This is a genomic window from Lysobacter spongiicola DSM 21749 (assembly GCF_900167055.1).
Lineage (GTDB): Bacteria > Pseudomonadota > Gammaproteobacteria > Xanthomonadales > Xanthomonadaceae > Novilysobacter > Novilysobacter spongiicola.
In genome coordinates this window covers 1-224,197 of sequence record NZ_FUXP01000003.1, presented here as the reverse complement: position 1 = coordinate 224,197, position 224,197 = coordinate 1, and the positions used below count along the sequence as shown (strand labels likewise).

The 224,197-nt window shown below is 67.6% G+C and carries 211 protein-coding genes, 3 tRNA genes and 3 pseudogenes (1 of these 217 cut by a window edge); 142 read left to right on the top strand and 75 right to left on the bottom strand.

The features are described 5' to 3' along the window. Positions 1 to 147 carry the 5' end (the start) of a 4'-phosphopantetheinyl transferase family protein gene (locus B5D37_RS06760; RefSeq protein WP_159447354.1) on the bottom strand. It extends 450 nt beyond the left edge of the window, so only the first 147 of its 597 coding nucleotides appear in the window; its start codon is at positions 145 to 147; its stop codon lies off the left edge, out of view. 70 nt (positions 148 to 217) lie between these two features. On the opposite strand from B5D37_RS06760, the gene B5D37_RS06755 reads away from it, so the two are divergent. Further along, positions 218 to 1,570, top strand: coding sequence for an AMP-binding protein (locus tag B5D37_RS06755; protein WP_078757948.1), 1,353 nt, complete (start codon positions 218 to 220; stop codon positions 1,568 to 1,570). A gap of 131 nt (positions 1,571 to 1,701) precedes the next feature. Continuing rightward, complete coding sequence (locus tag B5D37_RS06750) at positions 1,702 to 1,971, top strand: GlsB/YeaQ/YmgE family stress response membrane protein (RefSeq protein ID WP_078757979.1); 270 nt, start codon at positions 1,702 to 1,704, stop codon at positions 1,969 to 1,971. Between the two features lie 80 nt (positions 1,972 to 2,051). Here the strand turns inward: B5D37_RS06750 and xth are convergent, their stop codons facing one another. Continuing rightward, entirely contained in the window at positions 2,052 to 2,819 is a 768-nt protein-coding gene (gene xth, locus B5D37_RS06745; protein ID WP_078757947.1) for an exodeoxyribonuclease III, read from the bottom strand. Between the two features lie 352 nt (positions 2,820 to 3,171). On the opposite strand from xth, the gene B5D37_RS15050 reads away from it, so the two are divergent. The 9 genes from B5D37_RS15050 (at position 3,172) to B5D37_RS06695 (ending at position 20,484) form a co-directional block, all read left to right on the top strand. Then, positions 3,172 to 4,116 carry a hypothetical protein gene (locus B5D37_RS15050; RefSeq protein ID WP_234987731.1) on the top strand — a complete coding sequence of 315 codons (945 nt, stop codon included), beginning with the start codon at positions 3,172 to 3,174 and terminating at the stop codon, positions 4,114 to 4,116. Positions 4,117 to 4,146: 30 nt separating this feature from the next. Next, positions 4,147 to 4,923: a hypothetical protein gene (locus tag B5D37_RS06735; RefSeq protein ID WP_078757946.1), complete on the top strand. Its 777-nt coding sequence runs from the start codon at positions 4,147 to 4,149 to the stop codon at positions 4,921 to 4,923. Between the two features lie 393 nt (positions 4,924 to 5,316). Then, positions 5,317 to 8,181 (top strand): SNF2-related protein, encoded by a 2,865-nt coding sequence (locus B5D37_RS06730; RefSeq protein WP_078757945.1) that lies wholly within the window; start codon positions 5,317 to 5,319, stop codon positions 8,179 to 8,181. Between the two features lie 178 nt (positions 8,182 to 8,359). Further along, entirely contained in the window at positions 8,360 to 9,271 is a 912-nt protein-coding gene (locus tag B5D37_RS06725) for an Abi family protein (RefSeq protein ID WP_078757944.1), read from the top strand. A 5-nt stretch (positions 9,272 to 9,276) separates the two neighbouring features. Next, complete coding sequence (locus B5D37_RS06720; protein WP_078757943.1) at positions 9,277 to 12,696, top strand: DNA methyltransferase; 3,420 nt, start codon at positions 9,277 to 9,279, stop codon at positions 12,694 to 12,696. A gap of 76 nt (positions 12,697 to 12,772) precedes the next feature. Further along, positions 12,773 to 16,051, top strand: coding sequence for a DEAD/DEAH box helicase family protein (locus tag B5D37_RS06715; protein WP_143814183.1), 3,279 nt, complete (start codon positions 12,773 to 12,775; stop codon positions 16,049 to 16,051). A gap of 889 nt (positions 16,052 to 16,940) precedes the next feature. Further along, the gene (locus B5D37_RS06705; RefSeq protein ID WP_143814182.1) at positions 16,941 to 18,332 is read left to right on the top strand and encodes a hypothetical protein; all 1,392 of its coding nucleotides are present in this window, start codon (positions 16,941 to 16,943) and stop codon (positions 18,330 to 18,332) included. A gap of 158 nt (positions 18,333 to 18,490) precedes the next feature. Beyond that, positions 18,491 to 18,712 (top strand): helix-turn-helix transcriptional regulator, encoded by a 222-nt coding sequence (locus tag B5D37_RS06700; protein WP_078757939.1) that lies wholly within the window; start codon positions 18,491 to 18,493, stop codon positions 18,710 to 18,712. 893 nt (positions 18,713 to 19,605) lie between these two features. Beyond that, positions 19,606 to 20,484 (top strand): integrase domain-containing protein, encoded by an 879-nt coding sequence (locus B5D37_RS06695; protein ID WP_078757938.1) that lies wholly within the window; start codon positions 19,606 to 19,608, stop codon positions 20,482 to 20,484. Between the two features lie 129 nt (positions 20,485 to 20,613). Here the strand turns inward: B5D37_RS06695 and B5D37_RS14660 are convergent, their stop codons facing one another. The 5 genes from B5D37_RS14660 to tssA all read right to left on the bottom strand — a co-directional run bounded on the left by B5D37_RS14660 (position 20,614) and on the right by tssA (position 25,663). Then, positions 20,614 to 21,051 (bottom strand): hypothetical protein, encoded by a 438-nt coding sequence (locus B5D37_RS14660; RefSeq protein WP_143814181.1) that lies wholly within the window; start codon positions 21,049 to 21,051, stop codon positions 20,614 to 20,616. An 82-nt stretch (positions 21,052 to 21,133) separates the two neighbouring features. Next, a complete protein-coding gene (locus B5D37_RS06690; protein ID WP_078757937.1) occupies positions 21,134 to 21,955 on the bottom strand; it encodes a hypothetical protein in 822 nt (273 codons plus the stop codon). Positions 21,956 to 22,231: 276 nt separating this feature from the next. After that, the gene (locus tag B5D37_RS14655) at positions 22,232 to 22,750 is read right to left on the bottom strand and encodes a hypothetical protein (RefSeq protein WP_143814180.1); all 519 of its coding nucleotides are present in this window, start codon (positions 22,748 to 22,750) and stop codon (positions 22,232 to 22,234) included. 453 nt (positions 22,751 to 23,203) lie between these two features. Continuing rightward, complete coding sequence (locus tag B5D37_RS06685; RefSeq protein WP_078757936.1) at positions 23,204 to 24,391, bottom strand: tyrosine-type recombinase/integrase; 1,188 nt, start codon at positions 24,389 to 24,391, stop codon at positions 23,204 to 23,206. A gap of 237 nt (positions 24,392 to 24,628) precedes the next feature. Continuing rightward, positions 24,629 to 25,663: a type VI secretion system protein TssA gene (tssA, locus tag B5D37_RS06680; protein ID WP_078757935.1), complete on the bottom strand. Its 1,035-nt coding sequence runs from the start codon at positions 25,661 to 25,663 to the stop codon at positions 24,629 to 24,631. Between the two features lie 134 nt (positions 25,664 to 25,797). On the opposite strand from tssA, the gene B5D37_RS06675 reads away from it, so the two are divergent. Next, complete coding sequence (locus tag B5D37_RS06675) at positions 25,798 to 26,067, top strand: YcgL domain-containing protein (protein ID WP_078757934.1); 270 nt, start codon at positions 25,798 to 25,800, stop codon at positions 26,065 to 26,067. Continuing rightward, complete coding sequence (locus B5D37_RS06670) at positions 26,060 to 29,446, top strand: ankyrin repeat domain-containing protein (protein WP_078757933.1); 3,387 nt, start codon at positions 26,060 to 26,062, stop codon at positions 29,444 to 29,446. The genes B5D37_RS06675 and B5D37_RS06670 overlap by 8 nt, the downstream gene beginning before the upstream one ends. A 34-nt stretch (positions 29,447 to 29,480) precedes the next feature. On the opposite strand, the gene B5D37_RS06665 is transcribed toward B5D37_RS06670, so the two are convergent. The 3 genes and pseudogenes from B5D37_RS06665 to trxA form a co-directional block, all read right to left on the bottom strand. Then, the gene (locus B5D37_RS06665) at positions 29,481 to 31,301 is read right to left on the bottom strand and encodes a monovalent cation:proton antiporter-2 (CPA2) family protein (RefSeq protein ID WP_078757932.1); all 1,821 of its coding nucleotides are present in this window, start codon (positions 31,299 to 31,301) and stop codon (positions 29,481 to 29,483) included. Positions 31,302 to 31,393: 92 nt separating this feature from the next. Then, positions 31,394 to 32,905: pseudogene (gene rho, locus B5D37_RS06660) on the bottom strand (transcription termination factor Rho); the annotation flags it as partial. 568 nt (positions 32,906 to 33,473) lie between these two features. Beyond that, the gene (trxA, locus tag B5D37_RS06655; RefSeq protein WP_078757930.1) at positions 33,474 to 33,800 is read right to left on the bottom strand and encodes a thioredoxin TrxA; all 327 of its coding nucleotides are present in this window, start codon (positions 33,798 to 33,800) and stop codon (positions 33,474 to 33,476) included. 196 nt (positions 33,801 to 33,996) lie between these two features. On the opposite strand from trxA, the gene rhlB reads away from it, so the two are divergent. The 7 genes from rhlB to B5D37_RS06620 all read left to right on the top strand — a co-directional run bounded on the left by rhlB (position 33,997) and on the right by B5D37_RS06620 (position 41,249). Beyond that, entirely contained in the window at positions 33,997 to 35,811 is a 1,815-nt protein-coding gene (gene rhlB / locus B5D37_RS06650) for an ATP-dependent RNA helicase RhlB (protein WP_078757929.1), read from the top strand. Between the two features lie 112 nt (positions 35,812 to 35,923). Then, positions 35,924 to 36,610, top strand: a complete 687-nt coding sequence (gene ftsE, locus B5D37_RS06645) for a cell division ATP-binding protein FtsE (RefSeq protein WP_078757928.1) — start codon at positions 35,924 to 35,926, stop codon at positions 36,608 to 36,610. Then, positions 36,607 to 37,557, top strand: a complete 951-nt coding sequence (gene ftsX, locus B5D37_RS06640) for a permease-like cell division protein FtsX (RefSeq protein ID WP_078757927.1) — start codon at positions 36,607 to 36,609, stop codon at positions 37,555 to 37,557. The genes ftsE and ftsX overlap by 4 nt, the downstream gene beginning before the upstream one ends. A gap of 3 nt (positions 37,558 to 37,560) precedes the next feature. Continuing rightward, entirely contained in the window at positions 37,561 to 38,388 is an 828-nt protein-coding gene (locus B5D37_RS06635; RefSeq protein WP_078757926.1) for a response regulator, read from the top strand. Between the two features lie 162 nt (positions 38,389 to 38,550). After that, positions 38,551 to 39,255, top strand: coding sequence for a uracil-DNA glycosylase (ung, locus tag B5D37_RS06630; protein ID WP_425478038.1), 705 nt, complete (start codon positions 38,551 to 38,553; stop codon positions 39,253 to 39,255). 223 nt (positions 39,256 to 39,478) lie between these two features. Further along, the gene (gene rpoH / locus B5D37_RS06625; RefSeq protein WP_078757925.1) at positions 39,479 to 40,372 is read left to right on the top strand and encodes an RNA polymerase sigma factor RpoH; all 894 of its coding nucleotides are present in this window, start codon (positions 39,479 to 39,481) and stop codon (positions 40,370 to 40,372) included. A 112-nt stretch (positions 40,373 to 40,484) separates the two neighbouring features. After that, positions 40,485 to 41,249 (top strand): NYN domain-containing protein, encoded by a 765-nt coding sequence (locus tag B5D37_RS06620; RefSeq protein ID WP_078757924.1) that lies wholly within the window; start codon positions 40,485 to 40,487, stop codon positions 41,247 to 41,249. 24 nt (positions 41,250 to 41,273) lie between these two features. On the opposite strand, the gene B5D37_RS06615 is transcribed toward B5D37_RS06620, so the two are convergent. The 8 genes from B5D37_RS06615 to B5D37_RS06580 all read right to left on the bottom strand — a co-directional run bounded on the left by B5D37_RS06615 (position 41,274) and on the right by B5D37_RS06580 (position 50,213). Next, entirely contained in the window at positions 41,274 to 41,924 is a 651-nt protein-coding gene (locus tag B5D37_RS06615) for a DUF4124 domain-containing protein (RefSeq protein ID WP_078757923.1), read from the bottom strand. Further along, on the bottom strand, positions 41,921 to 42,676 hold the full coding sequence (locus B5D37_RS06610; protein ID WP_234987730.1) for a DUF4124 domain-containing protein: 756 nt from the start codon (positions 42,674 to 42,676) through the stop codon (positions 41,921 to 41,923). Before B5D37_RS06610 ends, B5D37_RS06615 begins: the two co-directional genes overlap by 4 nt. A gap of 54 nt (positions 42,677 to 42,730) precedes the next feature. Next, positions 42,731 to 43,288, bottom strand: a complete 558-nt coding sequence (gene tsaC / locus B5D37_RS06605; protein WP_078757921.1) for an L-threonylcarbamoyladenylate synthase type 1 TsaC — start codon at positions 43,286 to 43,288, stop codon at positions 42,731 to 42,733. Between the two features lie 113 nt (positions 43,289 to 43,401). After that, a complete protein-coding gene (locus B5D37_RS06600; protein WP_078757920.1) occupies positions 43,402 to 45,873 on the bottom strand; it encodes a DNA topoisomerase I in 2,472 nt (823 codons plus the stop codon). Between the two features lie 249 nt (positions 45,874 to 46,122). After that, positions 46,123 to 47,025 carry an RDD family protein gene (locus B5D37_RS06595; RefSeq protein WP_078757919.1) on the bottom strand — a complete coding sequence of 301 codons (903 nt, stop codon included), beginning with the start codon at positions 47,023 to 47,025 and terminating at the stop codon, positions 46,123 to 46,125. A 123-nt stretch (positions 47,026 to 47,148) separates the two neighbouring features. Beyond that, complete coding sequence (locus B5D37_RS06590; protein ID WP_078757918.1) at positions 47,149 to 47,637, bottom strand: DUF494 family protein; 489 nt, start codon at positions 47,635 to 47,637, stop codon at positions 47,149 to 47,151. A gap of 75 nt (positions 47,638 to 47,712) precedes the next feature. Continuing rightward, entirely contained in the window at positions 47,713 to 48,987 is a 1,275-nt protein-coding gene (gene dprA, locus B5D37_RS06585; RefSeq protein WP_078757917.1) for a DNA-processing protein DprA, read from the bottom strand. Between the two features lie 80 nt (positions 48,988 to 49,067). Then, positions 49,068 to 50,213, bottom strand: coding sequence for a LysM peptidoglycan-binding domain-containing protein (locus tag B5D37_RS06580; protein WP_078757916.1), 1,146 nt, complete (start codon positions 50,211 to 50,213; stop codon positions 49,068 to 49,070). A 171-nt stretch (positions 50,214 to 50,384) separates the two neighbouring features. Between B5D37_RS06580 and def the strand changes: the two genes are divergently transcribed. The 5 genes from def to B5D37_RS06555 all read left to right on the top strand — a co-directional run bounded on the left by def (position 50,385) and on the right by B5D37_RS06555 (position 54,835). Then, positions 50,385 to 50,897 carry a peptide deformylase gene (def, locus tag B5D37_RS06575; RefSeq protein ID WP_078757915.1) on the top strand — a complete coding sequence of 171 codons (513 nt, stop codon included), beginning with the start codon at positions 50,385 to 50,387 and terminating at the stop codon, positions 50,895 to 50,897. A 30-nt stretch (positions 50,898 to 50,927) separates the two neighbouring features. Further along, the gene (gene fmt / locus B5D37_RS06570) at positions 50,928 to 51,851 is read left to right on the top strand and encodes a methionyl-tRNA formyltransferase (RefSeq protein WP_078757914.1); all 924 of its coding nucleotides are present in this window, start codon (positions 50,928 to 50,930) and stop codon (positions 51,849 to 51,851) included. Continuing rightward, positions 51,848 to 53,164: a 16S rRNA (cytosine(967)-C(5))-methyltransferase RsmB gene (gene rsmB / locus B5D37_RS06565; protein ID WP_078757913.1), complete on the top strand. Its 1,317-nt coding sequence runs from the start codon at positions 51,848 to 51,850 to the stop codon at positions 53,162 to 53,164. The genes fmt and rsmB overlap by 4 nt, the downstream gene beginning before the upstream one ends. 100 nt (positions 53,165 to 53,264) lie before the next feature. Further along, positions 53,265 to 53,654: an FAD synthase family protein gene (locus B5D37_RS06560; protein WP_078757912.1), complete on the top strand. Its 390-nt coding sequence runs from the start codon at positions 53,265 to 53,267 to the stop codon at positions 53,652 to 53,654. Positions 53,655 to 53,674: 20 nt separating this feature from the next. Further along, complete coding sequence (locus tag B5D37_RS06555; RefSeq protein ID WP_078757911.1) at positions 53,675 to 54,835, top strand: CDP-glycerol glycerophosphotransferase family protein; 1,161 nt, start codon at positions 53,675 to 53,677, stop codon at positions 54,833 to 54,835. Here the strand turns inward: B5D37_RS06555 and B5D37_RS06550 are convergent. Further along, the gene (locus tag B5D37_RS06550; protein WP_143814179.1) at positions 54,829 to 55,650 is read right to left on the bottom strand and encodes a glycosyltransferase family 2 protein; all 822 of its coding nucleotides are present in this window, start codon (positions 55,648 to 55,650) and stop codon (positions 54,829 to 54,831) included. The genes B5D37_RS06555 and B5D37_RS06550 overlap by 7 nt on opposite strands. A 71-nt stretch (positions 55,651 to 55,721) precedes the next feature. Between B5D37_RS06550 and B5D37_RS06545 the strand changes: the two genes are divergently transcribed. Then, on the top strand, positions 55,722 to 56,576 hold the full coding sequence (locus B5D37_RS06545; RefSeq protein WP_078757910.1) for a glycosyltransferase family 2 protein: 855 nt from the start codon (positions 55,722 to 55,724) through the stop codon (positions 56,574 to 56,576). A 6-nt stretch (positions 56,577 to 56,582) separates the two neighbouring features. Here B5D37_RS06545 and B5D37_RS06540 read toward each other — a convergent pair whose 3' ends face one another. From B5D37_RS06540 to B5D37_RS06530, 3 genes are all read right to left on the bottom strand, one after another. Further along, the gene (locus B5D37_RS06540) at positions 56,583 to 58,013 is read right to left on the bottom strand and encodes a PH domain-containing protein (protein ID WP_234987737.1); all 1,431 of its coding nucleotides are present in this window, start codon (positions 58,011 to 58,013) and stop codon (positions 56,583 to 56,585) included. Between the two features lie 82 nt (positions 58,014 to 58,095). Then, a complete protein-coding gene (locus tag B5D37_RS06535) occupies positions 58,096 to 58,602 on the bottom strand; it encodes a PH domain-containing protein (protein ID WP_078757908.1) in 507 nt (168 codons plus the stop codon). Beyond that, positions 58,599 to 59,534: a lauroyl acyltransferase gene (locus B5D37_RS06530; protein WP_078757907.1), complete on the bottom strand. Its 936-nt coding sequence runs from the start codon at positions 59,532 to 59,534 to the stop codon at positions 58,599 to 58,601. Before B5D37_RS06530 ends, B5D37_RS06535 begins: the two co-directional genes overlap by 4 nt. A 72-nt stretch (positions 59,535 to 59,606) precedes the next feature. Between B5D37_RS06530 and dtd the strand changes: the two genes are divergently transcribed. From dtd to B5D37_RS14800, 4 genes are all read left to right on the top strand, one after another. Further along, entirely contained in the window at positions 59,607 to 60,047 is a 441-nt protein-coding gene (dtd, locus tag B5D37_RS06525) for a D-aminoacyl-tRNA deacylase (RefSeq protein ID WP_078757975.1), read from the top strand. Between the two features lie 94 nt (positions 60,048 to 60,141). Beyond that, positions 60,142 to 62,016, top strand: a complete 1,875-nt coding sequence (rpoD, locus tag B5D37_RS06520; protein ID WP_078757906.1) for an RNA polymerase sigma factor RpoD — start codon at positions 60,142 to 60,144, stop codon at positions 62,014 to 62,016. An 81-nt stretch (positions 62,017 to 62,097) separates the two neighbouring features. Next, positions 62,098 to 62,173: transfer RNA gene (locus B5D37_RS06515), tRNA-Ile, on the top strand. Between the two features lie 281 nt (positions 62,174 to 62,454). After that, complete coding sequence (locus B5D37_RS14800) at positions 62,455 to 62,613, top strand: DUF6289 family protein (RefSeq protein WP_159447353.1); 159 nt, start codon at positions 62,455 to 62,457, stop codon at positions 62,611 to 62,613. 114 nt (positions 62,614 to 62,727) lie between these two features. On the opposite strand, the gene B5D37_RS06510 is transcribed toward B5D37_RS14800, so the two are convergent. After that, the gene (locus tag B5D37_RS06510; protein WP_078757905.1) at positions 62,728 to 64,056 is read right to left on the bottom strand and encodes an ATP-binding protein; all 1,329 of its coding nucleotides are present in this window, start codon (positions 64,054 to 64,056) and stop codon (positions 62,728 to 62,730) included. Then, complete coding sequence (locus tag B5D37_RS06505) at positions 64,053 to 64,718, bottom strand: response regulator (protein ID WP_078757904.1); 666 nt, start codon at positions 64,716 to 64,718, stop codon at positions 64,053 to 64,055. Before B5D37_RS06505 ends, B5D37_RS06510 begins: the two co-directional genes overlap by 4 nt. Before the next feature lie 117 nt (positions 64,719 to 64,835). On the opposite strand from B5D37_RS06505, the gene dsbD reads away from it, so the two are divergent. From dsbD to dsbG, 3 genes are read left to right on the top strand one after another with little or no spacing between them, the layout of a single operon-like run. Further along, positions 64,836 to 66,650: a protein-disulfide reductase DsbD gene (gene dsbD / locus B5D37_RS06500; RefSeq protein ID WP_078757903.1), complete on the top strand. Its 1,815-nt coding sequence runs from the start codon at positions 64,836 to 64,838 to the stop codon at positions 66,648 to 66,650. Then, positions 66,650 to 67,495, top strand: coding sequence for a TlpA disulfide reductase family protein (locus B5D37_RS06495; RefSeq protein WP_078757902.1), 846 nt, complete (start codon positions 66,650 to 66,652; stop codon positions 67,493 to 67,495). Before dsbD ends, B5D37_RS06495 begins: the two co-directional genes overlap by 1 nt. Next, the gene (dsbG, locus tag B5D37_RS06490) at positions 67,492 to 68,283 is read left to right on the top strand and encodes a thiol:disulfide interchange protein DsbG (protein ID WP_078757901.1); all 792 of its coding nucleotides are present in this window, start codon (positions 67,492 to 67,494) and stop codon (positions 68,281 to 68,283) included. Before B5D37_RS06495 ends, dsbG begins: the two co-directional genes overlap by 4 nt. A gap of 19 nt (positions 68,284 to 68,302) precedes the next feature. Here the strand turns inward: dsbG and B5D37_RS06485 are convergent, their stop codons facing one another. Genes B5D37_RS06485 through B5D37_RS06470 form a run of 4 tightly spaced genes read right to left on the bottom strand, consistent with a single transcriptional unit; the run spans position 68,303 to position 70,369 of the window. Next, on the bottom strand, positions 68,303 to 68,740 hold the full coding sequence (locus B5D37_RS06485; protein WP_078757900.1) for an OsmC family protein: 438 nt from the start codon (positions 68,738 to 68,740) through the stop codon (positions 68,303 to 68,305). Positions 68,741 to 68,783: 43 nt separating this feature from the next. Next, complete coding sequence (locus B5D37_RS06480) at positions 68,784 to 69,533, bottom strand: MBL fold metallo-hydrolase (RefSeq protein ID WP_078757899.1); 750 nt, start codon at positions 69,531 to 69,533, stop codon at positions 68,784 to 68,786. Beyond that, the gene (locus B5D37_RS06475; protein WP_078757898.1) at positions 69,530 to 69,985 is read right to left on the bottom strand and encodes a protein tyrosine phosphatase family protein; all 456 of its coding nucleotides are present in this window, start codon (positions 69,983 to 69,985) and stop codon (positions 69,530 to 69,532) included. Before B5D37_RS06475 ends, B5D37_RS06480 begins: the two co-directional genes overlap by 4 nt. A gap of 39 nt (positions 69,986 to 70,024) precedes the next feature. Then, positions 70,025 to 70,369: an ArsR/SmtB family transcription factor gene (locus B5D37_RS06470; RefSeq protein ID WP_234987729.1), complete on the bottom strand. Its 345-nt coding sequence runs from the start codon at positions 70,367 to 70,369 to the stop codon at positions 70,025 to 70,027. A 147-nt stretch (positions 70,370 to 70,516) separates the two neighbouring features. Here B5D37_RS06470 and B5D37_RS06465 point away from each other — a divergent pair, with 147 nt between their 5' ends. Then, positions 70,517 to 71,044, top strand: coding sequence for a protein tyrosine phosphatase family protein (locus B5D37_RS06465; RefSeq protein ID WP_078757896.1), 528 nt, complete (start codon positions 70,517 to 70,519; stop codon positions 71,042 to 71,044). A gap of 13 nt (positions 71,045 to 71,057) precedes the next feature. On the opposite strand, the gene arsJ is transcribed toward B5D37_RS06465, so the two are convergent. Genes arsJ through B5D37_RS06450 form a run of 3 tightly spaced genes read right to left on the bottom strand, consistent with a single transcriptional unit; the run spans position 71,058 to position 73,621 of the window. Continuing rightward, on the bottom strand, positions 71,058 to 72,296 hold the full coding sequence (gene arsJ / locus B5D37_RS06460; protein ID WP_078757895.1) for an organoarsenical effux MFS transporter ArsJ: 1,239 nt from the start codon (positions 72,294 to 72,296) through the stop codon (positions 71,058 to 71,060). A 3-nt stretch (positions 72,297 to 72,299) separates the two neighbouring features. Beyond that, positions 72,300 to 73,307 carry an ArsJ-associated glyceraldehyde-3-phosphate dehydrogenase gene (locus B5D37_RS06455; protein ID WP_078757894.1) on the bottom strand — a complete coding sequence of 336 codons (1,008 nt, stop codon included), beginning with the start codon at positions 73,305 to 73,307 and terminating at the stop codon, positions 72,300 to 72,302. After that, a complete protein-coding gene (locus B5D37_RS06450) occupies positions 73,304 to 73,621 on the bottom strand; it encodes an ArsR/SmtB family transcription factor (RefSeq protein WP_078757893.1) in 318 nt (105 codons plus the stop codon). The genes B5D37_RS06455 and B5D37_RS06450 overlap by 4 nt, the downstream gene beginning before the upstream one ends. An 80-nt stretch (positions 73,622 to 73,701) precedes the next feature. Here B5D37_RS06450 and arsH point away from each other — a divergent pair, with 80 nt between their 5' ends. Continuing rightward, the gene (gene arsH, locus B5D37_RS06445) at positions 73,702 to 74,481 is read left to right on the top strand and encodes an arsenical resistance protein ArsH (protein WP_078757892.1); all 780 of its coding nucleotides are present in this window, start codon (positions 73,702 to 73,704) and stop codon (positions 74,479 to 74,481) included. A gap of 18 nt (positions 74,482 to 74,499) precedes the next feature. Here arsH and ygiD read toward each other — a convergent pair whose 3' ends face one another. After that, entirely contained in the window at positions 74,500 to 75,363 is an 864-nt protein-coding gene (ygiD, locus tag B5D37_RS06440) for a 4,5-DOPA-extradiol-dioxygenase (protein WP_078757891.1), read from the bottom strand. A gap of 96 nt (positions 75,364 to 75,459) precedes the next feature. Here ygiD and B5D37_RS06435 point away from each other — a divergent pair, with 96 nt between their 5' ends. From B5D37_RS06435 to hemC, 4 genes are all read left to right on the top strand, one after another. Continuing rightward, complete coding sequence (locus B5D37_RS06435; protein WP_078757890.1) at positions 75,460 to 76,461, top strand: SDR family oxidoreductase; 1,002 nt, start codon at positions 75,460 to 75,462, stop codon at positions 76,459 to 76,461. A gap of 50 nt (positions 76,462 to 76,511) precedes the next feature. After that, positions 76,512 to 77,204, top strand: coding sequence for an alpha/beta hydrolase (locus tag B5D37_RS06430; RefSeq protein ID WP_078757889.1), 693 nt, complete (start codon positions 76,512 to 76,514; stop codon positions 77,202 to 77,204). An 80-nt stretch (positions 77,205 to 77,284) separates the two neighbouring features. Continuing rightward, entirely contained in the window at positions 77,285 to 78,010 is a 726-nt protein-coding gene (locus B5D37_RS06425) for a LytR/AlgR family response regulator transcription factor (RefSeq protein ID WP_078757888.1), read from the top strand. Positions 78,011 to 78,129: 119 nt separating this feature from the next. Further along, on the top strand, positions 78,130 to 79,065 hold the full coding sequence (gene hemC, locus B5D37_RS06420) for a hydroxymethylbilane synthase (protein WP_078757887.1): 936 nt from the start codon (positions 78,130 to 78,132) through the stop codon (positions 79,063 to 79,065). Between the two features lie 7 nt (positions 79,066 to 79,072). On the opposite strand, the gene B5D37_RS06415 is transcribed toward hemC, so the two are convergent. Next, the gene (locus B5D37_RS06415; RefSeq protein ID WP_159447352.1) at positions 79,073 to 80,890 is read right to left on the bottom strand and encodes an SLC13 family permease; all 1,818 of its coding nucleotides are present in this window, start codon (positions 80,888 to 80,890) and stop codon (positions 79,073 to 79,075) included. 224 nt (positions 80,891 to 81,114) lie between these two features. Between B5D37_RS06415 and B5D37_RS06410 the strand changes: the two genes are divergently transcribed. The 14 genes from B5D37_RS06410 to B5D37_RS06345 all read left to right on the top strand — a co-directional run bounded on the left by B5D37_RS06410 (position 81,115) and on the right by B5D37_RS06345 (position 96,154). Then, entirely contained in the window at positions 81,115 to 82,092 is a 978-nt protein-coding gene (locus tag B5D37_RS06410) for a helix-turn-helix transcriptional regulator (RefSeq protein ID WP_078757885.1), read from the top strand. Positions 82,093 to 82,155: 63 nt separating this feature from the next. Further along, complete coding sequence (locus tag B5D37_RS06405) at positions 82,156 to 82,515, top strand: hypothetical protein (protein ID WP_159447351.1); 360 nt, start codon at positions 82,156 to 82,158, stop codon at positions 82,513 to 82,515. Between the two features lie 81 nt (positions 82,516 to 82,596). Then, positions 82,597 to 84,711 carry a prolyl oligopeptidase family serine peptidase gene (locus B5D37_RS06400; RefSeq protein ID WP_078757883.1) on the top strand — a complete coding sequence of 705 codons (2,115 nt, stop codon included), beginning with the start codon at positions 82,597 to 82,599 and terminating at the stop codon, positions 84,709 to 84,711. A gap of 211 nt (positions 84,712 to 84,922) precedes the next feature. Further along, positions 84,923 to 87,061 (top strand): S9 family peptidase, encoded by a 2,139-nt coding sequence (locus B5D37_RS06395; RefSeq protein WP_200809199.1) that lies wholly within the window; start codon positions 84,923 to 84,925, stop codon positions 87,059 to 87,061. Positions 87,062 to 87,259: 198 nt separating this feature from the next. Then, positions 87,260 to 87,664 (top strand): YbaN family protein, encoded by a 405-nt coding sequence (locus B5D37_RS06390; protein WP_078757882.1) that lies wholly within the window; start codon positions 87,260 to 87,262, stop codon positions 87,662 to 87,664. 37 nt (positions 87,665 to 87,701) lie between these two features. Beyond that, a complete protein-coding gene (gene lptM, locus B5D37_RS06385; RefSeq protein WP_078757881.1) occupies positions 87,702 to 87,980 on the top strand; it encodes an LPS translocon maturation chaperone LptM in 279 nt (92 codons plus the stop codon). Beyond that, entirely contained in the window at positions 87,973 to 88,824 is an 852-nt protein-coding gene (gene dapF / locus B5D37_RS06380) for a diaminopimelate epimerase (RefSeq protein WP_078757880.1), read from the top strand. Before lptM ends, dapF begins: the two co-directional genes overlap by 8 nt. Further along, positions 88,817 to 89,497, top strand: a complete 681-nt coding sequence (locus B5D37_RS06375) for a DUF484 family protein (protein ID WP_078757879.1) — start codon at positions 88,817 to 88,819, stop codon at positions 89,495 to 89,497. Before dapF ends, B5D37_RS06375 begins: the two co-directional genes overlap by 8 nt. Then, on the top strand, positions 89,497 to 90,378 hold the full coding sequence (gene xerC / locus B5D37_RS06370; RefSeq protein ID WP_078757878.1) for a tyrosine recombinase XerC: 882 nt from the start codon (positions 89,497 to 89,499) through the stop codon (positions 90,376 to 90,378). The genes B5D37_RS06375 and xerC overlap by 1 nt, the downstream gene beginning before the upstream one ends. Positions 90,379 to 90,559: 181 nt before the next feature. Further along, positions 90,560 to 91,111: an ATP-dependent protease subunit HslV gene (gene hslV / locus B5D37_RS06365; protein WP_078757877.1), complete on the top strand. Its 552-nt coding sequence runs from the start codon at positions 90,560 to 90,562 to the stop codon at positions 91,109 to 91,111. Positions 91,112 to 91,201: 90 nt separating this feature from the next. Further along, on the top strand, positions 91,202 to 92,602 hold the full coding sequence (hslU, locus tag B5D37_RS06360; RefSeq protein WP_078757876.1) for an ATP-dependent protease ATPase subunit HslU: 1,401 nt from the start codon (positions 91,202 to 91,204) through the stop codon (positions 92,600 to 92,602). Positions 92,603 to 92,626: 24 nt separating this feature from the next. Then, complete coding sequence (gene ubiE, locus B5D37_RS06355) at positions 92,627 to 93,388, top strand: bifunctional demethylmenaquinone methyltransferase/2-methoxy-6-polyprenyl-1,4-benzoquinol methylase UbiE (RefSeq protein ID WP_078757875.1); 762 nt, start codon at positions 92,627 to 92,629, stop codon at positions 93,386 to 93,388. 91 nt (positions 93,389 to 93,479) lie between these two features. Then, on the top strand, positions 93,480 to 95,423 hold the full coding sequence (locus tag B5D37_RS06350) for a M1 family metallopeptidase (RefSeq protein ID WP_078757874.1): 1,944 nt from the start codon (positions 93,480 to 93,482) through the stop codon (positions 95,421 to 95,423). After that, entirely contained in the window at positions 95,423 to 96,154 is a 732-nt protein-coding gene (locus B5D37_RS06345) for a hypothetical protein (RefSeq protein WP_143814177.1), read from the top strand. The genes B5D37_RS06350 and B5D37_RS06345 overlap by 1 nt, the downstream gene beginning before the upstream one ends. Before the next feature lie 227 nt (positions 96,155 to 96,381). Here B5D37_RS06345 and B5D37_RS06340 read toward each other — a convergent pair whose 3' ends face one another. Further along, on the bottom strand, positions 96,382 to 97,314 hold the full coding sequence (locus B5D37_RS06340; protein ID WP_078757873.1) for a carbohydrate kinase family protein: 933 nt from the start codon (positions 97,312 to 97,314) through the stop codon (positions 96,382 to 96,384). 305 nt (positions 97,315 to 97,619) lie between these two features. Here B5D37_RS06340 and B5D37_RS06335 point away from each other — a divergent pair, with 305 nt between their 5' ends. From B5D37_RS06335 to B5D37_RS06280, 12 genes and pseudogenes are all read left to right on the top strand, one after another. Next, the gene (locus tag B5D37_RS06335) at positions 97,620 to 98,666 is read left to right on the top strand and encodes a rod shape-determining protein (RefSeq protein WP_078757872.1); all 1,047 of its coding nucleotides are present in this window, start codon (positions 97,620 to 97,622) and stop codon (positions 98,664 to 98,666) included. A 35-nt stretch (positions 98,667 to 98,701) separates the two neighbouring features. Beyond that, positions 98,702 to 99,667, top strand: a pseudogene (gene mreC, locus B5D37_RS06330) (rod shape-determining protein MreC); the annotation flags it as partial. Beyond that, a complete protein-coding gene (mreD, locus tag B5D37_RS06325; protein ID WP_078757870.1) occupies positions 99,667 to 100,152 on the top strand; it encodes a rod shape-determining protein MreD in 486 nt (161 codons plus the stop codon). The pseudogene mreC and the gene mreD, both read left to right, overlap by 1 nt. A 1-nt stretch (position 100,153) precedes the next feature. Next, positions 100,154 to 102,064 (top strand): annotated as a pseudogene (mrdA, locus tag B5D37_RS06320) (penicillin-binding protein 2); the annotation flags it as partial. Between the two features lie 8 nt (positions 102,065 to 102,072). Continuing rightward, positions 102,073 to 103,185, top strand: coding sequence for a rod shape-determining protein RodA (rodA, locus tag B5D37_RS06315; protein ID WP_078757868.1), 1,113 nt, complete (start codon positions 102,073 to 102,075; stop codon positions 103,183 to 103,185). Between the two features lie 87 nt (positions 103,186 to 103,272). Continuing rightward, entirely contained in the window at positions 103,273 to 104,445 is a 1,173-nt protein-coding gene (gene mltB, locus B5D37_RS06310) for a lytic murein transglycosylase B (RefSeq protein WP_078757867.1), read from the top strand. Continuing rightward, entirely contained in the window at positions 104,442 to 105,545 is a 1,104-nt protein-coding gene (locus B5D37_RS06305; protein WP_078757866.1) for a septal ring lytic transglycosylase RlpA family protein, read from the top strand. The genes mltB and B5D37_RS06305 overlap by 4 nt, the downstream gene beginning before the upstream one ends. Positions 105,546 to 105,640: 95 nt before the next feature. Continuing rightward, entirely contained in the window at positions 105,641 to 106,858 is a 1,218-nt protein-coding gene (locus B5D37_RS06300; protein WP_078757865.1) for a D-alanyl-D-alanine carboxypeptidase family protein, read from the top strand. A gap of 62 nt (positions 106,859 to 106,920) precedes the next feature. After that, positions 106,921 to 107,199, top strand: coding sequence for a DUF493 family protein (locus tag B5D37_RS06295; RefSeq protein ID WP_078757864.1), 279 nt, complete (start codon positions 106,921 to 106,923; stop codon positions 107,197 to 107,199). 41 nt (positions 107,200 to 107,240) lie between these two features. Next, positions 107,241 to 107,897, top strand: coding sequence for a lipoyl(octanoyl) transferase LipB (gene lipB / locus B5D37_RS06290; RefSeq protein ID WP_234987735.1), 657 nt, complete (start codon positions 107,241 to 107,243; stop codon positions 107,895 to 107,897). Positions 107,898 to 107,919: 22 nt separating this feature from the next. After that, positions 107,920 to 108,939, top strand: a complete 1,020-nt coding sequence (lipA, locus tag B5D37_RS06285; RefSeq protein WP_078757862.1) for a lipoyl synthase — start codon at positions 107,920 to 107,922, stop codon at positions 108,937 to 108,939. Positions 108,940 to 109,181: 242 nt separating this feature from the next. Next, on the top strand, positions 109,182 to 111,431 hold the full coding sequence (locus B5D37_RS06280) for a carboxy terminal-processing peptidase (RefSeq protein ID WP_078757861.1): 2,250 nt from the start codon (positions 109,182 to 109,184) through the stop codon (positions 111,429 to 111,431). A 186-nt stretch (positions 111,432 to 111,617) separates the two neighbouring features. Here the strand turns inward: B5D37_RS06280 and B5D37_RS06275 are convergent, their stop codons facing one another. Genes B5D37_RS06275 through B5D37_RS06260 form a run of 4 tightly spaced genes read right to left on the bottom strand, consistent with a single transcriptional unit; the run spans position 111,618 to position 116,165 of the window. Beyond that, positions 111,618 to 112,931 carry an ABC transporter permease gene (locus tag B5D37_RS06275; protein WP_078757860.1) on the bottom strand — a complete coding sequence of 438 codons (1,314 nt, stop codon included), beginning with the start codon at positions 112,929 to 112,931 and terminating at the stop codon, positions 111,618 to 111,620. Positions 112,932 to 112,967: 36 nt separating this feature from the next. After that, positions 112,968 to 114,125: an ABC transporter permease gene (locus B5D37_RS06270; RefSeq protein ID WP_078757859.1), complete on the bottom strand. Its 1,158-nt coding sequence runs from the start codon at positions 114,123 to 114,125 to the stop codon at positions 112,968 to 112,970. A gap of 31 nt (positions 114,126 to 114,156) precedes the next feature. Then, on the bottom strand, positions 114,157 to 114,849 hold the full coding sequence (locus B5D37_RS06265; protein ID WP_078757972.1) for an ABC transporter ATP-binding protein: 693 nt from the start codon (positions 114,847 to 114,849) through the stop codon (positions 114,157 to 114,159). Positions 114,850 to 114,905: 56 nt separating this feature from the next. Further along, entirely contained in the window at positions 114,906 to 116,165 is a 1,260-nt protein-coding gene (locus B5D37_RS06260; RefSeq protein WP_078757971.1) for an efflux RND transporter periplasmic adaptor subunit, read from the bottom strand. A 237-nt stretch (positions 116,166 to 116,402) separates the two neighbouring features. Here B5D37_RS06260 and B5D37_RS06255 point away from each other — a divergent pair, with 237 nt between their 5' ends. From B5D37_RS06255 to B5D37_RS06235, 5 genes are all read left to right on the top strand, one after another. Further along, positions 116,403 to 117,362 carry an ABC transporter ATP-binding protein gene (locus B5D37_RS06255; RefSeq protein ID WP_143814176.1) on the top strand — a complete coding sequence of 320 codons (960 nt, stop codon included), beginning with the start codon at positions 116,403 to 116,405 and terminating at the stop codon, positions 117,360 to 117,362. Then, on the top strand, positions 117,362 to 118,117 hold the full coding sequence (locus B5D37_RS06250; protein ID WP_078757857.1) for an ABC transporter permease: 756 nt from the start codon (positions 117,362 to 117,364) through the stop codon (positions 118,115 to 118,117). Before B5D37_RS06255 ends, B5D37_RS06250 begins: the two co-directional genes overlap by 1 nt. A gap of 94 nt (positions 118,118 to 118,211) precedes the next feature. Beyond that, positions 118,212 to 120,056 carry a CIA30 family protein gene (locus B5D37_RS06245; protein WP_078757856.1) on the top strand — a complete coding sequence of 615 codons (1,845 nt, stop codon included), beginning with the start codon at positions 118,212 to 118,214 and terminating at the stop codon, positions 120,054 to 120,056. Positions 120,057 to 120,075: 19 nt separating this feature from the next. Next, the gene (locus B5D37_RS06240) at positions 120,076 to 121,269 is read left to right on the top strand and encodes a sensor histidine kinase (RefSeq protein WP_078757855.1); all 1,194 of its coding nucleotides are present in this window, start codon (positions 120,076 to 120,078) and stop codon (positions 121,267 to 121,269) included. Continuing rightward, the gene (locus tag B5D37_RS06235; protein WP_078757854.1) at positions 121,266 to 121,868 is read left to right on the top strand and encodes a response regulator transcription factor; all 603 of its coding nucleotides are present in this window, start codon (positions 121,266 to 121,268) and stop codon (positions 121,866 to 121,868) included. The genes B5D37_RS06240 and B5D37_RS06235 overlap by 4 nt, the downstream gene beginning before the upstream one ends. Positions 121,869 to 121,880: 12 nt before the next feature. Here B5D37_RS06235 and B5D37_RS06230 read toward each other — a convergent pair whose 3' ends face one another. The 7 genes from B5D37_RS06230 to B5D37_RS06200 form a co-directional block, all read right to left on the bottom strand. Beyond that, complete coding sequence (locus B5D37_RS06230) at positions 121,881 to 123,254, bottom strand: leucyl aminopeptidase family protein (protein ID WP_078757853.1); 1,374 nt, start codon at positions 123,252 to 123,254, stop codon at positions 121,881 to 121,883. Beyond that, positions 123,251 to 123,979, bottom strand: coding sequence for an HAD family hydrolase (locus B5D37_RS06225; protein ID WP_078757852.1), 729 nt, complete (start codon positions 123,977 to 123,979; stop codon positions 123,251 to 123,253). Before B5D37_RS06225 ends, B5D37_RS06230 begins: the two co-directional genes overlap by 4 nt. Before the next feature lie 58 nt (positions 123,980 to 124,037). Then, positions 124,038 to 125,171 (bottom strand): AI-2E family transporter, encoded by a 1,134-nt coding sequence (locus tag B5D37_RS06220; RefSeq protein WP_078757851.1) that lies wholly within the window; start codon positions 125,169 to 125,171, stop codon positions 124,038 to 124,040. Continuing rightward, positions 125,168 to 125,596 carry a hypothetical protein gene (locus B5D37_RS06215; RefSeq protein ID WP_078757850.1) on the bottom strand — a complete coding sequence of 143 codons (429 nt, stop codon included), beginning with the start codon at positions 125,594 to 125,596 and terminating at the stop codon, positions 125,168 to 125,170. Before B5D37_RS06215 ends, B5D37_RS06220 begins: the two co-directional genes overlap by 4 nt. A gap of 80 nt (positions 125,597 to 125,676) precedes the next feature. After that, the gene (locus tag B5D37_RS06210) at positions 125,677 to 126,213 is read right to left on the bottom strand and encodes a phage holin family protein (RefSeq protein ID WP_078757849.1); all 537 of its coding nucleotides are present in this window, start codon (positions 126,211 to 126,213) and stop codon (positions 125,677 to 125,679) included. Between the two features lie 9 nt (positions 126,214 to 126,222). After that, the gene (locus B5D37_RS06205; RefSeq protein ID WP_078757970.1) at positions 126,223 to 126,612 is read right to left on the bottom strand and encodes a hypothetical protein; all 390 of its coding nucleotides are present in this window, start codon (positions 126,610 to 126,612) and stop codon (positions 126,223 to 126,225) included. A 133-nt stretch (positions 126,613 to 126,745) separates the two neighbouring features. After that, a complete protein-coding gene (locus tag B5D37_RS06200) occupies positions 126,746 to 128,188 on the bottom strand; it encodes a Do family serine endopeptidase (RefSeq protein WP_078757848.1) in 1,443 nt (480 codons plus the stop codon). A gap of 538 nt (positions 128,189 to 128,726) precedes the next feature. Here B5D37_RS06200 and B5D37_RS06195 point away from each other — a divergent pair. From B5D37_RS06195 to B5D37_RS06165, 7 genes are all read left to right on the top strand, one after another. Further along, entirely contained in the window at positions 128,727 to 130,880 is a 2,154-nt protein-coding gene (locus tag B5D37_RS06195) for an adenosylcobalamin-dependent ribonucleoside-diphosphate reductase (RefSeq protein ID WP_078757847.1), read from the top strand. Between the two features lie 136 nt (positions 130,881 to 131,016). Then, the gene (locus B5D37_RS14650; RefSeq protein WP_143814175.1) at positions 131,017 to 131,643 is read left to right on the top strand and encodes a hypothetical protein; all 627 of its coding nucleotides are present in this window, start codon (positions 131,017 to 131,019) and stop codon (positions 131,641 to 131,643) included. 87 nt (positions 131,644 to 131,730) lie between these two features. Continuing rightward, entirely contained in the window at positions 131,731 to 132,549 is an 819-nt protein-coding gene (locus B5D37_RS06185; RefSeq protein ID WP_078757846.1) for a TSCPD domain-containing protein, read from the top strand. A gap of 79 nt (positions 132,550 to 132,628) precedes the next feature. Further along, complete coding sequence (locus B5D37_RS06180; protein WP_078757845.1) at positions 132,629 to 133,759, top strand: glycosyltransferase family 9 protein; 1,131 nt, start codon at positions 132,629 to 132,631, stop codon at positions 133,757 to 133,759. A 99-nt stretch (positions 133,760 to 133,858) separates the two neighbouring features. Then, positions 133,859 to 135,160, top strand: coding sequence for a hemolysin family protein (locus tag B5D37_RS06175; protein ID WP_078757844.1), 1,302 nt, complete (start codon positions 133,859 to 133,861; stop codon positions 135,158 to 135,160). Continuing rightward, on the top strand, positions 135,153 to 136,442 hold the full coding sequence (locus B5D37_RS06170; protein WP_078757843.1) for a hemolysin family protein: 1,290 nt from the start codon (positions 135,153 to 135,155) through the stop codon (positions 136,440 to 136,442). Before B5D37_RS06175 ends, B5D37_RS06170 begins: the two co-directional genes overlap by 8 nt. 45 nt (positions 136,443 to 136,487) lie before the next feature. Beyond that, positions 136,488 to 136,823, top strand: coding sequence for a thioredoxin family protein (locus tag B5D37_RS06165; protein ID WP_078757842.1), 336 nt, complete (start codon positions 136,488 to 136,490; stop codon positions 136,821 to 136,823). Between the two features lie 17 nt (positions 136,824 to 136,840). Here B5D37_RS06165 and B5D37_RS06160 read toward each other — a convergent pair whose 3' ends face one another. Then, on the bottom strand, positions 136,841 to 137,647 hold the full coding sequence (locus tag B5D37_RS06160; protein WP_078757841.1) for a hypothetical protein: 807 nt from the start codon (positions 137,645 to 137,647) through the stop codon (positions 136,841 to 136,843). A 96-nt stretch (positions 137,648 to 137,743) separates the two neighbouring features. Further along, a complete protein-coding gene (locus tag B5D37_RS06155; protein WP_234987728.1) occupies positions 137,744 to 139,006 on the bottom strand; it encodes an APC family permease in 1,263 nt (420 codons plus the stop codon). Positions 139,007 to 139,232: 226 nt separating this feature from the next. Between B5D37_RS06155 and B5D37_RS06150 the strand changes: the two genes are divergently transcribed. Beyond that, on the top strand, positions 139,233 to 139,982 hold the full coding sequence (locus B5D37_RS06150; RefSeq protein ID WP_078757839.1) for an N-acetylmuramoyl-L-alanine amidase: 750 nt from the start codon (positions 139,233 to 139,235) through the stop codon (positions 139,980 to 139,982). A gap of 94 nt (positions 139,983 to 140,076) precedes the next feature. Continuing rightward, positions 140,077 to 140,580, top strand: a complete 504-nt coding sequence (locus B5D37_RS06145; RefSeq protein WP_078757838.1) for an EF-hand domain-containing protein — start codon at positions 140,077 to 140,079, stop codon at positions 140,578 to 140,580. A gap of 27 nt (positions 140,581 to 140,607) precedes the next feature. On the opposite strand, the gene B5D37_RS06140 is transcribed toward B5D37_RS06145, so the two are convergent. Then, entirely contained in the window at positions 140,608 to 141,813 is a 1,206-nt protein-coding gene (locus B5D37_RS06140) for a PQQ-dependent sugar dehydrogenase (RefSeq protein WP_425478037.1), read from the bottom strand. Positions 141,814 to 141,823: 10 nt separating this feature from the next. Then, on the bottom strand, positions 141,824 to 142,321 hold the full coding sequence (locus B5D37_RS06135; RefSeq protein WP_078757837.1) for a hypothetical protein: 498 nt from the start codon (positions 142,319 to 142,321) through the stop codon (positions 141,824 to 141,826). A gap of 201 nt (positions 142,322 to 142,522) precedes the next feature. On the opposite strand from B5D37_RS06135, the gene B5D37_RS06130 reads away from it, so the two are divergent. The 10 genes from B5D37_RS06130 to B5D37_RS06085 all read left to right on the top strand — a co-directional run bounded on the left by B5D37_RS06130 (position 142,523) and on the right by B5D37_RS06085 (position 149,665). After that, a complete protein-coding gene (locus tag B5D37_RS06130) occupies positions 142,523 to 143,272 on the top strand; it encodes an HAD family hydrolase (RefSeq protein ID WP_078757836.1) in 750 nt (249 codons plus the stop codon). 99 nt (positions 143,273 to 143,371) lie between these two features. After that, complete coding sequence (locus B5D37_RS06125; protein WP_078757835.1) at positions 143,372 to 143,848, top strand: hypothetical protein; 477 nt, start codon at positions 143,372 to 143,374, stop codon at positions 143,846 to 143,848. Positions 143,849 to 143,952: 104 nt separating this feature from the next. Continuing rightward, positions 143,953 to 144,405 carry a hypothetical protein gene (locus B5D37_RS06120; RefSeq protein WP_078757834.1) on the top strand — a complete coding sequence of 151 codons (453 nt, stop codon included), beginning with the start codon at positions 143,953 to 143,955 and terminating at the stop codon, positions 144,403 to 144,405. Between the two features lie 22 nt (positions 144,406 to 144,427). Beyond that, positions 144,428 to 144,946: a hypothetical protein gene (locus tag B5D37_RS06115; protein ID WP_078757833.1), complete on the top strand. Its 519-nt coding sequence runs from the start codon at positions 144,428 to 144,430 to the stop codon at positions 144,944 to 144,946. Positions 144,947 to 144,970: 24 nt separating this feature from the next. Continuing rightward, entirely contained in the window at positions 144,971 to 145,471 is a 501-nt protein-coding gene (locus tag B5D37_RS06110; protein WP_078757832.1) for a GNAT family N-acetyltransferase, read from the top strand. Positions 145,472 to 145,525: 54 nt separating this feature from the next. Beyond that, positions 145,526 to 145,843 (top strand): hypothetical protein, encoded by a 318-nt coding sequence (locus tag B5D37_RS06105; RefSeq protein ID WP_078757831.1) that lies wholly within the window; start codon positions 145,526 to 145,528, stop codon positions 145,841 to 145,843. A gap of 84 nt (positions 145,844 to 145,927) precedes the next feature. Continuing rightward, positions 145,928 to 146,989: a tRNA dihydrouridine(20/20a) synthase DusA gene (dusA, locus tag B5D37_RS06100; RefSeq protein ID WP_268776105.1), complete on the top strand. Its 1,062-nt coding sequence runs from the start codon at positions 145,928 to 145,930 to the stop codon at positions 146,987 to 146,989. A gap of 106 nt (positions 146,990 to 147,095) precedes the next feature. Continuing rightward, positions 147,096 to 147,467 (top strand): PepSY domain-containing protein, encoded by a 372-nt coding sequence (locus B5D37_RS06095; RefSeq protein WP_234987727.1) that lies wholly within the window; start codon positions 147,096 to 147,098, stop codon positions 147,465 to 147,467. Positions 147,468 to 147,529: 62 nt separating this feature from the next. Continuing rightward, positions 147,530 to 148,213, top strand: coding sequence for a response regulator transcription factor (locus B5D37_RS06090; protein WP_078757830.1), 684 nt, complete (start codon positions 147,530 to 147,532; stop codon positions 148,211 to 148,213). Between the two features lie 57 nt (positions 148,214 to 148,270). Then, entirely contained in the window at positions 148,271 to 149,665 is a 1,395-nt protein-coding gene (locus B5D37_RS06085) for an ATP-binding protein (RefSeq protein ID WP_078757829.1), read from the top strand. 51 nt (positions 149,666 to 149,716) lie between these two features. Here the strand turns inward: B5D37_RS06085 and B5D37_RS06080 are convergent, their stop codons facing one another. Together B5D37_RS06080 and B5D37_RS06075 are read right to left on the bottom strand one after the other, a co-directional pair. Then, positions 149,717 to 150,484 carry a M90 family metallopeptidase gene (locus B5D37_RS06080; protein WP_078757966.1) on the bottom strand — a complete coding sequence of 256 codons (768 nt, stop codon included), beginning with the start codon at positions 150,482 to 150,484 and terminating at the stop codon, positions 149,717 to 149,719. A 67-nt stretch (positions 150,485 to 150,551) separates the two neighbouring features. After that, on the bottom strand, positions 150,552 to 150,812 hold the full coding sequence (locus tag B5D37_RS06075) for a hypothetical protein (RefSeq protein WP_078757828.1): 261 nt from the start codon (positions 150,810 to 150,812) through the stop codon (positions 150,552 to 150,554). Between the two features lie 109 nt (positions 150,813 to 150,921). Here B5D37_RS06075 and B5D37_RS06070 point away from each other — a divergent pair, with 109 nt between their 5' ends. The 9 genes from B5D37_RS06070 to B5D37_RS06030 all read left to right on the top strand — a co-directional run bounded on the left by B5D37_RS06070 (position 150,922) and on the right by B5D37_RS06030 (position 157,521). After that, the gene (locus B5D37_RS06070) at positions 150,922 to 151,941 is read left to right on the top strand and encodes a biotin--[acetyl-CoA-carboxylase] ligase (RefSeq protein WP_078757827.1); all 1,020 of its coding nucleotides are present in this window, start codon (positions 150,922 to 150,924) and stop codon (positions 151,939 to 151,941) included. Beyond that, the gene (locus tag B5D37_RS06065; protein WP_078757826.1) at positions 151,938 to 152,666 is read left to right on the top strand and encodes a type III pantothenate kinase; all 729 of its coding nucleotides are present in this window, start codon (positions 151,938 to 151,940) and stop codon (positions 152,664 to 152,666) included. Before B5D37_RS06070 ends, B5D37_RS06065 begins: the two co-directional genes overlap by 4 nt. Before the next feature lie 52 nt (positions 152,667 to 152,718). After that, complete coding sequence (locus tag B5D37_RS06060) at positions 152,719 to 153,423, top strand: SPOR domain-containing protein (RefSeq protein WP_078757825.1); 705 nt, start codon at positions 152,719 to 152,721, stop codon at positions 153,421 to 153,423. 12 nt (positions 153,424 to 153,435) lie between these two features. Beyond that, positions 153,436 to 153,511 (top strand) — tRNA-Thr (locus B5D37_RS06055). 16 nt (positions 153,512 to 153,527) lie between these two features. Next, positions 153,528 to 154,451, top strand: coding sequence for an arginase (rocF, locus tag B5D37_RS06050; RefSeq protein ID WP_078757824.1), 924 nt, complete (start codon positions 153,528 to 153,530; stop codon positions 154,449 to 154,451). Between the two features lie 122 nt (positions 154,452 to 154,573). Further along, the gene (locus B5D37_RS06045; protein ID WP_078757823.1) at positions 154,574 to 154,726 is read left to right on the top strand and encodes an entericidin A/B family lipoprotein; all 153 of its coding nucleotides are present in this window, start codon (positions 154,574 to 154,576) and stop codon (positions 154,724 to 154,726) included. Between the two features lie 188 nt (positions 154,727 to 154,914). Then, a complete protein-coding gene (locus B5D37_RS06040) occupies positions 154,915 to 155,112 on the top strand; it encodes a CsbD family protein (protein WP_078757822.1) in 198 nt (65 codons plus the stop codon). Between the two features lie 128 nt (positions 155,113 to 155,240). After that, complete coding sequence (locus B5D37_RS06035) at positions 155,241 to 156,566, top strand: tryptophan--tRNA ligase (protein WP_078757821.1); 1,326 nt, start codon at positions 155,241 to 155,243, stop codon at positions 156,564 to 156,566. Positions 156,567 to 156,585: 19 nt separating this feature from the next. Continuing rightward, complete coding sequence (locus B5D37_RS06030) at positions 156,586 to 157,521, top strand: MBL fold metallo-hydrolase (protein ID WP_078757820.1); 936 nt, start codon at positions 156,586 to 156,588, stop codon at positions 157,519 to 157,521. Between the two features lie 30 nt (positions 157,522 to 157,551). Here the strand turns inward: B5D37_RS06030 and B5D37_RS06025 are convergent, their stop codons facing one another. From B5D37_RS06025 to B5D37_RS06005, 5 genes are all read right to left on the bottom strand, one after another. After that, on the bottom strand, positions 157,552 to 157,935 hold the full coding sequence (locus B5D37_RS06025; RefSeq protein WP_078757965.1) for a VOC family protein: 384 nt from the start codon (positions 157,933 to 157,935) through the stop codon (positions 157,552 to 157,554). Positions 157,936 to 157,990: 55 nt separating this feature from the next. Then, entirely contained in the window at positions 157,991 to 159,394 is a 1,404-nt protein-coding gene (locus B5D37_RS06020; protein WP_078757819.1) for a dihydrolipoamide acetyltransferase family protein, read from the bottom strand. Between the two features lie 52 nt (positions 159,395 to 159,446). Beyond that, a complete protein-coding gene (locus B5D37_RS06015) occupies positions 159,447 to 160,454 on the bottom strand; it encodes an alpha-ketoacid dehydrogenase subunit beta (protein ID WP_078757818.1) in 1,008 nt (335 codons plus the stop codon). Further along, entirely contained in the window at positions 160,451 to 161,524 is a 1,074-nt protein-coding gene (pdhA, locus tag B5D37_RS06010) for a pyruvate dehydrogenase (acetyl-transferring) E1 component subunit alpha (RefSeq protein ID WP_078757817.1), read from the bottom strand. Before pdhA ends, B5D37_RS06015 begins: the two co-directional genes overlap by 4 nt. 99 nt (positions 161,525 to 161,623) lie before the next feature. Continuing rightward, positions 161,624 to 164,467 (bottom strand): lamin tail domain-containing protein, encoded by a 2,844-nt coding sequence (locus B5D37_RS06005; RefSeq protein ID WP_078757816.1) that lies wholly within the window; start codon positions 164,465 to 164,467, stop codon positions 161,624 to 161,626. A gap of 159 nt (positions 164,468 to 164,626) precedes the next feature. On the opposite strand from B5D37_RS06005, the gene B5D37_RS06000 reads away from it, so the two are divergent. The 3 genes from B5D37_RS06000 (at position 164,627) to B5D37_RS05990 (ending at position 168,906) form a co-directional block, all read left to right on the top strand. After that, on the top strand, positions 164,627 to 165,514 hold the full coding sequence (locus tag B5D37_RS06000; RefSeq protein ID WP_078757815.1) for a tryptophan 2,3-dioxygenase: 888 nt from the start codon (positions 164,627 to 164,629) through the stop codon (positions 165,512 to 165,514). Between the two features lie 64 nt (positions 165,515 to 165,578). Beyond that, a complete protein-coding gene (locus B5D37_RS05995) occupies positions 165,579 to 167,171 on the top strand; it encodes an AbgT family transporter (RefSeq protein WP_078757814.1) in 1,593 nt (530 codons plus the stop codon). Positions 167,172 to 167,310: 139 nt separating this feature from the next. After that, positions 167,311 to 168,906, top strand: a complete 1,596-nt coding sequence (locus B5D37_RS05990) for a peptide MFS transporter (RefSeq protein WP_078757813.1) — start codon at positions 167,311 to 167,313, stop codon at positions 168,904 to 168,906. 96 nt (positions 168,907 to 169,002) lie between these two features. Here B5D37_RS05990 and B5D37_RS05985 read toward each other — a convergent pair whose 3' ends face one another. Continuing rightward, positions 169,003 to 169,491 (bottom strand): MarR family winged helix-turn-helix transcriptional regulator, encoded by a 489-nt coding sequence (locus B5D37_RS05985; protein ID WP_078757812.1) that lies wholly within the window; start codon positions 169,489 to 169,491, stop codon positions 169,003 to 169,005. Between the two features lie 106 nt (positions 169,492 to 169,597). Here B5D37_RS05985 and hppD point away from each other — a divergent pair, with 106 nt between their 5' ends. The 4 genes from hppD (at position 169,598) to B5D37_RS05965 (ending at position 173,752) form a co-directional block, all read left to right on the top strand. Beyond that, on the top strand, positions 169,598 to 170,692 hold the full coding sequence (hppD, locus tag B5D37_RS05980) for a 4-hydroxyphenylpyruvate dioxygenase (protein WP_078757811.1): 1,095 nt from the start codon (positions 169,598 to 169,600) through the stop codon (positions 170,690 to 170,692). A gap of 15 nt (positions 170,693 to 170,707) precedes the next feature. Further along, complete coding sequence (gene hmgA, locus B5D37_RS05975; RefSeq protein ID WP_078757810.1) at positions 170,708 to 172,021, top strand: homogentisate 1,2-dioxygenase; 1,314 nt, start codon at positions 170,708 to 170,710, stop codon at positions 172,019 to 172,021. A gap of 91 nt (positions 172,022 to 172,112) precedes the next feature. Next, on the top strand, positions 172,113 to 172,802 hold the full coding sequence (locus tag B5D37_RS05970) for a hypothetical protein (protein WP_078757809.1): 690 nt from the start codon (positions 172,113 to 172,115) through the stop codon (positions 172,800 to 172,802). Beyond that, the gene (locus B5D37_RS05965; RefSeq protein ID WP_200809198.1) at positions 172,799 to 173,752 is read left to right on the top strand and encodes a sodium:calcium antiporter; all 954 of its coding nucleotides are present in this window, start codon (positions 172,799 to 172,801) and stop codon (positions 173,750 to 173,752) included. Before B5D37_RS05970 ends, B5D37_RS05965 begins: the two co-directional genes overlap by 4 nt. On the opposite strand, the gene B5D37_RS05960 is transcribed toward B5D37_RS05965, so the two are convergent. From B5D37_RS05960 to B5D37_RS05935, 6 genes are read right to left on the bottom strand one after another with little or no spacing between them, the layout of a single operon-like run. Further along, a complete protein-coding gene (locus tag B5D37_RS05960; protein ID WP_078757808.1) occupies positions 173,753 to 174,127 on the bottom strand; it encodes a Na+/H+ antiporter subunit G in 375 nt (124 codons plus the stop codon). Beyond that, a complete protein-coding gene (locus B5D37_RS05955; protein WP_078757807.1) occupies positions 174,124 to 174,426 on the bottom strand; it encodes a K+/H+ antiporter subunit F in 303 nt (100 codons plus the stop codon). Before B5D37_RS05955 ends, B5D37_RS05960 begins: the two co-directional genes overlap by 4 nt. Next, positions 174,423 to 174,938: a Na+/H+ antiporter subunit E gene (locus B5D37_RS05950; protein ID WP_078757806.1), complete on the bottom strand. Its 516-nt coding sequence runs from the start codon at positions 174,936 to 174,938 to the stop codon at positions 174,423 to 174,425. The genes B5D37_RS05955 and B5D37_RS05950 overlap by 4 nt, the downstream gene beginning before the upstream one ends. Continuing rightward, positions 174,935 to 176,479 (bottom strand): monovalent cation/H+ antiporter subunit D, encoded by a 1,545-nt coding sequence (locus tag B5D37_RS05945; RefSeq protein WP_078757805.1) that lies wholly within the window; start codon positions 176,477 to 176,479, stop codon positions 174,935 to 174,937. The genes B5D37_RS05950 and B5D37_RS05945 overlap by 4 nt, the downstream gene beginning before the upstream one ends. Continuing rightward, a complete protein-coding gene (locus B5D37_RS05940) occupies positions 176,476 to 176,847 on the bottom strand; it encodes a Na+/H+ antiporter subunit C (protein ID WP_078757804.1) in 372 nt (123 codons plus the stop codon). Before B5D37_RS05940 ends, B5D37_RS05945 begins: the two co-directional genes overlap by 4 nt. Further along, positions 176,847 to 179,681 (bottom strand): monovalent cation/H+ antiporter subunit A, encoded by a 2,835-nt coding sequence (locus tag B5D37_RS05935; RefSeq protein ID WP_078757803.1) that lies wholly within the window; start codon positions 179,679 to 179,681, stop codon positions 176,847 to 176,849. The genes B5D37_RS05940 and B5D37_RS05935 overlap by 1 nt, the downstream gene beginning before the upstream one ends. A gap of 142 nt (positions 179,682 to 179,823) precedes the next feature. Between B5D37_RS05935 and B5D37_RS05930 the strand changes: the two genes are divergently transcribed. Next, positions 179,824 to 180,711: an SDR family oxidoreductase gene (locus B5D37_RS05930; protein WP_078757802.1), complete on the top strand. Its 888-nt coding sequence runs from the start codon at positions 179,824 to 179,826 to the stop codon at positions 180,709 to 180,711. 4 nt (positions 180,712 to 180,715) lie between these two features. Here B5D37_RS05930 and B5D37_RS05925 read toward each other — a convergent pair whose 3' ends face one another. From B5D37_RS05925 to B5D37_RS05915, 3 genes are all read right to left on the bottom strand, one after another. Next, the gene (locus tag B5D37_RS05925; protein WP_078757801.1) at positions 180,716 to 181,603 is read right to left on the bottom strand and encodes a DMT family transporter; all 888 of its coding nucleotides are present in this window, start codon (positions 181,601 to 181,603) and stop codon (positions 180,716 to 180,718) included. Between the two features lie 101 nt (positions 181,604 to 181,704). Next, on the bottom strand, positions 181,705 to 182,181 hold the full coding sequence (locus tag B5D37_RS05920) for an Mpo1 family 2-hydroxy fatty acid dioxygenase (RefSeq protein WP_078757800.1): 477 nt from the start codon (positions 182,179 to 182,181) through the stop codon (positions 181,705 to 181,707). Positions 182,182 to 182,345: 164 nt separating this feature from the next. Next, entirely contained in the window at positions 182,346 to 183,284 is a 939-nt protein-coding gene (locus B5D37_RS05915) for a phosphoribosylaminoimidazolesuccinocarboxamide synthase (RefSeq protein ID WP_234987726.1), read from the bottom strand. Positions 183,285 to 183,454: 170 nt separating this feature from the next. On the opposite strand from B5D37_RS05915, the gene B5D37_RS05910 reads away from it, so the two are divergent. From B5D37_RS05910 to B5D37_RS05875, 8 genes are all read left to right on the top strand, one after another. Further along, complete coding sequence (locus B5D37_RS05910; RefSeq protein WP_078757799.1) at positions 183,455 to 183,793, top strand: J domain-containing protein; 339 nt, start codon at positions 183,455 to 183,457, stop codon at positions 183,791 to 183,793. Positions 183,794 to 183,905: 112 nt separating this feature from the next. Further along, positions 183,906 to 184,580: a ribulose-phosphate 3-epimerase gene (rpe, locus tag B5D37_RS05905; protein WP_078757798.1), complete on the top strand. Its 675-nt coding sequence runs from the start codon at positions 183,906 to 183,908 to the stop codon at positions 184,578 to 184,580. A gap of 203 nt (positions 184,581 to 184,783) precedes the next feature. Next, positions 184,784 to 185,827, top strand: coding sequence for a lipid kinase YegS (gene yegS, locus B5D37_RS05900; RefSeq protein ID WP_078757797.1), 1,044 nt, complete (start codon positions 184,784 to 184,786; stop codon positions 185,825 to 185,827). A gap of 111 nt (positions 185,828 to 185,938) precedes the next feature. After that, the gene (gene trpE / locus B5D37_RS05895) at positions 185,939 to 187,498 is read left to right on the top strand and encodes an anthranilate synthase component I (RefSeq protein WP_078757796.1); all 1,560 of its coding nucleotides are present in this window, start codon (positions 185,939 to 185,941) and stop codon (positions 187,496 to 187,498) included. A gap of 1 nt (position 187,499) precedes the next feature. After that, on the top strand, positions 187,500 to 188,174 hold the full coding sequence (locus B5D37_RS05890; RefSeq protein ID WP_078757795.1) for an anthranilate synthase component II: 675 nt from the start codon (positions 187,500 to 187,502) through the stop codon (positions 188,172 to 188,174). A gap of 354 nt (positions 188,175 to 188,528) precedes the next feature. Next, complete coding sequence (gene trpD, locus B5D37_RS05885; RefSeq protein ID WP_078757794.1) at positions 188,529 to 189,563, top strand: anthranilate phosphoribosyltransferase; 1,035 nt, start codon at positions 188,529 to 188,531, stop codon at positions 189,561 to 189,563. 20 nt (positions 189,564 to 189,583) lie between these two features. After that, on the top strand, positions 189,584 to 190,390 hold the full coding sequence (gene trpC, locus B5D37_RS05880) for an indole-3-glycerol phosphate synthase TrpC (protein ID WP_078757793.1): 807 nt from the start codon (positions 189,584 to 189,586) through the stop codon (positions 190,388 to 190,390). Further along, complete coding sequence (locus B5D37_RS05875; protein ID WP_078757792.1) at positions 190,387 to 191,127, top strand: haloacid dehalogenase-like hydrolase; 741 nt, start codon at positions 190,387 to 190,389, stop codon at positions 191,125 to 191,127. The genes trpC and B5D37_RS05875 overlap by 4 nt, the downstream gene beginning before the upstream one ends. Before the next feature lie 271 nt (positions 191,128 to 191,398). Here B5D37_RS05875 and crp read toward each other — a convergent pair whose 3' ends face one another. Further along, on the bottom strand, positions 191,399 to 192,094 hold the full coding sequence (gene crp, locus B5D37_RS05870) for a cAMP-activated global transcriptional regulator CRP (protein WP_078757791.1): 696 nt from the start codon (positions 192,092 to 192,094) through the stop codon (positions 191,399 to 191,401). Positions 192,095 to 192,262: 168 nt separating this feature from the next. On the opposite strand from crp, the gene speD reads away from it, so the two are divergent. Next, entirely contained in the window at positions 192,263 to 193,054 is a 792-nt protein-coding gene (speD, locus tag B5D37_RS05865) for an adenosylmethionine decarboxylase (protein ID WP_078757790.1), read from the top strand. 258 nt (positions 193,055 to 193,312) lie between these two features. Here the strand turns inward: speD and coq7 are convergent, their stop codons facing one another. Then, complete coding sequence (gene coq7, locus B5D37_RS05860; protein ID WP_078757789.1) at positions 193,313 to 193,954, bottom strand: 2-polyprenyl-3-methyl-6-methoxy-1,4-benzoquinone monooxygenase; 642 nt, start codon at positions 193,952 to 193,954, stop codon at positions 193,313 to 193,315. After that, positions 193,951 to 195,162, bottom strand: coding sequence for a (Fe-S)-binding protein (locus tag B5D37_RS05855; protein ID WP_078757788.1), 1,212 nt, complete (start codon positions 195,160 to 195,162; stop codon positions 193,951 to 193,953). Before B5D37_RS05855 ends, coq7 begins: the two co-directional genes overlap by 4 nt. A gap of 189 nt (positions 195,163 to 195,351) precedes the next feature. Between B5D37_RS05855 and rplM the strand changes: the two genes are divergently transcribed. From rplM to maiA, 5 genes are all read left to right on the top strand, one after another. Further along, a complete protein-coding gene (gene rplM, locus B5D37_RS05850; RefSeq protein WP_078757787.1) occupies positions 195,352 to 195,780 on the top strand; it encodes a 50S ribosomal protein L13 in 429 nt (142 codons plus the stop codon). 10 nt (positions 195,781 to 195,790) lie between these two features. Further along, positions 195,791 to 196,183, top strand: a complete 393-nt coding sequence (gene rpsI, locus B5D37_RS05845) for a 30S ribosomal protein S9 (protein WP_078757786.1) — start codon at positions 195,791 to 195,793, stop codon at positions 196,181 to 196,183. A gap of 57 nt (positions 196,184 to 196,240) precedes the next feature. Then, a tRNA-Gln gene (locus B5D37_RS05840) sits at positions 196,241 to 196,315 on the top strand. Positions 196,316 to 196,420: 105 nt separating this feature from the next. Further along, positions 196,421 to 197,407, top strand: a complete 987-nt coding sequence (locus B5D37_RS05835; protein ID WP_078757785.1) for a fumarylacetoacetate hydrolase family protein — start codon at positions 196,421 to 196,423, stop codon at positions 197,405 to 197,407. Positions 197,408 to 197,503: 96 nt separating this feature from the next. Continuing rightward, on the top strand, positions 197,504 to 198,169 hold the full coding sequence (maiA, locus tag B5D37_RS05830) for a maleylacetoacetate isomerase (RefSeq protein ID WP_078757784.1): 666 nt from the start codon (positions 197,504 to 197,506) through the stop codon (positions 198,167 to 198,169). Positions 198,170 to 198,452: 283 nt separating this feature from the next. Here the strand turns inward: maiA and B5D37_RS05825 are convergent, their stop codons facing one another. Further along, the gene (locus B5D37_RS05825; protein WP_078757962.1) at positions 198,453 to 199,565 is read right to left on the bottom strand and encodes a PilT/PilU family type 4a pilus ATPase; all 1,113 of its coding nucleotides are present in this window, start codon (positions 199,563 to 199,565) and stop codon (positions 198,453 to 198,455) included. On the opposite strand from B5D37_RS05825, the gene B5D37_RS05820 reads away from it, so the two are divergent. The 4 genes from B5D37_RS05820 to B5D37_RS05805 all read left to right on the top strand — a co-directional run bounded on the left by B5D37_RS05820 (position 199,564) and on the right by B5D37_RS05805 (position 202,859). Next, positions 199,564 to 200,037, top strand: a complete 474-nt coding sequence (locus B5D37_RS05820; protein ID WP_234987725.1) for a DUF4398 domain-containing protein — start codon at positions 199,564 to 199,566, stop codon at positions 200,035 to 200,037. The genes B5D37_RS05825 and B5D37_RS05820 overlap by 2 nt on opposite strands. Beyond that, positions 200,034 to 200,633: a hypothetical protein gene (locus B5D37_RS05815; protein WP_078757783.1), complete on the top strand. Its 600-nt coding sequence runs from the start codon at positions 200,034 to 200,036 to the stop codon at positions 200,631 to 200,633. Before B5D37_RS05820 ends, B5D37_RS05815 begins: the two co-directional genes overlap by 4 nt. Before the next feature lie 370 nt (positions 200,634 to 201,003). Further along, positions 201,004 to 201,222, top strand: coding sequence for an HP1242/YdcH family protein (locus B5D37_RS05810; RefSeq protein WP_078757782.1), 219 nt, complete (start codon positions 201,004 to 201,006; stop codon positions 201,220 to 201,222). Positions 201,223 to 201,482: 260 nt separating this feature from the next. Then, positions 201,483 to 202,859 (top strand): pyridoxal-phosphate dependent enzyme, encoded by a 1,377-nt coding sequence (locus tag B5D37_RS05805; protein ID WP_078757781.1) that lies wholly within the window; start codon positions 201,483 to 201,485, stop codon positions 202,857 to 202,859. Between the two features lie 74 nt (positions 202,860 to 202,933). Here B5D37_RS05805 and B5D37_RS05800 read toward each other — a convergent pair whose 3' ends face one another. From B5D37_RS05800 to B5D37_RS14640, 4 genes are all read right to left on the bottom strand, one after another. Further along, positions 202,934 to 203,836: a hypothetical protein gene (locus tag B5D37_RS05800; protein WP_078757780.1), complete on the bottom strand. Its 903-nt coding sequence runs from the start codon at positions 203,834 to 203,836 to the stop codon at positions 202,934 to 202,936. Continuing rightward, positions 203,833 to 204,360 carry a hypothetical protein gene (locus tag B5D37_RS14645; RefSeq protein WP_143814171.1) on the bottom strand — a complete coding sequence of 176 codons (528 nt, stop codon included), beginning with the start codon at positions 204,358 to 204,360 and terminating at the stop codon, positions 203,833 to 203,835. Before B5D37_RS14645 ends, B5D37_RS05800 begins: the two co-directional genes overlap by 4 nt. Positions 204,361 to 204,519: 159 nt before the next feature. After that, complete coding sequence (locus B5D37_RS05790; protein WP_143814170.1) at positions 204,520 to 205,113, bottom strand: hypothetical protein; 594 nt, start codon at positions 205,111 to 205,113, stop codon at positions 204,520 to 204,522. Then, positions 205,110 to 205,970: a hypothetical protein gene (locus B5D37_RS14640; RefSeq protein ID WP_143814169.1), complete on the bottom strand. Its 861-nt coding sequence runs from the start codon at positions 205,968 to 205,970 to the stop codon at positions 205,110 to 205,112. Before B5D37_RS14640 ends, B5D37_RS05790 begins: the two co-directional genes overlap by 4 nt. A gap of 350 nt (positions 205,971 to 206,320) precedes the next feature. Between B5D37_RS14640 and B5D37_RS05785 the strand changes: the two genes are divergently transcribed. Genes B5D37_RS05785 through B5D37_RS05730 form a run of 12 tightly spaced genes read left to right on the top strand, consistent with a single transcriptional unit; the run spans position 206,321 to position 217,295 of the window. Next, the gene (locus tag B5D37_RS05785; protein WP_078757960.1) at positions 206,321 to 208,048 is read left to right on the top strand and encodes a GspE/PulE family protein; all 1,728 of its coding nucleotides are present in this window, start codon (positions 206,321 to 206,323) and stop codon (positions 208,046 to 208,048) included. 6 nt (positions 208,049 to 208,054) lie between these two features. Continuing rightward, a complete protein-coding gene (locus B5D37_RS15150) occupies positions 208,055 to 209,251 on the top strand; it encodes a type II secretion system F family protein (protein ID WP_078757777.1) in 1,197 nt (398 codons plus the stop codon). Between the two features lie 11 nt (positions 209,252 to 209,262). Then, positions 209,263 to 209,718 (top strand): type II secretion system major pseudopilin GspG, encoded by a 456-nt coding sequence (gene gspG, locus B5D37_RS05775; protein ID WP_078757776.1) that lies wholly within the window; start codon positions 209,263 to 209,265, stop codon positions 209,716 to 209,718. Positions 209,719 to 209,725: 7 nt separating this feature from the next. Then, on the top strand, positions 209,726 to 210,130 hold the full coding sequence (locus tag B5D37_RS05770) for a prepilin-type N-terminal cleavage/methylation domain-containing protein (protein ID WP_159447349.1): 405 nt from the start codon (positions 209,726 to 209,728) through the stop codon (positions 210,128 to 210,130). After that, a complete protein-coding gene (locus B5D37_RS05765) occupies positions 210,127 to 210,567 on the top strand; it encodes a PulJ/GspJ family protein (RefSeq protein WP_159447348.1) in 441 nt (146 codons plus the stop codon). The genes B5D37_RS05770 and B5D37_RS05765 overlap by 4 nt, the downstream gene beginning before the upstream one ends. Continuing rightward, a complete protein-coding gene (locus B5D37_RS05760; protein WP_078757773.1) occupies positions 210,568 to 211,161 on the top strand; it encodes a type II secretion system protein in 594 nt (197 codons plus the stop codon). 8 nt (positions 211,162 to 211,169) lie between these two features. Next, positions 211,170 to 212,234 (top strand): type II secretion system minor pseudopilin, encoded by a 1,065-nt coding sequence (locus B5D37_RS05755; RefSeq protein ID WP_159447347.1) that lies wholly within the window; start codon positions 211,170 to 211,172, stop codon positions 212,232 to 212,234. After that, complete coding sequence (locus B5D37_RS05750) at positions 212,137 to 213,246, top strand: hypothetical protein (protein WP_159447346.1); 1,110 nt, start codon at positions 212,137 to 212,139, stop codon at positions 213,244 to 213,246. Before B5D37_RS05755 ends, B5D37_RS05750 begins: the two co-directional genes overlap by 98 nt. Beyond that, on the top strand, positions 213,243 to 213,830 hold the full coding sequence (locus B5D37_RS05745; protein WP_143814168.1) for a hypothetical protein: 588 nt from the start codon (positions 213,243 to 213,245) through the stop codon (positions 213,828 to 213,830). The genes B5D37_RS05750 and B5D37_RS05745 overlap by 4 nt, the downstream gene beginning before the upstream one ends. Continuing rightward, positions 213,817 to 214,308, top strand: coding sequence for a hypothetical protein (locus tag B5D37_RS14795; protein ID WP_078757769.1), 492 nt, complete (start codon positions 213,817 to 213,819; stop codon positions 214,306 to 214,308). Before B5D37_RS05745 ends, B5D37_RS14795 begins: the two co-directional genes overlap by 14 nt. Before the next feature lie 19 nt (positions 214,309 to 214,327). After that, positions 214,328 to 216,520 (top strand): type II secretion system protein GspD, encoded by a 2,193-nt coding sequence (locus B5D37_RS05735; protein WP_159447345.1) that lies wholly within the window; start codon positions 214,328 to 214,330, stop codon positions 216,518 to 216,520. Positions 216,521 to 216,533: 13 nt separating this feature from the next. Beyond that, complete coding sequence (locus B5D37_RS05730) at positions 216,534 to 217,295, top strand: sulfotransferase family protein (protein ID WP_159447344.1); 762 nt, start codon at positions 216,534 to 216,536, stop codon at positions 217,293 to 217,295. Here the strand turns inward: B5D37_RS05730 and B5D37_RS14635 are convergent. Then, positions 217,274 to 218,227 carry a glycosyltransferase gene (locus B5D37_RS14635; RefSeq protein WP_159447343.1) on the bottom strand — a complete coding sequence of 318 codons (954 nt, stop codon included), beginning with the start codon at positions 218,225 to 218,227 and terminating at the stop codon, positions 217,274 to 217,276. The genes B5D37_RS05730 and B5D37_RS14635 overlap by 22 nt on opposite strands. A 348-nt stretch (positions 218,228 to 218,575) precedes the next feature. Between B5D37_RS14635 and B5D37_RS05715 the strand changes: the two genes are divergently transcribed. The 6 genes from B5D37_RS05715 to B5D37_RS05690 form a co-directional block, all read left to right on the top strand. Next, entirely contained in the window at positions 218,576 to 219,754 is a 1,179-nt protein-coding gene (locus tag B5D37_RS05715) for a cystathionine gamma-synthase (RefSeq protein ID WP_078757764.1), read from the top strand. Beyond that, positions 219,751 to 220,599 carry an ABC transporter permease gene (locus tag B5D37_RS05710; RefSeq protein WP_159447342.1) on the top strand — a complete coding sequence of 283 codons (849 nt, stop codon included), beginning with the start codon at positions 219,751 to 219,753 and terminating at the stop codon, positions 220,597 to 220,599. The genes B5D37_RS05715 and B5D37_RS05710 overlap by 4 nt, the downstream gene beginning before the upstream one ends. Before the next feature lie 2 nt (positions 220,600 to 220,601). Continuing rightward, entirely contained in the window at positions 220,602 to 221,777 is a 1,176-nt protein-coding gene (locus tag B5D37_RS05705) for an ABC transporter ATP-binding protein (RefSeq protein ID WP_078757762.1), read from the top strand. 18 nt (positions 221,778 to 221,795) lie between these two features. Continuing rightward, the gene (locus B5D37_RS05700; protein WP_078757761.1) at positions 221,796 to 223,181 is read left to right on the top strand and encodes a class I SAM-dependent methyltransferase; all 1,386 of its coding nucleotides are present in this window, start codon (positions 221,796 to 221,798) and stop codon (positions 223,179 to 223,181) included. 52 nt (positions 223,182 to 223,233) lie between these two features. Beyond that, positions 223,234 to 223,941 carry a sulfotransferase family protein gene (locus tag B5D37_RS05695; RefSeq protein ID WP_078757760.1) on the top strand — a complete coding sequence of 236 codons (708 nt, stop codon included), beginning with the start codon at positions 223,234 to 223,236 and terminating at the stop codon, positions 223,939 to 223,941. Next, a partial coding sequence (locus tag B5D37_RS05690) for a leucine zipper domain-containing protein (protein WP_143814165.1) occupies positions 223,928 to 224,197 on the top strand: 270 nt, incomplete at its 3' end. The genes B5D37_RS05695 and B5D37_RS05690, both read left to right, overlap by 14 nt.

Genomic DNA, 224,197 nt, shown 5'->3' with positions numbered 1-224,197 from the left:
CGGGAGCCCGTCGGGCTCGCGGCCGAGCAACCCGCCGATCCATTGCCGCGCGACCGGCTCGGCCGGCGCCCGACGGGCTAGCGGCAGCCAGGCCCAGCGGGGAGCGGCGCGCGCGGGTGGAAACGTCGGCGGCGGTTGGCTTCGCATGGGGCCGCCAGCGTAAGCTACCGGCAGGGGAGCGGCGCAATGCCGCCGTATCAAGCACCACAGGAAAGCCATGTCCGCGGTAGCCAGCGCCACCTACGCGTCCGCCAGCAGCGTCGCCTCGCCAATCGCCATGGGCGAGGACGTCCGACCTTTGGCCTTCGATTGCCGCGGCGAGACGGACCTGTCCATCTTCCGCAGGGAGGTCCTGGGCGTGGCCGCGGGCCTGCCCCAGGGCCGCTACGCCATCAACCTCTGCGAGGACCGCTACCGCTTCCTGGTCGGGTTCTGCGCGGCGATCATCCGCGGCCAGACCACGCTGCTGCCTTCCTGCCGCGCTCCAGGCGTGGTCGACCAGGTGCTGGCGGCCCATCCCGGCAGCTACTGCCTGGGCGACGGGCCGCTGGCACCGCAGCCCCCGCACTACCACTGCCTGCCGGCCGCGCTGCCGCGTGCGGAAGGCGTGCTGCCCGACGTGCCCGACGATGCGCTGGTGGCGATCGGATTCACGTCCGGCAGCACCGGGGAACCCAAGGCCAATCCCAAGCGCTGGGGCGACCTGCGCACCAGCACCGGCCAGAACCTCGCCGCGCTCGGCGACCTGCTGCCGCGCCAGGGTGGCCACCTGGTGGCCACGGTGCCACCGCAACACATGTACGGCATGGAGATGACGGTGCTGTTGCCGTTGCTCGGGCCGGTGGCGGTGCACGCCGGTCGGCCTTTCTTCCCCGGCGATGTCGCCCAGGCGCTGGCGCAGTCGCCCGAGCCTGCGCTGCTGGTGACCACGCCGGTACACCTGCGCGCACTGGTCGCCTCGGGAGTCGACCTGCCGCCGATGGCCGGCATCGTCTCGGCCACCGCGCCGCTGGCGGTCGAGCTGGCCGCCGCCGCTGAAGCCCGCTTCGGTTGCGAGGTGCGGGAAGTGTTCGGGTCGACGGAAACCTGCATCTTCGCGCGCCGGCGGACCGCCATCGAAAGCGCCTGGACGCTGCTGCCGGGCGTGCGTTTGTCGCCACAACCCGACGGCACCGCCGTGCACGCGGCGCATCTCGATGCACCGGTGGTGGTGGCGGACCTGATGGACCTGCTGCCGGACGGGCGCTTCGAGCTGCGCGGGCGCAGCACGGACCTGCTGGAGATCGCCGGGAAGCGTGCTTCGCTCGGGGACCTGACCCGCAAGTTGCTGGCGGTGCCCGGCGTGGAGGACGGCGTGGTACTGCAGATGGACGGCTGCGACAGCACCGGCGTCCGACGCATCGCCGCCCTGGCGGTGGCGCCCGGCATCAGCGAAGGCGAGATCCTGGAAGCACTGCGGGCGCAGCTGGATCCGGTGTTCCTGCCACGCCGCTTGCGACGGGTGGAGTGCCTGCCCCGGAACGAGACCGGAAAGCTGCCGCGGCAGATCCTGCTGGACCTGCTGGCCTAGTTCGCCACGGCCCCGCGAGGGCCCTGTTCATCGCAGACGTCCCCGTCACGCGCCCCTATACAGACTGCGGATGCCCCCAAGCAGGGGTGCTTTTCCACCCTCTGAATGGACCGAAGGAGTACGTAAACATGATGAGCATCATCATTTGGCTGATCGTAGGCGGCATCATTGGCTGGATCGCAAGCATGATCATGAAGACCGATGCGCAGCAGGGCATCTTCCTGAACATCGTGGTCGGCATCATCGGTGCCTTCCTCGGCGGCTGGCTGGCCGGCCTGATGGGTATCGGTGGCGGTGACATCAACGATGGCATCAGCATTCCGAGCATCCTGATCTCGCTGGTTGGTGCGATCGTCCTGTTGGCGATCGTCAACCTGTTCCGTCGCGGACGCGTGCGTTAAGCACAGTCGCTCCGGCGGAAACGCAAAGGCCCGGCAGTTGCCGGGCCTTTTTTGTGCGCGACGCTCCGAGGACGAGCCTGTCAGTCGAGTTCGACCCAGGCCGGGGCATGGTCGCTGGGCCGCTCCCATGTCCGGGTTTCGCGGTCGATGCCCGCGGCGCGGCAGAGCGGGCGGAGAGCGTCGGACACCAGGGTCAGGTCGATGCGCAGCCCCATGTTCCGGCGGAACGCGGCCTGCCGGTAGTCCCACCAGCTGAACTCGCCGGCCTCCTCGTTGTGCAGGCGGAAGCCATCGTGCAGCCCCAGCATCAGCAGCCTGCGCAGCGCGGCCCGCTCGGCGGCGGAGGTCAGGATGTGCTCGTCGTTCCAGACGACGGGATCATGCACGTCGCGGTCGTCCGGCGCGATGTTGAAGTCCCCCAGCACCACCAGCCGCGGATGCAGTTGCCGCTCGGCTTCCAGCCAGCCGTGCACGGCCTCCAGCCAGCGCAGCTTGTATGCGTACTTGTCGCTGCCGACCGACTGGCCGTTGACCACGTAGAGATTGACGATACGGGTATCGCCCACGGTCGCGGCGATGACCCGTTTCTGCTCGTCCTCGAAACCGGGGATGCCAAACTGCACGTCGGTGGCCGGCGTGCGCGAAAGGATGGCGACGCCGTTGTAGGTCTTCTGGCCGCAGAACACGCTGCGGTAGCCCATCGCGGCCAGTGCGGTGTCCGGGAAGCGGTCGTCGGCGAGCTTGGTCTCCTGAAGACCCACCACGTCGGGCGACGCCGACGACAGCCACTGCTCCAGGTGCGGCATCCGGACGTTGAGCGAGTTGACGTTCCAGCTGGCGATTTTCATGTGGGACTTAACACTCTGATTTCACTTGCGGGAACGTGATTCGGCCGGAGGCAGTACCCCCAGTGGTACCCCCAAAAGGCCACGGTGGGCTGGTGGTCACGCCGCGATCCCAGCCGAAGAACCGGCGCCCATGGTAGCCCTCCCGCCCCAACTGTCGGTCATCCCGGTTCAGCGTGGGGCCGGGTGTCGCCGGCTACCCGGGTTTTTCATGCCGCGGGCTTTTCCCAGGGCCGATGTGCTCGGCGTGCGGCATGGGCGGGCCGGCCCATCGAAATACTGTAATGATCACAACTTGACAATCAGCAAGCTGTCCGTATGATGTGAGCATCACGACATTGCAGAGGCCTACCGTATGACCTTGACCTACACCGCCGACCAGCTCACTCGCGAAGCTCAGTTGTTGGCCACCGAGATCGCTCTTCTGGCCGATTTCGTGATCGGCGAGGAAGCCGGCGTTCGAGCGCTTGGCCTGGCGGCCGATTCCGAGTTCGCGCAATCCCGTCACCCGGACGACCTCGCCGAGATCACCGGCATGGCCCTCTTTGGGCATGTCAGACGCGTTGAGAGCTACGTGCAGGACCAGGAGTGGGCGCCCGACATCCCTGTTGATGTCTCCGCGTTGCAGCTGGCCGTCGATCGGACGTTCTCCCCGGCTGTGCTGCACGGCTATGAGATGGAGCGGGAAGCTCACGGTGAGATGGATGTGCTCGGCGCGCACGAAGTCGGTGCGGGCGATCTGCCGTTCGGGTACTTCCATCGCGGCATCCTTGCCGACCTGGTGGCCCGGGCGGCGGCCCGTCTGAAGGTCGACCGGGGGGAGCGCCTCACCATGGCCGACATCGCGCTCCTGCTCGATGTGCGAGAGCCTACCGTCATCACCAATGCCCACCGGAAGAATTTCCCGACGGTGGAAGACGAAAATCGGCGCTACGCCGAGCCCGGTGACGCGCTGCCGTGGATGCTCAAGCAGGGCTACGTTCCCACCAAAGGATTGCCCGGCGAATCCGACACCGCACAGCAGACCGAACCTGTCGGCGACCTGGACGATGTTGTCTTCGTACCGGTCGCACGCGACGGATCATGGTTTGGACCTGATTGTCGTGTGTCCGGTCGATTCACCATCGGTGCCAAGGGGGACGAAGAAAAGCACAAGGACTACTTCACCGCGCTGGAGGCGTTGGTCCGCATGCCTACGCCGCGTTGGCGTCGCCCAAATAGGAACGGCGTCCCCGGCATCGTCGCGGGTGTCCGCTTCGATCGCATGCGTCGCGCCGACCTCCGGCGCGCTTTGTCGTGACGCCACTATTCAATCCACAGGGGAATTGCCATGACCACCAACAGCCAGTTCGACCGCTACGCCGAGGCGATTGCGAGCCTGCCCGAGGCGTTCGCCACCCAGATGCCGTTGCCGAACGCCCTCCGCATGACCGCCAATCACCGCCACGAGGTCTACTACGCACCCTTCGACCATGTGACGCTGACGGCGCGGGTGGTCATCGTCGGTATTACGCCGGGCAGGATGCAGGCCGTCGCCGCCCTGGAGGCGGCGAGGCAGGCGCTGCGGCGCGGTCTCCCGCATACGGAGGCCGCCGAGATTGCCAAAGCAACCGCAAGCTTTGCCGGCCCGATGCGTCGCAACCTAGTGGATCTCCTCGACCACGTAGGCGTGGCGAATCGTCTTGGAATCTGCTCCACCGCCGAGTTCTGGGGTGCAGAACAGCATCTGGCGCACTTCACCTCCGCGCTGCGCTATCCGGTGTTCGAAGGTGGCAAGAATTACTCCGGCGGCAAGCTGGAGGCGTCCACCCTGCTGATGGGTGAACTCAATCGCTGGTTCTCCACCGAATGCCGCGATTTGCCGGCCGCGCTCTACGTTCCGCTCGGTCCCACGGCCCTCAAAGCGTGCGAGCGTCAGGTCGCCACGGGCATCCTGAAACGCGACCAGATACTGGCAGGCTTGCCCCATCCGTCGGGCGCGAATGCCGAGCGAATCGCGTACTTCCTTGGGCGCAAGCCGCGGCACCTGCTCTCCGCTAAGACACGCCCGGAGACCCTCGAAGCTGGTCGCGACCGGGCGCTCCGGACCGTTGCGGGGTGGGCGTGATGGCCGGGCGGATCGGGCACCGCGCCCGGAACCGGAGGCGAGTGATCGAATCGGCAGGCGGCCGTGTGGCCGCCGTGTCGATGACGGGCAGCGGTCATCTGCGTTTCGTGCTGGTCCTGCCGGATGGCAACACCCGGTCGCTGATTTGCGCTGGTACACCGAGCGACTTTCGTGAGGACCGAAACATCCGGGCAATGGTCCGGCGTTGGTGCGCGGCTGCTGCGGCCAATAGCGACTGCGCGGATGTTGGCTACGCATAGCATCTCAGGCCAAAGGCGAAACCGAAGGGAAACCCCATCATTGGTGTGGGGTATTTGACCCGCCCCAAGAAAGCTGGCGTAGTGGCGAGCCTCTCTCCACGGCAGCTTCCGTGGGAGGCGACAGGGGGGAAGGATGATCGAGACCACGGATGTCCAGGCGAAGTACTTTGCTTGGGAGCTCACCCGTCGTCGCCGCGGCGGCGACTTGGATCGTATCGGCCAGTCGCTCTTCGATGCGGCGGTTGACCTGAACCCGCACCAGATTGAGGCGGCGCTTTTCGCCCTGCAGAACCCACTGTCCAAGGGCGTGTTGCTTGCCGACGAGGTGGGGCTTGGCAAGACGATCGAGGCCGCGCTCGTGCTTGGCCAGTACTGGGCGGAACGTCGCCGCCGCCTGCTTGTCATCTGCCCGGCCTCGCTGCGCAAACAATGGGCTACCGAGCTGTCGGAGAAATTCCACCTGCCGACCCAGGTGATCGATGCCAGGACCTGGGCCCAGGCGCGCAAGGAGGGAATCTACAACCCCCTGGACCAGGATGTCATCAGCATCGTCTCGATCCACTTCGTGGCCCGGATGGAGAGAGAGGTCGGGGCGATTCGGTGGGATATGGCCGTCATCGACGAAGCGCACAAGCTGCGCAACGCCCATCGCGAGAGCCACCGCAGCGGCCAAGCTATCAAGCGCGCCCTGGCCGGCGTCCGCAAGCTGCTGCTCACGGCCACGCCACTGCAGAACTCCCTGATCGAGCTCTACGGCCTGTCGACCCTCATCGATGAGCATCTGTTTGGTGACCGCGTCAGTTTCCGCACGCGCTTCATGCGCGGCGACGCCGCCATTCCGGCGCTCAAGGCGCGTCTGGCCGACTTTACCAAGCGCACCCTGCGACGTGACGTACTGGAATACGTGCAGTACACCGAGCGCAAGCCGCTCACGGTGCCCTTCACGCCTGGTGACCAGGAGCAGCGGGTCTACGACCTGGTGTCCGGCTACCTGCTCAGGGACGACGCCTACGGAATTCCCACCCGCCAGCGGCACCTGGTCGGTCTGATCCTGCGCAAGCTGCTGGCCTCGTCCACCCCCGCCGTCGTCGCCACGCTGGAGGTCATCCTGGCGCGGCTGCGGAGGCTGGAGGAGAGCCAGGCAGTCCAGGAAGACTGGCTCGAACAGCTGGTAGAGGACGAAGAGCTCGACGCCGATGTGCTGGACGAAGGTGAGGTGGCGGAGGAGCCTGCCCTCCCTGACTCCGAACCGATCGATCGCGACAGGCTCCGCGGGGAAATCGCCGAGCTGGAGCAGTACCTGCTGGTGGCGCGCGGGGTCCGCGAAGACCAGAAGTCACACGCCCTGCTGCAGGCGCTGGAGACTGGCTTCGGGCAGATGGCTGCCATCGGTGCGCCGCGCAAGGCGGTGATCTTCACCGAGTCGGTGCGCACGCAGGATTACCTGGCCAACTTCCTCGAGGCACGGGGACATGCCGGCCGCGTGGCCAAATTCAGCGGCCGCGCCTCGGACCCAGGCCTCAATGGCATCTACCAGCGCTGGCTGGCGACATATCAGGGCACGGACCGCGTGACCGGCAGCCCGGCCATCGACCGCCGCACCGCCGTGATCGACCACTTCCGCGACCAGGCCGAGATCCTGATCTGCACCGAAGCCGGTGCCGAAGGCATCAACCTGCAGTTCTGTTCGCTGGTCATCAATTACGACCTGCCGTGGAATCCGCAGCGCGTCGAGCAGCGTATCGGCCGCTGCCACCGCTATGGGCAGAAGCACGACGTGGTGGTGATCAACTTCCTCAACCAGCGCAACGCCGCCGACCAGCGCGTGCTGGAGCTGCTGTCGGAGAAGTTCCACCTGTTCGAGGGCGTGTTCGGGGCCTCCGACGAGATCCTGGGCCGCATCGAGTCGGGCGTGGACATCGAGCGACGCATCGCCGCTATCTATGAGACCTGTCGCACGCCCGCCGAAATCGATGCCGCCTTCGCGCGGCTGCGCAGCGAGCTGGAAGAGCAGATCCAAGAGCGCATGCGGGACACCGAGGAGGCCCTGCTTGCCACCTTCGACGCCGGAGTGGTCGAACGCCTACGCTTGCATCGCGAAGAAGCGATCGTGCAGCTGGACCGGATCAGCCGCCTGTTCTGGCGCCTGACCCGGCATGTGTTGGCGGAAGCCGCGCATTTCGATGACCAGACCCTGTCATTCGACCTGTCCCGGCCGCTCATGGCCGAGGCTCCTGCCGGCCGCTACCACCTGATCCGCAAGGGCCAGTCGGCGCCGGAGAACGGCCACGTCTATCGCCTGAGCCACCCGCTGGGCGAACACGTGCTGGATCGCGGCCGTCGCTGCGAGACACCCGTAACTGCTTTGGAGTTCATGCTTGCCGGCACGCGCCAGCGGATTGCTGCCCTCGAGCAGCTGTCGAGCCGCTCCGGCTGGCTGGAGCTCAATCTGCTGGAACTGGAGAGCTTCCAGCTCGAGGAGCACCTGGTGTTCAGCGCCCAGGCGGACGACGGCACCTGGCTCGATGCCGAGGCCTGCCAGCGGCTGCTGGAATTGCCGGGTCGCCCCAGCAACAGGCCGGCGGCCCCGGACACCCTGCCGCCCAACTTCGACGCCAACGTCCGCCGCCAGATCGAAGCCGCCCTCGCCAAGGCACTGGAAGAAAACAACGCGTACTTCCACGCCGAACGCGAACGGCTCGACCAGTGGGCCGAAGACAAGCTGCTGTCCGCCGAGCAGGCCATGCAAGACACCAAGGCCCGCCTGAAGGACGCCAAGCGCCGCGCACGGGCCGCGGCCACCGTGGAGGAGCAGGCGGCCATCCAGGAGGAGATCAAGCTCCTGGAGCGCCAGCAACGCCGCCAACGGCAGGAAATTTTCGATGTGGAAGACGAAATCGAAGCCGAGCGTGACGCTCTGATTGCCGCCTTGGAGCGTCGCCTGAACCAGCGCAGCCATAGCGTCAGGCTGTTCCGGATCCGATGGGCGCTGACTTGAACAGCGCCGGCACGAGGTCTCTTGCGCCGGCAGGCTGCTGGGGTAGAATCGTTACCAACAACACCCCCCACGCCTCTCGTCAGACCGGCGCACCATGGGGGGTTATTTTTTTCCGGCCTTCGCGATCGGCCGAGGGCATCCCGGAATTCGCAGCGCCAGGCCGCGACGGGGATGCAGGATGAAGTACGACAAGCCGGCGCTTACGGTCGAGCGTCAGATTCAACAGCTCGCCTCGCGCGGCATGGCCTTTGCCGACCCTGAGCGTGCAGCCCACTATCTGGCCGAGCTCAACTATTACCGCCTCAGCGGCTACTGGCTTCGGCACGAGGCCGATCACGCATCCCACCGGTTCCTTCCCGGCACGTCCTTCGAGGCAGTGCTCGACGACTACCTGTTCGACCGAACCCTCAAGTTGCTGGTGCTGGACGCAGTCGAGCGGCTCGAAGTCTCCATCCGCACCCGCTGGGCCCATGTCGTCGGCCTGCGCCATGGCGCGCATGCGCACCTCGACAGTGCCTTGTTCAAGCAGCGCAGCCAGACATGGAGCCATCCGACTGCCGTGGCCAAGCTGGTCAGCGGGGTGGAAGACAGTCGCGAGCGATTCATTCGCCATCTCCGCCATACCTACGACGAACTCCTCCCACCCATCTGGGCCAGCGTAGAGGTCATGAGCCTCGGCCAGATCTCGCGCTGGTTCAGCAACCTGCGCCATGCCGCAGACCGCAACGCCATCGCCGAACCCTACGGTGTCGACGAGGTCCTGTTGGCATCCTTCCTGCACCATATCAGCGTGGTGCGGAACATCTGCGCCCACCATGCGCGCTTCTGGGATCGCGAGATGACTTTCAGGGCGCAGCTGCCGCGCAAGCATCCCGAAGCCCTGGTCGCCTCGCTCGACCCCTCCGGCCCCAACAGCGCCTACAACACGCTCACGCTGCTGGCCTGGTTGATCGGCCGCACCAGTCCCGGGCAGACCTGGGTCCAGCGCGTCGCCGAACATGTGATCCAGCACCCGCCTGCCGCTGGCGTGATGGGCTTCCCGACCAACTTCAGCCAGCGTCCGATCTGGCAGCACACCACCGAAGAATGATTCCGATGACCGACACCACACCCACCAAGTTCACCAAACTGGTCACCCTGCTCAAGGAGCTGTTCCAGCTCGACCAGCCCGACCTGGACTTCGGCATCTACCGGATCATGCACGCCAAAGCCCGCGAGGTGAGCCAATTCCTGGAGCGCGACCTGCTGCCGCAGGTGAAGGACGCCTTTGCCCAGTACCAGTCGGCCGACGGCGCGGAGCTGCGCAAAGAGCTTGCCGAGCTGGAGGCGACCCTGCGTCGAGTCAAGGTCGATCCAGACAACAACGAAGAGGTCCAGAAGCTGCGCGAGCAGCTCAAAAGCGCCATTGACTTGGGCGCGCTGGAAAACGAGGTCTACGACCACCTCTACAGCTTCTTCCGCCGCTACTACTCCGAAGGCGACTTCCTGGCCAAGCGGGTCTACAAGCCCGGCGTGTACGCCATCCCCTACGAGGGCGAGGAAGTCACCCTGCACTGGGCCAACAAGGACCAGTACTACATCAAGACTAACGAGTACCTGCGCGACTACGCCTTCCGACTCAAACCCGAAGCCGGCGAAGGCGAAGACCCCATGCGCGTGCGCTTCAAGTTGGTGGACGCGGCCGAGGGCGAGCACGGCAACGTCAAGGCCGCCGAGGGCAAGGACCGGATGTTCGTATTGGCGGCCGATGACTTCATCGCCGAGATTGCCGGCGAGCTGGAACTGCGCTTCGAGTACCGCCCCGCGACGCTGGAGGACTGGCCCGCCGACCAGCGCGACGGCAAGAAGAGGCCGCCTGCGCAGAAGGACCTGAGCGCATCCGCGGTGGCGACGATCCTGGCCGCTGGCAATGATCTCGGAAGCTGGCTGACGGAGTTGCGCAAGACGCACGTCATGGCCAACGGCGAGCAGGCCGACTACTCCCGGCTGGAGGCACACCTTCGCCGCTACACCGGCCGCAACACCTTCGACTACTTCATCCACAAGGACCTGGATGGCTTTCTGCGGCGCGAGCTGGACTTCTACATCAAGAACGAGGTGATGCATCTCGATGATGTGGAAAGCGAGACCGCGCCTCGCGTCGAGCAGTATCTTTCGAAGATCAAGGTGATTCGTCGCGTTGCGGGCAAGATCATCGACTTCGTGGCCCAGCTGGAGAACTTCCAAAAGAAACTGTGGCTGAAGAGAAAGCTAGTCGCGTCGACGAGCTACCTTGTAACCATCGACAAGCTCCCGCCTGTCTTGATCGACGAAGTTCTTGCGAGCAAAGATCAGCTCCAAGAATGGGAGAAGCTCTACAAGATTAGTACGTGGTCCGACTACAAGGCGCCAATCGGCAGAGACTTCCTCCTGGCAAACCCCGGTCTCTGTGTGGATACAGAATTGTTCTCGCCCGACTTTCAGTCTCGACTTCTGGCTGAGATTGAAACTCTCGATCAGGACACGCTGGGCATCCTGGTTCACTCGGACAACTTCCAGGCGCTGAGACTTGGTGCGGCGCGGTTTGCTTCGCAATTCAAGTCGATCTACATCGACCCGCCCTACAACACGAATAGCAGCTCGATCCCTTACAAGAACGACTACAAGCACTCGTCGTTCGCAACGTTCATGCGCGATCGGCTGGAGGCAAGTCATGCGTTGATTCGCGATGATGGAGCTATTTTCGTCAGCATCGATAAGACGGAGCGCACTGTAGTCGAGCATGCGCTGGACAGCGTATTTGGTGCTGATAACCACATCGAAGAGCTCATCTGGACGCAAGCAACGTCGAACGGCCAGCTGCCAAACTACTCGACCAATCACGAGTACGTCGAGGTCTACGCTAAAAGTCGCGCGGCTGTTGAATCAGACAAGGCGATGTTCCGCGAACCGAAGCCCGGCTACTCGGAGGTCATGGAGTTGGTGGCGCAGCTCAACGACCAGTTTCCTCCAATCGATGTCGTCGAGAGTGCGCTGAAGCAGCTCTATGAGCGGCACCGAGAGGAATACCGAGATGAAGTCATCGCCAGTGGAGCGGAGTGGGACGCGGATGCGAAGCGACAAGATCCGTGGCGTGGCATCTACCCTTATAGCCGGGCAGAGTACCGCGACGCTGATAGCAGGCTTGTAGACGAAAATGACGCGAAAGCTCTCGGAGGAAAGCTATGGGTCTGGAGTGAAATTCCTACTGGAGCACCAGCATCGAAGCAGTCGCCGACAACGCGTGATCCCAACCATGCGAACTACAGGTTCTACAAGCCGGTCCACCCGATAACCGGTCAGCCATGTCCTCACCCTCAAAGTGGCTGGAAGTTTCCGGCTGGCCCGATTGAGGGCGCTGGAGACCGACGCTCCTTCCAGTCGCTTCAGGACGAAGACAGGATCGCTTGGGGGGAAGATGAGAACAAGGTTCCAAGGACCAAGGGATTCCTCCATGAGGTAGAGACGAATATTGGTACTAGCGTCTTCTACGAGTACAACGACGGCGAAGCTGAACTGACCAACATGTTCGGTGAAACCGGACTATTCCTTTCGCCGAAAAGCTCGAAGTTCGTCAAGAAGTTCGTCCTGCAGACTGCTCGGTCGGGCGATTGGTTCTGCGACTTCTTTGGCGGAAGTGGTAGCTCTGCGCACGCCGTTGTGCAGGCCAACCGGGAAGATCGTGCAGGGCGGAAGTTCCTGATCGTCGAGGTTGGCAATCACTTCGATACCTTAACCAAGCCCAGGACAGTAAAGTCGCTCCTGTCCAGCGACTGGAAGGGCGGGGCGCCACGCAGCAGAGACTCGGTCAGCGCAGTCATGAAGGTGGTGCGGCTGGAGACCTACGAGGACGCGCTCAACAACATTGAGCTTAGGCAGCCTGCTGGACAGCAGGCGCTGTTCACGTCATCTGGCGGCGCACAACCCGGCCTGCGCGAGGACTATCTGCTGCGCTACCAGCTGGATGTGGAATCCCGTGGCAGTGCCTCGCTGCTCGACATCAAGGCCTTCTCCGACCCCACCGCCTACAAAATGTTGGTCAAGAGGCCCGGCAGCGACGAAAGCCGCGAGTCCAACGTCGACTTGCTGGAAACCTTCAACTGGCTACTAGGGCTGACTGTGGAGCACATTGCCGCGCCGCGCAGCTTTGCCGCGAAGTTCGAGCGTGATGATGAGGATCGTTTGCGGGTCAACGGGCGACTGAAACAGGACGCCGACGGCCCCTGGTGGTTCCGCACAGTCACCGGCACCACGCCGGAGGGCCGCAAGACACTGGTGATTTGGCGCAAGCTCACCGGCGACGCCGAGCAGGACAACCTGGTGCTGGAGACCTGGTTCCGCGACAAGCAGCTGTTCTCGGTACGCGACACCGAGTTCGACGTGATCTACGTCAACGGCGACAATACGCTTGAGAACATCCGGTTGGAGGACGAAAGCTGGAAGGTGCGCCTGACCGAGGAAGACTTTCAGCGCCTGATGTTCGAAGGGACGGACTGAGATGGCGGCGCTGAAGAAGGCCGCCACCAGAAAGGCGGCGAAGAAGACGGCCGGAAGGCCCCGTGCCCGGGCTCAGATGGCGGACTTCACGCAGTCGCTGGTCCTCAACCAGTGGCTGTTCGGCCTGTTCGGTCTGGACAGCACCGACGGCTATTACCCCTTGGAGGGTGGGCGCCGGGTGCCGCTGCTGGAGGCGTTCAAGCAACGCTTCCAGCTCAACGAGCACAGCGAGGAGGGGTTGGATGAGAACAACGTCCATCGCTTCCACCACGCAATGGTCAACCAGATCACCGGTGAGCTGCCCGGCGTCAGCCGCGACGAGTTGCTGGCCTTCGACCAGAACATCGTCCGCCACACCCTTACGCTGAACGCGGAGCGCAATCTGCGCCGCGAGCGGCCGGTCGTCTGGAAGTACTACCAGTACCTGGCCCTGCTGTTCGTCGAGATCTACCTGGATCGCTACTTCCGCGATCCGCAGGCGCTGGCTCAGGCGCTCAACGCCCACATCGGGGCGTTCAACGCCGGCAAGGAGGCGGGCCAGCAGCTCCCCGCGCTGGACGAGAGCCGCGACGCCGCCCAGGGCTTGAACAAGCTGGCCCTGTGGTGCGCCACTGGCAGCGGCAAGACCCTGCTGATGCACCTCAACCTGCGCCAGTACCAGCACCACTTGGCACAGGCCGGCCGCGTCGGTGAGCTCAACCGCATCATTCTGCTGACACCCAATGAGGGACTGAGCCACCAGCACCTGCAGGAGTTCGCCGCCGCGGGTATCGAGGCCGAGCTGTTCGACAAGAGCGCACGGGGCCTGTTCGCCGGCAAGGCGGTGGAGATCATCGACATCCACAAGCTGGGCGACGGCATGGGCGACAAGACCGTGGCCGTGGATGCCTTCGAGACCGGCAACCTGGTGCTGGTGGACGAAGGCCACCGCGGCGCCTCCGGGGGCGAGGCCGGAAAGTGGTTATCCCGCCGCGACCAGCTGTGCGAGAAGGGCTTCTCGTTCGAGTATTCGGCCACCTTCAAGCAGGCGGTTAAGGGCGACGCAAAACTCACGCAGCGTTACGTCCGCAGCATCGTCTTCGACTACTCGTATCGCTACTTCTATGGCGACGGCTACGGCAAGGACTACCAGATCCTCAACCTGGACGACGCTACCGAACAAGAGGGCCTCGACGTCTACCTGACGGCGTGTCTGCTCGCGGCGTACCAGCAACGGCGCTTGTTCGACGACCGGCAGGCGCTGCTGCGCGACTTCAACCTGGAGCGGCCGCTGTGGATCTTCGTTGGGGGTAGCGTCAATGCCGTGCGGAGGCAGGGCGGGCGCGATGTCTCGGATGTGACCGAAGTGCTGCTGTTTCTGTCCCGGTTCGCGATTGATAGGGCGCGGTCGGAGCGGACGATCACGGCGCTTCTTGGCGAAGGGCTACCCGCCGCCTCTGGCCAGAATCCGTTCGCCAACCGCTTCGGCTACCTGAACGAGCTGGATCTTCCGTCGGCCGCGCTGTTCGCCGACATCTGCGCGCGGCTGTTCAATGCCCCTGGCGGCGGCGGCGCGCTGCACGTGGAGTACCTGAAGGGTGCCGACGGCGAGCTGGCCCTGAGGCTGGGCAACAACGACCCCTTCGGCGTGATCAACGTTGGCGACGCGAAGAAGCTGTACGACCTGTGCGACGCCACGCCGGGACTGGTGGCTGAGGAGCGGGATTTTGCCGGCTCGCTGTTCCGTCGCATCAATGACCGCGACAACGCCATCAGCCTACTTATCGGCTCGCGCAAGTTCACCGAGGGCTGGAACTCCTGGCGCGTGAGCACCCTGGGTCTGATGAAGATCGGCCAGAGCGAGGGTGCCCAGATCATCCAGCTGTTCGGCCGCGGCGTGCGCTTGAAGGGCTATGGCTGGAGCCTGAAGCGCAGCAAGGCGTTGCGCCTTCCGGCGGGTATGGAGCGCCCCCGGCACATCGAGCTCCTGGAAACGCTGAACGTCTTCGGCGTCCACGCGGACTACATGGCCCAGTTCAAGCAGTTCCTGGAGGACGAAGGACTGCCGTCGAACCAGGACAGCGAGGAGATCGTGCTGCCGGTGCTGCGCAACCTGGGCACGCACAAGCTCAAGATCATCCGGCTCAAGCCCGAGATCCACGGCGTGCGGACCGCGTTCGGCGTCGCCTTTCGCCAACTGGCGCCGGTCCCGCAGCTCGCGCCACCGCAGGGTGAAGCGGACCACTGGCTGCTGCGCAACCGGGTGCAGCTCAACTGGTACCCGAAGATCCAGGCGATGAAGGCGGCCGGGCTGGCTGGCGGCGACGGCGTAGCCGAGCTCGAGCGCGGCAAACTGGGGCCGAAGCATGTAGCGCTGCTGGACCTGGATCGCGCCTGGTTCGAGCTGATCCGCTTCAAGAACGAGCGAGGCTGGCACAACTTCGACATCCCGCGCCCCTCGGTCGACCGCCTGCTGGCCGACACCGACTGGTACGACCTGCTGATCCCCGAATCGATGCTGGCCATGGACAGCTTCGCCAAGGTGGCGATCTGGCAGGAGATCGCGGAGACGCTGCTGAAGAAGTACGCCGAGCGCTACTACAGCTTCCGCAAGAAGGGCTGGGAGGAGCCACACCTGGAATACGCCGAGCTGGACGCAGGCGACCCGAACTTCCCCGAGGCCGGTGCCGGTGTGGGCGAGGAGCAGGGCGTGTACCGCGTATCAGTGGAGAAGTCCGAGGAGGCGCTGATCACCCAGCTGCGGCAGCTTGGTGACGAGCTCCGCAGGCGCGCTGGCGTGGCCGACAAGGCGTACAGCGGCGGGCAGGCGAAGCTGGAGGTGATGTCGTTCAAGGGTCACCTGTACGAACCGCTGATCAAGGCTAGCGGCGCCAACATCACCGTCCGGCCGGTGTCACTGAACGACGGAGAGATGCGCTTCGTCAGTCGCCTGAAGGACTACTGCGCCGCACATCCGGAAGAGTTCGAGGACCGCCCGCTGTTCCTGCTGCGCAACATGAGCCGCGGCCGCGGCATCGGTTTCTTCGAGGCCGGCAACTTCCATCCTGACTTCATTGTCTGGCGCATCGACGGTGCCAGGCAGCGCATCTGCTTCGTCGACCCCAAGGGCATCCGCCAGCTCGACACCATCGAGGACTCGAAGATCCAGTTCCATCGCACTATCCGTGAGATCGAGGCCCGTATGGGCGATCCGGACGTCAGCCTGCGCAGTTATATCGTCTCAGGCACGTCTGCAGCGGAAATGGAGATGCACTGGAAGGTGACCCGCCAGAGGATGGCCGAGCGGAACATCCTGTTCGACGAGGACGAAAACTACGTTGCGCGTCTGATTGAGGAGTCGGTGCCAACATTATGAGCGCGAAGACCAGACCGGCAGACGGGTGAGGACGGAATTGAAGCGGACGATCTCGGGAACGAGTTGTGCGCGGAGATTCTGGTCGAACGTCCGCTCACAGCCGTAGTGGCTTGTCAGCCGCTCGCGCACGAGCCTTACCCAATGCAGAGTGGCAGCGGGGTGGCGCTCCCTCTCGGTGAGTTCAGTCTGTTCGCTTTCCTCCAAGAGATCGATCAGGGTGCTTTCGAACAATCCTGGCGGGCACCACCAATTCCTTCCTATGCCAAGTGGGCCGAACCACGGTACCGATATCGCGACATCCGTCGCGGCCCCGATGCTTGGAAATAGTGTCGTCCCATCGCTCGATATAAGGGAGTGTACGGATTCGCGAGTTACCACCTCTACCCACGCGCGGCTACCAAACGGAAGCACGGTGATGCACCGCAGGTGACCGCGGGACATGCGGGGGATCGCATCGATAGGGAGGCTTGAGGGGAGTCGCATAGTGAGGGCAGTGGCGAAGGAACCATGATTCTCGGGTGCAACCGGTCGCAAATGAGCACCAACCGACCCGTATTTGTGTGAGGTTGGGTGTCGCAAGCCGCCGGCACTCGCCGCCTCATGGCGGGCCCTGATCCGCACAGCACCGACTGGGCGCGGCTACGGTGACTTCAGAACGCAATGGCCGCAGGCTGAGATTGCTGCCGCTTCCCTCGGACACAGCAGTGCCGCCGGTAGAAGGCGATCGAAGAGTTTGCTTCGTCACCGCCGACCTCACGTCGTCACGATTCCGACGCCGCTCATCCTCTGCTTCGTCCGTCCTGCCATTGTTGAACCAGCCGCTTTCGCAGCGTTGACCGGGAGGGATGCGGCCCGCAGTATCAGGAAGAAGACGGTCTGGGGGCGGCCAATGAAATGGATCAAGGGGGGAAAGGCGGCCATAAAGGGATTGGCAGACGCGACCTACACCGTGGCGAGCTACGTCGGCAAGCAAGAAGACACGATAGCTGGGGGCGTGCGTTCCGCCATCGATTCCGCTGGGCGAGCCGTCGCCAAGGCTGGAGCGGCCACCGATCAACGGGGCCGTCACGCAGAAGAACGCGGCAAGGCGCGAGCCGCTGGTCCAAGTGGCACAGCGGGCCGCACTGCTGCGGGCGCCGGCATCCTGCTGGGAAGAGGAGTGGCGCTGGTCGGCGCTGGAATTCGTACCGGTGGGGAGCTGACTGCACGAGCGGCGCCTGCGTTGGGTGCTGCGACTGGTGGCTTTGCGCTCGGTGGCAGTTCGGTCGTCTCGGAGGTAATCGATAGTGTCGCCTTGAGCCAAAGCGATCTCGACGAACTCCGGTCCGAGATTGCGGGGTACGGCGACAGGATCCGCCGCGACGCGGGGCGTTTGGAGCAGCGTGTCCATGCAGCGCAGAAGGCGCGTCGGCGCGATGAGCTGCTCGACCAACTCGTGGTGGGCGGGGTCTCCCTCGCATATGTGTTGGATCACCCTGACAGGGTCCCGGAAGAGGTCCTGCGAGCGTTCGAGCTGGCTTATCCCGGTGTCGCGACCACGGAAAGTTTTGCCGACGTCGTAGAGCGCCTCCCTATGGAAGCACTGCCAGGGTTCGTGTCCGGGGTGAAGGGAAAGCTTTTCGAGGTCGAGCTGGTTGACCATTTCAACAATGGTGGTCTCCCGGATGGTCTCCACGCTGATCTTGCGGGTTCTGCTACCCAGTCCGGGTGGGACATCCGCATCCTGGACGAGCAGGGACAGGTCGTGGATGCGATCCAGGCCAAGGCCACCGAATCCGTGCAGTACGTGTTGGATGCTCTGGAGCGCTATCCGGGCATTGACGTCGTATCCACGAGCGAAGTCCATGCGCAGTTGCTGGCCATGGGCATGGCGGAGCGTGTATCCGACAGCGGCGTCACCGAAGCATCGCTCCAGGCGGCTGTGGAACAAGCGGCGGGAGGTGTGGATTTCGGCGTGGGTGATCTGATGCCGTCGGTCTTGGGGCTTGCCGTTATCAGCCTTTCGTTGATGCTGGATCCGAAGATGACCTGGATCGAGCGTGCCAGCCAACTTGGCTCCCGGGGGGCGCGAGTCGGTGCTGCCGGCGCGGCCGCGAAGGTCGCGATGGTGGTGACCCAAACCTGGTGGTTGGGCCTGTTGGCCGGCGTGGGCTCAGGCTGGCTCGCGGCCAAGGGACGATCCAGGCGGGAGCAGTACGAAGCGCTCCGGCAGGCAGTGTTGCTGCTGCGCACCCGCTATGAGGGCGCCGAACCGATGGGGCTCCTGCCTACGCCAGGGTGAATCAAAGTGCGAGATGTCCTGCGCAGTTGTCCCGAAACAATGGGATAGCCGAACCGTTGTGCGTCGTGCGGCGTGGAAGAGGCGGAGATCGTAACCGGCGGCAAAAAGCCTTGGGTTGGATAGCTGAAGAGCGGGGTACCGCCCCTACCATTGCAGGTATGGATAACGACCGTTTGATCCGTTTGCCCGCCGTGGTTGCAATGACTGGCCTTAGTCGGTCTAAAATCTACCGCCGCGTCGCGGCTGGATCTTTTCCGCCGCAGACCCGCTTGGGACCACGCACTTCAGCATGGTGCTTTCACGAGGTGAGCGCCTGGATCAATGAGCGCATCGCTGAACGAGATGCTCCGCGATCTTCGTGGTCTAGAAGGCGAGTGTGACGGTGTGCTTCCTACCCGTGCACCCCTAGTGTTGAAGTTGGCCGACCGGCGTCGACAACACTTTCTGAAAGAGTTAGGCCAGTCGTAGGCGTTCAACCCTGCCGGACATTCGGCAAGATCCGGCACCTGCTCTAACGCCGGCAGCTAGCGGGGAGCAGCCTAGCTCCAGCGAAAGATGGTCGGGCAGCGCCTGGTTTGCTAGAGCTGGGTCTCGGACCTTGGGGGCACGTATCCATGCTTCCGCGTGCGACTGAACTCGAACTTGTGTTCAGGATAGTCGGATGCACACAGCACTTCACATCACCGTGGGACGTCTCTGCCGCCCGGCTTCGCGTTTAACCGGGGGTCAAAAGGTGCTGGCTGGAGGATTGAATAGTGCCCGCCAACTCGTACCATCAGCTCCAGTAGCAACGCGACGGCCGCAATAGCCGACACTGCCTGAGAAAGTGACGCTTTCTGGAAACGGGGTCACCGCACCCTGAAAGCTCGACCACGCCTGCCCGCCACGCCGGCAGCCCTGGCCAAAGAGAAAGTGAGCGACTACCTCAAGGCGAATCCGCCGCGATCGTCGGACTACCTGTCCTAGTGGGACAAGACATCTATCAATGAGGTGCCGAGGAATCTCCCCGGTGCTGTACATCGATGCCGCCTGGCATCCGGAGGACTCACCCCATGATCTCAATCGTTCCCATTCGGGACTCCCCACTTCCGCACATGCGGCAGCTCGCAGGGCCACCTGACGTGCTGAGGGGATCGGCACTCAACCTTTGTTGAAGCCGGCCAGCACGATTGGATCTGCCCCCGGGTGACTGACTTCGTCATCTATTTTTTGGCCGCGTAGATGCGGCTGTCGGGGGCGCTCCAGTTGGCTGGTCGGCATCAATGGAGGTGTTATGAGCAAGAAATCTGAAGCCCGCTCCAGCGCTCGCGGGGCTGCTAAAGCGGCGGGCGGCGCGCACCTGACCAAGCAGGCACGATTAGGCACCCTGACGCGGCTGTTCCAACACCTTGAACACTTTGGGTTCCAGGTGGCCGGCCCGGGTGCGCTGCGGGAGAAACACGTCGTCCACTACATTGAGTCGCGGCTTGCAGAGGGGAAAAGTCTCCGTACGCTGCAGAACGAAGCAGCACACATACGCAGTGCGATGCGAGCGGTTGGCCGCCATCAGGCAGCTGACTCCGTGAGCATCTGCAATGCCGCACTTCGGATCAGCGGAACGGACCGATCGGGTACGAAGACCGCTGCTACACCGGAGCAATACCAAGCTGCGATCGCGGCCGCCTCTGCCATCGATCCTGGATTGGTGGCAGTTCTGAAGCTCGAGCGGACCCTCGGCTTACGCGCTGCCGAAGCCGTTCGGTGCGGGCCTTCGCTGTCCAGCTGGGAGCGCGATCTGCGGGCGGGCAAGCCGGTCACCATCATTCATGGGACGAAGGGTGGACGACGGCGCGACAGCGAACCGGCTAATCGACTGCTAGCACTTGAGGCCGTCTCGGAAGCGAGATCTGTTGCGGACGCCCGAGGAGCAAAGCTGATCGGCTGTCCCGATTTGCGTGCGGCCATGACTTGGTATCGCAACATCATGCACCGCGCGATCTCCCCTCTTGCAGGCATCACCGGGCACTGCCTGCGCTATGCCTATGCCGCGGATCGGCTGGCAGCGTACGAGGGATCCGGTGAGGCGCGGCGAGAGGCCTTAGCCCAAACCTCTATTGATCTGGGTCATGGGGACGGTCGAGGCCAGTACGTACAGGCGGTTTACACGCGCTAGGTGGCGCCCTAGCCCCACACTATCCGATCGGAGTTGGATGCCCGTTCCGCGAGCTGCGTACCGGGCAAGCCAGGCCAAAGCGCGATCTGGGGCCGAAGGGGCAATCTAGGACAATCTGTCGGACAACTACTAGTCGCGAGAAACGATAGCTTCTGCTTCTTTGATAGCCCCAGCGCACATTTCAGGCCGTCCTGTCTTTGCTCCGTTGCTTCCGTGGGCGACAAAGCCCGCGATCCAATGGTCGACACTCCACTCCATGGCCTGGGCGGCATCTAGATACTGAGATGCGGGAATTTTGTGTCCTTCGATCCACTCCATGGCTACATCAAGCCTCCATTCAATGAGTCGCGTCCTGAGAGCGCGAGCTGTCTCAGAGCGCTGCTGCTGTGGTTCGCAATACAAACGGATCACAGTCGCTGCATGCACGGCCATGCGATACTCGAGCGGAGCGGTCGACGCCAGTCTTAGCAGGTCATTCATGGCAAGTGGTGCGACGGGGTTGGCGGCCATAAGGGGGGCGGCCGCCGTGACCACGCATGCGAAAAGAGCGGGACGAAGTACTTTCATGTATCTCCTATCGACGATTCGGAGCCATCTGGCGGCCCGTTTGTAGATGTATGGCAACCAAGCGGGCTGCCTAGTCTTTGCTTCATATCTCCGCATACTTCTCGGCGGCCTCCAGCGTTGCTCTGAGAGAGCTGGCTTGAGCAGAAGCGTCAGTTGCGAGGTAAGGGCGATTGCCGAAATCCTTAATGCTGCCAATAATGGGTTCAAGAACGACACGAGTGCTGTTTGCGTTGCGAATCTCCAATGTCGTCCAACGCTCGTCGCCGGTTACAAAACCCACAGTAAAGGTCACGGTGTACGCATCGCCGGGCTTCAGGCCGCCGTCTCTGCGATAGTCGTTCGACAGGATCGACGTAGCTACTGCCTCCGCACCATCATTTACGTACAGGCTGGCCTGCCAGCTCAGGCTGCTCACCGGAAGTGAGGAGCCATTCGAAATTGAAGCCGTAACTTTCGGTTGCTGCCCGAAGAAGTTCTTGTCAAGGAAGAACCTCGCGTCAGTAGCTGTGACCTTGCGCAGTTCCTCCCGCAGGGGCTCTTGAGCTTCTGCCTCCGCTTCGAGTGCTTCGATGCGCTTGGGGTAAGTCTCCCGAACCTTCCCAACCTCGGCGCGAATGATCTTTCGCGGAGTGCTGTCCGGATACTCGCGATGCACCCTGTCCACGTCGAAGTCGGACACCGCCCAATCGAAAGCCTCACGTTCAAACTCAGTTGCCTCGGACATGGGCGCGAGAGAAGTGCGGTAGGCATCCAAGCCTTTGCCTGTGACCAGCCTGCCGTCGAGAGGGCCGGTACATCCAACCGCCATCGTTGCCGCGATGATTGCGAGAGCGCCTAAGCCCCCGCGATAAGAAAGCGCTCTGCTCATGTTAACGATGTCCTTTTTTTGCAAGATTGGAGCCATACCGCGTGTCCAACTGCACGGTTGTCGGTGCAGCCGGATCCAGCGCCGACGCACGCCGCGACGCTCCTGCCGGCTGATGCTGTAGCTGCTCGTCACTGCGTTTAGCGGTGGCGAAGAGCCTTATCGGCGGCACGTAAGAGATCTTTAGCGGGAATGTGAGCCCGTGGGCCGCCCGCTCCGCCCTACCATTGCTACTCAGGCTGGGATGCATGAGCAGCGACCTTTCAGCTGACTTTCGGAAGCGGTCCCATTGCGCATGCGGACACCGCACCACCATCACCAGTCACTCCCGAAGCCGCCAGAGCCATAGCTGTCGAAGCTGTCCGTACTGGAGAAGCAGTCTGACGACGAGAAGCAGTCGAGACTTGAGGAGCTGTCAAAGGAGGCTAAGCAATCGTAGGTGGCACCAGTGCAGCCCAATCCGGAGAGGTACGTATCGTCTGCACTCGTGCCGTAGAGATTTCCTCCCACGTCCAGGCCTGCCGCACCTCCGACCATGATCAAACCGCTCGCTGGATTGATGTCGGTCCCTCGGTGAAGTTCGCCAGGAGGCACGGCCCCGAGAGTTCGATCGCTTGAATCAACGGCTGCAATAGGGGTGAAGTCCCAATCGTGGGAGGGCGAGTACCCGGAGTCGTTGGATGAGCTCCAGTCGGACCGGTCCTCGCCGAAGACGATGTCAGCGTTCCCCGAACCTAGTGCGTCAGCTTTCGAGGTGGCGCGGGCCACCCGCAGGGGAGCAGCCGATTTCCAAAGACGGGTCATTACGATGTCGATGAAGAACAGAAGGTTCACGATTTGCCTCGTTGTTGTGTGGCGATAGGTAAGATGTCGATCAGCGCCGGACTAGCCAACGCCACGCCCAGCGAATGGCTTTGCCGGCCGTCTGGAGCAGCAATAGCGAAGGCTCGAAGAAGTCATGCACCGCTGCGCGGACTCCCGCCCGAAGAGCGTCAAGGACGTTGGCGGGCTCTCGCGGTCGGTGGTGCTTACGGCGTGGCTGGCGTTCCATGTTTCCTCCGGGCTCACCACCCATCATCAAGCGACGGCGTCGAGTGATTGGGGGTGTAACGAGGAAACCACGCGCGCTCTGCGATGAAAGTTAGTAGCGAGGGGGAAGCGACGAGGACCTGTTCTAGTGCAAGCGCTTTCCCTACGCACAATGTCGCAGTGGCAGAACATCAGGAGACGTCATGTCTTCCGTGCCAGACGGCTGACTGCAACGCCTCATCCCACGCCGTCGGCGTATTAGCTCTTGCGTAGCAAGTCCAAGTGGTCGGCCCATTCCTGCAGCATTTCCCGGCGCTCGACCTTGTATAGGTGTCGGTTGTAGGCCGCGCGGGTCTTGCTCATAGGCGCGTGTGCCAGGCACAGCTCGATGACGTCAACGTTGGCATTGATGCCGTTGAAGTGCGTGCTGAATACCGCTCGCATGCCGTGGGGTGTGCCGATGCTGCTGTAGCCCAGCCGATCCATCACAGCGTTCAAGCTGCGGTTGGCCATCGGGCGCTTGGGATCACGGCGATTGGGGAACAGGAGCTCTTGCCCCACGGGAAGCAACTTTCGTAGCTCGTGCAGCAATCGCAGTGCTTGCGACGAAAGAGGTATCCAGTGCGGACGTTTGGACTTCATGCGCTCGGCAGGAATCTCCCACTCCCCCGTCTCCATATCGACTTCGCTCCACTTGCCACCAATGACTTCGGACTTCCGGCAAGCGGTGAGCATCACCAACAGCATGGCGATGCGGGTGTGCTCATTGATTCGGGACCGGTCATCCAGCTGCTTGATGAACTCGCCGATCATCGAGGAAGGAAGTGCAGGGTGGTTCTTCTTGTCCCGCTTCTTGAGTACTCGAACTGAAGGAACAGGATTGGCTACGATCAATCCAGTGTCGATGGCGTATTCGAAGATGCACCATAGGTAGTTGCGCACGTTGCGAGCCACTTCCGGCGCACGCTTCTCAACCGACTTCAGCAGCGCCGTGATCTCGACCCGGGTGATGTCCTTGATGGGGCGACTCTTGAGCTTGGGAAGCAGGTCGTTGCGTATCTCCCGCTCGCGCTGCTCGCGCGTCGTTTTACGTAAGCCATGCACCGTTGCGGCGCACCAGTCACTTGCAACGGCTGCAAACGAGCCCCTTTCCCGCACCAGCTGAGCTTGGATCAGCGCCTGCTTCCGGTCTCTCCTGGCGAGGACCGGGTTGATCCCCTGCGCTACCAGGCGCCTTGACTCGGCATGGCTCTGCCGAGCTTCTGCAAGGCCGACCTCAGGGTACCGCCCCAAAGCATCAAGCCCTTCGACGCCGCCAAGCCGGAACTTGTACCGCCACAGCTTCCCGCCTTTGGGCTGTACCAGCAGGTAGAGCCCATGGCTATCGGAGAGTTTGTAGGCCTTGGCTGTGGGCTTGGCAGCCTTGATCTGGACAGCAGTAAGCATGGACGAAGTATCAGCATCGGGGCTTCAGCATACCCCCAGCGATACCCCCACAAAACTTGGCACGTCGTGGGACGAGCTGAGCTCCACTGGGACGAGTTCCTACCTAAGTCATTGAAATAAAAAGGAGATAAACTGAGTTCCGGGATGACTTGGAATTGCTGGGGTCGTCAATGAACATTCCAGCTGGCGATTTTCATGTGGACAGTCTAGCCGGCCGGCTGCCGGGCCTGGCCAGGGTCAGTGCTCGCGTTCGCGCGCCAGGTCCAGCATTTCTTCCATGCGCTCCAGTGTCTGTTCGTCCTTGATCACCTGCTTGAGCCAGGCGTGCAGGGGCATCTCGCCCCAGTTCGCGGCCTTGTCCGCGAGATAGGCCACCGGGCTGTGCGGCTCGGTGCGCCGGAAGAATTCCGCGACCCGGCGCAACTGGGCAATGGCCTCGCGCCTGCTGGCCGGTTCGCCTGTCGGGGGCGCCGCGAGCACCGGTGCGGGGGGCGCCGCAGGATTGGCGGGCAGCGGGGTCGCCGCACCACTTTCCGCCGGGAGGGCCGGTACGCCGGCGCTCCCGCCCAGCCTGCGTGCGGTGGCGGAGACGCGCTCCAGTTGGTCGCGCAACGGGGTGAAGCTGGGGCCTTCCTGCCCGAGCCGCGCATCCACCACCTGTTCCAGTTCCTCCAGGGCGGCCGCGCACGCTGGCAGGAGCGCCAGCAACTCTGCGTAGAAGGCGTATGGGGTTTCGCGGCGGGCTGCTTCCAGGTCTTCGGGCGAGGGGGTGTCTTGGGAGCCGCCGACGGCACTGCTGGCCGCCTCGAAATCGGCGAGGCCGTGGCTGCCTCCTGCGGCACGCGTCAGCGGTGCCCGGCGCAGCCATTCCCCGGAGTGGGAGACCAGCCAGTCCAGCTGGCCGATACGCTGCTCGGCGTCGCCCTCCTCGATCAGTGGATACAGCTCGTCCCACCACGTGCCGCAAAGCGCGGCAAACAGCCGGTATCCATCGAGGATGCCGGCCACGCCATGCTGGCGGGCACGGGCTTCGGCCCACCATCCGGCAAGGCGCAGGTCCTTGCTCCGTTGCCGCAGCAGCGCCGCGCACTGCCGCTCGACCAACGCCCAGTCGGCGGTCTTGAGATCGGTGACCCACTCGCCCTGTTCCAGCGAGGGATCGTCGGCGCGGCGGGCTTCAAGGATGGCGTCGTACTCGGTGGAGAACGACAGGTCTTCCCCGGCGGGGGCGGCCTGGGAAACAGGCAGGAGCAGATCGTCCAGATCCAGCATGGCAGTCCATTGCTTAGCGGTGGTCGGGGGATTCTAGCCGGCCGCGCAGGCTGAACGCCCGTGTTCGCCGGCCGCTGTGCTGCGGGTATGCTGTGGCACTCCTATTTCGCCGCGCCGCTTCCCGGCCGCCGCACATGCAAGCGTACGTCTACAAGAGCATCCGCAAGCCCGACACCTATGTGTTCCTGGCGGCGCGCGACGACTTCGAGCGCGTGCCCGAGTCCGTGCGCCTGCCGCTGGGAACGCTGCAGTTCGTCATGGAACTGGCAGTGACGCCGGAGCGGAAGCTGGCGCGCTCCGACGCGCAGGTGGTGAGGACCAACCTGGCCGCGCGTGGCTACCACCTGCAGATGCCGCCGACGATGTCGGACCCGATGACTTCCGACTGGGGTACCGATGGCTGATCCGACGCCCGCACGATGGCCGCTTGCGGTGCTCGCCGCCATTGCGGCCGGACTGGCCCTGCTCGCCGGCCTGGGTGGCTGGGTGGCTGCGCTGGCCGGGACACTGTGCCAGCCCCTGCTGGCCCTGGCGGCGCGGTACCGGCGCAAGCGAGAGGTGCCGGACCATGTCCGCCTGCGGCGGGAGCTGCCTCCCGTTGCGATCCTGTGGGCCGTGGCCGTGGCCGGGTTCGGGCTCGTCGTGTCGTGGCCGCTGTCCGCACTGGTCGACAGCGGTTCACTGCTGGCCGCGCTCGGTCTGAGTACCGTCGTAGGCGTTTCGCTGCTGGTGCTGTGGCGCTGGTGGCCGGTGTGGCAGGGACTGGAGCGGGATGGCGGCGCACTGGGGGACCATCGCCGCGCGCTGGGCGGGCTCGAACCAGGCGCCTGGCGCGGGTTGGGCGTGGCCGTGGCCGTGGCCGCGGTGTGTGGCCTGGTGGTGGCGCTGGCGTGGCCCGGCCTGCTGGCGGCGCCGGTCCGGTGGCTGGTCGCGTTGGCCTTGCTGCTGGGGTCGGCGGGTCTCCACGTGTGGCTGCAGCAGGTGATGCCGGCGCAGGCACTGGAATATCTCTACGAGGAGAGTGCGGAGGATGCGGTCGACCCTGCCGGGGCGACGGTCCCGGAGGTGCTGCCGGCTGCTCCCGTGGCCGCTATCGAGCCGGTGGGGCCGGTGCCGGACGCCGTGGCCGATGTCGTGCGCGCCCCCAGCGAGCCGCTCGAACCCGATCTGTATGAAGCCGCGCGCAGCGGGCGGGTCGAGCGCGCGCTGGAGCTGATCGAGGCCGGAGCCGATCCGCACGCGATGCCCCCGGCCGCTGATCGTGACCAGCGCAGCCTCGCGGCGCTCGCGGCGGTATTGCCGGATCTGCGGCTGCTGCGTGGCCTGATCGCCCGGGGCGTCGACCTCAACATCCGCCATGCCGGCCTCACCCCGCTGCTGGCCGCCACGCGCGACAGCTGGCACGGACGGCCGGACGCCGTCATGACGTTGCTGGCCAACGGCGCCGACCCCCGTGCCACCGATGCCGACGGCAATACGCCGTTGCACTTTGCCGCCCGCAGTTCCGATCCCGGTGTCGCCGCCCTGCTGCGCGACGCTGCCGCGGAGCTCGAGTCGCTCAACCATGAAGGTCTCGCACCGCTCGGCGTGGCCTGCGCTGCCGGCAACTGGCGGCTTGCGCGCTTCCTGCTCGAGCGCGGCGCCCGTCCCGAGCCCGTGGGCGGAAAGCCGGCGCTGCTGGCCGCGGCCGGCGGCGAAGATGACGATCCTGCCGGCGTCGCCCTGCTGCTCAAGTTCAAGGCCAGGGTGGGAGCCACCAGCGAGAGCGGGCGGACGGCATTGCACGAAGCGTCGCTCGCCGGCCATGTGGACATCGCCACTGCCCTGTTGTCCGCCGGAGCCGACGTCGCCACCCCCGACGGAGCCGGTTCCACGCCGGTCCACGAAGCGGCACGCGCGGGCCATTCGCGGGTGCTGGAGCTGTTGCTCGAGGCGGAGGGAGCCCGCGTGCCCGCTGTGGTCGGGCCGGACCAGGAGGGGCGCACGCCGCTGATGCTTGCCTGCATGGCGGAGGGCGTCGCGCCCCCGCTGGTGGAGCGCCTGCTCGCGCTGGGGATCGACCCGGAGCAGCGCGACCACGAAGGCAAGCGGGCGCTCGAACTTGCGGCAGCGGCCGGGCGCTGGTCGCTGGTCGCGATTCTGGACGCGAATCACCCGATGCCCGGGTCGCTGTCGGGCGTGGACGGGGACGAGCGGGCGATGGCCGACCGCGCCCCGGCGGCCATCCTGCGCGAGGGACTCGGGGAAGGGCGCGAGCATGCGCTCGACGCCGTGGCCGCACTGCTCGGCCCCCGCGAACTCGGCGCGCTGATGCACGACCAGGAGGCACTGGTGCCTCCGCACCAGATCGAATGGCTGCTCGCGCGCGGCGCCGACCCCGAAGTCCGTGACGGCTCGGGCCGGACGCCGATGGAACTCCTGCTGGGCACGGGGCCACGCGCCGTGCCGTCGCTGAGGGCGCTGCTGGATGCCGCGGTGTCCCCGGCGGGGCGCGGTGGATTGGCCCGGTTCCTGGCCGCCTGCGCGAGCGGCGAGCAGGGCGGACGCGCCTGCGAAGGCCTCGCGGTCGAACTGCTGGATCGTGGTGCCGACCCTTTCGGCGCGACGGCCGCAGGCGACCTGCCGTTGACGCTGGCGGTCCGGCTGGGCTGGTCGCAACTGCTCGATCGGCTGTTGCAGGCGGGCGTCGCACTCGATGTCCGCGACAGCCACGGGATGAGCGCGCTCCACCTGGCGGCCGCCCTGGGTCGCCAGGACATGCTCAAGAGATTGATCGCCCGGGGCGCCTCTCCCGGCCTGCTGGCGGCCGATGGACAGACACCGCTGGGCGTGGCGTTGTCGACGGGGCGCCGCGACCTCGCGGACTGGCTGGACTGGCGCGGCTGGCCGCTGCCGGGCCGGCCGCTCCAGGCCTCCGACGTGCCGGCGGCCGCCATCGTCGGTGATGCCGACGCCGTGCGCCGCCTGCTCGACCTGGGCCTGTCGCCCGACGCGATGGATGCCCAGGGTTGCACCGCCCTGCTGCGTGCGGCCGGAGGTGGCCACCGGGCGGTGGTGGACCTGCTGCTGGCGCGCCGTGCGGATCCGACGGTCGCGGCGGAATCGGGTGCCACCGCGCTGTCCGCGGCCGTCAGCATGCGGCACGCGGAGATCGTCGACCGGCTGCTGGCGGCGGGCGCCGAGCTTGAGCAGCGCTTGCCGGGTGGCGTCACCGTATTGATGGTGGCGGCTGCCCTGGGCCTCCCCGACCTGGTGGCGCGCCTGCTTGCGGCCGGGGCCGACGTCCATGCCGTGGACGAACAGGGGCGCACGCCATTGCATTGCGCCGCCATGTTCGGCTTCTCCGCGCGCGACCGGACCCGTCTCGTCGCCCTGTTCGACACGCTCCTGCTCGCGGGCGCGGAGACCGACCCCGAGGATGGATCGGCCGGTGCGACGCCGTTGCTGCTGCTGCTGGGCGCGCGTGCCGAACCGGGTACCGCCGCCGATGAAGATGTACTGGCAGCGGGGCTGGAGCAACTGGCGGACCACGAAGCGCGTCTTGACGTGCAGGACGCCCGCGGCTTCGGCCCTTTGCACCTGGCGGCCCTGCATGGCCTGATGGGCATCGTGAAATGGCTGCTTCGTGCCGGTGCCGACCCCGAGCTGCGGGACAGCCTCAACCGGAGTCCGCGGGAAGTGGCGGTGATGCGAGGTTTCATCGACATCGCCGCCGAGCTGGGTCCGGCCGCCGCCGCGGGTGGGGAGGTGTCCATGGCGAGGTTCCTGCGGGACAGGAGCTGACGGGCAAACGGCCCGGGCACCGACCAAGGCCGGTTCAATCCTCGTTTGCGCGGCGCCCCGAGATGCTGCCCAGCACGCCCGTTCCACGGTCCGCATCGAACAACTGCTCCAGCTCGACCCGCGCCTCGCTCGAAGCCTGCATCACGGCGTCGTCGTCATCGTGCACCAGGTACTGGGCATTCAGCAGCCGCTGGTCGTGGGCGAGGAACTGCCGCGCGTGGTCCTGGGCGACCTCCGGCGCAATGCCCAGGGCCACCAGCACGTCCTCCCCCAGCTTCAGGCTCGAATGCAGCATCTCGCGGACTGCCTGGGCGCCCAGGTCCATCAGCTCCCAGGCGTGGCGGCGGTCGCGCGCGCGCGCCAGGACCCGCGCCTCCGGATAGAGACGCCGGATCGCCCGCACGGTGCGCAGGCTGCCGGCGGGGTCGTCGATCGCCACCACGAATACCCGCACATGCGCGGCGCCCGCCGACCGCAGCAGTTCCGGTTTCGCCGGGTCCCCATAGAACAGGGGATTGCCGAACCGGCGCATGAAGTCGACCTGGTCGGCACTGTGTTCGATGGCGATGAAGGGCACCTTCTGTGCCACCAGCAGGCGCGCGACGATCTGTCCAAAACGGCCGAAGCCGGCGATCAGCACCTGGGGGTGCCCATCCTCCGGCAGCGGGTCGGCAGGGGGCTGCGGAGCAGCGTGTTTCGTTGCCCTCAGCAGCTTCGCGAGCGTCACCACCAGCAGCGGGGTCAGCGCCATCGACAGCCCCACCACGGCGACCAGCAGGTCGCGCAGTTCGCGGTCAACCAGGCCGGCGCGCAGTGCTTCGGCGAAGACCACGAACGCGAACTCGCCACCCAGTGCCAGCACCGCCGCCAGTTGCAGCGCCTCGCGGCGCTCAAGGCCACCGGGGCGGATGCCAACGGCGTACACCAGCGCGAACTTCGTCGCCATCAGGCCGGTCACCAGCAGAGCGACGAGCGCTGGCTGGGCAATCACGCCCTGCAGGTCGATGCTCATGCCGACGGCCATGAAGAACAGCCCGAGCAGCAGGCCCTTGAAGGGCTCCACCTGGGCCTCGAGCTCGTGGCGGAACTCGGAATCGGCCAGCAGTACACCGGCCAGGAAGGCCCCCAGGCCCGCCGACAGGCCCGCGACCTGCATCAGCCAGGCCGCGCCAAGGACGGTAAGCAACGCGGCTCCGGTGAAGACCTCGGGCATCTGGCTGCGGGCGACGATCCGGAATACGTAACGGAGCAGCACCCGGCCGCCCAGCACCACGGCGGCAATCGCGCCGACCGCCTTCAGCACCACGGGCCAGCCCAGCCCGGCACCTTCCGCGGCGGCGGCCTGGCCAAGCAGCGGAATCGCCGCCAGCAGCGGGATCGCGGCAAGATCCTGGAACAGAAGGATGGCGAAGGCCAGGCGTCCGTGCTCCGCCGTCAGCGACTTGCGTTCCGACAACAACTGCAGCCCGACCGCGGTGGACGACAGGGCAAGCCCGAGACCGACCACCAGTGCGGCCTTGAATCCGAGCCCGCCGGCCACGGCCATGGCCGCGAGCGCGAAGCCGCACACGGCGACCTGCATCCCGCCGGCCCCGAACACCGGCTTGCGCATGACCTTCAAACGCGAAGGCGACAGCTCCAGGCCGATGACGAAGAGCATCATCACCACGCCGATTTCCGATGCCGCCAGTACCGGCTCGGCATTGCGGATGACGCGCAAGCCATACGGGCCCAGTACAAGGCCGGCCGCGAGATAGCCGAGCACCGCGCCCAGGCCGAAACGCCGGAACACCGGCACCGCGATCACCGCGGCGAGCAGAAATACGAGCGCGAGTTCCAGTCCACCGCCGTGCATTCGGCACCTCCAGTCGAAGGATTATGACGCCTCGCCGAACGATGAAAAAAGCCCCGCGATCGCGGGGCTTTTTCTCTGTCGCTTGTCCGGCGCTAGCGCCTCATCGAAGCGAAGAACTCGTCGTTGGACTTGGAGCTCTTCATCTTGTCGAGCAGGAACTCCATCGCGCCGATCTCGTCCATGCCATGCAGCAGCTTGCGCAGGATCCAGATCTTCTGCAGCAGCTCGGGCTCGATCAGGTAGTCCTCGCGGCGGGTGCCGGAGCGGTTGATGTCGATCGCGGGGTAGACGCGCTTCTCGGCGATGCGGCGGTTCAGGTGCACTTCGCTGTTGCCGGTGCCCTTGAACTCCTCGTAGATCACCTCGTCCATCTTGCTGCCGGTATCGACCAGCGCGGTGGCGATGATGCTCAGCGAGCCGCCTTCCTCGACGTTGCGCGCGGCGCCGAAGAAGCGCTTCGGGCGGTGCAGGGCATTGGCGTCGACGCCGCCCGACAGCACCTTGCCGGAGCTCGGCAGGACATTATTGTAGGCGCGCGCCAGGCGGGTGATCGAGTCCAGCAGGATCACCACGTCCTTCTTGTGTTCGACCAGGCGCTTGGCCCGTTCGATCACCATATCGGCGACCTGCACGTGGCGGCCGGCCGGCTCGTCGAAGGTCGAGCTGATCACCTCGCCGCGCACGGTGCGCTGCATCTCGGTGACTTCCTCGGGCCGCTCGTCGATCAGCAGCACGATCAGGTGCACGTCCGGGTGGTTGTGGCTGATGGCGGTGGCGACCTGCTGCATCAGCATGGTCTTACCGGCCTTCGGCGGCGACACGATCAGTGCGCGCTGGCCCTTGCCCTGCGGGGCCATCAGGTCGAGGATCCGGCCGGTGATGTCCTCGGTGCTGCCGTCGCCGCGCTCGAGCTTGAACTTGCGGCGCGGGAACAGCGCGGTCAGGTTCTCGAACAGGACCTTGTTCTTGGAGGCTTCCAGCGGCTCGCCATTGATGGTGTCGACCACCGCCAGTGCGAAGTAGCGTTCGCCGTCCTTCGGGAAGCGGATGCGCCCGGAGAGATGGTCGCCGGTGCGCAGGTTGAAGCGGCGGATCTGGCTGGGCGACACATAGGTATCGTCCGGGCCTGCCAGGTAGCTGGCTTCGGCCGCGCGCAGGAAGCCGAAGCCGTCAGGCAGGATCTCCAGCACGCCATCGGCGGCGACGCCCTCGCCGTGGCGCGTAAGCACCTTGAGCACGGCGAAGATCACGTCCTGCTTGCGTGCGCGGGCGACGCCTTCCTGGATGTTCAGCTGGTCGGCGATCTCCAGCAGCTTCGCGGCGGGCATCTGCTTGAGGTCACCGAGCGAGTACTGCGGGAAGCCTTCGGGCACCTGCGGGTTCGGCCGCGGGACGAAGGCCTCGTTGCCGCCGTCATCGCTGGGCAGCCCGTCGCGGTTGCGCCCGCCGCCGCCACCGCCACCACGCTCGCGCCGGTTGCGGAACCGCTCGCGACGGTTGCCACGGCCGCCGTCCTGCTGCTCGCCACGGTTCTGGTTACCGCGCTGCTGGTCGCCACGACCGGCATTTCCGCCACCGTCGCCCTGGCCTTCGCCGCCACCCTGGCGGGATTCGCCGCCGGCGGATTCATTGCCAGCCGGCTGCTTGGCCTGGGGCTTCTGCTCACCCTGCGGCTTGGCGTCGGACGAAGCCTCCGCCTTGGGCGCGGGCTTGCCGTCGGCCTTCGACTGCTCCGGCTTGCCGGCATCGTCGCTGCGGGCAGCGGGCGCTTCGGCACGCGCGGGCGCCTGCTTGGCGGCCTCGGGCTGGGCGGATTCGGTCTTGGTGGCCGGGGCAGCGTCGGCCTTGGGAGCACGCGGTTTGCGCACGCGCTTTTCGGCGGTATCGCCGGCGTCGGGGGTGTTATCGGACAAGCGGGAATTCCTCGCTAGGCGGCGAGCGCCCGCGTCTGCGGGCGGAGCGTCAGGGACGAAAAGGTTCGAGAAGGGTGCGGCGGGGAACCGCGCCACGGCCCCGGAAACCGGGCCGCGGCAGCCATTCAGGCGCCGGGTATTGCGAAACTAGCACTGCCACAAGGCCACCGCAAGCGCGGCGCCGGCGGGCCGGTTCAGCTGGAGGGCCCGCGGTGGCGGCGTCCGGTGGCGCCGGGCGCCACCGGCATCGAGCCGGGCTTCAGAGCGCCTTGTCGATCATCTGCGCCAGCTGGGCCTTGCCGACGGCACCGATCTGGGTGGCCTGCACCTGGCCATCCTTGAACAGCAACAGCATCGGGATCGAGCGCACGTGGTACTTCATCGCCGTCGCGCGGTTGTGGTCGACGTTGACCTTGGCGATCTTGACGCGGCCGTCGTATGTCTCCGCCAAGTCGTCCAGCGCCGGGGCGATCATTTTGCACGGGCCGCACCACTCGGCCCAGAAGTCGACCAGGACGGGCTCCGACGACTGCAGCACGGCGGAATCGAAGTCGGCATCGCCGACCTGCATGACTTTATCGCTCACGAGACTCTCCTGCGGATGGCGGGCTCCGGCGGCGGGTGCCGGGCAATTTGCCGATGGTTGGCGTTAAACTGGGGCGTTACGCGGTGGCTTCAAGCCCCGCACGCTGCGGTCAGGAAGAAAATCTGGCCGACCCCGGCAGTCTGCTTCGCCGACGCCACCCACGCAAGCGCAGTCCTGCGCGCGGATTCCTGAACGCATGAGCGACAAACCCCTTACCGATATTTCCTTCTCGTCCTTCGACCTGCACCCGAGCCTGTTGGCCGGGCTGGAGTCGGCGGGCTTCACCCGTTGCACCCCGATCCAAGCCATGACCCTGCCGGTGGCGCTGAAGGGCGGCGACGTCGCCGGCCAGGCCCAGACCGGCACCGGCAAGACGCTGGCCTTCCTGGTGGCGGTGATCAATCGCTTGCTGTCGCAGCCGGCGCTGGCCGATCGCAAGCCGGAGGATCCGCGCGCGCTGATCCTGGCGCCGACCCGTGAACTGGCGATCCAGATCCACAAGGACGCGGTCAAGTTCGGCAGCGAACTGGGGCTGAAGTTCGCGCTGGTCTACGGCGGCGTCGACTACGACAAGCAGCGCGAGCTGCTGCAGCAGGGCGTGGACGTGATCATCGCCACCCCCGGCCGGCTGATCGACTACGTGAAGCAGCACAAGGTGGTCAGCCTGCACGCCTGCGAGATCTGCGTGCTGGACGAGGCCGACCGGATGTTCGACCTGGGCTTCATCAAGGACATCCGCTTCCTCCTGCGGCGCATGCCGATCCGCACCGAGCGCCAGACCCTCCTGTTCAGCGCCACCCTCAGCCACCGCGTGCTGGAGCTGGCCTACGAGCACATGAACGAGCCCGAGAAGCTGGTGGTGGAGTCGGAGTTCATCACCAATGCCAAGGTGCGCCAGCTGGTGTACTTCCCCTCCGACGAGGAGAAGATCCCGCTGCTGCTGGGCCTGCTGTCGCGCAGCGAGGGTGCGCGCACGATGGTCTTCGTCAACACCAAGGCCTGGGTCGAGCGGGTCGCCCGTGCGCTGGAGCGGGCCGGCTACCGCGTCGGCGTCCTCAGCGGCGACGTGCCGCAGAAGAAGCGCGAGTCCCTGCTGAACAAGTTCCAGAAGGGCCAGCTGGAGCTGCTGGTCGCCACCGACGTCGCCGCCCGTGGCCTGCACATCGATGGCGTCAGCCACGTCTACAACTACGACCTGCCGTTCGATGCCGAGGACTACGTGCACCGGATCGGGCGCACCGCGCGCCTGGGTGCCGAGGGCGACGCGATCAGCTTCGCCTGCGAGCGCTATGCGATGAGCCTGCCCGACATCGAGACCTACATCGAGCAGAAGCTGCCGACCGCGCCGGTCGAGGCGGACCTGCTGGTGGCGCTGCCGCGGCCCAAGCGCGAGCGGCCCGAGAGCGATGACGGGGACGACGCCGAGGAAGAGAGCATCGGCGCGATCTTCAAGGAGGCCCGCGAGCAGCGCGCCGCCGAGGAAGAACGCCGTGGTGGCGGGCGCGGCAAGGGCCACGCCGGCGCCGGCCGTGGTGCCGGTGGGCGTGGACCCGGCGCGGGCGAAGGCGCACGCGGTGCTCGTCGCCCCCGCCGCGATGCCGCTGCCGGCAAGCCACGCTCTGGTGAGGACGCAGGTGCGCCGGAAGCCACGGCGCAGCCTGCCCCGGACACTGCGAAGGCGACCCCGGCGGCGGTCGACCCGGCGACGGGGGAGCAGCAGCGCCCGCCGCGCAAGCGCCGCCGGCGTCGTGGCGGCCGCAAGGTCGAGGGGCAGGCCGTCGAGGGTGGACAGGCGCAAGGCAATGCGGCGAAGCCGGCCCGCGCGCCGTCCGCCACCTCTGCCGAAACCGAAGCGCGCGGCCCGCGTGCGCCCCGCCAGGTGGCCGCCAACAAGGTGCCACCCCGCGCCAAGGCGCCAGCCGATGCCGACGGTGAAAAGCCCGGTCTGTTCGGTCGCATCAAGCGCGGCCTGAAATCGCTGGTCACCCGCGAGCCCAGCTCCCGCCACTGAGGGTTTCGTGGATCCGGCAACGGGTCCACCGGCAGGGCGGCACGGGCCACCGCCCTAGCCATCGTTGCCGCCCCCGCCGATACTTGGCGCCATCGTCTTCGACAGGTGCGCGATGAGCGTTCTGCGCTTCGACAACGTCAGCAAGCAGTACGGCGGCGGCCAGCAGGCCCTGCGCGAGGTCAGCTTCGAAGTCGGGTCCGGGGAGATGCTGTTCATCACCGGCCATTCCGGCGCGGGCAAGACCACGTTGATGAAGCTGGTGCACCTGGCCGAGCGTCCGACCCGGGGCGCCGTACTGTTCGGCGAGAAGAACCTGATGCGCGTGCGTGGCCGCAGGATCGCCATGCACCGGCGCGAGGTCGGCGTGGTGTTCCAGGACCATCGCCTGCTGGGCGATCGCAGCGTGGCCGACAACGTCGCGTTGCCGCTGTTGCTGCAGGGTCTGCGGCGGGCGGAGATCAACAAGCGCGTGCGCGCGGTGCTCGACCGGGTCAGCCTGGGCACGCGGTCGCAGGCTTTGCCGGCGCAACTGTCGGCGGGCGAACAGCAGCGGGTCGGCATCGCCCGCGCCATTGTCGGGGAGCCGGCACTTCTGGTCGCCGACGAGCCGACCGGCAACCTCGACCCGACCCTCTCGGCCGAGATCATGTCGCTGCTGGAATCCTTGCCGGAACGCGGCACCAGCGTGCTGGTCGCCAGCCATGACCTGGCGCTGGTGAAGCGGATGCGCAAACGCGTGCTGGTGCTCAACCAGGGCCAGCTGGTGGACGACATCCCGCCCGAGGACCTGGCCGAATGAGTGCAGCCCCCCCCCACGAAAGGCTCAAGCCCGGCCGCAACCGCTTCGGTACCTGGTTCGACCACCATGTCTACAGCTTGGTGGCGAGCTTCGGCCGGATGCTGCGCAAGCCGGGCTCGACCCTGCTCACCATTGGCGTGATGGGCGTGGCGCTGGCTTTGCCGCTGGGCCTGTGGGCGGCGCTGGCGAACGTGGAGCGGTTCGCCGGCGACGTCCAGGAAGCGCGACGCGTCAGCCTGTACCTGCAGCCCGGGGTGGAACTGCCACGCGCCCGTGAGCTGGCCGAGCAGCTGCGCGCTCGTCCCGACATCGCCGAGGTCGAGCTGAGGACGCCGGAGCAGGGCCTGCAGGAGTTGCGCGCGAGCTCCGGGCTGGGAGGGGCGTTGGCGAGCCTGGAAGACAATCCGTTGCCGAGCCTGTTGCTGGTGGTCCCGACGGGCGCCGGCGAGGGCCTGGCCGAGTCACTGGAGGCATTGCCGGAGGCGGACATCGTGCAGCACGACGCCGCCTGGCGTGAACGGCTGGACGGCTGGCTGCGCTTTGGCGGTCGCCTGGCCTGGGTGCTTGCGGCGATGCTGGGGTTGGGCGCGTTGCTGGTGGTCGGCAACACCGTGCGGCTGGACATCCAGCAGCGGCGCGAAGAAATCGAGGTGCTGCAACTGCTGGGCGCCACCGACGGCTTCATCCGCCGACCATTCCTCTACCTGGGTGCGTGCTACGGAGCGGTGGCCGGCGCACTGGCGCTTGCCCTGCTGACCGCCGCGGACCTGTCGTTGCGCGCGCCGCTGGCGGACCTGGCACGCAGCTATGGCAGCGGATTCGCGCTGCAGGGTTTCAGCCTGCAACATGCCGTCTTCATCGTGGTCGGTGCCAGCGTCCTTGGCTGGATCGGCGCCGGCCTGGTGACCGGACACTACCTGCGACAGACACGCCCCACGGATACCTGAGACATGAGCGAAGGCCCCGAAAAGCTGCGACACGTGGTGACCGACTCCCCTCGCATCATGGTGGTGGACGGTTCCCGGCTGGTGCGCAAGCTGATCGGCGACGTGCTCGCGAAGGAAGTGGAGAACGCCCGGGTGCTGGCATGCGCGAGCATTGCCGAAGCCCGCGCCGCGCTGGCGGATGGCCCGGTGGACCTGGTGACCACTTCGCTGTCGCTGCCCGACGGCGATGGCATCGAGCTGGCCCGTGCAGTGCGCGAGGCCGCCGGGCAGGCCTACGTGCCGGTGATCGTGGTCTCGGGTGATGCGCAGTCGCACCTGGAGTCGCGGCAGTTCACCGAGGACGTGACCGACTACTTCGACAAGTCGCTGGGCCACACCGCACTGGCGGCCTTCATCCGCGGCTATGTCCAGCCGGAGTCGATACCCGGGGCGCGCGTGCTCTACGTGGAGGACAGCCGGGTGGTCGCACTGGCCACCAAGCGCATGCTCGAGCGCCAGCAGATGGAGGTGCTCCACTTCGTCGGCGTCGAGGAAGCACTCGAGCACCTGGAAAGCCACCGGGGTGGTGAAGACATCGGCACCGACCTGATCCTGACCGACGTCTACCTGAAGGGCGAGCTCGAGGGAAAAGACCTGCTGGAGCGCGTGCGCCGGGAATACGGCTATGGCAAGCGCCGGCTGCCGGTGCTGGTGATGACCGGCGACGCGAATCCGGAGAACCAGAGCGCGCTATTGCGTGCAGGCGCCAACGACCTCGTGCTGAAGCCGATCGAGGAGCGCCTGCTGGTGACCAAGACGCTGTTCCAGTTGCGCCTCTCGAAGCTGGCGTAGCTGCGCCCGCCTTGCCCAAGGGGCTCCCCGGATGTGTAGGAGCGGCTTCAGCCGCGACCCGGGGACCGGTCGCTCCAATGAGACATGATCGCGGCTGAAGCCGCTCCTACGCCCGAAGGAAGTCCCCCATGGGACAGAAGCCTTGGCGTGCATTCCGGGAACATGCCGATGACCGAAGAACGCATCAAGCTGGAGCCGACCTGGAAAGCACGCGTCGGGGACTACCTGCAGCGCGAAGACATGCGTGAGCTGTCGGTTTTCCTGCGTCAGCGCAGCGCGCAGGGCACAAGGATCTTTCCGCCGGGCCCCGAGATCTTCTCGGCTTTCGAAGCCACGCCTTTCGACGCGACGCGGGTGGTGATCCTCGGGCAGGACCCCTACCACGGGGCCGGACAGGCGCATGGCCTGTGCTTCTCGGTACGGCCCGGAGTCCCGGTGCCACCGTCCCTGGTCAACATCCACAAGGAGATCGAGCGCGACCTGGGGATCCCCAGGCCTGCCCACGGGTGCCTGCTGCCGTGGGCCCGGCAGGGGGTGCTGTTGCTCAACTCGGTAATGACGGTGGAGGAGGGCCGGGCCGGTGCGCACCAGGGGCGTGGCTGGGAGGGCTTCACCGACCACGTCATCGAAACCCTGGCGCGGGAGCGCGAGGACCTGGTATTCATGTTGTGGGGCAGCTACGCCCAGAAGAAGGGGGCGGTGATCGATCGCAGTCGCCACCGGGTGCTGAAGGCGCCGCACCCTTCGCCGCTTTCGGCGCACCGTGGCTTCATCGGATGTGGCCACTTTTCGGCCGCCAACGAGTACCTCGTGCGCCGCGGCGGCAAACCGATCGACTGGTCCCTGCCGCCGGTAGGAGCGACGTAAGTCGCGACCGCGATCCTTCCGGCCCTCGCAGCAAACCTGCGGTGACGCGTGTCGCGACTTACGTCGCTCCTACACGTCCAGCCGCTGGGCCTTGACCGGGAACTTACGCGCGCGCTGGCAGTCTTATCCACCCGATGGGGCGCCTTATTGTTCTATGAACGGGATGATGAAACCCCTTTCATGCCCTTAGCACTCACTCATCGCGACTGCTAATATTGTCCACATGACCCAGACCACCGCTTCGAACGCCCTTGTCTCCAACAGCCTGCCGGTGCCTTCGCTCAATGCATTGACTCCGCTGGGTTCGCTGGACGCCTACATTGGTGCGGTGCACAAAATCCCGGTGCTGTCCGTCGAGGACGAGCAGGCACTGGCGCGCCGCTACCGCGATGACGAAGACCTCGACGCCGCCCGCGAGCTGGTCCATTCGCACCTGCGCTTCGTGGTGCACGTCGCACGCGGCTACAACGGCTACGGCCTGCAGCTGGGCGACCTGATCCAGGAAGGCAACATCGGCCTGATGAAGGCGGTCAAGCGCTTCGACCCCGACCAGGGCGTGCGCCTGGTCAGCTTCGCCGTGCACTGGATCCGCGCCGAGATGCACGAGTTCATCCTCAAGAACTGGCGCATCGTGAAGGTCGCGACCACCAAGGCGCAGCGCAAGCTGTTCTTCAACCTGCGCAAGAGCAAGAAGCGCCTGGGCTGGATGAACGCCGAGGAAGTGCGGCTGGTGGCCAAGGACCTCAACGTCTCCGAGCGCGAAGTGCTGGAGATGGAATCCCGCCTGTCGGGGCGCGACATCGGCTTCGATGCGCCGGCGGGCGAGGACGACGACCATGCACCGCCGTCACCTGCCGCCTACCTGCGCACCCACGAGGAGGATCCCTCGCAGATCTACGAGCGCGAGGACGAGGAGGACAGCCAGGTGTCGCTGTTGCACGAGGGGCTGGGCAAGCTCGACGAGCGCTCGCGCGACATCATCGCGCGCCGCTGGCTGGGCAGCGAGAACAAGGTGACGCTCCAGGACCTGGCCGACGAGTACGGCGTGAGCGCAGAGCGCATCCGCCAGATCGAAGCCAACGCGCTGAAGAAGATGCGGGCGCTGTTCGCCGCCTGATCCCGCCTGTGCATGCTGAACTGACGGCCCGGGAAACCGGGCCGTTTGCTTTTGCGCGGCGGCCGCACCAGGCCCGGTGCTAGGCTCGACGGGTCTCCCGAGGAGCCACCCGATGGCCGAGAATGAAAAGCGAATCGCCCTGTTGATCGACGCCGACAATGCGCCTGCGGCCAAGGTCGACGTAATCCTTGCCGAGGTGGCCCGCTATGGCGTCGCCAACGTGCGCCGCGCCTATGGCGACTGGAAGAATCCGCACCTGAAAGGCTGGGAAGCGTGCCTGCACCAGTACGCGATCCGGCCGGTCCAGCAGTTCGCCTACAGCCGCGGCAAGAACGCCTCGGACATGGCGATGGTCATCGATGCCATGGACCTCTTGTATGCGCGCACCCTGGACGGGTTCGCGATCGTGTCGAGCGATGCCGACTTCACGCCACTGGTGATGCGCCTGCTCACCGATGGCGTCAAGGTCTACGGATTCGGCGAGAAGAAGACGCCGGAACCCTTCGTCAACGCCTGCTCGAAGTTCACCTACGTCGAAGCCCTTGGGCAACGGCAGGATGCGGGAACCACTGCCGCGGCCGAGGCGAAGGGAACGGCGGAACTGCAGTCGGACGCGCGCCTGCTGCAGATGCTGCGGGGTGCGGTGGACTCGGCCGGCGGGGAGGACGGGTGGGCGCAGTTGGGCGCCGTGGGGCAGCAGATCGGTAACCAGGCCTCGCTCGATCCGCGCAACTACGGGTACCGGAAGTTGAGCGACCTGATCGAGGCTACCGGCCTGTTCGACGTGCGCCGGGACGAACAGGTGATCTGGGTGAGGGAGAAGCCGAAGGCCAGCCGGGTCGTGAAGAAGGCGCCGGCGCGGAAGCGCAGCCGCTGACGACGGAGAACGCAACCGGCGTCTTCAGGGCGCGCAATGACTGCCGGCGATGACGGTCCGGACGCGTTCCACCAGGGCCGCCACCGTCCCGGCATCGCCCCGGCCGAATTGCAGGTCCGCCTCCGCATCACGCAGGCGGACCGCCCACTGGTTGCACAGGTCTTCCTGCGATACCGCTTCACAGGTGTCGCGCCGCACCTCGCAGGCCGCGCCCGCGCCGCCGGTGCGGCTGCCATCCAGTCCATGCGTGCGTAGCGGCGCGCAGCGTTCGGGCGGCGAGCCATCGTCGTGCAGGTAGCGTCGGTCGTCCCAGGTGCGGCAGGCGAACAGCGGCGGGGGTTCACCGGATTCCGGTGGTGGCGCAGCATCCACGGCAGCCGCTGCCGGTTGCGGCATCGGCGCGAGTGGCACCAGGGGACCGACCGGCTCGGGAGCTGCCGGTGGCGAAGCCGGGCCGGATGGGGCCGGGGGCATGACTGGCACCGGATCGGACTCCATCACCCGGCGCTCCTGGCGACTGCCCTTCGGGCAGGGCTGGTCGTTCTGTACGGTGAGTTCGCCACTGGCGTCGGTGCAGCGATAGATCACCACCCTGTCCTGCGCCAGGACGGTGCTCGAGGCGCCTCCGAGGAGGCCGGCCAGCAGGAGGGCCGATCCGAATTGCGGGAGGTTCATTCAGGGCATTCCATGTCGAGGCGGGCCTGGATGGCCCGGCGCTCCGTAATGATCGCTTCCCGCTCACTCTGCAGGGCGCTGTTGTACCCGCGCCACAGCTCACGTGACCGGTCCCGCAGCCGCTCGCAGACCTCGGCCGGGGGGATCGGGTGGCACTGATCCCGGATCCATGTGCCAGCGCCGTAGGGCGCGTTCGAACCGATGGGCGCCGCGGGACGCAGCCCGTCTCCCGTGGGCGGCCGAGGCGTCGGGCGACCTACGTTGTCGAAGACCAGCCCGTTGTCACCGCCGGATACTGCCGGCCGCACCGGGGGCAGCCCGGGGCGGGGACGGTACGGACCGTGGTACACCGGGTAGCCCAGCGTCCACATCGGCACCCAGCGCGGGTTCCCCGCCGGGCTGTCGCTGGTGTAGACCTCGCCATCCGGCGTGGTGCACTCATAGGTCGGTGGTGGCGCATGGACCACCACCACCTCGCGCCGGACCGGCACCGCGGGGGTGGGCCGGCTGGTTTCGGGAGCGGCCGCCGCAGGGGCGGCCGGCAGGACCGGGCGCGGCGGCGGATCCTCCGGTCTCTGCATGGTCCGGGCCTCCTGCTGCTGGCCCTTCGGGCACGGGTCGTCGCTCAGGGTCACGGCGCCATCGGGGCCGGTGCAGCGGTAAATGGTGATATCCGCGGCCGCCGCCGGCGCTGCGGGCCTCGCCAGCGTCGCGATCAGCAAAACGGCGATGGAGAGTCCGGAGCGCAGCATCCCGACATCTTGCGCCGGGAGCGACGGGCAGGAAAGCCGGCGCCGTGGTGGCATTCAGTTCCGCAGGATGCCGAGGTCGCGGGCGTCGCGGATCGGCGTCGGTGCCGCCAGCTCGCCGGCTTGCCCGGGTGTCACCGCGTCGATCTTTGAAAGCAGTGCGGGGTCCAGCGCTTCGCGCGTGCGTGCGGGTGGCTGGCCGGAGAGGTTGGCGCTGGTCGAGACCAGCGGAGCGCCGAAGCCGCGGCTCAGCGATGCCGCTACCGGGTGGGCGCTCACGCGGACCGCAACCGCGCGGTGCGCCCCGGTGACCCATGCCGGCACCCTGGGTGTTGCCGGAACCACCCAGGTATGCGGGCCGGGCCAGCTGGCCTGGACGAGCTCGCGACGACCGGGCGGCAGGACGTCCCAGTCCACCAGGCCCGAAAGCTGGGCGACATCCCCGGCCAGCAGGATCAGTCCCTTCTCGACCGGACGCTGCTTGATCGCAAGCAGGCGTTGGACGGCATGCTGGTCGAACGGATCACAGCCCAGCCCCCAGACCGCCTCGGTGGGGTAAGCGATGATGCCGCCGGTTCGCAGGGCGGCGATGGCGGGGGCAAGGTCGGGATTCATGTCCGGGTTCGAACGGGTAAGGTCATTTGTAGGAGCGGCTTCAGCCGCGATCGTGGAGCCGGCGGGCGACCAGTCATCCGATCGCGGCTGAAGCCGCTCCTACAGAAGCGCAGTCAGGCGCCGGTCTTTTTGGGGACCGTCTTCTTTGTCGTCTTCTTGGCCGTTTTCTTGGTGGCCTTCTTCGCTGTCTTCTTCGCGGCTTTCTTCGTCGCCTTCTTGGCAGGCGCCTTCTTGGCCGCGGCCTTCTTCGCCGGGGCCTTCTTGGCGGCCTTCTTGCCGAAGCGCCCGCGGGCGGGCTTGCCGGTTTCCTCCAACAGCTTGGTCACTTCCTCCAGGGTCAGCGAGGCCGGCTCGCGATCCTTCGGGATCTTGCCGTTGAGCTGGCCATTGCTGATGTACGGGCCGTAGCGGCCATTGAGGACCTGGATGTCGCTGCCCTCGAACTCCTTGATGATCCGGTTGCGCGCGATCTCTTCCTTTTCCTCGATCAGGAATACCGCACGCTCCAGGTCGACCTTGTACGGGTCGTCCTCCTTCTTCAGCGAGGCGTACACGCTGCCGCGCTTGGCGAACGGCCCGAAGCGGCCAATGCCGACGCTGACCTCCTCGCCGTTGTGCTCGCCCAGGGTGCGCGGCAGCTTGAACAGCTCCAGCGCGTCCTCCAGGGAAATCGTGTGCATGCTCTGCCCCGGGCGGAGCGAGGCGAACTTCGGCTTGTCCTCGGCATCCTCGGCGGTGCTGCCGATCGCCGCGTAGGGGCCGTAGCGACCCAGCCGCACGCTCACCGGCTTGCCGGTCTTGGGGTCGGTGCCAAGCTCGCGCGCACCGGTGGCCTCGCTGCGGTCGACCGACTCCATCTTGTCGTCGACCATCTCCTTGAACGGGCTCCAGAACCGCTCCATCAGCGGGATCCATTCTTCCTCGCCGCGCGACACCGCATCCAGCTCATCCTCGAGCTTGGCGGTGAAGTCGTAATCGACGTAGCGGGTGAAGTGGCTGGACAGGAACTTGCTCACCGCCCGGCCGACGTCGGAGGGATGGAAGCGCTTGTTCTCCAGCTCCACGTACTTGCGGAACAGGAGCGTGGCGATGATCGACGCGTAGGTCGAAGGACGGCCGATACCGTATTCCTCCAGCGCCTTGACCAGGCTCGCTTCGGAGTACCTCGGCGGCGGCTCGGTGAAATGCTGGTCGGCATGGATGCGGTCGAGCGGGATGCGGTCGCCGGTCTTCATCGCCGGCAGCTTGCGGCCCTCGTCCTCGGCGTCGGCGGCCTTGGCGTCCTTGCCTTCCTCGTAGACGGCCAGGAAGCCGGGATCGATCACGGTGGTGCCGGAGACGCGGAAGCTGTGCTCGCTGCCGGCGGCAAGGTCGACTGAAACCGTGTTGAGGGTGGCCGGCACCATCTGGCTGGCCACCGCGCGCTTCCACACCAGCTCGTACAGCCGGCGGGCGTCGTCCTCCAGGAAACGCGACACCGAAGCCGGCGTACGCAGCGCGGACGTGGGGCGCACCGCTTCGTGGGCCTCCTGCGCGTTCTTGGACTTGGACTTGTAGACGTTCGGCTGGTCGGGCACGGCACCGGTACCGTAGTCCCGGGCGATCACGTCGCGGATCTCCGCCACCGCATCCACCGACAGCGCCACCGAGTCGGTACGCATGTAGGTGATCAGGCCGACGGTGCCTTCGTCGCCCAGCGCCACGCCTTCGTACAGTTTCTGCGCGACCTGCATGGTGCGCTTGGTAGTGAAGCCGAGCTTGCGCGCGGCCTCCTGCTGCAGCGTGGAGGTGGTGAATGGCGCGGCCGGGCGGCGCTTGCGTTCCTTGCTGGTGACGTCGGTGACGTGGAGCGCGCCACTGGCCGCGGAGGCAATGCGCTGCCGGGCCGCTTCGGCGGTCTCGCCGTCGGTGATGGTGAACTGCTCGAACTTCTTGCCGTCGAGCTTGGTCAGCCGCGCAGAGAAAGCCTGGCTCGGGTGCTGGCACTCGGCCTCGATCGACCAGTACTCGCGCGCCTTGAAGGCTTCGATCTCTTCCTCGCGCTCGACGATCATGCGCAGTGCCGGCGACTGCACCCGGCCGGCCGACAGCCCCCGTTGCACCTTGCGCCACAGCACCGGCGAAAGGTTGAAGCCGACCAGGTAATCCAGTGCCCGACGCGCCTGCTGGGCGTCGACCAGCGGCGCGGCGATGTCGCGCGGGCGGGTCATCGCCTCGCTGATCGCGCGGGGGGTGATTTCAGTGAACACCACGCGCCGCAGCGGCTTGCCGTCGAGCAGACCGCGTTCGCGCAGGATTTCCGCGATGTGCCAGCTGATCGCCTCGCCCTCGCGATCCGGGTCGGTCGCGAGGAAGACGGCTTCGGCCTTCCTGGCAGCCTTGGCGATGGCTTCGACGTGCTTTTCGTTCTTCTCGATGAGGTCGTAGCGCATGGCGAAGCCGGCGTCCGGATCCACCGCGCCCTCCTTCGGCACCAGGTCACGCACGTGACCGTAGGAGGCCAGGACGATGAAGTCCTTGCCCAGGTACTTGTTGATCGTCTTGGCCTTGGCGGGGGACTCGACGATGAGGAGGTTCTTGGCCATACGAGGCAAAGCCTGTCGTTGGGGGCGGGGGCGCGGCGTGAAGCGGATGGCCGGCGGTCAAAGAACGCAACGCCCGCAACCGGGGGTCGCGGGCGCCTGCAGCCATCTTCTATTAATAGTGGAATCACGCGGCCGGCGCAGTTGTCAAGCTCTGCCCCGGAAGGAGCGGAAGCGCGACCGCGGGCCATGGTACCGGTTGTTGCGTCCCCCGGTCAGTGACGATCACCTCCCCCGGGCCGCGTCGGATCCTCAGCCGCGGCAGTTTGCCGGGAGCACCTTGTCGGCCAGGTCGGACCAGCACACCCATTCCCGGGCCTCGGCGTCGTACTCGAGCCAGAGCATCCCGTTGGCGAGCTCCTCATTGAGGTCGGCGGCCAGGGTCAGCTCGATGCCGCAACCACCGGTATCCGGCAGGGTGCCTACCCGCATGCCCGCCACCGAAGACGATCCGGGCGGGGTGTCGCCCGCTTCCGGGCAGGTGCCGGCACGGATGGCGTCCTCGATCTCGGCCCGCGATTGCGCAGTGGTGGCATAGGCCTCCGCCACGCGGGCGCGGAGGGTGTAGTCGTTGTAGGCCGGCACGGCGATGGCCGCGACGATCCCGAGCACCGCCAGCCCCACGAAGCCCACCACCAGGGCGATGATGGCCACTGCGACGCCCGGAAGCTTGTGCCGCTGTCGCTCCGGATGCTCGGTCCATGCCCATCGGTCCACGACGAGGGTGCCGGCGACCATGTCGTGCAGCCCCTGCTTGCGCCCGGTCCAGCCCGCCATCATGTAGCCGATGTAGAAGGTGATGTAGTTCAGCGCGGCGGCGAACCAGCGGCCGAGCGCATGCCCGAAGCCGATGCGGTTGCCGTCGCGGTCGGTGACCTTGATGCCCAGGGCGCGCTTGCCCAGCGTGGCTTGGTGGCGGGAGCTTTCCTGCAGCGCGAAATACAGCGGCGAGACCAGCAGGAACAGGCCGTAGTAGGTCAGGTTGAACGCGACCATGGCGGCGTCTTCACCGACCATGGCAGCCACTACGAAAGCGAGCACCATCCCCACCAGCGTCAGTGGCACGGCGTAGATCAGGCCATCCAGGAACAGCGCGGCATAGCGCCTCCAGAAGCCGGCGTAGGCGATGGCGGGTGTTTGGGCAGCGTTGGTCATTCGTCGTCCCCCTCGACGGCGTTCTACATGCGGAACCGGAATCGGAAACGGCCGCCTCGCTCCCCGCGACGCGGCCGTTCAGGAATAGTGCCGCAGCCGTCGACCGGCCGCCACCCCCTTGCCTCAGTGCACCGGCTCGGGCTCGTCGGCGAACATCTGGGTCTCCATCCAGGCATAGGCGGCCTCGCTGCCGGGCTGGTTGAACAGCACCATCAGCACCACCCACTTGAGGTCGTCCAGGTCGACCTCGTCCTGGTCGAGCGCCATCGCCCGGTCGAGCACCAGCTCGCGCTGGCCGGCATCGAGCACGCTGTGCTGCTCAAGGAACAGGAGGAAACCCCGGCACTCCGCATCCAGCCGGTCCATCTCCTGCGGCGCATAGACCCGGGTCGGGCCATCGGCGCGCGCGGGGGTTGCCGGCGGGCGCTGGTTGGCGAGCTCGTCGAGCCACTCGAAGGCCTTGTTGATCTCGGCCGGGCTGAAGCCGGCCTGGCCCAGCTCGTCGAACAGCGGGCCGCTCTGCAGGTTGTCTCGATCGCGGACCAGGTCCGCATCCTCGGCGAAGTAGTGCTCGAAGAGGTACAGCAGGACGTCAAGAATGCTTTCTTTCATTTGCCCTCGGCCTGCGCCGCAGTTGGCGCGGTGGGTCTGGAGTAGACAGGAACCGTCGACCCTTCAGGCAATGGGTCAGCGGTTGCGGAAGTACCGGCCATGCTGCGCCGTGACGCGACCCTCAAGCTCCATTGGCAGCAGCATGGAGGACAGCTGTGCAGGCGTCAATCCGGTGCGCGCGACCAGCTGGTCCATATCCGTGGGGTCGTGACCCAGTGCCGACCACAACTTCTGGTGGTCGGCGTCCAGTGGGGGTGGAGGTTCGGGAAAGTCCGCGGTGGCGGCCGGCGGTGGCGGGGCGGGCGGCCGGCCGCGGGTGCCGGGACGCCCACGGGGGCTCAAGGGAGTGGCATCTGGAGGGGATGTGGGGATCGACAGGGCGCGACGCAAGTCCGAGGCCAAGTGCTGGCTGGCGGGCAGGAGCAGCTGCAGCACTTCTTCAGGGGTCTCGACCAGCGCCGCGCCCTCCCGGATCAACCGGTGGCAGCCGCGTGCGACGGGATTGTGGATGGAGCCGGGCAGCGCCATGACTTCCCGCCCGCACTCGCCGGCCAGTCTCGCGGTGATCAGCGCGCCCGAGCGCATCGCCGCCTCGACCACCAGGGTGCCCAGCGTGAGGCCCGCAAGGATGCGGTTGCGACTCGGGAAGTGCGCCTTGCGCGCCTGCGTCCCCGGCAGGTACTCGCTGACGACGGCCCCATGCGCGATGACGGCCTCGTGCAGCCGGGCGTTGCTTCGCGGATAGGGCACGTCCGGCCCCGTGCCCAATACCGCCACCGTGGGCGCGCCGGCGTCGAGGACGGCCTGGTGGGCGGCGGTGTCGACACCGGCCGCCAGCCCACTCGCCACCAGCAGGCCGCTACCGGAGAGGGCACGGGCGAACCGGGCGGCGTTGTCGCGGCCGCCGGGCGAGGGCGACCGGCTGCCGACCACCGCGATGCCTGACCGCCACAGGAGCGACGGATCCCCCGCCACGAACAGCGCCAGTGGAGGATTCGGGCTGTTGACGAGAAGCGTCGGATAGTCGCTGCCGTTCCAGCCGATCAGGTGGTGTCCCGGCCGCGCCAGCCACTCCCGGGCGCGTACCAGCGCCTCCGATGGTGGCGATCTCAGGACTGCGATCTGGTTCCGCTCCAGGCCGCAGGCGCGCCAGAAGGGTTCTCCGCGCTCCAGCGCCAGCGATGGAGCGGCATTCGAGAGCAGGCGCCTGCGGGGTTCCAGCGCCCCCCCGCAGGCGACCAGGCGGAGCAGCGCGTCGTCGTCGGCGAGCCGGCTGTCGCCGTCGGCAGGCAGCCGGACCGGAGGGGCCGGGGATGTGAATGGGAAGGGCGCTTGCTGGGATGTCGGCATCCGACCAGCGTCCGCCGGAAACGACGACGGCGCCCTGGGGCGCCGTCGCGTGCTGCGGTAGGAAAACGCCGCGAGCGATATCAGTAGGGCGCGTCCGGGTGCTTGAGCTCATGACCGACGCGGATCGGGCGGATGCCGTCCATCACCAGCGCATAGCTGACCTTGTCGAAGGTCCGGAACACCATCATGTGGCCAGCGAACTCGTCCGGCAGCCGGACCTCGGATGCGCGGCCATAGCTGTCGGGGCTGCGGTCCCAGGCGCTGGTGAGGCGGTCAGGCTCGACATCACCCACTTCCCAGCTCGAGAACACGGTGCCGTTGTCGACGCCATCGCGCGCACCGACCGACAGCGCGACCACGTCGCGGTTGCCGCCGGTGCTGAGCATGTCCGCCACCGCCAGCACGCGGGCCCGGCCGTATTCCAGCTGCTGGCTCGGGGCGTGCGGGAAGAACTGCAGGTCGTAGGGCTGTGCCTCGACCGGGATCAGCCGGTCGCCGACGCGTACTTCCCGCCCGCTGTCGTCCAGCAGCAGCGTGGTGACCTCGATGCCGCCCACCTCGCCCCGGGTCACGGTGCCGGTGTTCTGCTGCATCAGCTCGTAGCCCAGCAGCTCGTGGCCGTTGTCGGACACCACTGCGTTGGTCCAGAACTGCTCGAAATCGACCGTGCGGCGACCGCGGAAGTCCAGGTCGTCCTTGTGGAAGATGTCGCAGCAGGCTTCCCGGTCCAGCCGCGTGTAGCGCTGGGTCGGGCGCACCACCTGGTAGCGCTGGCCCGGCTGGGCCTCGGGCAGGCCCTTCACGTAGGCGACCTGTCCCTGGGTGGTGCGCAGGCGGCCTTCCTCGAGGGCGACCACGTGCGGCAGGTGTTCGAACTGGTCGACCACCCGCAGGTCCTTCAGGAACGGTTCCACTTCCGACAGCGGCACGCCGGTCACCGGCTCGGCCTGGCGCGGACCCGGATCGGCAGTCACGCGGTTCAGGTACGCCAGCGACAGCACGTCGCCCGGGTAGATGAGGTGGGGATTCTCGACCTGCGGATTGGCCTGCCAGATCTCCGGCCACAGCCACGGCTTCTCTAGGAAGCGCCCGGCGATATCCCACAAGGTGTCACCCTTCTTCACCACATAGGTGTCCGGATGGTCGCCACGGATTTCGGCGGCCATCGCAAAGGTGGCAATCGTCAACAGCGCAGCGGTCATTGCCGTGCGGATCGGTTTCAACATGGCGGCTTTACCTGATTCCCCTAGCAGGTGCACCCACGGGTCAATATCTGACCGGGGCCGTCGGCACTATAGCCCAGAAGAACCGCGGCATTGCAAGCCTGCCGCCGGTATATCGGCGTTACAATGGGCCCGCAGCTTGTGTATGTGACCCACACCCCCATTTTTCGAGCCATGGCCCTGTTACCGATCCTCGAGTTTCCCGACCCCCGCCTGCGCACCGTCGCCGCCGCGGTCGACCCGGCGCAGGTGGCGTCCCCGCAGTTCCAGCAGTTGCTGGACGACATGTTCGAGACCATGTACGACGCCCCCGGCATCGGCCTTGCGGCCAGCCAGGTGGACGTGCACCAGCGCTTCATGGTCATTGACGTGTCGGAAGAGCACGACGCGCCGATGGTGTTCATCAATCCGGAAATCACCGAGCGCACCGGCAGCCAGGTGTGCCAGGAGGGCTGCCTCTCGGTGCCGGGCATCTTCGCCGACGTCGAACGAGCCGACAGCATCATCGTCAAGGCGCTCGGGCGCGACGGCAAGCCGTTCGAGCTGCAGGCGGGCGGCCTGCTGGCGGTCTGCGTGCAGCACGAGATGGACCACCTGCTGGGCAAGCTGTTCGTCGACTACCTGTCGCCGCTGAAGCGCGAGATGGTGCGCAAGAAGCTCGCCAAGGCGCGCCGCAACGCCGCCTGAGCCGCCGATGCCGCCTTGTAAGATGGCGGCATGAGAATCGTATTCGCCGGAACCCCGGAATTCGCCGTGCCCTCGCTGCGCGCGGCCGCCATGCGTGGCGAGATCGTCGCCGTCTACACCCAGCCCGACCGGCCCGCCGGCCGCGGGCGCGGTCTCGCGCCCTCACCGGTCAAGCGGGAAGCGCTGAAGCAGGGCTTCGAGGTGCGCCAGCCGGAGAACTTCCGCTCCCGGGAGGCCCGCGAAGCACTGGCGGCGCTCGAACCGGACGTGATGGTGGTGGTGGCCTACGGCTTGATCCTGCCGCAGTCGGTGCTCGACATTCCGGCGCATGGCTGCTGGAACGTGCACGCCTCGTTGCTGCCGCGTTGGCGCGGCGCGGCGCCGGTGCAGCGCGCGATCCAGGCCGGCGACCGCGAGACGGGCGTGTGCCTGATGCAGATGGAAAAGGGCCTGGACACCGGCCCGGTGCTGCTGTCGCAGTCGATCCCGATCGCCGTGCACGAGACCGGCGGCCAGCTGCACGACCGCCTGGCCGACCTTGGCGCGCAGGTGCTCGCCGACGGCCTCGGGCTGTTGAGGGCGGGCATCCTGCCGGTGGCCAAGCCGCAGCCGGATGACGGCGTTACCTACGCGCACAAGCTCGACAAGGCGGAGGCGGCGCTGGACTGGTCGCGCCCCGCGCCCGAGCTGGCCAACAAGGTTCGCGCGTTCAATCCCTGGCCGATCGCCGAGGCGACGCTCGCCGGTGAACGGGTGCGGGTGCACGGGGCCATCGCGGTGGATGCAGTGGCCGGCAGCACGCCCGGCACCATCCTCGCCACGGGGCGGGAGGGCATCGACGTGGCGTGTGGCGAGGGTGCCCTGCGTATCCGTGTGCTGCAGCGTGCCGGTGGCCGCGCCATCACTGCTGCCGATTATCTCAACGGGCGGCGCGAGCTCCTGGCCGCTCCGTGAAGCACGCAAGGCCTGTTCGCACCTCCCCCGGCGCCGCGCCCCGCGTGGTCGCGGCACGGGTGCTGGATGCCGTGCTGCATGAGGGCCGGTCGCTCAAGGCCGAACTCGCGGCATCCCTGGGCGATCTGTCCGACTCGCGCGACCGCGCTCTGGTGGAGGCGATCTGCTACGCCGTACTCCGGCAGCCGGTACGTTACGACGCGGCGTTGGCAAGCTGGTTGCCCCGGCCGCTGGGCCGGCGCGACCGGCAGCTGAGGGCGCTGCTGATGGCCGGCTTCGCCCAGATCGATCCGCTCGGATTGGCTCCGCACGCCGCCGTGGCGGCAACCGTCGAGGCCACCCGGGTGCTGGGACGTTCGCACCAGGCCGGGCTGGTGAACGCGCTGCTGCGTCGGGCGTTGCGGGACGGGCTGCCGGCAGGGGAAGCGCACGCGCAGTGGCCCGGCTGGCTGAAGTCGCGCATTGCCGACGACTGGCCTGCCGACGCGTCCGCGATCATGTCCGCCAGTGAACTGGCGCCCCCGCTCTGGCTGCGGGTGAACCGTACCCGGGCGGGGCGGGACGCGTACCTCCAGCGCCTCGCCGACGCCGGGCTCGCGGCCGAACCGTTCGATGGCCTTCCGGATGCGGCGCGGTTGGCGTCGGGTGTGCCGGTGGCGCAATTGCCGGGGTTCGCCGAGGGCGATGCATCGGTGCAGGATGGCGCCGCCCAGCTCGTCGCCGATGCGCTTGGGCCGCCTCCCGGAATTCGCCTGCTCGATGCCTGCTCGGCGCCGGGCGGCAAGGCGGCCCACCTGCTCGAGCGCGACCCTTCGCTGCGGCTGGCCGCGATCGACATCGATCCGGCGCGGCTCCAGCAGGTACGGCAGACCTTGGAACGGCTGGGGCTGAGGGACCGCGCCAGTTTGCTCGCCGCCGACGCGGCCGATGTCGACAGCTGGTGGGACGGCGAGCCTTTCGATGCCGTGCTGCTGGACGCGCCATGCTCGGCCACCGGCATCATCCGGCGGCAGCCCGACGTCCTGCTGCACCGCCGCGACTCGGACGTGGCCGCGCTGTGCGTCCTGCAGGCGCGCCTGCTCGACGCCCTGTGGAAGACCATTGCGCCTGGCGGCGTACTCCTCTATTCCACGTGTTCGATCCTGAAGGCGGAGAACCAGGGACAGGTCGAAGCCTTCCTCGCCCGCACCCCTGGCGCAACGGCGGAGCCGCTGGATGAACGTTTCGGACGGACGGCAGGCCCGGGCCGACAGCGCCTGCCGGGCGAAGACGGGATGGATGGCTTCTTCTACGCGCGCCTGTCGAAGGTGTAGCGGGTGAAGCCAGGGCGCGTGCGCCAGTGGCGGCTCCTCTACGGCTGCGTGTAACTTCCCGTGCAGGGGAAGCTTTTTTCAACGGGGAAGGAATGACCTCATGAAGACCGTGGTGACGTTTGGCACCTTCGACGTCCTGCACGTCGGGCACCTGCATCTGCTCGAGCGTGCTGCCCGGTTGGGTGACCGGCTGGTCGTCGGGGTTTCGACCGATGCGCTCAACCAGGAAAAGAAGGCGCGCTCGGCTGTCTATCCCGAACACGAGCGACTGGAGCTGATCCGCGCGTTGCGGTGCGTGGACGACACATTCTTCGAGCACTCGCTGGAGAAGAAGGCCGACTACGTACGCGAGTGCGGTGCCAGCATCCTGGTGATGGGCGATGACTGGAAAGGCCGGTTCGACAACCTGTCGTCGCTCTGCGACGTGGTCTATCTGCCGCGCACGCCCTCGATTTCGACCACGGGCGTGCTAGAGAAGATACGCGGCTGACGGTCCGGGCGGAGGCAGGGATGATCAAGGAACTGCGGCAGCTCATCGCGCTCTACGCACGTTGGCGTCCAAACCGGGAGCAAGCCCTGCTCCTGCCGATCCAGACCCTGGTGACGGCACGACACCTGCTTCCCTTGGCAAAACTGGCTGCCGCACGCTCCATCCCAGTGCGGTTTGCGCTGGCGCCTTCGGTGCGTCGGCCGGAGGTGCGGGAGCGCATCCGCGAAATGTTTGCTCCCTTCGCGGAGGAGGTCGGTTCGATCCGCGCGCATGCCAAACGGTGGTCGTTGGTGGTGGTTGCCGACCACGGCCACTTCCACAGCCTCCTGCCGAGCGGCTGCCCCGTTGTGCACATCGGCCACGGTAGCCCGTCGAAGCTGGGCGGCAGGCGGCGCCCGAACCTGCCTTGGGAGTACGGGCACGCGCCGCGCCGGCGCAACGGGCAATTGCGATACCGCGAGATGATCGAGTCGAGCGACCCACTGCGGTTGGCGCTGCAGCAGAGCGATCCGGTGGCGGCAGGACGGATCCGGGTGCTGGGGCGGCTGATCGACGACGAGATGATGCGAGCGGCAGTCGATCGGGAGCGCATCCGCCAGGAACTCCGGATCGGGACTGGAAAGCCTGTGCTGATGGTGGCCAGTTCGATCGGCCCGCGCTCGCTGTTCTCCTGCCACTGGGACCCGTTGTGCGAGCAGTTGGAGGCCCTAGTCGACCGATACCAGGTGGTGCTGTGTCCGCACCCCAATGAGGACGCTCGCTGGCGACCCCGCCACCGGCCCGGGTCCCGGGTGCGGCTGCTCGAGCCGGAGTTCTGCGCTGAACGGGTGGTCGCGGCGTCAGACGTGATCCTGTGCGACTACACGTCGCTGTGCCACAAGGCGGCATTGCTGGACGTGCCGATGGTATTCGCGGAGTGCGAACCGATGCCGGTATGGCCGCTGGGCGCGACTGCACAGTTGTACGGCATCTGGCCGCGCTGGAATGGCCGGGAATCCGTTGCGGTCAGGCTGGATGAGGCGGAAGCCCTGCGGGGGCGTGTCGGTGGGCGTATCTGCAAGGATTGGGTCAACAGCGAGCCGGGCCGGGCGGCCGAGCTGTACTCGGAATGGCTGAGTGGCTACTTTCCGGAGTCCACCCTGGAACCCCCACGCGAGACTGCGACGGCCCCGCCCTACTGATCTGGGCCTTCCCCGGTCCTCGTGGCCAGTTCCCGCTGCAGCAGCCACAGCCTGATGGTCTTCTGTCGCGCCGTGTCGCTGGTCACGTACGCGTAGACGAGCCCGGCCCAGCCATCGAGGAAGCCACCGCGGAACAGGTAGCCGCGCCAGAAGCGCCAGGCCGGTGCCAGGATCAGCTTCGAAAGACTGGCGCGCTTGCCACGGGCGTGGGCGTATTCGGCCATCATCTGTGCGTACTGGCGGCCCTTTGCGAGCTGGTGTTCGAACGAGCGGAACGGCCAGTGCAGCAGGTCCCCATCGAGCGTGGCCACCGCACCGTCCACCGTTGCGGTCTCGTGGATCTCGCGCTCGCCGCGCCAGCCGCCGCGGCGCCGGTCGAACAGCCGGAGCTTGCGGTCCGGATAGGCGTTGCCGTGGCGCAGGAAGCGCCCGAAATATTCCGAGCTGCGCGCGAAGCGATAGCCGGCGGCGCGATCGAAGCCGCGCTGCTGTTCTGCCCTGATCGACGCCTGCAGCTCGGGGCTCAGTGCCTCGTCGGCGTCCAGGCTGAGGATCCAGTCGTGGCTGGCCTGTTCGACCGCGAACTGCTTCTGGCTGCGGAAGCCGTCGAACGGGCGCTCGACCACCCGGGCGCCTGCTGCGCTCGCGAGCTCGCGGGTGCCGTCGGTGGAGCCGGAGTCGACCACGACGATCTCGTCGCAGAAGGCCAGCGAGGCCAGGCAGCGGCCGATGCGGTCGGCCTCGTTGAAGCTGATGATCGTCGCCGAGAGCTTGGGCAGCGGACCTGGGGTGCGTGCGTCGGCGGGGGCTGGCATGTCGGCCGGGGCCTGCGGTGCAAGGGTCGACAGGTTAACCTTGCCGCCACTGCCACAACAGGTCCCGGCCCTTGTCCAATCCCGCCGCCAGCGTCGTCTTCACCACCTACAACCAGCCGGACTGGCTGGAGAAGGTGCTGATCGGTTTCGGCGCCCAGGACCGCACCGATTTCGAGATCCTGGTGGCCGACGATGGCAGTCGGGACGACACCCGTGAACGCATCGATGCCCTGCGTGGCCAGCTGCCGGTCCCGGTGCGGCACCTGTGGCAGCCCGACGACGGGTTCCGCAAGTGCGAGGCGATGAACAACGCCATCAGCGAGGCGGCCGCCGACTATCTCCTGTTCACCGATGGCGACTGCATTCCCCGTGCCGATTTCGTCTCCACCCATCTGCGGTTGCGCGAGCCCGGCCGGTTCCTGTCGGGCGGTTACCACAAGCTGCCGATGGCGACGAGCAAGGCGATCACCGCCGACGACATCCGCAGCCAGCGCTGCTTCGATGCCGCGTGGCTGCGCGCGCACGGCATGCCCCGATCGCATCGCGACGTGAAGCTGACGGCCGGACCGGTGCTGCGGCGGATGCTCGACACCCTGAGCCCGGCGCGGGCGAGCTGGAACGGGCACAACGCGTCGGGCTGGAAGAAGGACATGCTGGCCATCAACGGCTTCGACGAGCGCATGCGTTATGGCGGGCAGGACCGCGAGTTCGGCGAGCGCCTCGAGAACGCCGGCATCCGCGGCAAGCGCATCCGCTACCGCGCCATCGTGGTCCACCTGGACCACAAGCGCGGCTACGCCACCGAAGAGAGCATCGCCTTCAACCGCGCCCTGCGTGCCGAGACGCGCTCCAGCAGGCGCACCTGGACCGACGCGGGGATCCGCAAACCCGCGGAAGCGCCTGGCGAAACCGCGACCGGCGCCTGAAAGACGTCACCAGCGCAGTGGTCGCCGGGCCAGTTCCCGGGTCAGTGCCTCGTGCAGCTCGCGCGCCTGTGCCAGCGGAAGGAAACGGATCCGCAACGGCGGCGACATCGCACCCGCGCCGGCAGTATCCAGCCACACGGTGGCGGTGCCGCAACGGCGATCCACGGGCGACTGCACCAGTTGGGTCGCCTGCAGCTTGTCGATCTCGGCGAACCGCCAGTGCCGGTCCAGCCAGCCTTCGCGAACCGCCACCAGCTCCGGCCCCAGTGACCAGCCCGCGCGCAGCGCCCGTTGCCTCGCCTTGAACGCCGCCCATGGCAGCCAGGCCAGCAGGAGCAGGCCCCAGGCACCGAAACGCCAGGTCAGCACCGCCGTGCCGATGGCCACCCACGGCAGCGTTGGCAACCACAGCCGCCACCAGCTCGCGGCAGGCAGCGGGTGCCACTCCAGGCGATCCCAGCGCGCCTTCGGAAGCAGGTGGTCCACCAGTCCGGCGCATGTGTCCGGTGTCGCGATTGGCGCGACTTCCCGCAGGGTGCGCTGCTGGCCGCCCTGTTCGGACACGGCGGTATCGATCTCCAGCGAGCGGCGCCCGAGCAAGCGGTGCAGCAGGCCTTCGCGCAGCGTCCAGGCCTGGATGCGCCGGCGCGAGACGCTGGTACGCCAGCGGCCCAGCAGTCCGCGCTCCACCGTCAGCCGGCGGCCGTGCTCGGTCAGGCGGAAGCCGTGGTACTGCAGCAGGGCCAGCGCCATCGACAGCAGCCGCAACAGCAGTACCACCAGGACCACGAAGGTGATTGCTGCCAGCACGTATTCCGTTGCCGCGAACTGGCGCTCCCCCGCCCACCCGAACAGCGTTTCGCCCCATCGCTCGAAGAGGTTGGGGATGACCCGGCGGTCGACCTGCGACACCGCGGCGAACGCGGCGCCCAGCAGCACGAGGCCGCGATTGGATACCAGGCCCAGGCGCAGCACCTCGCCCGTCGGCAGTTCGAGCAAAGCAGCGTCCGAGGTGGCCGGCGCGGCCTCCACCGCCGCCGCCCCACGCTGCCGTACCAGGGCTTCCAGTGCCAGCGCGTCCTCCAGCTTGAGCACGCGCATCTCCGCTTCCGGTTTCTGCCCGCCCGCCGACTCCAGCCGGACTTCCGCCACCCCGAAGATCCGGTGGAGCATCGACTGCTGCAGCGCCACGTTGTGGATCCGCGCGAACGGGATCACCCGCAGGCTGCGTTCAAGCAGGCCCTGTCGTACGACCAGCGCGTCGTCCGCCACGCCATAGCGGTAGGTGAAGTACTGCCAGACCGAGACCAGTGCCAGGACGCCGACACCGATCAGCGGCCACAGCGCGTTGCGATCGCCCTGCCCGAACACCAGCAGTGCGAGCAGCGGCAGGATGAACTGCTTGAGCGAGGCCAGCAGCACGAACAGCCACGACATCGGGTGCAGGCGGCGCTCGGCGTCGGCGGCGACCGGGGTGTCGCTGGCGGAGACCGCCCCGGCTGCCTCGCCGGGCTCTTGATCAGTCGTCATCGTCATCGTCGATCTGCCGCCCGAGCGTGTCGCGCAGGCGCTCGGCGTCGTCGGCGTCGAGATGGGGCACGGTCACCGCGCTGTGGCGGGTGCCGGCGGTGTGGACGATGAGCGTGGACAGGCCGCGCCGGCGCTGCAGCGGCCCGCGCTTGATGTCCAGGTGCTGGACGCGGGTCATCGGCACCCGGGTCTCGCGTTGCCACAGCCGACCCCGCCGCAGGGCGAGGCCTTGGGGATCAAGCCTCCAGGTGGTGTGGCGGTACTGCTTGAGCGCCAGCCAGAGCCCGAAGGCACCCCCGAGCAACAATCCCGCCACGGCACCGGTCCAGCGCGAATCCAGTGCGCTGGCCAGGAAGAAGCCGGTGATCGCGCCCCCCAATGCCGGCGGCGGTACCAGCCCGATCAGGAACAGCAGCCGTGACCGCGGCGGCAGCGGCTGCCAGGCGACATCGTCTGTCTCGGCGCCCGCAACGGGCGGTTCGGCGGCAGGAATCATCGACGTCCTCGATAGCAATACGGCCAATACGGATTCTTCTCGCCGCTGCCGGGCGGCCGCAGCGAGTACCGCTTGTAGGTCCACTGGTACTGGGTCGGGTCACGCCGGGCGATGCGTTCGATCGCGGCGTTCAGCGCCGCGACGCTGACGGCAGGGTCGCGGTCGGCCGCCTCCGGTGGCGCGGCCTCCAGGTGCAGCGCAAAGCGCGGCGAACGGCGGCTGTCGATGCGCTCGCAGTACCCCATCAGCACGGTGGCGCCGCTACGCGCGGCGAGGCGGCCGATGAGCGTCATCGTCAGCGCCGGCTTGCCGAAGAACGGCGCGAACTCGCCCTCGCCCAGCTTGGGTTGCTGGTCCGGCAGGATGCCCACCACGCCACCGCCGGCGGCATAGCGCAGCAATTGCCGCACGCCGGCCCCGTCGGCGCGTACCTGGGTGATGCGCGCGGCGTCTTCGTCGGCGCGTACCAGGTTGAGAAAGGCTTCCCCGACCTTCGAATCCGGTGGCGCGTACAGGATTGCCAGGGGGGTGCGCGAGGCCAGCCACTGGTTGAGCAGCTCCCAGTTGCCGTAATGCGGTGCGGCGATGATCACGCCCTTGCCGGCGGCGATGGCCTCGTCCAGCAGGTGGGCGCCATGCTGCTCGACGATCAGCGAGAGGTTCTCCTGTCGGGGCCGCGTCCACAGCCGCAGAGTTTCCAGCACCTGGAGGGTGGTGCTGCGCAGGATCGCCTGCCGCATCTGCAACCGCTGGCCGGGCAAGAGTTCGGGATAGGCGAGCTCGAGGTTGGTTTCGGTCACGCGCACCTCGCGGGTGCTCCGGCGTTCCAGCAACCCCGCCATTGCATTCGCCGCTCGCCTCAGCCACGGCCACGGTAGCCGCCCGACGATGGCGGCGAGGAGGTAGAGCGTGCGGGCAGCGAACTGGGCCATCGGGCGAGTGTAGCGACACGTGATTCGTTGGACCCGGATTGGTCGGCACCGGCGGAAGCTATGCTTGCCGCCATGCTTGCACTCATCCAGCGGGTCACCCACGCCCGCGTCAGCGTCGATGGAGAGGTGGTCGGCGCCATTGGCGCGGGGCTGCTGGCATTGGTCGGCGTCGAACCCGATGACGGGCGGCAGCAGGTGGACCGCATGGCCCGGCGACTGCTCGGCTACCGCGTCTTCGCCGACGATGCCGGGCGGATGAATCTCGGCCTGTCCGACGCCGGCGGGCAACTGCTGCTGGTCAGCCAGTTCACCCTCGCCGCGGACACTCGCAGCGGCATGCGCCCGGGCTTCTCCACCGCCGCGCCGCCGGGGCAGGCTGAACCGATATTCAATGATCTGGTGGCGATCTGCCGCCAATTGCACCCGCCGGGGGTGGAAATGGGCCGTTTCGGTGCCCATATGGTGGTGGACCTGGCCAACGACGGCCCGGTGACCTTCCTGCTGCGGGCCTGAGCGCCCCTGCCACCGACCGTCCTTCAGGTGCTGGAGCCCGGCCGCTGGTATAATAGAAGGTTCCTTTCACCCCAACCCGTGGTGGCAAAGCCGTATGGCCAACGAACGTCAGGCCCCCCAGTCCGACATCAAGCAACTGATCAGCAAGGGCCTGGAGCAGGGCTACCTGACCTATGCCGAGGTGAACGACCATCTCCCGGACGACATCGTCGACCCGGAGCAGATCGAAGACATCATCGGCATGATCAACGGCATGGGTATCGAGGTGCACGAAGTCGCGCCCGACGCCGAGACCCTGCTGCTGGCCGGCCAGTCCGGCAGTGGCCGCGATGTCGATGATACCGCCGCTGAAGAAGCCGCCGCAGCCCTGACCGGGCTCGACGCCGAGGGTGGCCGCACCACCGACCCGGTGCGCATGTACATGCGCGAGATGGGTACGGTCGAGCTGCTGACCCGCGAGGGCGAGATCGCGATCGCCAAGCGCATCGAGGAGGGCCTGGCACAGGTCCAGGCCTCGCTCGCGCTGTTCCCGGGCACCATCGAGCTCGTGCTGCAGGACTACGAGCTGCACAAGGCGGGCAAGAAGCGCCTGGCCGAGCTGCTGGTCGGCTTCCTGGACGATCTCGAGGACGATGTCCCGGTCCCCGCCGCGCCGCCGGTGAAGGACGAGAAGGAAGACAAAGACGACGACGCCGACAGCGACGACGACAGCGACGACGATGACGACGACAGCACCGCCGACGAAGGCCCGACCGGCCCCGACCCGGCCGAGGTCGAGGCGCGCTTCGAGAACCTGACCTCGCTGTTCGCCAAGTTCGAGAAGGCCTACGCCAAGCACGGCCCGAGCCACAAGTCGGTGGTCAAGCTGCGCGAGGACATGGCGGAGATCTTCGTCACCCTCAAGCTGCCGCTGCCGCTGACCGACACCCTGGTGCGCAACCTGCGCGGCACCGTGGCCGAAGTGAAGCGCCACGAGCGCCGCATCCTGGAGCTCGCCACCCGCGTCGCCAAGATGCCGCGCAAGGACTTCATCCGCTCCTGGGACGGCAACCAGACCAACGTCGAGTGGGTCGACGAGCTGCTCAAGCGCAAGCAGAAGTGGGCTTCCGGCCTGCGTGACGTCAAGGACCAGATCATCGCCGAGCAGGAGGCCACCCTGGCCACTGAGCAGGCCATGCGCGTGACCCTGGGCGACCTGAAGGAAATCAGCCGGGCGATGGCGTACGGCGAGGCGAAGGCGCGCAAGGCCAAGAAGGAAATGGTCGAGGCCAACCTGCGCCTGGTGATCTCGATCGCCAAGAAGTACACCAATCGTGGCCTGCAGTTCCTGGACCTGATCCAGGAAGGCAACATCGGCCTGATGAAGGCGGTCGACAAGTTCGAGCACCGCCGCGGCTTCAAGTTCTCGACCTACGCCACCTGGTGGATCCGCCAGGCGATCACCCGCTCGATCGCCGACCAGGCACGCACCATCCGTATCCCGGTGCACATGATCGAGACGATCAACAAGCTCAACCGCATCTCCCGCCAGATGCTCCAGCAGTACGGCCGCGAGGCCACGCCGGAAGAGCTGGCGAAAGAGATGGACATGCCCGAGGACAAGATCCGCAAGGTCATGAAGATCGCCAAGGAGCCCATCTCGATGGAGACTCCGATTGGCGACGACGAGGACTCGCACCTGGGCGACTTCATCGAGGACACCAACGTGATGTCCCCGGTCGAGGCCACCACCGACATCAACCTGTCGGAAACGGTCCGCGACGTGCTCGCCGGCCTGACCCCGCGGGAAGCCAAGGTGCTGCGCATGCGCTTCGGCATCGACATGAACACCGACCACACCCTCGAGGAAGTCGGCAAGCAGTTCGATGTCACCCGCGAGCGCATACGCCAGATAGAGGCCAAGGCGTTGCGTAAGCTGCGCCACCCGAGCCGCTCCGAGCAGCTCAGGAGCTTCCTGGACATCGAGTAAGATCGGGCACCTGCCCGCATTCGAAGCCCCGCCCAGTGCGGGGCTTCGTCGTTTGCGGGATACAATCGCATCCCCGCATGCGGGCCTATAGCTCAATGGTTAGAGCAGAGGACTCATAATCCTTTGGTTCCAGGTTCGAGTCCTGGTGGGCCCACCACGGTTCTTGGGCCGAGCGGCTGCAGCAGTAGCCAGAACGGGCATGGCGGCGACGGGTGGACGTCACTCCGACCCGCTGCCGAAACGCACCCATAACAGTCCGATGACGCGGCGCTAATGCGCGCCGCCGGACTCTCGGCCGCGCAGGGGAAACCGGAAGTGTCGCCGCCGTCCGGGAGTCCGGCCGGCGGCCATCACATGGAGAGCTGAGTCATGAAACAGCGGTTTCGCAGTGTCAGGTTCCTCGCCCTGGGTTGTCTCATGGCCCTTGGTGGGTGGGCCATGAATTCCAGTGCGGAAGTCAACGCGATCCCCTCGAGTTCGGTGGTCTATTACGACGACAGCGGCAACGTGGTCGGCGTCCGCATGTGGGGATGTGGAGACCCCGGCTGGGGTGAAACCACCACGCGCTCGCGCTACTACCCCGGCTGCATCATGTAACCGACGAAGTCGTGGAGCGATACACACGGCCCGGCTTCTGCCGGGTCGTCTTGTTGAAGGCGGGTACAAAGGCCGATCCACGGTTTCCCACGTGCCGGTTCCGGGTCAGTATCGTCAAGCCACATCGGCAGGCTCGAGCGGCAACACCAGCTCAGCCACCAGCCCCACCGGATCGCGGGGTGACAACCTGAGCGACCCGCCGAAGCGCTGCGCGATCGCTTCCACCAGGGCCAGGCCAAGTCCGCTGCCGCCCTGGGCGGTGTTGCCGCGCCAGAAGCGATGGGTCGCGGACCCTATTTCGCTCGGATCCAGGCCGGGGCCTTGATCCAATACGCGGAAGATCACGCCACCTGCCACCGTGCCGACTTCCAGCTCCACCCGGCACGCGGCGGGGGAGTAGCGCAGCGCGTTGTCGACCAGGTTGCGCAAGGCGACGACCGCCAGTTCGGGGGGCACCGCCAGGACGCGGTCCGCGGGTGCGACGGTCACGGCGAGTCTTTCGGGCGCGTCGTTGCGGGCGAGGGTGATCGCGCGCTCCACCACGGTGGCCGCGGTGATGCCCGACCCTTCATCGAACGATGCCCGTCCCTCAACCCGTGCCAGCATCAACAACTGGTCCAGGGTGTTGCGCATCCGCGTGGTACCCGTTGCGGCATCGGCCAGTGCCTGCCGCGCCGGCCCCGTCGCCGACAACCGGGCGACCTGCAGGTGGGTGTCGATCACGGTCAGGGGCGTACGCAATTCGTGGGCGGCGTCGTTGGTGAAATTGCGCTCCCGCGCGATGGTCCGGGCCACCCTGTCGAGCAAGCCGTTCAATGCGCCGATCAGCGGCTGGAGCTCGGTTGGCAGGCGCCCGCCGTCGATCGGCTCGGTGGCATCGGGATCGCGCCGGGCCAGGGTTCGCTGCAGCGTCGACAGCGGCGCAAGCGCGCGCCCGGCACCGAACCAGAGCGCGAGCAGGCCGCCGACGGCTGCAATGACGAAAGGTACCCCGGCGGCGAGCGCGACGCGCGTCCTCAGCGCTGCCCGTTCGTCGAGCCGGTCGGCGGTGGTGATGTCGAAACCTTCCGTGCGCAGGGTATAGGTGCGCCATTGCTGGTCGCCCACGCGCGTGGTGCGGTAACCCGGAACACTCGCGAGCAACGGGGCCTGTCCGCTGCCGCGCGTGGTGGCGATCACCTCGCCGCGCAACGAACGGATCTGGCAGGCCATGCCCCGGCTGCCGGGGACCGTCAGCGATCCCTGTGCGGAAATGACCGGTGCACCATCCACGCCGGACTGTGACAGCAGGCCGGCCACCATGCGCGCCGACATCGCCAGGCGCTCATCCAGGGTGTGCTGCAGGCTGCGATCGAGGTCGCGGACCATCCACAGCGCGGCGCCACTCCACAGCACCGCCAGCGCAATGCCGATCGCCAGCAGCAAGCGGACCCGCAGGCTCATGGCCGAAGCCAGCCGAGCCGGTAGCCACGCCCGCGCACGGTCTCGATGGCATCGCTGCCGAGCTTGCGGCGCAGGTTGTGCACATGGACGTTGACGGCATTGCTGCCGACCTCCTGGTCAAGCCCGTACAAGCGGTCCTTGATCTGCTCCGCGGTCAGGCAACGTCCCTCCGCCTGCATCAGGCAGGCCAGCAGCGTGGACTCACGCCTGGACAGTTCCACCGGCGCACCTTCCAGCCAGGCCCGGCCGCTGCTTGGATCGAAACGCAGCGGCCCGGCTTCGACCACGTTGGTGCTGCGGCCGCCACTGCGTCGCATCAATGCGTGCAGCCGCGCCACCAGCTCGCCCAGGTCGAACGGTTTGACCAGATAGTCGTCGGCCCCTGACTGAAGCCCGGCGATGCGGTCCTCCACCGCATCCCTGGCAGTCAGCAGCAACACCGGCACCGGATTGCCGCCCCGGCGCAGGCGTGCGAGCCAGTCCAGCCCATCACCATCGGGGAGGCCGCGATCGAGTACCACCGCGTCGCAGTCGGCATGCGCCAGGGCCAGTTCGGCGCGCGCCGCAGAGGGCACCGTGTCCGCGGTAAGGCCGTAGGCCCGCAGTCCCGAGACGATGCCCCGTGCGATGAGCTCGTCGTCTTCCACCACCAGGATGCGCATGTCTGCTCCGTGCGTGCCGGTGTGTCCGGGGAACTGGAAAGTAAAGCAAAGCCGCGCTGCAAGCACGTGCACGCGCTCTTAATTCCCACTTAATCCGTCTGCGTCATCGTGGCGCCCATGCGAAATATCCGTCGATGGGCGCTGTTCGCCCTGCTGTTGATTCCGTTTGCCGCCTTCGCCCAGGCACTGTCCCCGTTCAACGGTGGCGTGTCGCAACCCGAGTTCCTCGAGGCCCGGGAGGTGTTCACGATCGAGTCCGTGCAGGCGGCCGATGGCGCAACGCGCGTGCGTGGCGTGATCGCCCCCGGCTACTACCTCTATCGGCACCGCCTGAAGCTCGAGGCGGGCGGGGTGGAGGTGCCTATGGCGTTGCCGCCGGGGCTGCCACAGACCGACGAGTTCTTCGGTGACACGGAGGTCTACCGCGACGGCATCGACATCGAAATCGAGGCCGCGCCGGCCGGTGCGGCCACCCTGCACTGGCAGGGTTGCGCGGATGCGGGCATCTGCTATCCGCCGCAGCGGCTGGAGCTGGAGCTGCCTGCTTCGGGCGCCGGTACGGCAGCGTCGGGAGCCGCGGCGCAGGCGGCCGGGGCCCCTTCGGACCTGGCGGAGGACCAGGCGTTCGCACAGCGCCTTTCCGATTCGGGCCTGGCAGCGGCCGCGCTCGTCTTCTTCGGGCTCGGCCTGCTGCTTGCATTCACGCCATGCACGCTTCCGATGGTGCCGATCGTCTCAAGCCTCGTATTGGGCGGGCGTCCGACGCCGCGCCGCGCGCTCGGGTTGTCGGCGGCATACGTGCTGCCGATGGCCCTGACCTACGCGGCGCTTGGCGTGGCTGCCGGACTCAGTGGCGCCAACCTGCAGGCCGCCTTGCAGAACCCGTGGCTGCTGGGTGGCTTCGCCGTCCTGTTCGCGTTGCTGGCGTTGTCGATGTTCGGCGCCTTCGAGCTGCAACTGCCGGCGTGGCTGAGCGAGCGCCTGGACCGGGCCAGCCGCGGCCGTGCCGGTGGCACCGTTGCGGGCGCGGCCACCATGGGCGTGCTGTCGGCCCTTCTGGTCGGCCCCTGCATGACCGCGCCGCTGGCCGGCGCGCTGCTGTATATCGGCCAGGCCGGCAATCCCGTTACCGGCGGCGTTGCGTTGTTCGCCCTCGGGCTCGGCATGGGCCTGCCATTGCTGCTCATCGCGATGTTCGGCGCGCGCGTGTTGCCCAAACCGGGTGTCTGGATGGTCCGGGTCAAGGCGGCGTTCGGCTTCGTCCTGCTTGCCCTCGCGGTGTCGACGTTGGGCCGTGCGGTCGCCGCGCCGGTCGCGGTGGCGCTGTGGGGGGCGTGGCTGCTCGCGGTGGCCACCGGGCTGATGGCGCTCGCGGTGCAGGCTGGCCCGGGGCTGTTGCAGCGCTGGGGTCCCCGCGGCGCCGCGGCCATTTCCGCCGTCTGGGGCGTGGCGATGATGCTGGGTGGCGCCAGTGGCGCCGAGGATCCCTGGCGCCCGCTGCAATCCTGGGCGGGTGGTGGTGCCGCAGCGTCCCCGGCGTCGTTGGCTGGCGCGCCGGTTCCCGATTACGTGCAGGTCAAGACCAGGCAGGACGTCGCGCAGCGCCTGGCCGCGGCGGGTGCGCGTGGTGAATGGACCCTGGTGGACTTCTACGCGGACTGGTGCGTGTCCTGCCACGTGATCGAGCGTGAAGTCTTCGGTGATCCGGAGGTCGCGGCCACGCTTGCGAGGATGCAGGTGCTGCGTCCCGACGTGACCGCGAATGATGCCGCCGACCAGGCGCTGATGCGCGAATGGGCGGTGGCGGGACCACCGACGTTGCTGCTGATCGGCCCGGACGGGCGCGAGCGGCGGGAGCTGCGCACCGTTGGCGAGATCGAGGCCGGTGCATTCCTTGAACGACTCCAGCGTGCCGGCGCAGGGGAGGCGTGATGGTCAGTCTCGGTCCGATCCCGATGCCGCTCGTGCTGATCCTGCTGGCGCTCGCCATCGCCGCGATGGTGGGGCGATGGGCGGCGAAACAGCCGGGGCAACCGCGGATCCCGGTGGCGGGCACCTTCTTCGACATGTTGCTGGTCGGGCTGCTCGCCGCCCGGCTGGCGTTCGTACTGCAGTGGCTTCCCCTCTACCTCGATGATCCGTGGTCGATCATCCGGCCGGGCGATGGTGGCTATTCGATCTGGGCAGGCGTGGCCGCCGGGGTGGCTTTTGGCTTCTGGCGCGCCCGGAAACACCGGCAACTGCGACGGCCCCTGCTGTGGGGCACCGCGGCAGGCCTGGGTAGCTGGGCCGTGCTGGCCGGGTCGCTGCTGCTGATGCAGCGGGCCACCGTGCAGTTGCCCGATGTCGAGCTCACGCGCCTGGAAGGTGGAACTGTCCAGCTGGATGGGATGGGCGACCAGCCCATGGTGGTCAACCTGTGGGCCACATGGTGTCCGCCCTGCCGGCGGGAAATGCCCGTGCTGGCGGAAGGGCAGGCCGCCAATGGCGACGTGACCTTCGTTTTCGTCAACCAGGGCGAAGGCACGGAGGTGGTGCAGGACTATCTGCGCGAAGAAGGGCTGCGGCTGGGCAACGTGGTGCTCGACCCGTTTTCCAGCGTCTCTCAGTCGACCGGTGCGCGCGGGCTGCCGACCACGCTGTTCTTCGATGGCGACGGCCGGCTGGTCGACACCCACATGGGCGAGCTCACCCGCGCCGGGCTCGCGCAGAAACTGAAACGTTTCGGGGGCACTCCTGCCTCCACTCCCGTTCAATCCAATGAGGTCATCCGATGAAATCACTCAACCCCGCCCTGCTCGTCCTTTCGATCGCCGTGGCCGGTGCCGCAGGGTGCAGTCGTGCGGCCGAACCCGCTGACCCCGCGGACGCGCCGCGCCCCGCCGTGGTCGAAGCGGTGGAAGCGCAGGGGCTTGAGGTCCTCGGCGAGTTCGATGCCCCGGGTGGCATGCGCGGATTTGCCGGCATCGCGGGGCAGCGCCCCATGGCGGTCTACGTCACCCCCGATGGTCGGCACGCCGTGATCGGCATGCTGATCAATGCCGACGGCGAGGACGTCGGCCAGGCCCACCTGCAAAGGCTTGTCGCCGAGCCGGTGTCCAAGCGCATCTGGTCACAGCTCGAGGACAGCCACTGGGTGGCGGACGGGGCCGACGACGCGGCCCGCATCGTCTACACCTTCAGCGACCCGAACTGTCCGTTCTGCAACCGCTTCTGGCAGGCGGCCCGGCCCTGGGTCGAATCCGGCAAGGTCCAGTTGCGGCACGTGCTGGTCGGGGTCATCCGCGAGGACAGCGCCAACAAGGTCGCCGCGATCCTCTCGGCACCCTCGCCGTCGGAGATGCTCGCCCGCAACGAGCGAAGCTACGCCAGTGGCGGCATCGACGGTGCTGCCACCGTGCCGGCCGAGGTACGGTCGCAACTGAACGCGAACGAGCTGCTGATGCTCGAGCTGGGATTCCAGGGTACCCCCGGCATCCTCTTCCGCGATGACGATGGCCTGGTCCAGCGGCGGTCGGGAATGCCAGCCGCCGCGGACCTGCCGGTGGTGCTCGGACCGCGCTGAGGTGTCGGCGCGGCCTGGTTCACCCGGCCTGGTGGACGACCGTCTCGAGGTGCATCGTGGCCTTGAGCGAGTTCGACACCAGGCAACCCCGCTCCGCGCGCTGCAGTGACGACTCCGCCTGCGCGCTGTCGGCCTCGGCGGCGATGGTCACTTCGGCACGGATGTTGAAGGCGGTGAACGCGGTGACACCCTCCTGGCGATCGAGGATGCCCTCGACCGAAACCTCGAGCTTCGACCACTCCAGCTTCGCCGCCCTCGCCACCGCGCGGAAGGTCAGGATGAAGCAGTCGGCTACCGCGCCGGTCAGCAGCCCTTCCGGCGACCAGTTGTCGCCGGGGCCGCCGAATTCCACGGGTGGGGCGGTCGGCAGGTCGGGTACTCCGGCATGTGACAGCGTGACGGTGCCGGTGGGTGCGCCAGTGGCGGTGACGTTGTACTGGTGGGGCAGGGACTTCATCGTGTTTCCTCAGTGGTACTCGATTGGATGGTGCTGGCCGTACTCAGCCTTGCGGGCTCTCCGCCATTTCCTGGCAGTACTCCCGAAGGTGGTCGGGGAGCTCCGGCGGACAGACCCCGCAGGCGCGGTTGCCCGGCACGGCGTGGTCGATGAACTTCGGATACGGCAGGTCGAGGTTGGCCATCAGCTCGACGAAGTCTTCGAGCGTGCGGTCCCCACCCAGCCGCGGGTTGCGCTGGCTCTCCTGCGCGATGCTCGAGACCCAGCGGCCGTTGTAGTCGTGCGCCGGGTAGACCAGCGTCTCGCCCGGGAGGCCGAACAGCTTTCCGCGCACGCTCCGGTACAGCAGCCGCGAGTCGCCACTCTGGAAATCGGTGCGGCCGCAGCCATCGATCAGAAGCGCATCGCCGGTGAAGACACGGTCCCCACCGACGATCGCGAAATGGTTGTCGGTGTGGCCGGGGGTATGCATCGGGTCCAGGCGGACGCCGCCGAGCTGCAGCGGAACCCCTTCCTCCATGCCGATATCGGTGCACTCCAGTGCATCGAGGGCCGGGATCGCGATGCGGCTCCCGACTTCGCGCTTCAGCATCGAGGCGGAGGTGATGTGGTCGGCGTGGATGTGGGTATCGATGGTCATCACCAACCGCAGGCCGAGGTCGTTGACGGCCTTGAGGTCGCGCTGCCACGCCGGCATGACCGGATCGATGAGCGCCGCTTCGCCGGTCTCCTCGCAGCCCAGCAGGTAGGTGTAGGTGGATGACACCGGTTCGAACAACTGTCGGAAGATCATCGTCCTTCCTCCTTTCCGGTTTGTGGGCCGCGGGCGAGCAGACGCTCTACTTCGGGCTCCAGGGAGGCCAGGCCCGCTTCGCGGCCGAGTGCCAGCGCGGATTCGGGTGGCGTGCCGCGGTTGAAGCCGGCGTCGAGCGCCAACATCGCGCCGACCCGGTTGGCGGTGCCGCAGTGCACGAGTACCGGGCCTCTGCCCCGCGCGGCGTCCAGCTCTTCCGAGAACCGCCGCACGTTCTCCTGTGTCAGGTCCTGCAGGCCGCATACCGGGATGCAGGCGTAGTGCAAGCCCAACCGCTCAACTTCGGCCTGTTCATCGAATGCCATTTCCTCATCCGGTGCACGCAGGTTGATCACCGAGCGAACGCCTTGTGCGGCCAGGCCAGCGAGTTCTTCGGCGGTAGGTTGCCCCGCCGCGAACAGGTCGGGTCGTGGGTGTCGAATCTCTGTCATGGGGACTCCTTTCGCGTGTCGTTGGGGGCGGCGCAGACGCTACGCTCCGCTACCGCAGTACGCCGCATACAGCGCGTCCAGCACGCTGGCCGCGGGACCATCGGCCAGCGAATAGTTGATCGTCTGCGACTGCCGGCGGGTGGTGACCAGCTCCATCTCGCGCAGCACGGCGAGGTGCTGGGAGAGGGCGGACATGCTGAGCCCCGTGATCGGCTGCAACTCGCCGACCGAGCGTTCGCCTTGCACCAGCTGGCACAGCACCAGCAGGCGTGCGGGATGGGCGAGCGCCTTCAGCAGGGCGGCGGCCTCGCCGGCATGCCGGGCCATGTCCTCGACTGAGGGTTGCGGCGGGCCGGGTGACGTCGGGGGAATGGAGATGGCCATCGCAGCTATCCTCGGCCTGGCTTGATGATGAATGTAGATGTGACTAATTTAGATATAACTAAATATATTTGCAAGTCTGGCTGGTGCCGGCGGCGCTTGCTGGCGTCCTCCCGCACCACACCTTCAACCGCTGCCCGGGGTCCTTCCATGAAGTCATTGCACATCGCCGTCCTTGTCGCCGCCCTCGCGGCCGCCGGCTGCACAACGCCCGGTGTCCCGACTGCCCTTCCCGCTGTCGCCCATGCGACCTCGCCGGCGCCGGGCATCGTCTCCGCGGGTCGGTTGGTGCCGGCGGACGTGGATGAGGTTCGTACCGCCGGTATCCGCCAGGTCATCGACCTGACGCCGGATGCGGAAACACCGGATTTCGACGAGGCCGCCGCAGTCCAGGCAGCAGGGCTGGAATACGCCAACCTGCCGTTGGCGGGCCCCTCCGATCTCACCCGCGAGAACGTGCTGGCATTCGATCAACTCCTGCGCGATGCGGAGCGACCGGTGCTGGTGCATTGCGGCAGTGGCAACCGGGTCGGTGCCATGGCGGCATTGCGCGCGGCCTGGGTGGAGGGCCAGTCGCCCGATGATGCGATCGCAACCGGCAAGGCCTGGGGCCTGACGAGCCTGGAGGACGCCGTTCGCGAGCGCCTCGAAGCAGGTCCCGGCGCAACGGGTCACTGACCCGCGCGCGGACTCATCGGGCCAGCCGGGACGGCTCAGGCCCAAGGTCCTCGTGCCGCGGCAGTGCCACCGAGGCCAATGCGGCAGCCGCCACCAGCCCCGCCGACACCGCCAGGCAAGCGGCCAGCCCGAAGCGCTGGAAGACCCAGCCCGACAGCAGCGTGCCGAGCAGCCGGCCCAGGGCATTGGCCATGTAGTAGAAGCCCACGTCCAGCGAAACGCCGTCTTCGGCGGCATAACTGACGATGAGGTAGCTGTGCAGCGACGAGTTGATTGCGAACAGCACGCCGAACACGGCGAGGCCTGCAACCAGCACGACCTGCGGTGGCTGGCCCTGCACCAGCAGCGCCGCCATGGTTGCGGGCACCAGCGCCAGCACGCTGGCCCAGGCGAGCGCGTTGCGGCCGTCGGGTGCGTGCCCGTCCCGCCGCCGGGTGAACAAGGGTGCTACCGATTGCACGATGCCGTAGCCGATCACCCAGGCGGCAAGGAAGCCGCCGACCTGCCAGAAATCCCAGCCCAGAGAGGTTGACAGGAACACCGGCAGCGCCACCACGAACCAGACGTCGCGCGCCCCGAACAGGAACATGCGGGCGGCCGACAGCTGGTTGATGGCGCGGCTCTTGGAGAGGATGTCGCGGAACCTGGGCTTCACCTTCGCCCGGCCGAGATCGCTCCGCAGCAGCGCGAGGCTGAGCAGCCAGACGGCGGCAAGCGCGCCGGCCATGATCGCGATCGCTGGCGCGAATCCGACCGTGGTCAACAATGCACCGCCTAGGAAGAACCCGACGCCCTTGAGCGCGTTCTTGGAACCCGTCAGCGCCGCCACCCATCGGTAGAGCGTGCCTTGTCGGTCGCCCGGTACCAGCAGCTTGATGCTGCTCTTGGCGCTCATCTTGTTGAGGTCCTTGGCGATGCCCGACAGCGCCTGTGCCGCCATCACCCAGGGCACCAGCAGCCAGGCGCTTGGCACCAGCAGTATCGCCAGCGCCACGACCTGCAGCACCAGGCCAATGTTCATCGTGCGGTTGAGCCCGACATGCGCGCCCAGCCACCCGCCCACGAGGTTGGTGATGACGCCGAACACTTCGTAGAACAGGAACAGCATCGCGACTTCGAGCGGGCTGTAACCCAGCTGGTGGAAGTGCAGCACCACCAGCATGCGCAGGGCGCCATCGGTCAGGGTGAACGCCCAGTAGTTGCCGGTGACCAGCAGGTACTGGCGCACCTCGGGCGGGAGGCGGGCGAACATCGCTCAGAGATCCGCGTCGCCGACCAGCCGCACCAGCTCCGCGGTGCGGTTCACGTAGCCCCACTCGTTGTCGTACCAGGCGTAGATCTTGACCTGGGTGCCGTTGATGACCCGCGTGGAAAGCGCGTCGACGATGCTCGAGCGGGGATCGGTCCGGTAGTCGATGGACACCAGCGGCCGCGTCTCGTATCCGAGGATGCCGGACAGCGCGCCGCCCGCCGCCGATTCCAGCAGGCCGTTCACTTCTTCCACCGTGGTCGCCCGTTCGACCTCGAACACGCAGTCCGTGAGCGAGGCGTTCGTCAGTGGCACGCGCACCGCAAGGCCATCGAGCCGACCTCGCAGTTCCGGAAAAATCTCCGCGATTGCAGTGGCCGAGCCGGTCGACGTGGGGATCAGGCTGCTGCCGCACGAGCGCGCGCGGCGCAGGTCCTTGTGTGGCGCATCGACGATGGTCTGGGTGTTGGTCAGGCTGTGGATCGTGGTCAGGCTGCCGTGGCGGATGCCGATGCCCTCGTGGATCACCTTCACCACCGGCGCCAGGCAGTTGGTGGTGCAGGACGCGGCGGAGACGATGCGATGCATCGCCGGATCGAAACGTCCGTGGTTGACGCCCATGACGATGTCGAGCGTGCCCTCGGCCTTGATGGGAGCCGTCACCACCACGCGCTTCACGCCCTGGTCCAGGTAGGGCTGCAGCACCTCGGGCTTGCGGAACCTGCCGGAGGCTTCGACCACCACGTCGCAGCCGGACCAGTCGGTGTCCGCCATCTCCTTGTTGCGGGTCACCGGGATGCGCCGCTCACCGACGACCAGCGCATCGTCATCGGCGGAGATCGCTGCGTCCCAGCGGCCGTGTACCGAGTCGAAGGCCAACAGGTGCGCGAGCGTGGCGGCATCACCCGCCGGATCGTTGACCTGCACGAACTCGATGTCCGCCTGGTCACAGGCGGCGCGAAGGGTGAGGCGGCCCATGCGGCCGAAGCCGTTGATGCCAACGCGGATGGTCATGTGCAGTCTCCAGGGTCACATTGGCCACGATCGCCACCGCAGCAGTTCCGGGTCAGGAACTCGAGCAGGCCGCGCATGGCGTCGAAGTCGGCGCGGTAGCAGATGCTGCGGCCGCGGGGCTCGCCCCGTATCAGGCCGGCGGCTGCGAGCTCCTTGAGGTGGAACGACAAAGTCGCCCCCGGCAATGACAGCGCGTCGGAGATGTCTCCCGGAGTCCGCCCTTCGGGGCCGGCTTCGACCAGGAGCCGGAACACCGACAGACGGGTCGGCTGCCCGAGCGCGGCGAGTGCGGTGGTTGCATCATTCAATTCCATGTTTCTAGAATAGTCGAATGGAAAACGAGCAAGCAACCTCGCGATCGACGCCGGAACCATTCCCCGGTCTCCCCCATCTGATGCCGGGCGCCGCCGCCATGCCGGATCCCGAAGCGCTCTCCCCTGGAGCGCCCGGGCATCGCCCGCGCATCCTGATCCTGTACGGGTCGCTCCGGCCGCAGTCGTTCAGCCGCAAGCTGGCGCTGGAGGCGGAGCGGCTGCTGCGTCACTTCGGGGCGGAAACCCGCATCTTCGATCCGCATGGCCTGCCCATGCTTGATAGCGTCGACTCGGAACATCCAAAAGTGGCGGAGCTCAGGGAGTGGGCGCAATGGTCGGAAGGCCAGGTCTGGGTGAGTCCGGAGCGCCACGGCACCATGACCGCGGTCTTCAAGAACCAGATCGACTGGCTGCCGCTGGAACAAGGGGGTGTGCGCCCCACCCAGGGCCGCACGCTGGCGGTGATGCAGGTCTGCGGAGGCTCCCAGTCGTTCAACGTGGTCAACGCGCTGCGCCAGCTCGGTCGCTGGATGCGCATGGTGACGATCCCCAACCAGTCGTCGGTGCCCAAGGCCTGGCAGGAGTTCGACGATAACGGCCGGATGAAGCCATCGTCGTACTACGACCGCGTCGTCGACGTCATGGAGGAGCTGGTGAAGTTCACCTTGCTGGTGCGCGGACACAGCGACTACCTCACCGACCGCTATAGCGAGCGCAAGGGCAGCATGACAGCCGCAGCGCTGGCAAGCGCCGCCGGAGCGGTCGAAGGTGTTGCCGAGGCGAAGCCGGAACGTCCCGCCATGCAGGTGGGGCGGACCGCGCGAACGGCCTGTTGCGGCACCACCTCAACCTGCAGCTGATGCGGGTGCCGACGGCCCTCAGATGTTGGTGTTCTCCACCGGCGCGGTGCTCTCGATCGGCGCCGCGGGCCCGGAGTCCCCATCCGATCCGGCGCATCGGGCGCCCACGGTGAACGAGGTCATCGACAGCGAGCCGTAGGCGTAGCCGTCGACCAGGACATCCAGCTTGTGCCCCGCCTGCGAGGCGACACCGGCGATGTAAAGGAACGGGAGGAAATGCTCGGGGGTGGGCGCGGCCATGCCGAAGTCGGGGTGGCGGACCAGCGACGCGGCGTCCCCTGGGTCGCTCCTCGCCAGCTCGATCGCGCGCTGGTTGAACCGGCGCGCCCAGTCGAAGCCGAGATCGGGGGTGTGCCGATCCATTGCGCGCAGGTTGTGGACGACGTTGCCGCTGCCCATCACCAGCACCCTGCGGTCCCTGAGGGCGTCGAGTTTAGCGCCCATCCGTAGGTGGTATTCGGCAGGCTTGGCCGCGTTGATCGACAGCTGGACCACCGGGACGTCCGCCCCGGGGAATGCATGCACCAGCACCGACCACGTGCCGTGGTCGAGCCCCCAGCTGTCGCGGTCCAGCGCGACATGGTCGGGCGCCACCGCGTCGGCGACTTCCTCGGCGAGTTCGGGCAGGCCGGGCGCGGGATACTGGATGTCGAACAGGGGCTGGGGGAAGCCGAAGAAGTCGTGGATGGTGCGCGGCCGCGGCATGGCCGTGACCGCGGTGGCATTGACGTACCAGTGGGCCGAGACCATCAGGATTGCGCGTGGGCGCGGGACCGATGCACCGAACGCCCGCCATGCATCGGTGTAGCGATTGCGCTCCAACGCATTCATCGGACTGCCGTGCCCGAGGAACGCCGCCGGCATCCGGGTTGAGGGTTTCATCGCGCCGCTCCGACTGCAGGGATGGGCGCGACTCTAGTCCATCCCGTGCCGCGACCCATCACGCGATGTCGATGCCGCGCTCGTAGAGTCCGCGGCATGGACAGGACACAGCCAACAACCCGGATCGCGGTGGTCACCGGCGCCTCCGCCGGCGTCGGGCGCGCCAGCGCGATCGAGTTCGCCCGCCATGGCTGGCGCGTCGCCCTGCTCGCGCGCGGCCGTGACGGACTCGAAGGCGCGAAGGCCGAAGTCGAGGCCGCCGGCGGCGAGGCGATGATCATCGAGGTCGACGTCGCCGATCACCGGCAGGTGGAAGCGGCCGCCGACCAGGTGGAGCGCGAGTGGGGCGCCATCGACGTCTGGGTCAACAATGCAATGGCGACGATATTCGCCGACTTCATGGAGGTCGATCCCGGGGACTTCCGCCGTGCCACCGAGGTCACCTACCTGGGCACGGTCTGGGGGACGCGCGCGGCGCTCACCCGGATGCGGCCGCGCAATCGCGGCACCGTCGTGCAGGTGGGTTCGGCACTGGCGTACCGGTCGATTCCGCTGCAGGCGGCCTACTGTGGTGCCAAGAGTGCGATCCGCGGCTTTACCGACTCCATCCGCACCGAACTGATCCACGCCCGCAGCGACGTGCACATCACGATGGTGCAACTGGCGGCCTTCAACACGCCGCAGTTCGAGTGGGGCCGCACCACGATGGACCGCCGCCCCCGGCCGATGGGCAAGATCTTCCAGCCCGAACTCGCCGCCCGGGGCGTGTACTGGGCCGCGACCCACCGCCGACGGGAGCTGGTGGTGGGTTGGCCGGCGTTGCAGGCGATGCTGGGTAACAAGGTGATCCCCGGGTTGCTGGACCGCAAGCTGGCAGCCGACGCGGTCGAGGGTCAGCAAAGCGATGAGCCGCTGCCGGAGGGCCGCGACGACAACCTGTACACCCCGGTGCGGCAACCCCACCGCACCCACGGCCGGTTCGACGCCCAGGCCATCGCCAACAGTGCGCAATTCTGGCTCACCACCCATCGCGGCACCGTGGCCGCTGCGGCGCTCGGTGCGGCGGCGCTGTTGCTGGGCAGGCGCCGGGGTGGCTGAAGCGCGCCCCGTGGCTGGTGGCGTGCCGGGCCAGCGGCGACAATGGCCGGATGAATACTGATAGCCCATTGCTCGAAGCGGTCGAGCACGAGACCGCCCCCTCCCCGGAATGGACCGTGCTGTGGCTGCACGGGCTTGGCGCGGACGGCAACGATTTCGTCCCGATCATTCCCGAACTGGTGCGCCGCGACTGGCCGGCGTTGCGCTTCGTGTTTCCGCATGCGCCGGTACGGCCGGTCACGATCAACAACGGCGCATCGATGCGCGCCTGGTACGACATCCGCGAGATGGACCTGGCCAACCGCGCCGACGAGGCCGGGGTGGCACAATCGGTCCAGCAGGTGGAGGCACTGGTGGAGCGCGAGGCGCAGCGTGGCGTCCCCGCCTCGCGGATCATCCTCGCCGGGTTCTCGCAAGGCGGCGCGGTGGCGCTTGCTGCAGGGCTGCGCCGTGAGCAGCCATTCGCCGGACTGGTGGCGCTGTCGACCTACCTGCCGATGTCGCCGGCAGTGCTGCGTGAGCTGCCGCAGACGGTGCCGGCGGCTGCACGCCAGCAGCCGGTGTTCATGGCCCATGGCAGCCACGATCCGGTGGTGCCGTACGCCGCGGGCGAGGCCAGCGCGGCCCACCTGCGTGCGTTGGGCATGCAGGTGCAGTGGCACGCCTATCCGATGGCCCACCAGGTCTGCGCCGAACAGATCGCCGACCTGGCCGCCTGGCTGGGCGCCCGCTTCAAGGGGTAAACGTCCCGGCCTGCGGGTATCCTCTGGCGAACGGGCCCGGGACAGGGCCTGGATGGCAGGGGTCGCAAAGGGAGGGGACGATGAAAGTGGTCATCGCCGATGACGAACCGCTGGCGCGCGACCGCTTGCGCGCGATGCTGCACGAGATCGGCGGGATCCAGGTCGTGGCCGAAGCCGCCGACGGACGCCAGGCGCTGCAGGCCTGTGCAGATCACGAGCCGGACCTGATCCTGCTCGACATCGCCATGCCCGGGATCGACGGCCTCGAGGCCGCGCGCCACCTGGCGGCATTCGAGCCGCGTCCGGCAGTGGTGTTCTGTACCGCCTACGACGCCCATGCGCTCTCGGCATTCGAGGCCGAAGCCATCGACTACCTGGTCAAACCGGTCCGGCCGGAGCGGCTGGGCGCGGCGCTGGAGCGGGTGCGCACCTTCGTCGCGGGCAGGCGGCAGGGTGCCGGTACGCCCGCCGCCCAGCGCAGCCACCTGTGCGCCCGGCTCCGCGGCAGCCTGCGGCTGATCCCGATCGAGGACGTGCGTTACCTGCAGGCCGACGAGAAGTACGTCGTGGTGCACCACGCGCACGGCGAAGACCTGATCGAGGAGTCGCTCAAGTCGCTCGAGGACGAGTTCGGTGAGCGCTTCATCCGCATCCATCGCAACTGCCTCGCCGCCCGCCATGAACTGGTGGAGCTGCGGCGCAACCCCGACGGCCACGTGCACGCCATGCTGCGCCACGTCGAACAGCCGCTGGAAGTCAGCCGGCGCTGCGTCCCCGGCCTGCGCGAAATCCTCAAGCAGCTGTAGGGCTGTAGGACCTGTAGGAGCGGCTTCAGCCGCGATCGGATGTCCGGACGCCCCGCCGATCCACGATCGCGGCTGTAGCCGCTCCTACAAGTGCGCCGATGCGCTGCGATAATGGCCGGATGAACCAGCTCCTGCGTATCGCCACCCGCAAAAGCCCGCTCGCCCTGTGGCAGAGCGAACACGTCGCCGCCGCCCTGCGCGAGGCCCATCCGGGCCTGGAGGTGCGGCTGGTGCCGATGAGCACGCGCGGCGACGAGGTGCTGGACCGCTCGCTGGCGGCGATCGGTGGCAAGGGCCTGTTCCTGAAGGAGCTCGAGCTGGCGATGCAGCGAGGCGAAGCCGATTGCGCGGTGCACTCGCTCAAGGACGTGCCGATGGAGCTGGAACCGGGATTCGCGTTGCCGGCGGTGCTTGAGCGGGCCGACCACGCCGATGCCTTCGTGAGCAACCATTACGACGATGTGTCCAGGCTGCCCGATGGCGCGGTAGTAGGTACCTCTTCGCTGCGGCGGCAGGCCCAGCTGCGCGCGCTGCGGCCGGACCTGCGGCTGCGTGACCTGCGCGGCAACGTCAACACGCGCCTGGCGCGGCTGGACGCCGGTGACTACGACGCCATCGTGCTCGCCTGCGCCGGCCTGCAGCGGCTGGGCTTCGACGGCCGCATCCGTTGCCGGATGACCGCGCCCGGCTGGTTGCCGGCGCCCGCGCAAGGCGCCATCGCGATCGAGTGCCGCGACGATGCCACTGACGTGCTGGCGCTGTGCGCGGCCCTGGAGCATGCCGATACGCGCACCTGCGTGGTCGCCGAGCGCTCGATGAACCGCGCGCTGCACGGCAGCTGCCACGTGCCGGTGGCGGCCCTGGCGACGCTCGGACAGGAGCCGGGCGAACCGGCGACGCTGCGACTGGACGGCATGGTCGGCTCGGCCGCGGACGGTCGTGCGGTGCGGGCGTCGCTGCAGGGCAGTGCCGAGGACGCGGTCGCCATCGGCGTGGAAGTGGCGCAGGCGCTGCTAGCGCGTGGCGCCGGCGACCTGCTCGCCGAAGTGCTCTGATCGCCGGTCAGAACGGGAAGAAGCGCGGAATCAGCGCAGTCGCCATTATCCAGAAGATGAGGTTCAGCGGTAACCCGATCCTGAGGAAGTCCGCGAAGCGGTAGCCACCTGCGGCGTAGACCATCGCATTGGTCTGGTAACCGACGGGGGTGGCGAAACTGGTGGAGGCGGCAAAGGCGACCGCGACCAGGAAAGGTTTCGCGTCCACGCCCAATGACTCCGCGGCCGCGATCGCCACCGGTACCAGCAGTACCGCGGCGGCGTTGTTGCTCATCACCTCGGTCATGATGGCGGTCAACAGGTACACCACCGACAGGGTCACCACCGGGCCCCAGTCGCTGATCATGCCGATGCCGTTCTGCGCCACCCACGCCGCACCGCCGCTGCGTTCCAGCGCGATGCCCATCGGCAGCACGCCCGCCAGCAGCATCACCACGCGCCAGTCCACCGCCTGGTAGGCCTCGTCCGGCTGCAGGCAGCGCAGCACCACCAGTGCGATGCTGCCCAGGATCGCGGCGCCGACGATCGGCAGCCAGCCGGTGGCGGCCGCACCCACCACCGACAGCAGCACCAGGGTGGAAATGATCGCGTTGCGCCAGTCCACTCGGACCTGCGGCCGCTCATCGAGCACCACCAGCCCCGGATCGTTGCGCAGGCCGTCCAGCGAAGACTCGGAGGCGTCCACCAGCAGGATGTCGCCGACCGTGAGCGGGATATGGTCGATCGGACGCCGCAGCAGGGCCCTCTGGCGCTGGAAGCCGTGCACGCGCATCCGGTAGAGGTGGCCCAGGCGCATGCCGGCGATGCTGTGCCCGATCAGCGGGGAGCCCGGCGCCACCATGACTTCCGCATGCAGTCGTTCGGCATCCGCATCGCCTTCCAGGTCGGCGGCGACCCGGTCGTGCCGCAGCTTGAAGCGCTTGCGCAGCGTCTCGATCTGTTTCCACTCGCCGCGGAGCAACAGCCGGTCGCCGGGTTGCAGCTCCGTACGCGATGCCGGCGCTGTGCGGCCGCCGCGGCGGATCACGTCCAGCAGGACGACCGTTGGCCCGGACGGGGCAGGAGGTGCGGCCGTGGTGTCGTCGTCCGGCTTTTTCTCGATCTTCTCGCGCTGCAGCAGCTCCCGGGCCTGCTTGCCGATCGCCGGCGATTTTTCCGGCACCACCAGCTCGGTGAGGTACAGGCCGCCGTGGCCCTCGGTGTCCAGCTCCGCGACCCCCAGGTCCGGCAGCAGGAAGCGGCGGGCCAGCATCAGGTACACCAGCCCGACGCCGACGAAGATGATGCCCAGCGGCGCGAACTCGAACAGCCCGAACCCTTCGCGCCCGGACTGCTGCGCCAGCGAGTGCACCAGCAGGTTGGTGGAGGTGCCGATCAGCGTGCAGACGCCGCCGAACTGGGCCGCGTACGACAACGGGATCAGGAACTTCGATGCCGGCAACCGGTTGGCCGCGGTCGCCGCCAGTACCAGCGGCAACAGGACAGCCAGGGCGGCGGTGTTGTTGACGAAGCCGGAGACCAGCGCGATCAGCGACATCATCACCAGCGCCAGCAGCCAACCCGAGCGGATGCGCGACAGCAGCTCGCCGAGGCCCTGCAACGCGCCGCTGCGCTGCAGTCCTGCGCTGAGCACGAACATCGCCGCGACCGTGATCGTGGCCTGGCTGCTGAAGCCCGACAGCGCCTCCCCCGGCGAGACCAGGCCCAGCACCATCAGGCTGGCGAGCACCAGCAAGGCCACCACGTCGGCGGGCAGCTTTTCGGTGACGAAGAGGTAGACCGCGCCCGCGAGTACGGCCAGGGTCAGCCACAGATCCATGCCCATGTCAGGCCGTTCCCGTCCGCGCAGGCGAGGGATGAAGGACGTTGGCGGGGGCCGGGGCGGGGGGTCGCATGCGCGGCATTGTGCCCCGGCGGATGTGCAGCACGCGAATACGGCACGTGGACCGCGATGCCGGCACAGTGGCGCGGCCACGCGACCGGGTGCGATGCTTGCGCTTCGCGCCCGCCGCATCCACCGTAGCGCAACACCTCCGAGGCCGTTACCGCATGGAACGCATCGAACGCATCCACGCCCTGCATCGCATCCTGACCGCCGCCCGCTATCCGGTGAAGGTCGCGCGGCTGCAGGATGAGCTCGAGTGTTCGCGCGCCACCGTCTATCGCGACCTCGCCTACCTTCGCGACCAGCTGATGGCGCCGGTGATCGGCAACGGCGAGGCAGGGTTCCGCTACGACCCCGACGAGAGCGGCCGCTTCGAGCTGCCGGGGCTGTGGCTCAATTCCGACGAGCTGCACTCGCTGCTGGCGGCGCAGCAACTGATGATGCGCAGCGGCGGTGGCGTGCTGTCCAGCGCGCTGGCCCCACTGCAGCAACGCATCGAGAAACTGCTCGACGACCACGCCGGCGGCCGGCGGGTTCCCGTCGAGCGCGTCCGCGTGGTGCCGCACCGCACCCGCAAGCTGGATGAAACCGCTTTCCGGCACGTCGCCACCGCAGTGCTGGACCGTCGCCAGCTCGCATTCGAGTACCGCGCCCGCTCCACCGACCAGCAGACCCGCCGGACCGTCTCGCCGCAACGGCTGACGCACTATCGCGACAACTGGTACCTCGACGCCTGGGACCACGAGCGCGATGGCCTGCGCAGCTTCGCCGTCGACCGCATCAGCCATGCCCGGCAGCTCGATGATGCCGCGCGTGATGTTCCCGACGAAGAACTCGACCGCCAGCTCGCCTCCAGCTACGGCATCTTCTCGGGCACCCCGAAGGGCTGGGCCACCATCCTGTTCAGCGCCAAGGCCGCGCGCTGGGTGGCGGACGAACACTGGCATTCCCAGCAGCAGGGGCGCTTCCTGCCCGATGGCCGCTATGAGCTGAAACTGCCCTACAGCTCCGGCCGCGAGCTGCTGATGGACGTGCTGCACTACGGCAGCGACGCGGAGATCGTCGAGCCGCGGTCCCTGCGCGAACAGGCGCGCACGCTGCTGGCGCTGGCCATCGCCAACTACGAGCGCGACCCCGCCTGAAGGTGTCGCAGCGCCTGAGATGACCGCTGGTGATGCTGCGGACTCCACATCGAGGAGCCCGCCATGGACCACGCCCGCCGACCCACCTTTTGCCAACCCACCCGTTCCGGACCAGCCCGTAGTGGACCAGGCCGTAGTGAACCCGGCCGTCTCGAAGTGGTGCTGCGCCACGTCGTGGCAGTGGGCGTCGTGGTCCTGCTGCTGGTGCCGGAGGCCCGCGGCAGCCATCCGGTGATCGGCTGGCTGCCGATGTGGCTGTTCGCCATGCCCGTGTGCGCGTGGTGGATGGCCAGGCGCATGGGCCGGCAGGAGCCGGAAGCCACCGTCGCACGCCGGTCTCGGGTGCCGATGGCACGGCGCCTCGCCTCGCCGGCCCCGCGTGGCAAGCGTGGCAGGCGGGCGGTGGTGCCGCGGGCGGCATGACTTTCGCCGCTGCGGACGCACACGGGCGCTGTGCTAGTTTTCGGCTTCCCGAATCCCCGCCATCCCGGTACCGGAGTGCCCATGTCCAAGTTGTCGCAGGCCTGCCAGGCCGCCCTGCTCACCGCCGGCCTCGCCGCGGCATCCGGTGCCGCCCACGCACAGGAGCCTGCCGTGAGCGACCCGTATCTGTGGCTTGAAGACGTCGAAGGCGAAAAGGCGTTGGACTGGGTCCGCGCGCGCAACGAAGTCACCGAGACCGAGCTGGCTTCCACCCCCGCGTTCAAGCAGCTCGAGTCGCAGCTGCTTTCGATCCTGGATTCCGACGCCAAGATTCCCTACGTCACCAAGATCGGCGACCACTACTACAACTTCTGGAAGGACGCGCAGCACGAGCGCGGCATCTGGCGGCGCACTACGCTCGCGGAATACCGCAAGGACAACCCGCGCTGGGAGACGGTGATCGATCTCGACGCGCTGAACGAGGCCGAGGGCGAGAACTGGGTCTGGCACGGCGCCGATTGCCTGCCGCCCGAGTACGAGCGCTGCCTGGTCGCGCTGTCGCGCGGTGGCGCGGATGCCGACGTGACCCGCGAGTTCGATCTGGTCGCCGGTGACTGGGTCGAGGGCGGCTTCTTCCGCGCCGAGGCCAAGGGTGGGCTGGGCTGGATCGATCGCGACAACGTCTACGTCTACACCGACTTCGGCGACGGCTCGATGACCGAGTCCGGATACCCGCGCATCGTCAAGCAATGGACCCGCGGCACTCCCATGGCAGAGGCGGAGGTGGTGTACGAGGGCAAGTCCGACGACATGTACATCGCCGCGATGCACGACCACACGCCGGGCTACGAGCGCGACTTCGTCAGCCGCACCCTGGCGTTCTACAACGACGAGCTCTACCTGCGCCGCGATGATGGCCAACTGGTGCGCATCGATGCGCCCAACTCCGCCAACAAGTCGGTGCACAAGGACTGGCTGGTGCTGGAGCTGCGCGAGCCGTACGAAGCCAGCGGCAAGCGCTTCGAGGCCGGCAGCCTGGTGGCCGCCAACTTCGACGACTTCATGGCCGACAAGCGCGAGTTCACCGTGCTGTTCGAGCCGACCGAGACCACCTCGCTGGCCGGCACGACCGTCACCGCCAACCATCTGGTGCTGAACGTGCTCGATGACGTCAACAACAGGCTCAGCGTGTTGACGCCGCCGGAGGGCGGCAGCGGCGAGTGGAGCCGGGGCGACTTCGTGGGCCAGCCGGAGGGCAGCGTCGATGTCTCCGCGGTCGACCGCGACCACAGCGACGAGGTGTGGGTGATGGCCGACGGCTACCTGAGCCCGCAGACCCTGTCGCTGGCCACGCTCGGGCAGGCGCCCGAAGTGCTCAAGACGATGCCGACCTTCTTTGATGCGTCCACGCATGAAGTCGAACAGGCCTTCGCCACCAGTGCCGATGGCACCCGGGTGCCGTATTTCGTGGTGCAGCCGAAAGACCTGCCGATGGACGGCAGCACGCCGACCCTGCTGTACGGCTACGGCGGCTTCGAGATCTCGATGACGCCCGGCTATTCGGGGACCGTGGGCAAGGGCTGGCTGGAGAAGGGTGGCGTGTTCGCGGTGGCCAACATCCGCGGCGGTGGCGAGTACGGCCCGCGCTGGCACCAGGCCGCGCTCAAGGCGAACCGCCACAAGGCCTACGAGGATTTCGCTGCCGTGGCGAAGGACCTGGTCGAGCGCGGCATCACCTCTCCGGAGAAGCTCGGCATCCAGGGCGGCAGCAATGGCGGCCTGCTGATGGGCAACATGCTGACGCAGTATCCGGAGCTGTTCGGCGCTATCGTGGTGCAGGTGCCGCTGCTCGACATGCAGCGTTACCACAAGCTGCTGGCGGGCGCGTCGTGGATGGCCGAGTACGGCAACCCGGACAAGCCGGAAGAGTGGGAATTCATCCAGACCTTCTCGCCCTACCACCTGTACGAGCCCGGCAAGGACTACCCGCCGACGCTGTTCATGACCTCCACCCGCGATGACCGCGTCCACCCCGGCCACGCCCGCAAGATGATGGCGAAGATGATGGAGGGCGGCTCCGACGTGCGCTATTACGAGAACATCGAAGGCGGCCACGGCGGTTCGGCCAACAACAAGCAGGCCGCCCACATGAGCGCGCTCGCCTACACCTTCCTGTGGAACCAGCTGAACGACTGAAGCAAACGACGGGCCGGCACATCGCCGGCCCGTTATGTTTCATGTCAGCTCTTGTAGGAGCGGCTTCAGCCGCGATCGAATGACCGTCCGCCCGCGTCGGTTCCAGGATCGCGGCTGAAGCCGCTCCTACAAAGGCCCAGACATATTGAAGCCCTGATAGACCATTGCTTCGAACCTCCCGGTTGCACTTCCCACCCCCGGACCCCATCCCATGAAGCCCACCCTGCTGCTGGCCGCACTGATGACACTTTCGACCCCGACCCTTGCCCAGGACCTGCCCGTACCGCCCGACGTGGAGAAGCGTCCGCACGTGGTCAAGGCGCCGCACGGGGCCGAGCGCCAGGACGAGTACTACTGGCTGCGCGACGACAGCCGGAAGGATCCGGACATGCTGGCCTACCTCAATGCGGAGAACGCCTACGCCGACGCGTACATGGCGCGCCTGAAGCCGCTCGAGGACCGCCTGTACGAGGAGATCGTCGGCCGCATCAAGCAGGACGACAGCTCGGTGCCGTACCGCGAGCGCGGCTGGTGGTACTACAGCCGCTTCGAGACCGGCCAGGACTACCCCGTCTACGCGCGCCGGCAGGGATCGATGGAAGCGCCGGAGCAGGTCCTGCTCGACGTCAACGTGATGGCCGAGGGCAAGGATTACTTCAACATCGGCGACTGGGAGGTCAGCCAGGACAACCGCCTGCTGGCCTGGGCCGAGGACGACGTCGGCCGCCGCCAGTACGTCATCCGCATCAAGGACATCGAGACCGGGAAGATCTTCGAGGACCGGATCAGCGGTGTGTCCGCCAACATCGTCTGGGCCGATGACAACCGCACCATCTTCTATGTCGAGAACGACCCGGAGACGCTGCTGACCGTGCGCGTGAAGAAGCACGTGCTCGGCACCCCGGCCAGCGAGGACGTGCTGGTCTACGAGGAGCACGACGACAGCTTCTACATGGGCATCGGCCGCACCCGCGACGACCAGTACATCTGCATCGGCGTGGAGAGCACGGTGTCCAGCGAGCAGCGCTGCGCCCCCGCCGCCGACCCGCGCGAGTTCACCGTGCTGGCCCCGCGCGAGCGTGATGTCGAATACGACGCCGAACACCACGGCGACCGCTGGGTGATCCGGACCAATGCCGATGGCGCGGAGAACTTCAAGATCATGACCGCGCCGACCGATGCGACCTCGCGTGCGCAGTGGCAGGAGTGGATCGGCCATGACGCGGACGTATTCATCGATGGCTTCGAGCTGTTCGACGGCTTCACCGCCGTCGCCGAGCGCTCCGGCGGCCTGGAGCGCATCCGCCTGCTGCGCGGGACAGTCGGCCAGGCCGACGACAGCGCCGAATACGTCAAGGCGGACGAGCCGGCCTACTCGATGGGCCTGTCGGTGAATTCCGAGCCCGACACCGACTGGCTGCGCTACAGCTACACCTCGCTGACCACCCCTGCGACCACCTACGAATTGAACACGAAGACAGGCGAGCGCCGCCTGCTCAAGCAGCAGCCGGTGATCGGCTACGACCCTTCGAAGTACACCACCGAGCGCCTGTGGGCGACCGCGCGGGACGGCACCCGGGTGCCGGTCACGCTGGTCTATCGCAACGGTTTCGAGAAGGACGGCAACGCGGCGATGCTGCAGTACGCCTATGGCAGCTATGGCAGCTCGACCGACCCGAACTTCAACCTGCCGGTGGTGAGCCTGCTCGACCGCGGCATGGTCTACGCCCTTGCGCACATCCGTGGCGGCCAGGAGATGGGCCGCAAGTGGTACGACGCCGGCAAGCTGCTCAACAAGAACAACACCTTCACCGACTTCATCGACGTCACCAGGTACCTGGTCGAGCAGGGTTATGCCGCGCCCGACCGCGTCGCCGCCTACGGTGGCAGCGCCGGCGGCCTGCTGATGGGCGCGATCGCCAACATGTCGCCCCGGACCTACGACGTGATCCTCTCGCAGGTGCCGTTCGTCGATGTCGTCACCACCATGCTCGACGCCAGCATCCCGCTGACCACCAACGAGTACGACGAGTGGGGCAACCCCGAGGCCAGCGTCGAATCCTACGAGTACATGCTCGGCTACTCGCCGTACGACAATCTGAGCGCGCAGGCCTACCCGGCGACCTTCGTCGGCACCGGCCTGTGGGATTCGCAGGTCCAGTACTGGGAGCCGGCCAAGTACGTCGCCCGCCTGCGCGACCTCAACACCGGCAGCGAACCGGTGCTGTTCCGCACCAACATGGATGCCGGTCATGGTGGCAAGTCCGGCCGTTTCCGCCGCTATCGCGAGCTGGCGGAGATGTACGCGTTCATGCTGGATCGCTTGGGCGTGACCGAACAGGTCCGTTAAGAAGCGCGTTCCCGGCTCCCACGGCCCAGCCGGGGCTGTGGGACGCCCTGTAGGAGCGGCTTCAGCCGCGATCCGGAAAACGTTCGCCTGCGCCGACTTCAGGATCGCGGCTGAAGCCGCTCCTACAATTGAAGGACGACCGGCCGGAACGAAAGCCCGCGTTCCCCCGATGGAAGCGGCATCGGGGACAATGGCGTCATGACGCCGACCGATCCGCCGCCGCCCGAGCGTCCTTCCCGCATGCGCTGGGCGTGGTGGCTGCTGGCCTACGCCAGCCTCGGGCTCGGCATCCTCGGCGTACTGCTGCCGGGGCTGCCGACCGTGCCCTTCATCCTGCTGTCGGCGTATGCCGCAGCCCGCGGATCGAAGCGGCTGCACGATCGCCTGCTCGCCCACCGGCAGTTCGGCCCGATGATCGTCCACTGGCGCGATCACGGCGCGGTCGCCCGCCGGTCGAAGTGGTTGGCGATCGGCACGATGGTGCTCTGCGTGGTGGTGCTCGTGCTGACGGCGCCGCGGCCGTGGATGGCCGCTGTCGGTACGGGCGTCATGGCGATCGTCGGTGCATGGCTGTGGACCCGGCCTGAACCCCCCGCGCAGTGAGTTTCGCAGGCCGGACCGCCGCAGCTACACTGCGCGCATGAATGCATGCAAAGCGCTTTTGCCCCTCGCCCTGGTGCTCGCCCTGCCGCTCGGATCGGCCGGCTGCGGCAACAAGGGGCCACTGGTCCTGCCTTCGGAGCCCGCCGGGGAAGTCACGACGCCGGAAGAGGGCGTGCCGGTAGAGGTCGAGACCCCGCAGACCTACCCCGACGAGATGCCGGCGGAGATCGACGAGGCACTTCCGGATCCGACCGGGGACCTGGATCCGGTCGACCCGCCGCCGGCCGAGCCGGAAGCCGACGGCGGCAATGGTTGAGGGGTCCCGACTTCTGCGTTTCACCAAGATGCACGGCGCCGGCAATGATTTCATCGTGCTCGACCTGCGCCACGGTGCCGCGCCACCGTCTCCCGACCTGTGCCGTGCAATGGCTGACCGCCATCGTGGTGTCGGCTGCGACCAGATCCTGACCGTCGAAGCGCCGCGCGAAACCGGTTCGGTGGCGGCCTACCGGATCTGGAACTCGGATGGCTCTCCATCCGGACAGTGCGGTAACGGCGCGCGCTGCGTCGCCGCCTGGCTCTGGCGCGAAGGCGCGGTAAAGGGCAAGTCGTTCCAGCTCGACAGCCCTGGCCGGAGCCACCACGTCGAGCGGCTCGACGGCGGCAACTGGCGGATATCGATGGGCGTACCGGAGTTCGATCCCGCGCGGATCCCCTTGCTGGGCTTCGACGGGCCGCGCGACCCGTACGTGATCGCCACCGGCGGATCGATCCTTGGTTTCGGTGCGGTGTCCATGGGCAATCCGCATGCGGTGCTGGAGGTGCAGGACCTCGATGCGGCCGACGTCGCCGGTACCGGCGCGCAGCTGCAGGCGCTGGATGCCTTCCCGGAATCGGCCAACATCGGTTTCGCCCAGGTGCAGGCGCGCGACAGCATCCGCCTGCGCGTGTTCGAGCGCGGTGTCGGCGAGACCCTGGCCTGTGGCAGCGGCGCCTGCGCAGCGGTGGCGGTGCTGGTGCGTCGTGGGCTGGTGGACCGGGCGGTGACGGTGCACCTGCCAGGCGGCGACCTGCACATCGACTGGCCCGCCGACGACGCGCCTGTCGCGATGGCCGGCCCGGCGGCATTCGTATTCGAAGGAGAATGGCTCCATGACTGAGACCGCCGAGACGCTTGGCGCCCACGAGGTCGCCGCCTGGCTGCGGCGCCACCCGCGATTCCTGCAGCAGTTCCCCGACCTCACCCTGAGTCTGGTGGTGCCGCGCGAAGAAGGCTCGGCCGCCTCGCTGGCGAGCTACCAGCTGGAAGTGCTGCGCGACAAGAACCGAGAGCTGTCCAAGCGCCTGCGCGAGCTGTTCGCCAATGCGCAGGAGAACGAGCGGCTCGCCGTGCGCACGCATCAACTGGCGCTCGCGCTGATGCGGCAGGACAACTCGGCCGATACGGTGCGGGCAATGGCGGCGAGCCTGGCCGAGGACTTCAATGGCGACCTGGTGCGGCTGGTGCTGTTCGAGCCGGTGGCCGGCCTGGACGAGGCCGAATGGCTGCAGGTGGTGCCGCAGGATGATGCCCGCCTGGCACCGTTCCGCGATTGCCTCGCCGATGGCGAGCCGCTGTGCGGGCGCCTGCAGCCCGAGAAGCACGCGCTGCTGTACGGCGAGCGCGCCGGTGAAGTGCAATCCACCGCGCTGCTGGCGCTGCCGGGGTTCGGGCTGGTCGCGGTTGGCAGCCGTGACGCCAACCGCTTCTTCCCCGGCATGGGCACGCTGTTCCTGCGCATGATGGGCGAGGCCCTGCAGGCCGCGCTCGAGAGGTTCCCGGGCCGGGAGTGATGATCGCCACGCCGGTCGACGATTTCCTGTCACACCTTGCGGTGGAGCGGCGCATGTCGGGCCACACCATCGATGCCTACCGGCGCGACCTGGAAGCGCTCGCCCAGTGGGCGGGGGCGGGGAATATCGAACTGCAGGCCGTCCAGCCCGAACAGCTGCGCGCATTCGTGGCTGCCGAGCACCGCCGCGGGCTGTCGCCCAAGAGCCTGCAGCGCCGGTTGTCCGCCTGTCGCAGCTTCTACGGATGGCTGCTCCGGCACGGACGCATCCCGGCCAATCCTGCCGCCGGAATCCGCGCACCAAAGGCCCCGCGCAAGCTGCCGCAGGTCCTGGATCCCGACGAGGCCAAGGTGCTGGTCGAAGTGCCGACGGACGTGCCGCTGGGGCTGCGCGACCGGGCACTTCTCGAGTTGTTCTACTCCTCCGGGCTGCGCCTCTCGGAGCTGTGCACCCTGCATTGGGCGTCGATCGATATCGACGACGGACTGGTCACCGTGGTCGGCAAGGGCAGCAAGCAGCGCAGCGTTCCCCTGGGTTCGCATGCCCGCAGGGCGCTGGCGGAGTGGCGTGCGTCGACCGGCGCCGCGGCCGATGCGCCGGTCTTTCCCGGGCGGGGCGGCGGGCCTATCTCGCCGCGCGCCGTGCAGTACCGGTTGCGCCTGCTCGCCCAGCGGCAAGGCCTGTTCAAGCGGGTCCACCCGCACCTGTTGCGCCACAGCTTCGCCAGCCACGTGCTGGAGTCCTCCGGCGACCTGCGCGGCGTGCAGGAGCTGCTCGGCCACGCCGACATCGCCACCACCCAGATCTACACACACCTCGACTACCAGCACCTGGCCAAGGTGTACGACGCCGCCCATCCGCGGGCGCGCCGCAAGAGCTGATCGGCCTACCGGTTCCGGGGTGTTCCCCTTGTAGGAGCGGCTTCAGCCGCGATCGTGGAACCGGCGCGCGCGATCCATCATCCGATCGCGGCTGAAGCCGCTCCTACAGGGTGCGGTGGTCGCGCCCTTGCGCGCACCGCCGGCCATCCCCATCCATGGGGTTCGACCCCCGGAGGCCTCCATGGACCCCAGCCAGAACCCCAACACCTTCCATGCCACCACCATCGTCTCGGTGCGCCGCAACGGTCGGGTGGCCGTCGCCGGCGACGGCCAGGTGACGCTCGGCAACACGGTGATGAAGGGCAACGCGCGCAAGATCCGCCGGCTCGGCCGCGATGAGCAGGTGATCGCCGGGTTCGCCGGCGCCGCGGCCGACGCCTTCACCCTGTTCGAGCTGTTCGAAGCCAAGCTGGGCAAGCACGGCCAGTTGATCCGCGCCGCGGTGGAGATGGCCAAGGACTGGCGCACCGAGCGCCGCTTCGGAAAGCTCGAGGCACTGCTGGCGGTCGCCGACAAGGAGACTTCGCTGATCATCAGCGGCACCGGCGACGTCATCGAACCCGAGGACGGGATCATCGCGATCGGTTCCGGTGGCATGTATGCATTGTCCGCCGCCCGCGCACTCGTGGCCCATACCGAACTCGACGCGAAGACCATCGCGACCGAGGCGATCAACATTGCCGGCGACGTGTGCATCTACACCAACCGCAACGTCGTGGTCGAAGAACTGTAGGAGCGGCTTCAGCCGCGATCGGAATCTGGTCGCGCGGAACCGCTCCATGATCGCGGCTGAAGCCGCTCCTACAAAGAAGAATTCCCCCCGATGCCCAAGTCCGAGAACTCCAACGCCACCATGACGCCGCGCGAGATCGTGCAGGCGCTCGACACCCACATCGTCGGCCAGCAGGACGCCAAGCGCGCGGTGGCCATCGCCCTGCGCAACCGCTGGCGCCGTTCGCAGCTGGACGATGAGCTGCGCAACGAGGTGATGCCAAAGAACATCCTGATGATCGGCCCGACCGGCGTCGGCAAGACCGAGATCGCGCGCCGCCTGGCCACGCTCGCCAATGCGCCGTTCGTCAAGGTCGAGGCCACGCGCTTCACCGAGGTCGGCTACGTCGGCAAGGACGTCGAGCAGATCATCCGCGACCTTGCTGACACGTCGGTGAAGCTGTTCCGCGAGCAGGCCAAGCAGCGCGTGCGCAACCAGGCCGAGGAGCGCGCAGAGGACCGCATCCTCGACGCATTGCTGCCGCGTCGCCAGCAGCAGCCGACCGGTTTCGGCTTCGGCGCGTCCGACCCCAACACCACCACCGTGGATATCGGTGCCGAGCCTTCTGCGCAGGAATCGGAGACCCGCACCAAGCTGCGTCGGCGGTTGCGCGCGGGCGAGCTCGACGATCGCGAGATCGAGATCGAAACCGCGGTCAACGTCGGCGTCGACATCATGGCGCCACCGGGCATGGAGGAGATGGGCCAGCAGTTGCGGCAGATGTTCTCCCAGGTCGCCGGCAACAAGACCCACAAGAAGACGTTGTCGATCAAGGCCGCGCGTCCGCAGCTGATCGAAGAGGAAGCGGCGCGGCTGGTCAACGAGGACGAGGTGCGCGAGGCCGCGATCGAAGCCTGCGAGCAGCACGGCATCGTCTTCATCGACGAGATCGACAAGGTCGCCAAGCGCGGCGAGAACGTCGGCGGCGGCGACGTGTCGCGCGAGGGCGTGCAGCGCGACCTGCTGCCGCTGGTAGAAGGCTCGACCGTCAGCACCAAGTACGGCTCGATCAAGACCGACCACATTCTGTTCATCGCCTCCGGTGCCTTCCACCTGGCCAAGCCGAGCGACCTGATCCCGGAGCTGCAGGGCCGTTTCCCGATCCGGGTCGAGCTGGACGCGCTGACCAAGGAGGACTTCGTGCGCATCCTGACCGAGCCCAGGGCGGCGCTGACCACGCAGTACGTGGAGCTGCTGGCCACCGAGGGCGTGACCATGAGATTCACGGACGATGCCATCGACCGTATCGCGGAGATCGCGGCCACCGTCAACGATCGCCAGGAGAACATCGGAGCCCGCCGCCTGCACACGGTGCTCGAGCGCCTGCTGGACCGCCTGAGTTACGAGGCACCGGACCGTGGTGGCCAGTCGGTCGAGATCGATGCGGCCTACGTCGACGAGCACCTGGGCGAGCTGGTCAAGGATCCCGACCTGAGCCGCTACATCCTGTAGCGGCCCCGGTGCGATAATCCCGCCATGAGCGAATCCGACCAGACCCCTGACACCACCCACTTCGGCTTCCGCGACGTGCCGCGCAGCGAGAAGCAGAAGCTCGTCGGCGAGGTGTTCTCGTCGGTGGCTGGCAATTACGACCTGATGAACGACCTGATGTCGATGGGCATCCACCGGGTCTGGAAGCGCTACTTCGTCGCCACCTCCCAAGTGAGGCATGGCGACCGCGTGCTCGACCTCGCCGGTGGCACCGGCGACATCGCACTGCTGCTGAAGGACCGGGTCGGCGATTCGGGCTCGATCGTGCTGGGCGACATCAACGGTTCGATGCTGAAGGTCGGCCGCGATCGCATGACCGACCGGGGTCGCGTCGCCGGCTTCGAATACGTGCAGATGAACGCCGAGAAGCTGCCGTTCCCGGATAGCAGTTTCGACCTGGTGACCATCGCCTTCGGCCTGCGCAACGTCACCGACAAGGATGCCGCGCTGCGGGAAATGCACCGGGTGCTCAAGGTGGGCGGGCAGGCCCGCGTGCTGGAGTTCTCGGAGGTCAAGCCGGAATGGTTCCGGCCGATCTACGACTTCCATTCCTTCAAGGTGCTGCCGCGGCTGGGCCAGCTGTTCGCCAGGGATGCCGACAGCTACCGCTACCTGGCCGAGAGCATCCGCAAGCATCCGGCGCAGGATGAGCTGAAGGCGATGATGGCCGAAGCCGGCTTCGCCCGCTGCTCCTATCGCAACCTGTCGGGCGGCATCGTCGCGATCCACACCGGCTACAAGGTCTGACAGACCGCGGGACGGACCGCCCGGGACGGCACTTCGCGAGCCGCCGGCACGGCGCTACACTCGGGCGCTCACCCGTCACCGTGGGCCCTGCATGCGTTCCTCGATCCTGACCCTCTGCTTCGTCGCCGCCACCGCTCTGGCCGGCTGCTCGCGCGATGCCGCGACTCCTTCCGACACCCGTCCCGGCGCCGAAGGCGAGGACACGACCATGCAGGCCGATCCGCGCCAGCACGATGCGCTGTCATACGCCGAACCTGAAAAGGTCCGGACCACGGACCTCGCGCTGGCCCTCGCGCTCGACTTCGAGCAGCGCCAGATCACCGGTAGCGCGACCTACAGCCTCGAATGGCTGGATGACGACGCGACCCAGCTGGTGCTGGATACGCGCGACCTCGACATCCAGAAGGTCGTGGGCGAGCGCCCCGACGGCAAGTGGACCGACCTCGCGTTCAACCTCGAAGAAGCGCACGAGCGCCTGGGCAGCAAGCTGGTGATCGAATCGCCGACGCGCAACGAACGCATCCGCGTCACCTATGCCACCTCGCCCGAGGCCTCGGGCCTGCAGTGGCTGACCCCGGCGATGACCCAGGGTGGCGAGCAGCCCTTCATGTTCAGCCAGTCGCAGCAGATCCACGCGCGCTCCTGGGTGCCGCTGCAGGACACGCCGCAGATCCGCTTCACCTTCACCGCCCACGTCACCAGCCCGGAAGACGTGATGGTGCTGATGGGCGCCGACAATGATCCGCAGGCGGAGCGTGACGGCGACTACCGCTTCGAGATGCCGCAGCCGATTCCCTCGTACCTGCTCGCCATCGCCGCCGGCGACCTGGTGTTCAAGCCGATCTCCGAGCGCGCCGGCGTCTGGGCCGAGCCGGGCATGGTGGACGAGGCAACCGAGGAATTCGCCGACACCGAGCGCATGATCGAGGTCACCGAGGAGCTGTACGGCCCCTACCGCTGGGAGCGCTACGACCTGCTGATCCTGCCGCCGTCGTTCCCCTATGGCGGCATGGAGAACCCGCGCCTGAGCTTCATCACCCCCACCGTCATCGTCGGCGACAAGTCGCTGGTTTCGCTGATCGCGCATGAGCTGGCCCACAGCTGGTCGGGCAACCTTGTCACCTTCGCCACGCCGAAGGACCAGTGGCTCAACGAAGGCATCACCAGCTACGTCGAGAACCGCATCGTCGAGGAGCTGTACGGCAAGGAGCACGCGGACATGGAAGCGGCGATCGCCCAGAACGCACTGCGCGAGGGTATCGACGACATGGAACCGCAAGCGCAGCAACTGGCGATCCGGCCGGAGGTGGAGGTCACCGTCGACTCGACACTCACCGGCGTCGCCTACGACAAGGGCGCATGGTTCCTGATGTTCCTGGAGCAGCGCTTCGGCCGCGAGGATTTCGATGCCTTCCTGCGGGGCTACTTCGACGAGTTCGCCTTCAAGACCATCCCGACCACCACCTTCATCGAATACGCCAACGAGCACCTTTTGGCCCGCCACCCGGGCAAGGTGACGGAAGCCGAGCTGGAGGAGTGGATCTACGAGCCGGGCATCCCGGACTCGGCACCGGAGACGGTGTCGCCACGCTTCGATGCGGTCGACGAGGCCCGGCAGGCGTGGCTGGATGGCGGAGAGCTGCCGGCAACGGCGGCGACGGACGGGTGGAGCACCCAGGAGTGGGTGCACTTCCTGGAAGGCATGCCGGAGACGCTGGAGATCGCGCAGATCGAGGCGCTCGATGCGGCCTATGGTTTCACCGGTACCCCGAACGGCGAGATCGCGCAGCGCTGGTATCCGCTGGCGGTGCGCAGCGGCTATACCAAGGCGAACGATGCCGTCGCCGCGTTCCTCACCGACATCGGTCGCCGCAAGCTGATCATGCCGACCTACGAGGCGCTGGTGCAGACGCCGGAAGGGCTGGCACTGGCCGAGCGCACGCTCGAAGCCGCGCGCCCCGGCTACCACCCGATCACCACCGGTTCGGTGGAGTCGGTGATCGAAGACGCAAAGACGGGCGAACAGGAGGAGTGATGGCAGCCATGCGCCTACCGACGATCCTGTTGCTCGCTTCGAGCCTTGCACTCGCCGCCTGCCAACCGGCACCGGACCCGGAGGCCGCGCGCGCTGCACAGGCCGCCGCGGACGAAGAGGCCGCGCAGGCGATGGCGGCGCAGTTCGATGCACAGGTGGAGGCGGGAAACTGGCAGCTGGCCAAGGCGCATGGCGACGTGCTGCTCGCCGAGTATCCGGACTCGGAGGCGGCCGAACGCATTCGTGCGCAACACGAAGAGGCCGCGGCCAAGGTCGTGGCCGGCCGCGAGCAGGACCGCCTGTCGGCGCTGTGGGCGTACCAGAGCGAACCGGTGGGCGAGCAGGAGCAACTGTCGGCGGCCATCTACGCCAGGGAGAACCTGGAGACCGATGGCACCACGCCGCGACCGGTCAGGCTGATCTTCCGTGCCCACCCCGAGTGGGGCGACAGCAGCTACCTGGTGCTGGAGAAGGGCGACTTCGACTGCTACGGCGGCTGCCGGGTCAGCGTGACCGTCGACGATGGCGAAGCCACGCGCATGGCGGCCAGCCGCCCCGACACCGACGAAGCCATCGCCATGTTCATCGAGGACGAGGCCGCGCTGTGGAAGCTGGCCAGCGAGGCGGAGAAGACGCTGTCGGTCGAGTTCCCGGTCAAGGCCGGCGGCACCCGCACCGCCGTCTTCGAAGTCGGCGGCCTGGATCCGGAACGCATGCCTGACTGGAACTGAGCGGCCGCGACTCCCTGTAGGAGCGGCTTCAGCCGCGACCCGTATCCGGTCGGCAAAGGTTTGTCCCGCCCTGTAGGAGCGGCTTCAGCCGCGACCCGAAATCCGCACGGCGAACGCTCGCCGGCTCCCTGTAGGGGCGACGTGAGTCGCGACCCCGGATCGGACGAGCAACGATTTTGCGATCGCGGCTGAAGCCGCTCCTACAAAAGCACGCTTCCGCAGGCCACTTAGATCGCGTGGCCGAACTGGTCCTTGTACTGCGCGGCGAACTCGGCGAAGTCGAAGCGCTGGTTCTGCGTCCCGGGGTGCTCCACCTTCAACGCCCCCATCAGCGAAGCCATGCGGCCACTGGTGGCCAGGTCGTCGCCGCGCATCAGGCCGAAGATCAGCCCGGCGCGGTAGGCATCGCCGCAACCGGTCGGGTCGACCACCGCGCGCTCGCGGGCCGGCGGGATGTGCAGCGTCTCCCCGCCGGTGTGGATCTCCGAGCCACGCGGGCCGCGGGTGGTGATGTAGGCCTTGACCCTCGATGCGATCCCGGCTTCGTCCCAGCCGGTCCGCTCCTGCAGCAGGTTGGATTCGTAGTCGTTGACGACGACGTAGTCGGCCTGCTCGATGAAGTGCCGGAACTCCTCGCCGCTGAACAAAGGCATCGCCTGCCCGGGATCGAAGATGAAGGGGATGCCGGCTTCGGCGAACTCGGTGGCGTTCTGCAGCATCGCCTCGCGTCCGTCCGGCGCGACGATGCCGAAGCTCACGCCTTCGACATCGCGCACGTGGTTCTTGTGGCTTTCCATCATGGCGCCGGGATGGAAGGCGATGATCTGGTTGTTGTCCAGGTCGGTGGTGATGAACGCCTGGGCGGTGAACAGCTCCGGCAGTTCGCGCACCTGGTCGAGGCGGATGCCGCGCTCGGTGAACCACTCGCGATAGGGGCCGAAATCCTGTCCGACCGTCGCCATCGGGATCGGATCGGCGCCGAGCAGCTTGAGGTTGTAGGCGATGTTGCCAGCGCAGCCGCCGAACTCGCGGCGCATCTGCGGCACCAGGAACGAGACGTTCAGGATGTGCACCTTGTCCGGCAGGATGTGGTTCTTGAACTGGTCCTGGAACACCATGATGGAGTCGTAGGCCAGCGAGCCGCAGATCAGGGCAGACATCGGTAATCACACTCCCGGGGAGGGCCGGCCGAGCAGGCCGGACAGGTCGGATTTCTGGAGAAGGGTGGCGCCGGGCGGCGCGCAGGCGTCGCTAGATTAGCCGCTGCCCCCTCCCCGGGCCAGCACCGGGACCGGATCAGGCCCGTTTACGCCCCCGGGCCGTGACCGTCGTCGCAGCCGGCACGCGATGATGCCGGGGCGCCACCCCGGGTGCGGGAATTTGCGTTATTGCGCCTTGCCGGGTAGGGGGGTGGTTGCTAGGCTAGCCGATCGCTCCGGCATCCCCCACACGGCCCCTCCAGACGATGTTCAAGAAGTTTCGCGGCATGTTCTCCAATGACCTGTCCATCGACCTGGGCACGGCCAATACCCTGATCTACGTCCGCGGACAGGGCATCGTCCTCAACGAGCCTTCGGTGGTCGCGGTCAGGCAGGACCGCCTGATCGGCGGCAACCGTACCGTCGCCGCGGTCGGCATGGAGGCCAAGCAGATGCTGGGCCGCACGCCGGGCCACATCACCACGATCCGGCCGATGAAGGACGGCGTCATCGCCGACTTCACCTACACCGAGGAAATGCTCAAGCATTTCATCCGCAAGGTGCACAAGTCCCGCTTCCTGCGGCCCAGCCCGCGCGTACTGGTCTGCGTGCCCTGCGGTTCAACCCAGGTCGAGCGCCGCGCGATCAAGGAATCGGCCGAGGAGGCCGGCGCGCGGGAAGTCTATTTGATCGAGGAGCCGATGGCCGCGGCGATCGGCGCCGGCCTGCCGGTGACCGAGGCCCGTGGCTCCATGGTGGTCGACATCGGCGGCGGCACCACTGAAGTGGCGGTCATCGCGCTCAACGGCATCGTGTACGCCGCATCCGTCCGCATCGGCGGCGACCGCTTCGACGAGGCCATCATCGGATATGTGCGGCGTACCTACGGCACCCTGATCGGCGAGGCCACGGCAGAGCGTATCAAGGTCGAGATCGGTTGCGCGTATCCGCAGGACGAGCCGCGCACCATCGAGGTGACCGGCCGCAACCTGGCCGAGGGCGTGCCCAAGATGATCTCGCTGCACGCCAACGAGGTGCTGGACGCGTTGCGCGAGCCGCTGGCGGGGATCGTCAGCGCAATCAAGCTCGCCCTGGAGCAGACCCCGCCGGAGCTCTCCGCCGACGTCGCCGAGCGCGGCATCGTGCTGACCGGCGGCGGCGCCCTGCTCGCGGACCTGGACCGGCTGATCAGCGAGGAGACCGGGTTGCACGTGCAGGTCGATGACGACCCGCTGACCTGCGTCGCCCGCGGTGGCGGTCGCGCGCTGGAGCTGGTCGACATGCACGGCAACGAGTTCTTCGCCCCGGAGTGAGCTGAACACCGGAAACAAGCCGACCTGCCAGTCCCGTGCCCTCCTACTCCGGTCCCACCACGCCCAGCCGCGGCGGCGATGTCGCCGGGACCCTGCGGTTGCTGGCCTACCTCGCGCTCGCGCTGGTGCTGATCGTGCTCGACCACCGGGGCGGCTGGCTGAGCCAGGCGCGCAGCCAGGCGGGGCTGCTGGTCCAGCCTTTGTGGATGGTCGCCGGCTGGCCCGGCCGCATGGCCCAGCGGCTGTATGACGATGCCGGCACGCTGTCGCAACTGACTGCGGAGAACAACCGGCTGCGCAATGACCTGCTGGTCAGCAGCGCCCGGATCGCCCGCCTGCAGACCCTTGCCGCTGACAATGCCCGCCTGCGTGGCCTGCTGGGCGCGGCCGAGCGCGGCAACCTCGACGTGCAGCTGGCGCCGATCCTGGACGTGGACCTGGACCCCACCCGACAGCGACTGGTGCTGGACTCGGGCAGCACTGGTGGGGTGCGGATGGGACAGAGCGTCATCGACGCCGGCGGGCTGGTCGGGCAGGTGATCGAGGTGCGCCCGGTGCATGCCGTGGTGCTGGTGCTGACCGACCCGTCGCATGCGGTGCCGGTGGCGGTGGCGCGCAGCGGCGTGCGGCTGGTGGCCCACGGCGACGGACGTACCAATGCGCTGCGGCTGCCGGGAATCCCGCTCTCGGCCGATGTGCAGGTGGGCGACCGGCTGGTGACTTCCGGGCTGGGCGGGCGATTCCCGGCCGGCTTCCCGGTGGGCGAGATCCTGGCGATCGCGCCGGACGACAGCGGCGCCTTCCTGGTCGGCGAGGTCCGTCCGGCGGCGCAGCTGGACCGCGGTCGCGACGTCCTGCTGCTGCGGACCGTGCCTGCGCCGCCGCCCGAGCTGGATGCGGCACCCGATGCCGGCACCGGCGATGGCGCCGACGGGCCCGCCGATGCCGGACAGGCGGAAGCCCCGGACGCCGGCGCGACCGTCGAAGACGGAGGCGCGCCATGAGCCGCATGCGTCCCGGCTGGTTGATCCCCGCCAGCGTGATCGTCGCGCTGGTGCTTGGCTTGCTGCCCCTGCCGCCGTCGTGGCAGCCCCTGCGGCCTTACTGGCTCGCTCTGGTGCTGGCCTACTGGGTGATCGAGGCACCGGAACGGGTCGGGCTGGGCTTCGCCTTCGTCGTCGGCCTCGTCGCAGACCTCTCGTTCGGCGGCCTGCTGGGCGAGCAGGCGATGCGGCTGGTGGTCATGGCCTTCATCCTCGAACGCTTCCGCGCGCGGTTGCGGTTCTTCCCGATGCCGCAGCAGTCGCTGGCCATCGGCGCGCTGCTGCTGAACGACCGCATCGTCACCGCGGCCATCCACACCACGCTCGGCATGCCGACGCTGCCTTCGATGTTCTGGGCGGCACCGCTGGCCGGCATGCTGCTGTGGGCCCCGGTATTCCTGCTGCTGGATACCCTGCGCCTGGGACACTGGCGGAAGTCCTGACGTGCGGACCCGGCGCCTGCTCAAGAATTCCGCGGCCGAGGCCGAACAGTTCCGTCGCCGCGCGGCGCTCGCCTTCCTGGGCGTGGTGGTGGCGCTGGCGGGGCTGGCGTTCTGGTACTTCCGGCTGCAGGTGTGGCAGCACGAGGACTACGTCACACGGTCGGAGCAGAACCGCATCAAGCTGCGGCCGGTGGTGCCCGGGCGGGGGCTGATCTACGACCGCGAAGGCCGGATCCTCGCCGACAACGTGCCCGCGTTCCGGCTGGAGGTCACGCCGAACGAGGCGGGGGATCCCGAGCGCTGGCTGCCATCGCTGGCCCGGGTGGTCGAGCTGTCGCCGGAGGAGATCGAGACCTTCCTGGAGACCCGGCGGGTCACCCCCGGGTTCAAGCCGATCCCGCTGAAGATGCGCATCGAGCCGGACGAGGTTTCGCGCTTCGCGGTGGACCAGTGGCGCTACCCCGGCATCGAAATCGTGCCCTACCTCAACCGCCGCTACCTGCACGGGCCGCTGTTCGCGCACGTGGTCGGCTATGTCGGCCGCGTCGATGCCCAGGACGTGGAGACGATGGGCGAGGGCAACGCCGCCTTCAGCCACACCGGCAAGACCGGGCTGGAGCGCTCCTACGAGGAGGCGCTGCGCGGACAGGTCGGGTACGAGAAGGTCGAGACGAACGTGGACGGCCGGCCGATGGGCGTGGTCGGGCGGGTACCGGCCGTGCCCGGGGCCGACCTCCGGCTGTCCATCGACCTCGACCTGCAGCGGGCGATGGTGGCGGCGTTCGGGGAAAAGGAAGGCTCGGCGGTGGCGATCGATCCACGGACCGGGCAGGTGCTGGCGATGGTGAGCCTGCCTTCCTATGACACCAACCTGTTCGTCAACGGCATCTCCCATGCCGACTACAACGCCCTGACCGAAAACCCTTCGCGCCCCCTGTTCAACCGCAACGTGCTCGGCGGGGGGCCACCGGGTTCCACGGTGAAGCCGATGGTGGGATTGGCCGGCCTGGACAGCGGCCTGCGCGACGCCGACGACACCACCCTGTCGACCGGCGAGTTCCGGATCCCCGGGCAGGCCCGCGGCTACCGCGACTCGCACCGCGGCGGACACGGCATGGTGGACCTGCGCGAGTCGATCGCGCAGTCGGTCAACACCTACTATTACAAGCTCGCCCTGGAGATGGGCATCGATGCGTTCGCCGGCTACATGGCGCGCTACGGGTTTGGTGAGCGTACCGGCATCGACCTGGCCGGGGAGAACGCCGGGGTGGTGCCGTCGCGCGACTACAAGCGCTCGATCAGCACCGAACCGTGGTACCCCGGCGAGACCGTCATTTCCGGCATCGGCCAGGGCTACTGGGTGGCCACGGCGCTGCAACTGGTGCGCGCCACCGCCGCCATCGCCAACGGTGGCGACCTGCATCCGTTGCGACTGGTGGAGGCACGCCGCGATGGCTACCAGGCCCCCTGGCAGCCGCTGCCCCGACGCACCGCCAGCCGGATCACCGACAACCCCGAGCACCTGCGTGCCGTGCACGAGGGCATGGTGGCCACCGTGCACGGGCCGCGCGGCACCGCCCGCGCGACCGGGGCCGGGGCGCCCTACACGATCGCGGGCAAGACCGGTACGTCGCAGCGCTCGAGCCGCAAGGGCAACATCAGCAGCGATCCGCGTTCGTTGCCGTACCACCTTCGCCACACCGGGCTGTTCGTCGGATACGCGCCCGCGGAGGCCCCGACCATCGCGGTAGCGGTCGTGGTCGAGCATGGTGGGTACGGTGGAACCGCCGCGGCACCCATCGCGCGCGCCGCCTTCGATGCCTGGTTGCTGGGCAAGATGCCGGAAGGCATGGACGACACCGGCGCCGGCGCCGAAGGTGCGGGTGAAGCGCCCGCCGCCACGGCCCCGGAGGCGACGCCATGACCATCATCCTGCGTTGGCTGCTCGACCTGCTGGTCCGGTTCACCCGGACGCTCGACCTGCCGTTGCTCGGGGCACTGCTGGCGCTGATGGTGATCGGGCTGGCCGTGCTCTACAGCGCCGGCGGCCAGTCGACCTCGCTGGTCTTCGCACAGGGTGCCCGGTTCGCGGTCGGGCTGGCGGCGATGTGGGGGCTCTCGCGGCTGCCACCCAACCAGCTGCGCAACTGGACACCGTGGATCTATGGCGCTTCGCTGGTGCCGCTGCTGGCGGTGCTGTTCATCGGCGAAGGCCGCCACGGCGCACACTGGATCAACCTGGGCGTCTTCTATTTCCAGCCATCCGAGCTGTTGAAGCTCAGCCTGCCGATGATGGTGGCGTGGTACCTGAACCGGCAGGCGCTGCCCCCGCGGTTCGCGACGGTTGTGGTGGCGGGCGTCCTGATCGGGGTGCCGACCGCGCTCATCCTGCTGCAGCCGGACTTCGGTACCGCGATGCTGGTGGGCATCAGTGGTGCCTTCGTCCTCTACCTTGCCGGGCTGCCGTGGTGGTGGACCGGAGCGGCACTGGGCGCGATCGCCGCGGCCGCGCCGGCCGCGTGGTTCTGGCTGCTGCGGCCGTACCAGAAGGATCGCATCCTGACCTTCCTCGACCCGGAATCCGACCCGCTGGGCGCCGGATGGAACATCATCCAGAGCAAGATCGCCATCGGCGGCGGTGGAATGACCGGCAAGGGCTGGGGCGATGGCACCCAGGCGCACCTGAACTACATCCCCGAACACACCACGGACTTCATCTTCGCCGTGCTCAGCGAGGAGTTCGGCTGGGTCGGCGTGGTGGTCACGCTCGCGCTGTACCTCTTCGTCGTCGGCCGCTGCCTGTGGATCGCGGCGGCCGCGCGGGACGGATTCTCGCGCCTGGTGAGTGGCGCCCTGGGGCTGGCGTTCTGCGTGTACGTGATCGTCAACGGCGGCATGATCGCGGGCATGCTGCCGGTGGTGGGCGTGCCGATGCCGCTGCTGAGCTATGGCGGCACCGCCGCGGTGTCGCTGCTGGCGGGACTTGGCGTGGTCATGGCGGTGCGGGCGCATCGGCCCGTGCACGGGCACTGACGGAGCTCCGGAACGCTGGCTGAACCCGGCCGACCGGGGCCGCGCCCGCGGTTCTGGCTCCGCGGAACGCGTGCTAACCTCCGCGCGATGACCCGACGCCCAGCCAGTCGCGCCCTGCTATGTGCGCTCCCGCTCGTGCTGGTGGCCTGCGCCACGCAGTCCCCGCCGTCCCCACCACCCCAGGCCGAAGCCGTCGAAGAGCCGGCGCCGCCGCCGGATCCGGCGCCGCCCGCGTCCGGACCGATCGTCTCCAGCGCCCAGCCGCTGCAGGTGGCGCGACCGGAGTTCGTGCTGGAAACGGCGGCCCGTTACGACGTCGATGCCCAGCGCATCGAAGCGGTCCTGGACCAGGCAGAGATCCGCGACAGCATCATCAACGCGATGTCGCGCCCGGCGGAAGCCAAACCCTGGCGTGACTACCGGCCGATCTTCATCTCGCAGGCGCGTATCGATGGTGGCAAGGCATTCCTCGCCAAGCACCGCGAGGCGCTCGAGAAGGTGGAGGCCGAATACGGCGTGCCACCGGAGATCATCGTGGCGATTCTCGGGGTGGAAACCAGCTATGGCGGCAACACCGGGAGCTATCCGGTGGTGGACGCCCTGTACACGCTGGCCTTCGCCTACCCGCGCACCAACGAGCCGGGAAAGATCGAGCGCGAGAACAAGCGCGAGGCGTTCTTCCGCGACGAGCTGGCGCAGCTGTTCGCGCTCGGCGAGGAAACCGGTTTCGACATCACCACGCTGAAAGGCAGCTACGCCGGCGCGATGGGCTGGGGCCAGTTCATGCCCTCCAGCTACCGCGACTATGCAGTCGACGGCAACGGCGACGGCAAGGTCGACCTGTTCAACAGCCTGGACGACGTGTTCGCTTCGGTCGCCAACTACTTCGTGGAGAAGGGCGGCTGGGAGCGTGGCGGCCCGATCGCGGTTCGTGCCGAGCGCGACCGCGGGGCCACCGACTTCGAACCCGATGGACTGGAGCCGCGCTACAGCCTGGACCAGCTGGCGGCCCGCGGCTACCGCCCGGCACGGCCGATGCCGGGTGCGGGTGACGCCATCCTGCTGAACCTGGATGGGGTCGACGGCAAGGAGCACTGGCTCGGGTTCCAGAACTTCTACGCCATCACCCGCTACAACATCTCCAAGCACTACGCGATGGCGGTGTTCCAGTTGTCCGAGGCGATCGCCGGGCGTGAGAACCCGCTCGCCAGCGTCGGGACCGACAGCCGTGGCGGCAGCGCCGCCAAGCCCGGCGCATGAAGCGGGCGCGGGCGGCCCTGGCGGCGCTGGCTTGCCTGCTGGCCCTCGCAGGCTGCGCCGGTGCGCCGAAGAAGACCGGTCCCGACGCAAGCGGAGCGCCGGCAGTCGGCGCTCCAGGCAGCAAGGTGGCCAAGCGTTCGCCCTACCCGCCGGCGCAGGAAGATCCCCGAAAGCGGGGTGACTACACTGCTGGCGGCCTGTATGCCCCACATATCGCGGATTCGGCGCCGGCGGAGGACATCGACGTCTCCCTGATCCCCGAGCCGCAGGTGGTCGCCGAGCCGCCATCGCGCTATGGCAACCGCCCCACCTACAGTGTCCTGGGGAAAAGCTACAAGGTGCTCGATCGCGCCGAGGGCTACGTCGAGCAGGGCCTTGCCTCGTACTACGGCAAGAAGTTCCACGGCCGCCGCACCTCCAACATGGAGGTGTACGACATGTACGCCTTCACCGCCGCCCACAAGACCTTGCCGCTGCCCAGCTTTGCCCGGGTGACGAACCTGGAAAACGGCCGCTCGGTCGTGGTCCGGGTGAACGACCGCGGGCCCTTCCACAAGGGCCGCATCATCGACCTGAGCTACGCCGCGGCAGTGAAGCTCGGCATCACCCGGGCCGGGACCGGCCGGGTCGAGGTGGAGGCGCTGGTGCCCGGCGAGCAGGCGACCATGCTCGCGGCCGGGCCTGAGCCGTCGCCCGCGTCACCGCCCTCCGCGCCGGTTGTCATCGCGCCTGCGCCGGCCGCTGCAAGCACGCTGGACCGGTTCGTGGAGGCGCTGCCTGCTGAAGCGGGCGCGGAGAGCTCCGCTGGAAATTCCGCGGACAACCCGGTGGCGGTGACGCCCGCACCAACGCCCGTTGCCCGCGGCACCGGTTCGGTCGTGCTGCAGGTGGCCAGTTTTGCCGCCCGTGCCAACGCCGACCGCGCGCTGGCGATGCTGCGCAACGCCGGCATCGATGGCGCCACCCTCCATGACGGCGGCACCGACGGCCGGCCGCTCTGGCGGTTGCGCGTCGGCCCGGTGGACGAAGCCGTCATCCCGCTGTTCACCCGCCGCATTGCCGGCCTTGGCTTCGGTACGCCGCAGCCCGTGCGCGAGTGAGGGCCCCGGCCCCGTCGCGTTGAAACATCCTCGATTTCCATTGACCGCCTGAATTGGCCTACGGCGCCTACCGCCGCCCCGGAGTAGCAGAAAAGATGAAAGCCCCCGTTGTCCTTCGTGCGTTCGGCCTTGCCGCGCTGACCACCTTCACCGTCGGTCTGGCCTTTGCGCAGTCGCCGACGCCCGCTGCCGCGCCCGCGACGGCCGCGGCCAGCGACGAGATGCCGGTGCCGCCCCCGCCGGAGGTGGTCGCCGAAGCATGGATCGTGATGGATGCCGCAAGTGGCAATGTCCTGGCGGGCGAGAACATCGACGAGCCGCTGGAGCCGGCCAGCATCACCAAGGTGATGACCAGTTACGTCATCGCAGCCGAGATGGCCGCCGGCAAGATCGCCGAGGACGACCAGGTGATGATGACCGAGTACGCCTGGCGCACCGGCGGCGCCGGCACGGATGGCAGCTACTCGGGTTTCGAAGTCAACCAGACCGCGCCGCTGCTGGAGATGGAGAAGGGCATGGTGGTGCAGTCGGGCAACGATGCCGCCATCGCCCTCGCGCAGCACGTGGCCGGCAGCGTCGATGCTTTCGCCGCGCTGATGAACCAGTACGCGGCCCGGATCGGCATGAAGAACAGCCATTTCGTCAATCCCACGGGGTTGCCGGCGGAAGGCCACGTCTCCAGCGCGCGCGACCTGGCGCTGCTCGGCCGGGCCCTGGCGCGGGACTTCCCGAAGGCTTACTCCTACAACAGCATCAAGGAGTACACCGTCGGGACGATCACCCAGCCCAACCGCAACGTGTTGCTGTGGCGGGACAAGAGCGTGGACGGCATCAAGACCGGGCATACCTCCGCCGCCGGCTACTGCCTGATGGCCTCGGCCAAGCGCGGCGACCAGCGGCTGATCTCGGTCGTGCTGGGCTCGACCTCCGAGAAGCAGCGGGCCGAGGACAGCCAGGCCCTGCTCAACTGGGGCTTCCGCTTCCACGAGACCCATGAACTGTACGGCGCCGATGCCGTGGTCGCCGAACACAAGGTCTGGAAGGGCGAGGCCGACGTGGTCCGCCTGGGCGTCGCCGAACCGCTGCTGGTCACCGTCCCGCGTGGCCGCTATGAGCGCCTGAAGCCGATGATGGACGTGCCGCAGACGCTGGTCGCGCCGATCGCACAGGGCCAGGAGATCGGCACGGTCAAGGTGATGCTGGGCGACGAGGTGGTCGCGCAGCGCCCGCTGGTGGCGCTGGAAGCGGTCGACGAAGGCGGTTTCTTCAAGCAGCTCTGGGACGCGTTCTGGATGTGGTGGGAATCGGTCTGAGCCATCGTTGATGCAGTGGGACGCCGCTTGGGTTGCACCGGCGGCGGTCCCATAATTGGCGGATGGACATCACTTCCGATAATCCCGAACACGGCTTCCAGTTCCCCGGTACCTTCGAGGTGTCGGCGATGGGGGCGGCCGGGAAAGACCTCGAAAACGAACTGGCGGCCTTGCTGCGCGATGCCGGCATCGAGGTGCTGGGCGACAGGATGAGCGTCAGGCCATCCTCCAACGGCCGGTACGTCTCGGTCCGCATCTCCTTCCGCGCGCAGTCACGCGAGCAGTACGACCAGGCGCACGAAGCGCTGCGCGGGCATCCGGAAGTGAAGTGGACGCTGTAGCCCGCGCCGACACGGCCGCGGCGCCGTCCCGGCCGGCTCCCGTGTTGCCGGCGGCGCGCCTGCGCGACCTCGGGCGCCAGCCCTACGAGCCGGTCTGGCGTGCGATGCAGGCCTTCACCGACGCGCGCGACGAAACCACTGCCGACGAGCTCTGGCTGGTCGAGCACGACCCGGTGTTCACCCTTGGCCAGGCCGGCAAGCCGGAACACGTGCTGATGCCGGGGGATATCCCCGTGATCAACGTGGACCGCGGCGGGCAGGTCACCTACCACGGTCCGGGACAGCTGGTGCTGTATCCGCTGCTGGACCTGCGAAGGCTGAAGGTGGGCGTGCGCGAGTACGTCTGCAGGATCGAGCAGTCGATCATCGACACCCTGGGCGACTGGAACATCGAGGCGGTGCGCCGGGAGGGTGCCCCCGGGGTTTACGTCGCCGGTGCCAAGATCGCCGCCCTCGGTATCCGGGTCCGCCGCGGCTGCACGTTCCACGGCCTGGCGTTCAACATCGACATGGACCTGTCGCCCTTCCAGCGCATCAATCCCTGTGGTTTCGCGGGGTTGCAGGTGACCTCGATGGTAGACTTGGGCGGTCCGTCGGGCCTGGATGCGGTCAAGCCGGCACTGGTCGGACACCTCGCTTCCCAGTTCGGCCTGGCGGTCGAGCAGGCACCGCCGCCGGACCTGTCCGCGCGCCCTTGAGCTTTCCCACGCGACGCATCCCATGACCGAATCCGCCACCAAATCCATACCGCTCGCGGTCGTCAGTGGCGACGCGCAGGCCCCTGCCAGCCTCCAGCCGGGCGTGAAGCAGGTGGCCGGCGACAAGATCGGCCGCTCGCCGGTGGAGTTCGCCGAGGCGCCGGTGCTGCGGAAGCCCTCGTGGATCCGCGTGCGCATTCCGTCCGGCAATGCGGTGCAGAAGCTCAAGGCGAAGCTGCGCGAAAACCGGCTGGTGACGGTGTGCGAAGACGCCAGTTGCCCGAACATCCATGAGTGTTTCGGCCACGGCACCGCCACCTTCATGATCCTGGGCGAGGTCTGCACCCGCCGCTGCAGTTTCTGCGACGTGGCCCACGGCCGGCCCAGGCCGCCCGATCCGGATGAGCCGCGGCGGCTGGCCGAGACCGTCGCCGATATGGGCCTGAGGTACGTGGTGGTCACCAGTGTCGACCGCGACGACCTGCGCGACGGCGGTGCCCAGCACTTCGTGGACTGCATCGCCGCGATCCGCCAACACAGTCCCGGCACCCGCATCGAGATCCTGACGCCGGACTTCCGCGGCAAGGGACGGATGGAACGCGCGCTGGACATCCTCGCCACCGATCCGCCGGACGTGTTCAACCACAACCTGGAAACCGTGCCGCACCTGTACCGCAACGTGCGGCCCGGCGCCGACTACCAGTGGTCGCTGACGCTGCTGCGCAAGTTCAAGGCGCAGCACCCGGAGGTGGCGACCAAGTCCGGCATCATGCTGGGCCTGGGCGAGACGCAGGAGCAGGTGGAGCAGACCCTGCGCGACCTGCGCGAGCACGACGTCGACATGATCACCATCGGCCAGTACCTGCAGCCCAGCCCGCACCACCACCCGGTGATGCGCTACTGGACGCCGGAGGAGTACAAGCATTTCGAGGTCTTCGGAATGGGGCTTGGCTTCACCCATGTCGCGTCGGGGCCGTTGGTGCGGTCGTCCTACCACGCCGATCGCTCGGCGGCAGAAGCCGGGGTGGTCGCGGAGGCGTGACCGACGCCGGTGTATCCGTGTCGTCTTGGCGCCCCCTTCGCGCCGCGCGTGGTGGGATCAGTTTCGTGATCGACGCTCCAAGCTGAACCGTTACCCCGAAAACGGCTCTGGAAAGGCCGGGGAGGCGGCGTTGCGCGGCCGGCGAAGGTGACATGCGCCGCAACTTTAGGCACTGTCGATTGTCCAATCCTGCTGTAACCCTGCGCGAGTGCCTGCGCGCATCCCCCTGCCAAGAATCTCCTATGAATGCCAAGACCCCCCTGCTTGCGTTCCTGCTGACCGCCCCGCTGGCACTGCTTGCGCGGGCCGACAACGGGTTGCCCCCGTCGGTCGGCGGCGGTGCGTCCGCCACCATCGAGACGTCGCAGGAGGCACCGGTCGAGCGCACGGTCGCCGAGCTGCCGTCCGGCCCGACCGAAGACCAGACCACCGCTGCGAAGCTGGTCTACGGCCTGCTCTCCGACAGCCGCTACGCGTATCGCCCGCAACCGCTGGATGACGTACTTTCCGCCCAGATGTACGAGCGGTACCTGGAGGCGCTGGACGGAGGCAAGCAGTTCTTCACCGCTTCCGACATCGCGCGCTTCGATCGTTACGAGCTCCTGCTCGACGATGCGATCCGCAGCGGTGAGCTGGAGCCGGCCTACGCCATGTTCGCCACCTACCGGCAGCGCGTGAACGAGCGGGTGGAACATGCCCGCGCGCTGCTGAAGCAGGACATCTTCGATTTCACCGGCGACGGGCGCTACCACTACGATCGTGAAGACGCCCCGTGGCCCGCGGACACCGCGGAGCTGGACGAGCTGTGGACCCAGTCGGTACGCAACGACTGGCTGCGGCTGAAGCTGGCCGGCAAGAACCCGGACAAGATCCGCGAGACGCTGGACAAGCGCTACGCCAACCTTGCCGAGAACGTGGCCGAGCTGGAAGGCCAGGACGTGTTCCAGACCTTCCTCAACAGCTACGCGGGCGTGATCGATCCGCACACCAGCTACTTCACCCCACGTTCGGCCGAGAACTTCAACCTGTCGATGTCGCTGTCGCTCGAGGGCATCGGTGCCGTGCTGCAGAAGCAGGACGACATGGTGGCCATCCGCGAGATCGTGCCGGGCGGCCCGGCCGACAAGACCATGATCCTGGCGCCGGGTGACCGCGTCGTGGCCGTGGGCCAGGACACCAGCGGCCCGATGGAGGACGTGATCGGCTGGCGCATCGACAACGTGGTCGAGAAGATCCGCGGGCCGAAGGGTTCCAAGGTGCGGCTCGATGTCGTGCCGGCGGAAGCCGGGCTGGACAGCGAGCCGGTCCGGGTGGTGATCACGCGCGACAAGGTGCGGCTGGAGGACCAGGCCGCCAAGTCGGAGATCATGACCATCCCCGGTGCCGGCGAGGCTGAAAAGCGTATCGGCGTGATCGAGCTGCCGGGGTTCTACCTGGATTTCGAAGGCCGGCGGCAGAACCGGCCGGACTACGCATCGGCGACGCGCGATGTGGCGCGGCTGCTTGGCGAGCTGCGCGAGCAGGACGTCGACGGCGTGGTGCTGGACCTGCGCAACAACGGTGGCGGCTCGCTCAACGAGGCGATCGAACTCACCGGCCTGTTCGTGGACCAGGGGCCGGTGGTGCAGGTCCGTGAGTCCGGCGGGCGCGTGAGCGTCGAGGGTGATGCCGATACCGGCGTGGCCTGGGATGGTCCGCTGGCGGTCCTGGTGAACCGTGGCTCGGCCTCGGCATCGGAGATCTTCGCCGGCGCGATCCAGGATTACGGGCGTGGCCTGGTCATCGGCGAGAACACCTTCGGCAAGGGCACCGTGCAGAACCTGGTGGACCTGGATCGCTGGCCGGCCAACGAGGAGGAGCGCTTCGGCCAGGTGAAGCTGACCGTCGCGCAGTTCTTCCGGGTCAGTGGTGGGTCGACCCAGAACAAGGGCGTCGTGCCGGACATCAGCTTCCCGGCTTCGGTGGATGCCACCGAGTTCGGCGAGAGCACCTACGACAACGCCCTGCCCTGGACCAAGATCGCCGAGGTTCCGCACATCCGCTACGGCAACTTCGCGCCACTCCTGCCCAAGCTGGAGAGCCGGCATGACCGTCGCATCGCCGACGACCTGGAGTTCCAGTGGTGGAAGGAGGACGTCGCGCGTTTCCGCGAGGAAGCAGACCGCGAGTGGGTGTCGCTCAACGAGGCCGAACGGCGTAGTGAGCGGGAAGCCAACGAGGCGCGTCGCAAGCAGCGACAGGAGATCCGCGAGAAGCTCGGGCTGGCCCCGGATCCGCTGGCCCTGGCGATGTCGGACGACGGGCTGACCGCCAACGAGCGCGACATTCTGGAAGACACCGCCCGCGAGAAAGCCGCCGAAGACCGGCCGGACCCGCTGCTGCGCGAGTCCGCCGCGATCCTGGCCGACGCGGTACGGCTGCTCGATGATGACCGCGCACTGTCGGCGCAGGTGCTGCCGGCTTCGACGCGGGCGGGGCACTGGGCGGACTGAGTTCCGGCACAGACGGAAAAGGGCGCCGAAAGGCGCCCTTTCTTTGTGCCGTCCGGCCCCGTACAGCCCTGTAGGAGCGACGTCAGTCGCGACCACGCAGTTGCATGACCCGGCGCAGGTCGCGACTTACGTCGCTCCTACATCACGGACCGCAGCAAACGAGCCTGCGGTCCGTACCTTTCGGCTTCAGGCGCCCCGCAACGCGTCCGTCACCGGCATGCGCGCCGCCCGCAGCGCGGGGAACAGGCCGCCGACCAGGCCGATGCCCAGGGCCCACTTCAGGCCGCTCCACAACAGCTCGGGCGAGACCCGGAACGAGAACACCACCTGGCTGAAATTGCTGCCCAGGGTCGATACGGTGTAACCGTTGAACCCCAGCCAGGCGACGGCGGCGCCGAGGATTCCGCCGAGCAGCGCCAGCAACATCGTTTCCAGCATGATCGCCACGACCACTGGCAGCCCACGGAAACCGATCGCCCGCATGGTCGCGATCTCGCCGGCCCGGCCGGCCACGGCGGCATACATGGTGTTGAGGGCCCCGAAGACCGCACCAATCGCCATGATCGCGCCGATCACCGTGCCCAGCACCTTGATCAGCTTGGTCAGGCCGGCCGACTGCTTGGAGTAGTAGCTGCGGGTGGTCTCCACGTCGAGCTTCAGCCGCGGGTCGGCCGCCATTGCCGCCTTGAGCTGTTGCAGCCCGTCGGGTGCGAGGCGGGCGGTCACCGACTGGTAGGCCGAGCGGTTGTAGGTGTTGGCGACGACCTCCGCATCGGCCCACAGTTCGGAATCGTGCGAGTCGCCGCTTTCGAACCGGCCCACCACCGCCCACTGCTGGTTGCCGATGTTGATCGTGCTGCCGACCTCAAGCCCCTCGAACTGCTGGTGCGCGCCGGAGCCTACGATCAACTCGCGAAGGCCCGGCTCGAAGCGTCGACCCTCCACCAGCTCGACCTGCGGGCGGACCTCCCAGGCCATCGGCCCGACGCCGCGCAGCTGCGCGTTGACGTCGGTGCCGTCGGCCTTGCCGGTCAGGTTCACCACCTGGGACAGTTCGGGCGACAGCAGTGCGCGGTTGTCGCTGCCACGGGCGATACCAGGCAGTGCGGAGATCAATGGCACCTGGTCACGGCTGATCACCGAGTTGGTCTCGGCCTGGGCGCCACCGCGCAATATGATCGCGCTGTCATCGCTCCCGGTGCGCCCCAGCGTCTCGGCGAAGCCCTCGCCCATCGCCAGCATCGCCACCAGCACGCCAACCACGCCGGCGATCCCGACGATGATCACCGAGGAGGCGCCCCAGCGTTGCGGCAGGCTGGCCACCCCGACCCGGGTGGCCGCCATCGCCAGGCGTCCGCTGCGGGTCAGCGTGAGCCACAGGGCCACCAGCACCACCAGCGCCAGTGCGCCCTGCCACGGCAACATGATCCAGCCCGCCAGTGCGACGGCGAGCGCGAGCACGATGCCGATGTTCGCCAGCCACTTCCTTGCCTTCTTCATGATCGGTATCCCTCTACGTGTTGGGAATGGCGGCGCTCAGCGCCCGGCCAGTGCATCGACGATGTTCAGCCGCATCGCCCGCAGCGCCGGCAGGGCGCCCACCACCAGGCCGATGGCCAGCATCAGCGCCAGGCCGACGAACCAGGTCTGCGGCAGCACGCTGGGCAACTGCACGATGCCCCCACTGGCCGCACTCACCGCGGGCATCAGCAACGCGGCGATACCCAGGCCGAGCAGCCCACCCAGCACCACCAGCAGGACCGACTCCGACAGCACCAGCATCAGCACGCTGCGGCTGGTGAACCCGATCGTCTTCAGCACCGCCAGCTCCGGGATCCGCTCGCGCACCGCCTGCGCCATCGTGTTGCCGGTCAGCAGCAGCAGGGTGAAGAACACCGCACCCATGATCGCGCTGACGATCATTCCGATATCGGCGAACTGCTTGATGAAGGCCTGGTTGAACGCCTGCTCGGTCTGGGTCTTGGTCTCGTGGTCGGAGTTGGCCGAGATCGCATCGATCGCGCGCGCCACCTGGGTGGCCTGGTCGATGTTGGACAGCTTGACCATGTACCAGCCGATCTCGTCCCTGATGTAATCGTTGGACTCGTTGAAGTAGTCCCAGTGGAACATCAGCTGGTTTTCCTCGCCGCCGCGCTGGGGATCGTCCAGTTCGAAGATGCCCCGGAGGGTGAAGCTCCAGTCGTTGCTGCCGTCCTTGGGGAAGATCGTCGCCTGCAGTGGGATCGTCTCGCCGATCTTCCAGCCGTGGCGCTCGGCCAGCGCGGCGCCGACGATGGCACCGGTGCGGTCGTTCCCGAAGGCTTCTAGCTGCTCGGGTGCGATGCGGTATTCCGGATACAGCTCGAAGTAGTCCGGCCCGATCGCGAAGTTCGGGAAGAAGTTCTTCGGGTCCCGGTAGATGCCGCCGAACCAGTTGGCATACACCACCTTCTCGACCCCGGGCACCGCAGCGATCTGCGAGGTCAGCCGGGCCGGCAGGGTCTGGGTGATCGACAGCCGCGAGGCCACCACCAGCCGGTCGGCACCGGCCACGCCGCCGCCGGAGTTGAACGCGACGCGGACCGAGTCGAGCATGCCGAACAGCAGGAAGGCCGCCACTACCGACAGCAGCGTGAGCAGCGTGCGCGTCTTGCTGCGGAACAACGCGGCCCAGATCAGGTGCAGGTATTTCATGAGATGTCTCCGCAGGCGGGACGGGTGCGGATCAAAGGGCGGCCGCGAGCGCGTCGCCGACCAGCGAGCCCTTGTCGAGGTGGATGGTGCGGCGTGCGTGGTCGGCGGCCTTGGGGTCGTGGGTGACCATCACGATGGTCTTGCCGTGGTCGCGGTTGAGCGACTGCAGCAGGGCCAGGATCTCTTCGGCCGATTGCCTGTCGAGGTCGCCGGTCGGCTCGTCGCAGATCAGCAGGGTCGGGTCGGACACGATGGCGCGGGCGATGGCGACGCGTTGCTGCTGGCCGCCCGAGAGCTCGTTGGGACGGTGCCTGCCGCGTTCTTCCAGGCCAACCAGCTTCAGTGCGATCTCGGCGTTGCGCTTGCGCTGGGCGGCCGACAGCCGGGTCAGCAGCAGCGGCAGCTCGACGTTCTTCTGCGCGTTGAGCGTCGGCATCAGGTTGTAGAACTGGAACACGAAGCCGACGTGGTCACTGCGCCAGTTCGACAGCTGTCCCGCGCTCATGGTGTCGATGCGCTTGCCGTTGATCTCGATCTGCCCGCCGCTGGGCGAGTCCAGCCCACCGATCAGGTTGAGCAACGTGGTCTTGCCGGAGCCGGAAGGGCCCATCAGCGCGACGAAATCGCCTTCAGGGATTTCCAGGTCGATGCCGTGCAGCACTTCGACCTTCTCCGGGCCGCGCTGGTAGCTCTTGGTGAGGTTGCGGATCGAGACCAGTGACATGGTGGCGTCCTTGATGGTGGATGGAGTGCTGCTGTTGTTGTCGGTATCCATGGGACTCAGGCGTCCCCGTCATCTTCGGCGACGCGCACCTGCGCGCCGTCTTCCAGTCCGGCCGGGGGATCGATCACGACTTCATCGCCTCCGGCCAGGCCGGCGAGCACCTCGCGGTCGTCGCCCAGCGTCCGCCCCAGTTCGAGCGTACGCAGTTCGACCTCGCTTTCGGCCGTCCCCGGTTCGGCCAGTGCGTAGGCCACGCTGCGGCCGTCGCGCTCGACGATGGCCGCAGCGGGCACCAGCACGCCCGCCGGGCGCTCCTCGCCCTCTGGGCGCGCCTGCTCCAGGAAACTCACCCGGACGCCCATGTCCGGCACGATGCGCTGGTCCTGCTCGTGCAGTGCGATGCGCACCTTCACCGTCGCCTTGCCGCGATCGGCGGTGGGGATGATCGCGGTGACCTCGGCCGGGATTTTCCAGTCCGGGTAGGCATTGAGCGTAGCCTCCACCGGCATGCCGGGCTTGACCCGGCCGATGTAGGACTCGCCGACATCGACTTCGACTTCCAGCGAATCCATGTCGACGATCGTGCCGATGCCCGTGCGGGTGAATCCGCCGCCGGCCGACAGTGGCGAGATCATCTCGCCGGGCTGGGCGGCCTTGGCGATGACCACGCCGGCGAACGGCGCGCGGACGACGGTGTTGTCGACGCCCAGCGCCGCGATCGCCAGCTGGTCCTGGGCCACGCGGGTCTGCCGGTCCGTAGTGGCGACCTGCGCACGCAACGCGTCGCGCTCGGCAACGGCCTGGTCGTACTGCGCGCGCGACACCAGTTGCTGGTCAACCAGTTGCGACAGGCGTCCGACCGTGGCCTCGGCCTCGCGCAGTTGCGCCCGGGCGAACTCGACCTGGCTGCGCGCCGCGCCGAGCTGGTCGGCGGCGAGGGTGCGCTGGGCATCCGCATCCACCGGGTCCAGGGTTGCCATGACTTCGCCGGCTTCCACCCGCTGGCCTTCCTCGATCAGCACCTCGCGCACCTTGCCGGTCACCTTGGCCGACACGGTGGCCATGCGCCGCGCCACCACGTAGCCGGTCGCATCGAGTACCGACGTGCTGGCATTGCCGTTGCCGATCGCAACCATGCGTGCGGTGCGGACTTCGATCGCATCGCCGCGCGACACCACGAGCCAGGCCACGAAACTGGCCAACAGCACCACCGCTGCCACGCCGATGCCATACAGCCACGCGCGCCGCGACTCGCGCGGGGGTGGCGCACTGCGGTCGATCTTGAGTTCTTTCAGGAGGTCGGCCGAATCGTTCATGTGCATCCCTGACGGTTGATCGCGCCGAGTGTGACCCTGCACGAGGACACTTCCAACCTGCCAAAGGTCAGTTTCTCCATCGTGCTGCCCCGCCACTCGACGCGGATCGATCATCCACCGGCGGGCCGCTGGAGTCACCTGACAGGTGTCATGCCTCCCGGGTGACGGACGCGACTGCCGGCGGTCGTGGGGCGGGGAGAGGATGTGTCGCACCCACTTCATCGACGGATGCACGACATGGAAATCGACAACAACGTCCTCGCCCACCTGGGCGGTGTGCACAAGATCTACGGAGCGCGTTCGGCCCTGGCCGGCGTCGACCTGGAGTTGCGCGGAGGGCAGGTGCTGGCCTTGCTGGGTGCGAATGGCGCGGGCAAGACCACCGCGATCGGCGTGCTGCTCGGACTGGTGGAGCCGGACCGCGGCGAAGCCGGACTGTTCGGCATGGCCCCGCGATCGCTGGCGGCGCGGCGGCGGATCGGCGTGATGCTGCAGTCGGCGGAGTTGCCTGAAGCGGCCCGGGTCGGCGAGCTGCTCGAATTGACCTGCAGCTACTACCCGGACCCTTGTCCGGTTGAGGAGTGCGTCTCGCTCGCTGGCCTGGACGGGCTGCTGCAGCGGCCCTATGGCAAGTTGTCAGGCGGCCAGCAACGGCGGGTCCAGTTCGCGCTGGCGCTGTGCGGGCGGCCACGAGTGCTGTTCCTGGATGAGCCCACTACCGGCCTCGATATCGAGGCCCGACAAGGGCTGTGGCGGGCGATCCGCGAACTGGTGGGCCGTGGCTGCGCGGTGTTGTTGACCACGCATTACCTGGAGGAAGCCGAGGCACTCGCCGACCGGGTGTGCGTGCTCCAGGATGGTTTGGTCGTGGCGGATGGGAGCATGGAGGCCATCCGTGCGCGGGTATCGCGCCGGCGCGTCCGGTGCGTGTCGGCGCTGGATCCCACCAGCGTGGCGCTCTGGCCACACGTGCTTGCCGCATTCCGCGACGGCAGCCGGCTCGACATCACTGCCGACGTCGCCGAGCCGGTGGTGCGGCAGTTGCTCGACATGGATCCCGATGCGGGTGAACTGGAAGTCAGCCGCGCCGGACTCGCGGACGCGTTCATCGAACTCACGCGTGAATCGCTGAGTGCAGGCGCCGCCAGGATCGATGAACTTCCGCTCCGCGCGACCGCAACCCGGGAGGCCGCGTGATGGCCGCCCAGGCATGGTCGCCGCTGCGCTGCTACTGGCTGGAGGCCAAGCACGAGTTGCTGCGGCTGATGCGCACGCCATCGTTCGTGCTGCCGACGCTGCTGTTCCCGGCGGTCTTCTACCTCTTGTTCGCGGTGCTGCTGGCCGGCAGCTCGGGCAAGGGCGCCGCGCACTACCTGCTCGCCGGCTACGGCGTGTTCGGGATCATGGGGGCGGCGCTGTTCGGTTTCGGCGTTACCGTGGCCAGCGAACGGGAGCGCGGCCTGCTGCGGCTCAAGCGCGCGCTGCCGATGCCGCAGGGCGCGTACCTGCTGGCCAAGATGGTCACGGCGATGGTGTTCGCGGTGCTGATCTCGCTGATCCTCGCCGCGCTTGCGGTGGCCTTCGCCGACATCGCCCTGTCGCCGCGACAGTGGATGCTGTTGCTGCTCGTGAACGTGGCCGGTGTGCTGCCGTTCTGTGCGCTGGGCCTGTACATCGGCAGCCGGGTCAACGCTTCCGCTGCGCCTGCGGTGGTGAACCTGCTGTACCTGCCGATGGGCTTCCTGTCGGGATTGTGGCTGCCGCTGCAGTTGCTGCCCGACGCCATCGGGTGGCTGGCGCCGGTATGGCCGTCGTACCACCTGGGCGAGCTCGCACAGAAGGTGGTCGGCGGTGGCGCCGGTAGCCCGGCATGGATGCACCTTGGCGTGCTGATGGTCTTTACCGGCGTGTTCTTCGTCCTTGCCCGGGCCCGGCTGGCGCGCTGCGACTGAACCGGCCGGTCACGTCGGCCGCCTGCCGGCGTCTGTGGTGGTAGTGGCGTCGGCCCATCCGTCGCCCTTTCCCTTCCTGATCGAGGAGTTGCCCATGAAACGCTGGCCCGAGACCACCGCCATCGCCGCGCTGGTCGCCGTACTCGCGACCGCCGTGCTGGCACAGGACCGCCACTCCGGTGCACCCGAGCCCGAAACCATGCCGCCCGGTGACGTCGGCTTCGCTGTTCGCGACGTGCGGGTATTCGATGGCACGTCGATTCTTGAAGGCGCCAACGTGGTGGTTCGCGACGGCCTGATCCACGCGGTGGGCCCCGGGGCGGCCATTCCCGAGGGCATCGATGTCATCGACGGCAATGGCCAGACGCTGTTGCCGGGTTTCATCGATGCCCATACCCACAGCTGGGGTACCGCACGCGCCGATGCGCTGCGGCTCGGTGTCACCACCGAGCTCGACATGCTCGGCGACTGGAGGCGGCTGCCGGCGATCAAGCAGCAGCGCGAGTCGCTCGACGCCACCAGTGAAGCGGATCTGTGGTCCGCCGGTGCCGCGGTCACCGCACCGGGTGGCCATGGCACGCAGTACGGCATGGAGGTGCCAACGCTCGCCGCGGGTGATGACGCCGGCGCCTTCGTCGCGGCGCGTGTGCAGGAGGGATCGGACTACATCAAGCTGATCGTGGAGGACATGGCTGCGTATGGCATCGAGCTCCGCCTGCCGACCCTGTCACCGGAACAGCTGTCCGATGGCATCGCCGCCGCACACCAGGCCGGAAAGCTGGCGCTGGTCCATGTATCCGCCGGGGAGGCGGGCCTGGACGCGATAGAGGCGGGTGCCGACGGACTGGTCCACCTGTTTGCCGATATCTCGACGGGCGACAGGTTCGTGCGGGCAGCCGTTGAGCGTGATGCTTTCGTCGTGCCGACCCTGTCGGTGCTGGCCAGCGTCGCCGGGCAGAACCAAGGCGCCACGCTGGCAGCCGACCCGCGGCTCGGGCCACTGCTGACCGATGAGCAGAAGGCGGCGCTCGGCAGCAACTTCGGGAGGACGGCCGATGCCCGGGTGTTGGAGCGCGCACTTGCTGGCGTGCGAAAGTTGCATGCGGCCGGTGTCGACATCCTGGCGGGTACCGACGCGGGCAACCCGGGGACCGCCCACGGGGCTAGTATCCACGGCGAACTGGAGTTGCTGGTCCGGGCAGGGCTGGATCCGGTCGAGGCGCTGGCGGCGGCCACCTCGGTACCGGCTCGCCGCTTCGGCATCGGCGACCGTGGCCGCATAGCGCCCGGCCTGCGTGCCGATCTCGTCCTGGTGGAAGGGAATCCGGCGCAAGACATCCACGCGACCCGGCGCATCCGCTCGGTATGGAAGAACGGCCATGCCGTGGCAATGGTGCGGCCCGCCGCGGCACCATCCGAAGCCGCGGCGCCGTCGCCGGCCGGTACGCTGGTCAGCGATTTCGATGGCGGCACCATCGATGCACGCTTCGGCGCAGGCTGGGCGCCGACGACAGACCAGATGGTGAGCGGCACATCGACGGTCGCGCACGCACTCGTGGCCAACGGTGCCGATGGCTCCGCCGGGGCGCTGCAGGTCAGCGGCGAGGTCAAGGCGGGCGCGCCGTTCCCCTGGTCGGGCGTGATCTTCTTCCCGGCCGGGAAGCCGATGCAGCCATTGGATTTTTCCGATCGCACGGAACTGGTATTCCACGTTCGTGGCGACGGCCGCACCTACAACGCGATGGTGTTCTCCGGAGCCTCGGCCCAGGGCATGCCAAGTACCCAGACGTTTTTCGCGGGCGAATCCTGGACGGAGGTGCGCCTGCCGCTCGACGATTTCGGGGGTGCCGACTTCACTCGGCTGCGTGGCCTGGCCTTCACCGCCGGGCATCCGGCCGGCACCTTCGAGTTCCGGATCGACCAGGTGGAAATCCGGTGATCCGGTTAGAGTTGCGCCGATGATCGCCGTACTGAAACCGCGCTTGCGCCGGGCTCGTGACTGGCTGGTGCCCGAAGAGCTGGGCTTTGGCTGGATGCCGATACTGGTGCTGGGGTACCTGGTCTTCCTGTTCCTGCCGCTGCTGTTTGGTGGCGGCGAGGGCGGGGGGCTGTGGTGGTTCGGTCACGGATCCGGCGGGCTCGCACTCACGCTGGTGTCGGTGGTGGTGTTCCTGCCGCTGTACTTCGCCTTCTACCGGGTCGGCCGCACCGGCCAGTTGCTGTGCATGCTGGGGACCGCAGCGCTGGGCTACGCCTTGCTGCCGTACAACCCGTTCGCCAATACCTACCTGATCTACGCGGCGGCCATGGCGGCGTTCCTGAGGCAGGGATTGTGGCGACGCGTGGGATGGATGGCGGTGATGCTGGCGCTGTTCCTGCTGGAAATCCGCCTGCTCGGCTACCCGCTGTTCGGTTTCGCGCTGACGTTGATCCTGTCGGTGGCCGTCTTTGTCGGCAACCACTTCCAGGCCGAGTCCGGGCGCAGGCAGGCCGAGCTCAAGCTCTCGCACGAGGAGGTGCGGCGGCTGGCGGCAATGGCCGAGCGCGAGCGCATCGGCCGCGACCTGCACGACCTGCTCGGGCACACCTTGTCGATGGTCGCGCTCAAGTCGGAGCTGGCCGGCAAGTTGCTGGCGCACGATCCGGCAGCCGCCCGGCGCGAGATCGATGAAGTGGCGCGGGTCGCCCGCGAGGCACTCGGGCAGGTCCGCAGTGCGGTCAGCGGGATCAGGTCCAGCGGACTGGCCGCCGAACTGGCAGCGGCCCGGCTGTTGCTGGAATGCGATGGCGTCAAGTTCCGCTATGAGCGGGCGGAGCTGGCCCTGGCCCCGGCACAGGAAGCAGCGCTCGCACTCACGCTGCGCGAGGCGATCACCAACATCCAGCGGCACGCTGGCGCGCGCAGCGCGGCGGCCTCCCTCAGCGCCGATGCCGGCGAAGCCGTGCTGCGCGTCAGCGACGATGGGCGCGGCGGTGACCTGCGGCCCGGCAACGGACTGACGGGGATGCGCGAGCGCATCGAGTCACTGGGAGGACGCATGCAGGTGTCTGGCAGGCAGGGCGGAGGCGTGGCCCTGGAAGCACGGCTGCCGTTGTCGGCCGGGGCTGCGGTCGGATCGCCGGAGCAGCCTGCGGAAGTCGCACTCCGGTGATCAGGGTGCTGCTGGCCGAAGACCAGGCCATGGTGCGTGGCGCCCTGTCCGCCCTGCTCGACCTCGAGCCGGATATCGAGATTGTGGGCCAGGCTGCCGACGGGGAGGACGCCTGGCGCCAGCTGCAGCGACTGCAACCGGACTTGCTGGTCACCGACATCGAGATGCCCGGGCTGACGGGGCTGGAGCTGGCCCAGCGCATCCAGCGGCTGGCGTTGCCGGTGCGGGTGGTGATCGTCACCACCTTCGCCCGTGGCGGCTTCCTCCGGCGCGCGCTCGAGGCTGGAGTGGCGGGCTACCTGCTCAAGGACGCGCCGGCGGACCAGCTGGCGGCGGCATTGCGCCGGGTACGGGACGGCGCCCGCGCGATCGATCCCGCGCTCGCGGTAGAAGCCTGGTCGGAGCCCGACCCCCTCAATGACCGTGAGCGGCAGGTCCTGCGGCTGGCCGGCGAGGGGCGTTCGGCAGCCGAAATTGCACGGTCCTTGAGCCTTTCGCAGGGTACCGTCCGCAACTATCTCTCCGAGGCGATCGGCAAGCTCGGCGTCGGCAACCGGATCGAGGCGTACCGGATGGCTCGGCAGAAGGGATGGCTCTAGATCGGGCGCTGCTCAGGGCCTGGTGCGCGCCTCCAGCATGGCGAAGGCCGCACGCAGCCCCTGCGCCTCGCCACCGGCCTGGCGCCCCGGGGCATCGGAGTCGTTCCAGCTGTACACGTCCAGGTGCGCCCACTTCTGCCCCGCCGGCACGAAGCGCTCCAGGTACAGCGCAGCGGTCACGCTGCCGGCCATCTTCGACGGCCCACCGTTGGCGATGTCGGCAATGGAGCTGGTGAGGTAGCGCCAGTACGGCCGCCACAGCGGCATGCGCCACAGCGGGTCGCGCTGCTGCACGCCGCACTCGATCCACTGCGCCGCCACCGCATCGTCGTTGCTGTAAAGAGCCGGCAGGTCGGGACCCAGCGCCACCCGCGCCGCACCGGTCAAGGTGGCGAAATCCAGGAGCAACTCCGGCGACTGCTCGCCGGCGTAGGCGAGGGCGTCGCACAGCACCAGCCGGCCTTCGGCGTCGGTGTTGTCGATCTCCACGCTGATCCCGGCGCGGGTCTGGATCACTTCCCCGGGACGGAAGGCGTCCGGACCCACGGCATTCTCCACCGCCGGTACCAGCAGGGTGATGCGCAGCGGCAGGCGACGCGCCATCACCCATTCGGCCAGTGCGATGGCGTGCGCGGCGCCGCCCATGTCCTTCTTCATGTTGCGCATGCCGGCGGCTGCCTTGAGGTCCAGGCCGCCGGTGTCGAAGCACACGCCCTTGCCGACGATGGCCACGTGCGGATGGGACGTGTCGCCCCACTGCAGGCTGATCAACCGGGGTGCGCGATGGCTGGCGCGGCCCACCGCATGGATGGCCGGGAAGTTCTGCGCCAGCAGGTCCTCGCCGCCGATGACTTCGATGCGGGCGCCGTGGCGCTCGGCGATCTCGCAGGCGATCTGCTCGAGCTGGTCCGGACCCATGTGCTCGGTCGGGGTGTTCACCAGGTCACGCACGCGGGTGCAGGCGGAAATCGCGGCATCCACTGCCTCGTCCGCCGCATCCACCTGCAGCATGGCCGGCTGGCGCGGGGGCTGCTTGTAGCGATCGAACCGATACGCCCCAAGGCCCCACCCCAGGCGTGCGGCGGCGGCCACCGCGGGATCCTTTACGCCGGTCAGCTTGAAGGTGAGCGGGGGCAGCGCATACGGGGCCTGCCCATAGCTGTAGGGGTCTAGCGGATCGGCCGTGCCGACCACCGCGCCGCGGATACCGTCGTCGCCGGGCAGCAACAACACGCTGCCAGGAGCGCCCTCGAAGCCATTGGCCTCGATCCACGTGCGCACCGCTTCCGGCTGGGCATCGCGCCATGCCGCCATGCCGGATCGATCGACCAGATGCAGGGGCAGGGCATTGGGCGAAGCGTTGACGAGACCGTGCGGCAGGCTCATGGGCGTGGGGACTCCTGTGGATGCGCAGCGTCCAGCCAGTCGGCCAGCGCTGCGAGGGTGGGGAATTCGAGGTCGGGCCCGGGCAGGCCGGCGGGATGGCGACCATGCGGACCGTCGCCGTTGCGGTTGATCCAGCAGGTCCGCAATCCGGCGCGGTGGGCACCGGCGATATCCGTCTCGAGGTCGTCGCCCACGTGCAGCACCTGCGCCGGTGGGCAGCCAAGCTGCTCGCAGGCGGCATGGAAGATGCCAGGGTCGGGTTTCGGCGCGCCGTGCTCACCCGCACCCAGCTGGAAGCGGAACAGATGGATCAGGCCGATGCGGCGCAGGCAGGCGTTGCCGTTGCTCAGCGCGGCCAGCGGCACGCGTGCGGCGAGCCGATCGAGTGCGGGGACGCTGTCGCCATAGTGTTCGACCTCGCAGCGCGCTGCGAAGTAGGCCTCGTAGGCGTCTTCGGCCAGGGCCGGGTCCTCCCCCGCCTCCTCCAGCATGCGCTCGAGCATCCACCTGCGCTGGGTGGTCATGTCGTGGGCCAGGTGCGGGCGGTCGAGGTCGACCTGGCTGCGCAGCCGTTGCCGCGCCTCCAGTGGCCAGCGGGCTGCGGCCCCCGGCACGTGGCGCTGCAGCCACGCATCCAGGGCTGCCTCGGCACGGTCGATGGCCGGTGCGATCGGCCAGACGGTGTCGTCGAGATCGAGGGTGATGGCGCGGACGGTAAAGGTCACGTCCCGATTCTACTGCCGAACCCGGCTGCCAATGCCGTCATGGCAGGCGACGCCACTGCTATTCGAGGAGCCGAGCCCAGCCGTCGCCGCCTTCGATGCCCGACAGCACGATCTTGACGCAGACCAGCAACGGCACCGCCAACAGCAGGCCGATGATGCCCCACATCCAGCCGAATACCATCAGCGCCAGGATCAGCACCAGCGGGGACAGGCGCATCTGCCGGCCCAGGATGATCGGCGTGAGGATCTGGCCCTCCAGCGTGTGCAGCCCGAGGTAGATGCCGGCGGGAAGCAGTGCCGGCCACAGTTCGTCGAAGGCGACGAACCCCATCAGCAGCATGATCAGCATCCCGATCAGCGGGCCCACGTAGGGCGCGTAATTGAGCACCGCCGCCATCGTCCCCCACAGCAGCGCCTCGTCCAGCGGCACGCCCAGCAGGTACAGGCAGCCGGCGAAAGCCAGGCCGACGGTGGCGTTGATGACGCTGATGGTGAGCACGTAGCGGGAGATTTCCCGCTCGATCGACTGCAGGATCGTGGTGGTGACCTTTTTCTGCTGGCGGGTCGGCAATAGCGCCAGTGCGTGGCGTTGCATCGATTCGCCGTAGACCATGAAGAAGAACGTCAGCAGGAGGACGGCCAGCACCGAGGCAAGCATCATCGGTGTCGCGGTGAGCGACTTGTAGGGATCGTTCACTTCGGTCCGGACGACCTCCACCTTCCGTCCGTCTTCACCGTCGGCGGCCCGGGCGATGTTCTCCGCCGCTTCATTGGCCGCCTTGACCGGCTTGGTCATTTCCTGCAATTGCGGGCCCAGCTGCGCCAGTTCCCGGGGGACCTGTCGCGCCCATTCGGCCGCCGGCTCCACCAGCTGGTTCGCCAGCACGCCCGCCATCGCCATGCCCGTCAGCAGTACCAGTGCCGCCCCCAGCATGCGCGGCAGTCGCAGCCGCTGCAGCCCGCGCAGGAGGGGATTGCCGATCAACGCGAAGAACACCGCCAGCAATATCGGCAGGATGACCGACTGGGCCGCCCACAAAGTCGCGCCCACCGCCAATACGGTCAGGACAAGCAGCGGAGTGGACGCACGCGGACGGACCGAAGAGAGTGGCGGATCAGCATCGGCGGGGTCGGTGGCCGGTCCGTCGGCGGGCGCCGGGGGCGTCCCAGGCGCCGCGGCGTCCGTGGTCACGGTTGCGCGGACCCGTGGTAGATCCCACGAGCGGCACTGGCCTCGCGCAGGAGCTGCTCATGGGCGAACTGCTCGGCGGCGAGAGTGGCATCCTCCGCAGTGGTGGCCTGTTCCGCCACCTGCTCCGCGTCTTCCGCCGCCTGTCCCGCCTCCTCGGCGGCGTGGGCCGCGCTGGTGGTCGCGAACAGGCTGCTCATCAACGACACCATTCGCAGCAGCCCGCCGCCACTGGTGGCCGCCCGCAGCGGACTGGTGCGGCCAGTGAGGAAACCGCCGATGACGCCGGCGACGATGATGCGCGGCGGCGTCCAGGCCGACAGCCACGCCTCCCGGGTCTGGCGCAAGTCCGCGCCAAGCTGGCGCTCACGCGCCTCCAGGGCGTTCTCCGCCTGCGTCACCTTGGCGATCAGTTTCTCGAAACTCATGGTCTTTCGAACCTCATGGTGTCTGACGTCCCGCGACCGCAACGGGACCGGCCCGGTGCGGTCGGCATCGCCACAGCGGGCTACGGGGGCGTGACATCGATGCCCTGCTCATCCTTGATGGGACGGCCGTTGCCATCCTCGCCCGGATGCGATTTGACGGCCTCGCGCGTGGATTGGCTGGACGCCGCGTCGGGCATGAAGTCAGCCAGTTCGCCGATGCCGAGCCGGGCAAGCTGCCGACGGGTCGCCTTCAGCCGCGTGTGCTCGAAATATTTCATCGCGATCCAACCGGCGATGCCGGCCAGCACGAGGTTCACCACTGCCGGCAGCAGCAGCGACAGCACCCATGAAAACCCGGCCTGCCCGTGCAGGAACAATACGATCGCGGAAGTCACCAGCAGCCAGCTGGTGACCCCGAAAGCACCCGCCAGACCGCCGACCACCATCGTCCGGCCCATCGCGCTGCGGGCCAGCGAGACATCGGCAGCGACGAGCTTGCGCAGCGCCTTGGCAATGTCGACGGCCGCGCCAACACTGGCGCGGCCGCTGGCGCCGACCTGGCGCATGGACTCGATGAGGTCCGGCGGGGGGGTCTTCTCTTCGCCGGTATCGCTCATGTCGCCGGCTTACCGGTTGTTGCCGCGGGCGAGCTTGGCGATGATCCAGCCGGTGGCGAAGGCGGTGCCGAAGGCGGCGATCGGGCGCTCGCGGATCATGGCGGCGGCGCTGTCGACCAGGTCGCGGCCCTTCTCCATCAGGACATCGGCCTGTTCGCGCGCGGCGGCACTGGCCTGCTCGGCCGCGGACATGCCGGCCAACGCGCCATCGGCCAGGTCGGCCTTGACGTGGGCGCGGCCGATCTTCAGCTCTTCACCGGCGGCGCCGGCGGCACCACGGACCGCACTGCCGGCATCGTGCGCTGCACGCTTGAGGTGGCTGCCGGCTTCGCCCAGCTGGTCCTTGAGGTTGCGCGATGCGCTTTCGCCGCTGGCGGAAGTACCGCCGGTTGCCCCGATGCTGGCGGAAGGGCCAGTGGTGGTGCCGGTGACGCCTGCAGTGCCGGTGGTGCCAGTGGTGCCGGTGGGGTTGGTCGTGCTCATCGCTGGTGCTCCTGGGGAACGTAGGAAAAGGGGGTGTCCGGCATTGCGGTCATTGCATCGGGAAGACGCCTTGCCGGTTGCCGCGCACGATACGCAGGACCAACTGTGCAGGAGGCTGTGTGAAGCCGGCGCGGAAGCCTGCGAGGTCGTCGAAGGCGCCGGCGCTCGCCGCCACCACCCGGTCACCCTGCCGCAGGCCGTTCCGGTAGGCCCGGCTGCCGCTTTCCACCGACTCGACCACCACGCCGCCGATGCCGGACTGCCGCAGCCGTTCCGGCACCTCGGCAAACACCGCGCCGCTCAGCCGCGGATCCATCTGGCCGCCCGCGATCGCCCGCGGCTGCTCGCGCAGCGTCGTGGCCAGCTCCAGCGTCCGGCCGTCACGGCTCACTTCCAGCGCTACCTGGCTGCCGATCGCCTGCAGGCCTTCGAAGTTGCGCAGCGCGGCCGGGTTGTCGATGCGCTGGCCGTTGGCCGTCAGCACGACATCGCCGGGTTGCAGGCCGGCATCGGCCGCGGCGGAGTCCTCCAGCACCCGGGTCACCAGCGCGCCCCGCGGCGTCTCCAGGCCCAGCGCGGCCGCCAGACGGTCGTCGACCACCTGGGCATCCAGCCCGAGGGTGCCTCGCCGGACCTCGCCGGTGGCGACCAGCTGTTCCATCACGTCGCGCGCCAGGTTCGCCGGGATGGCGAACCCCAGGCCGATGTTGCCGGCCATGCTGCCGCGGGGGTTGAAGCTCGCCGTGTTCACGCCGACCAGCTCGCCGTTGAGGTTCACCAGCGCGCCACCGGAATTGCCGGGGTTGATCGATGCATCGGTCTGGATGAAGTTCTGGAAGCCCAGTCCGCGCAGGCCGCTGCGCCCGACCGCCGATACGATGCCGGAGGTGACGGTCTGGCCGATGCCGAACGGATTGCCGACCGCCACCACGAAGTCCCCGACCTGCAGCGAAGCCGAATCCGCCAGGCGCACCTCGGCCAGGTTGTCGGCATCGATGCGCATGACGGCGACGTCGGTGTCGGGATCGGAGCCGATGAATTCCGCTTCCAGCGTGCGGCCGTCGGCGAGCGTCACGGTGACTTCGTCCGCGCCTTCGATGACATGGTGGTTGGTCAGCACCAGGCCCTGGTCCGCATCCACGATTACCCCGGAGCCGAGCGATTGCTCGATGCGCTCCTGGGGCACATGGGGGAACATCCTGCGGAACAGCGGGTCGTTTACGAACGGGTTGTTGATGCGCACCCGCTGTCGGGTCTGCACGCTCACCACCGCCGGGGTGACCCGCGCCAGCATCGGGGCGAGCGACGGAAGCGGTTGCCCGGCGACGGCACTTGGAAGCTGCGCGACGGTGGGAGTGACTGCCGCGCTGGCCGGCGTGGCCGCGGCGGGCTGCTGCAGTGCCTCGCGCACCGCCGTGGCGGTGAAACCGCCGAAGCAGGCGGCCAGTGCGAGCACGAGCAGGGTCCTGGTCGGATGGGGGATCTTGCGCATCGGGGTTCCTCTCGGCGCCCGGCGGCGCCTGCCGCGGTCCAGTGTGGGGGCCGCCCATTTAACTTTCCATGAAACCGGCGGTTTCCTCGGTGCACTCGTTCAAAGGGAGGGCGTGGAACGTCGTTCCGCGCGATTTCCGGCCACCCAATCAGGTCCCCTTACACGTCATTCGGAAGCTCCGATAGCGTTGACTTCGACCCGGGCCGGGCGTAGCTTGACCGCCTGCATCGCACACAACATCTTGTGGTCATCGATGCGACATAGCCCAAGCGCAGGGGTTGCTTGGCCAGAGATGACGTCCCGGGGACCGAAGGATGACGGGCCCGGAGACTGCTGACGGAGCGGCGCTTGGCGATGGCCCGGAACAGCAACGGATGAAAACACTTCCGCGCGGCGCGCAGGACGCAGCCGCCGGCATCGCCGTCGCCGGCGTGCGCGGATGGGAACAACCAGTACAACCGGTCCCGGAGCCGTTTCCGGAACCCGACAGGAACACGAGCCGCGCCCGGCGCGGCCATGACGAGGAGACAGGACAGGCATGAGCACGGTGCGCCTCGAGGCGGTGAAGACGATGACGTCGAGCATGGACATCCCGATGCAGCCCGCGTCCCAGGACATCTGGGACAAGAAGTACCGGCTGAAGACCAAGAATGGCGATGCCGTCGATGCCGACATCGACGCCACCTACCGACGGGTGGCGCATGCGCTGGCCGAAGCCGAGCCCACGGCCGAACTGCGCCAGTACTGGAACGAGCGCTTCACCTGGGCGCTGCGCCGCGGGGCGATCCCCGCCGGCCGCATCACCTCCAATGCCGGTGCGCTCGAGCACAAGCCCGCGACATCGACCATCAACTGCACCGTGTCCGGCACCATCGAGGACTCGATGGACGGCATCCTGGAGAAGGTCCACGAGGCCGGCCTGACCCTGAAGGCCGGTTGCGGCATCGGCTACGAGTTCAGCACCCTGCGCCCGCGCGGCGCGTTCGTCGCCGGGGCCGGGGCGTATACCTCCGGCCCGATGTCCTTCATGGATATCTACGACAAGATGTGTTTCACGGTGTCGTCGGCCGGTGGTCGCCGCGGCGCACAGATGGGCACGTTCGACGTGTCGCACCCGGACGTGAAGGACTTCATCCGCGCCAAGCGCGAAGACGGCCGCCTGCGCCAGTTCAACCTGTCGCTGCTGATCACCGACGGTTTCATGGAAGCCGTCGCCGACGACAGCGACTGGCCGCTGGTGTTCCCGGTCAACATCAAGGAAAAGGGCGACGTCGACCTCGACAACGCCGAACAGGTCGTGTGGCGCGAGTGGCCCACCCACCGCAACTACATCGTGCGCGAGGACGGCCTGGTCGCCTGCAAGATCTACGGCCACATCCGTGCACGGCACCTGTGGGACATGATCATGGTCTCGACGTACGACTACGCCGAGCCGGGCTTCATCCTGATCGACCGCGTCAACGAGATGAACAACAACTGGTGGTGCGAGAACATCCGCGCGACCAACCCCTGCGGCGAGCAGCCGCTGCCGGCCTACGGCGCCTGCCTGCTGGGCTCGGTCAACCTGACCAAGTTCGTGCGCAATCCGTTCACCGACAAGGCCGAGTTCGACTGGGACGAGTACCGCGAGGTGGTGCGCGTGTTCACCCGCATGCTCGACAACGTGGTCGAAGTGAACGGCCTGCCGCTGGAGCAGCAGCGCAACGAGATCATGCGCAAGCGCCGCCACGGCATGGGCTTCCTCGGCCTGGGCAGCACCGTGACCATGCTGCGCATGAAGTACGGCAGCGAGGCCTCCTGCGAGTTCACCGAGCGCGTCGCCCGCGAGATGGCCGTGGCCGGTTGGGAGATGGGCCTGGAGCTGGCGAAGGAGAAGGGCGCGGCGCCGATCATGGCCGAGACCTTCGAGGTCGACGCCGAGATGCTGCGCAAGCGGCCGGAGATGGTGAAGGACGGCTGGAAGATCGGCCAGAAGGTCGAGGGCCGGGTGCTGCACGCGAAGTACTCGCGCTACATGCAGCGCATCGCCGAGGTCGCGCCGGAACTGGTGGCCGAGCTCGCCGAGACCGGCGCCCGCTTCACCCACCACAGCTCGATCGCACCGACAGGCACCATTTCGCTGTCGCTGGCCAACAACGCGTCCAACGGCATCGAACCCTCGTTCGCGCACCACTACAGCCGCAACGTGATCCGCGAAGGCCGCAAGTCCAAGGAGAAGGTCGACGTGTTCTCCTTCGAGCTGCTCGCCTACCGGGTGCTGGTCAACCCGCGGGCGATGCCGTTCTCCGAGGACCCGGCCGAGAAGCTGCCCGAGTACTTCATTGCCGCCGACGACGTGAGCCCCAGGCAGCACGTCGATGTCCAGGCCGCGGCGCAGAAGTGGGTCGACAGCTCGATCTCCAAGACCGCGAACGTCCCCACGGACTACCCGTACGAGGACTTCAAGGACATCTACACCTACGCCCATTCCCGTGGCCTGAAGGGCTGCACCACCTTCCGCTTCAACCCGGCCGCCTTCCAGGGCGTGCTGGTGAAGGAAACCGACCTGGAGAACACGACCTACCGCTTCGAGCTGGAGGACGGGCAGGTGGTCGAGGTGAAGGGCAACGAGCAGATCGAATACGACGGCGAGATGCACACCGCCGCCAACCTGTTCGACGCCCTCAAGGAAGGCTATTACGGCAAGTTCTGAGGCGGCTTTTCCCGCCCGTGTCCGGCCGCGGTTGCGCATGGTGTATTGCGCCGCGGCCGGGTATAGCATCGCTCCGGCAACACCGCTGAAAAACGCGTTACCCGCCAAGGCAGACAAGAGCCCGTCAGGAGGGCACATGAGCAACGGTAATGGAGTGACGGCGACCATTTCGCAGGCCGCCGAGAGCGTCAAGGAAACCGCCAGCAGCATCGGCGGCAGCATCGCCACCAGCGCCGGAAACGCCGCCGCCACCGTCCGTACCAGCGCGACCCGCGTCCGCAAGGCCGCCGGCAAGCGGGTGGCGGACACCAAGTCCCGGCTGCAGAAGGCCAGCGCCGACGGCCGCCGGGAAGCCGAGGAGCTGAGCCGGAAGAGCGGTCGCAAGACGGCGAAGAAGGCCGCCGCCGGCAGGACTGCCGCGACAAAGAAGTCACCCGCCAGGAAGGCAGGTGTGGGCAAGGCCGCCAGCCCGGCGGCAAAGAAGGCGACCGTGAAGAAGGCGGGCAAGACCACCGCCACCAAGCGCGCGCCGGCCCGGACCGCGGCAGCCAGCAAGGCCACCACGAAGAAGGCCGTCTCCAGGAAGACAGCCGCCAAGGTACCGGCGAAGAAGGCGGCCGTGAAGAAGTCGACGGCCAGCAAGGCTGCCACCGGCAAGGCGCCAGTGAAGAAGTCCGCCGCCAGCAAGGCACCGCTGAAGCGCGCCACGGCGAAGAAGACCGCTATCCGCAAGTCCGCCACCAAGGGCACGGGCCGCAAGTAACAAGCCCCGCATCCTGCCCTCCGGCCGCCGGAGGGCAGGACTGCCGGGTGTTCCCCCCGACACGCAACACCGCGACAGGAGTGGCCGATGGCCGTCAAGATCGACAAGAAAATCAAGGGTTACAGCGTCGTGACCCAGGAAGACCAGGCGAAGGAGGCCCGCAAGGCCGAAGCCGTCGCGCGCGACGCCGCCGAGGCCGCGCAGCCCGGCGCCAAGGTCATCCAGATGCACGAGAAGATCGAGCGCCCGGAAACCCTGATCGGATCGACCTACAAGCTGAAGACGCCGCTGTTCGAGCACGCCCTGTACGTGACCATCAACGACATCGTGCTCAACGCCGGCAGCGAGCATGAGCACCGCCGGCCGTTCGAGATCTTCATCAACTCCAAGAACATGGACCACTTCCAGTGGATCGTGGCCCTCACGCGCATCATGTCCGCCGTGTTCCGCAAGGGCGGCGACGTGACCTTCCTGGTGGAGGAGATGAAGGCCGTGTTCGATCCGCGCGGCGGCTACTTCAAGGCCGGCGGCGTGTACATGCCGTCGCTGGTGGCCGAACTGGGCAGCATCGTCGAGGACCACCTCAAGGCGATCGGCATGCTGCAGGATCCGGAGATGAGCGATGCACAGCGTGCGCTGATCGCCGAAAAGCGCGCCGCGTATGCCGCGCTCGACTCAAAAAAAAACGATGACGAATCCGTAGCCCGCGACGATCGCAGCGGCGAGCTGTTCCCCGAGCCGCGGGTGGCCGATACGCCGCGCAGCGAGGATGTCGAGGTCACCGGCGACGGCGGCGTCGCGTTCCCGCCCAGCGCGACGATGTGCCACAAGTGTTCGACCAAGGCCGTCGTCATCATGGATGGATGCGCGACATGCCTGAACTGCGGCTACAGCAAATGCGGCTGACCATGCGGTTTCCGCAGTAACCGGCTGCAAGGACCGGATCCAGAACCTGCTCCCCTACAGGCACTGAAGGACCGAATCGATGAGCGATGGCCTGCATCGCACGCTGTTCCGACGCAGCAATCCAGCGCGCCGGCGCATCTCCCGCTGGCTCGTCGGCCGTCTTTTCCGGTCACCGTCAGGCGGCGGCCAGGGTCCGCTTCCGCCAACGGGGATCCTGCGGGTGCTGGTCTGCAAGGTCAGCCACACCTTGGGCAACACGCTGCTCCTCACGCCCCTGATGCAGGAGCTGGAGCGGCGCTATCCGGGTGCCGAGGTCGACGTGGTCACGCGCAGCCCAGTGGCGGCGGCGCTACTTGAAGGTTATCCGCGGCTGGGGCGGGTGATGCAACTGCCGGCGCATGGTTTCCGCCATCCCCTGCAGTGGCTCGGTGTCCTGCGGCAGTTGCGGCGTGGCGGCTATGACCTGGCGATCGATGCGGACCCGCGGTCACAGACGGGGCGGCTGCTGGTCAACCTGACCCACGCGCGGTACCGCATCGGCTTTGTCGGGCCGGGCCAGCACGGCGGCATCGGTGTGCCGGTCCCCGTACCTGCGGACCTGCGGCGCCAGAGCCTGCTGCCGGTGTATCTGCTGCGGCATGCCCTGGGCGCGGCCGCGACGGGTCCATGGCCTACTCCTGCACTGCGCCTGTCGGACAGCGAGCGGGCACAGGGGCGCATGTTGCTGGCGGGCCTGTTGCCCGATCCGCACGCTCCCCGCCAGCCGGTCATCGGCATCTTCGCCAACGCGACCGGACACAAGCTGCTGCCGCGGGAGTGGTGGATGGGCTTCCTCGATGAACTCGAAGCACTGTGTCCGGGACATGACTTCGTGGAGATCGCACCCGCATCGGGCCGGTCGATGCTGGGTGACCGCTATCCCGTGTACTACTCAAGCGACATACGCCGGCTGGCCACCGTCCTCTCCGCGCTGTCGGCCTACGTCAGCGCCGACTGCGGCGTGATGCACCTGGCGAACGCAAGCGCACCGGTGACGATCGGCCTGTTCGAGGGCACCCGGCCTGAAGAGTGGGGCGTGGCCGGTCCGGGGGCATGGAACGTGGCGGTGGAGAGGCAATCGCCGGAGAAAGCGGCATCCGCAGCTGCGGGGCTGGTCGTCGATGCAGGGCCGGCCCACCAAACCGTGGAAGCGGCGGCGATACAGGGGTAGCAGGCGTCGCCTTCGCCAGCCTGTGCAGGCGGCGTGGTCGGGCCGCAGGTTGGAGGCCGGTACACTCGCGCGCACTGCCGAGGAGGATGGAAGCCCGCGATGCCGGAACTGCTGGTCACCGCATTGGTGGTTGCGCTGATGGTCGGCGCCAATGCCCTGTACGTAGCCGCGGAGTTCGCCGCGGTGGGCTCGCGTAGATCGCGGGTGCAGGAGGCCGCCGAGTCCGGCAATGGCGGCGCAAGAAGCATGTTGGCGATCCTCAAGGACGGGAAGCGGCTGGACACCTATGTAGCGGCTTGCCAGATCGGCATCACCCTCAGCAGCCTGGTCGCGGGGGCGTATGGGCAGGCGAGGATCGCCCCGATGCTTGCACCCGTATTGGGCCCGGTCGGCGGTGAGGCCGCGTCGATCGTGGTGGTGCTGGTGCTGATCACTGCACTGCAGGTGGTGCTGGGCGAGCTGCTGCCCAAGACCATTGCGTTGCGCTACCCGGAGCGGCTGGCGCTGGCGACACTGCGTCCGATGCAGGCGAGCCTGCTGCTGTTCAAGCCGCTGGTCCATTTCTTCAACGGCACGGCGTTCCTGGTGATGCGCCGGCTCGGCTTGCACGCACCGCGCGGCCACGCGCACGTTCATTCCCCCGAAGAACTCGAGGGCCTCTACCGCGAGAGCGCCGCCGGCGGACTGATCGATGCGGCAGAGCGCGACATGCTTGCCGGCGTACTCAACGTGGAAGCGCGCCTGGTGCGGGAGATCATGACACCGCGTACGCGCCTGACGTGGGTGGATGCGGGTGAGAAGGCGGCCACTGCGCTGCACCGCCTGGTGGACACTCCCTATTCGCGTTTTCCGGTGGCGGAGGGTGGCATCGACGGCATCGTCGGCGTCATTCACCTGCGGGCGCTGTTCGAGGCGGTTGAGCGGGGGGAGGATGCCGCTGTCGCCGGACTGATGAGGCCTCCGCTGGTGGTGGCCGATGTCATGACGGTGCCGAACCTCTGGCGGGCGCTGCGCGACGCCCGCCGCCATACCGCCATCGTTGTAGACGAGTACGGCAACGTCGCGGGCATGGTCACCCTGGAGGACGCCCTGGAAGAGGTGTTTGGCGAGGTCCAGGACGAATTCGACCAGGAGGAGGAGCCTTTCTCCGAATCCAATGGTCGCATCCAGGTGCGCGGGGATGTGCTGGTGGAAGCGCTGAACGACCGCCACCAGCTCCACCTGCCAGAGGATGAGGTCGACACGGTAGGTGGGCTGATGTGGCACCTGCTGGGGCGGCTGCCGGTGGAGGGCGAGACGGTCGGTTTCGCACCTGACCGGATCGAGTTCCGGATCGAGCGGATGGAGCGCAACGCCGTCCGGCGGGTGAGTTTCGTGGTCAACGGAACTGGCGATGATTGATGTCGTGCTCCCGATCGTGGCGATCATGCTGCTGGTGGCCATCAACGGCGTCTTCGTGGCTGCGGAGTTCGCGCTGGTCGGCGCGCGCCGGAGCCGCCTCGAAGCGTTGGCCGAGGGTGGTAGTGGTGCGGCCCGGTGGCTGGTGCGACTGTTCGATCGCCCGACCGGCAAGGACAGCTACATCGCCATCGCGCAGCTGGGCATCACCCTGGCCAGTATCGGGCTGGGCATGTATGGAGAGCCGGCGGTCGCGCGGTGGCTCTACGGTCCCTTCGAATCCGCCGGCCTTGGCGTCGATGCCGCCCACGCCGCGGGATTCGCAATCGCCCTGGGCTTCATCACGTTCCTGCACGTGGTGTTCGGCGAGATGATTCCGAAGGCATTGGCCCTGCAGGCGCCGGAGGCGGTGAGCACCCGCGTCAGCGGCCTGATGCGCGTGTCCGGGTGGATATTCCGGCCGCTGGTGTGGCTGCTCAACCGTGTTGCGTTGGGCCTGATGCGGGCGCTCGGCATCCCAGAGCCGGACCGCAACGCCTCGTTGCATACCAGCCATGAGTTGATGATCGTGACCGAGGAAGCGGCCTCCGGTGGACACCTGGGGTCGGTGCAGGGGCGATTGATCAACAACATCTTCGAGCTGGAGGATCGCACCGCCGCGCAACTGATGACGTCGCGGGGGCACATGCACACCGTGGCACTCGGTGCCAGCGAACAGGAAGTGGCCCGGGTGGTGGCAGAAAGCGTGCTGAGCCGTTATCCGGTGGTGGACGGCTCGCTGGACCGGGTGGTGGGACTGCTGCACGTCAAGGATTTCATCCGTGCGCGCACCCGTGGCGGCGACGTGGCAGTCGGCTCGCTGATGCGCAAATTGCCGGGTGTTATCGCATCCACGCCTGCCGACGAACTGCTGGCACTGTTCAAGAAGAGCCGGGTCCACGCCGCGCTGGTGGTCGACGAGTTCGGCGGCACGGCGGGTTTCGTCACCATGGAAGACCTGATTTCGGACGTGATGGAGAACGGCAGCGACGGCGGCCGCCGGATCAGGCGTGAACCCGACGGCAGCCTGCTGGTGGACGGCGAGGTGACGCTGGCCGAGCTGCGGGAGGATCACGACATCGACCTGAGCCACGACCACGTGGAGACGGTGGCAGGGTTGTTCCTGGCGCGGACGGGGCAGGTGCCGGAGGCCGGCACGACCATCGATGCCGGGGGCTACCGCCTGCTGGCCGAGGACGTGCAGGGCCTGAAGGTCGAACGTGTCAGGCTGCGGTCGACGGATTGACGGCCACGCCGCTTCCCTTGGCTATTCGAGAATCCCGGAGGTCCCATGCCATTCACCCGTACCCACGCTGCCGTCGAACCCGCCCGCAGTGAGATTGATGCGCTGGCCGGACCGGCAGTACTCGAATTCGGTACCGCCTGGTGCGGCCACTGCATTGCTGCACAACCGCTGCTGGAGGACGCTTTGCGCGGCCACGAGCAGGTGCGCCACATCAAGGTCGAGGACGGCAAGGGGAGGCCGCTGGGGCGGTCGTTCCGGGTCAAGCTGTGGCCGACGCTGGTCTTCCTGCGCGACGGCGCGGAAGTGGATCGGCTGGTGCGGCCCAGCGGGCGCGACGAGATCGAGCGCGCGCTGGCACGTCTCGATCCCGCCGCTGACTGACGGGCGGAGCACCGCCGTCAGAACGCCAGCGTGACGCCGGCGATCGGCCCCTTGAACTCCTGATCCAGGCCGAGCACGCCGTCGCTGCCGCTGCGCTCCACGTCCAGCTTGAACCAGTCATAGCCGACGTAGGCACCGAAGGTTTCGGTGAAGCGATACTCCACCAGCGCGTTGGCGCGGCTGAGGTCGCCGTCGTAGTCGCCGAAGTCGCCCCAGTCGGCGTCCAGGTACTGCCCTTGGGCGACGACACGGACGTGCTCCGCCGGCGCGAACGCCAGGCGCGTGCCGATCACCGGGGCATAGCCATCCGACACATCGCGCGCCTCGTAACTGTCGTCGCCCGCCTCGGCATAGACGCGTCCCTCGAGGCTGGCGTATTCCACGCCGGCCTGCAGGCCCCAGCTGAAGGTGTCGGTCTCGACCACCGCGAAGTCATAGACCAGGCTCGCGACTTCAAAGTCGGCCTCCGCCTCGGCGAAACTGCCCGCCGGGATGGTGACGTCGTCGTAGGAGATGTCGTCGCCCAGCGTCGCGCGCTGGTCCTTGTCGTAGCTGAAGTAGTTGAACAGCAGGCGGTTGCGCTCGCCGAAGCGGAACTGGCCTTCCAGGCGCGGCACTGTTTCCTTGCCGCCAAAGTCAAAGTCCTCGCTGAACTCGATCGGCTCGCCTGCGAATTCCGTGCTGCCGCGCAGTTCGCTCTGGGCATCGACGTGCATCGCGCCCAGGCGCAGGGTGAAGCGGTCATCGTCCAGGGCGTGCGCGGGCAGTGCGAAGCAGGTGCCGGCCGCGATCGCGGCGAGCTTGAGGGGCAGGTACCTGTACATCTTGCGGACTCCATTCGCGGGGGAGCCGCAATGACGCCCGACCCGTGGTCTTGGCGCGGTGAAGAATCCGCGGCGAGCATGAATCGCCGTTCAATATCAGCCCACCTTGCGTCGCATGCGATAGACGACCGCCCCGAGCACCAGTGCGATCGCTCCCGCGATCAGGTTCTCCACCTTCGCGCTGGCCAGCAGGCCCAGCGACAGCAGCAGGGCCGCGATCGGGATCAGCGGCCCGCCGGGGAGCTGCATCGCCCCGGGCTGGTCGCCATGCCGCTTGCGCAACACCAGTACCGAGACCGCGGTGCCGATGTAGGTGAACAGCCGCGCGACCACCGACAGCAATGCCAACTGCACGAACGAGCCCGACAGCGCCAGCACCAGCGACAGCACGCCGAGGGTGATGATGGCGACGGCCGGGGTCCGGAAACGCGGATGGACCCTGGCAAGCGCGCGCGGGCCGTAACCATCCAGCGCCAGCGCATGCAGGTAACGGGGCCCGAGCATGATGGTGTTGCTGTTGGTGCCCAGGATCGACACGGTCGCGCCCACGGTCAGCACCAGTGCGAGCCAGCCGCCCCCGAACAGGGCGGCCGACTCCGCCAGCGGCGTGGCCGATCCGGCCAGGCCGGGCAGGGTGCCCAACGCCACCCACTGCACCGCGAAGTAGATGGCGGTGACGGTGGCGATCATCGCCAGCAACGCGAACGGCACGTCCCGGCGCGGGTTGCGGTACTCGCCCGCCGCGGCCGGCAGGTTCTCGAAACCGGCATAGGCGAACAACAGCAACAGCGCCGCCTCACCCAGGTCGGCCAGCGGGATGTCGCGCCCCAGTGGCGCGGCCAGCGAGGTGTCGACATACATCGCGCCGATGCCGATGAACATCAGCAGCGGCAGTACCTTGGCGATGGCGAGGAATACGCCGGTGCGGGCGGCGGCGCGCACGCCCACTACGTTCACCCACACCAGGAACGCCAGCGAGCCGACCACGATCGAGACCCGAACCGCGCCGCTCGCGGCACCGGGCCAGAAATGTGTCACCGCCTCGGCCAGTCCGTTGCTCAGCGCCGCTGCGCTGGCGATGCGGGTCAGGAACAGCATCCAGCCGACCTCGAACCCGATGAAGGGGCCAAAGGCCTCGCGTGCGTAGAGATAGCCGCCGCCCGGCTGGTCGAAGTAGCTGGATGCCTGCGCATAGCACAGCACCAGCAGGGCCACCGCGCCGCCCGCGATCAGCACCGCCCACAGGCTGGCCGGCCCCAGCAACGCAGCCGCGGCGGCCGGCAGCAGGTAGATCCCGCTGCCGATGACGTCGTTGATCGAAAGACCGAACAGTTGCCAGCGGCTCACCGCGCGGATCACGCCTGGGCTCTCCGCGGCGGCGAGTGGATCGACGGCGCTTTGGGGCGCCGGGGTGCTCCCGGGTGGTATCGGAGTACTCAAGAGGATCCCCTGCGACTGGTTGCCTGGCAGATTGCATGATCGGGGGAGCAGCGTCCATCCAGCCGCAAGGCGGTGGAGCCGCCCCTGGCGACAGGTGCGCCGGCTTGTCCTACGGTATCCACCTGCTTCCACCGGGCCCGGCACCATGAGCCATCCAGTACTGCGCGTGACCTTCATCCTGCTGTTCGCCATCGTGATGGCCGGTTGCGCGACCGGGCTGCCGCGCAATCCGCTGGCGGACTGGCAGCCCTCGCCCAACCACGAACCGCGCCGGGCGCGGGCGATCGTGCTCCACCACACTGCGATGGACAGTGCGGAAGGCGCCCTGCACACCCTCCAGACCGAAAACTCCGGCGGGCCGGTCAGCGCCCACTACCTGATCGGTGACGACGGCCGCGTCTACCAGCTGGTGTCCGAGCAGCAGCGGGCGTGGCACGCGGGAGGCAGCCGCTGGGCCGGTATCAGCGACCTCAACTCATGGTCGATCGGCATCGAACTGGATAACGACGGCGCCGAGCCCTTCAGCGAGGCGCAGATCCGGTCCCTGCTGGTCCTGCTGGAGGACATCACCGGACGCCTCGGCATCCAGCGCCACATGGTGCTGGCCCATGGCGACGTGGCGCCGACCAAGAAGGATGATCCAAGCGCCCTGTTCCCATGGCAGCGGCTGGCCGATGCCGGGTTTGGCCTCTGGCAGCGGGAACACCTCTCCGCACCGCCGGCCGGGTTCGATCCATGGCTGGCGATGCGCCTGCTGGGTTACGACCTGCGTGACCGGTCGGCGGCATTGGCCGCATTCCACAGGCGCTACCGCGGGCGCGACGAACGCACATGGCTGCCGGGAGATGACGCCATCCTGTACGACCTGCAACAGCAAATGCTGCAGATGCAGTAAACCCTCACTTTCCGTACATGCGGGCGGCGGTAATGCTCTCGGTCCGGGCGGATCCCACCGACCGGAACGGCACGCTACCCGCAGGAGAGACGACATGGACACTCGCAACCGCACACTGCTCGCAGTCGCCCTGGCCGGCGCCCTGGCTGCGCCACTCGTGTTGGCGCAGGACATGGAGACCACGACCCGGGCCACCACCGGCGTCGATACCAACAGCGACCAGGTCGACACGGAGCTGCCGCCGCGCGCCAACGAGCTCGTCGACCAGGCCGACCCTCGTATCCCCGAGACCGAGGCCACCGACAACCCGATGACCGACGTACCTCCGCCTTCGCCAATCGAGTCCGACCTGGACCCGCGCGATACCGACGACCTGGTCGACGACGCGGCTATTCCCGACCGCAGCCGCTGGTCCGACCTGGACACCGATGGCGATGGCCGCGTCAGCAGCGAAGAAGGTGCGATGGACGCGGACTTCACCACCAACTTCTCGATGATGGACGGCAACGGCGACGGCTTCGTGAGCGATGCCGAGTTCACCACACACTCGCGTGGCGCAGGCGTCGAACCCGAAGAGGAAGAGGAAGAGGACCGCTAGCGGAGGGTTGCCCGGCCTCCCTGGCGGCTAACCGGCCGCCGGCGGGCTGGCGACCGGCGGTGCGGACAGGCGCAGGAGCGCTCCGCCGTCGCCGTCCTCCAGTAGCCAGAGATCACCTTCCGGCCCCTGTTCGACTGCGCGGATGCGCGCGTCCATGCCGAAGCGTTCGGCTTCGCTGGCGTTCTCGCCTTCGAACTCCAGACGCACCAGCGCCTGCCCGGACAGAGCCCCCGTGAAGGCATCACCCTGCCACTGCGGGAACTCGTCACCGCTATAGAAGACCAGGCTCGATGGTGAGATCACGGGCGTCCAGGTCACGACCGGCGCATTGAACTGGGGTTGGGTGTCGTGATCCGGGATCGGGCGGCCGTCGTAATGGTCGCCATTGGACACGATCGGATAGCCGTAGTTGCCGCCGCGCTCGACCAGGTTGAGCTCGTCGCCGCCCTTGGGTCCCATCTCGATCACCCAGAGGCGATCCTGCGCGTCGAAGGCCATGCCCAGCGGATTCCTGTGGCCCAGCGACCACACTTCGGCGGCCACCTCGCCCTGGTCCGCGAACGGGTTGTCAGCCGGCACGCTGCCATCGGGATTCAGCCGAAGGACCTTGCCCAGGTTCGACTCCATGTCCTGGGCGGGGTCGAACTTCTGCCGGTCCCCGGAGCTGATCCAGAGGTGCCCGTCAGGACCAAACGCCAGTCGATGCGCGTAGTGCCCACGCCCGGCCACCTTGGGCACCTGGCGCCAGATCACCTCGACATCGGAAAGCGATCCGCCCCCGTCGGCCCCCAGGGCCAGCTTCGCCCGCGCGACCGCGGCGCCCCGGCTGTCGCCATCACCCGCCTCCGCATAGCTCAGGTAGATCCAGCCGTTGCGCTCGAACTCCGGGTGCAGGGCGATGTCGCCCAGCCCACCCTGGCCACCATGGTCGACTTCGGGCACGCCTTTGATCCCGGTGGTGGTGCCATCCTTCTCCACCAGCTTCAGTGCGCCCGATTTCTCGGTGACGAGCAAGCGGCCGTCGGGCAGGAACTCCATGGACCAGGGCTCGTTGAACTGCGCGACCTCTTCCACCACGAACGGACGGCCGTCGGCTGGCACCGCCCCGGCCGAGGCCTGCGCCATCGGCGCGCTGTTGCCGTCGCCGCTGCTGCAGGCGGCGAGAAAGGCCAGGCACGTGGCGGCGAGCAGGTGCCTGGGGAAGCTTCGCGGATCCGCGGGACGTGCGCGCATGGGTCAAGCCTCAGGTCATTGCCTTGGGGGACTCGAACGGTAGCCGCTTGGCGCCCGCCCTGACAATCGCGGGTTCAGCGATCTCCTGCACCTCCTGCGAGCCGTCGACGACGACCAGGATCCTGCCGGCGCTGATCTCGTCGTCGAACTGCTGTCGCACCGGGTCCGGCAGGGCGGAACCCATCAGCGCCGCCGACCAGCTTCCCACCACCGCACCGGCGATGGTGGCCGCCGCGGCGCCCGCCATGGTGATACCGAGCGGGGGAATGGCGACCGCTGCCAGGCCGGCGAGCAGTCCGGCACCCGCGCCATAGCCTGCGCCACGCGCCGCTGCCGGCATGAGATCGGTGTCGACTTCCTTGCGATTGTCCGGCACGTCGCTCGACTCGATGTCTGACCGGGCGACCAGCAGCACGTCCTGGTCGTCGACGCCGGCGGATCTTGCCGCCGCGATCGCGTGGCGTGCGGTCTCCATGTCCGGTGCGGAAAAAACGTGTCGAATCTTCATGGTCACTCCCTGGGTCGGGTGGGATGGTCAGGTGCAATGGGCAGGTGGATGGGCGGGCGAGGATGGTCGGCGGGCTTCGACGACGATGCCTTGAAGCTTCGCGCCAGCGGGGTCATGCATCCGTGAGGGATCGCGCCGGTTGTCGTAGCGGCCGTTCCTCCCGCTCTAGGGAAGGACGCCGCCGGGTTTCATACTGTCGGGATGGAACCCATCCGCATGGTCGGCTTCGACGCCGACGACACCCTCTGGCGCAGCCAGGACTACTTCGACGCGGCACAGCTTGAATTCGAACGGTTGATCGCGCCCCACGTGGATCTCGAGGCGCCGGGCACCCGCCAGCGGCTCTACCAGATCGAGAGCCGCAACATCGGTGTCTTCGGCTACGGCGTGAAGGGCATGGTGTTGTCGATGATCGAGGCGGCGGTGCAGCTCACCGGCGGCCGGATCCCGTCGAACGACATCCACCGGATCGTCGAGCTCGGGAAAGAGCTGCTGCGGCATCCGGTCGAGCTGTTGCCCGGCATACACGAGGCGGTGCAGGAGGTCGCGCGGGACTTCGACGTGGTGCTGATTACCAAGGGCGATCTGTTCCACCAGGAAGCGAAGGTGCGCCAGAGCGGGCTTGCCGACGTTTTCCGGCGGATCGAGGTCGTAAGCGAGAAGGACCCCGCCACCTACGCCCGCCTGCTGGAGGAGTTCGAGCTTCCCGCAGGCGGCTTCATCATGGTCGGCAACTCGATGCGTTCCGACATCGCGCCGGTGCTGGCGCTGGGGGGATGGGCCGTCCACGTGCCTTACCACACCACCTGGATCCACGAGGACACGGCCGCGGCAGGCGACACCACACGGTTGCGCACCGTCCGGGAAGCCGCGGGCGTGCCTGCGGCCGTGGCTTCGATTGCCGCGGCATGCCCGCCAATGGCCCCGGGTGCGCGACCGAACCGTTCCTGAGCGTAATCGCCGTATCACGGCAATATTAAAAAGCCGTTCATGCGGGGCCGGGCATGGTCGAACCGTGCCCGCTGCCGCGGGAGGCCCAGGAGAAAACCCATGTCCACCCTGTCCCGCTGGTTCGCCCCTATCGTGTTCGCCGCCGGCATGGGCCTCGCAGCCCTGGCGCCGGCTCCTGCCCACGCGCAGAGCGCGGACGACCTGGTGCGCATCATCGTCGATGTCGCCGATGTCATCCACCGCAGCGGTCAGCCGTACTACCGCCACGGCAACTACGGCCATCGGGACCGCCTGATCGTGGTGCGCGACCGCTACGGCCGCCCCAGCTACTACCGGCAGGTGCCCCGCGGCTACCGGGTCAACCAGCCGCGCGGCGTGGCCCACGGGTACTACCGCAACGGCCCCGGCAGCAACAGGGTGAAGTGCAACAGCCACGGCAAGTGCCAGGCCACCTATTACGACCCGCGCCACGACCGCGGCCGCCATGACCGCCGCGACCGCTACAGCCATGGCCGCTATGACCGCGACCATCGCGACCGCCGCTACGTGCGCGACGACCGCCGCCGCGGCTGGTAAGCCGGTGCTGGCCCGGCCCCGCGCAGGGGGCACGTGCCGATCACGGTGTTGGGTTAGCCTTGCCGGGACAGACGTCCCGCCGGGGGCGCGGACAGGAGATCGCCATGAACGCACGCCGCATCCGTTTGCCACGCGCTGTTCCGCTGCTCGCCAGCCTGCTGCTGGCGATCACCGCCGCTCCCGCGGCGGCCCAGGGCAGCATCGACTGCGAGCTCCGGTACGATCTGTCCGGCTGGTCGATCTTCTACAAGACCGGCAAGGGCAGCGGTACGGTCACCTGCGACAACGGCCAGAGCATGGCGGTGCAGATCCGGACCAAGGGTGGCGGTGCCAGCATCGGCAAGACCACGATCCGGGACGGCCGGGGCGAGTTCTCCGGCATCACCGGCATCGATGACGTGCTTGGCACGTATGCCACGGCCGAAGCCCACGCCAGCGCCGGCAAGGCCAGCGGTGCCCAGGTGATGACCAAGGGCGACGTCTCGCTCGCGCTGGCGGGCAAGGGCGAAGGCTGGAGCCTGGGCGTCGCTTTCGGCAAGTTCGTGATTTCCCGCTGAGCGCCAGGAAAGTGGCCGGCGCATGAAACTGACCCTGCAGACAGCGGTGGCTGCCACTGCGCTGGCGATGCTGCTGGTGATGGGCGCGGCGCGTGCGCAGCAGGCCCCCGATGCAGCGGCCGGGACAGTGGCTGAGGGCGAGGACACGGCGGGGTGGATCGCGGCCACGGTCGCCGACATCGACCGCTACGGCACGCGTTACCGGCAGCCGTTCGTCGACGAGGTCGTGCGCTACCACGGTGCGCCACGGGCGCTGGTGGTCGAGCTGCTGGATACCGGCGGCTGGGCGCCGGCGGATGTCTATTACGCGTGCGCCATCGCGCAGCTTGTCGGGCGGCCGTGTCGCTTCGTCGCCGACCGCTTGCCCGGCGCCAAGGCGGGTGGATGGGATGCTTTCGCAGCAGGTCTGGGCGTTGAGCCCGGCTCCGCGCAGTTCGACCGGCTCCAGCAGGGACTCGCCGACAGCTACCGGCGCTGGGGCCGTCCTTTGCGTATCGAGGAAATCGTGCCCGCGGAAGAGGGCGCAGCGCAGGACGACTGAATCGGCGGGCCTTATCATGCCGCCATGTCGCAGCCTCCCGATGTCCGCATCGTTGATTTCGCACCGCACCTGCGGGGCGATTTCGCACGTCTCAATCTCGAGTGGCTCGAGCGCTGGTTCGTGGTCGAGCCGATCGATCGCGAGGTGCTGGAAAATCCGGAGAAAAACATCCTGGAAGGCGGCGGGCATGTGCTGTTCGCGCTCCTGTCGGATTCGCAGGGTGAGCGGGTGGTGGGCACGGTGGCGCTGCTGCACGAAGGCGCCGGCGTGTACGAGCTGACCAAGATGGCCGTGGCGCCGGATGCACGTGGACACGGCATCGGCCGCCAGCTGCTGCGTGCGGCGGTCGGGGTATTCACCGGGCTGGGCGGGCGCGAGCTGTTCCTCGAGTCCAGCAGCAAGTTGCTGCCGGCGCTGCGGCTCTACGAGAGCGCGGGCTTCGTGCACCGCCCCGCGCCGCGGCCCGGCTCCCATTACGCACGGGCCGACGTCTACATGGTCTGGGAAGGCGCGGCCGCCGGGTGACACCGGCATCACGACGGCGCTTCTAACGTCGGCCCATATCCCTGGAGGGTTCCGATGGCTGACTTCCCCGACCCCCGTAGCACCGCGTCGGCACTGTCGTTGCCGCTGGCCTTGCTGCTCATCGTCCCGGGCTGCAACAGGGTCGACGGTGAGCTTGGCGTATCCGACGAGGCGGAGTGCATCGAGCGCTTCGTGGTGCCGTCGGGCGACGAAAGCGGCGCACGCTGGGCAGCCGGCGCCTGCAGGGACCTGTTCGATCCCGGTACCGATGCGCAGCAGCGCAGGCAGGCCATCTGCGCGCTTCCGAAGATTGCCGAAGCAGGGTCCGAGACCGGCACCCGCGAAGCGCTGGAGTCCTGCGACGCGGCCTGAGGCCATCCGGTGCTTGGGGCCGGCGCGATTCCGGCCGACAATGGCGACTCCGCCCGACGCGTCGCGTCAGCACAGGATCCCTTCTTGACCGACTCCCCCGCCCCGTCCATCGACCCCCGGCAGATCCGGCTGTCCGTCGCGCCGATGATGGACTGGACCGACACCCACTGCCGGGTGTTCCACCGGCTGCTGGCGCCGCATGCGCGCCTGTACACCGAGATGGTGCACGCCAACGCCGTGATCCACGGCGACCGCTCGCGCCTGCTGGCGATGGACCCGGTGGAGCATCCGGTCGCGCTGCAGCTCGGCGGCAGCGAGCCCGCGCTGCTCGCGCAGGCGGCCAGAATCGGCGCCGATGCCGGCTTCGACGAGATCAACCTCAACTGTGGCTGCCCCTCCGACCGAGTGCAGGCCGGCCGCTTTGGCGCCTGCCTGATGCGCGAGCCGACATTGGTCGCGGAGTCGGTGGCGGCGATGGTCGCGGCGTGCCCGGTGCCGGTCACGGTGAAGTGCCGGCTCGGCGTCGACGACGATCACGACTACGATCGTTTCCGCGCCTTCATCGACGAGGTCGCCGACGCCGGCTGCCGGATGTTCGTGGTGCACGCGCGCAATGCGTGGCTGCAGGGACTGAGTCCAAAAGAGAACCGGGAGGTACCGCCCTTGCGCTACGACTGGGCCTACCGCTTGAAGGCCGAGCGCCCGGACCTGCAGGTGCTGGTGAACGGCGGCATCGCCGATGCGGACGAGGCCAGCGGCCATCTGCGCCACGTGGACGGCGCGATGCTGGGACGCGCGGCCTACCATGATCCCTACTTGCTGCACCGACTGGACGTGGCGTGGTTCGGCGGCACCCTGCGGACCCGGGCCGAGCTGCTGCGCGCCCTGAAGCCCTACGTGGAAGCACAGCTCGAGCGCGGTGTCTTCCTCAAGCACATCACCCGGCACCTGCTGGGCCTGTTCGCCCAGCAGCGGGGCGGACGCGCGTTCCGGCAGGTGCTGAGCGAAGGCGCCCACAAGCCCGGCGCCGACTGGTCGCTGGTGGAGCGTGCGCTGGCGGTGACCGAGTCATTCCAGGCCGGGCACGACACCGACCATGAACGGCAGCTCGCCGAGGGCTTGCCAACGCTGCAGAGGCAAGGCTGAATGGGGCTGTTGGTGTGAAGGAAAAGTTCATACCGGATTCACTGCAGCGTTCCAAGAATGACGTCCGTGGCCCACGCCACGCTCCTTCCGACCTTTCGTGAGTGCCATGCAGATCCAGGCTGTCCCCGTCGCGTTGTCTGTCGCCGCAATCGTCGTGACCCTGTCCATGGGTGGCGATGCCTGGGCGGCGCAGGCCAGCCGGGAACCGGCGCGCCAGTCGCAGCGGGACCTGGTGGAGCGCGACGAATCGCGGCACGCCAAGCGGGGCTCCGACCATCGGGCGCTGTCGGATGCGGTGCGTCGGGTGGAGCGCCGGAGTGGCGGCCAGGTGCTCAGTGCGGAGCGCGTGCCGTATGACGGCAGGAACATCAACCGGGTCAAGGTGGTGGACGCCAGTGGTCGCGTCCGCGTCTATGTCGACGATCCCGCTGCGCGTCGGCCGGTGCGTCCCGTCCCTACACGCGACAAAGACAACTGAACCGCCACCCTTCGTTCATGGTTCCTGTTCAGGGACCCTGACCGACCGTACAAGGAGCACTCATGCGAATCCTGCTGGTGGAAGACGAAGCCCCGTTGCGCGAAACCCTCGCTGCGCGGCTCAAGCGGGAGGGCTTCGCCGTCGATGCCGCGCAGGACGGCGAGGAAGGCCTCTACATGGGCCGCGAGGTGCCGTTCGACCTGGGCATCATCGACCTGGGCCTGCCCAAGATGTCCGGGATGGAGCTGATCAAGGCGCTGCGCGAGGAAGGCAAGAAGTTCCCGGTGCTGATCCTCACTGCGCGCTCGAGCTGGCAGGACAAGGTCGAGGGCCTGAAACAGGGTGCCGACGACTACCTGGTCAAGCCGTTCCACGTCGAGGAACTGCTCGCCCGGCTCAACGCGCTGGTGCGCCGCGCCGCCGGCTGGAGCAAGCCGACCCTGGAATGCGGGCCGGTGATGCTGGACCTGGCCGCGCAGACGGTCAGCGTGCACGACAGCAACGTCGACCTGACCAGCTACGAGTACAAGGTGCTTGAATACCTGATGATGCATGCCGGGGAACTGGTCTCGAAGGCCGACCTGACCGAGCACATCTATCAGCAGGATTTCGATCGTGATTCCAACGTGCTGGAAGTCTTCATCGGCCGCCTGCGCAAGAAGCTGGATCCCGACGGCACGCTCAAGCCGATCGAGACGGTGCGTGGTCGCGGCTACCGCTTTGCCATTCCGCGCAGCGGAGAGTGATGCCCTGCATCCGGTGACGGGCGGCGGCAACGGCCGCCACGCCTGCGCCTGCCCGGCATGAACTGGGGCCAGCCCCGTTCGCTGCAGGCGCGCCAGTTGCTGGCGGCCAGCCTCGGCCTCGTTGCCTTCCTGGCGTTGGCCGGGTACGCGCTCGATCGCGCGTTCCTCGAGACTGCGGAAAGCAATCTTTACCAGCGCCTGCGCAGCTACGCGCTGGCCTATGCCGACAGCGACTTCGCCCGCGACGGCACCTTCATTCCCCCCTACACCCCGCCGGATCCGCGCTTCGAGCGTCCCGGCAGCGGGCTCTATGCGGAGGTCGTCTTCGCGGATGGGCACTGGGATTCGCCCTCGTCGATGGGGCCGATCCTGCCCGAGGCGTCGATGCTCGGGTCACGCGCGGAGACCTTCGAGGGCCCGCTGCCGATCACCGAGATCAATGGCGAGGTGGGCCAAGCGTACCGCTACGGGCGCGGCCTGATCTACGCCGGGGGCGATGATCCCGAGGCGGAGCGCCCGTACACCATCTATATCCTTGAAGACACGACGGCGCTGAGCCGCCAGGTCGAGGTGTTCCGGGAGGCGCTGTGGCGCTATCTCGGTGGCGCCGGCCTGATCCTGCTGCTGTTGCAGGCGCTGATCCTGCGCTGGAGCCTGCGGCCACTGCGGCGGGTGATCGAAGAGCTCAAGCGGGTGCAGCGCGGCCTGGCCTCGCGCATGAGCGAGCGGCACCCGCGCGAGCTGGAGCCGTTGGCCGAAAGCATCAATGCCTTCATCGAGAGCGAGCGCGAGAACCTGGAACAGCAGCGCAATACGCTCGCCGACCTTGCCCACAGCTTGAAGACGCCACTGGCGGTGCTGCGCGCACGGCTCGACGACAACGCACCCGAGAACGAGTTGCGCGAGGACGTCGACATGCAGCTGCGACGGATGAACGACCTGGTGTCCTACCAGCTGGCGCGGGCCGCCTCCGGAGGCCATGCGCTGTTCTCCGCGCCGGTCGACATCGAACCGCATGCCGAACAACTGGTGCGTGGCCTGGAGAAGGTCTACGCCGCGAAGGGCGTGCTCTGCGAGTTCGACTTGGGCGAGGGAGTGCAGTTCCAGGGTGAGCCCGGCGACCTGCAGGAGCTGCTCGGCAACCTGCTGGAGAACGCTTTCAAGTGGGCCCGCTCGCGGGTGCTGTTGACCGTGCAACCTGGCGACACCGCCCCCAACCGGCGGCCGGGGCTGGTGATCGCGGTCGACGACGATGGCCCCGGTATCCCGCCGGAGAAGGTCGCTCTGGTGCTGCAGCGTGGCGTGCGCGGAGACGAGCGCGTGCACGGGCACGGCATCGGGTTGGCGATCGTGCAGGACATCGTGCGTGCCTATCGCGGCACGCTGGACGTGAAGGCATCCGAGGAGCTCGGCGGCGCCCGTTTCGAAGTGCGGTTGCCCCCGCGCCTGTAGGAGGGACGTCAGTCGCGACCTGTACCTGGTATCGGATCCCGCGGTCGCGACTTACGTCGCTCCTAGGTGGGCCCCGGCGGTTGCGAATGGGGCGGGGCCGTAGAGGCGCTCGAGGTGTTCCGCCACCGCCGGCATCCCCGCCCGCAGCGTCGACGGATCGCTGAAGTGGTACTCGGTCGCCACCGCGAAGAATTCCTCCGGGGACTCGGCGGCGTAGGCATCGATCTCCGGCTCGCGGCCCGCTTCGACTTCGGCCACCAGTGCGTCGTAAGCGGCCTGGAAGTCCTTCGCCCACTGCCGCTGCCAGGGACGCGGGAGCGGCGGCGTGCCGTCGAGCAGCCCGTCGAGCACGTCGAGCTTGTGTGCCATCTCGTGGGTGGCCACGCAGAAGCCTTCGCGCGGGTGCGCGCAATCATTCTCGACGTCGGCCCAGGACAGCACCAGCGGGCCCGCGTCCCAGGCTTCGCCGATCAGTTCGTCCTGCCATTCGTGCAGCACGCCGGCCGCATCGACATGGGTACTCTGCACCCGGAATGCATCCGGGTAGACGATCAGCTGTGACCATCCGTGCAGGCCTTCCTCCCCGAAATCGAGCAGGGGCAGGCAGCACAGGGCAGCGAGCTGGCAGCGCCGAAGCGGATCGAGCTGGAGGTCGCCGATCGGAGTGATGGTCTTGTCGCGCAGGAACAGCGTCGCCAGTGTCTGCAGCCGGGTAGCCCGGTCCCCGTCGAGCGCCTGCACCCACGGCAATGAAGAGCGGGTGTCGCGCCAGAGCGCGGGATCGATGGGAGCGGGCAGGGGCCGGAACCGGCGGAGCAGGTTGAACAAGGGAGGTCAGCAGCCGTGTCGGCAGTGCCCCGGTCCCGGACCGGTCAGCACCGTGGTATCAGCGGAACATGCCCGGCAGGAAGCTGTGCCAGCGCACGCCGGGCACGCGATGCGGCTCGACGTCGGGGCGCAGCCCGTGCTTCGACTCGCTTGCGGGCGCGGCCACCTTGCCGGATGCCGGCGCGGCCGCACTGGTGGCCGTTGCGACAGATTCGGCATCCGCGCAGCCACCCCCGTCCGGCGAGCTCATCTTCACTTCGCGCGCGGCAACGGAAGTGCTCAGCACGGCAAGCAGCAGGCAAAGGACGATGCGGGGCATGGACAGGATCCCTCTACCGGGTCGACACCGGCGAATCCCTGACTATAGCGCCTCGCGCACCGAGGCGCTGCTGCACCGCCGCAACGTCGGCTCACGCATAATCGCCGGCATGGACGAGCGGGAAATCCTGTCGCGGTTGATCCAGGGCCCGGTTTCCGGCGACGCGCTCGCACGGGAGCAGGGCCAGACGCGCGCTTCGATCTGGAAGCGCATGGAAGCATTGCGGCAGGCGGGCGTGCCGATCGCCGCGGTGCCGGGCCGCGGCTATGAGCTCGAGCAGCCCTTCGACCTGCTCGACCACGAAGCCATCATCGACTCGCTCCAGCCCCACACGCGGGCCCGCCTGGCATCGCTGGAGATCGCCTGGACGCTGGATTCGACCAACAGCGAACTGCTGCGCCGGCCAGCGCCCGCTGATCGCACCGACCTGTCGACCGTGCTGCTGGCTGAGCGGCAGACCGGGGGCCGCGGCCGGCAGGGGCGGGAATGGTGTTCGCCGTTGGCCGCGCACCTCTATCTGTCGTTGTCGCGCAGCTTCGACGGTGGCCTGGCGCGACTGGGCGGCCTGAGCCTGGTGGTCGGCATCGCGGCCGCGGAGGCCCTGCATGCGCTGGGCTACCCGATGGTGCGGCTCAAGTGGCCCAACGACCTTGTTGTCGCCGGCGCGGACGGGCTGCGCAAGCTGGGCGGGCTGCTGGTGGAAGGGGGCGGGGAGCACGGGGGGCCGGCGCGGGCGGTGATCGGCCTCGGCCTGAATGTCCGGATGCCGCAGGCGTATGGCGACCGGATCGACCAGCCCTGGTGCGACCTGGCCAGCCTCGGCGGCGTCGCCGCGGTACCGCGCAATGCGATCGCGGCGGGCTTGCTGGCGCATTGGCTGCCGGCGCTGGACGAGTTCGATACCCACGGTCTCCAGCCCTTTCTGCCGCGCTATGCAGCGGTCGACGTACTGGCGGGGCATCGGGTCGACATCCACCCCGCCCCTGGCACCGGAAGTGGCCCGGTGGCGACGGGCGAGGCCCTTGGCGTCGCATCCGACGGTGCGCTCCGGGTGCGCATGGAAGACGGCACCGAGCGCAGCTTCCACTCCGGCGAGGCGAGCATCCGGCGCCATGGCGGCCCTGCATGAGCCAGTGGTTGTTCGACCTCGGAAACACGCGGTTGAAGGCGGCGCCCCTACGGGCCGACGGCACGGTTGGGGAAGTGGTGGCGCTCGACCACCGGCGGGACGGGCTCGAAGCCGCGGTGGCGGCGATGCTGCCCGGCCGGTTCGACGTCGCCCATGTCGCCAGCGTGGCCGGGGAGGCACTGCGGGTCGAGCTATTGCAGGTCCTGTCGCGGCACTGCCAGCGCATCGCCATCGCGCGAACGCCACGGCGCTGGAAAGGCCTCAAGATCGGTTATCCGGACCCCTCCCACCTCGGCGTCGACCGCTTCCTTGCCATGCTGGCAGTGGTCGGGCCGGGCGCAGGACCCGCGCTGGTCTGTGGCATCGGCACGGCGTTGACCATCGATCTGGTCGATGGGCAGGGGGTGCATCGGGGCGGCCGGATCGCGCCATCTCCCACGCTGATGCGCGAGGCGATGCACGAGCGCGTGCCCCACCTGCCGGGCAGCGGCGGCGTGTACCAGGAGTTCGCCGATGACACCCCCGACGCACTCGCATCGGGGTGCGAAGGCGCCGCGGTCGCGCTGATCGAACGCAGCCTGTTGCTGGCTCCAGGGGTTGCGGACACCCGGCCGCGCTTGTACCTGCATGGTGGGGGCGCGGAGTCGCTGTTGCGACATCTCCCCGACGCCCGGCTGGCACCTTCGCTCGTGCTCGACGGGCTGGCGCGGTGGGCAGCCGCCTGAGGGAGACGGAGGGCGCCGGCCGGGCGGCGACGGTGGTGGCTACAATCCGCCCATGCTGATCCGCGCACTCATCGTCCTGCTGCTGGTGCTCAACGTCGGCGTCGCCCTGTGGTGGCTGCTGCGTGATCCGGCCCCGGTGGCCTCTCCCGAAGCCTCCCCGGGCGTCGCCCGGTTGCAGCTGGTCGATGCGCCATCGGCCGGTGCAGGCGGGGACCCCAGCCCCGCGCCCCCGCCCGCATCGGTCGTGGTGACCCAATGCCACTCGTTTGGTCCGTTCGAAGACGAGGCGACGCTGGAAAAGGCGCAGTCGCGGCTGCAACCGGTGGTGGCGCAATTGCAGCGGCGAACGACCTGGGCCGGCACCGCCCGCAACTGGCGGGTCTACCTGCCCGCATTCGCCGACATCGCGGCGGCCGAGACGGTGGCCAACGACATCGCCGAAGCCGGCTTCCTCGACTACTACGTGTTGCGCGACGGCGAGCAGGCCGGATCGGTCGCCCTGGGGCTGTTCCGCAACGAGGCGCCGGCGCGCGAGCGGCAGGCCGCGCTGGCCGCGGCCGGTTTCGATGCGCAGGTGGCCCCGGTCGGCGCCGGGCCACCCCGGTACTGGCTCGACATCGGTGCCGGTGAGTTCTTCGATGCCCCCGTATTCGCCGAGGTCGTCGGTGCCGGCGGGCTGGAGCCGCTGGACTGCAGCGAGCTGGACACGGGCGCGGAGGCCTCCGGCGAGGCAGCGGCGCCCACTCCGGCGCGGTAGAATGGGCGTTTCGCCGGCTTAGCTCAGTTGGTAGAGCAACCGCCTTGTAAGCGGTAGGTCGTCAGTTCGACTCTGACAGCCGGCACCAATACCAGGAGCCGCCCATGGATCGTAGCTACCCGCCTGTTTCACTCATCGGTGCGCCCACCGATATCGGCGCTGGCGACCGCGGGGCGCGTCTCGGGCCGGAGGCGCTTCGCATCGCCGGTTTCGGCGAGGCGCTCGTCGCCCGCGGCATCGACGTGCTCGATCGCGGCAACCTGGATGGCCCGCGCAATCCCTGGCAAGGGCCGGTGGACGGGTACCGCCACCTGCAGCAGGTCGCCGAGTGGAACCGCCTGGTCATGGAAGCGATGCACGCAGAGCTGTCCGGCGGCCGCATGCCCATCATGCTCGGTGGCGACCACTGCCTCGGCCTGGGTTCGATCACCGGGGTCGCCCGCTACTGCCGCGAGGCCGGGAAGAAGCTGCGGGTGCTGTGGCTGGATGCCCATGCCGATTTCAACACCAACCAGGTGACTCCGTCGGGCAACATCCACGGCATGCCGGTTGCCTGCCTGTGCGGGCTTGGCCCGCGTGAGCTGACCCACCTGGGTGGCGACGCCCCGGCGATCAACCCCGACGTGATCCGCCAGATCGGCATCCGCTCCGTCGACCAGGGCGAGAAGAAGCTGGTCAAGGAGCATGGCCTGGACATCTACGACATGCGCTACATCGACGAGGTCGGGATGAAGCGGGTCATGGAGGAGGCGCTGGAGGGGATGGACGAAAACACCCACCTGCACGTGAGCTTCGACGTCGATTTCCTCGATCCCAGCGTCGCCCCCGGCGTCGGGACCACGGTGCCGGGCGGTCCCAATTACCGCGAGGCGCAGCTGGTGATGGAGATGATCGCCGACAGTGGCCGCATGGGTTCGCTGGACGTGGTCGAGCTCAACCCGATCCTCGACCACAACAACGCCACCGCCCTGGTCGCGATCGACCTGGTCGAGAGCCTGTTCGGCAAGTCCACCCTGATGCGCGACTGATCCTGAATGGGCCGCGCCGGGGTGCACGGCGGCTTCACAGGCCTCCACGCAATGATGGCCCCCAGGGTTGGAGGCAATGTCCGTCGACCCGCTGGACCCGCCCATTGCTCGAGGAGAGAACCATGAAGCGTTTGATTGCCCTGTTGCTGATGTCCCTGTTCATGACCGGCACGCTGACGGCCTGCAACACGATGGCCGGTGTCGGCGAAGACGTGGAAGCGGCCGGCGAGAAGGTCCAGGACAAGGCCGAAGACTGCAAGGATCCGCCGTGCTGATCCAGTTCAATTGGTAAGAAAAGGGGCCGGAGCGATCCGGCCCTTTTCTTTGGTTGCCCGTGCCCGGTCCACCCGCGCGTGAAAGGTGGGCTAACGGAATCCTGACCGGGCGGCAACGTGGGCCATGGGATGTTGAAGGTGTTGGTGCAGCGCACCGATTCTTTCCCCCAAGCAAGAGGAGTAGACACATGAACAAGGACATCATTGCCGGCAACTGGTCCCAGATGAAGGGCAAGGCCCAGGCGAAGTGGGGCGACCTGACGGACGACGACTTCGACGTCGCCGAGGGCAACGCCGAGTACCTGTCCGGCAAGCTGCAGGAGCGCTACGGCTGGGACCGCGAGCGGGCCGACCGCGAAGTGCGGGATTTCAGCCAGACGCTCTGATCAATCGCGCGCGACATCGCGCGAGACGATGCGATTGCAACACCCGGGGCCGGCGCAAGCCGGCCCTTTTCGTTGGGTGCGGCGGGTGGCGCGGGTAAACTGCCGGGCCACCCAACGACTCCCGGCCCATGCAGCCCACGCGCATCCTCACCGGCATCACCACGTCCGGTACGCCCCATCTGGGGAACTACGTCGGCGCGATCCGGCCCGCCATCGCCAGCAGCCGCGCGGAAGGCGCCGAAAGCTTCTTCTTCCTTGCCGACTACCACGCGCTGATCAAGGTGCAGGATCCGGCGCGGGTCCAGCGATCCACCCTGGAGATCGCCGCCAGCTGGCTCGCCTGCGGCCTGCAGCCGGAGGACGTGTGGTTCTATCGCCAGTCCGACATCCCCGAAACCACCGAACTCACCTGGTTGCTCACCTGCGTGGCGGGCAAGGGCATCCTCAACCGTGCGCATGCCTACAAGGCGGCCGTCGACCGCAACCGCGAGGCCGGCGAGGACGACGACGCGGCGGTGACTGCTGGCCTGTTCATGTACCCCGTCCTGATGGCGGCCGACATCCTGCTGTTCAACGCCCACAAGGTGCCGGTCGGTCGCGACCAGATCCAGCACATCGAGATGGCGCGCGACTTCGGCCAGCGCTTCAACCATCTGTACGGCGAGCACTTCGTGCTGCCCGAGGTGGTGATCGAGGAGCAGGTGGCGACGCTGCCGGGACTGGACGGCCGCAAGATGAGCAAGAGCTACGACAACACCATTCCGCTGTTCGCGCCGCGCGAGGAGCTCCGGAAGCTGATCTATTCGATCGTCACCGATTCCAGTGCGCCCGGCGAACCGAAGGACGCGGAAGCATCCAACGTGTTCCAGCTCTACCGCGCCTTCGCCAGCGTCGAAGAGACCGCCCGGATGCGGGAGGCGTTCTCCGCCGGCATCGCCTGGGGAGAGGCCAAGCAGGCGCTGTTCGAGCGCATCGATGCCGAGGTCTCGCCGTTGCGCGAGCGCTACGAGTCGCTGATGTCGCGGCCGGCGGAGATCGAACGCATCCTGCGCGATGGTGCCGGGCGGCTGCGCGAACGACATGCCATTCCGACGCTCCGCCGGCTCCGCGATGCAGTGGGCCTGCGCGACCTGTCCACTGCGGCGGTGAACCGGGAGACCGATGCCCCGCGTCCGAAGGCCGCCCTGCCGGTGTTCAAGCAATACCGCGAGGCGGACGGGCGCTTCTACTTCAAGCTGGTGCATGGCGATCGGGTACTGCTGCAAAGCATCGGCTTTGCGTCCCCGAAGGAAGCCGGCCAGTGCATCGGCGAACTCAAGCGCGCAGGCCATGCCAGCGGTGACGACAGGATCGTGCTGGCCGAAGGCGCCACCGAGGCGGACGCCACGGCCGCCTTCGCCGCGATGGCGGAGGCGGAGGCGGCACGTGCCGCGCAGAAGGCGGACAAGGCCTGACCGGAACGGGAGACGGGGCATGGCGGACCACGGCATCACCACCATCGACACCGGCTTCCAGCGGCCGGGCTTCGATGCGGCCTATCTGGTCGTCGAGCAGGGCCGGGGCGCCTTCATCGACTGCGGCACCAACCACAGCGTTCCGCACATGCTGGGGGCGCTGCGGGCCAAGGGGCTCGAGGTGGAGGCCGTGGACTGGCTGATCCTCACCCATGTCCACCTGGACCATGCGGGCGGCGCGGGCGCGCTGATGAAGGCGCTGCCGAATGCACGCCTGGTGGTGCATCCGCGCGGGGCGCGGCACATGGTGGACCCGGCACGGCTGGTGGCCGGCGCGACGGCGGTCTACGGGGAGCAGGAGTTCGCCCGCAGCTACGGCGAGGTGCTGGCGGTGCCGGAAGCACGGGTGGTGGTGGCTGACGACGGACACCGCGTCGACCTCGCCGGACGGATGCTCGAGTGCATCGACACCCCGGGACACGCGCGGCACCACCTGTGCGTGTGGGACGAACGCAGTCGTAGCTGGTTCACCGGGGATACCTTCGGGCTGTCCTACCGCGAATTCGACACGGCCAACGGAGCGCTGGCCATCCCGACCAGTTCACCGGTGCAGTTCGAGCCGGGGCCATTGAAGGACTCCATCCGCCGCATGCTCGCGCGCGATCCCGATGCGATGTACCCCACCCATTACGGCCGGGTAGGCGACGTCGCACGGGTGGCGGAGGGGCTGCTGGCACTGGTCGACCGGATGGTCGAGCTCGCCGAAGCCGCCGACGGGCAGCCGGACCGCCACGGAAAACTGGTGTCGGCGTTGCGCGCGCTGTACGTCGACCGGGCACGGACCCACGGCGTCGACCAGCCCGAAACGAAAGTCGATGCGCTGCTTGCGATCGACATCGAACTCAATGCGCAGGGGCTGGAGGTCTGGCTCGACCGCAAGGCAGCGGCGGGCTGAGCCGGGATACCCCGGCCGGGCCAGTTCAACTCAGTCCCAGCGGTGGGGTTCCGCGCGGCCGTTGCCGGTCTGCATCGGCACCACGCAGAAGCGCTGGCCATCCGGTGCCTGCATGACCCACCAGCGCTTCACGAACGCGACCCGGCTGGCGCCCAGCGCCTCCAGCCGCGCGACCTCGGCATCGATGTCGTCGGTCTCGATATCGAGGTGGACGCGCGAGGGGTGTTCGACCTTCTGCACTTCCACGTGAAGGTCACCGGGCGCGCTGCCGAACTCGGCGTATTGCCCGGTGCCGCCGGAGTCCGGATCGACGACCCGGATACCCAGTGCGCTGCCCCAGAAGTTAGCCGAAGCATCGAGATCATCGGTGCGGCTGTCGATGATGAAGCCGGCCAGGCGGCTGTGATGGGCCATGGTTGCCTCCTGAACGAAAAAGGGCGCACCCATCGGTGCGCCCCTGTGGAAACGGTTACTGCGGTGAGCCGAGGTCATCCAGCAGCGCCTTGAGGAAGCGCGCCGCCTCGCCGCCGGTACAGGCACGGTGGTCGAAGGTGAGCGAGATCGGCATCCGGCGGTGCACTTCCACGCCACCCATCACCGCCACGACATCGTGCGAGAGCTTGCCGGCGCCGACGATGGCGACCGTCGGCGGCACCACCACCGGGGTGGCGTAGCGGCCGGCGAACATACCGAAGTTCGACAGGCTGATGGTGTAGCCCGACAGCTCACTGGCCGGAATGCTGCGGTCCTCGACCTGAGCGCGCAGGCGCTGGATCGAAGAACGGATCCCGGCGGCATCGAGGACGTCGGCGTTGCGCAGGGCCGGCACGAACAGGCCGTCCTCGGTATCGACCGCGATGCCGATGTCGACCTGCGGGTGCATGGTGCGCACCAGCTTCTCTCCGTCGAACCAGGCATTCAACGCCGGCACCGCCTTGCAGGCGGCGACGATGGCGCGGATCAGGCGCGCGGTGATGTCCTGCTTGCCGATCCATGCGTGCAGGTCGGCGTCGTCGCACAGGGTGGTGGGCACCACCTTGGCGTGCGCGTCGGCCATGACCCGCGCCATGTTGCGGCGCACGCCCTTGAGCTGCTCGGGCTGGCCGCTGGCGGCGACGCCGGGCGGCTGGGTGCGCATCGGCTTGCCGGACTGCGACAGCGTGCTGCGCTGCGCCGGGGCCTGTGCATTGGACGGGGCGGGTGCGCGTTCGGCTCGGCCGGCGGCGCGGGGTGCCGCACCGGCCGGTGCCGAACCATCGGCCGCCGCCTTCTTGACGTCGGCCATGGTGACCACGCCGTCGGTGCCGGTGGCGTTGACCCGCGACAGGTCCACCTTCAGCTTGCGCGCCAGTGCCCGTACCGCCGGCATCGCCTTGACCCCGCCGATGCTGCTGGCCTGTTCGCTGCGTACGGTGTCGGACGACTGCATCGCGCCCACCACCGTGCCGCTGTCCTCGCGGGTCTTGCCCTTCGCAGGCGCCTCGCCGTCATCCTCGATGGCTCCGCCATCGTCGGAGGCCACCACCCGGTCGTCCGGCGCCGGGTCTTCGCTGCCCACACCCTTGGACGGCTGGCCGCCGCCGTGGTGGTGGCCGGTGTCCTGGCCCTCGGAACGCTGCGGCATCGACGGGTCGATCTCGAACTCCGCCAGCATCGCGCCGGTGTTGATCACGTCGCCCGGCTCGCCGGCCAGCTTCAGCACCTTGCCCGAGACCGGGGAGGGCACCTCGACCACGGCCTTGGCGGTTTCCATCGACACCAGCGCGTCGTCCAGCTGGATGGTGTCGCCGACCTTGACGGTCCACTCGACGATGGTGGCGTCGGGCAGGCCTTCGCCGAGGTCGGGCAGGAAGAAACTCTTCTTGTTGCTCATGGCAGTCCTTCTGGTGCGGGGGCGCCACGGCGCCCTTGCAATGTCTGTCGTATCAGCCCGCCGCCATCGCGCGCTTGGCCGCGGCAACGACGCGGTCGACGCTGGGCAGGTACTTCATCTCGAGGCGGAACAGCGGGATGTGGGTGTCGTAGCCGGTGACGCGCTCGACCGGCGCGAGCAGGTCGTACATCGACTCCTCGGCCAGGCGGGCGGCGATCTCCGCGCCGAAGCCGGCGGTCTTGGGGGCCTCGTGCACGATCACGCAGCGGCCCGTTTTCGACACCGATTCGGCGATGGTGGCGAAGTCCAGCGGTCGCAGGGTGGCGACGTCGATCACCTCGGCGCTGATGCCGTCCTCGACCAGCTTCTCGGCGGCTTCGAGCGCTTCCTTCACCTGTGCGCCCCAGGTCACCAGGGTCACGTCGGTGCCGTCGCGCAGCACGTAGCACACGTCCAGCGGCAGGGCCTCGCCGTCGTCGGGCACCAGTTCCTTGTACTGCCGGTAGATGCGCTTGGGCTCGAAGAAGATCACCGGGTCCGGCTCGCGGATCGCCGCCAGCAGCAGGCCGTAGGCGCGCTGCGGCGAGGAGGGCATGACCACGCGCAGGCCGGGGACGTTGGTGAAGATCGCCTCGTTGGCCTCGCTGTGGTGCTCCGGCGCACGGATGCCGCCGCCCCAGGGCACGCGCAGCACCATCGGGCAGTGCAGCCGGCCGCGGGTGCGGTAGCGCATGCGTGCGGCGTGGCAGACGATGAAGTCGACCATCGGGTACATGAAGCCGTCGAACTGCGCCTCGGCGATCGGCTTCATGCCCTGGCTGGCCATGCCGACCGTGAGTCCGGCAATCGTGGTCTCGTCCAGCGGGGTGTCGATCACCCGCTCCGAACCGAACTGCGCGTGCAGCCCGGCGGTGGCGCGGAACACGCCGCCGTTGACGCCCACGTCCTCGCCCAGCACCACGACGCTGTCGTCGTTGCGGATCTCGTAGGCCATCGCCTGGGTGATGGCTTCGATCAGGGTGATCGGCGCGGCGGCCTTCTGGTCCTTGGCGGCACTCATGCGCGGCCCTCCCGTGCGATCGCCTGCTCGCGCTGCTCGAGCAGGTCGGCGGGCATGTCGGCATACAGATGGTCGAACATCGCTTCCACGGGCTGCACCGGTGTCTCCAGGTAGGCGTTGATCTCGACGTCGACGCGCTTGCCGCACTCCTCGATCCAGGCCTTCTCTTCGTCCTCGCTCCAGAGGCCGGCCTCGGTGAGGTAGGTGCGCAGGCGGGTCATCGGCTCGCGCTCCCAGCCGGCCTTGACCTCGGCGTCGTCGCGGTAGCGGGTGGCGTCGTCGGCGGTGGTGTGGTCGTGCAGGCGATAGGTCATGAACTCGATGACGCTGCCGCCTTCGCCGTTGCGTGCGCGCTCGGTGGCGCGGCGCATGGCCTCCAGCACGGCCACCAGGTCGTTGCCGTCCACCTGCAGGCAGTGCAGGCCGCCGGCAATGCCCTTCTGGGCAAGCGTCTCCGCGCCGGTCTGGGCATGGCGGGGCACCGAGATCGCCCAGCCGTTGTTGATCACGCACAGCACCAGCGGCGACTTGAACGCACCGGCGGAGTTCAGTGCGGCGTAGAAGTCGGTCTTGGACGAGCCGCCGTCGCCGCAGCAGGCGACCGCGATGCGGTCCTGCTTGCGCAGCTTGAACGACAGCGCCGCGCCGGCCGCCATCAGGCACTGGGTGGAGATCGGCACGCACCACGGATAGTCGTTGCGCGGGCCTTCGAAGTCATTGCCGCGCTCGTCGCCACCCCAGTACAACAGCACCTCGCGTGGCTTCACGCCGCGCATGAACTGGGCGCCGTACTCGCGGTAGCTGGGGGCGAACACATCCTCCGGCTTCATCGAGGCACCGATGCCGACGTGGGTGGCTTCGTGCCCCAGGCTGGCGGCGTAGGTGCCCAGCTTGCCGGTGCGTTGCAGTTTGATCGACTTGTTGTCGAAGGTGCGCACGAACAGCATCTGCTTGAACAGCGGCAGCAGCGCTTTCGGGTCACGGAAGGCTTCGGGCAGCTCGGCGACGGTCTTGCCGTCCGGCCCGATGTATTGCAGGTACTCGATTTCGAACGATGCGGCGACCGTCATTGCACGCGTTCCTCGGTCAGCGAAAGACCCTGATCATACCGAGGAGCGCGTAAAAAGCCGTTGCGCGATGCCGCATTGCACCGCACAACGGCGTCGTGTTCAGCGTCCCCCGCGGCCCACCAGCCGGGCGCTGAAGGTGGCGGTGTTGTTGGCCGGGACCGGATCGGCGGTCTCCGACTCCACCTGGGCGGAGAATTCCAGAGGCGCGTTGCCCGGCGGCCGGCGCGGCACCAGGGCTGCGAAGGCGAACCAGCCGGTGCCGAGGTCCATGCGCCCGTCCCGGCGGTGGCACTCGGCCCGGAACGAGGCGTGATCGCCCTCCGGCCGGCCGCACTTCCAGCCCGACGGGGAGGCGACCGCCACGTGGGCCGCCGCGACATTGCCGGCCAGCACCAGTCGCGGCTGCAGCGCCTCCTGCGGCCCGGCGTTGCGCACGGGGACCACGAAGGTGGCGATGGCCCCGCGGCGGATGCGGTGGGCATCGCCGATCAGCCTGACCGACAGGTCGGCGCTGCCGAACTCCGGCGCGCGGATGCGCAACCGCACCGGGTCGTGGTCGGACGAGCGGATGGCGATGGTGGGATCGTCGAAGTTGTCCACGCCGAAGTCGGCGTTGATCCGGGCGTGCTCGACCACGATCGAATCCGCACCCTGCGCAAGTGCCTGGTTCACCAGCACGTGGTCGAGCGTCTGCGCGTTTCCGCCGAAGACATAGGAGTAGCGCTGCAGCGGATCATCAATGAAAGTCGAGCCGTCCAGCAACGGCGTCCCCAGCGGGCTTTCGACGTGCAACAGCACTTCGTCGGCCGGCGCGGGATCGCCGCGCACGATGCCCATCACGTCGACGTAGCCGTCGTTGAACTCGAAGGCGTTGAAGTCGCCGGCCAGGATGATGCGTTCCCCTGGGTTGGCCTCCTGCAGCGAGTCCACCACCCCTGCCAGATACGCCGCCTGGGCCGCCCGCTTGGCACGGACGCGGTCACCGGTGGTGGGCCAGCCGGAGCTTCCCGGCTCGGTGGAGTCGACGCCGTTGAGAGAGCGCAGGTGGTTGGCGATCACCGTCACCGGATAGGTGCCACCGCCCTCGTGGCGGATGCGCGCGCGCAGCAGCAAGGGCGGGCGGTCGTTGAGGATGCTGGTGGTGCCGTTCGGGTTCTGCAGCGTGGCGTCCTTGCCGAGCTGGGCCAGGTCCAGCACCTCCACCCGGGTGCCGCTGCCGGCGGTGCGGGCGCTGGCGAGGAAGCCGACGTTGATGCCGCCGACGTCATTGCCCTGCTCCAGCATCGCGACATAGGCCGGGGCGGCGGCGCAGTCGGCATTGATGCGCTGCGCCAGCATGTCCAGCACGCGCTGGTTCTCCACTTCGGCCACGGCGACGATGTCGGGTGCCTGCAGGAAGTCGCAGACCGCCAGTGCCGCCTTCGACAACCTGCGCTCCAGCGCCTCGGGGGTGAGGGTGACCGCGCCATTGCCGTCGGCGACCTCGTCGAACAGCCGCAGCAGGTTGAAGCTGGCCACGGTGACCTCGTCATCCGCGGCCGGCGCCAGCGCCACCGGGGCCATACCCCCTGCCACCTGCGGCGGGGTGGCGACGTCGGGCGTCAGCGCCCAGGTGCCGCTGTGGTAGTCGAGCACGCCCACCAAGCCGGTGACCGTGGCCCCGACATCGACCGACAGCGGCTCCGACCCGATCTGGCCCCAGCTGCGCACCATCATCCGCTCGGGGTTGGTGTCGAAGCGTGGCGGATCCTTGCCCGCGGGTACGTCGATGCGGTCGAGGATGCCGATGCCGGGCTCGCGGAACGGGCGCTCCAGGCCGGGCAGCACCACGTGGAATACGCCATCGCTGGACGCACGTGCGTCGTTCTCGTCGATCGAGCCGCCACTGGGAGCGACCACGACGGCCTCCGCGACGGCGACCCGCATGCCTTCGAGCCGCTCAAGCGTTGCCGGAGCCGCCTCCGGAGAGAGATCGCCGGGTGCCAAGGCGATCGCTTCCGGCAGTGGCTGTCCGCTCGCAAGCACCTCGACTTCGGGATCGATGATCTCGGTGATGCTCAGCTGGTTGCGGTTGGACGACGGCAGGTATTCCTCCACCACGCCGGTCACCCGCACCCGGTTACCGACGGCCGCCGTGGCCGGCGGGGCGGTGCCGGTATAGACGAAGACCGCGTCCGAGGTGGCGGGATCGCCATCGTCGTTCGCCGCCTGCAGGAAGAAGCCGCTGTTGAACTTGCGCGCGGTGACGATGCCTTCGGTGACCACCCGCTCGTCGACGTACGCCGACACCAGCGCGTCGCCCTGGATCTGCGCGATGGTCAGCTCGGTTGCGGGCGGCGGCGGGGGCGGTTCCTCGCTGCCGCTGTTGCGTGGATCGGGGGTGTCGCGGCTGAAGTCGGCGGCGTTGTCGTCGCTGTCGGTGGCGCCATTGCCGTTGCGCAACGCGGCGGTGGTGTTGCTCAGGCCGGGCGCCGCGCCGCTGCCTTCGAAGCAGTTGGCGCCGCCGTAGCCGACGAAGTCGACCGCCGCGTCGAGCGGGCAGGTGCCCGAGAGGGAGGTGGTGGCGTTGACCAGCGCCACCTTGCCGCTGGAGCCCGCCATGGCGATGGTGCCGATCGCGTCCGGCACCGGGAGATCCACCGATCCACCGGCTCCATCGGCCTGCTTGACCAGGTAGTAACCGCCCGCGGCGATCTCGCCCTGCAGCCCGGTGACCTGCCAGCTGGAGCCGGAGGAAGAGGCGTACTGCACGCTCCAGCCATCGAGCGGGACCGGCGCCGGCCCGGTGTTGCGCAGTTCGATGAAGTCGCTGCGCAGGGTGGCGCCAGAGTTACCGCCACCACCGTAGACCTGGCTGACCACCACCTGGGCAGTGGCCGGGGCGGCGAACGCCAGCGCCAGAACGAGGAACGCGGCCGGCAGGCGGCCCGGGTGCTTGTCCATAAGTCGTGTCCAGGTTGTGCCGCCGGCCCGTTGCTGGCGGATGACGTGGGCCGATCATGCCGCAATCCGATGGCAGGGGGATGACGGCGGGCGGTGGCGCCGACGAGCGGTGGGCCGGGGCCGTGCGTTAACCTTCACGTCCCACGGCAGGAGCCACGCATGAGCGTCGACAAGAACCAGCGCGAACTCGAGGCCGGCATCCATACCGACCTCGCCGGCCGGATGAGCTACGGCGGTTACCTGCAGCTGGACCGGTTGCTCGACGCCCAGCGGCCGGTGTCCGACCCGGTGCAGCACGACGAGCTGCTGTTCATCATCCAGCACCAGGTCTCGGAGCTGTGGATGAAGCTGATGATCCACGAGCTGCGATCGGCCAACGCCCACCTGCGCGCCGGCGAGCTGGGCAGCACCCAGAAGGTGTTCGCCCGCTGCAAGCAGGTGCTGCGCCAGCTGACCGAGATGTGGTCCGTGCTGGAGATGCTGACCCCGTCGGACTACATGCGTTTCCGCGACATCCTCGGGCCGTCTTCCGGCTTCCAGTCGCTGCAGTACCGGACCATCGAGTTCCTGCTGGGCAACAAGAATCCGTCGATGCTCAAGGTGTTCGCCCACGACCCCGCGGCCGAGGCATCGCTGCGCGAGGTGCTGGAAGCGCCCAGCCTGTACGACGAGGCGCTGCGCTGGCTGGCCCGCAACGGGCACGACGTCCCCGCGCACCTGGTCGAGCGCGACTGGTCGGTCCAGCATGTGTCCGACCCGGGGCTGCTGCCGGTGTTCGAGCGCATCTACGAAGATCCCGATGCCCACTGGGCCGCCTACCACCTGTGCGAGGAGCTGGTCGACATCGAAAGCCAGTTCCAGCTCTGGCGCTTCCGCCACATGCGCACGGTGATGCGCATCATCGGCTTCCGCCCGGGCACCGGCGGGTCCTCCGGCGTGGGCTTCCTGAAGAAGGCACTGGACCTGACCTTCTTCCCGGAGCTGTTCGAGGTCCGCACGCGGATCGGCGGTGGAAGTACGCCGGGGTACGGGGCTTCCGCGGGCTGACGACGCTGGCGAAAACGGGTCGCGGGGCTGCTAGGATCGGCCGGTCTTGTCTCCGGGAACCCGCATGAAGCCATCCGAGCCGACCCCCCAGTCGAACCCCGCCGCGCGGCGCGGGCTGGTCACGAGGTTCCTGGATGGGGTCGAACGGGTGGGCAACCGCCTGCCGGATCCCGCAGTGCTGTTCCTGTTGCTGATGGTCGCCGTGTGGGTGGTCTCGGCGCTGATGGCCAACATGGACTTCAGCGAGATCGACCCGCGCAGCGGCGAGCCGGTGGTGATCAACAACCTCCTGGCCGGCGGCAACCTGACGCAGTTCATGGCGACGATGGTCTCGACCTTCGTCAACTTCGCGCCGCTGGGCGTGGTGCTGGTGGCGATGCTCGGCCTGGGCGTGGCCGAACATACCGGCTTCATCAATGCCGCCCTGCGGGCGATCCTGGCGGTGACGCCGAAAATGCTGCTCACCCCGGCGCTGATCGGCGTGGGCATCCTCAGCCACGTGGCGGTCGACGCCGGCTACGTGCTGGTGATCCCGCTGGGCGCGGTGATCTTCTACGCTGCCGGCCGCCACCCGCTGGCCGGCATCGCGGCCGCGTTCGCGGGCGTGTCCGGTGGGTTCTCGGCGACCTTCTTCGTCCCCTCCAGCCTCGATCCGCTGCTCGCGGCTCTCACCCAGGAGTCGGCCAGACTCATCGACCCGGCGATCGTCATCAGCCCGCTGAACAACTATGTGTTCACCACCGCATCGACGTTCCTGGTGATCGCGGTGGGCTGGTTCCTCACCGATCGCGTGATTGAGCCACGACTGCGCAACACCCCTGTGGATGGCGACAACGCCGACATGCCGACCCTGGAGCCTCTGAGCCCGCGGGAAAAGCGTGGCCTCATCGGGGCGGTTGTCGCGATGGCGATCGCGGTGGTGCTGTTCGCGCTGACCCTGCTGCCTGCAGATACGCCATGGGCGGCGCCGGCTGACACGCTGGCGCCAGGGACTATTCCGCTGCTGGCGTTCACCGCGCCGCTGATGCAGTCGATCGTGGCGCTGATCTTCCTGTTCTTCCTGATCCCGGGCGTCGTCTACGGCTACCTGTCCGGTTCGGTGAAGAACCACCGCGACGTCATCGCCGGGATGAGCAAGGCGATGAGCGGCATGGGCTACTACATCGTGATGGCGTTCTTCGCCGCCCAGTTCATCTATGCCTTCGGCCAGTCCAACCTCGGCGTGCTGCTGGCGATCAAGGGCGCCAATGCGCTGCAGGCGATGGGCCTGCACATGTCGCTGACGGTGGTCGGCATCGTGCTGCTGTCGGGCTTCGTCAACCTGCTGGTCGGGTCGGCATCGGCCAAGTGGGCCCTCATCGGCGCGATCATGGTGCCGATGCTGATGCAGCTGGGCGTGTCCCCGGACCTGACCCAGGCGGCCTACCGCGTCGGCGACTCCAGCACCAACATCATCACGCCGCTGCTGCCGTACTTCCCGCTGATCGTGGTGTTCTGCCAGAAGTACGTGAAATCCAGCGGCGTCGGCACCCTGCTCGCCCTGATGCTGCCATTTGCAGTGACCCTGCTGGTGGTATGGACCGCCTTCCTGGTCGGCTTCTGGGCGCTGGGCATCCCACTGGGCGTAGGCTCCAGCTATGGGTACCCTGCGGCATGACCATGGCCGGCTCGTCGCTGGCATCGCAGGACGCGGCGCATGGGGTATTTTTGAACGTCGCACTGGCCGCGTCAGTGCTTGAACCCGGCGTTGCCGCATCCGCGGCGCGTCTCCCAATAACAGGGGAGTAGAGAAACTAGTGGCTACCAATCCATTACCCGCAGGGGAAGGCAAGACTTTCCTGGGACATCCGCGCGGCCTGTACATGCTGTTCTTTGCCGAAATGTGGGAGCGCTTCTCCTACTACGGCATGCGCGCGCTGCTGGTGCTGTACCTGACCAAGCACTGGCTGTTCTCGGATGGCGAAGCTTCAATGGTCTACGGGGCCTACACTGCCCTGGTCTACATCACACCGGTCATCGGCGGATACCTCGCCGATCGCTACCTTGGCCAGCGCAAGGCGGTGCTTTACGGTGCCGTCCTGCTGACCTTTGGACACTTCCTGATGGGTTTCGAAGGCGACGGCGGCGGAGACAGCCCCGCTCTCAATGCCTTTTGGCTGGCGCTGGCTTTCATCATCGTTGGCTCCGGGTTCCTGAAGGCGAACATCTCGGTGATGGTCGGTCAGCTGTATCCGCGCACTGATGTGCGTCGGGACGGCGCCTATACGATCTTCTACATGGGCATCAACCTTGGCGCCTTCCTGGGCTCGCTGCTGTGCGGCTACCTCGGCGAGACCTATGGCTGGAAGTACGGCTTCGGCGCGGCCGGCATCGGAATGCTGTTGGGCCTGATCGTCTTCGTGATCGGCAGGCCGCTGTTGCAGGGCCATGGCGAGTCCACCGCTCCGGCGAAGCTTAAGCAACGCGTGGCCGGATTGCCGTTCGAGTGGCTGCTTTATCTGCTCGGTATCGGAATCGTCGTCGTGTGCTGGTGGATGGTCCAGAACCAGGAAGTGGTCGGCTGGGCCTTGGGCGTCACCGGCATTGTCCTGTTGGGGTATGTCGGCTGGGTCGCCGTCACCAAGCTCGACGCCCATGCACGCAACCGCATCTTTGCGGCGATGATCCTGATGATCGGATCGGTACTGTTCTGGGCACTGTTTGAACAGGCGGGTTCGTCGCTAAACCTCTACACCGACCGATATGTGAACCGGGAGATGCTGGGGTGGGAAGTCCCGGCATCGATGTTCCAGTCGATCAACGCGCTATACATCATCCTGCTGGCGCCGGTGTTTGCCTGGTTGTGGACCACGCTTGGTCGGCGGGGGCTTGAGCCTTCGGCGCCGGCGAAGTTCGGCTTGGGCATGATCCAGTTGGGCTTCGGCTTCCTGGTGCTGGTGGCCGGTGCCGCGGCGGTAGCAAGCGGCAGCCTGACTCCGGTGCTCTTCATCTTCCTGATCTATCTGCTGCACACGATGGGCGAACTTTGCCTTTCGCCAGTTGGTTTGTCGGCGATGAACCGCCTTGCGCCCGCACATATGGCCAGCCTCATCATGGGCTGCTGGTTCTTCGCTTCGGCGACAGGTAACTTCGTCGCCGGTTTGATCGCGGCGGCTACGGGATCCGAGGCGGCTTCGGGTGAGGATGCCGCACAGCAGGTGGTGCTGGATGTCTATTCCACCATCGGCTGGATTGCAGTGGCCGTGGGCGTGGGCTTCCTGCTCGTATCGCCATTGATCAAGCGCCTGATGCACCTGGATACGCTGAAGGACGATGACCATCAGTTGGCGGGAGAGCGTGAGCTAGCGGAACCCGCGGCACCAGGCATCCACATCGAGGACGAGCGAAAGTAGTAGACCTCGTTGTGGAAGTTCCACGGAAACGGCGGCCTGCGGGCCGCCGTTTTTCGTTGTGCCCACGGCGGGCTTCCGTGGTGCGTGCGACGCCGGCTACTGCGGGGCGGATTCCGCCTCGGCCTGGATCTCCAGCTCGTCCAGCCGGTCCAGCAGGCGGAAGAGCAGGGCGCGTTCTTCCGCATCCATGCCGCCCAGCAGGCGTTGCTGGAACCCGAGCGCCAGTGGGGCGATCTCGTCGTACAGGCGCGTGCCCTCATCGCTCAGGCGCAGGACCGACCTGCGGCGATCCTCGCCATCGACCTGCCGCACCACCCGACCCGAGTCCACCAGGCTGCCAACGGCGCGGCTGACCGCCACCTTGTCCATCGCGGTGCGCTGGGTCACTTCGTTGGCCGACAAGTCCGGATAGCGGCCCAGCACGGCCATGACCCGCCATTCCGTCCGGCCGAGGTCGTAGCGATCCGAGTAGACGCGGGCGATGGCGTCGCTGACCCGGTTGGACAGTACCGACAGGCGATAGGGCAGGAAGTGCTCCAGGTCCAGCTCGGCATGGGCCGCCGGAACCGCCGGTGTTTCGTTCATGTTGCACCGTGCCTTGCCTATGGTTTCATGTGAAACTATAACGCGATGACGGGAGCCGATGGTGCCCCCGCCCCCCACGACACGACAGCACCCACGGAGTCTTCCCATGAGCGCCCAACCCAACCTCGGCATGCAGGTCACCACGTTCGAGAACCCGCTCGGCATCGACGGTTTCGAATTCGTCGAGTTCGCCGCGCCCGATGGCCAGGGCGAGATGCTGCACGACTACTTCCGCCGCATGGGCTTCACCGCGGTGCTGCAGCACAAGACCCGCCCGATCACCGTCTATCGCCAGGGCGGGGTGAACTTCCTGGTCAACGAGGACCCCGACAGCTTCGCGGCCGACTTCGCCAAGGCCCACGGCCCGTGCGCGGCCGGCTTCGCGATCCGCTTCAAGGAGAGCGCCGACAAGGTCTGCCAGACGGTGCTGGGCAACGGCGGCGAGGCGATCGACCACAAGCCGGAGACCAAGGCGGTCAACGCCCCGGTGGTCAAGGGCATCGGCGACTGCATGCTGTACCTGGTCGACCGTTACGGCGGCAAGGGCAGCATCTACGGCGAGGACTTCCTGCCGGTGCAGGGCGCCGACCAGGATCCGAAGGGCTTCGGCCTGACCTTCATCGACCACCTGACCCACAACCTCTACTTCGGCAACATGGCGAAGTGGTCGGACTACTACGAGAAGCTGTTCAATTTCCGCGAGATCAAGTACTTCGACATCAAGGGCGCCAAGACCGGCCTGGTGTCCAAGGCGATGACCGCACCGGACGGCATCGTGCGCATCCCGCTCAACGAGTCCAACGACCCCAAGAGCCAGATCAACGAATATCTCGATGCGTACAAGGGCGAGGGTATCCAGCACATCGCCTGCTTCACCGACGACATCTACGAGACCGTCGAGAAGATGCGCGAGGGCGGGATCGAGTTCCTGGACACCCCGGATACCTACTTCGAGGTGATCGACCAGCGCGTGCCGGGGCATGGCGAAGACGTGCCGCGCCTGCAGAAGAACAAGATCCTGCTCGATGCCGACATGGAGACCAAGAAGCGCCTCCTGCTGCAGATCTTCACGACCAATGCGATCGGCCCGATCTTCTTCGAGATCATCCAGCGCAAGGGCAACGAGGGCTTCGGCGAAGGCAACTTCCAGGCGCTGTTCGAATCGATCGAGCGCGACCAGATGAAGCGCGGCGTGCTGTAAGCGGAGCGGCGGCCCATGGCGATCACCAGTAACGGGTACCAGTCGGGTTTTGGCAACGAGTTCGCGACCGAGGCACTTGAAGGCACGCTACCGCAGGGCCGCAATTCGCCGCAGAAGGTCGCGCATGGACTCTACGCCGAGCAGCTGAGCGGTACCGCCTTCACTGCGCCCCGGCATGCCAACCGTCGCAGTTGGCTGTACCGCATCCGGCCGGCGGCGATGCACGGCTCGTTCGAGCCGTATCGTTCGTCGCATCCGGCCGGCTTCCACAACGAGTTCGGCGACGGCCCGGTCACGCCCAACCAGCTGCGCTGGGACCCGCTGCCGATGCCGGGAGACGGCGAACGCATCGACTTCGTCGACGGCCTGTACACCATGGCAGGCAACGGTGGCCCGGCCGCGATGACGGGGCTCGGCGTGCATGTCTATGCCGCCAACGCTTCGATGCAGGGGCGCTTCTTCTACAACGCCGATGCGGAGATGCTGATCGTTCCGCAACAGGGGCGCGTGCACCTGGCCACCGAGCTGGGGGTGGTGGAGGTCGAGCCGCAGGAGATCGCAGTGGTGCCCCGGGGCGTGCGTTTCCGCGTCGAGTTGCTCGACGGCAGTGCGCGCGGCTATGTCTGCGAGAACTTCGGCGCCCTGCTGCGCCTGCCGGACCTCGGCCCGATCGGCAGCAACGGCCTGGCCAATCCCCGGGACTTCCTGAGCCCGCAGGCCGCGTTCGAGGACATCGAAGGCGAATTCGAACTGGTGGCGAAGTTCCAGGGCCACCTGTGGCGCGCCGACATCGGCCACTCGCCGCTCGACGTGGTCGGTTGGCACGGAAACTACGCGCCCTACAAGTACGACCTGCGGCGCTTCAACACCATCGGCTCGATCAGCTACGACCATCCGGACCCGTCGATTTTCCTGGTACTGCACTCGCCCAGCGATACGCCGGGCACCAGCAACCTGGACTTCGCGATCTTCCCGCCGCGCTGGCTGGTCGCGCAGGACACCTTCCGGCCGCCGTGGTTCCACCGCAACATCGCCAGCGAGTTCATGGGCCTCATCCATGGCGCCTACGACGCCAAGGCCGAGGGTTTCGTTCCCGGTGGATCGAGCCTGCACAACTGCATGACCGGGCACGGCCCGGACGCGGCGACTTTCGAGAAGGCCAGCAACGCCGATCTGTCGAAGCCGGACGTGGTGAAGGACACCATGGCCTTCATGTTCGAGGCACGGGGCGTGATCCGGCCGACGGCGCAGGCGTTGGAGGCCGGCCATCGCCAGGCCGGCTACCAGGACTGCTGGGCCGGTTTGCAAAAACACTTCCGCGCACCCTGAGACGCTGCGGCGACGGTGCCGCCGCCCGCCGGTTCGCATCGACTTCACGGCAAGCCGGTAGGCTGGCGCCAACGACCCGCCGGACCTGTCGATGAAGCGATTGTTGCCGATCCCGGCGCTGTTCTCCGCCGTCCTGCTCTGCGCCTGCAGCAATGAGCCGGCCCACCTCGATGGGCCCGGGCCCGACGCAGCCGCGACGGGCGGGGCGGCCGGAATGGGCGCGCTGCCTGCATCCGCACAGGCGGAGGCCGCGCTGGACCACCCCGTAGAGGATGTGCCGCCCGCAACGGCGCCACCCGGAACCGTGATGCCCGAACCGCGGCCAGCGGAGGACAACGCAGAGGGTGCCGGATTCAACGGCTACGGTGACATCCTCTTTGGCACGGAGCTCGACCGGGTACGCGAGTTGTGGGATGGGGAACTGGAAGGCGACGCCGCGGGTGACGAGGCGTGCTTCCAGCTGTTTCCCGCGGGACAGACGATGTCGGAGCTCGCGCTGATGTTCGTTGACGGCCGGTTCGTCCGGTACTCGAGCGAGAGCACTTCCGCGGTCGCCCCGGGCGGCGCCCGCCCGGGCATGTCACTCGACGAAGTGAAGACCCTCTACGGCGACGGCGTCCAGCCGGTGCCGCACAAGTACGTCGAAGGCGCGTGGTACCTGCGGGTGCCTTCGGCAGAGGGCGAGGGCGTGCTGGTGCTGGAGACGGATGCTGAAGACACCGTCGTCGGCTGGCGGGTCGGCGTGCCGCCGGCGGTCGACTACGTGGAAGGCTGCGGATGATGCTGGAGACGGTCGGCTTCTTCGTCCTCGGTCTGGTACTGCTCGCGCTGGGCGGCGACTCGGTGGTCAAGGGGGCCTCGGGGATGGCCCGGCACTTCGGGTTCTCGCCCTTGCTGGCCGGCCTGGTGCTGGTCGCCTTCGGTACTTCGGTTCCCGAGCTGGCCGTCAACCTCCGGGCGGTAGCCCAGGGGTTGCCGGATCTGGCCATGGGCAACGCGGTGGGCAGCAACATCGTCAACTTCGGGCTGACCCTCGGCGCCGCCGCGGTGGCGGCACCGCTGCTGGTGCGGTGGCGCGCGCTGTCGTTGCTCCTGGCCTCGGTGGTCGCTGGCACGGTGCTGGTGACGGTCCTGGCGTGGGATGGTGTGCTCGGCCGGGTCGACGGCGCACTGCTGGTCGTGGCGTTCCTCGGGATCGTCGCGTGGGTCTTCGCGCGCTCGCAGGATGAGTCCCCGGCGGTGCGCGCGGAGCTGGAGGCCTACACCCTGACGGGTGACGACCTGGCCCTGAACCTGATCCGGTTCGCGTTGGCCATCGTGCTGCTGTACTTCGGTTCGCGCTTCGTGGTCGGCAGCGCACCCGAACTGGGGCGCGGGCTCGGTCTGCTGCCGATGATGACGGGGCTGCTCCCCGTTGCCATTGGCACCGCGCTGCCGGAAGTGGCGGCGGCGATCGCGGCGGCACGCCGACACCAGGGGGACATGGTCGCCGGCCACGTCATCGGCGCCAGCCTGTTCAACCTGCTGCTGGTGCTGGGCGGGTTGGCGCTCTGGAACCCGATGGTGGTGCCCGGGCAATTCCTGCGGATCGAGTTGCCCGCGGCAGCGGTGCTGGCGCTGATGCTGGTGCCGATGATGCGCGGTGACATGCAGGTCAGCCGTCGCGAGGGCGTCATCCTGCTGGTGGCCTTCGCTGCCTGGGTCGGCTTCGAGCTGCTGATGCTGCGTTGATCAGTGGGTGTCGTCGGGGGCGCCGTCCGGGCGCGGCGGCACATGCGTGTCCTCCGGCTTGTCCGGTAGCTGCGGATGGTCGTCCATGTGCAGCGAGAGCGCCGCCTTGGCCATCAGGTGCGCGCTGATCGGTGCGGTGATCAGCAGGAACAACGTGATCAGCAACTCACGCGGCTGCGGATCGCTGCCGGTGAAGGCGTGGTAACCGACCGACGCCACCAGCAGGCAACCCACGCCCAGCGTGCTGGCCTTGGTCGGGCCGTGGAGGCGTTTGAAGAACTCCGACAGCTTCACCAGGCTGAAGGCACCTACCAGGATGAAGAAGGTGCCGACCACCAGCAGCAGCACCAGGGCGATTTCGATCACGGGGTTCATTCGACGATATCCCTGCGAATCACGTATTTGCTCAGCACCACGGTGCTGACGAAACCCAGCATGGCGATGATCAGCGCCGCCTCGAAATAGATCGAACTCCCCTGGTGGATGCCGAACAGCATCAGCTCGGCGATCGCCGTCACGTTCAGCGTGTCCAGGGCGAGGATGCGGTCCATCACGGTCGGGCCGCGCGCCAGGCGCCACAGGCCCATCAGCATGGCCAGGCCGACCCCGAACATGGAGGCGACGATGGCGATGCCCAGCAGGCCGGGTTCGGCGGCGATGGAGAATCCGGTCATGGGAAGATCTCCTTCAGCGGTGCCTCGTAGCGCCGCTTGATGCTGTCGATCAGCGCGTCGGCATCCTTCAGGTTGAACACATGGATCAGCAGGTATTTGCGGTCCTCGGAGAGGGCCGCGGTGACGGTGCCCGGCGTCAGGGTGATGAAACTGGCGAGCGCCGCGATGCCGTGGATGTTGTCCATGTCCAGCGGCAGCCAGATGAAGCCCGGCGTCAGATGGCGTTCCGGCCCGATGACGCGGCGGGCCACTTCGATGTTCGACAGCACGATGTCCCACAACAGCACGCCGATCATCTTCGGCACCAGCCGCAGGCTGCCGATGCGGGCGAACTCGCGGTCCAGGCGGGTTGCGAACAGGGGAATCACCAGCCCGAGCAGCGTGCCGAACAACAGGTGCGCAAGGCTCAGCTCCGAGACCATCAGCATCCAGAAGATGATGATCGTGATCGTCAACGGAATCGATGGCAGCCAGCGGTTGAGCATCCCCGACGGTTTCACGGGCGCGTTCATGGGTTCCTCCCGGCAGGCAGGGTGGCCCGCAGCTGACGGACGTACTCGGCCGGCGCCATCAGCTGGTCGGCGGCGGCGCGGGTGTAGTCGACCACCGGTGCGGCGGCCAGGCTCATCGCGATGCCATACAGCAGCAACAGCACCGTGGCCGCGGTCTCGGCCGGCCGCGAGGTTGCCTGCCGCGTGGGAGGCGCCTGCACCACGTCGGGATTGGGGCCCGCCTTCCAGAAGGTGCGCGTGCCGGCACGGGTCAGCCCGACGATGACCATCAGGCTGCTGACCAGGATGACCGGCCACACCCAGACGACATCATCGGCGGGCACGGCCTGCAGCAGGGCCATCTTGCCGATGAAGCCCGACAGCGGTGGGAGCCCGGCGATGGACACACCGGCCAGGATGAACATCACCGCCGCCAGTTGCCGTACCGCCGGCGGCGCATTGAGTTGGCGCAGGTCGCTGCCGGCATCGCCACGCCCGCGCCTGACCAGCTCGGCGATCATGAACAATGCGGCGGCGACGAAGGTGCTGTGCACCAGGTAGTACAGGCCAGCGCCCACCGCGGCAGGCGCGCGCAGCCCGAAGGCGATGAACAGCGTGGCCGCCGACACCACCACCAGGTAGGCCACCAGCATGCGCATCCGGGCAGCCGCCAGTACGCCCAGCGATGCCAGCGCCAGCGTGCCCACCGCAGCCGGCAGCAGCCAGTCCCAGCCATAGCCTTCCAGCGGACCGGCGGGTTCGCCCAGCACCAGCGAGCCGACCCGCAGCACCGAATACACCCCGACCTTGGTCATGATCACGAACAGGGCGGCGACCGCAGCCGGCGCCCGGGTATAGGTTTCGGGCAGCCACAGGTACAGCGGGAGCAGTGCGGCCTTGGCGCAGAACACCACCAGCAACAGGCCGATGGTCGCCTTGGCAAGTGACAGGTCCTGCGGTGCCAGTTCGGCGATGCGCACGGACAGCTCGGCCATGTTGAGCGTGCCGAGCAGGCCGTAGAGCAGGCCCAGCGCGATCAGGAACAGGGTCGAGGCGGCGACGTTGAACACCACGTAGTGCAGCCCCGCCGCCATCCGGACGCCACGGCCCCCGGTCAGCAGCAGCCCGTAGGACGCGATCAGCATCACTTCGAAGAACACGAACAGGTTGAAGATGTCGCCCGTCAGGAAGGCGCCATTGAGCCCGACCAGCTGGAACTGGAACAGCGCGTGGAAATGGGGTGCCCGGCGGTCCCAGCCCGAGCACGCATGCAGCAGGCTCGCCACTGCGAGGAGCGAGACGGTCAGCACCATCAGTGCGGAAAGCCTGTCGGCCACCAGGGTGATGCCGAGGCGCGAGACCCAATCGCCGACGAGGTAGGCCACCACGCCACCCTCGCTGGCCTGCGCGAACAGCAGGGCGGCCACGCCGAGCACCACCAGCGTGGAGCCCCAGCCGACCGAGCGCTGCACCACCGTGCCGTAGCGCCGGTGCTCGACGAACAGCGACAGCGCCGCGCCCAGCAGGGGCACCAGGATCGGCAGGATCACCAGGTGGTTCATTGGGGATCCTCCCCCGGGGATGCGTCCAGCGGCCGGTCACCGGCGTCGACGTGGTCGCTGTCGTTGTCGGCACGGCTGCGTATCGCCAGAACGATGGTCACCGCGGTCATCGCGAAGGCAATCACGATGGCGGTCAGCACCAGGGCCTGGGGCAGCGGATCGCTGTAGTTCGCCAGCGTCGCTGCGACGCCATCGGCCAGCACCGGCGGCTTGCCCACCACCGGCCGGCCGCCGGTGAAGATCAGCAGGTTGGTGGCATACGACAACAGTGTCAGGCCCAGGACCATGTCGAAACTGCGGGCCCGCAACAACAGGTAGACGCCGGCGGCGACCATCACCCCGATCGCGCTCGAGAGTGCCAATTCCATCATGCGACCTCTCCGGTGACGGCGGAACGCGTGGCAGGGTCGATCGTGCCGCGGCGGGCGATCATCCGCTTGGACGGGCGCAGCGTGCCCATCATCGAGAGGATCAGCATGGTGCCGCCGAAGACCACCAGGTAGACCCCCAGGTCGAACGCCGCCGCGCTGGACAGCGGGATCTTCCCGAGCAGCGGCAGATCGAGGTAGTAGTGCCCGCTGGTGAGGAACGGCGCGCCCAGCACCATCGCGGCCATGCCGGTGAGCGTGGCGATGACCAGGCCGATGCCGATGCAGCGGATGTAGTCGAAGCCGAAACGCGATTCGACCGAGGCCGCGCCCTGGATCACGTACTGCACCAGCAGCGGCACCGCCAGCGTCAGGCCGGCGATGAAGCCGCCACCCGGGGAGTTGTGTCCGCGCAGGAACAGGAAGATCGACACCGTCAGGGTCAGGGGGAAGATGATCTGGGCCAGGTCGGCCGGGATCGGGAGCTTCACCGGTGGCCCCGGCATGACCTTTTCCGGGGCCATGCGCGCCCGCCGCAGCAGGGCGTGCACCACCAGCGCGGCGATGCCGAAGACGGTGATCTCGCCGAAGGTGTCGAAGCCGCGGAAGTCGACCAGGATCACGTTGACCACGTTGCTGCCCCAGGCTTCGGGCAGGGATCGCGCAAGAAGTTCCGTGGCAATGGTGTCGGCTGGGCGCGTCATCATCGCGTAGGCGAGCATCGCCACGCCCCCGCCGGCGGCCACCGCCACCAGGCCGTCGCGCCAGCGGCGCGGCAGCGAACGTTCCGGTGGCGAATCCTTGGGCAGGTAATGCAGCGCGAGCAGGATCAGCGAGAGGGTGACCATCTCCACCAGCAACTGGGTCAGGGCCAGGTCCGGTGCCGACAGCGCGATGAAGCCCATGCTCACCGCCAGGCCGGCACCGTTCATCACGATCACCGCCAGCAGCCGTCGTCGATACAGCGCCAGCGTGCCCAGGGTGCAGGCGACCAGGATCAACCACAGTACCCAACCGAGCAGTGGGAGCGGCTGGGTCGAGACGGTGGCGACGGGGTCGGGATTGCCGTCGATCGCACCCACCACGAAGGGGGCGGCGCCCGCGGCGATCGCGGCCAGTACCAGCCACAGCATGCTGCGCTGCACGCTGCCGTTGGCGATGGCATGGGTAAAGCGCCGTGCCATCCGGAACAGCGCTTCGACGTTGAGCCAGAACAGGTGGCGGCCGAGCGAACGGCGCACGATCGCGTGCAGGTCGAACAGGCGCCGCAGGCCGAAGTACAGCGCGACGCCGCCGACCACGCCACCCAGGCTCATCATCAGCGGCAGGTTGAAGCCGTGCCAGATCGACAGGCTGTAATAGGGCACGTCGCTGCCGAGCACCCCGTAGGCCGCGATCGCCAGTGCCGGCGCGATCGTCCAGGCCGGCAGGATGCCCACCGCCAGGCACAGCACCACCAGCACCGCCACCGGGATGCGCATGAAGCGTGGCGGCTCATGGATCTCCCGCTCGACCGCGCGCGGGCCCGCGCCGAAGAAGGTGTCGTGCACGAAGCGCAGGCTGTAGGCGACGCCGAACATCGCGAACAGGAAAGCGGCCGCGCTGATGCCCAGGCGCATCGCATCGTGGTGCTCGATCTCCAGCGCCTGTGCGAAGAACATCTCCTTGGACAGGAAGCCATTGAGCAGCGGGATGCCGGCCATCGCCAGGGTCGCGATGATCGCCAGTGCGCTGGTGTAGGGCAGGTACCTGCGCAGGTTGCCGAGCCGGCGCATGTCGCGCGTACCGGCTTCGTGGTCGATGATGCCGGCGGCCATGAACAGCGAGGCCTTGAACGTCGCGTGGTTGAGGATGTGGAACAGTCCTGCCACCACCGCCAACGGCGTGGAAAGCCCGAACAGCAGCGTGATCAGGCCCAGGTGGGAGATGGTCGAGTACGCCAGCAGGCCCTTGAGGTCGTGCTGGAAGATCGCGTACCACGCACCCATCAGCAGGGTCAGCGCGCCGACGATGGTCACCACGTAGAAGAACAGGTCGGTGCCGGCCAACACCGGATGCAGGCGCGCCAGCAGGAAGACACCCGCCTTCACCATCGTCGCCGAGTGCAGGTACGCCGACACCGGGGTGGGCGCGGCCATCGCATGCGGCAGCCAGAACTGGAACGGGAACTGCGCGCTCTTGGTGAACACGCCCAGCAGCACCAGCCCCAGCACCCACGGGTACAGGGCGTGGGCGCGGATCGTGTCGCCGGCCAGCAACACCGCGTCGAGCTCGTAGCTGCCCACGATCTGCCCGATCATCAGCACACCGCCCAGCAGCGCCAGGCCACCGCCGGCGGTAATGGTCAGCGCCATGCGGGCGCCGTCGCGGGCATCTTCGCGATGCGACCAGAAGCCGATCAGCAGGAACGAGCTGATCGAGGTCAGCTCCCAGAACACCACCAGCAACAGCAGGTTGCCGGCGACCACCATGCCGAGCATGGCGCCCATGAACAGCAACAGGTAGCAGTAGAAGCGCTGGGCCTTTTCCTTCGGACCCAGGTAGTAGTGCGCGTACATCACCACCAGCGCGCCGATGCCCAGCACCATCAAGGCGAACATCCACGCCAGCCCGTCCAGCCGCAGCGACATCGCCAGCCCGAGTTGCGGGATCCACGGGACGCTCCAGCGCACCACTTCGCCACCGGCGACATGGGGCGTCAGCACGGCCAGCAGGACCAGCCCGCCGACGGGCGCGGCACCTGCCAGCCAACCCAGGGTCCGCCGATCGGCGCCGGGCGCCATGGCCAGCAGTGCGGCGAAGATGAAGGGCAGGGCGAGCAGCAGTGGCAGCATCGGACTCCGGGGCGATTGCCGGTGGCGCGGGCCGGGAAAGCGGGCCGGCCATCGTACCCGATGACGCCGATCCGACCGGGCGGGGTTATCCTGCCCGGCTCACCCGGAGCCAACCGGAATCGTGCACGGAGCTGCCCGAGCCATGCGTGAAGCCCTCATATTCGGTGCTACCGGCCAGATCGGGCAAGCCTTGCTGCAGCACCTGCAGCACCTGCAGCACCTGCTGCCCGAAGGGTGGCGGGTCCACGCCGTGTCACGGCAGCTCCCGCAGCAGTCGGATGTCCATCATGGCGTGCACTGGCTGCGTGGCGAGCTCGGTGCTCCGCCGGCCTTGCCGGCGAGTGTCGATGCGATCTTCAGTTGCGGGCCGCTCGACCTGTTCTCCCACTGGTACGCGGCCGCGGCCATCGACGCCGGCTGCGTGGTCGCCTTCGGCTCGACCAGCGCATCGACCAAGCAGGCATCGCTGGACCCGAGCGAGCGCGACCTGGCGCGACGCCTGCTGGAGGCCGAGCAGCGTGTGCTCGATCGTGCGGCGCACGCTGGCGCGAGCGCAACCATCCTCCGCCCGACGCTGGTGTACGGCGCCGGCCGCGATGCCAGCCTGACCAGGATCGCCGCGCTGGGGTCAAGGTTCGGTTTCTTCCCGCTGCCCCGGGGTGCGACCGGATTGCGCCAGCCGGTGCATGTGGGTGATCTCGCCGCGGCCGCGTGGGCCTGCGTCGACCGGCCGGGGATCGCCGGCAAGGTATATGCACTGCCTGGAGGCGAGACCCTGCCGTACCGCGAGATGGTGGCGCGGGTCCTCGGATGCCTGCAGCCACCTGCGCGGCTGGTGGAGTTGCCATCGCCACTGTTCAAGCTGGCGCTGTCGCTGCTCCGGGCCAGTGGCCGTGCCGGTGGTTTCGGTGCCGCCGGCGTGGCGCGCATGGCCGAGGACCTGGTGTTCGATGCCACGCCCGCGATGCGGGACCTGGATTACCGGCCGCGGCGGTTCGAGCCCGAAGCCCGGATGTTCTCCGCGGACTGAGCGCTCAGATCTCCTTCGCTGGCGGCAGCGGACGCGCCTTCGCCTTCGCCCGCAGCGCGATCATCAGCACGCCACCCAGCACCATCGCGCCGCCGATCCACAGTTGCGGCCCGGGACGGTCGCCCCAGAACACGATGCCCAGCACCACCGCGAGTATCGGTGTCAGCAGCAGCCAGGGGGTGAGCTCGGCGATGGGATGCCGCTGGACCAGCACGAAGTACAACCCGTGCCCGAGCAGCGACGCGATCAGTGCCGAATACAGCGCACCGGTCCAGCCGACCCAGGTCGCATCAGCCAGTGCCGCCAGGCCGCCCGGCTCCAGCAGCAGGCTCAGTCCGAACAGGGGCAATACCGAGATCACGGCGCTCCAGCCCTGCTGGCTGACCATGCCCAGGCCGGTCAGTCGGCGCATCAGCACGGTGCCCAGGGCCAGGAATGCGGCCGAGACCAGCATCATCGCCAGCGAGAGGGGGCGATCGAGCACCAGCGGATCGAAGCCCAGCACCAGGATGCCGCCGAAGCTGACCACGATCGCGGTAGCCGTGCGCCAGCCGAAGCGCTCGCCCAGGACCACCCACGCCAGCACCGCCGACATCGGCACGTAGCTCTGCATCACGATGGCGACGGAGGACAGGTTGCCGGCCATCTTGAGCGCCCAGAAGCTGAGCCCGAAGTGCAGCACGTTGTTGCAGATCGCCACTGCCAGCAGGCGCGGCCACTGGCCCTTTGCCGGCGGCTTGATCATCACCGCCAGGATCGCGGCCAGGATCGCCATGCGGATCGCCGTGTAGAGGAACGGCGGTATCTCCTGCAGGGCATGGGCGGAGGCGAGGAAGTTGCCGGCCCAGGCGATGCAGATCACCAGGATGAGGACGAGGTCGCGCGCTGGCATCGGGGGGTCCGTCGTGGGGGCAGCCTATTGTCGCCGCCAATGGCGCCCGGCGGTGGTGCCGGTGGAGCGATGCAGTGTCCCGCGGCCACGCGCAGGTGCGGTCAATAGCGCAGGCCGAACTTCCGGTAGCCCTTGGCCAGCACCCAGGCCGGGCCGATCAGCAGGTAGGTCAGGTCGGTGAGGAAGCTCGGTTTGCGGCCCTCGATCCTGTGGCCGATGAACTGCCCGATCCACGCGACCACGAAGACGGCGGCGCCGGCCCACAACAGCACGGCCGTGCCGAACGCGTTGAAGACCGCGTAGCAGGCCAGGCCCATCAGCGTGAACATCGCCAGCATGCCGAGCCCCAGCATGCGCGAGTGCCGGTAATAGAAGAGGGTCACGGCGAACATCGCCAGTCCGGCCCAGAAGCCCTCGCGGAACAGCGTCCCGGGCGCGGGGATGCACCACAGCAGCGCGATGATGCTCCAGACGATCGCCGGCACGCAGACCACGTGGATCAGCTGGTTGGTGTCGTTGCGATGGTCGCCGGAGTAGCTGGCGAACCAGCGGTCGATCGGACGTTGCATGGCAGCCATCGGCACTCTCCTGGTCGCGGCGGCCGACCCGCCGCCGATCCCATGCTACCGCTCGCAGGCTGTTGTAGGAGCGGCTTCAGCCGCGATCGGAGGATCGGTCGCTCGCGCCGTTTTCCGATCGCGGCTGAAGCCGCTCCTACGAGGCCGCTCGTACCAAACCCGCCTCAGTCGATGCTGATGCCGGCCAGCTTCTCCAGCGCCTCGGCGTACCGCGCGCGGGTGCGCTCGATCACTTCCGGCGGCAGCGACGGACCCGGCGGGCGCTTGTCCCAGCCCGAGGCCTCAAGGTAGTCGCGCACGATCTGCTTGTCGTAGCTGGGCGGGCTGGTGCCGACCCGGTACTCGTCGGCGGGCCAGTAGCGCGAGGAGTCCGGCGTGAGCATCTCGTCCATCACGTAGAGCCTGCCGTCGGCGTCGGTGCCGAACTCGAACTTGGTGTCGGCCAGCAGGATGCCGCGCTCGGCGGCATGGTCGCAGGCGAACCGGTACAGGCGCAGGGTCGCGTCGCGCACCGCCTCGGCCAGCTCGGCACCGCACAGGCGCACGGCGGTGTCGAAGTCGATGTTCTCGTCGTGGTCGCCGACGGCGGCCTTGGTCGAGGGGGTGAAGATCGGCTCGGCCAGCTTCTCGGCCTGCTGCAGGCCGTCGGGCAGGCCGATGCCGCTGATCCGGCCGGTGCGCTGGTAGTCCTTCCAGCCACTGCCGATCACGTAGCCGCGGGCGATGCACTCGATCGGCACCGGCTTGAGCCGCTTGGTCACCACCGCCCGCTTCTCGTAGCGCGCGTGATCGACGCCTTCGGGCAGGACGGCACGGACATCGATGCCGGTGAGGTGGTTGGGGCAGATGTGGTCGGTGCGGCCGAACCAGAAATTGCTGATCTGGCAGAGCATCTCGCCCTTGCCCGGGATCGGGTCGGGCAGCACCACGTCGAACGCGCTGAGGCGGTCGGTGGCGACCATCAGCAGGTAGTCACCCGGCGGGGTGCCGGCGGGCAGCCGGTCGGCGGGCAGGTCGAACACGTCCCGGACCTTGCCGCGGTGTCGCAGCGGCAGGCCGGGCAGCTCGGACTGGGAGAGCGCGGGGCGGGGCTTGTCTGACAACGTCGGAATCCCTGGTGGCAGCTGGTCGGCTGTGTTGCCCCCGGCGCCGCGCATCCTGCACATCGCGCGCACGTGCGCGACCGGGCCGGGCAGTGTACGACGGTCCGCGCCGTGCTGCAGGTACACTTCGCCCCTGATCCGGAAGTGACGGCCCGGGGGCCGGGGCGAACGTGAAACGGTGGTACGGAAAGCTCCTGGGTGCGTTTGCCGGCGCCGCGCTGCTGCGGTTCAACCCGTTGCTGGGCGCCATCATCGGCCTGCTGATCGGCCATGCCTTCGACGCTGACTGGTTCAGGCTGCGTCGCAACAACCCCTACGCCATGCTCGGCCTGGACCGCGAGGCCAGCGACCACGATGTCGACCAGGCCTACCGTCGGCTGATCTCCCAGTACCATCCCGACCGCCTGTCCGGTGCCGCGCCCGAGCTGCGTGCCCAGGCCGAAGCCCGCGCCGCCGAACTCAACCGCGCATACGATCGCATCAAGGCCCAGCGCAAAACCCGGAAATGATTTCCCGCGTGTGCAGGAGCGGCTTCAGCCGCGATCGAATGCCTGCACGCGCGTGCCGTTCCGTGACCGGGGCTGAAGCCCCTCCTACAGAAGCTCGACCGAGGTCCCGACCATGCAACCCACCGTCATCGCCCCGTCCATCCTCTCCGCCAACTTCGCCCGGCTCGGCGAGGAGGTCGACGCCGTGCTGGCGGCCGGCGCCGACTGGGTGCACTTCGACGTGATGGACAACCACTACGTGCCCAACCTCACCATCGGCCCGATGGTCTGCGAGGCGTTGCGCAAGCATGGCGTCACCGCACCGATCGACGTGCACCTGATGGTCGAGCCGGTCGACCGCATCGTGCCGGATTTCGCCAAGGCCGGCGCCAGCATCATCAGCTTCCACCCCGAGGCCAGCCGGCACGTGCATCGCACCGTGCAGCTGATCAAGTCCCACGGCTGCAAGGCCGGGCTGGTGTTGAACCCCGGCACGCCGGTCGAGGTGCTGGACTACGTGCTCGAAGAGCTCGACATGGTGCTGCTGATGTCGGTCAACCCGGGTTTTGGTGGCCAGGCATTCATCCCGTCGACCCTGGACAAGCTGCGCCGGGTCCGCGAGCGGATCGACCGGAGCGGGCGTGAGGTGCGGCTGGAGATCGACGGCGGGGTCAAGGCGGACAACATCGCCGAGATCGCCGCGGCGGGTGCCGATACCTTTGTCGCCGGCTCGGCGATCTTCAATGCGGCGGACTATGCCGACGTGGTCGGGCGCATGAAGGCCGCGGTGTCCGGCGTCCGGGGCTGATCCGCCCTGCCCGTCGTCTACCAATAGAGAAGGGCCGGAAGCGATCCAGCTCCCGGCCCCGGTGATCTGGAGGCAATCCCGCCTCCGCCCGTCGTCCCTGCTATGGACTCCCATGCTGCCCGGCATCGGTGACACCGGGATGACAGTCGGGCAGTGCAACGGCGCGCACCCGGGCTTCACCAGCGCCTGCTAACTTCTGCGCGATGACCGCCGCCGACGTGCCCCTTGCCCCGCTCGCAGACGCACCGCGCTGGCGGCTGATCATCAACGGCAAGTCCGCCGGCGACGACTCCCTGCGCGAGGGCGTCGCGGCGATGCGCGAAGCCGGCGTCAGCCTGAGCGTGCGGGTCACCTGGGAGTCCGGTGACGCCGAACGTTACGTCGCCGAGGCCATCGCCGATGGTGTGGACACGGTGGTCGCGGCCGGCGGTGATGGCACGCTCAGCGAAGTGGCGGCGACCCTGGCCTGTCGCGACGAGGACGCCGAGGGCCTGCCCGCGCTGGCGCTCGTCCCCATGGGCACCGCCAATGACTTCGCCGCCGCGGCCGGGATCCCGCTGGATCCGATTGAGGCACTGGAGCTGGCCAGGACCAGCGTCGCGCGCCGCATCGACCTGCTGCGCATAGACAGCCTCGGTCGTGGCGGCGAGGGCGGCGGCGACCGGAGCCACTGGTGCGCCAACCTCGCCAGCGGCGGCTTCGGTACCCAGGTGACGGTGGAAACCAGTGAAGGCCTGAAGAAGCTGCTGGGTGGCCTGGCCTACCTGCTCACCGGCATCGCGCGCCTGGGGCGCATCGACCCGATCCACGCGCGCTTCAACGGCACGGGCGCCGACGGCACCACGTTCCGCTGGGAGGGCGAGTTCATCGCGCTCGGCATCGGCAATGGCAGCCAGGCCGGCGGCGGCCAGGTGCTGTGCCGCGATGCGATGCTCGATGACGACCTGCTCGAACTGACCATCGTCCCGAGCCTGGAGGGCCAGGTCGGTGCCACCATCGGCGCCGTCCTCAAGGGCGGGAAGCAGGCGGCGCTGGATCGCGTGGCGGTGCGCCGGCAGTTGCCGCGGGTGGAGATCGAGGCCGACGAACCCTTCGTGCTGAACCTCGACGGCGAACCGGTGGAGTCGACCCGCTTCCTCATCGACTGCGTGGCCAGCCGCGTGCGCATGCACCTGCCACCGGACTGTCCGATGGTGCGCGGCAAGGCGTCGCATCCGGCCGCCGAACCGGATAAAGTGTCGCGATGATGTCCCGGGCGAACCCCATTTCCTGCAAAGTTTCCTGCATGGCCGACGCGGGTTGGCGATGGTGGCTTGGCGCCGCCGTCCACGCTCCGTCGCATCCCCAGGAAATGCCGCATGACATCGCCCAACAGCTCCGCGCACGCCGCGCCCAGCGCATCCACAACGCCTGATCCGCAGCTCGAGCGGTTCCAGCAACAGGCCGCCGAAGGCCATACCCGCATCCCGGTCGTCCGCGAGGTCCTGTCGGATCTCGACACGCCGCTGTCGGTGTACCTGAAGCTCGCCGACGGCCCCCATACCTACCTGTTCGAATCGGTCGAGGGCGGCGAGCGCTTCGGCCGCTACTCGATCATCGGACTGCCGGCGCGCCGGGTCTACGCCTTTGCCGGGCACACGCTGTACGTCACCGAGCACGGCGAGCTGGTCGAGGCCCGCGACGTGGAGGATCCCTTCGCCGAGGTCGAAGGCCTGCGCAGCCAGTTCTCCGTCCCCCGCATCGAGGGCCTGCCGGGCTTCACCGGCGGGCTGGTCGGGTGGTTCGGGTTCGAGTGCATCCAGTACATCGAGCCTCGCCTGGCCGGGCCGCAGGCCGACGGGGCACACAAGCCCGACGAGCTGGGCACGCCCGACATCCTTCTGATGCTGAGCGAAGAGGTCGCGGTCTTCGACAATCTCAAGGGCCGGCTCTACCTGGTGGTGCACGCCGACCCGAGCGAGCCGCAAGCGTATGCGAAGGCCAACCGGCGGCTGGACCAGCTGGTGCACCGGCTGCGCACGGGCGGTACGACCTATCCGGAAACCATCGACCCGAACGGGCTGGAGGAGGCCGACTTCCAGTCCGGCTTCACCCGCGAAGGCTTCATCGAGGCGGTGGAGAAGTCGAAGGAATACATCCGCGCCGGCGACATCTTCCAGGTGGTGCTGAGCCAGCGCCTGAGCGTGCCGTTCAAGGCCCGCCCGGTCGACGTGTACCGAGCGCTGCGGGCACTCAACCCGTCGCCGTACATGTACTTCCTGGATGTCGGCGAGATGCAGGTGGTCGGTTCCTCTCCCGAGATCCTGGTACGCCTGCAGCACGATGCGCAGGGGCAGGGCACCATCACCGTGCGCCCACTCGCCGGAACCCGCCCGCGCGGGGAGACGCACGAGCAGGACATCGCGATGGAGGCCGAGCTGCTGGCCGATCCCAAGGAGCGCGCCGAGCACCTGATGCTGATCGACCTCGGCCGCAACGATGTCGGCCGGGTCAGCCAGCCGGGCACGGTCGAGGTGGGCGAGCAGTTCGTGGTCGAGCGCTACAGCCACGTCATGCATATCGTCAGCGAGGTGACCGGCACCCTGCAGCCGGGCCTGTCCTATGCCGACGTGCTGCGCGCCACCTTCCCCGCCGGCACCGTCAGCGGCGCGCCCAAGATCCGCGCGCTCGAGGTGATCCGCGAGCTGGAGCCGATCAAGCGCAACGTCTATGCCGGCTCGATCGGCTACCTGGGCTGGCATGGCGATGCGGACACCGCGATCGCCATCCGCACCGCGGTCATCCAGGACGGGCGGCTGCACGTGCAGGCCGGCGCCGGCATCGTGCACGACTCCGACCCGCAGAAGGAATGGGAAGAGACCATGAACAAGGGCAGGGCGCTGTTCCGCGCCGTCGCCGAAGCAGCACGGGGGTTGTGACGTGCTGTTGATGATCGACAACTACGACAGTTTCACCTGGAACCTCGTGCAGTACCTGCAGATGCTGGGCGCCGAGGTGAAGGTGGTGCGCAACGATGAGCTGTCGGTCGCGCAGATCGAGGCGCTGGCGCCCGAGCGCATCGTGATCTCGCCCGGCCCCTGCACGCCGGACGAGGCGGGTGTGTCGCTGGACGTGATGAAGCACCTCGGTCCCCGCATCCCCGTGTTTGGCGTGTGCCTGGGACACCAGAGCCTGGGGCAGGCCTACGGCGGCGAAGTCGTGCGCGCGAAGACGATCATGCACGGCAAGACCTCGCGCATCCGCCACGAAGGCCGGGGCGTGTTCAAGGGCCTGCCAGACGGTTACGAAGCCACGCGCTACCACTCGCTGGTCGTGGCCCGCGACACGCTGCCGGACTGCCTGGAGATCACCGCCTGGACCGAGGTGGAGGCGGGTGAAGCGAATGCCGACGCTGGCGCTGGCGCATCGGGCGCATCGGGCGCATCGGGCGCAAGCGGCGTGTCGAGCATGCCGGGCTCCCGGGGCACCCCCGCCTTCGACGAGATCATGGGCCTGCGCCATCGCGAACATCCGGTCGAGGGCGTGCAGTTCCACCCCGAGTCAATCCTGACCGAGCACGGCCACGCGCTGCTGAAGAACTTCCTGGAGCGCTGAAGTCGTGGCTGACGTGACCGGCTTAGCGCACACGACCCTGCATCCTTTCAACCGGGCTGCGCCGCGGTTCTATCCCCCATGGGGACTTCCTACGGGGTGTAGGAGCGGCTTCATCCGCGATCCACAGCCGTCCGCCCGCGCCGGTTCCACGTTTTGTAGGAGCGGCTTCAGCCGCGAACCCGAACCGTCCGTCCGCGCCGGTTCCACGATCGCGGCTGAAGCCGCTCCTACAACAGACGCCGGATCCGGTAGCGCCGGAGCCCCACCCCGCTGTAGGAGCGACGTCAGTCGCGACCCCGCAACCCTCCCACCCATGACCAGGTCGCGACTGACGTCGCTCCTACGGCCAAGCCCATGCCCATGACCCCGCAAGAAGCCCTGCAACGCACGATCGAGCACCGCGAGATCTTCCACGACGAGATGGTCGAGCTGATGCGCATGATCATGCGCGGCGAAGTCAGCCCGACCATGACCGCGGCGATCCTGACCGGCCTGCGGGTCAAGAAGGAAACCGTCGGCGAGATCGCCGGCGCGGCGCGGGTGATGCGCGAGTTCGCCTTGCCGGTCGAGGTGGCTGACCGCACGCACCTGGTCGACATCGTCGGCACCGGCGGCGATGGCGCCAACACATTCAATATTTCCACCGCGAGCACCTTCGTCATTGCCGCGGCTGGTGGCCGGGTCGCCAAGCATGGCGGCCGCAGCGTGTCTTCGAAGTCCGGCAGCGCCGACGCATTCGAGGCACTGGGCGCTGCGATCGAACTGCAGCCGGCGCAGGTCGCACAATGCATCGATCGCACCGGCATCGGCTTTATGTACGCGCCACTGCACCATCCGGCGATGAAGGCCGTCGCCCCGGTGCGGCGCGAGATGGGTGTGCGCACGATCTTCAACATCCTTGGCCCACTGACCAACCCGGCCAGTGCACCGGCGATCCTGATGGGGGTGTTCCATCCCGACCTGGTCGGTATCCAGGTCCGCGTGCTGGAGGAACTGGGCGCCGAGCGCGCGCTGGTGGTCTGGGGCCGCGACGGCATGGACGAGCTCTCGCTGGGCGCCGGTTCGCTGGTCGGTGAACTGCGCGATGGCAAGGTGCGCGAGTACGACATCCATCCGGAAGACTTCGGAATCTCCATGGCGGCCAGCCGCAACCTCGGTGTCACCGGGCCGGAGGAATCGAAGGCGATGGTGATGCAGGCGCTGGAGAACGTCGAAGGCCTTCCGCGCGAGATCGTCGCCCTCAATGCCGGCGCCGCGCTGTACGTGGCGGGCGTGGCCGAGGACATCGCCGACGGCATCGATCGAGCACGCAAGGCCATCGCATCGGGCGCTGCGCGCGCCAGGTTGGACGAGTTCGTCGCGGTGACGCGCGAGCTGGCCGGACAATAGAACAGGAACCCGACGCCGCCATGCCGACACCGCCGAACCCCGACATCCTCCAGAAGATCCTCGCGCGCAAGCACGAAGAGATCGAACAGCGCAGCAGGATCCGTTCGCTCGACAGCGTGCGTGCACGTGCCGGCCACCAGCCGCCCACCCGTGGGTTCGCTGCCGCGATCCGCCGCAAGCATGCGGCCGGCGAGGCCGCCGTCATCGCCGAGGTCAAGAAGGCCAGCCCTTCGAAAGGCCTGATCCGCGCGGACTTCGATCCCGCCGCGATTGCGCGCAGCTACGAGGCGGGCGGTGCCGCATGCCTGTCGGTGCTGACCGACGTCGACTTCTTCCAGGGCAGCAACCGCTACCTGGGCGAGGCGCGCGAGGCGTGCGCGCTGCCGGTGCTGCGCAAGGACTTCATCGTCGACCCCTACCAGGTGTACGAAGCGCGGATGATCGGCGCGGACTGTATCCTCCTGATCGTGGCCGCACTCGAGGATGGACCCCTGGTGGAAATGGCGAACCTGGCACACGAACTCGGGATGGACGTGCTGGTCGAGGTGCATGACGTCGACGAGCTCGAGCGTGCATTGCAGGCCGACTGCGAGCTGGTCGGCGTCAACAACCGCAACCTGCGTACCTTCGAGGTGTCGATCGAGAACTCGCTCGCGCTGAAGGCCATGGTGCCGCCGGACCGGACGATGGTCACCGAGAGCGGCATCGCCACCAGGGAGGACGTCGCCCGCCTGCGCGGCGCCGGCATCGACACCTTCCTGATCGGTGAATCCTTCATGCGCGAGCGTGATCCGGGCGCCGCGCTGCAGCGGCTGTTCGCGGCATGAGCCTGGCCGGGCCGGAGCCGCGCGAGTACCCGCCGGTACGCGAAGGCGCGCCGCTGGTGGTGTTCGATTTCGACCACACCCTGTACGACGGCGATTCCGGCGGCCACCTGTTCAAGTGGCTGATCAAGCGCCGCTGGTGGCGCATCGGCCTGGCGCTGCTGATCGCGCCGGTGTTCGCACCGATGATCGCGTTCCTGCCGACCCGGCGCGTGGGCATCTCGGCGTTCGTTTGGGCCGGCACCATCGGTTTCCATCGCCGCCGCGACCTGGACGCGCTGATCGACCGCTACGTGGCCCTGCATACCGGTGTCATCAAGTCCCACCTGTTGCCGATAGCACTGGACGTGCTGCACGGCCACCGCGAAGCCGGTGACCAGGTGGTGGTGGCGACCGGTGCGCCACCAGAACTCGCGCGCGCGATCCTGGCCTTCGTCGCCCACGAGGACGTGCCGGTGGTCGGAACCCAGGTCGGGCCGCGCTTCGGTGCCGTGGTCGCCACCCGCCACTGCCACAACGAGATGAAGATGGTGATGCTGCGCGAAGCCGGCTTCACCGCGCCGGTCGCCATCGCCTACACCGACAGCAGCGCGGACCTGCCGCTGCTGCTGGCGGCCCGCAAGCCGGTGGTGGTGAACCCCAAGGCGGATCGCGTCGAGATGTTTCGCGGCGTCCTGCCGCCCGGTACGCCGATCCTCAACTGGGGCTGCCCCGGCCGCGCCGGTGAGCCGGTGCGCTGACCCGGGCGCTTCCTGTAGGAACGACGTCAGTCGCGACCGCGCAACTCCGGCAACCGCGCAGCTCCGATGATGCGGCGTACAGGTCGCGACTCACGTCGCTCCTACACGGGCAGCGGCGCAGCAACGACGTCCGCGAAATGTAGGAGCGGCTTCAGCCGCGATCGGATGATCGGCCGTGAATGCCGACTCCACGATCGCGGCTGAAGCCGCTCCTACAAACGAACGAGCGGCCCGGAGGCCGCTCGGATGTGTACGTCGACAGCGACTGCCGCTAGCGCGTGCCGTACAGCACCACGGTCTTGCCGCGTGCATGCAGCTTGCCGTCCGCCTGCAGCTTCTTCAGCACGCGGCCGGCCATCTCGCGAGAGCAGCCGACCAGGCGGGACAGCTCCTGGCGCGAAACCCGCAGCTGGGTGCCGTCGGGGTGGCTCATCGCCTCCGGCTCCTTGGCCAGGTCGTGCAGCGCCCGCACGATGCGGTCGGTGACGTCCAGGAAGGCCAGGCGCCCGGCCTTGCGGCTGGTGTCGAGCAGGCGCCGGGAAATCTGGGCGCCGATGGCGTACAGCAGCTTTGGCGCATCGGGTGCCAGCCGCGACAGCAACAGGTCGTAGAAGCGGTCGTGGCCGATCTCGGCCAGTTCGCAGGGAGTACGGGTCCGCAGGATGACTTCGCGCCGCTCGTTCTCGATGAACAGCCCGAGCTCGCCGACGAACTCGCCAGGGCCGAAGTAGCCCAGCACCAGCTCACGGCCGTCATCTTCCTCGGTGATGATGCTGACCGAGCCCGCGATCACGTAGTAGAGCGTGCTGGCGGGGTCCCCGGGGCGGAAGACGTCCGTCCGCGAGGGGTAGCGTCGCCGATGGCAGTGGGCGAGGAAGCGTTCGATGACCGCGCCATCCGGCAACAGCGGATTGCTTCGGCGCAACGGATTCAGGGGGGCTACCGGGCTGGCGGACATGGGGATCATCTAGCTATGGTCGATTCAGCTTAGGTCGAACTGGCGGCGAGTGGCAAATCCTGTCACGGCGGGACAGGCGCCGGCCTGAACGAGCAGCCGGTCACATTCTGCACCGGTTTTCCCCCGGCGGCCGATTGCCCCATAATCGCCGCCTCCCCCGACGTTCCGGACATCATCGTGGTCAAACCGTTGCCGCGCCTGAGGTTGCAGGGTTTCAACAACCTCACCAAGGCACTCTCGTTCAATATCTACGACGTCAGCTTCGCCGCCTCCGAAGAGGAGCGGCAGCGATACATCGAGTACATCGACGAGGCCTACAACGCCGACCGGCTGACCCAGATCCTCACGGATGTGGCGGACATCATCGGCGCCAACATCCTCAACATCGCCCGGCAGGACTACGATCCGCAGGGCGCGTCGGTGACCATCCTCATCTCCGAGGAGCCGGTGATCGACAAGTCGCAGGCCAAGGGCGTGATCTCCGACGCGGTGGTCGCGCACATGGACAAGTCGCACATCACCGTGCACACGTATCCGGAGACCCATCCGGACAACGGCATCGCGACCTTCCGCGCCGACATCGACGTGGCGACCTGCGGCGTCATCTCGCCGCTGAAGGCACTGAACTACCTGATCGAGAGCCTGGAGTCGGACATCGTCGTGATGGACTACCGGGTGCGTGGCTTCACCCGTGACATCAAGGGCAAGAAGCACTACATCGACCACAAGATCAACTCGATCCAGAACTACCTGGCCAAGAACATCAAGGCCCGCTACGAGATGCTGGACGTCAACGTCTACCAGGAGAACATCTTCCACACCAAGATGCACCTGAAGGACTTCGACCTGGACCAGTACCTGTTCGAGGAGAAGGCGCGGAACCTTTCGTTCAAGGAGCGCATGAAGATCGAAGCGCGGCTCAAGCGCGAGATCGAAGAGCTCTACCACGGCCGCAACCTGGTCGACTGAGCCCATTTGCGGGACGTGTAGGAGCGACGTGAGTCGCGACCTGTACGTCCCAGCGGAGCTTCGTGGTCGCGACTTACGTCGCTCCTACGAGAAGGGCTGCTGTCCCGCGCGGGGACTTCCCCGGGAGTGTAGGAGCGGCTTCAGCCGCGATCGGATGATCGGCCGTGAGCGCCGGCTCCATGATCGCGGCTGAAGCCGCTCCTACAAATGCAGGTCGGTTCGCCGCCGCGCGAACAGGACGGGTTCGCCGCAGGGCGATCAGAACCGGTAGGCGATCGCCTTCATCAGCTTCGACGCCGCGGCCATCACCGTCGGGATCGGTGGCGGCAGGATCCGCGCGCCGGCCGCTTCGGCATTGTCGGCGTGCCTTGCCTCGTCGGCCTTCATCACCTGCAGGATCGCCCGGCTGCGACCATCCGCGGGGGGCAGCGACTCGAGGTGCTCGTCGATGTGGGCTTCCACCTGGCGCTCGGTCTCCACCACGAAGCCGAGGTTCCAGCCGTCGCCGCGCAATCCGGCCAGCGCGCCAATCGCGTAGCTGCTGGCATACCAGACGGGATTGAGCAGGCTGGGGCGGCTGTCGAGTTCGCGCAGCCGATCCGCACACCAGGCGAGGTGGTCGGTCTCCTCCTGGGCGGCGTGCAGCAGGTGCTCGCGCGTCGACGCATCGCGCGCGACCGCAGCCTGGCCGCAGTACAGTGCCTGCGCGCAGACCTCGCCCACGTGGTTGATGCGCATCAGGCCCGCGGCATGGCGGCGCTCGTCGTCCTCCATCACCACTTCCGCTTCTCCGCGCGCAGGATTCGGGCGCTCGGCGGCGGGCGCACCGAATACCGTCTCGAGGGCGCGCTGGGTATCGGAGAGCATGCGGTCGAGGGGTGTCAGGTGGCGGATGCTCATGTCACGGGTTCCGGGGTTGCAGGGAAAGGATGGGCACGGGGCGACAGCCGCTCGGCGAGGAACTCCACCGGGTGCTGCACCGGCAGCGTGGTGCCGTTTGCGAGGTGCAGGCGACACCCGATGTTGGCACTGAGCAGCCGGGTCGCGCCGCTGGCGGCGAGCTGGTCCAGCAAGGGGCGACGATACTCCGCTGCCCGCTCGGGGTCGGTGAGCATGGCGGTGCCGGCAGCGCCACAGCAGCCGAAGCCTGCATCCAGCTCGACCACTTCCAATCCGGGTACTGCTGCGAGCAGGCGGCGAAGCGCGGGCACCGACCCCACCACGTTGCGCTGGGTGCAGGGCAGGTGCAGGGCGATGCGTACGCCACCTGCGTCCGCGAAGTGCAGACGGTCGCTTCGGGACTGCAGGAACTCGATGGCGTCGATCGTTTCCCCGTCGACCTGGGCGGCGACTGCGTCGTGGCAGCCACTGGCGAGGGTGAGTACCCGGGCGTGCCCGGTGAACGCCGTTCGGTTGACGACCGCCAGCCGCTCCGCCGCCTCCTGGTTGCCCGCGTGTGCGTGCAGGGCGCCGCAGCACGTCTGTCGTGGCACCGTGGCCAGCTCTACGCCAACGGCCAAGCACAGGTGCGACAGCGCGGTCCGCACGGGCGCCTCGTAGCCTTTGGCGATGCAGCCGACGAAGAGTGCGGCCTGCGATTCCGGGGCGGGCGACCCTGCTTCAGGCGGTCGTGGCTGTACGGGGGCAGGAGGGGCCGGCAGGAAGCGCAAGCGCGCTGGAAGCCATGGGCGCGCTTGCCGATAGACAGCCGTAAGGCGCGCCAGCAGCACGGGCCTGGCAACAATCCATTCCACGAGGCGTTGCAGCGTGGTCGCACCCCGCCGCCGGCGCTGGTTCGCGCGGGCAAGGGTCAGCAGGGCGCCGTACTCCACTCCTGCCGGGCACACCGCCTCGCAGCTGCGGCACCCCAGGCAGCCGTCCATGTGGGCATCGCCGACGGGCGTGGGATCGATGGTGTCCAGCGCCCAGGCCTTGGCCAGTGCGATGCGGCCGCGGGGCGAATCTGCTTCCAGGCGGTCATGCCGGTAGGTCGGGCAGGCCGGCAGGCACAGCCCGCATTGGACACAGCGGTCGGCCAGGACCACCACGTCCACCTGCGGCAACGCCCCGTCGCGGGCGGAGGCGGGGGCGGGCATGGCGGTGGACATGCGGCGATGCTAGCATGGCCGGTCAGCTGGCTTGCGATGACCCGTCGCGCCCGCTATCATTCCGCTTCTTTCGTTCCCGCGCTCCAGGTGCGAGGCGAATTTCCCGCACTCCAACGCGTGGTGAAGTTCCGGCGACGGCCCCCGGCCATGGCGGAACCAGCCCGACCAGGTACCCATAGAAGATCAGTCATGAAGACATTCACCGCCAAGAACGAGACCGTCCAGCGTGACTGGTACGTGGTCGACGCCACCGGCAAGACCCTCGGCCGCCTCGCCGCCGAACTCGCCCACCGCCTGCGCGGCAAGCACAAGCCGGTCTACACCCCGCACGTCGATACCGGTGACTACATCGTGGTCATCAACGCCGAGAAGATCGTGGTCACCGGCAACAAGCTTGCCGACAAGAAGTACCACCGCTTCACCGGCTACATCGGCAACCTGAAGACCGAGACCCTCGCCCAGGCGCTTGAGCGCCACCCCGAGCGCGTCATCGAGACCGCGGTCAAGGGCATGCTGCCGAAGAATCCGCTCGGCCGCGCCATGTACCGCAAGCTCAAGGTCTACGCAGGTTCCGAGCATCCGCACACCGCGCAGCAGCCGCAGCTGCTGGACATCTAAGGTTACTGACATGGCAATCCAGCAGAATTACGGCACCGGCCGCCGCAAGTCCTCCACCGCCCGCGTGTACCTGCGCAAGGGCGAGGGCAACATCACCATCAACGAGCGTTCGATCGAGGAGTTCTTCGGTCGTGAAACCGCCCGCATGATCGTGCGTCAGCCGCTGGAACTGACCAAGTCGACCGACAAGTTCGACGTCAAGGTCACGGTCGCCGGCGGCGGCACCACCGGCCAGGCCGGTGCGATCCGCCTGGGCATCGCCCGCGCGCTGGTGGAGTACGACGAGTCGTTGAAGAGCGAGCTGCGCCAGGCTGGCTTCATGACCCGCGACGCCCGCGAAGTCGAGCGCAAGAAGGTCGGCCTGCACAAGGCTCGCCGCGCCACCCAGTTCTCCAAGCGTTAAGGTTTTTCGCGGCAGTCTTTGCCGCGATCCACCGATCTTCGGTAGAATTGTTTCCATAGCCCCGTCGCCAAGCGGTAAGGCACCTGACTCTGACTCAGGCATTCGGTGGTTCGAATCCATCCGGGGCTGCCATACAAGGCCAGCAATGGCCAACGAAGAACCCGCCGAAAGGCGGGTTTTTTGTTGCTCGGTTACAATTGAAACCATCGCGCCGAGGCGCCGGAACAGGAGTTTTCAATGAAGCTGGGCTCACTCAAGGAAGGCGGTCGCGACGGCACCCTGATCGTCGTATCCCGCGATCTCAAGCGCGCCGTGCGTGCTACCGGCATCGCCGACACCCTGCAGCGTGCGCTGGAGGACTGGAGCAACGTCGCGCCCCGGCTCAACAGCCTGTCCGACCAGCTCAACAGCGGTTCGGCCGAAGGCGCCTTCGATGTCGACCCGGCCGCGCTGGCGTCCCCCCTGCCGCGCGCCTACGAGTTCGTCGACGGCAGCGCCTACCTGCCGCACGTGGAGCGTGTCCGCCGCGCCCGCGGCGCCGAGGTGCCGGAGAGCTTTTATACCGATCCGCTGATGTACCAGGCCGTGAGCGCTGGCTTCTATGGCCCGCGTGATCCGGTCCGGGTGCCGAGCGAGGAGTACGGCATCGACCTCGAGGCGGAGCTGGTGGTGGTGACCGACGACGTCCCGATGGCGGCGTCACCCGGGCAGGCGGCAGGGCACATCCAGCTCGTCGGGCTGGTCAACGATGTGTCGCTGCGCAACCTCATTCCCGGCGAGCTGGCCAAGGGCTTCGGCTTCCTGCAGTCCAAGCCGCGTTCGGCGCTGAGCCCGGTGCTGGTCACGCCCGACGAGCTCGGTGATGCCTGGCGCGACAACAAGGTCCATCTGCCGCTGCTGACCCACGTCAACGGCAAGTGGTTTGGCGCACCGGAGGCGGGCATCGACATGCAGTTCGACTTCTCCCAGCTGGTGGCGCATGCCGCGCGCACCCGCCCCCTGTCGGCCGGCACCATCGTCGGCTCGGGTACCGTCGCCAACGAGGACACCAGCCGCGGCGCATCGTGCTTCGCCGAGCAGCGCACCGTCGAGACCCTGCGCGACGGCAAGCCTTCCACGCCTTTCATGAGCTTCGGCGATACCGTGCGCATCGAGATGCTGGACAAGGACGGCAACAGCATTTTCGGCGCCATCGAGCAGCGCATCGACCGCCACGACGCCTGACCGGCGGCGTGGTTGGCCGGCGAATGGCCGTCCGCTGCGACAGGGAACGTATTAACGTGCGCAATGGGGAGCGCAATGACTGAAGGAAGGTCGCGAATGGCCGATCAGCTGAAGCTGTACTCGTACTGGCGTTCGAGTGCGGCATACCGCGTGCGCATCGGCCTGAACCTGAAAGGCCTGCCGTACGAGACCGTGCCCGTGCACCTGGTGCGCGATGGTGGCGAGCAGCATGCGGATGACTACCGCGAGCTCAATCCGCAGGAACTCGTTCCGGTGCTCAAGCACGGCGAGCGCGTGCTGCGGCAGTCGCTGGCGATCCTCGAGTACCTGGACGAGACCTGGCCGCAGCCGGCGCTGATGCCGGTGCCGACGCGCGACCGCCAGCGGGTCCGCGCCATCGCGCAGACCATTGCCTGCGAGATCCATCCGCTCAACAACCTTCGGGTGCTGCAGTACTTCACCAACACCTGGAACGTGCCGCAGCCCGAGCGCGAGGAATGGATCCGGCACTGGGTGGTGGATGGTTTCACCGCGCTGGAGAAGATGCTGGACGGACATCCCAGCACCGGCGAGTTCTGCGATGGCGAGCTGCCGACGGTGGCCGACTGCTGCCTGGTGCCGCAGGTCTACAACGCCCGCCGGTTCGGCGTCGACATCGAGCAGTTCCCGACCATCGCCCGCATCGATCGCGCCTGCCTTGCACTGCCCGCGTTCGAAGCCGCCCGCCCCGAGAACCAGCCCGACGCTCCGGAGCCGAACTAACCCGGCGCGCCCGTGCGGCGGGCCGTCCCGGCTCCGCGAATGACGCTGCAACTGTAGCAGCGACGTCAGTCGCGACCCCGCGCAACCTCCACGCCACCTGTAGGAGCGGCTTCAGCCGCGATCGGATCATCGTCCGCACGCGCCGACTCCACGATCGCGGCTGAAGCCGCTCCTACATGACAGCGTCCGGACCCGGGGGTCGCGACTGACATCGCGCCTACACGGGCAGGCCACGGGGCGCGACGTGGGACCGGGGCGGGCCGAGGGCGCCGCCCCTGACTTGCTACTGCTCCCCGGCCGAGAACACGTCCGCGTAGGGGTTGTGTTCCTCGCCGGCGCCTTCCGAGAGGCGGAACTTCAGCGCCAGACCGTCGCGGGAATCGGCCGCGCGCAGCGCCTCTTCCATCTCGATCTTGCCCTGCTTCTGCAGCCGGAACAGGCACTGGTCGAAGGTCTCCATACCTTCCTCCAGCGTCTCTTCCATCGCGTGCTTGATCTCGTGCACCTGGCCGCGACGCATCAGGTCGCGGATGTGCGGGGTGTTGATCAGCACTTCCGAAGCAGGCAGCCGGCGGCCGTCGGTACCGATCACCAGTCGCTGGCTGACCACCGCCTTGAGGTTCAGTGCCAGGTTCATCAGCACGTTCTTGTGCGCGGCTTCGGGGAAGAAGTTGAGGATGCGCTCGAGCGTCTGGTCGGCGTTATTGGAGTGCAGCGTCGCCAGGCACAGGTGGCCGGTCTCGGCGAACGAAATTGCCGCCTCCATCGTCGTCTGGTCGAGGATCTCGCCGATCAGGATCACGTCCGGCGCCTCGCGCATCGCGTTCTTCAGCGCGCTGTGAAAAGCGTGGGTGTCGAGGCCGACCTCGCGCTGGTTCACCAGCGACTTCTTGTGGCGGTGCAGGTATTCGATCGGATCCTCGATGGTGAGGATGTGGCCGGCGATGTTGCTGTTCCGGTAATCGATCATCGAGGCCAGCGTGGTCGACTTGCCCGAGCCGGTGGAACCGACGATCAGCACCAGGCCGCGCGGGGCCATGATGATGTCCTTCAGCACCTGCGGCAGCTGCAGCTCCTCGATCGAGGGGATCACGCTGCGGATGGCGCGGATCACCATGCCCACCTCGCCACGCTGCTTGAACACGTTGACGCGGAAACGGCCGGCATCGGGCAGGGCATAGGCCATGTTGAGCTCCAGCTCGCGCTCGAACTGCGGCACCTGGCCCTCGTCCATCAGCGAGTAGGCGATCTTCTTGACCATGCCCGGCGGCAGGCCGGTGTTGCCGAGCGGGTGCAGCTTGCCTTCGATCTTGATATAGACCGGTGCGCCGGTGGACAGGAACATGTCCGACGCATTCTTTTCCGTCATCAGCTTCAGGAAATAGCCGATGTCCATGAACAACCCCCTCGTTCTCGACAATGAGCCGTTGCATGCGCACGGCCTGCCTGTTCACAATGGCCTGGCGATTTCCGTCCACCATGGCCCTCTTATGTCACGCAGCTTCGCACAAATCCGCTTCGCGCTGATGGGCACAGTTCTCGCTTGCGGCATCAGCGCCTGCGCGACACTGCCACCGCCCACCGTGGAACTCAACGACGCCCAGCAGGCAGTGGTCAGGGCCAGCGGCGCGGATGCCGACCAGTACGCCAGCGGGGAACTCGCCGCGGCACGGGAGGCGCTGGCTCGTGCCCAGGCGGCCATCTCCGAGGGGCGGAACGATGATGCCCGGAACCTGGCAGCCGCCGCCCATGCAGACGCCGACCTGGCCCACGCCCTGAGCCAGGAGGCACTGGCGACGGCCGAGCTGGCCCAGCGCCGGGCCGAGGTGGAGCAGTTGCAACAGCGGCTCAGGGAGACCACCCGATGAAGTTCTATTCCAGGCTGCTCCCGCTGGCGCTGGGCGCCGCACTGCTTGCCGCCGCCCCGGCCCATGCCCAGGAGGACGAGCAGGTGGTGCGCCTGAGCGCCGAGTTGCGCTCGCTCGATGCCGACCAGGAACTGCGCGACCTTGCGGCGTTCGAGCGCCTGCAGGCCCGGCAGGCGCTGGAGGCGCTGGCCAGTGCACGCCGAAGCGACCGCAACGCCGCTGAATACGTGGCCCAGCGCCGGGTGCGCATCGCCGGGATCGCCGCGCGCACCGAAGCGATGCAGCGCCGCATCGCCCAGCTCGAACGCGATCGCACCGACCTCATTGTCGAGGCCAGCCGGCGCGATGCCGCTCAGGCGCGTGCCGAGGCGGAGCGGCTGCGTGTCCAGGCCCAGATCCAGGCCGAGGAAGCGGCCCGCCTGCGCCAGCAGACCATGAGCGACGCCGACGCCCTGCAGGACATCGAATCCGCCCTGCAGAACGTCTCCGGGGTAGAGGCCGCCCGCCTGAAGGCCGCCCGCGCCCGCGAGGCCGAGCTCGCCCGCCAGGAAGCGGAGTTGCTGCGGGAGCTGGAAGCCGCCGAGAGCGGGGACTGAGGTTAGAAAATCGTTGTTCATCAGCAGCTTGGCTTGGTGAGGACGGCTGTGGACCAACAGCCACGGGCCTTTGCGGACGGTGCGCACCCGCCTCGTCTGCCATCGGTCTGAAACGCGACTTCGGGCGCTTGTCGACCCCCTGATGCAGGAGTAGGGTCGAGTCACCAGGAGGGGTTTTCCTCCCGGTGATTAGAGGCAGGGCCCATGCAGCCAGTCCCGGATGTCAACGAGGTATCCACAAGCCCGGTTCCGGCGATCCAGGTACCCAAGCGTGATCCCGCGTCGAAAGGCGTGGAGGCCCGGCCGTGAAACCCCCAGCGCCCCGACCATCCGGCCGGGGCGTTTGCACATGTGCTGAAGGAGGCTTTTCATGTTCGAAGAACAACCGCAGCCCGAGATCGAAGCGCTGATCAACTCCGACCCCGAGTTCAAGCAGCTGTACCAGCGCCACAAGAAGCTCGACAAAAAGGTCATGGATGCCGAACTGGGCGTGTTGCCGATCGACGACACGACGCTTGCGCAAATGAAGCGCGAAAAACTGGCCGCCAAGGACCGACTGGCCCGGTTGTACGACTCCCGCCAGCACTAGAACAGGCGCGGGCGGTGGCGGCTTCCTCGTCGACCACCACCGCCCGCCGTCTCCAGCCGTCGCCCCATGGCCACGGACCGTCAGCCCCTGTAGGAGCGGCTTCAGCCGCGATCGGATGATCGGCACCCCGTGCCGCTTCACGATCGCGGCTGAAGCCGCTCCTACAACAGCCCAGGCTGCAGCGGGGCGGGCAGTGACCCCATCCCGTAGAATCGCTGGGCCCGCCGCACCCCAGACGGCAACAGGATCCCGCCTTCCAAATGCCCATCGCCCGCTCCGTCCTCGACCTCATCGGCCACACCCCCATCGTCAAGGCCCAGCACCTCGACACCGGCCCCTGCGAGCTCTACTTCAAGCTGGAATCGCAGAACCCGGGCGGGTCGGTGAAGGATCGGATCGGGCTGAAGATGATCGAGGCCGCCGAGGCACGGGGCGACATCAAGCCGGGCGACACTCTGGTGGAGGGCACCGCCGGCAACACCGGCCTGGGCCTGGCGCTGGTGGCCCAGCAGAAGGGCTACAAGCTGGTGCTGGTGGTCCCGGACAAGATGAGCCGGGAGAAGATCTTCAACCTCAAGGCGATGGGTGCGCAGGTCGTGCTGACCCGCTCCGACGTCGCCAAGGGCCACCCGGACTACTACCAGGACCTGGCCGAGCGCCTCGCCCGCGAGACGCCGGGCGCCTATTTCATCAACCAGTTCGGCAATCCCGACAACCCGGCCGCGCACGAGTTCGGTACCGGACCGGAGATCCTCGCGCAGATGGCCGAGGCCGGCGGCCTGGACGCCATCGTCTTCGGTTGCGGCAGCTCGGGCACCATGACCGGCCTGTCGCGCTGCTTTGCCGAGCAGTCCCCGCACACCGAGCTGATCCTGGCCGACCCGGTCGGCTCGATCCTCGAGGACTACATCAACCGCGGCGAGATCGTGGAAAAGTCCGCCAGCTGGATGGTCGAAGGCATCGGCGAGGACTTCCTGCCATCGATCTCCGACTTCAGCCGGGTCAAGAAGGCCTATGCGATCAGCGACAAGGAGAGCTTCCTGACCGCGCGCGAACTGCTGGAGAAGGAGGGCATCCTTGGCGGCTCCTCGACCGGCACCCAACTCGCCGCGGCCCTGCGCTATTGCCGCGAGCAGACCATGCCCAAGAAGGTGCTGGTGCTGGTGTGCGACACCGGCAACAAGTACCTGTCGAAGATGTACAACGACTACTGGATGCTCGACAACGGCTTCATCGAGCGCGAGCAGCACGGCGACCTGCGCGACCTCATCCTGCGCCCGTTCTCGCAGCGCGACACCGTCGTGGTCGGCCCCGACGACCTGCTGATGACCGCCTACCAGCGCATGAAGCTGTACGACGTCAGCCAGCTGCCGGTGATGGACGGCGACGGCCTGGTCGGCATCCTCGACGAATCCGACCTGCTGATGCACGTCTACGGCGAAGAGGCCCGTTTCCGCGACAAGGTCTCCACCGCGATGGTCAGCAAGCTCGACAAGATCGACGTCCGCGACCCCGTGGAGGCCCTGCTGCCGGTGTTCGACCGGGGGCACGTGGCGATCATCACCGATGGCGAGCAGTTCCTCGGCCTGATCACCCGCATCGACCTCCTGAACTACCTCCGCCGCCGCGTCGAATAACCGCCCACCCCACCTGTAGGAGCGACGTAAGTCGCGACCCCACCACCCACCCAGCCGCCCCCATAGGAGCGGCTTCAGCCGCGACCGCGCCCCATCCCGCCCCCCGCGCCAGACAGCACCCTCAGCCGCTCCACAAGCCCCACAACGTCCTCCTCCCCATACCAGGGTCGCCAACACTCAGCCCGCCCTACCAGGGCGCTGGCGAACCGCTCCACGTCTGCCCCCACGTAGTCAGCACTGGCATTACGCTCGGACAGAGGCTGGTCGTAGCTCCCTACCAGCCCCGCCCGCTCGCGAAGCAGCGCGCCCTGGGAGGCCACGATGTCCTCGTAGCGCAGCACCCGCTCGGGGGGCAACGCCTCCCGGAAGCGGCCGAAGAACCAGCCCAGGATCTCCAGCTGGCGCTCCAGCAGGTCCGGCGTGGCGCCCAGCACGCGTGCCAGCGCCGGGCAGAGCCGCTCGCCCGCAGGCAGCCGGCCCCGTCCCACCGGCAGGTCCACGGAGTTCCAGGACGCCAGCACGGAAAGCGGGTTACGCACCACCGCAAGAGTGGGGAGCGCGGCGGCGAGCTCGGGGAGCAGCGCCGTGAACGCCGCGTTGTGCTTCACCACCAGCGTGAAGCGGCTCGCCGGCCGCCCGATCTCGATCACGCCCCGGCTGACCTGCAGCCGGCGCCGGCCCGCGCTGTTGCGCTCCGACGAGAACGGGTTGTCGGGCAGGGCCCCACCCCGGTGCTTCCCCACGGCGGTGCCGTCGTCGAGCAACTGCCGGCGGGTGCTCTCGAAAAATTGCGATACGGCGGCTACCGCTGCCGTCGGGTCGGCCGCGGGCAGCTCGTTGACCGGCATGGGTTCGAACAGCGCCACCGTATCGGCGCATTGGTCGAGGATCCTGCAGGCGAGGGTGGTGCCGCCGCGCGGCACCCCGGTCAGTGCGAGCCGGGGGCCGTCAGCCGACCCGGCGAGTGGATGTGTCACTCGACGCGGAACTCGGCAATCCCGACAGGCTGCATGTTCACGTCGATCTGGGCGTTGTAGGTGCCCGGCTGCATTCCGTCGGCTTCGGAAAACTCGAACACTATGTATTCCTCACCGGCGGGGGCCTGCACGGTTTCTTCCTTGTGGCTGTTGCCGTCCTCGTAGGTCCAGTACACGCTGACGTTGGCGCCCGGCGGCACGCCGTCCAACGGCGCCGAGACATAGACGCTATCACCCGTTGAGAAGCTGTTCTGGCCGGACATTGCGGCGCCGTCAGGGGCCAGGCTATTGCCTATGATCACGCGGTTGCTGGACGCAGCGGGTTCCGGCACATCCGCCGACAGCGTGGCAGGGCGACGTGTTGTTGCGGTGCTGGCGGTGCCCTCGGCAGTACCCGTGTCTGCATTTGTCGCCTGGTCCGCGACCGGCGTGCTCGTTTGCGGAGTAGCCGAATCATCGCCGCAGCTTGCGACGGAAAACACGACCAGGGTGGCAAGGAACGGGCGGAGCAGTGACATCCTCATGGTTCGGAAGCTCGCTTCGGGGGAAGGCTGCCGATCGTAGGGGAGGACTGGATTCCGGGCAAGATCTGTCGCCGGAGCAGGTATCCGTTCGGATTCAGAGGCACAAAAAAACCGGGCAGCCTAGGCTGCCCGGTTCCTGTACCTCAATGAAGCAACAGCTTACGGGATGAAGAAGCCGCCGTTGCTGTTGTGCAGGAACTGCTGCTCGGTCTGAGCGTCAGCATCCGTCAGGTTGGTGATCGTGCCGTCGTTCTGGTTGCGGTTCAGGCCCTGCACCATCATGCCGTCGAACTCGCCGGTGACTTCCAGGCGCCACTTGCCAGCACCGTTGCCGAACGAGCCGGTGATGCCCTTGGCCACGGCACCCTCTTCCAGGTCAACCGAGTTGAACTGCTTGGAGTTGCCTGCCGGCAGGTTGAAGCTGATCGGACCGGCCATGGTGCCGTTGTCGTCCCAGCCCACCACGGTGACGTTGCCGTCGAGGTTGGACGGGTTGATCACGCGGATGAAGGACTGCGCCGTCGTGTTGCCGGCCGGGTTGACGTGGTAGACGTCGACCACGGAACCGTTGTACTGCAGCGGAGCAACGTTGCAGGCGCCACCGGCGATGACGATTTCGTCGGTGCCCGGGGTCACGGTCAGGCTGTTCTGGATGCCGAAGGACTGGGCCGCCAGCTGGGTCTCGCCATCGACGGTCACGCAGAGGTTGCCACCGGTGGAGGTGTCGCCCGTGCTGCCGCCCAGATCCGTCACCGTCTCTTCCAGCGTGGCAGTGTCGCCAGCCGCATTGATGGTGTAGTCGCCGATCGAAACCGCGCAGGTGTCATCGGCAGCGAGGAACACATTGGTGAAGCCTCGAAATCGCCGGTGATGGTCGAGGTCAGGGTGTCGGTGCCATCCAGCGTCAGGCCGGCGGTGGTGTCGACGTCGATCGTGCCCAGCGAGGCGGTCACGAACTCGGCGCCGCCGATCTCGTACGGGAAGTTCACGAACGCGGTCTTCGGGTCGAAGGAGGCGCTCTGGCCGACGTCGATGCGGTACGGCTGATCTTCGGCGGTGCAGGTGATGGCTACGCCGTCGTCGCGGACGATCAGGTTCGGGGTGTAATCATGCAGGGTCGCGGTGCTGACCGGATCGCGCAGCAGGAAGCGGGCACGGGTGATCGCACCGTCGGCGGTGGGAACTTCCTGCAGGTCGAGGTTGGCGATGGAAGCAAGCAGGCCGACCGACACGGTGGATGTCGAGGTGGTGGGCTCGAACGTGAACTGGGCCTGGGTGGAACCCTGGGTGCCGCCGGCGGCCAAGGTAATGGTCCATCCACCGGTCAGCGCAGCGCCCGGCGCCAAGACTGGAGCAACGTCACCAAACTCGGCGCCGTCGCGCAGAGTCACCAGCAGCTGGAAGCCGGTGGTGCGGCCGACAATGATATCGCCCAGCTCGACGTTCAGCTGGACAGCTTCAGTCATGGTGACTTCGGAACCGACCTGGGTGGCCACGACCTCGGCGTCGGTATCGCCAGCGGTCTCCACATTGTAGGCGTAGGCGGCGGGGGCAACCATGGCGGCGGCCAGGGCCAGCGCGAGGGTCTTTTTCTTGTTGTACAGCGACATGTCGAAACTCCTAGTTTCCGGATTGTTGGTTTACAACTCGAACTGGATGCACTACTGCTCACCTGGTACCAGACAGCGGCAGCCGCCGGCATTCAGTTGCGCCCCGGGAAACCACGATGGCTATCGGGGTGCGGCCCGCGCGAGACGGCGAGAGCCGTATCCCGAGTGCATCGAGCTGCAGGCGGCAAGCTAGCCGATGCATGGGGATGAGTCAACAAGAGTTCAGGTATCGGTGCGGTACTGGGACGGGGCTCGCACTCCCACGAAGATGCCGCCCGATCGTTGGCCTATATACTGCTGCATTGCCGTATCGGGCATGCGCGCCTGCGCCGGGCGCCCCGGGGATGACCATGGAACAAGCAATCGTGCCCACCGAAGAAGCTGCCGCCCTCGCCGGGGCCGTCCCGGGGAAGCGTGCGTTGCTGGGTGAGCTGCTGCTGGCTGAAGGGTTCATCGGCGCGGCGGATCTCGACCGAGCCCTCGACCTGCAGGGACGCCTTGGCGGCCGGCTGGGCAGCGTTCTGATGCGAATCGGTGCGCTCAGCGAAGACAACCTGTTGGATACGCTCAGCCGCCAGCTGGGCCTGCCGGTGCTGGGGGTCGACCTGCCCCTGCCCGACGAGGACGCGCTGCGGCTGGCGGCCATGCAAGCCCCTGCGGGCGTGGACTGGCTGGTGGACCAGCAACTGCTGTTGTGGCAACACGATGCCGGTGGGCTCGCCTGCGCGGCCCGCGATCCGCTGGCGCCGGCCCTGCGCGATGCGATGCGGCTGGCGTTCCCCGGACAGGCGGTGCAGTACTGCCTGTGCCGATCGCAGGATCTGGAGCGGATGCTGGACGTGCTGTCGCGGCACGCCGGAGCGGCCGGCAGCGAGAACGGAGACGTCCAGGCCCTGAGGGAAATGGCCGAAGAGGCGCCGGTGGTGGAGCTGGTCAACAACCTGCTGGCCCAGGCTGTCGAGCAGGGTGCGTCGGATATTCATGTGGAACCCGAGGAGCAGCGTTTCGCGGTGCGCTTCCGCATCGACGGTGTGCTGCACTCGCGGCTGGCGTTGCCGCGCAACCGCTTCGATGCGGTCGCCTCGCGGCTGAAACTGATCTCGGGCATGGACATCGCCGAGCGCCGGCTGCCGCAGGACGGACGCATGTCCACCCGCGTGGGCGGGCAGGAGATGGACATCCGCGTATCGGCGCTGCCGGGAGTGCATGGCGAATCGATCGTGATGCGCCTGCTGCCCAAGGAGCGCAAGGAGCTGGGCCTGGAGCGGCTGGGATTCGAGCCCGACCACCTGCAGCTGATGCGCGAGTGGACGGCGCTGGCCAACGGCATCGTGCTGGTCACAGGGCCGACCGGCTCGGGTAAATCGACGACGCTCTATGCCTCGCTGGCCGCGGCGAACGATGGCCTGAAGAAGATCATCACGGTCGAGGACCCGGTGGAGTTCCAGCTCCCGGCGATCACGCAGATCCAGGCCCACCCGGACATCGGCCTGACCTTCGCAAGCGCGTTGCGGTCGATCCTCCGGCAGGACCCTGACGTCATCATGATTGGCGAGATCCGCGACCTGGAGACCGCGCAGATCGCGGTGCAAGCCGCGCTGACCGGGCACCTGGTGCTGTCGACGCTGCATACCAACGATGCCATCAGCGCCTTCACCCGGATGGTGGACATGGGCGTGGAGCCGTTCCTGGTGGCGACCCCTGTGCGTGCCGTGCAGGCGCAGCGGCTGGTACGTCGGCTGTGCACCTGCGCGCGGCCGGGCCACGTGCCTGCGCCGCTGGAGGCGGAGGCCGCGCGCTGGGCTGCTGACGTGCTCCCCGGACAGCCCGCGCGCTGGATGGAGCCGGTCGGGTGTCCGCGGTGCCTGGAGACCGGCTATCGCGGCCGGTTGGGCATCTACGAGATGGTCCCGGTGTCGGAGCAGATGCAGCACCTGATCGTGACCGGGGCCAGCGTGAATGAAATGAAGCAGCAGGCGCGGGACGAGGGCTGCCGCTTCCTCCGCGAGGACGGCCTGCTGAAGGCGTGGCAGGGCCTGACCACGGTGGAGGAAGTGCTGCGCGTGACCGGCGCCTGACCGACCATGGCACGGTACGACTACGACGCGGTCAGCAGCGAGGGCCGGACCCTGAAGGGCGTGCTGCGCGCCGGCAGCCCGCGCGAGGCGGCGCGGGTCCTGGAGCGCCGCGGACTTTCGGTGGTGTCGATCGCCGCCAGCGGTGGCGTGGAGCGGGCAGGCCGCCAGCGTCGGCTGCGCGCCAACGACGTGATCCTGGCGCTGCAGGAGCTGGCGACCATGTTGACTTCGGGCGTGTCGGTCTCCGACGCGGTGGGGTCGCAGGCGGTGTCGGCCCACCACCCGAAGGTCGTCGCCGCGTTCACCAAGATGTCGAAGGAGCTCCAGCGCGGCCAGCCGTTCTCCGACACCCTCGCCGGCAGCGGGTTGCCATTGCCCGACTACGCCGTGCAACTCGCGCGGGCCGGCGAGCTGACCGGCGAGCTCGGGCGTGCGCTGGTCGATGCCGGCCAACAGATGGAGTACGAGGAAGGCCTGCGGGCGGAAATGCGCAACGCCCTGGTGTACCCGGCCGTGCTGGTGTTCGCCGGTGCGGCTGCTGTCGCGCTGATGTTCCTGTTCGTGGTGCCGAAGTTCGCCTCGCTGCTTGACCAGGCCGAGGACCTGCCTCTGCTGGCGTGGCTGGTGCTGGCTTCCGGCACGTGGATGCGTGAGCACTTCGGTATGTTCATCGGCGTGGTGGTGCTGGCCGTGGGCGCCGGCGTCGTGGTGCTGCGCCGTCCCGGTGTCCGGGAGGGGCTGGTGGACCGGGCCGCGACCCTGCCGGTACTGGGTGCGTGGCTGGTGGAGTCCGACACCGCGCGCTGGGCCAAGGTGCTTTCGGCGCTGCTCGGCAACCGGGTGCCGGTGATGCGCGGCCTGGAGCTGGCGCAGAGCGGCCTGCAGATTCCCCACCGGCGGGCGCGCATGGGCGAGGTGACGCGCGCGGTGCGCGGCGGCAGCACCCTGGCCGATGCCCTGGAAGACCACGAGGCACTGACCGCCACCGGTTACAATCTGGTCCGCGTGGGCGAGCGCTCCGGCAAGCTGCCGGCGATGCTCGAATCGCTCGCGAAGCTCTACGAGGAGGCCGGCCGCAACAGGATGAAGCGCTTGCTGATCCTCATCGAGCCCTTGGCGATCCTGGTGATCGGAAGCATGATCGGAACCATCATCCTCGGGGTCATCCTGGCGATCACCAGCGCCAATGACCTGGCCATCTGACAGAGAACACCATGCACCGTCCTGTTCCCCAAACCGCTGCAGCGCGCCAGCGCGGCTTCACCCTCCTGGAGATGATCGTGGTCCTGGTCATCATCGGCCTGATCATGGGCCTGGTCGGGCCGCGGCTTTTCGGCCAGGCCGACAAGGCCAAGGTGCAGACCGCCGAGACCCAGATCAAGATGCTCGGCGGAGCGTTGCAGACCATGCGGCTCGACATCGGCCGGCTCCCGACCGCGGAAGAAGGCCTGCGGGCGCTGGTGGAGCGGCCGGGCGACGAGCGTGCCGCGAAGGCATGGTCCGGGCCCTATCTTGACGACAACGTCCCGGCCGACCCGTGGGGCCGCCCCTACCAATATGCGCCCGCATCCAGCGGCGCCAAGCCGTACACCCTGTATTCGCTGGGGGCTGATGGCCAGCCCGGCGGCGAGGAGTTCGATGCCGATGTGGGGCATTTGCCGGCGCGCTGAGCCGGCGGTGCAGCGCCTGCGGGCTGCCCGGGGCTTCACCCTGCTGGAGCTGCTGGTGGTGCTCTCGATCCTCGGGGTGGCGACCGCTTTGGCCGCACCCGCCGTCAGCGGCAGTATCGACGCGTGGCGGCGCCAGGCGGCGGTGGATGCGGTGGTCGAGCAGGTCCGGGGTTGGCCGGCCGACGCACGTTCGGCGGGGCGTCCGCTGCTGGTGACCGATGACCCGGACGCGGCCGATCGCGCCGAACTTTCAGTGCCGGAGGGATGGGAGCTGGTGGTCCCGCAGCCCTGGCGTGTGCGGGCCAATGGCGCCTGCGAAGGCGGCATGCTGCAGTTGCTGCGAGACGGGTCTTCCGTGGAGCTGGAGGTGCTTGCGCCCTTCTGCGAGATAGCCGCGGGAGAGGCGGGGTGACGCGCCGCGGATCGGCGTGCGGCCGTGCAGCAGCCACCGGGTTCACGTTGCTGGAGGCGATCATCGCGCTGGTGATTTTCAGCATGGGCGCGTTGGCGCTCTATGGCTGGCTTGGCAGCAACCTCAAGACGCTGGAGCGGGTGGATGTCCTGCAACGACGTGACGCTTCGGTGCGCTCGGGGCTGCAGGCCATCCGTCTGGTCAACCCGCTGGAGGAGCCACGCGGCCGCATGGCCGTCGGCAGCCATGTATTCGAGTGGGAGTCGCAGGAGGTGGAGCCGGTGCGGCGTGCGGTGTCGCAGGTGGGCCTGCCGACTATCTTTGAGGTCGGGCTGTTCGAAATGCAGGTACGCGTGCTGGAGGGTGGCGCCGAGGTCGGCGAATTCTCTGTGCGCCAGCTGGGCCACAGACAGGTAGGCGCGCTGGAGGAAGACTGAATGGCGAAGCGCGCACATCAACCCGGCTTCACGCTGATGGAAACCCTGGTGATGCTGGTGCTGGTCTCCTTTGCGGTGACCCTGATGTTCCAGATGCTGGGCAGCTACCGGGTCGCCAAGGAGCGCACGGCGGCCCAGGCGGGGCGGCTGGACCGCAGCGCGCTGATGCAGGCCTGGTTCCGGGAGTCGGTGGAGGGCCTGTACCCGCTGGACGGCGAGCCGCTGCAGGGCGCAACCGCATCGTTCTCGGCACAGACGCTCAATCCCCTGCATGCCTCGCCCGGGGCGCCGGTGGCCATCGGGTGGTCGCTCGAGCAGGAGGCGGACGCGAGCTGGATCGTCTACAGCGAGGCGGGCGAGGAGCGCTGGAGGTTGGAAATGCGTGATGCCCCGGCGCCAGGCTTCGTATTCCTCGATGGGAATGGTGCCACGCACGCGGGGTGGCCGCCCGCCCAGGGCCTGCAGGAAGCGCTTCCCGCGGCAGTGGGCCTGGTCTGGGACCGGAACGATTCCGACACCGGCCGCCTGCTGTTGGGATCGGTACGGCACAGCCGTGAGCCGCGCATGGTGCCGTTCGAAAGCGAGGTCGACTGATGGCTGCCATGCGCAGGGCCCCCGCCGGCGGTTTCGTGTTGGTCATGGTGCTGGCGATGCTGGTGATCCTGTCGATCCTCGCCGGTACGGTCGCCGCCACGTCGGCCCGCCTGCGCGAGGAGCAACTGGAGCGCCAGCGGGACCTGCAGGTCCAGCTGGACATGGCCAGCACGCAGGCCACGGTGATGTACCTGCTGAATACCCAACGCATGACGTTCGGCGGCCTCACGGTCGACGACAGGATCGCACTCAGCGAAGACGAGCGCATGGCCCAGAGCCGAGGGGAGGACGTGCTGTCCAACATGCCGGTCGGCAACGAGATCGCGTTGGATGGCCGCGGCTATCGTGGGCTTGGCGACGTGGTGTTCGCTATGCGCGATGACCGGGGCCGGCTGGCCGTGAACTGGGCGCCGCGCGATGTCCTGGAGCGGTTTCTGGAGCTGCACGGGTTCGCGCGGCTGCCGGCGCCGACCCTGTTGAACCGCCTGCTGGACTACCAGGATCCCGATGACCTGTACCGCCTGAACAGCCTGGAGCGGGAGGGCTACCTGTCACGCGGCCTGCCGCCGCCGACCAACCGGACGCTGGCCACGCCTCTCGAACTGCGGCGGGTCGTTGGCTGGGACGAAGCGCTAGGGCAGGTGGAGGACGGCCTGCTGCTGAATGCGCTGACAACGCGGCGCTCGGCGCAAGTCAATGTGAACACCGCTCCTGAAGCCGTGCTGGCCGCGCTGCCAGGCATGGATGCGAATGCAGCCCGGCGTGTGGTGGAGGCGCGGCAGGTCCAGCCCTTCACCTACCTGCCGACGTTCTTCCAGTTCGTGGGGGGCGTTCCCGGTTCAGAGGATGCGTTGGCACTGTATCCTTCCGACTCTGGGACGCTGGAGCTGTGGGCACCCGAAAGCGGCACGATGCGGGTCCTGCACTGGACCCTGACGCCACGTGACGAGGGGGGAAAGCCGTGGCGCGAGGATTATGAATTCACAGTGGCAAAAAACGAGGCGGGCGCTGGAACCGTACCGCTCGCGCCTGGCGCGGCGGTTCTCGCCGACGCGATACCTGCGCAGGAGTGATTCGCTGGAATTGCTGGAGTCCGGCGGCCGGTCCAGGGTCTGGTTGCTGTCACGAGCTCTTTGCGCCTACACCACCTTCGATGCTTCGGCCATTCCGGCCCGCAAGCGTGGAGGGTTCGTAGCCACTGCCCTGTCGCGCTGGTCGCCTTTTCCGGACACCGAGCACCACGTTGAATGGGTGGGCGCGCGTGCGATGGCATGGGCATGGTCACCCAGCGGTGTACTCGCGCTGGACACCGATGGCGAAGCCGCTCCCGACCGGATGCTGCCTGAAGCGATATTCCGTGGTGCACCGGCGGCCGAAGGTGCTGGAGTGGTCGGCATGTCGGAGGGCTACGAGGGCCGGGTCTGGAAGAACGGTGTGCTTGAGGCGAGCCAGTGGTGGCCTGAACTGCCGACGCCGGAAGACTGGCGGCTGTTCATGAGGGGCGCCGGAGCCCCCGGCGGCGACATGGTGCCGCCGGTCCAGTCGGCGGATGTCGCCCAACGCCCGTGGACCCGCCTGGGCGGCAATGCCGCCTGGGGCGAAGTGGCGGCGCGGAACAAGCCGCTGCTGGTGGCTGCGGCGATCGGGCTGGCCGCGGCGGTACTGATGATGCCCCTTGGCGGCGGAATCCGACTGCTGTTGTCCGGGGCCGCGCTGGAACGGGAGATCGCTTCGCAGGACGAAAGCCTGCAGAGGATCATTGCCGCTCGCGAAGCTGCTGAACGGGATGCGGCGCGCATCGATGCCTTGGTGGCGCTGAGGCCGCCGGCGAGCCAGTTGCAATTGCTGGCGGTTGTTGCCGAGCTGACGCCAGGCCGGGACTGGCAGTTGCTGGAGTGGCGAATGCCGGACCGGCAGACGCTGGAGGTCGACCTGCGCATGCCGTCGCCGGATCCCCGTGCACTCGTGGAAGCATGGGAAGGGTCGGGCCGTTTCCAGGCTGTCACGGCAGAGCTGGGGCGTGGCGGCAACGAGGTTGGCATGCGGGCGACGGTGTTGCGGCACGTGCCGGAGGCTCCGCAATGAGCGCGGCCACCGCCTGGTCATCGGCGCGGGACGAGTGGAGCCGGAATGCCAGGCTGCGGTGGGGCGTGGGGGTTATCGCACTCGTGATAGGGGTCTGGGTGTTCCTGGTGCTGCGGGACTGGCGTGACGCCTTGGCCGAAGAGTATCTGGACCGCCACGCGTACCTGGTCAAGATGCAGTCCCTGGTAGGCCAGGACGAGTGGCTGGAACGCGCTGAAGCTGCCGCGCGCATTCGGGCGGCACTGGAAGCGGAAATCCCGTTGGCGGACACGATCGGCATCGCGCAGGCCACCGTCCAGACCTGGGCGCGTGACCTGGTCGCGGCCAGCGGTGCCGAATTGCAGGTCCAGGCGCAGGCGGCCCAGGAGGTGGAGGGCCATCCCGGGCTGTTCCGGGTGCCGGTGGTGATCAGCGGGGGGCTACAGGCACCCAAGGTGATGGAGCTGATCCGACAGGTCGAAAGCTATGGCAGCCTTGCGGTCATCGAGGAATCCCTGATCATGAATCGCCAGAACGAGACGTTCTCGCTCACGGTGGTGGCCTACTTCCAGGTGCAGGAGGGTGTCGCCGATGCGGGTGCCTGACTGGCTGGTGGTCAGGCGGCCCTGGTTGGCGGGCCTTGTAGGCGGGGCGGTGCTTGGCCTCGCATTCGGCCTGCTGCGGCCGGTCCCCCGGGCGACTGCCGAGGACATCGCGGGCCCGGCCTGGCAGCTCCCTGATCCGGATGTCCTGGTCCGCGCGGACGAAAGCGGTTTTTCGAAGTTGCGCAATGCCCGGTTCTGGGGGGGCAACGGCTCCATGAACGGCGGGCCGGGCAGCAAGCGCGTGGAGTGGCGTCTTACGGGTATCATTGCCGATCCTGTTCCGACGGCCCTGGTGCTCGCCACTGGCGATCCAAAGACGGTTTCGCTCCACGTGGGGGATTCGCTGCCGGGCGGGGGCGAAATCGTCGGCATCTCTGCCGACGCGGTCGAGTACCAGCGGGACGGCTGCCTGCAGTCGCGCATCCTGTATGCGCCGGCCCAGCCCGTTGGAGGGGATCCATGCGCATCCAAACCGTGAAAGGGGCAAGTTTCATCGTATGAAAAGGTTCCTCCTGCTCGCCTTCGCAGTCGTTCTGCTGGGCCACCTCAACGGGTGCGCGCGGCCGGTGAAGGTGAGCTTGCCCGAGCCGGTGCCCCGCCCAGAGCAGCAGGTGCCTTCACCGCCAGACCAGGCGCTGGTAGCCGGTGAAGGCGTGGATCGACCGGATTCGCTTGTGCGCACCGCAACACCCTCCCTGTCCCAGAGCGGATCGGCCGTGTCGGGGTTGAGGGTCACTGAAGACATGCCTCCGGTTCGCGGCGAGCCGATTGCCGCCAACATCGAGGGCGTGCCGGTACCGGCTTTCATCAACGAGTTTTTCGGCTCCATCCTGGGTGTCGGCTTTCAGATGGACCCGGCGGTTGCCAAGCTCAACGACCTCGTCACGCTGAGGACTCCCGGCCCGCTGCCGCCGGAGGAGTTCTACCAGCTGGCGGTACAGGTCCTGAAGACGTACGGCATCCGCACGCGGTACGAAGGCGGACGGGTGATGTTCACTCCAGCAGCGAAAGGCGGAGATTTCGAGCCTCCGCTGGTCCTCAGCGGAAGGACGCTGCCGCAGGTGCCGATCACCCACCGGCCGATATTCCAGCTGGTGGAGCTGCAGGCCGTGCGCACAGGTGACGTGAGCCAGTGGCTGAAGACCGCGTTCGATTCGGACGGCCTGCGCATCCAGGACGACCTCAACCGCAATGCCATCGTCCTGTACGGTAAGCCGGACATCGTGCAGCAGGCAGTTGCGGCCATTCGCGTGCTTGATCGTCCGTACATGCGCGGGCGAGTGAGCACTCGCCTCGAGCCGGCGTTCGTGGCGGCCGACGAGCTGGGGCGGCGGCTGGTGGACGTGCTTGTCGCGGAAGGTTACGGGGCGTCGTTGCATTCGGGGCAGGGGGTAGTCCAGGCCACCTCGGTACTGGTGCTGCCGGTGGTGGCTTCCAATACCGTGCTTCTTTTTGCCGGTGACGCCGAACTGCTCGACCACGCGGTGCAGTGGGCACATACCATTGATCGGCCGAATCCCGCCTCCGGAAGCCAGAGCCTGTTCTACTACATGGTGAAGAACACCCAGGCGCAGGACATCGTCGCCACTTTGAATGGTGTTCGCACGGCTGCCGCGCGGGCGTTGGAGCCGACCCGCGATGCGCTTTCCTCTGGGGAGGCCAATTCGGCGGACGGCCGCGGCGCGGCGGCGCCTGCCACTCCTGCCGCGTCAGGTGGTGCCGCGACAGGATCGCTTGCCGACGGCCAGCTGGTCCTGGATGAGCCTCGCAATGCGTTGATATTCCAGGGCGAAGCAGCAGCGTGGGGCCGGCTGCTGCCCCTGATCCGGCAGATGGACAGGGCGGCACGCCAGGTGATGATCGAAGTCACCATTGCCGAGGTGAGTCTGGAGGACAACGAAGAGTTCGGCGTCAGCTGGCTGGCCAAGAACGACATTGGCCGCTTCAATGGCACGGTCACATCCGGAATTCTCGGGGACTCCGATGCCGAGTCATTCGGTGGTCTGACCTACCTGCTGGATATTGCCGGACAGGCCCGGGCCCGCCTGCGCGCGTTCGCCGACGACAGCCGGGTCACCATCCTGTCGTCGCCCCGCCTGATGGTGAAGAGCGGGGAAGAGGCCAGCATCGACGTGGGTACCGAAGTGCCGACAATTTCAGCACAGACCGCATCGGACCAACAGACCGACGGTACCTCCAACATCCTGCAGTCGGTCCAGTACCGGAAGACGGGCATCATCCTCAACATCAAGCCGATCGTGTATTCGGACGACCGCATCGACCTGACGATCAGGCAGGAGGTCAGCGAGGCCCTGCCGTTGTCGGCTGACTCCACCGTCCAGTCCCCATCGATCTTCAACCGCGCGGTCAGCAGCAGCCTGAGCCTGCGTGACGGCAGCTCCATCCTGATCGGGGGGCTGATGTCGAACCGGACGACCAACTCGGATGGGGGGGTGCCCTACCTCAAGGACATCCCGGTACTGGGAAACCTGTTCAGGAACAGTACCCGCAGGTCCAGTCGGACCGAGCTGGTGCTGATGATCGTGCCCTATGTGGTCGAGACGGATGCACAGGCACGCGAGCTGAGCCAGTCATTGGGCAAGGGCTTCCAGCATATCGAGATGCCGAATGGTCGCGTGCCGCTTGACGGCGTCGAGCAGGCTCCTCCCGCGCCGCAGACCCAGCACTGAGCGGAGCCGCGACATGTCCCCGCGGGTGGGGTTCGTCATTGGTGGTGTACAGAAGGGTGGTACGACCGCGTTGGCGGAATTCCTGTCCGCCCACCCTGACCTGGTGCTACCGGCAGTGAAGGAGGCGCACGTCTTCGACGATCCGCGCTTCGACGATCGGTGGGACGCGGTGGAATTGGACCGGCGATACGCCCGGCATTTCCCGGAGGGCCGGAGAGCGGCAGCTTTGTATGGTGACGCGACCCCGATCTATATGCTGCATCCGACGCTCATCGCACGGATCGCGAGATACAACCCGGCGATGAAGTGGGTGCTGATCCTCCGACACCCGGTAGAGCGGGCGGTGTCCCACTACAGGATGGAGCGTGCTCGCGGTACGGATCGCTGGCCGTTCTGGGCAGCGGTATTGCTGGAGCGATGGAGGCTACGCGGAGAACGCCGCTTGGATCTGTCTCCAGGCTCGCCATTGCGAAGGTTCAGTTATCGCCTCCGTGGCGACTATGCGGCCCAGCTGGACATGATCCATGCCTATTTTCCGCCCGCCCAGGTCCTGATCATCAAGAACCGGGCGTTGGCCGACTACCCGGAAGAGACCCTGCGCAGCGTGCATGGGTTCCTGGGGGTCGAGCAGAACGCCGAAGCGCGATTCGACCGCGTGTTTCAAGGTGACTATCCAAGATTGAAACCGGGCGGGGCGCGTTGGCGCCTGATGTGCTGGCTGATGCGCCGCGAGTTGGAGTGCGCGAGGAAGCGTTACGGAATCACCTGGCCATGAGCCGGGCACTTTTCCAACGCGAGGCGCCAAAGATCCGGAAGCTGCCGGAGTACGTCGTGAAAGGCTCCCCGCTCGCGTTCGAGGCTAAACCTTGCGGCAGTCGCGATGCCTCCACTTGCGAGCCTGTGGCAAAGGCCAGGTTCGTCGAGTCGCGTCACCGCCTGGATGAGCGCTTCCAGTTCCAGCGGCGGGGCCAGCGCGTTCTGTTCGGGCTTGAGGTATGCGCGGTTTCCGACGCAGTCCGGCACCACGGTCGCACATCCTTGCGCCATTGCCTCCAGTCCCGGCAGATAAAACCCCTCGGTCGGCCGGGGCAAGACCACCGCGATTCGGCATCCGGCGAGAAGTTCGAGGTAGCGAGCCGGGGGAATACGCAAATTGTTCAGATGTACGTGTCGCCCTGCATCGCGTAATCGGGCGGCGAGTGCCGCACCCAGCTGAGGTTGCTTGATGGCGTCGATGAAGATGCCCGTTCGGACCGTATTTCGCGGAGGTGGCGGCACGGATATCCCCGCCTCGATCACTATCACCGGGCCGAGGGGCTCCGCGGGCGCGATGGCGTGGGCCACTGCTTCACTCACACAAATCCGCACTGCTGGTCGCTTCAGAAATCGATAGCGCGGGTCCTTGGCATCCCCGTGACGGACGTGCTGCACCAGGTTGATAACCGGGCGGACGTGGTCATCGTGCGGATAGGCTTCCCAGTCAACGCCGCCGAGGAACAGGGCGTCGGCCGCGGCGGGCTCCCATTTTTGGAGCACGGGAAGATCATGAACTCGCCACGGGTTCTGCGCTGGGACGCTGCTCGCGGTCTGGTGAATCCGGGGTTCCCACCCGGGGGCGGAACCGGCGTGGCGGAAGTAGTCCCAGACCTTGCCGTGGCCACCACTGTAGCGCTGGAAGTCGCGATAGAAGAGCAGGCTATGGCTCACGGGGCTGATGATCCTGCGACGGGAGGGGCAGGGGCTGCTGCCTGAGCGAAGCAGCTTAGGATAAGCGGCCGCCGGCATTGTGGCGACGCCCGCACGTGAACACATCGCAGCTGCCAAGAACAACCGTCGCAGCAGGTTCACTGCCGCTGATCTCACTTTGCGTCTGCGAGCTGCCGCTTACCTGACGCGGTTACGTTACCAAGCCACGCAGCCGGAGATCGCAGTGGACGGGCAGACAGTGGCAGCTCCACCATCTTCTGGACCGACGCTTCCCAACCATTCAGGCCGTCTCCGCCTCCGGTGCTAGAATTCCCGGTTCGCCTCGCCCGTGCCTACGGAAGATCCGCTATGAGCCATACCAACACCGGCGATGCCGGCCGCAAGCACGGCCTGGGCACCCTCGCCATCCATGCCGGGCAGTCCCCCGACCCGAGCACCGGCGCGGTCATGACCCCGATCTACGCCACCTCGACCTACGTGCAGTCGAGCCCCGGCGAACACCAGGGTTTCGAATATACGCGCAGTCACAACCCGACGCGTTTCGCCTACGAGCGCTGCGTCGCGGAACTGGAAGGTGGCTCGCGCGGCTTCGCCTTCGCCTCGGGCATGGCCGCGACCTCGACCATCCTGGAGCTGCTGGACGCCGGCAGCCACGTGATCGCCATGGACGACGTTTATGGCGGTACCTACCGCCTGTTCGAGCGTGTCCGCCGTCGTACCGCCAACCTGGATTTCAGCTGGGTCGACCTCGACGACGCTGCGGCGTTCGAAGCCGCAATTCGCCCTGAAACGAAGATGGTCTGGATCGAAACCCCGACCAACCCGTTGCTGAAGCTGGTCGACATCGCTAGGATCGCGAAAATTGCGCGCAAGCGTGGCTTGATCGTCGTGGTCGACAACACCTTCAGTTCCCCGATTCTCCAGCGCCCCATCGAGCACGGCGCGCACATCGTCATGCATTCGGCGACCAAGTACCTCAATGGCCACTCCGACATGGTCGGCGGCATGGTGGTGGTGGGCGACGACAACGAGCTCGCCGAACAGATGGCTTTCCTGCAGAACTCGGTCGGGGGCGTGCAGGGGCCGTTTGACAGCTTTCTTGCGTTGCGCGGCCTGAAAACCCTGCACCTGCGGATGAAGGCGCATTGCGAGAATGCGCAGGCGCTCGCCGAGTGGCTGCAGGGTCATCCGGCAGTCGACAAGGTGATATATCCGGGATTGGAGTCACACCCGCAGCACGCTCTGGCCACGCGCCAGATGGACGGGTTCGGCGGCATGGTGAGCATCCTCGTGAAGGGTGGTGTCGATGCGTCGCGTCGGTTCTGCGAGCGCACCCGACTGTTCGCCCTGGCCGAGTCCCTGGGCGGGGTGGAAAGCCTCGTGAACCACCCGGCCATCATGACCCACGCAAGCGTGCCGCTGGAGCGGCGGGCAGAGCTCGGCGTGGCAGAGAATCTGGTGCGCCTGAGCGTAGGCGTGGAATACCTCGAGGACCTTCGCGCCGACCTGGATGCCGCGTTGTCGTGAGCGAGGGTTTTTCATCCGCGTCCATTCCCGTGGGCGCCCGCTCAAGCGGTGCGCCCGGCGCATTCTGGCGGGAGCTGAAGGAGAGTTTTAGAAACCCCGAGTTTTGGGCGTTGTCGAGCTGGCTCGACATCATCGTGCGGGCACGCAAGTCCCGCTTCGGCATCCTCTGGCTGCTGGCACCTTCCGTCGTCTACGTTTTCGGCCTGGGCCTGTTCTTCGCGAGCATGCAGCCCGGCGGTGGCTCCAATTCCTTCTATGCGTACGTGGCGCTCGGCGCCATGGTATTTCGCACGTTGATGTCGGCGGTCATAGGCAGTGCGACCGTGTTCAATGGCAGCCACTCGTTCATCATGGACGGGCATATGCGGTTGACGGACTTCCTCTTGCAATCCCTTGCAAAGTCGTTCTTCGATTTCTGCATGTACCTGCCGGTGGTGATTGTTGCGCTGGTGATCGCCGACGGTATATCCCTCACCGGCCTGTTGTGGGCGCTGCCCGCTGTAGGCCTGATCTACCTCAACGGACTATGGATATCGGCCGTGTTCTCGCTGGCCGGTGCGCGGTTTCCGGATTTCGGGCAGTTGCTCAACACCGTGTCGATCTTCCTGTTTCTCCTGACCCCTATCATCTGGTATCCGGAGATGATGCCGGCCGGCAGCATCAGGTCACTGCTGATGCGCCTCAACCCGTTCTATCACTTCGTGGAAATCTTCCGTGCGCCGATTCTGGGTGATCCGGTGGAAGTGATGTCGCTCTGGTACGTGGGCATCATGACGGTCGCCGGGCTGGCCTTGGCGACATTGGTGTATCGCCGCTATGCCCGTTTCGTGCCGTTGTGGATCTGACCATGGGTGCGATGATCAAGGTCGAACACCTCTCACTCGACGTCCCTGTGTTCCTGCAACGTGAGCGGGGGTCGACGGGTTGGGGCGGCATGTTCTTCGGTGCTGCGTTCGATCCACCAAAGCGCCGGATGGCTCGGCTGCTCGACGACCTGAGCTTCGAGATCAAAGAAGGCGACCGCGTCGCCATCCTCGGCCGCAATGGCGCGGGTAAATCAACCCTGCTGCGGGTACTCAACCGCGTGTACCAGCCCAGTCACGGCAGCGTGGTAGTGGAAGGTAGCTGCCAGGCGCTGCTGAACATGTCCTTGGGCTTCAACGCCGAAGCCACGGTGCGGGAGAATATCCACCTGCGCGGTATAGCGATGGGGTTGAAGTCATCCTTCCTGCGCGAGCAGATTGGGCCGATCCTCGAGTTCTCCGGTCTCCAGGAGAAGGTCAACCACCGCCTGCGCACGCTGTCTTCCGGGCAGAAGATGCGCCTGGGGTTTGCCATTTCAACATCGGTGCAACACGACATCATCCTGATGGACGAGTGGGTGGGCGCCGGCGACGCCGACTTCATGGCCAAGGCCAAAGAACGCATGCGCAGCCGCGTTGGCGGCAGCAAGATCGTGGTACTCGCCAGCCACAGCGTCGGCCTGCTGCGCGACATTTGCAACAAAGCGCTCGTACTCGAGCGGGGGAGGCTTGTGCACGCTGGAGACATCACAACCTCGCTCAAGCACTACCACGACCTGATGGCCCGGGCCCGTAATACGCCGGACGCCCCCGGCGAAACGGAGGTGCCCGTGCATGGGCAGGTCTACGGTGCGGTGGAAGAGATCACGGCGGCTGGCGACGGGCGTTTCCTTGTCAAGGGCTGGATGGTCGACACCGAGGGCGCCGTACCCAGCGGCCTGGCACTGGAGCGGAACGGCTTTCGGTACGTCGCAGAAGAAGTTGAACGGATCCCGCGTCCGGACGTGATGCGGCACTTCGGACTGAGCACCGAGCAGTGCGGCTTCCTGGCACTGGTCAAGGTGCCTGGTTGTTCCGCCCCCGCCGATCTCGGAATTGGGGTGCGGGTGCTGGGCGGCGCAACAACCGACACATCGGGAACCCAACTGCGCATGGCGGCAGCGGTTGCTGCCGCACTTTCCCCGGCCGCCGTGTCTCCCCCCAAAGAAGCCCAAGGCTGAACAGGATCGGCTCCCTCCATGGCCCAGTACCAATCTTTCCCGGACGCCGTCGGCGATTCGCGTACGCTGGACAAGCTCCGGGCGCTGCGCTTGCCGGACCTGAAGGACAGGATTTTCCTCGACGTCGGTTGCAACGAGGGATTTTTCTGTGGCTTTGCGCAGTATGCCGGCGCTCGCCGGGCGGTCGGGTTGGACAAGTCCCGCCTGTTCCTCGATCGCGCGCAACGCCGGTATCCGGAATGCGAATTCGTACTTGGGGAATGGGATGCCCTGCCGACCGGTCCATTCGATGTAGTGTTGCTGGCGTCGGCCATTCACTACGCTGAAGATCAGCCGGATCTCATCCGGCGGCTGGTGGACCTGCTGACGCACGACGGCGTGCTGGTGATTGAGATGGGCTTGGTGTCTTCCGCCAAGAGCGAGTGGCGCCGGGTCAAGCGGGGTGACGACGAGCGGATGTTTCCCTCGATGAAGATGCTCGAGGAAGTGCTTGCACCCTATGCATGGAAATGGATGGGCCCAAGCGTCGACCAGGCTGGCGACCCGGTGAAGAGGCACGTGATCCACGTCATGCGGCGCCGGCCGGTTGCCTACCTCCTGATGCAGCCACCCGGTTATGGGAAAACCACGATCGCTGCAGGATTGTTCAAGGAGGCCGGGGTCGTCCGGGTGTCTGGGGATGAACTGGTCCTGCAGGTGGCGCGCCAGCAGTTGGCCGCGCCCTCCGCGCTCTATCGGCTACTTGCAAAAGACTTCTCCCCTTTCCGGATCGATGCGTCGATCCGGAAGGTATTTGACGCCGGCCAAGGGGCGGCACTGGTCAAAGTGTTCGCGGATGCGGCCGGTGGAGGTGACTTTGCACTCGACGCCTACGTACCAGAGGGGTGCCACGCAGAGGTTGAAAAGTGCTTGGCGGATGCGGGTTATCTGCCGGTGCGACTGCACTGGGAGAGGGCAGGTCTGGCTCCGCTGGCGCCAGACCACCTAACCGGGCTTGCAGAGTCTTACTTCAAGTCCTTGGCGGGCAGGACCGCTCTCGCGGTTGACCGGCCGCCGGGTCGCGGCTACGTGGATACGATCGAGGTTGGTGGACCAGGTGTAGTGGTGACCGGATGGGCGGTGGACGGGCGCCAGCAGGCAGGTCCTGCGGCAATAGATTTGTGGCTGGGAGAACAGCGATACCGGGGTGAAGTGTCGGTGGTTTCAAGGCGTGACGTGCAACGCCGGCTTGGCCTCGCGCACGAACGCTTCGGCTATCGCGCAACGGTTGAATTGCCTGCAGCGATGACCGTATTGGAGCTGTTGCAGCAGGTACGGGTGTCGGCAGTGTGGGCGGACGCCGTCGAAGTGCCATTGCGTTTCTCCACTTCGCTGGAGCAGATGGCCGGGGTGCGCGGCCAGTGAGCACCAGCGCGCCGCGAGACATGGCCCGGGTAGCGGCAGGGACGGATATGTCATGCAGTTGATCATCTTGGGGATGCACCGATCGGGGACGTCGATGCAGACGCGTCTCCTCAACCTCGCCGGGGCTTACTTCGGTCCCGAGGGCGCCAACACGGGAGCGAGCGAGGAAAATCCGAGAGGATTCTGGGAGCGCCGCGATGTCCGCGCACTCAACGACCGTGTGCTGCATGCGGCTGGCTGCGACTGGAACCGCGCTGTCGATTTCGAGCTCGCCAGGGTGCCCTTGGAGGACAGAGACCACTTCAAGCGTGCAGCTTCCCGACTCGTCTTGGACATGGACGGGCACCGTCCCTGGGTGCTGAAGGAGCCGCGGCTGTGCCTGCTGTTACCGATGTGGCGCGAGGCATTGGAGTGTCCGGTTGGTATCCATGTCTTCCGCCATCCGGTAGAGGTCGCTTCCAGCCTGCTGCGGCGCGACGGCATGCCGATCGAGGTGGGGCTGGCGCTGTGGAAACTCTATGTCTGCAGCTCGATCCACGCTTCGCGCGGAATGCCCTGCATCACCAGCTTTCACCGGGACTTCGTTACCGACCCCTATACCGCGACGTGCGAGATGGTCAATCTCCTGCAGCAGGTCGGCGTGAGCGGCCTCCGCCTCCCTAGCTGTGATCTCTCAGTAGGTTGTTCATCCGGGGTGGTCCCGGAAGACTGGAGGTGCGAATCAGCCACCCCTCCAGGAGCCCCGGATGAACCTGCATAAACATGCCCGCCTTAGCCCTCGCGGTCGAGCCCTGCTCGTGGACCGCATCTTGATTCAGGGCCTGCGCGTGGAAGAAGCCGCACACGCCGCCGGCGTGAGCGTTCGAACAGCGTACAAGTGGCTGAAACGGTTCAAGGAAGAAGGTTCGGGCGGGTTAACCGATCGATCCTCGAGACCGCGGCACTGTCCCCACGCGACAGCGCCACGGATCGTGGATCAGGTGCTGGAGCAGCGTCGCGCCCGGCAGACTTATCGG

Bases quoted from the DNA above. Each gene is read 5' to 3' on its own strand.
- B5D37_RS06400 (WP_078757883.1), top strand. From the start codon at position 82,597: ATGTCCAAGTTGTCGCAGGCCTGCCAGGCCGCCCTGCTCACCGCCGGC.
- B5D37_RS06670 (WP_078757933.1), top strand. From the start codon at position 26,060: ATGGCTGATCCGACGCCCGCACGATGGCCGCTTGCGGTGCTCGCCGCC.
- B5D37_RS06665 (WP_078757932.1), bottom strand. From the start codon at position 31,301: ATGCACGGCGGTGGACTGGAACTCGCGCTCGTATTTCTGCTCGCCGCG.
- B5D37_RS06135 (WP_078757837.1), bottom strand. From the start codon at position 142,321: ATGAAGATTCGACACGTTTTTTCCGCACCGGACATGGAGACCGCACGC.
- maiA (WP_078757784.1), top strand. From the start codon at position 197,504: ATGGCCGATCAGCTGAAGCTGTACTCGTACTGGCGTTCGAGTGCGGCA.
- trpE (WP_078757796.1), top strand. From the start codon at position 185,939: ATGACATCGCCCAACAGCTCCGCGCACGCCGCGCCCAGCGCATCCACA.
- pdhA (WP_078757817.1), bottom strand. From the start codon at position 161,524: ATGACGGTCGCCGCATCGTTCGAAATCGAGTACCTGCAATACATCGGG.
- B5D37_RS05750 (WP_159447346.1), top strand. From the start codon at position 212,137: ATGAATTCACAGTGGCAAAAAACGAGGCGGGCGCTGGAACCGTACCGC.
- ftsE (WP_078757928.1), top strand. From the start codon at position 35,924: ATGAGCGTTCTGCGCTTCGACAACGTCAGCAAGCAGTACGGCGGCGGC.
- B5D37_RS06245 (WP_078757856.1), top strand. From the start codon at position 118,212: ATGAAACGCTGGCCCGAGACCACCGCCATCGCCGCGCTGGTCGCCGTA.
- mreD (WP_078757870.1), top strand. From the start codon at position 99,667: ATGAGCCGCATGCGTCCCGGCTGGTTGATCCCCGCCAGCGTGATCGTC.
- B5D37_RS06265 (WP_078757972.1), bottom strand. From the start codon at position 114,849: ATGTCACTGGTCTCGATCCGCAACCTCACCAAGAGCTACCAGCGCGGC.
- B5D37_RS06595 (WP_078757919.1), bottom strand. From the start codon at position 47,025: ATGACCAACGCTGCCCAAACACCCGCCATCGCCTACGCCGGCTTCTGG.
- B5D37_RS05695 (WP_078757760.1), top strand. From the start codon at position 223,234: ATGCAGTTGATCATCTTGGGGATGCACCGATCGGGGACGTCGATGCAG.
- trpD (WP_078757794.1), top strand. From the start codon at position 188,529: ATGCCCATGACCCCGCAAGAAGCCCTGCAACGCACGATCGAGCACCGC.
- B5D37_RS06170 (WP_078757843.1), top strand. From the start codon at position 135,153: ATGATTGATGTCGTGCTCCCGATCGTGGCGATCATGCTGCTGGTGGCC.
- B5D37_RS06070 (WP_078757827.1), top strand. From the start codon at position 150,922: ATGGACGAGCGGGAAATCCTGTCGCGGTTGATCCAGGGCCCGGTTTCC.
- B5D37_RS06410 (WP_078757885.1), top strand. From the start codon at position 81,115: ATGGAACGCATCGAACGCATCCACGCCCTGCATCGCATCCTGACCGCC.
- B5D37_RS06735 (WP_078757946.1), top strand. From the start codon at position 4,147: ATGACCACCAACAGCCAGTTCGACCGCTACGCCGAGGCGATTGCGAGC.
- B5D37_RS05825 (WP_078757962.1), bottom strand. From the start codon at position 199,565: ATGGACATCGGCTATTTCCTGAAGCTGATGACGGAAAAGAATGCGTCG.
- xerC (WP_078757878.1), top strand. From the start codon at position 89,497: ATGATCGCCACGCCGGTCGACGATTTCCTGTCACACCTTGCGGTGGAG.
- crp (WP_078757791.1), bottom strand. From the start codon at position 192,094: ATGATCCCCATGTCCGCCAGCCCGGTAGCCCCCCTGAATCCGTTGCGC.
- arsH (WP_078757892.1), top strand. From the start codon at position 73,702: ATGCCGGGCGCCGCCGCCATGCCGGATCCCGAAGCGCTCTCCCCTGGA.
- trpC (WP_078757793.1), top strand. From the start codon at position 189,584: ATGCCGACACCGCCGAACCCCGACATCCTCCAGAAGATCCTCGCGCGC.
- B5D37_RS05970 (WP_078757809.1), top strand. From the start codon at position 172,113: ATGAAGCGATTGTTGCCGATCCCGGCGCTGTTCTCCGCCGTCCTGCTC.
- B5D37_RS06110 (WP_078757832.1), top strand. From the start codon at position 144,971: ATGTCGCAGCCTCCCGATGTCCGCATCGTTGATTTCGCACCGCACCTG.
- B5D37_RS06480 (WP_078757899.1), bottom strand. From the start codon at position 69,533: ATGATCTTCCGACAGTTGTTCGAACCGGTGTCATCCACCTACACCTAC.
- B5D37_RS06060 (WP_078757825.1), top strand. From the start codon at position 152,719: ATGCTGATCCGCGCACTCATCGTCCTGCTGCTGGTGCTCAACGTCGGC.
- B5D37_RS06375 (WP_078757879.1), top strand. From the start codon at position 88,817: ATGACTGAGACCGCCGAGACGCTTGGCGCCCACGAGGTCGCCGCCTGG.
- rpe (WP_078757798.1), top strand. From the start codon at position 183,906: ATGCAACCCACCGTCATCGCCCCGTCCATCCTCTCCGCCAACTTCGCC.
- B5D37_RS06455 (WP_078757894.1), bottom strand. From the start codon at position 73,307: ATGACCATCCGCGTTGGCATCAACGGCTTCGGCCGCATGGGCCGCCTC.
- fmt (WP_078757914.1), top strand. From the start codon at position 50,928: ATGAGAATCGTATTCGCCGGAACCCCGGAATTCGCCGTGCCCTCGCTG.
- B5D37_RS06120 (WP_078757834.1), top strand. From the start codon at position 143,953: ATGAACGCACGCCGCATCCGTTTGCCACGCGCTGTTCCGCTGCTCGCC.
- B5D37_RS06075 (WP_078757828.1), bottom strand. From the start codon at position 150,812: ATGCCCCGCATCGTCCTTTGCCTGCTGCTTGCCGTGCTGAGCACTTCC.
- hslV (WP_078757877.1), top strand. From the start codon at position 90,560: ATGGACCCCAGCCAGAACCCCAACACCTTCCATGCCACCACCATCGTC.
- def (WP_078757915.1), top strand. From the start codon at position 50,385: ATGGCCCTGTTACCGATCCTCGAGTTTCCCGACCCCCGCCTGCGCACC.
- B5D37_RS06275 (WP_078757860.1), bottom strand. From the start codon at position 112,931: ATGAAGAAGGCAAGGAAGTGGCTGGCGAACATCGGCATCGTGCTCGCG.
- rpsI (WP_078757786.1), top strand. From the start codon at position 195,791: ATGGCAATCCAGCAGAATTACGGCACCGGCCGCCGCAAGTCCTCCACC.
- B5D37_RS06105 (WP_078757831.1), top strand. From the start codon at position 145,526: ATGGCTGACTTCCCCGACCCCCGTAGCACCGCGTCGGCACTGTCGTTG.
- B5D37_RS06560 (WP_078757912.1), top strand. From the start codon at position 53,265: ATGAAGACCGTGGTGACGTTTGGCACCTTCGACGTCCTGCACGTCGGG.
- B5D37_RS05965 (WP_200809198.1), top strand. From the start codon at position 172,799: ATGATGCTGGAGACGGTCGGCTTCTTCGTCCTCGGTCTGGTACTGCTC.
- B5D37_RS06175 (WP_078757844.1), top strand. From the start codon at position 133,859: ATGCCGGAACTGCTGGTCACCGCATTGGTGGTTGCGCTGATGGTCGGC.
- hslU (WP_078757876.1), top strand. From the start codon at position 91,202: ATGCCCAAGTCCGAGAACTCCAACGCCACCATGACGCCGCGCGAGATC.
- B5D37_RS05945 (WP_078757805.1), bottom strand. From the start codon at position 176,479: ATGAACCACCTGGTGATCCTGCCGATCCTGGTGCCCCTGCTGGGCGCG.
- B5D37_RS14795 (WP_078757769.1), top strand. From the start codon at position 213,817: ATGCGGGTGCCTGACTGGCTGGTGGTCAGGCGGCCCTGGTTGGCGGGC.
- B5D37_RS06750 (WP_078757979.1), top strand. From the start codon at position 1,702: ATGAGCATCATCATTTGGCTGATCGTAGGCGGCATCATTGGCTGGATC.
- rpoH (WP_078757925.1), top strand. From the start codon at position 39,479: ATGACCCAGACCACCGCTTCGAACGCCCTTGTCTCCAACAGCCTGCCG.
- B5D37_RS05940 (WP_078757804.1), bottom strand. From the start codon at position 176,847: ATGGAATTGGCACTCTCGAGCGCGATCGGGGTGATGGTCGCCGCCGGC.
- dapF (WP_078757880.1), top strand. From the start codon at position 87,973: ATGGTTGAGGGGTCCCGACTTCTGCGTTTCACCAAGATGCACGGCGCC.
- B5D37_RS06505 (WP_078757904.1), bottom strand. From the start codon at position 64,718: ATGCGCATCCTGGTGGTGGAAGACGACGAGCTCATCGCACGGGGCATC.
- ung (WP_425478038.1), top strand. From the start codon at position 38,551: ATGCCGATGACCGAAGAACGCATCAAGCTGGAGCCGACCTGGAAAGCA.
- dtd (WP_078757975.1), top strand. From the start codon at position 59,607: ATGCTTGCACTCATCCAGCGGGTCACCCACGCCCGCGTCAGCGTCGAT.
- B5D37_RS06005 (WP_078757816.1), bottom strand. From the start codon at position 164,467: ATGGACAAGCACCCGGGCCGCCTGCCGGCCGCGTTCCTCGTTCTGGCG.
- B5D37_RS06150 (WP_078757839.1), top strand. From the start codon at position 139,233: ATGAGCCATCCAGTACTGCGCGTGACCTTCATCCTGCTGTTCGCCATC.
- B5D37_RS06300 (WP_078757865.1), top strand. From the start codon at position 105,641: ATGAAAGCCCCCGTTGTCCTTCGTGCGTTCGGCCTTGCCGCGCTGACC.
- B5D37_RS06130 (WP_078757836.1), top strand. From the start codon at position 142,523: ATGGAACCCATCCGCATGGTCGGCTTCGACGCCGACGACACCCTCTGG.
- B5D37_RS06020 (WP_078757819.1), bottom strand. From the start codon at position 159,394: ATGAGCAACAAGAAGAGTTTCTTCCTGCCCGACCTCGGCGAAGGCCTG.
- B5D37_RS06035 (WP_078757821.1), top strand. From the start codon at position 155,241: ATGCAGCCCACGCGCATCCTCACCGGCATCACCACGTCCGGTACGCCC.
- B5D37_RS06165 (WP_078757842.1), top strand. From the start codon at position 136,488: ATGCCATTCACCCGTACCCACGCTGCCGTCGAACCCGCCCGCAGTGAG.
- B5D37_RS06065 (WP_078757826.1), top strand. From the start codon at position 151,938: ATGAGCCAGTGGTTGTTCGACCTCGGAAACACGCGGTTGAAGGCGGCG.
- mltB (WP_078757867.1), top strand. From the start codon at position 103,273: ATGACCCGACGCCCAGCCAGTCGCGCCCTGCTATGTGCGCTCCCGCTC.
- B5D37_RS05715 (WP_078757764.1), top strand. From the start codon at position 218,576: ATGAGCCATACCAACACCGGCGATGCCGGCCGCAAGCACGGCCTGGGC.
- B5D37_RS05730 (WP_159447344.1), top strand. From the start codon at position 216,534: ATGTCCCCGCGGGTGGGGTTCGTCATTGGTGGTGTACAGAAGGGTGGT.
- B5D37_RS06435 (WP_078757890.1), top strand. From the start codon at position 75,460: ATGGACAGGACACAGCCAACAACCCGGATCGCGGTGGTCACCGGCGCC.
- gspG (WP_078757776.1), top strand. From the start codon at position 209,263: ATGCACCGTCCTGTTCCCCAAACCGCTGCAGCGCGCCAGCGCGGCTTC.
- B5D37_RS14640 (WP_143814169.1), bottom strand. From the start codon at position 205,970: ATGTCGCTGTACAACAAGAAAAAGACCCTCGCGCTGGCCCTGGCCGCC.
- B5D37_RS05925 (WP_078757801.1), bottom strand. From the start codon at position 181,603: ATGCCAGCGCGCGACCTCGTCCTCATCCTGGTGATCTGCATCGCCTGG.
- B5D37_RS05700 (WP_078757761.1), top strand. From the start codon at position 221,796: ATGGCCCAGTACCAATCTTTCCCGGACGCCGTCGGCGATTCGCGTACG.
- B5D37_RS05805 (WP_078757781.1), top strand. From the start codon at position 201,483: ATGCCCATCGCCCGCTCCGTCCTCGACCTCATCGGCCACACCCCCATC.
- xth (WP_078757947.1), bottom strand. From the start codon at position 2,819: ATGAAAATCGCCAGCTGGAACGTCAACTCGCTCAACGTCCGGATGCCG.
- B5D37_RS06415 (WP_159447352.1), bottom strand. From the start codon at position 80,890: ATGGGCATGGATCTGTGGCTGACCCTGGCCGTACTCGCGGGCGCGGTC.
- B5D37_RS06030 (WP_078757820.1), top strand. From the start codon at position 156,586: ATGGCGGACCACGGCATCACCACCATCGACACCGGCTTCCAGCGGCCG.
- B5D37_RS06000 (WP_078757815.1), top strand. From the start codon at position 164,627: ATGAGCGTCGACAAGAACCAGCGCGAACTCGAGGCCGGCATCCATACC.
- B5D37_RS06535 (WP_078757908.1), bottom strand. From the start codon at position 58,602: ATGATTCCTGCCGCCGAACCGCCCGTTGCGGGCGCCGAGACAGACGAT.
- B5D37_RS05820 (WP_234987725.1), top strand. From the start codon at position 199,564: ATGAACAACCCCCTCGTTCTCGACAATGAGCCGTTGCATGCGCACGGC.
- B5D37_RS06395 (WP_200809199.1), top strand. From the start codon at position 84,923: ATGAAGCCCACCCTGCTGCTGGCCGCACTGATGACACTTTCGACCCCG.
- B5D37_RS06675 (WP_078757934.1), top strand. From the start codon at position 25,798: ATGCAAGCGTACGTCTACAAGAGCATCCGCAAGCCCGACACCTATGTG.
- B5D37_RS15150 (WP_078757777.1), top strand. From the start codon at position 208,055: ATGGCACGGTACGACTACGACGCGGTCAGCAGCGAGGGCCGGACCCTG.
- B5D37_RS06125 (WP_078757835.1), top strand. From the start codon at position 143,372: ATGTCCACCCTGTCCCGCTGGTTCGCCCCTATCGTGTTCGCCGCCGGC.
- B5D37_RS05785 (WP_078757960.1), top strand. From the start codon at position 206,321: ATGGAACAAGCAATCGTGCCCACCGAAGAAGCTGCCGCCCTCGCCGGG.
- B5D37_RS05955 (WP_078757807.1), bottom strand. From the start codon at position 174,426: ATGACCGGATTCTCCATCGCCGCCGAACCCGGCCTGCTGGGCATCGCC.
- coq7 (WP_078757789.1), bottom strand. From the start codon at position 193,954: ATGAGCATCCGCCACCTGACACCCCTCGACCGCATGCTCTCCGATACC.
- hemC (WP_078757887.1), top strand. From the start codon at position 78,130: ATGAACCAGCTCCTGCGTATCGCCACCCGCAAAAGCCCGCTCGCCCTG.
- B5D37_RS05995 (WP_078757814.1), top strand. From the start codon at position 165,579: ATGAAGCCATCCGAGCCGACCCCCCAGTCGAACCCCGCCGCGCGGCGC.
- B5D37_RS06755 (WP_078757948.1), top strand. From the start codon at position 218: ATGTCCGCGGTAGCCAGCGCCACCTACGCGTCCGCCAGCAGCGTCGCC.
- B5D37_RS06465 (WP_078757896.1), top strand. From the start codon at position 70,517: ATGAAGTCATTGCACATCGCCGTCCTTGTCGCCGCCCTCGCGGCCGCC.
- lipA (WP_078757862.1), top strand. From the start codon at position 107,920: ATGACCGAATCCGCCACCAAATCCATACCGCTCGCGGTCGTCAGTGGC.
- B5D37_RS14660 (WP_143814181.1), bottom strand. From the start codon at position 21,051: ATGAAAGTACTTCGTCCCGCTCTTTTCGCATGCGTGGTCACGGCGGCC.
- B5D37_RS06695 (WP_078757938.1), top strand. From the start codon at position 19,606: ATGAGCAAGAAATCTGAAGCCCGCTCCAGCGCTCGCGGGGCTGCTAAA.
- lptM (WP_078757881.1), top strand. From the start codon at position 87,702: ATGAATGCATGCAAAGCGCTTTTGCCCCTCGCCCTGGTGCTCGCCCTG.
- dsbD (WP_078757903.1), top strand. From the start codon at position 64,836: ATGCGAAATATCCGTCGATGGGCGCTGTTCGCCCTGCTGTTGATTCCG.
- B5D37_RS06040 (WP_078757822.1), top strand. From the start codon at position 154,915: ATGAACAAGGACATCATTGCCGGCAACTGGTCCCAGATGAAGGGCAAG.
- B5D37_RS06700 (WP_078757939.1), top strand. From the start codon at position 18,491: ATGGATAACGACCGTTTGATCCGTTTGCCCGCCGTGGTTGCAATGACT.
- B5D37_RS06600 (WP_078757920.1), bottom strand. From the start codon at position 45,873: ATGGCCAAGAACCTCCTCATCGTCGAGTCCCCCGCCAAGGCCAAGACG.
- B5D37_RS05745 (WP_143814168.1), top strand. From the start codon at position 213,243: ATGAGCGCGGCCACCGCCTGGTCATCGGCGCGGGACGAGTGGAGCCGG.
- B5D37_RS05735 (WP_159447345.1), top strand. From the start codon at position 214,328: ATGAAAAGGTTCCTCCTGCTCGCCTTCGCAGTCGTTCTGCTGGGCCAC.
- B5D37_RS06510 (WP_078757905.1), bottom strand. From the start codon at position 64,056: ATGAGCCTGCGGGTCCGCTTGCTGCTGGCGATCGGCATTGCGCTGGCG.
- B5D37_RS06555 (WP_078757911.1), top strand. From the start codon at position 53,675: ATGATCAAGGAACTGCGGCAGCTCATCGCGCTCTACGCACGTTGGCGT.
- B5D37_RS06725 (WP_078757944.1), top strand. From the start codon at position 8,360: ATGAAGTACGACAAGCCGGCGCTTACGGTCGAGCGTCAGATTCAACAG.
- B5D37_RS06540 (WP_234987737.1), bottom strand. From the start codon at position 58,013: ATGTCGTGGCTGTTCGTGCTGCTGGCCTCGCTCAAGCAGTTCATCCTG.
- rpoD (WP_078757906.1), top strand. From the start codon at position 60,142: ATGGCCAACGAACGTCAGGCCCCCCAGTCCGACATCAAGCAACTGATC.
- B5D37_RS06045 (WP_078757823.1), top strand. From the start codon at position 154,574: ATGAAGCGTTTGATTGCCCTGTTGCTGATGTCCCTGTTCATGACCGGC.
- rodA (WP_078757868.1), top strand. From the start codon at position 102,073: ATGACCATCATCCTGCGTTGGCTGCTCGACCTGCTGGTCCGGTTCACC.
- B5D37_RS06730 (WP_078757945.1), top strand. From the start codon at position 5,317: ATGATCGAGACCACGGATGTCCAGGCGAAGTACTTTGCTTGGGAGCTC.
- dprA (WP_078757917.1), bottom strand. From the start codon at position 48,987: ATGCCGACATCCCAGCAAGCGCCCTTCCCATTCACATCCCCGGCCCCT.
- B5D37_RS06335 (WP_078757872.1), top strand. From the start codon at position 97,620: ATGTTCAAGAAGTTTCGCGGCATGTTCTCCAATGACCTGTCCATCGAC.
- B5D37_RS05810 (WP_078757782.1), top strand. From the start codon at position 201,004: ATGTTCGAAGAACAACCGCAGCCCGAGATCGAAGCGCTGATCAACTCC.
- B5D37_RS06405 (WP_159447351.1), top strand. From the start codon at position 82,156: ATGGACCACGCCCGCCGACCCACCTTTTGCCAACCCACCCGTTCCGGA.
- hmgA (WP_078757810.1), top strand. From the start codon at position 170,708: ATGGCGATCACCAGTAACGGGTACCAGTCGGGTTTTGGCAACGAGTTC.
- B5D37_RS05855 (WP_078757788.1), bottom strand. From the start codon at position 195,162: ATGTCCACCGCCATGCCCGCCCCCGCCTCCGCCCGCGACGGGGCGTTG.
- B5D37_RS06340 (WP_078757873.1), bottom strand. From the start codon at position 97,314: ATGTCTGCCCTGATCTGCGGCTCGCTGGCCTACGACTCCATCATGGTG.
- B5D37_RS06495 (WP_078757902.1), top strand. From the start codon at position 66,650: ATGGTCAGTCTCGGTCCGATCCCGATGCCGCTCGTGCTGATCCTGCTG.
- B5D37_RS05755 (WP_159447347.1), top strand. From the start codon at position 211,170: ATGCGCAGGGCCCCCGCCGGCGGTTTCGTGTTGGTCATGGTGCTGGCG.
- B5D37_RS06720 (WP_078757943.1), top strand. From the start codon at position 9,277: ATGACCGACACCACACCCACCAAGTTCACCAAACTGGTCACCCTGCTC.
- rhlB (WP_078757929.1), top strand. From the start codon at position 33,997: ATGAGCGACAAACCCCTTACCGATATTTCCTTCTCGTCCTTCGACCTG.
- B5D37_RS06485 (WP_078757900.1), bottom strand. From the start codon at position 68,740: ATGAAGTCCCTGCCCCACCAGTACAACGTCACCGCCACTGGCGCACCC.
- ubiE (WP_078757875.1), top strand. From the start codon at position 92,627: ATGAGCGAATCCGACCAGACCCCTGACACCACCCACTTCGGCTTCCGC.
- B5D37_RS06350 (WP_078757874.1), top strand. From the start codon at position 93,480: ATGCGTTCCTCGATCCTGACCCTCTGCTTCGTCGCCGCCACCGCTCTG.
- ftsX (WP_078757927.1), top strand. From the start codon at position 36,607: ATGAGTGCAGCCCCCCCCCACGAAAGGCTCAAGCCCGGCCGCAACCGC.
- B5D37_RS06215 (WP_078757850.1), bottom strand. From the start codon at position 125,596: ATGAGTTTCGAGAAACTGATCGCCAAGGTGACGCAGGCGGAGAACGCC.
- ygiD (WP_078757891.1), bottom strand. From the start codon at position 75,363: ATGAAACCCTCAACCCGGATGCCGGCGGCGTTCCTCGGGCACGGCAGT.
- B5D37_RS06025 (WP_078757965.1), bottom strand. From the start codon at position 157,935: ATGGCCCATCACAGCCGCCTGGCCGGCTTCATCATCGACAGCCGCACC.
- B5D37_RS06470 (WP_234987729.1), bottom strand. From the start codon at position 70,369: ATGGCCATCTCCATTCCCCCGACGTCACCCGGCCCGCCGCAACCCTCA.
- B5D37_RS06255 (WP_143814176.1), top strand. From the start codon at position 116,403: ATGGAAATCGACAACAACGTCCTCGCCCACCTGGGCGGTGTGCACAAG.
- B5D37_RS06270 (WP_078757859.1), bottom strand. From the start codon at position 114,125: ATGAAATACCTGCACCTGATCTGGGCCGCGTTGTTCCGCAGCAAGACG.
- B5D37_RS14650 (WP_143814175.1), top strand. From the start codon at position 131,017: ATGAGCAACGGTAATGGAGTGACGGCGACCATTTCGCAGGCCGCCGAG.
- B5D37_RS06430 (WP_078757889.1), top strand. From the start codon at position 76,512: ATGAATACTGATAGCCCATTGCTCGAAGCGGTCGAGCACGAGACCGCC.
- dsbG (WP_078757901.1), top strand. From the start codon at position 67,492: ATGAAATCACTCAACCCCGCCCTGCTCGTCCTTTCGATCGCCGTGGCC.
- B5D37_RS06180 (WP_078757845.1), top strand. From the start codon at position 132,629: ATGAGCGATGGCCTGCATCGCACGCTGTTCCGACGCAGCAATCCAGCG.
- B5D37_RS06200 (WP_078757848.1), bottom strand. From the start codon at position 128,188: ATGCGCAAGATCCCCCATCCGACCAGGACCCTGCTCGTGCTCGCACTG.
- B5D37_RS06195 (WP_078757847.1), top strand. From the start codon at position 128,727: ATGAGCACGGTGCGCCTCGAGGCGGTGAAGACGATGACGTCGAGCATG.
- B5D37_RS05815 (WP_078757783.1), top strand. From the start codon at position 200,034: ATGAAGTTCTATTCCAGGCTGCTCCCGCTGGCGCTGGGCGCCGCACTG.
- B5D37_RS06475 (WP_078757898.1), bottom strand. From the start codon at position 69,985: ATGACAGAGATTCGACACCCACGACCCGACCTGTTCGCGGCGGGGCAA.
- B5D37_RS06250 (WP_078757857.1), top strand. From the start codon at position 117,362: ATGGCCGCCCAGGCATGGTCGCCGCTGCGCTGCTACTGGCTGGAGGCC.
- B5D37_RS06620 (WP_078757924.1), top strand. From the start codon at position 40,485: ATGGCCGAGAATGAAAAGCGAATCGCCCTGTTGATCGACGCCGACAAT.
- B5D37_RS06450 (WP_078757893.1), bottom strand. From the start codon at position 73,621: ATGGAATTGAATGATGCAACCACCGCACTCGCCGCGCTCGGGCAGCCG.
- B5D37_RS06085 (WP_078757829.1), top strand. From the start codon at position 148,271: ATGAACTGGGGCCAGCCCCGTTCGCTGCAGGCGCGCCAGTTGCTGGCG.
- tssA (WP_078757935.1), bottom strand. From the start codon at position 25,663: ATGCTGGATCTGGACGATCTGCTCCTGCCTGTTTCCCAGGCCGCCCCC.
- B5D37_RS06390 (WP_078757882.1), top strand. From the start codon at position 87,260: ATGACGCCGACCGATCCGCCGCCGCCCGAGCGTCCTTCCCGCATGCGC.
- B5D37_RS05950 (WP_078757806.1), bottom strand. From the start codon at position 174,938: ATGAACGCGCCCGTGAAACCGTCGGGGATGCTCAACCGCTGGCTGCCA.
- rocF (WP_078757824.1), top strand. From the start codon at position 153,528: ATGGATCGTAGCTACCCGCCTGTTTCACTCATCGGTGCGCCCACCGAT.
- tsaC (WP_078757921.1), bottom strand. From the start codon at position 43,288: ATGAATCCCGACCTTGCCCCCGCCATCGCCGCCCTGCGAACCGGCGGC.
- B5D37_RS06280 (WP_078757861.1), top strand. From the start codon at position 109,182: ATGAATGCCAAGACCCCCCTGCTTGCGTTCCTGCTGACCGCCCCGCTG.
- B5D37_RS06145 (WP_078757838.1), top strand. From the start codon at position 140,077: ATGGACACTCGCAACCGCACACTGCTCGCAGTCGCCCTGGCCGGCGCC.
- B5D37_RS05875 (WP_078757792.1), top strand. From the start codon at position 190,387: ATGAGCCTGGCCGGGCCGGAGCCGCGCGAGTACCCGCCGGTACGCGAA.
- hppD (WP_078757811.1), top strand. From the start codon at position 169,598: ATGAGCGCCCAACCCAACCTCGGCATGCAGGTCACCACGTTCGAGAAC.
- arsJ (WP_078757895.1), bottom strand. From the start codon at position 72,296: ATGTTCGCCCGCCTCCCGCCCGAGGTGCGCCAGTACCTGCTGGTCACC.
- B5D37_RS06160 (WP_078757841.1), bottom strand. From the start codon at position 137,647: ATGTACAGGTACCTGCCCCTCAAGCTCGCCGCGATCGCGGCCGGCACC.
- B5D37_RS06185 (WP_078757846.1), top strand. From the start codon at position 131,731: ATGGCCGTCAAGATCGACAAGAAAATCAAGGGTTACAGCGTCGTGACC.
- B5D37_RS06210 (WP_078757849.1), bottom strand. From the start codon at position 126,213: ATGAGCGATACCGGCGAAGAGAAGACCCCCCCGCCGGACCTCATCGAG.
- B5D37_RS05760 (WP_078757773.1), top strand. From the start codon at position 210,568: ATGGCGAAGCGCGCACATCAACCCGGCTTCACGCTGATGGAAACCCTG.
- B5D37_RS06705 (WP_143814182.1), top strand. From the start codon at position 16,941: ATGAAATGGATCAAGGGGGGAAAGGCGGCCATAAAGGGATTGGCAGAC.
- B5D37_RS06715 (WP_143814183.1), top strand. From the start codon at position 12,773: ATGGCGGACTTCACGCAGTCGCTGGTCCTCAACCAGTGGCTGTTCGGC.
- B5D37_RS06580 (WP_078757916.1), bottom strand. From the start codon at position 50,213: ATGTTGAAACCGATCCGCACGGCAATGACCGCTGCGCTGTTGACGATT.
- B5D37_RS06635 (WP_078757926.1), top strand. From the start codon at position 37,561: ATGAGCGAAGGCCCCGAAAAGCTGCGACACGTGGTGACCGACTCCCCT.
- B5D37_RS06550 (WP_143814179.1), bottom strand. From the start codon at position 55,650: ATGCCAGCCCCCGCCGACGCACGCACCCCAGGTCCGCTGCCCAAGCTC.
- B5D37_RS05835 (WP_078757785.1), top strand. From the start codon at position 196,421: ATGAAGCTGGGCTCACTCAAGGAAGGCGGTCGCGACGGCACCCTGATC.
- B5D37_RS06305 (WP_078757866.1), top strand. From the start codon at position 104,442: ATGAAGCGGGCGCGGGCGGCCCTGGCGGCGCTGGCTTGCCTGCTGGCC.
- B5D37_RS06260 (WP_078757971.1), bottom strand. From the start codon at position 116,165: ATGAACGATTCGGCCGACCTCCTGAAAGAACTCAAGATCGACCGCAGT.
- B5D37_RS15050 (WP_234987731.1), top strand. From the start codon at position 3,172: ATGACCTTGACCTACACCGCCGACCAGCTCACTCGCGAAGCTCAGTTG.
- B5D37_RS05935 (WP_078757803.1), bottom strand. From the start codon at position 179,681: ATGCTGCCACTGCTGCTCGCCCTGCCCTTCATCTTCGCCGCACTGCTG.
- B5D37_RS05960 (WP_078757808.1), bottom strand. From the start codon at position 174,127: ATGAACCCCGTGATCGAAATCGCCCTGGTGCTGCTGCTGGTGGTCGGC.
- B5D37_RS06090 (WP_078757830.1), top strand. From the start codon at position 147,530: ATGCGAATCCTGCTGGTGGAAGACGAAGCCCCGTTGCGCGAAACCCTC.
- B5D37_RS14645 (WP_143814171.1), bottom strand. From the start codon at position 204,360: ATGAGGATGTCACTGCTCCGCCCGTTCCTTGCCACCCTGGTCGTGTTT.
- B5D37_RS05920 (WP_078757800.1), bottom strand. From the start codon at position 182,181: ATGGCTGCCATGCAACGTCCGATCGACCGCTGGTTCGCCAGCTACTCC.
- B5D37_RS06140 (WP_425478037.1), bottom strand. From the start codon at position 141,813: ATGCGCGCACGTCCCGCGGATCCGCGAAGCTTCCCCAGGCACCTGCTC.
- B5D37_RS14800 (WP_159447353.1), top strand. From the start codon at position 62,455: ATGAATTCCAGTGCGGAAGTCAACGCGATCCCCTCGAGTTCGGTGGTC.
- B5D37_RS06230 (WP_078757853.1), bottom strand. From the start codon at position 123,254: ATGAGCCTGCCGCACGGTCTCGTCAACGCTTCGCCCAATGCCCTGCCC.
- B5D37_RS06615 (WP_078757923.1), bottom strand. From the start codon at position 41,924: ATGAACCTCCCGCAATTCGGATCGGCCCTCCTGCTGGCCGGCCTCCTC.
- B5D37_RS05985 (WP_078757812.1), bottom strand. From the start codon at position 169,491: ATGAACGAAACACCGGCGGTTCCGGCGGCCCATGCCGAGCTGGACCTG.
- B5D37_RS06690 (WP_078757937.1), bottom strand. From the start codon at position 21,955: ATGGCTCCAATCTTGCAAAAAAAGGACATCGTTAACATGAGCAGAGCG.
- B5D37_RS06095 (WP_234987727.1), top strand. From the start codon at position 147,096: ATGCAGATCCAGGCTGTCCCCGTCGCGTTGTCTGTCGCCGCAATCGTC.
- B5D37_RS06425 (WP_078757888.1), top strand. From the start codon at position 77,285: ATGAAAGTGGTCATCGCCGATGACGAACCGCTGGCGCGCGACCGCTTG.
- yegS (WP_078757797.1), top strand. From the start codon at position 184,784: ATGACCGCCGCCGACGTGCCCCTTGCCCCGCTCGCAGACGCACCGCGC.
- B5D37_RS06345 (WP_143814177.1), top strand. From the start codon at position 95,423: ATGGCAGCCATGCGCCTACCGACGATCCTGTTGCTCGCTTCGAGCCTT.
- B5D37_RS06295 (WP_078757864.1), top strand. From the start codon at position 106,921: ATGGACATCACTTCCGATAATCCCGAACACGGCTTCCAGTTCCCCGGT.
- B5D37_RS06610 (WP_234987730.1), bottom strand. From the start codon at position 42,676: ATGCTGCGCTCCGGACTCTCCATCGCCGTTTTGCTGATCGCGACGCTG.
- B5D37_RS06685 (WP_078757936.1), bottom strand. From the start codon at position 24,391: ATGCTTACTGCTGTCCAGATCAAGGCTGCCAAGCCCACAGCCAAGGCC.
- rplM (WP_078757787.1), top strand. From the start codon at position 195,352: ATGAAGACATTCACCGCCAAGAACGAGACCGTCCAGCGTGACTGGTAC.
- B5D37_RS06015 (WP_078757818.1), bottom strand. From the start codon at position 160,454: ATGAGTGCCGCCAAGGACCAGAAGGCCGCCGCGCCGATCACCCTGATC.
- B5D37_RS06240 (WP_078757855.1), top strand. From the start codon at position 120,076: ATGATCGCCGTACTGAAACCGCGCTTGCGCCGGGCTCGTGACTGGCTG.
- B5D37_RS06115 (WP_078757833.1), top strand. From the start codon at position 144,428: ATGAAACTGACCCTGCAGACAGCGGTGGCTGCCACTGCGCTGGCGATG.
- B5D37_RS06590 (WP_078757918.1), bottom strand. From the start codon at position 47,637: ATGAAAGAAAGCATTCTTGACGTCCTGCTGTACCTCTTCGAGCACTAC.
- B5D37_RS06530 (WP_078757907.1), bottom strand. From the start codon at position 59,534: ATGGCCCAGTTCGCTGCCCGCACGCTCTACCTCCTCGCCGCCATCGTC.
- B5D37_RS05705 (WP_078757762.1), top strand. From the start codon at position 220,602: ATGGGTGCGATGATCAAGGTCGAACACCTCTCACTCGACGTCCCTGTG.
- B5D37_RS05930 (WP_078757802.1), top strand. From the start codon at position 179,824: ATGCGTGAAGCCCTCATATTCGGTGCTACCGGCCAGATCGGGCAAGCC.